Source organism: Streptomyces cinerochromogenes (genome assembly GCF_014648635.1).
Taxonomy (GTDB): domain Bacteria; phylum Actinomycetota; class Actinomycetes; order Streptomycetales; family Streptomycetaceae; genus Streptomyces; species Streptomyces cinerochromogenes.
On the sequence record NZ_BMRM01000002.1, the window covers coordinates 113738 to 337999 of the forward strand.

The following is a 224262-nucleotide window of genomic DNA, read 5'->3' on the forward strand; positions in this document are numbered from 1 at the left end:
CCCCGTCGCCCGCCGCCCGCAGCGCCGACGCCAGGCGGTCGCGCAGCGCCGTCTGGGCCGCGATGCGGGCGTCGAGCACGGCCAGCCGCTCCCGGGCGACCTGGAGTGCCCTGGGGGAGACGGGTCCCGCGGTGGCGTCGGCGCCGTCCAGGCAGGGCAGGAAGGCCCGTACATCGTCCAGGGTGAGGCCCGCCTCCAGCAGCCGGCGGATGTTGCGGACGCGCACCGCCGTACCGGAGTCGTACGCGCGGTATCCGTTGGCCGCGCGCACGGACGTGATCAGGCCCTGCTGCTCGTAGTGGCGCAGGGCGCGCGGTGTCGTCCCGGTCGCCTCGGCCAGCTCACCGATCCGCACCCGCGCCCCGCCCCCGTACAGCGCCCCTCACCCCAGGATCGAGGTGAGGAACTCGCCGACCCAGGCCAGCAGTTCGCGGCCGACCAGCGGCTTGCCGCCGACCTTCGCGGTCTTCGGGCGCGGGACCAGCACCTGGTGGGCGGCGGGCTTGATGACCGTGCCCGGGTAGAGCCGCTTGAGGCGCAGCTCCTGCGATTCGCGCAACTCCACCGGCGCGAAGCGGATGTTGGTGCCCTGCAGGACGATCTCGCCGACACCGCACGCCCGCGCGAGCATCCGCAGCCCGGCCACCAGCAGCAGGTTCTCCACCGGCTCGGGCAGCTTGCCGTAGCGGTCGGTGAGTTCCTCGCGGACGGCCTTGATGTCCTCCTCGGAGTTGGCCGAGGCGATCGAGCGGTACGCCTGGAGGCGCAGCCGCTCGCCAGGGGCGTAGTCGTGCGGGACGTGCGCGTCGACCGGCAGCTCGATCTTGACCTCGAGCGGAGCCTCCTCCTCGACCTCACCGGTCTCCAGCTGCCGCCGGTAGTCCGCGACGGCCTCGCCGACCATGCGGACGTACAGGTCGAAGCCGACGCCGGCGATGTGCCCGGACTGCTCGCCGCCGAGCAGGTTGCCGGCGCCGCGGATCTCCAGGTCCTTCATCGCGACGTACATGCCGGCGCCCATCTCGGTGTGCTGGGCGATGGTCGCCAGGCGTTCGTGCGCGGTCTCCGTCAGCGGCTTCTCCGGCGGGTACAGGAAGTACGCGTACCCGCGCTCGCGGCCCCGGCCGACCCGGCCGCGCAGCTGGTGCAGCTGGGAGAGGCCGAAGGTGTCGCCGCGCTCCACGATCAGCGTGTTGGCGTTGGAGATGTCGATGCCGGACTCCACGATCGTGGTCGACACCAGCACGTCGAACTTCTTCTCCCAGAAGTCGACCACGACCTGTTCCAGCGCCGACTCCGACATCTGGCCGTGGGCCGTCGCGATGCGCGCCTCGGGGACGATGTCGCGGAGCCTGGCCGCGGCGCGGTCGATGGACTCGACGCGGTTGTGGATGTAGAAGACCTGGCCCTCGCGGAGCAGTTCACGGCGGATGGCGGCGCCGATCTGCCTCTCCTCGTAGGGCCCGACGAAGGTGAGCACCGGGTGGCGCTCCTCCGGGGGCGTGGTGATCGTGGACATCTCACGGATGCCGGTGACCGCCATCTCCAGGGTGCGCGGGATGGGGGTGGCCGACATGGTCAGTACGTCCACGTTGGCGCGGAGCTTCTTCAGCTGCTCCTTGTGCTCGACGCCGAAGCGCTGCTCCTCGTCGACGATGACCAGGCCCAGGTCCTTGAACTTGGTCTCGGAGGAGAACAGGCGGTGGGTGCCGATGACGACGTCCACCGAGCCCTCCTTCAGACCCTCCAGGACGGCCTTGGCCTCGGTGTCGGTCTGGAAGCGGGAGAGCGCCCGCACGTTCACCGGGAACTGCCCGTACCGCTCGGAGAACGTGCCGAAGTGCTGCTGCACCAGCAGGGTCGTGGGGACGAGGACGGCCACCTGCTTGCCGTCCTGTACGGCCTTGAAGGCGGCCCGCACGGCGATCTCGGTCTTGCCGTAGCCGACGTCGCCGCAGATCAGGCGGTCCATGGGGACCGACTTCTCCATGTCCTCCTTGACCTCGGCGATGGTGGTGAGCTGGTCGGGGGTCTCCGCGTAGGGGAAGGCGTCCTCCAGCTCGCGCTGCCAGGGCGTGTCGGCGCCGAAGGCGTGGCCGGGGGCGGCCATGCGCGCGCTGTACAGCTTGATCAGGTCGGCGGCGATCTCCTTGACGGCCTTCTTCGCGCGGGCCTTGGTCTTCGTCCAGTCGGCGCCGCCGAGGCGGTGCAGGGTGGGGGCCTCGCCGCCGACGTACTTGGTGATCTGCTCCAGCTGATCGGTCGGGATGTAGAGGCGGTCGCCGGGCTGGCCGCGCTTGGCGGGCGCGTACTCCACGACGAGGTACTCGCGGGTGGCGCCCTGGACGGTGCGCTGCACCATCTCGATGTAGCGGCCGACGCCGTGCTGTTCGTGGACGATGTAGTCGCCCGGCTCCAGGGTGAGCGGATCGATGGTCTTGCGGCGGCGGGCCGGCATCCGGGCGCCGTCGCGGGTGGCGGTGCGCTGCCCGGACAGGTCGGTCTCGGTGAGCACGGCGAGTCTGAGCGCCGGGTCCACGAAGCCGTACTCGATCGAGCCGCAGGAGACGTGCACCACGGAGGGGCTCAGCTCGCCGAGGTCGGCGTCCATGCGGGCGGCGATGCCCTCCCCGCCGAGCACCTCGACCGTGCGGGCGGCCGGGCCGTGGCCCTCGGTGACGAACACCGCGCGCCAGCCGTCGGCGAGCCAGCCCTTGGTGTCGGCGAGGGCCCGCGCGGTGTCGCCCCGGTAGGTCTCGGGGGCGTGCATGCCGAGCTTGAGGGTGTCCGCCTCCAGTTCGAGATCGGCCGCGAACGGGGACACCGACCACCACATCATGTCCAGCTCGCGGGCGCGGTCGCGGACGTCGGCGATGGACCACAGGGAGGCCGCGCCGACGTCGATCGGGGCCTCGCCGCCGCCGGCGGTGGCCGCCCAGGACGCCTGGAGGAACTCCTGGCTGGTGGCGACGAGGTCGGCGGCGCGGGTGCGGACCCGCTCCGGGTCGCAGACGACGGCCATCGCGCCCTTGGGCAGCACGTCGAGCAGCAGCTCCATGTCGTCCACCAGGACCGGGGCGAGGGACTCCATGCCCTCGACCGCGATGCCCTCGGCGATCTTGTTCAGGAGCTCGCCCAGCTCCGGGTGCTCCTCGGCGAGGGCACGCGCGCGGGCCCGGACGTCGTCCGTCAGCAGCAGCTCGCGGCACGGCGGCGCCCACAGGCCGTGCTCGGCGACCTCCAGGGAGCGCTGGTCGGCGACCTTGAAGTAACGGATCTCCTCGACGTCGTCGCCCCAGAACTCGATGCGCAGGGGGTGTTCCTCGGTGGGCGGGAAGACGTCCAGGATGCCGCCGCGCACGGCGAACTCGCCGCGCTTCTCGACCAGCTCCACGCGCGCGTAGGCGGCGGCCGCGAGGGCTTCCACCACGGTGTTCAGATCGGCGGTCTGTCCGGTCCTGAGGGATACCGGTACCAGGTCGCCGAGGCCCTTGACCTGCGGCTGGAGCACGGAGCGCACGGGCGCCACGACCACGGAGACCGGGCCGGTCCCGGGGTCGTCAGCGCTGGGGTGGGCGAGGCGGCGCAGGACGGCGAGGCGGCGGCCGACGGTGTCGCTGCGGGGGCTGAGCCGCTCGTGCGGGAGGGTCTCCCAGGAGGGGTACTCCACCACGCCCTGCTCGGGCAGCAGGGAGCGCAGGGCGGCAGCCAGGTCCTCGGCCTCGCGGCCGGTCGCGGTGACCGCCAGCACCGGGCGGCCGGCCCCGCGGGCGAGGGCGGCGATCACGAAGGGGCGGGCGGCCGGGGGGCCGACGAGGTCGATGTGCGGGCGGTTGCCGTCCGCCGCCGCCTGAATCGCTTCCGCGAGGGCGGGGTCCTTGACTACGGCGTCGAGCAGACCGTGCAGGCTCATGGAGGGGCTTTCCGTCCAGGGGGTCGGCAACACGAAGGACCCGACTCGACTGACGGGCCGGGGCTGTCCAGCGTACGACGGTGCGGGCCGCGGCGCGGAAGGCTGTGGACAACGGCTGTGGACGACCCCGGACCACCCACGCGCGGAAACCCGGTGCCGGGAGGCCCTCCAGGGCTTCCCGGCACCGGGTCCTCCCCCGCAACCCCCGTGTGCGGTGGCCGTCGGACCGGCCCGCGCGGCTGGGCCGCTGGTCCGGTAGTCCGTCGCGCGGCTGGGCCGCTAGGGGCCCCGCCCGGATCAGGTCCGGGCTGATCCAAACGAAACCCCCTAGTCCGTCGCGATCGCGTTCAGGACGTTCATCCGGCCCGCCCGGAACGCCGGGACCAGCGCGGCGAACAGACCCACGAAGGCGGAGCCCACGAAGACGGCGGTGATCGTCGGCCAGGGGATCTCCAGGACGGTCAGGCCCTCCAGGGCGAGGAGCTTCTGGGCGGTGGCGCCCCAGCCCATGCCGAGACCGAGACCGAGCAGCGCGCCGAAGACGGCGATCACCACGGACTCCAGGCGGATCATGCGGCGCAGCTGGCGGCGGGAGAGGCCGATGGCCCGCATGAGGCCGATCTCCCGGGTCCGCTCGACCACCGACAGGGCGAGGGTGTTCACGACACCCAGGACCGCGACGATGATCGCGAGGGCGAGCAGGCCGTAGATCATGTTCAGCAGCTGGCCGATCTGGTCCTTCAGGGCCTGCTTGTAGTCGGTCTGGTCGCGCACGGTGTACTGCGGGTACTCGTGCAGGGCCGACTTCAGCGCCGTGTAGGCGGTCTTCTCCTGGCCGTCCTTCGCCGTGACGAAGAGCAGGTCGTCCAGCGGCATGTCGGCGGCGGGGATGTACTTGGCGGCCGTGGCGATGGACGCGTACATCGCGCCCTTGTCGATGACGGCCTCGTCGCTGGTGATCGCACGGACGGTGAGCTTCGCCGTGCGGCCGTCCCTGAAGTGGACGGCGACCGTGGAGCCGAGCTTGATGCCGTGGTCCTTGGCGAAGCCCTCGAAGACGGACATCGAGTCGGGCCGGTAGGCGTCGGCGAGAGTGCCCGCGACGGTCTCGGTGCGCACGTCCCGCGCGTACGTCGGGTCGGCCGCGTTGATCGTCTCGTTCCGGGTGGTGCGGCCGTCCGGCGTGGTCAGGGAGGCGTCCAGGAGCTTGTACTCGGTGACCCGGGCGAGGCCCGGGGTGTCCTTGACGGTGTCGACCGCCTGCCGGGTGATGATCTGGCCGTTGTCCTCCTGGACGATGAAGTCCGCGCCGACGGTCTTGTCCAGCTGGTCGGTGGCGGAGGCCACCATGGAGGAGCCGACCACCGACAGGCAGGCCACCAGGGCGAGGCCGATCATCAGGGCGGCGCCGGTGGCGCCGGTGCGGCGGGGGTTGCGCAGCGCGTTGCGCTCGGCCATGCGGCCCACGGGTCCGAAGATCCGCAGGAGGAGCGCGCCGAGGATCCGGACCAGTCCGGCGGCGAGCAGCGGGCCGACGACGACGAAGCCGACGAGCGTGGCCACCACGCCCAGGCCCAGCCAGCCCGAGCCGGCCTTGGCCTCGTCTGCGGTGGCGGCGACGTACAGGCTCCAGCCGCCGGCGGCGGTCAGGAGCAGTCCGATCACGGCCCGGACGGCACCGGCCCTGGCGTCTGCGGGGGTGCCCGCGTCGCGCAGGGCGGCCATCGGGGAGACCTTGCCGGCGCGCCGGGCGGGCAGGTAGGCGGCGAGGACGGTGACGACGATCCCGAGGAGCAGGCCGGTCGCGGGAGTGGTCCAGGCGACGGTGAGGTCGTCGGTGGACAGGTTCATGCCGATCAGGCCCATGAGTTTCATCAGGCCGACCGCGATGCCGACGCCCGCGCCGACGCCGAGCACCGAGCCGAGCACACCGAGCAGCAGTGCCTCGACCAGCACGGACCGGTTGACCTGCTTGCGGGAGGAGCCGATGGCACGCAGCAGGCCGATCTCGCGGGTGCGCTGGGCGACCAGCATGGAGAAGGTGTTGATGATCAGGAAGATGCCGACGAGGAGGGCGATCCCGGCGAAGCCGAGCATCGCGTACTTCATGACGTTCAGGGAGTCCTGGACCTCCTTCTGGTTGGCGTCGGCGACCTCCTTGGCGGTCTGCACCCGGTAGTCGTGGCCCAGGACGGCGGTGACGTTCTTCTTCAGCTGGTCGTCGGTCACGCCCTTGGCGGCCATGACGTTGACGTCGGTGTAGACGCCGGTGCGGCCGACGAGGGTCTGCTGGGCGGTCTTCGTGTCCAGGTAGAAGATGGCCGCGCCGGGGTTGGTGACCTTGAAGGCGGCGATGCCGGACACGCGCGCGTGGTGCGTGCCGACGACCGTGATGACACCGATCTCGTCGCCGATCCTCAGGCCGTGCTTGTCGGCGGTGTCGGCGTCGATCATCACCTGGCCCGGACCCTTGGGTGCCGTACCGGAGGTGATCTCCATGGTGCGGGCGTCGTTGCCGTTCCAGTTGCCGACGATGGTGGGCGCGCCGCTGCTGGGCGACAGCTTGTCCTTGTCGGCGTCGACGACGGTCACCGAGGTGGAGAACACCGTGCCCTCGGCCGACCTGACGCCCTGGGCCCTGCGGATCTCACCGACGACGGAGGCGGGCAGCACGGGCGGTCTGCCGGTGCGGGAGGTGGTCTCCCCGGTGTCGGAGGAGCTCTTGGCGCTGACCTGGACGTCCGAGGAGGTGGCCTGGAAGAGCTGGTCGAAGGTGGTGTTCATGGTGTCGGTGAACACGAGCGTGCCGCACACGAACGCCACCGACAGCAGGACCGCGATCGCCGACAGCGCCATGCGGCCCTTGTGCGCGACGAAGTTGCGCATCGAGGTCTTCAGGACGGTCATGCCGTACGCCCCCGGGCGTCGAAGTCCTTCATGCGGTCCAGGACCTGGTCGGCCGTCGGGTTGTACATCTCGTCGACGATCCGGCCGTCGGCGAGGTAGAGCACGCGGTCGGCGTAGGAGGCGGCCACCGGGTCGTGGGTGACCATGACGATGGTCTGGCCGAGTTCGTCCACCGAGCGGCGCAGGAAGCCGAGCACCTCGGCGCCCGCGCGCGAGTCGAGGTTTCCGGTCGGCTCGTCCCCGAAGATGATCTCCGGGCGGGCGGCGAGGGCGCGGGCCACGGCGACGCGCTGCTGCTGGCCGCCGGAGAGCTGGGTGGGGCGGTGCTTGAGGCGCCCGGCGAGCCCGACGGTCTCCACGACCCGGTCCAGCCAGGCCCGGTCGGGCTTGCGGCCGGCGATGTCCATGGGGAGCGTGATGTTCTCGAGCGCGTTCAGGGTGGGCAGCAGGTTGAACGCCTGGAAGATGAAGCCGATCCGGTCCCGGCGCAGCTGGGTGAGCTTCTTGTCCTTCAGGCCGGTGATCTCGGTGTCGTCCAGGTGGATCTGACCGCTGGTCACCGTGTCCAGGCCGGCGAGGCAGTGCATCAGGGTGGACTTGCCGGACCCGGAGGGGCCCATGATCGCGGTGAACTGGCCCCGGGCGATGTCCACGTCGACGTGGTCCAGGGCGACGACCCGGGTCTCGCCGGATCCGTACGCCTTCACGACCTGCCGCGCCCGCGCGGCAACGGCCGTAGGCCCTCCAGTGCCCCCGTGCCTGGGAATGGTCACAGCCGATGTCACGGTATGTCTCCTATGTCGGTTTACAGCTCGGTGAGGGTTGCCCCGGCCCGCCGGGACGTCGTCTCGGGTACGCCGATGAGTCTCGCGGCCGGCGAGGGTGTCGCGCGCTGGTGCGAAGCCCCGTCTTTCCGGGGGGAAAACCCCACCACCGCCGGTGCGGTCCGCCGCCCCCCAGCGGCGTGAAGCCAGGTTAAGGACGGACCCCGGCCGGTCTCGTCCTCCGCCGGGACGAGCCCTCCCCGAGCCGTTGTACGGAGGAACCCCTAAGGGCGCTCCACCGCCGGGTGGAGCCGGATCCGGGGCCGTCTCCACCCTCCGGTGCGGAAAGCCTCCACCCTTCCGTCGCGTCAGGGTCAAGTCCGCCGCCCGGGGGAGGCTGTCGTCCCGGACAGTGGGAAGCTGTCGTCCCGGACATAGGTGCAGGGGGCATCTGGGTAGCTTCCGGCGGGAAGCACGGGAGGGGTTGCGGTGGGGAGCACGACACCGGCGATACGCGGCGGGACCGAACGGCGGCAGGACACCCGGCGGCGGGGTGCGGTGGTCGCCGCGCTCATGCTGGCGATGGCACTGGCGGCCCTCGACTCCACCGTGGTCTCCACGGCCGTACCGCAGATCGTCGGCGACCTCGGCGGGTTCTCCGTCTTCTCGTGGCTGTTCTCCGGCTATCTGCTCGCCGTCACCGTCACCCTCCCCGTCTACGGCAAGCTGTCCGACACCTTCGGCCGCAAGCCGGTGCTGGTGGTGGGCGCGGCCGTGTTCCTGCTCGGCTCGCTGCTGTGCGCCGTCGCCTGGAACATGGGGGCGCTGATCGCCTTCCGGATCGTGCAGGGCCTGGGCGGCGGGGCGTTGCAGGGCACGGTGCAGACGCTGGCCGCCGACCTGTACCCGCTCGCCGAGCGCCCGAAGATCCAGTCCAAGCTGTCCACCGTGTGGGCGGTCTCCGCGGTGGCCGGCCCCGGGCTCGGCGGCGTGCTCGCCGCGTACGCCGACTGGCGCTGGATCTTCCTGATCAACCTGCCGATCGGCGCCGCCGCGCTGTGGCTGATCGTCCGGCACCTGCACGAGCCCGAGCGGGAGAAGGCCCGCCACGCGCGCGTGGACTGGGCCGGCGCGCTCGCGGTGTTCGCGTGCGGCGGGGTGCTGCTGACCGCGCTGGTGCAGGGCGGGGTCGCCTGGCCGTGGCTGTCGGCGCCCTCGCTGGCCCTCTTCGGTACGGGACTGGCCCTGGCCGCCGTGGTGGTGTGGGTGGAGCGCCGGGCCGCGGAGCCGATCATCCCGGGCTGGGTGTGGCGGCGCCGGACGATCGCGGCCGTCAATCTGGCGCTCGGCGCGCTGGGCTTGCTGATGGTGGCGCCGAGCGTGTTCCTGCCGACGTACGCGCAGTCGGTGCTCGGACTGGCGCCGGTGGCCGCCGGGTTCGTGCTGTCGGTGTGGACGCTCAGCTGGCCGGTGTCGGCCGCGTTCAGCCAGCACGTCTACCGGCGGATCGGCTTCCGGGACACCGCGCTGCTCGGCATCGGCCTGGCGGCGCTGGTCCTGTGCGCGTTCCCGTTCCTGCCGTACCCCGGGTCGTGGTGGCAGCCGATGCTGCTGATGCTGCTGCTGGGCGGCGCGCTGGGCCTGTTCCAGCTGCCGCTGATCATCGGCGTGCAGTCGACCGTGGGCTGGTCGGAACGGGGCACCACCACCGCCTCGGTGCTGTTCTGCCGGCAGACCGGCCAGACCCTCGGCGCCTCCCTGTTCGGCGCCGTCGCCAACGGGGTGCTGGCCGCGCGGCTCGGCGGGGCCGGCGACCTGGACTCCGTCACGCGCGCGCTGGACGCCGGTACGGCCCCGGAGGCGACCCGGCGGGCCATCGCGGAGGCGGTGCACGCGGTCTACCTCGGAGCGGCGGCCGCGGCGGCCCTGGCGTTCGTCGTCCTGCTGCTGGTGGCGCCCCGGCGGTTCCCGGTGCTCCAGGACTGAACCCGCCCGGGTCACCCGGAGGACGCCCTGGGGTTAACCCGGGTAACACCCAAGGTGGAACCCGTTTTCGCGGGGAAAGCGCATACCGACCGGCCAGTTTGGTGAAAACGCCGCGCGGGCCGTACCTCGCGAGTAGCGTGCGTGGCTCAGTTCCCCCACCTCCCTGCGGTCCGCCGCCACGGACCCGAGCCACGCAAGGAGCCCCGGGATGTCCTACGACACGCCGCACCCGTCGTACCCGCCGCACGCCGCACCACCGTCGTCCCCCTCGCACCCGCCGCACGACACCCAGGCACCGTCCCCCTCGTACCCGCCGCACCGGTCTCACGCCGCGCAACCGTCATCGGCGTCATCGGCATGGCCGGCGTCGTCGGCATCACCGGCGCCATGGGTGTCATCGGCGTCGTCCCCGTCGTACCCGACCTACCCCTGGCAGCCGCCGGCGCCGCCCGAACCCGGCCCTCCGGCCCGCCGGCCGGCCCGCGAACCCCTCGGCCACCACAGCGACCTGCGGGTGCTGCGCGGCGCCTACCGCTGGCAGCGGCGCACCGCCACGCTCACCGCGCTCGGCTACTTCACGCTGTTCCTGATCCTGTCCGCCTGCGCCCCCGCCGTCATGACGAGCACCGTCGCCGACGGCATCCCCGCCGGCCTGCTCCTCGCCCTCCTCCAACTCCCCGTCACCTGGCTCGCGATCGTCCTGTACGAGCACACCGCGCGCCGGCGCGTCGACCCGCTCGCCGACCGGATCCGCCGCCAGGCCGAACTGGACGCCCGACGGGGAGCGGTGCGATGACCGGCGCCGCCGCCCCGGGGTTCACCGGCTTCAGCGACTCCGCGCAGACCATGTCCCTGGTCGCCTTCTCCACCGCCGCCACCGTCACCCTGCTGCTGTGCGTGATGACCGGCCCCGACCGGGACGACCTGGACGAGTTCTACACCGGCTACGGCTCCCTGTCCCCGCTGCGCAACGGCCTCGCCATCGCCGGCGACTACATCTCCGCCGCCACCGTCCTCGGCACCGGCGGGGTGATCGCGCTGTGCGGCTACGACGGTGTGGTCCTCGCCCTCAGCACGGCGCTGTCGCTGATGCTGCTGATGTTCCTGCTGGCCGAACCGCTGCGCAACGCCGGCCGGTTCACCATGGGCGATGCGCTCGCCCGCCGGCTGCCGGGCCGCTGCGTCCGCGTCACGGTGTGCGCGGTGACCATCGCCGCACTGCTGCCGCTGATGCTGGTCCAGCTCGCCGGAACCGGTCAGCTGATGGCCTTCATCCTCGGCTTCACGGGCGAGTCCCTGAAGACCGGGTGCGTCGTCGGACTGGGCATCCTCATGATCGCCTACGCCGCGATCGGCGGCATGAAGGGCACCGCGCTCATCCAGATCGTGAAGATCGTGATGCTGATCGGCTCGGGCGTCATGGTCGCCCTCCTGGTCCTGCGCCGCTTCGACTGGGACCCGGGCGCCCTGTTCACCGCCGCCGCCCGGCAGAGCGGCGCCGGACCCGCCTTCCTGCACTCCGGGCTCGAGTTCGGCACCACACCCGCCGGCCGCGTCGACATGATCGCCTCGGAGCTGACCGTCGTTCTCGGCGGCGCCTGCCTGCCGCACATCACCATGCGCATGTACACCGCCTCCAGCGCCCGCCAGGTGCGCCGTTCGATGTCCTGGGCGGTGTCGCTGGTCGCCCTGTTCGTCCTCGTCATCACCGTGGTGGGGTTCGGTGCGACGGCCCTGCTCGGGCGCGGGGCGGTCTCGGCGGCCGACCCGCAGGGCAACACGGCCTACCTGCTGGGCTCGCGCGCGGTGTTCGGCACCGGGGTGACGACGGCGGAGACCTTCCTGTTCACCCTGGTCACCACCGCGATCTTCCTGACCCTGCTCGCCTCGGTGGCCGGGATGATCCTCGCCTGCGCCAACTCCCTCGCGCACGACGTGTTCGCGGCCCGGGTGCGGGAGATGCCGGCCCGCCGCGAGATGACCCTGGCCCGCGTCTCGGCGCTCGCCACAGGGGCGCCGACGATCCTGCTGGCCACCCTGGTCCAGCACCACAGCCTGCAGCCCCTGGTCACCCTCTCCTTCTGCCTCGGCGCCTCGGCCCTCGCCCCCGCCCTGGTCTACGGCCTCTTCTGGCGCCGCTACACCCGCAGCGGACTCCTGGCCACACTGATCGGGGGCTCGCTGACCGTGCTGCTGCTCATGCCGGGCACCAAGCTCGTCTCCGGCTCGCCCGTGTCGGCGTTCCCGCACGCCGACTTCAACTGGTTCCCGTTCACCACCACCGGGATCGTCTCCATCCCGGCCGGCTTCCTCTTCGGCTGGCTCGGCACGGTGCTCTCGGGCCGCGCGAAGGCGGAACAGCAACGGCACCAGTACGAGGCGGTGGAGGGGTGGATCCTGGCGGGGGCGGTACGGAAAGGGAGGTGACGGTGGGGCCCGGCGGGGCGGCGGTACGGAAGGAGAAACGACGCCGGGGCCGGCCCGCGCTACTCCAGGGCCGCCCGGCCGGTCAGGGTGATGAGGCTGTCGCGCACGGAATCCATGTGCGCCTGCATGTCGTCCCAGACCTCGCCGTGCTCACGCAGCACCCGCTCCGTCTCCCGGGCGATGCGCTCCTCGTGCAGGCGCGCGTCGGCGACGATCTCGGCGGCACGCGCGCGTGCCTCCTCCTGGGAGCGGCGCGCGGACGCCTCGGCCTCCGCGAGGGCCTGTTCCGCCTCGGCCAGGTCGGCCTCGGCCCGCCTGATCCGTTCGCCGTACCGGGCGTCCAGCGCGGCCGTCCGCTCGGCGTCCGCGCGTTCGGCCTCGGCCCACTGCTCGGCGTGCTCCCGGGCCTGTTCGGCGAGCACGCCGCTGGCGCGTTCCCGCGCCTCCCGCAGCACCGCGAGTGTCTCGGCACGCCCGGCCTTCACCTCGCGCCGGGCGCCGACACGGATGGCGTCGGCCTCGGCCTGCGCCGCCAGGAGCATCCTGCGGGCGTGTTCGTCGGCCTCCGCGCAGAGCGCGTCCGCGGCCGCTTGCGTCTCCCGGCGCAGCCGCCCGGCCCGCACCTCGGCCCGCTCGACCTCCTCCTGACCCTCGCGCCGGGTACGTTCCGGCAGGTCCGCCGCCTCCTCCAGCGCCAGCCGGTACAGGCGCCGCGCGCGGTCCCCGAGCGTCTCGTACGTCTGCGGCGCGAGCTGGGCGACGTCCTCGCGCAACAGCGCCAGCTCCGCCTCCATGTCCTTGGCGAGCACGGTCAGCCGGGCGGCGCGCTCCCAGGCGGCATCCCGGTCGTCGGACAGCGCCTCCAGAAACGCCTCGACCTGGTCGGGGCGGTAGCCGCGCCCTCGGACGGTCACGAAGTCGTGCGTCGGCATCGATGCGCTGCTCACCCTGGGGACCCCTCTCCATCGGGCCAAACGAAGGACATACACGACATAATGATTTCGCGCATATCTTGATGGATCGGACGTGGGCGGTCATAACGCGACACTCCGCAGGAACGTCACGGCCTCCCCGGAAACACGTCGGGCCCTTCACGCACACGCGTGAAGGGCCCGAGCGCGCTCCAGCGAGCGCGCCGCGGCGGACAGGACTACAGCAGCCCGTCCCACATCTGCTCCAGCAGCACCGACCACCAGCTCTCCGGCGAACCGAGCGCCGCCGGGTCGAGGGCGGCCAGCTGCGCCTGGAAGTCGACGGTCCAGCGGCCCGCCTGCTCCTGGTTCAGCCCGTACCGCAGGCGCCACATCCGGCCCAGCAGCGCCAGGCACCGCGCGAACTCCGGCAGGCCGGTGTTCACGAACTGCGGCGGCACCGGCGCACCGCCGGGCCCCGCCTCCACCGGAACGGCCACGATGTTCGCCGTCCCGTACTGCACACAGATCGCCTTGCCGAAGTCCGTGCCCATGACGAGGTACGACCCCGCGTCCGCCGCAGGCTGCACCCCGCGCTCCGCCGCCAGCTCCGCCAGCGTCGGCACCGGGCGGCCCGGCTGCGCCTGCGCCCAGAAGAACGGGCCCATGTCCAGCGGCAGCCCCGCCACGACCAGGGTGTGCGCCACGACCGGCGGCACCCCCTGCCGGGACACCGCCTGCTGGTCGAACCGGAAGATCCCCGGCCCGAACGCCGCGGCCAGCTCGTGCGCGATGCCCTCCGGCGGGACCGGCGGCGCCGCCTGCACCGGCGGCAGCGGCGCCCGCACCGGCGCCGGCCGCGCGGGACCGTCCGCCACCTGGTGCAGCTCACCCTGGTGCGCCAGCAACTGCTGCATGCCCTGCTGCCGGCTCGCGTGGTCCGTGCCGTACGGCGCGATGCTCGTGATCCGCGCCTGCGGCCACTGCTCGCGGATCATCCGCGCGCAGTAGGCACCCGGCAACGCGCACGACTCCAGCTCCGTGTGCAGCTCCAGCACCTGGTCCGGCGGCACGTTCATGGCCCGCAGCTCGTGGAAGATCTGCCACTCCGGGTGCGGCGTGCCCGGCGCCGAACGCCGGATCAGCTGCTGCTCGGAGCCGTCCTGCGCGCGGTAGCGCAACACGGCCTGGTAACCGGGCCCGACCGTCGGCTGCCCCTGCTGCGGATACCCGTACGCCGGTCCCTGCCCGGGCACCGGCCCACCTGCCGGCGGCGGCATCGCACCGGGCGGCATCGGGGCCGGGATGCCGGGGGCACCGGGAGCACCGGGCGCCCCCGGGGGCATACCAGGGGCGCCCGGCATCCCGAGCGCGCCGGGCGCGGGCGGTGGCGGGGGCGGGGGCGCGCCGGGACCGCCGACCGGCGGAGCGGCCAGCACGGTCTCGGCGTGGTGAACGGCACCGCGGCCTCCGCCGGGGGCGGCGGGGGGCTGCGGCGCGCCGGGGGCACCGGGGGCGCCGGGGGCACCGGGCGGGGCCGGGGGCTGCGGTGCGCCCGGGACCGGGGGCATGCCCGGGGCCGCGGGAGCGCCGGGCGGAGTCGGCATACCAGGGGCGCCCGGCGCACCAGGCGCACCCGGAACCTGCGGCGCACCCGGTGCCTGCGGTCCGCCCAGCTGGCTCGGGTCGGCCAGCACCGTGGCCGCGTGGTGGACGTTGCCCGGAGGCGCGGCAGGCGGCTGAGGGGCGCCCGGAGCACCCGGCGCGCCCGGCGCCTGCGCTCCCTCCGCGCTCCCCGGACCGGCCGGCGCACCCGCACCGCCCGGCCCCTCGGACCCCTCAGGCCCGAGCGCCGACATGAGCTGCGTCGGCACGTACCCGCCCGCGGGCGCACCCGGCGCGGGCGGCGGCGTCGCACTCCCCGGACGCGCACCCGGCGCACCCGGCGCCCCCGGCGGAGGAGGCGGCGCACCCACCCCACCGCGCGCCTTCTTCGGCGGCGGCGCCGCCTTGCTCGTCGCGGCGTCCGCGATGTCCCCGGCGTTCGGCGCGAGCCGACGCCCGGGCGCACCCGGACCCGCGGCAGGCGGCGGCACGTCCGGCACACCGCCAGGCCCCTGCGGATAGCCGTACGACGGTGCACCCGGCGGAGGCGGCGGCACGCTGCCCTGCGGAGCACCGTGCGGCGGAGGGTACGGCGACGCACTGCCCTGCGCGGCACCGTGCGGCGGAGGGTACGGCGGCACGCCCTGCGCAGGGGTGCCCGGCGCCACCGGCGCCTGCGGATAGCCGTACGGGGGCGTACCCGGCACCGGCGGGGGCGTGCCGCCCTGGCCGGCACCCTGCTCGCCCGGCAGGTCGAGCGCCGGCACGACCGCCGTCGGGGGCAGTTGGCTGCCGCCCGACATCAACGCCGTCGGCGCGTCCGGCGCCACCGCCGGCGGACGCGGCGCCGCGTCGTCCACGTCGCTCAGCGGCGGCGCGAACACCGTCGCGGGCAGAGGCACGGAACGGTCCTCGTCGCCGCCGTCCGCGTTCGTGTCCGTACCGGCCCAGGGCGTCGCCCCCGCGGGCACGTCCGCCGGAGCGGCCACCGCACCCGACGGACCGGCCTGCGTCTGCGCGATCCCGCCTCCACCGGAAGCGGGGGAAGCCGCACCGGGACCCGGCCCCCCGTCAGAAGCCGAAGCCGCGGCACTCGACGCCGTCCCCGAATCCGAAGCCGCCGCACCCGGACCCGGAGCCGCCGGGGCCACCGCCCCCGAAGCACCCGGAACCGGAGCCGTCGTACCCGAGGCACCCGCCCCCGAAGCCGCAGCCGCAGCGCCCGGAGCCGAGGCCCCCGCACCCGAGTCCGCCCCCGCGCTCCCCGGCCGCCGCTCCCCGACCCCCAGCTTGTCCGCCGCCTCCTGCAACCACTCCGGCGGAGTCAGCAGGAACGACGTCTGGTTCAGGTCCACGCGAGCCGCCGCCGGCGCCGGAACCGCCTCCTGCGGCTCCTCCGCACGGCCGTACTCCTCCTCGTACCGGCGGATCACCTCACCCACCGGCAGCGCGGGCCACAGCGTCGCCTCCCCGCTGTCCCGGGCGATGACCAGCCGCTGACCACCCGCGTCCGAACGCGGCCCCTCAGCCCGGTCCTCCCCCCACACCACGAACCCCAGCTCGAACTCCCGCACCCGCACCTCACGATGCTGGTACACGGGCACATCGCCGTTGATCCACTCCTCGGCGCGCTCCTGCGCCTGCGCGTACGTCACCATCGCCAGCTCACTCCCCCACCGAACCGGAAGACGCCGAACCGGAAGACACCGGGACGACCCGCGCGAAACCACCGTCCACCATCAGACGCGCCACCGTGTCCAACTCCGGCGGACTACCGGCCAGCCGCGACAGGAACACATCGAAGTCGTCACCGCACGGCAGCAGCAGACGCTCCACCCGCTCCGCCGGCGACCACGACGGATCCACGTCCCGCACATCGTCGTACGCGCAGAACCACACCGAACCCAACCGCTCGCCCTTCACCTTCACCGCGAGCAGCCCACCCTGCACGAAGGCAACCCCCAGGTAATCCTTCGTCAGATGGTCACGCAGACACTTGTTCACATACACCAGGTCGTTGACCGCGGCCTCGTCCCGCACCGTGAAGAACGGCTGGTCCACCAGCAGACCCAGCCCGGCGTCCAACGCCGTACCCACCGGCGCACACCCACCCGCCGCCTTCAGGAACGAACGGTACGCACCCGGCAACCGGTACCCCAGGTCCTCCTCGACCCCCTGCACCTGCGCCTCCGACACCGCCACACCCGACTTCGGCAGCCCGAAATGCGCCGGCCGCGACTCCTGCAACGGCCGCGTCCCCCGCTTGCCATGGTCCACCGGAGCCGTCGCCACACCACCGTGATGCCGCAGCAACGCCTTCACCTCGACCGGAACCAACTCCAGCCGCCGCGTACCCACCACGTGATGCCACGTCCAGCCGTGCGGCGTCGCCACATCCGGCACCGTGTCCCACAACTCGTGCCCCGCCGACGCCAACGCCGCGTTCGCCGACACGTAGTCCGTCAGCCGCAACTCGTCGACACCGAAACCCTCCGGCGGCTCCGCGATCTCCACCGCCACACGCGCGTACGGCGAGAAATCCGGATAACCCCGCTCATCGACCCGTACCCCTCTCGGGTGACGTGCCGCCCGGACCGGATCCGGAAAGTGCACGACCTGCCCGGCATAGGCCGCGTTAGGCGGCGCGGCCTCTCCCCCAGCGTGGCCGCTGGGCGGTGCCCCCAGCCCGAGCCGACCTGTCGTCATGGCGGTTGCCCCCTGCGGCGTTGTCCTGGGCCTGAACGGCGGTGTCGATCGCGGATGGCGACAGCCTATGCGGTACACGCACCCCGGTCACCGGCCCACCACCACCCCGCCCGCTCCCCACCACCACCCCCGTGACCAGCCGTCACCCCACCGTCACAGCACGCCCCGAACGGGCGTGTCGCACCGCCCCAGCTTCCGCACCAGCCACGGCATTTGGCACCCTGTGTCCGTCGGGGGGACGCCCGGGGAGGGAAGAACGATCATGAACGCCTTGCAGACCGGAGGTACCGACGTGCGGGCCGGCGACCCTCGCATCAACTGGAGCGGCACCGACACACCCCCCACCCCCGCCCTCCGCCACCGCCGCGACGGCATCCTGCCCACCATCGCCGCCGCCCTCTCCGTCCGCGGCGCCACCCTCACCGGCACCGCCGCCCGCAGCGACCAGCCCCCCGCCCTGCACCCCCTCGTCCAGGACTTCCTCGACACCCTCACCAGCGCCCAACGCGACCGCTTCACCGGCCGCTGCGCCGAGACCATCCTCATCTCCCGGCACATCGCCACCGCCGACGCCGCCCGCAGCAAACGCGCCGCCCGCAGACCCATGACCAACGGCGAAGCCCGCAGAGCCCTCAAACACGCCAAACTCACCGCCCGCCGCATACGCGAGGACGGCGACCCCCTCCACGGCAGCTTCGCCACCCCCTGCCGCGCCTGCACCGCCCTCAGCGCCCACTTCGGCGTCCGCATCGTCGACCCCACCGCACCCGACGCCTGACCCCCCACCCCCGTACCACCCCGCCGGCACGACGATCGAAGGGCAGATGCACCCCGACCGCACCACCACCCGCTTCCCCGTACCCGTCGACGCCGCCCTGCGCGCCGCCGGCTGGCAACCCGGACGCTGGGACATAAAACAGGCGGAGATCTGGGCCGACACCCTCCGCGCCCACACCTCACCCGCCGGACACCGGCACACCGTCTTCCCCGCCGCCGTCGAAGCCTGGGCCGAATTCGGCGGCCTCACCATCACCCCCGGCGGACCCGGCCGGCAGATCGCCCCCGCCACCCTCCACCTCGACCCCCTGCACGGCCTCCACCTCGCCCGCACCCTCGGCGACCTCGGCCGCGCCCTCGGCACCGAACTCTGCCCCCTCGGCGAGGAGACCGACACCGCCGCCCTCCTCGCCCTCGACGCCGAAGGCCGCGCCTACACCATCGACCACACCGGCGACTGGTACCTCGGCCCCGACATCGACCACGCCCTCGCCGCCCTGATCACCGGCATCCCCCCCGTACGCCTCACCGCGGGCTGACCCCCACCAGGACAGCTACGCCGCCGGAATCACCGCCGACACCCGGAAACCCCCCGCCTCCGTCGGCCCCGACACGAACACACCACCCAGCGCCACCACCCGCTCACGCATCCCCACCAGACCGTTCCCACCCGACGGCAACCCCGCCGCCGACGCCGACGCAGGCTCCGGCGGCGGCTCGTTCTCCACCTGCATCGCGATCTCCGACACCCGATGCGCGAGCCGCACATGCGTCTTCGCCCCCGCCGCATGCTTGTGCACGTTCGTCAACGCCTCCTGCACCACCCGGTACGCCGTCTGCTCCACCTCCGCCGCGTACGACCGCACCTCCCCCTCCACCGACAGATCCACCACCATCCCCGCGGCAGCCGACTGCCCGATCAACTCCTCCAGCTCCGACAGACACGGCCCCTCCACCGCACCCGCCTCCTCCGCAGCCCGAGACGCCGCCTCCGCCGCCGCAGCAGCAGCCGCCTCCCCGACCGCCGCCAACGGCACCCCCACAGCACGCCGGCCCGCACCCTCACCCGCCCGCAGCACCCCGAGCATCTCCCGCAACTCGGTCAACGCCTGCCGCCCCATGTCCCCCACCAGAGCCGCGTTCCGCACCGCCTTCTCGGGATCCTTCCGCGCCACCGCCTGCAACGCGGCGGCATGCACCACCATCAGACTCACCCGGTGCGCGACCACGTCATGCATCTCCCGGGCGATCCGCGTCCGCTCCTCGTTACGCGCCCACTCCGCCCGTTCCTCCGCCCGCTCCGCGAGCAACTGAAGCTCCCGCTCCAGACTGTCCGCCCGCTCCCGCAAGCTCTCCATCAACCGCCGCCGCGCCCCCACGTACAGCCCCAGCAACACCGGCGGAGCCGTCAGCCCCAACGCCGTCGTCACCGCCGCGAACGGCACGAACCAGTCACCCAGCGTCAGATCCCCACGCGCCATGTCCTGCCGGACCCGCACGAACGTCACCACCGCCGTCCCCAGCAGCGACATCCCCGCCAGCGCACCGATGATCCGCCGCGGCACCTCCGCCGCCGCCAGCGTGTACAGACCGACCACGCCCATCAGGAAACCCATCTCCGCGGGCGTGACCGCGATCGACACCAGCACCACCGCGACCGGCCACTTCCGGCGCACCAGCAGCACCGAACCGGCCACCAGACCGAACACGATCCCCACCGAGGCCGGGATCCCCGCCTCCCGCGCGAACGGAACCCCCTCCGCCGCACACTCCACGGCCGACACCAGCGCGAGCGCCCCGTCCAACACCGCACTACGCCGCCTAGGCCACCACCAAGGGCCGGTCAGCGCCCTGGCGTGGTCTTCCCCCGTCGTGGTCATGCCTCCAGCCTACGGGCGAGAGGTACGGCTTTTCCGGTGACTTTCGCCTACCCCCACAGACCACGCCCCGTAACCGAACGCCCTCGAAACCACCCGGTATCCCTCGAACTGGTGAACCTCCCCCGTCCACCCCCGGAACCCAACATTCCGTCCGGACGGTATGCGTATGACACATTCACCCGGCAAGTACGCCGACTTCGAGGGCCTCAGGCAGCAGGCGATCGCCCTCCGCAGAGCGGGCCACAGCCTCCGGCAGATCCGCGACGAGCTGAAGATCTTCAACAACGACATCCTCAACCAGCTGGTGAAGGGCGAACCACCACCGGAGTGGACGAAGCGCCCACGAGCGAAGGACGACCTCCGGGAGCGGGCACGGGAGCTGCGACTCCAGGGCTGGACCTACGACCAGATCGAGGCGGAGCTGGGGTGCTCCAGAAGCTCGGTCTCCCTGTGGGTACGCGACTTGCCGAAGCCGGAGCCGCGCTACACCCCGGAGGAGCAACGGGCCCTCATGCGCGAAGGCCTGGCAAGGCGGCGAGCAGCAGAGAACGAAGAGCGCAAGAAGACCAAGCTCGGAGCTCGCCGCGAGGTCGGGGAGCTGTCGGATCGCGAGCTGTTCATGGTGGGGGTCGCGCTGTACTGGGCCGAGGGGTCGAAGAGCAAGCCATACGACCGCCGAGAGCGCGCCGTCTTCGTCAACAGCGACCCGGGCGTGATCCAGACCTACCTCGCCTGGCTCGACCTGCTCGACGTGAGCCGGGAACGCCTGAACTTCCGTGTACTCATCCACGAGACTGCCGATGTCGACGCTGCGCACCGTTTCTGGGCAGAGATCGCCGATATCGACGTCTCGGTCTTCGCCAAGCCGACGCTCAAGAAGCACAACCCGAAGACCGTCCGGAAGAACACCGGCGACGACTACCACGGCTGCCTGGTCATCGGCGTATCCAGAAGTGCCGGCCTGTACAACCGCATCGAAGGCTGGTGGAGCGGGATCGTGACCCAAGCGCAGGTACGTCTCCGGTAAGGTCTGAAGCGCTGTCCCCCGTGGTGTAACTGGCAGCACACTAGATTTTGGATCTAGCAGGACAAGGTTCGAATCCTTGCGGGGGAGCCACAGCACACAAGACCTCAGTTCGGGCCCTGACTGCCAAGTCAGGGCCCGCTCTCATGTCCCCCACAAAACGCCCCCGGTATCCTGCGGCTGTCACCCCCACCCATCCAGAGCCGAAGGGCAACCCCGTGAGCGCCATCCGCCCGGCCGCCGTCGTCGTTCTCGCAGCGGGTGAGGGCACCCGTATGAAGTCGGCCACACCCAAGGTCCTGCACGAGATCTGCGGCCGTTCCCTCGTCGGCCACGTGCTGGCCGCCGCCCGAGAGTTGGACCCGCAGAACCTGGTCGTCGTGGTCGGCCACGCCCGTGAGCAGGTCACCGCGCACCTGAACCAGATCGACCCGGAGACCAGGACGGCCGTCCAGGCGGAGCAGAACGGCACCGGGCACGCCGTACGGATGGGCCTGGAGGAGCTGGGCGGGGCCGTGGACGGGACCGTCGTGGTCGTGTGCGGGGACACCCCGCTGCTGACCGCCGGCACGCTGAAGCAGCTCGCGCGGACGCACGGTGCCGACGGCAACGCGGTGACCGTGCTCACGGCCGAGGTGCCGGACGCGACCGGTTACGGCCGGATCGTGCGGGACGAGGCGACGGGTGCCGTCACCGCGATCGTGGAGCACAAGGACGCGACCGAGGTGCAGCGGGAGATCCGGGAGATCAATTCCGGGGTGTTCGCGTTCGACGGCGCGCTGCTCGCCGACGCGCTGAAGAAGGTGCGGACGGACAACAGTCAGGGTGAGGAGTACCTCACGGACGTGCTGGGGATCCTGCGGGAGGCCGGGCACCGGGTGGGGGCCTCGGTGGCCGCCGATCACCGTGAGATCGCGGGGATCAACAACCGGGTGCAGCTGGCCGAGGCGCGGCGGATCCTGAACGACCGGTTGCTGGAGCGGGCGATGCTCGACGGGGTGACCGTGGTGGATCCGGCGACGACGTGGGTCGATGTGACGGTGACCTTCGAGCGGGATGCCGTGGTGTATCCGGGGACGCAGCTGACGGGGTCGACGCACCTGGGTGAGGGTGCGGAGGTCGGGCCGAACAGCCGGCTGAAGGACACGCAGGTGGGTGCGGGGGCCCGGGTGGACAACACGGTGTCGGACGGGGCCGTGGTGGGTCCGCAGGCGTCCGTGGGGCCGTACGCGTATCTGCGGCCGGGGACGCGGCTGGGGGCCAAGGGCAAGATCGGGACGTACGTCGAGACGAAGAACGCGTCGATCGGTGAGGGTACGAAGGTGCCGCATCTGTCGTACGTGGGGGACGCGACGATCGGTGACTACTCGAACATCGGCGCGGCGAGTGTGTTCGTGAACTATGACGGGGAGCACAAGCACCACACGACCGTCGGGTCGCACTGCAAGACGGGTTCGGACAACATGTTTGTGGCTCCTGTCACGGTCGGGGACGGTGCCTACACCGCTGCCGGGTCCGTGATCACGAAGGATGTGCCGCCCGGTTCGCTGGCCGTGGCCCGTGGCCAGCAGCGGAATATCGAGGGTTGGGTGGCTCGGAAGCGTCCGGGGAGCGCGGCGGCGAAGGCGGCCGAGGCGGCGTCCCGGCGGGGTGAGAGCGAGGACTGACGGGAAACGGGTGCGCCAAACACGGCGTACCGTGATAAGTGCACATCCGCACGTGTGCACCCGCACCCTTACCAGCTGATACGGCCTCTCATGCCCAGTCGGGAGGTCGCCGAGCAGCCGGCTGGCTGAGACAACCTCTGAGGAGACAGTGCTGTGACCGGGATCAAGACGACCGGCGAGAAGAAGATGATGTTCTTCTCCGGCCGCGCCCACCCCGAGCTTGCCGAGGAGGTCGCCCAGCAGCTGGGTGTCGGGGTCGTCCCGACGAAGGCCTTCGACTTCGCGAATGGTGAGATCTACGTCCGTTACCAGGAGTCGGCTCGTGGTGCGGACTGCTTCCTGATCCAGAGCCACACGGCTCCGATCAACAAGTGGATCATGGAGCAGCTGATCATGATCGACGCGCTGAAGCGTGCGTCGGCTCGTTCCATCACGGTGATCGTGCCGTTCTACGGTTACGCGCGGCAGGACAAGAAGCACCGGGGTCGTGAACCGATTTCGGCGCGTCTGATCGCGGATCTGATGAAGACGGCGGGGGCGGACCGGATTCTGACGGTCGACCTGCACACGGATCAGATCCAGGGCTTCTTCGACGGTCCGGTGGATCACCTGTTCGCGTTGCCGCTGCTGGCGGACTACGTGGGGGCGAAGGTGGACCGGGAGAAGCTGACGGTGGTGTCGCCGGACGCGGGCCGGGTGCGGGTGGCGGACCGGTGGTGTGACCGGCTCGGTGCGCCGCTGGCGATCGTGCACAAGCGGCGTGACAAGGACGTGGCGAACCAGGTGACGGTCCACGAGGTCGTGGGCGAGGTCAAGGGTCGTGTGTGTGTCCTGGTCGACGACATGATCGACACGGGTGGCACGATCTGTGCGGCGGCGGACGCGCTGTTCGCGCATGGTGCGGAGGACGTCATCGTGACGGCGACGCACGGTGTGCTGTCGGGTCCGGCCGCCGACCGGCTGAAGAACTCGCGGGTGAGTGAGTTCGTGTTCACGAACACGCTGCCGACGCCGTCGGAGCTGGGCCGGGATCTGGACAAGATCACGGTGCTGTCGATCGCTCCGACGATCGCGAGTGCGGTGCGTGAGGTGTTCGAGGATGGTTCGGTGACCAGCCTGTTCGACGAGCAGTGAGGTTTCTGCACCTCTCTGCCGCACACCTGATGTGATCGTTTTGGGTACGGCCTCCCCCTCCGAGTAGACTGCTGCAGTTGCTCGGCGAGGGAGGCCGTACTCGTGTACGGCGGTCCGTTATCGACGCGCTCTTCGTAGCAGGCCGTTCGTGGCCGGGTGACCACGTCCGTTCCGAGAACCTACGAGGAGTGATTCCCATGTCCGAGGTGAAGCTCAGCGCCGAGACCCGCACCGAGTTCGGCAAGGGTGCGGCCCGCCGCATCCGCCGTGAGAACAAGGTGCCGGTCGTTCTGTACGGCCACGGCTCCGACCCGCTGCACCTGACCCTGCCGGGTCACGACCTGCTGCTGGCGCTGCGTACGCCGAACGTCCTGATCGCCCTGGACATCGACGGCAAGACCAGCGAGCTGGCGATCCCGAAGGCCGTGCAGCGTGACCCGCTGAAGGGCTTCCTGGAGCACGTCGACCTGCTGCTGGTCAAGCGTGGCGAGAAGGTCACGGTCGAGATCCCGGTGCACGTCGAGGGCGAGCTGGCCCCGGGTGGCAACCTGCTGGAGCACGTCCTGGACGCGCTGCCGGTGGAGACCGAGGCCACGCACATCCCCGAGTCGGTCACCGTCTCCGTCGAGGGCCTGGAGGCCGGTGCCTCCGTCCTCGCCAAGGACATCACCCTGCCGTCCGGCACCACGCTGGCCGTCGAGGAGGACGCTGTCGTCCTGCAGGTCCTGGCCGCGCAGGCCGAGGAGACCGAGGGCGAGGCCGCCGAGGAGGCGGCCGCCGAGGCCTGATCCCGGCCGGCGGTTCGGCCGCGGCTGTCGTGAGCGTCTCTTCGGGGCGCGCGGCACCGCGGGCTGTGGTCGCTCGTTCCGTCGTGCGGGACGATGGCCCACAGCGGTAGCCATAGAGCTTCAGCCGCTGCTTCCCTTGGGGGGCAGCGGCTGTTGCCTTGCATGAGGAGAGATGGACGTGACCACCCCCGCCAGTGATCCCTGGCTGATCGTCGGGCTCGGCAATCCCGGGCCGGAGTACGCCATGAACCGGCACAACGTCGGTTTCATGGTGGCGGACCTGCTCGCGGACCGGATCGGGGGGAAGTTCAAGCGGGCGGGCAAGGCGCAGGCGCAGGTGCTGGAGGGGCGGATCGGTCCGGCGGGGCCGGGCAGTCGCCGGGTGGTCCTGGCGAAGCCGATGTCGTTCATGAACCTGTCCGGCGGTCCGGTGAACGCGTTGCGGGACTTCTACAAGGTGCCGGTGGCGAATATCGTGGCGGTCCATGACGAGCTGGACATCGACTACGGGACGCTGCGGCTGAAGCTGGGCGGCGGGGACAACGGGCACAACGGTCTGAAGTCGATGACGAAGGCGATGGGGCCGGACTATCACCGGGTGCGGTGCGGGATCGGGCGGCCGCCGGGGCGGATGCAGGTGGCCGACTTCGTGCTGAAGGACTTCTCGTCGGCGGAGCGCAAGGAGCTGGACTGGTTCGTGGACCGTGCGGCGGATGCGGTGGAGTCCTTGGTGACGGAGGGGCTGGAGCGGGCGCAGAGCGCGTACAACTCCTGACTTGTCCGGGCTTGGCGCCCGCGGAGTTGACCGGTCGTAGGGGTATGGCCAATGATCCCGGCCATGCCTGCCACAGCCAGTACCGCTCGTCAGGCGTCCGTGTCCGCGTTGCGGTTCGGGCGGGTCGCGGTGATGGGCGCGCTCGCCGCGCTGATCGTGTTCGCCGGGGTGTGGGGGTCCTGGGGGACCGCCCAGCACGTGATGCTGACCAAGGGACGTGAACGGGGCACGGTTCGTGTGACGCGGTGCACGGGGGGTGTGTGCAGCGGCCCGTTCACGCCCGGGTCCGCGGGGGCGCGGCCGCGTGCGCGGGTGGAGATGGCGCAGTCCGTGGCGGTGCGGGCGGGGGCGACGTACGACGTGGTGCTGAAGCCGGGTTCCCAGGGCGCGGTGCGGTCGGGTCCGGCGGGGGTCCTGTATGCGTGGGTGCCGTTGGGCGGGGCGCTGCTGCTGGCTGCGGTGGTGGTCGCGGGCGGGATGCGGCTGGTCCGGCCGGCGTGGGTGCTGGGGCTGTCGGGGGCGGGGCTGCTGACGGCGGCGTTCGTGGCGTTGCAGTGAGGTGAAGTGCTGGTCGCCCGGGAGACGGAGGGCGCCCCCGGGGTCGTACGACCCCGGGGGCGCCTTTTCGCTGTCTGTGCGGGTCAGCCGGTGTTGCGCAGGCCGGCTGCCACGCCGTTGACGGTGAGGAGCAGGGCGCGGGAGAGCAGCGGGTCGGGGTTCACGCCGGCCGCGGCGGCCTCGCGCTGCCGCTTGAGCAGGGCGACCTGGAGGTAGGAGATCGGGTCCAGGTAGGCGTCGCGGATGGCGAAGGTCTGCTTGAGGACGGGCTGGGCGTCGAGCAGTTCCTGTTCGCCGGTGATCCGGAGGACCTCGCGGACGGTCAGCTCGTGTTCGGCCTTGATGGTGTCGAAGACGTGCTTGAGCTCGTCGGGGACGAGGGTGTCGACGTAGTGCTGGGCGATCCGCAGGTCCGTCTTGGCGAGGGTCATCTCGACGTTGGAGATGAAGTTGCGGAAGAAGTGCCACTGCTGGTGCATCTCGTCGAGGACGGTGTCCAGGCCGGCCTCGCGCAGGGCCTTGAGGCCGGAGCCGACGCCGAACCAGCCGGGGACGATCTGCCGGGACTGGGTCCAGCCGAACACCCAGGGGATGGCGCGCAGGCCGTCGAGCGAGACGCCGGAGCCGGGGCGGCGGGAGGGCCGGGAGCCCAGGTGCAGGTCGGCGAGCTGGTCCACCGGCGTCGACGCGAGGAAGTACGTCGGCAGGTCCGGGTCCTCGACGAAGCGGCGGTAGGCGGCGTGGGCGGCGTCGGAGACGACGTCCATGGCCGCGTCCCAGCGGGCGAGGGCCTCGTCGGACTGGCGGGGCGCGGTGTGCAGGGCGGAGGCCTGCAGGGTGGCCGCGACCGTGAGTTCCAGGTTCTCCCGGGCGAGGGAGGGGATGAGGTACTTGTCGGAGATGACCTCGCCCTGCTCGGTGACCTTGATCTCGCCTTCGAGGGTGCCCCAGGGCTGGGCGAGGATGGCGTCGTGGGAGGGGCCGCCGCCGCGGCCGACGGTGCCGCCGCGGCCGTGGAAGAGGCGCAGGCGGACGCCGTAGCGGTGGGCGACGTCGCGCAGCCGGCGCTGGGCGCGGTGGATCTCCCACTGGCTGGTGGTGATGCCGCCGAACTTGGAGGAGTCGGAGTAGCCGAGCATGACCTCCTGGACGTCGCCGCGCAGCGCGACCAGGCGCCGGTAGGACGGGTCGGAGAGCATGTCCTCGAGGATCGTGTCGGCGGCCTTCAGCTCGTCCGTGGTCTCCAGCAGGGGGACGATGCCGATCTTGGCCCAGCCGGCGTGCAGGTCGATGAGGCCGGCCTCGCGGGCGAGGACGGTGGCGGCGAAGACGTCGTCGGCGCCCTGGCACATCGAGATGATGTAGGACTCGATGACCTCGGGGCCGAAGACCTCCAGGGCCTTCTTGACCGTCTCGAAGACGCCGAGGGTCTTCTGTCCGGCGGCGTCGACGGGCGCCGGGGTGGGGGCGAGGGGGCGCCGGGAGCGGAGTTCCTTGGCGAGGAGCTTGGCGCGGTAGTCGCGGGGCATGTCGGCGTAGCGCCAGGACTCCTCGCCGAGCCGGTCGAAGAGCTGGCCGAGGGCGTGGTGGTGGGCGTCGGCGTGTTCGCGGACGTCCATGGTGGCGAGCTGGAGGCCGAAGGCGGCGAGGGTGCGGATGGTGCGGGCGAGGCGGCCGTCGGCGAAGAGGCCGCCGCGGTGCTCGCGCAGCGAGGTCTGGATGATCCGCAGGTCCCTGAGGAGTTCGCTGGTGCCGAGGTAGTCGCGGCCGTCCTCGTGGGGGGTGCCCTTGGCCAGGCGCTGCTTGGTGTTCTCCAGCTTCTGCCGGATGCAGGTGGCCTTGAGGCGGTAGGGCTCCTCGGCGTTGAGGCGCTTGTAGCGGGGGCTGATCTCGGGGAGCCGGTCCAGGTCGGCCTGGAGGGAGTCGAGCAGCTCCTGGGTGGCGCCGGCGTAGCGGATGGAGTTGGAGAGCAGTCCGCGCAGCTCGTCGATGGTGCTCAGGGCGTCGTTGATGCCGTGCTCGTGCTGGAGGATGAGGACGTCCCAGGTGACCTGGGGGGTGACGTTGGGGTTGCCGTCGCGGTCGCCGCCGATCCAGGTGCCGAAGGTGAGGGGGCGGGTGTCGTCGGGCAGCCGGACGCCGACGCGCTCCAGTTCCGCGGTGAGGTCCTCCAGGACGTCGCCGACGGCCTCGGCGTGCAGTTCGTCCAGGTAGTAGATCGCGTTGCGGGCCTCGTCGGCGGGTTCGGGACGTACGACGCGCAGCTCGTCGGTCTGCCAGACGAGGTCGATGTTCTCGGCGAGGCGGACGTCGTGGCGGCGGCGGTCGCTTTCGAGGACGGGGGTGTCCAGGAGCGCGGCGATGCGCCGGAGCTTGTTGAGGACGGACCGGCGGGCGGCCTCGGTGGGGTGTGCGGTGAAGACCGGGCGGACGTTGAGGTTCCGGACGGTCTGCCTCAGGTGCTCGGGGTCGGCGTCCTTGAGGCGGTCGGCGGTGCGGGAGAGCAGGCCGCCCTCGGCGGCGCGCCGGGCGCGCAGCTCCCGGCCGCGGTGCACCTGTTCGGTGATGTTGGCAAGGTGGAAGTAGGTGGAGAAAGCGCGGACCAGCTTGGCCGCGGTCTCCAGTTCGGTGCCGCGCAGCAGCTCGGCGGCGGCCTCGCCGTCCTCGCGGGTGAGGCGGCGGACCTTCTCGACCAGTTCGAGGAGTTCCGGGCCTTCCTGCCGGACGAGGGTCTCCCCGAGGAGATCACCCAGCCGGCGGATGTCGGCACGCAGCTCGCTGCTGGTCGTGGTGGTCTGGTCGTCGGCACTGCTCACAGGTGCGGCTCCTTGCAGTGTTGAAGCTCGTCTGGGAGGGAACCCGGCCGGCTGCCAGGCGGCGGGGGCGCCGCATACGGGCCGGTGCGTCCGGGGAAGGAAACTTCAGCGGACCGCGCTGTCCGACCGAGTCCAAGGATAGGTGGCGATGTGGACGCGCAGGGTCTGGGGCTCTTGCCGCCGCACCTGGCGCTGCCATACTTACGTCGCCGTAGGTTACGGAACCGTAGGGAAGGGCCGTCGAGTCCCCCTCGGTTCCAAAGACCCGGAATCCGCCTCGACCATCGACCCCACAGGGGACGCGCATGACCTCAAGTTCCGATGTGATCGAAGAAGCCCGTAAGGCCACCGACACACCCCCTCCCTCCGCCACGCTGGGCGGCGAGCAGAAGCGTTCGATCGAACAGATCACGCTGCTCCTGTTCATCACCGTGCCGTTCCTGGCGCTGGTGGCGGCGGTGCCGCTGGCCTGGGGCTGGGGGGTGAGCTGGCTCGATCTGGGCCTGCTGGTGTTCTTCTACTTCCTGGGGTGCCACGGCATCACGATCGGTTTCCACCGGTACTTCACCCATGGTTCGTTCAAGGCGAAGCGGCCCCTGCGGATCGCACTGGCGATCATGGGGTCGCTGGCGGTCGAGGGGCCCCTGGTGCGCTGGGTGGCCGATCACCGCCGGCATCACAAGTTCTCCGACGCGGAGGGTGACCCGCACTCGCCGTGGCGGTTCGGCGAGACGGTTCCGGCGCTGATGAAGGGCCTGTGGTGGGCGCACATCGGCTGGATGTTCGACGAGGAGCAGACCCCGCAGGAGAAGTACGCGCCGGATCTGATCAAGGACAAGGCGATCCGGGCGATCTCCCGCCAGTTCGTGCTGTGGACCGCCGTGTCCCTGGGCCTGCCCCCGCTGATCGGGGGGCTGGTGACGATGTCCTGGTGGGGCGCGTTCACCGCGTTCTTCTGGGGTTCACTCGTGCGGGTGGCGCTGCTGCACCATGTGACCTGGTCGATCAACTCGATCTGCCACGCGGTCGGCAAGCGGCCGTTCAAGTCGCGGGACCGCTCGGGCAACGTGTGGTGGCTGGCGGTCCTGTCCTGCGGGGAGTCCTGGCACAACCTGCACCACGCCGACCCGACCTGCGCGCGGCACGGTGTGATGCGCGGCCAGATCGACTCCTCGGCACGGTTCATCCGCATCTTCGAGGCGTTCGGCTGGGCGTACGACGTGCGCTGGCCGTCACGCTCGCGTATCGATTCGCGCCGCAGCACCGGCGGGGACGGCTCCCGGCGCCGGGAGGAGACCGCGAAGGCGGCATGATTGACGCCGTGGCGACCGACTCCAGCAGCACTTCAGGCAACGACAAGCAGCGGCGGACCCGCCGGACCCGTATGACCGGTGCCGAGCGCCGCCAGCAGCTGCTGGAGATCGGTCGCACCCTCTTCGCGGCGAAGGGCTTCGAGGGCACGTCGGTGGAGGAGATCGCGGCGAAGGCCGGGGTGTCCAAGCCGGTGGTGTACGAGCACTTCGGCGGCAAGGAGGGGCTGTACGCGGTGGTGGTGGACCGCGAGATGCGGCGCCTGCTGGACATGGTGACCAGCTCCCTGACCGCCGGCCACCCCCGCGAGCTGTGCGAACAGGCGGCGTTCGCGCTGCTGGACTACATCGAGGAGTACACGGACGGTTTCCGCATCCTGGTCCGTGACTCCCCCATCCCGCAGTCCACGGGGTCCTTCGCCTCGCTGATCTCCGACATCGCCACCCAGGTGGAGGACATCCTGGGCCGCGAGTTCAAGTCCCGCGGCTTCGACCCCAAGCTGGCCCCGCTCTACGCCCAGGCGCTGGTCGGCATGGTCGCCCTGACCGGTCAGTGGTGGCTGGACGTGCGCCGCCCGAAGAAGGCGGAGGTGGCGGCCCACCTGGTGAACCTGGCCTGGCACGGCCTGGACGGGCTGGAGCCGAAGCCGCGGCTGATAGGTCACCGCAAGGCGTAGGGGGTCAGCGGGGCTGGAGGAACTCCAGGCGGTTGCCGGCGAGGTCCTCGCACTCGGGCTCCGGGCCGGGCGGTGCGGACGGCCGCACGTGTGCGACGGCGGCCGGCACTTTCCTCAGGCCCCCTTCACCGCGACGGCGAACAGCCGCCGGAAGGGCAGGACGGTCCCGTAGGGCGCGCTCGGGTACGCCTCCCGCAGCAGGTCCCGGTACTCGGTGAGGAACGCGTCGCGGGCCCGGGGGTCGTCGGCGAGGGCGGTCAGGGCGGGGCGCAGGCCGGTGCCCTTGACCCAGTCGAGGACCGGGTCCTCGCCGCCCAGGACGTGGAAGTAGGTCGTCTGCCACACGTCGGCCGTGCAGCCGAGGCGGGTGAGCAGGTCCAGGTAGGCGCCGGGGGTGGCGACGGAGTCGGTGCGGCGCAGCACGCCGGCGAGGCGGTCGCGCCAGCGGGGGGTGGCGGCGAGGTCCCGCATGAGGGCGTGCAGCGGGGCGTCGATGTTGTCGGGGACCTGGAAGGCGAGGGTGCCGCCGGGGGTGAGGGCGGCGATCCAGTCGGGGAAGCGGTCGGCGTGGCCCGGCACCCACTGGAGGGTGGCGTTGGAGACGATCAGGTCGTACGGCTCGGTGGGTGCCCAGGTGCGCAGGTCGGCGTGGGCGAAGTCCAGGCGGCCGCCGGCCGTGGGGCCCTCGTGGTCGACGTGGGCCTTGTCGAGCATCTCGGGCGAGTTGTCGTAGCCGGTGATGCGGGCGGTGGGCCAGCGGCCGGCGAGCAGGGCGGTGACGTTGCCGGGGCCGCAGCCGAGGTCGGCGATGCGGGGGCGGTCGCCCGGGAGTGCCGGGATCCGGGCGAGGAGGTCGGCGAAGGGCCGGGCCCGGTGCCCGGCGTGGCGGAGGTACTGGGCGGGGTCCCAGCGGGGCGTCGTCATGGCACCCACTCTCCCCGCACATTTATCTCGTCGTCAAGAGACTCGACATCAAGAGACTTCATGTCGACACAACCACTACACTGATCTCCATGGAGGACGAGGTCGATCGGCTGGTCGCAGCGTGGCGCCGGGAGCGTCCGGACCTCGACGTGGAGCCGCTGGAAGTGCTGAGCCGGGTGAGCCGACTCGCCCGGCACCTCGATCGCGCCCGCCGGCTCGCCTTCTCCGAGCACCAGCTGGAGCCCTGGGAGTTCGACGTTCTGACCGCGCTCCGGCGCGCGGGAACGCCGTACCAGCTCTCCCCCGGCCAGCTGCTGACCCAGACCCTGGTCACCTCGGGCACCATGACCAACCGCATCGACCGGCTGGCGAAGAAGGGCCTGGTGGAGCGGCTGCCCGACCCGAGCGACCGCAGGGGCGTCCTCGTCCGGCTGACCGACGAGGGCCGGGACCGCGCCGACCAGGCACTGGCGGGCCTGCTGGAGCAGGAGCGGGCGATCCTCGGCGAACTCTCCCGCGCCCAGCGCGCCGAACTGGCCGGCCTGCTACGCCAGCTGACCGCCCCGTTCGACAACATCCCCGGCTAGGGGCCCGCCCAGGTCCGCCGGCCCCACGCCCGCACGTCGGGCCAGGGCGACGGCGGCCAGGGTGGAGTGGACGCCCAGTTTGCCGAGGACGTTCTGCATGTGGGTGCGGACGGTGTGCGGGGAGAGGAACAGCCGCTCGGCGACGGCCTTGCGGCCGAGCCCGGCGACCATGCAGCGCAGCACCTCCCGCTCCCTCGGGGTGAGGGACTCCACCAGCCGCTCGCTCTCGGTGCGGTGCCTGCGGGCCGCCGTCAGCTCCTTCAGCACCCCGGTGAGCAGCGCCGGCGGCAGGTGCGTCTCGTCGCGCAGCACTCCCCGGATCACCGTGAGCAGCCGCGACAGCGAGCAGTCCTTGGCGACCCAGCCGGAGGCCCCCGCCTGCAGCGCGAGGGCCGCGCGGCGCGGGTCGTCCTTCTCGGCGAGGACGACGATCCGTACGGCGGGCTGGGCGGCGCGGACCCCGGTGACCAGCGAGATGCCGTCGACCAGGCCCTCCTCGTCACCCTCCTGCACGGGTACGGCCGGACGGACGCCGGGCAGACGGCCGCCGAGGTCGGCGTCGACCAGCAGCACGTCGTACCGTCTGCCTTCGCCCGCCGCTCGCTCCAGGCAACGCAGCGCGGCCGGGCCGCTGCCGGCCGCGGCGACGTCGACGTCGGGCTCGGCGGCCAGCGCGGCGGCGAGCGACTCGGCGAAGATGCGGTGGTCGTCCACGACCAGGACTCGGGTGCGAACCACGTAACCCCCTTCCCCGGGCTCCGCGTGGAGCAGGGGATACCAAGGTCCGGAAGGCTCCGGAATAGGCCGGCCCGGACGAATCCGGAAAGGATCCGGAGAACGACGACCAACACGGGTACGACACCCACGGACAAGGACGCACGCCGCACGGCCGCCGCCGTTGCGGAGACTGCTACCCCTCCGCGGGTGCCGTACCCGCCTGTCTCGCCCCCTGGTGCGGCACCGGCCCCCACCGGTGCTGTTCCACAGAGTACGGACGGGAGCACGCAGCGGAAGCAGATTTGCAGAACTGGCCGTCCGGCGCGTTTATGGTGTGCCGCATGTTTCGTATTGAGGCGGAAGTCGACAAAGACCGACGTGATCTGCTCCGCTCGCGGCTGCGGGACACCAACACGGCGGCCTCCCCGGTGCTCGCCGCCCTGCGCGGCACGCCCGGCGAACGCGAGGTCCCCCTCCACGTCTGGGCCCTGGACCCCTCCGGCGGCCTGGCGGGCGGGCTGGTCGGCCACACCTGGACGGCCTGGCTGCACATCACCTACCTGTGGGTCGACGCCGCCCACCGCGGCGCCGGTCTGGGCGGCCGCCTGCTCGCCGAGGCCGAGCACATCGCCGCCACCGACCGCGGCTGCACCGCGTCCCGCCTGGAGACCTGGGACTTCCAGGCCCCGGAGTTCTACCGGAAACAGGGCTACGAGGTGGTGTGCGTGATCCCCGACTACCCGCCGGGGATCACGGAGTACACGCTGACGAAGCGCCTGGCCTGACGGGACCTCAGACCAGCCGGCGGGCCCCGGCCGACGGGACCGCCTCGAAGACGCGCGGCGGGGTGAAGGACGCTGCCGCGAAGGCTTCCTCGATCGTCTTGGTGAGGGTGTCGACGTCCGTCGCCTCCGCCAGGACGATCGCCGAGCCGCCGAAGCCGCCGCCCGTCATGCGGGCGCCGAGGGCGCCGTGGGCGAGGGCGGTGTCCACGACCAGGTCCAGCTCCGGGCAGGAGATGCGGAAGTCGTCCCGCAGGGAGGCGTGGCCCTCGGTGAGGACCGGGCCGATGGAGCGGGGGTCGCCGGCGCGGAGCAGGGCCACCGTGCGTTCGACCCGCTGGTCCTCGGTGACCACGTGCCGCACCAGGCGGACCACCTCCTCCTCGTCGCCGAGGCGGGCGAGGGCGGCGTCCAGCTCGTCGTAGGGGATGTCCCGCAGGGCGTCGACGCCGAGCAGGGCCGCGCCCTTCTCGCAGCCGGCCCGGCGCCTGCCGTACTCGCCGCCGCTGTGGGCGTGCTTGACCCGGGTGTCCACGACCAGCAGGCGCAGGCCCTCGGCCGCGAGGTCGAAGGGGATCTGCTGCTGGGACAGGTCGCGGGTGTCCAGGAACAGCGCGTGGCCCTGCTCGCAGCAGGCCGACGCCGTCTGGTCCATGATCCCGGTGGGCGCGCCGACGTAGACGTTCTCGGCGCGCTGGCACAGGCGGGCCAGCTTCCAGCGCGGCAGGCCCAGGTCGTACAGGTCGTTCAGCGCGAGGGCGACCACGATCTCCAGGGCGGCCGAGGAGGAGAGGCCGGCGCCCGTCGGGACCGTCGAGGACAGGTGGACGTCCGCGCCGGTGATCTGGTGGCCCGCCTCGCGAAGAGCCCAGAGCACGCCCGCCGGGTACGCCGTCCACTCCCGGTCGCTCTCCGGCGCGAGGGCGTCGAGCCGCAGCTCCGCGATGCCGCCCTCGACGTCCGCCGAGTGCAGGCGGAGGATGCCGTCGGTGCGGCGGGAGACCGCCGCGAGCGCCTGGTGCGGCAGCGCGAACGGCATGACGAAGCCGTCGTTGTAGTCGGTGTGCTCGCCGATCAGGTTGACCCGGCCCGGCGCCGCCCACACGCCCTCCGGCTCCGCCCCGTACAGCGCGGCGAAGCGGTCCGCGACCTGCTGTGCCCCCACTAGTGCTCCCTCGTGATGCTCTGCGCGAACTCCCACGCGTCCGCGACGATGCCCGCGAGATCCGCGCGGGTCGGGTTCCAGCCCAGTTTCTCGCGGGCGGTGTCCGCGGAGGCGACCAGGACGGCGGGGTCGCCGCCCCGGCGCGGGGCGGTCACCTCCGGGATCGGGTGGCCGGTGACCTCGCGGACGGTCTCGATGACCTCGCGGACGGAGAAGCCGTTGCCGTTGCCGAGGTTGCAGATCAGGTGCTCGCCCGGCCGGGCGGCCGTCAGCGCCAGCAGGTGGGCCTCGGCCAGGTCGGCGACGTGGATGTAGTCGCGGACGCAGGTGCCGTCGGGGGTCGGGTAGTCGTCGCCGTAGACCGAGATGGCGTCGCGGCGGCCCTGGGCGACCTGCAGGACCAGGGGGATGAGGTGCGACTCGGGGTCGTGGCGCTCGCCGTACGCGCCGTACGCGCCGGCGACGTTGAAGTAGCGCAGCGACACCGCGGCCAGGCCGTGGGCGACCGCCTCGCTGGTGATCATGTGGTCGACGGCGAGCTTGGAGGCGCCGTAGGGGCTGGTGGGGCGTGTCGGGGCGGTCTCCGGGATCGGGGTCTGCTCCGGCTCGCCGTAGGTGGCCGCGGTGGAGGAGAACACCAGCGTGCGGACGCGGGCCTCGCGCATCGCGGCGAGCAGCGCCATGCTGCCGCCGACGTTGTTCTCCCAGTACTTCTCCGGCTTCACGACCGACTCGCCGACCTGCGAGGACGCCGCGAAGTGCAGCACGCCGTCGAAGGAGGGGTCGAGCCACTTGGCGGCGTCGCGGATGTCGCCCTCGACGAACGCGGCACCCGCGGGCACGCCCGCGCGGAAGCCGGTGGAGAGGTTGTCGAGGACGGTGACCTCGTGGCCGGCCTCCAGCAGGTGCTGGGCCACGACACTGCCGACGTATCCGGCCCCACCCGTCACCAGGTACTTCATGAACTCGCTACCTCTCGCAGTCGCTCGGCCGCGCGCTCCGGCGGCACGTCGTTGATGAACACGTTCATGCCGGACTCGGAACCCGCGAGAAACTTCAGCTTGCCGGAAGTGCGGCGGATGGTGAAAAGCTCGAGGTGGAGCGCGAAGTCGTCGCGCGTCACCCCGTCGAACTCCTCCAGCGCGCCGAACGGCGCCTGGTGCCAGGCCGCGATGTACGGCGTCGGAGGCTCACCGGTACCGAAGATCCGGTCGAAGCGCCTCAAGAGTTCCAGATACACCTGGGGGAACTCTGTGCGTGCCGCCTCGTCCAGCGCGAGCAGATCGGGCACGCGGCGCTTCGGGTACAGGTGGACCTCGTACGGCCAGTGCGCCGCGTACGGCACGAAGGCCGCCCAGTGTTCACCCTCAAGGACGACCCGCTCACCGGCGAGTTCCCGCGCCAGGACCGTGTCGAACAGGTTCTCACCGCCGGTGGCCTCCTTGTGGGCGGCGAGCGAGCGGAGCATCAGCGCGGTGCGGGGGGTGGTGAAGGGGTAGGCGTAGATCTGTCCGTGCGGGTGGCCGAGCGTCACACCGATCTCGGCACCGCGGTTCTCGAAACAGAACACCTGCTCGACGGAGGGCAGATGCGACAGCTCCGACGTGCGGTCCGTCCACGCGTCCAGCACCAGCCGCGCCTGGTCCCCGGTGAGGTCGGCGAAGGAGGCGTCGTGGTCGGAGGTGAAGCAGACGACCTCGCAGCGGCCGGAGTCGCCGGCGAGGGAGGGGAACCGGTTCTCGAAGACGACGACGTCGTACGAGGAGTCGGGGATCTCGCTGAGCCGGTCGCCCCGCGTGGGGCACAGGGGGCACTCGTCGGCCGGCGGGTGGTAGGTGCGGCCCTGGCGGTGGGAGGCGACGGCGACGCTGTCGCCGAGCAGCGGGTCGCGGCGGATCTCGGACGTGGTGACCGTACGGTCCAGCGGGCGCCGGTCGGCCGCGTCGCGCACGGTGTCGTCCCGCAGGTCGTAGTAGATCAGCTCACGACCGTCGGCCAGCCGGGTCGAGGTCTTCTTCACGCCGGACTCCTTGTTCGGGCCCCACGGGTGCGGCCGCACTGTCCTCACCCAATCACTCAACACAATCAAACATAACAGACCACAGTCCGACATCCCCTCGCTCGATCACAATCAAACAAAGAACACCAGCCAGAGTGTTCAAATAACGAACACGGCGGCGTAGGTTCCGCTCTGGATCAGTTCGCGCAACGAAGCGAGTTCTCATGCAAACCCCCACATACGCCCCCGCCTACCTGGCGGCGGAGCTACGGCTCCCCACCAACTGGCTGGACTACACGATCCTGGCGATCTACTTCGTCGTGGTCCTCGGCATCGGCTTCGCCGCCCGCCGCTCCGTGAAGACCAGCCTCGACTTCTTCCTGTCCGGACGCTCGCTGCCCGCGTGGATCACCGGCCTCGCCTTCATCTCGGCGAACCTCGCGGCCACCGAGATCCTCGGCATGGCCGCCAACAGCGCCCAGTACGGCGCCTACACCGTCCACTGGTACTGGATCGGCGCCATCCCCGCCATGGTCTTCCTGGGCCTGGTGATGATGCCCTTCTACTACGGCAGCAAGGTCCGCTCGGTCCCCGAGTTCCTGCTGCTGCGCTTCGACCGGGCCGCCCACGTGCTCAGTTCGGTCCTGTTCGCGTTCGCCGCGATCCTCATCGCCGGCGTCAACCTCTACGCCCTCGCGATCGTCGTCGAGGCCCTGCTCGGCTGGCCCCAGTGGGTCGCCATCGTCGTCGCCGGCGCCTTCGTCCTCGCGTACATCACCCTGGGCGGCCTGTCCTCGGCGATCTACAACGAGGTGCTCCAGTTCTTCGTGATCCTCGCCGCGCTCATCCCGATCACGATCCTCGGCCTGAAGAAGGTCGGCGGCTGGGGCGGACTGACCGACAAGCTCACCGCGACCCACGGCGCCAACTTCACCACGGCCTGGGGAGGCACCGGCATCGGCCACGCCAACCCCCTCGGCGCCAACTGGCTCACCATCGTCCTCGGCCTCGGCTTCGTGCTGTCCTTCGGCTACTGGACCACCAACTTCGCCGAGGTGCAGCGCGCCCTGTCCGCGAAGAACCTCTCGGCGGCCCAGCGCACACCGCTCATCGCGGCCTACCCCAAGATCTTCATCGTCTTCCTGGTCATGATCCCGGGCCTGGTCGCCGCCGCGGTCGTCCCCCACTTCGGCACCGCGGCCTCCGGCTACCAGTACAACGACGCCATCCCCTACCTGATGCAGGAACTGCTGCCCAACGGTGTGCTCGGCATCGCCGTGACCGGTCTGCTGGCGGCCTTCATGGCGGGCATGGCGGCGAACGTGTCGTCGTTCAACACGGTGTTCACCAACGACATCTGGGCGAAGTACGTCGTCCGGGACCGCGAGGACGGCTACTACGTCCGCTTCGGCCGCCTGATCACCGCGATCGGCGTCTGCGCCTCCATCGGTACGGCGTTCCTGGCGTCCTCGTTCTCGAACATCATGAGCTACCTGCAGACGCTGTTCTCCTTCTTCAACGTGCCGATGTTCGTCGTCTTCATCGTCGGCATGTTCTGGAAGCGGGCGTCCGCGAAGTCCGGGTTCTGGGGCCTGCTCGCCGGCACCGTCACCGCGATGGTCAACTACTTCGTGTTCTACAAGAAGGGGATCATCTCGATCCCCACCGACCAGGGCGCCAACTTCGTCTCCGCGATCGCGGGCTTCGTCGCCGGCGCGGTGGTGATGGTCGCGGTGTCCCTGTTCACCCGGCCGAAGCCGGCCCAGGAACTGCAGGGCCTCGTCTACGGCACCCGCTCCCCCGGCATGTCCGAGCCGCCCGCCGAGGGCGACGACGCGTGGTACCGCAAGCCGGCCCTGCTGGGCTGGGGCGCGGTCGTTCTCGCCGCCGCCTGCTACATCCCGTTCTCGTTCTGACGCGGGAGGATCGAGGAAACCATGACCGAGCACCCTGAGCACCCCGACCGTCACCACTACACCGAGGAGGAGGTGGCGCGGCAGGTCTCCGAGCTGGAGACCAAGTCCGCGACGGCGGCACGGATCTTCGACCTGCGCCGCATCATCGGCGGACTGTTCGTCCTCTACGGCGTCATCGTCACGATCACCGGGATCACCGACTCCCGGGCCGCGATCGACAAGGCCGAGGGCGTCAACATCAACCTGTGGACCGGGATCGGCATGCTGCTCCTGGGCATCTTCTTCCTGGCCTGGCTGAAGCTCCGGCCCACGCCTCCGCCGCTGCCCCCGGAGGGAGTGCCGGAAGAGCGGGCGGAGTAGCGCCGCGACAGCGCCGGGGGCGTACGGCCGCACGCCGGCTGCGGGTGCGCGGGGGCTGGTCGCGCAGTTCCCCGCGCCCCTTCGGGACGCTCCCGGCGCAGGGCGCCTATCCGGGGTCGCCGACGCCCCGCAGGGAACCCGCACGGTCCAGCAGTCCCGTCCTGGCCGCCAGCGCCGCCGCCTCCAGCCTGGACCCCACCCCCAGCTTCATCAGGACCCGCTGGACATGCGTACGGGCCGTGCTCGGGGCGATGCCCATGCCCGCCGCGATCCGCCGCGTGTCCTCCCCGTCGGCCACCCGGACCAGCACCTCCGCCTCCCGCGGCGTGAGCATCTCCAGCAGCCGCTGCGCCTCGTCGTCGGGCTGCGCGGCCGGGTTCAGCAGCTCGCTGAAGGCGCCCTGGAGCAGCAGCGGGGCCACCGCCGCCTCCCCGGCCCGGGCCTTCATGATGGCCCGCTCGACCCCCTCGATCCGCTCGTCGTGCCGCACGTACCCCGACGCCCCCGCGGCGAAGGCCGCCGCGATCCCGCGCGGCGACGGCACCGGGCCCAGCACCAGCACCGCCACCTGCGGACGCTCCCGCTTGATCTTCACCACCGGGTCGAAGACCCCCGGCTCGGCCGGCGCCGCCGTACCCAGCAGGCACACCTCGGGCGCCCGCGCGATCACGAGGTCCGCCGCGCCCGCCGCCGGCGCCGCCGCGGCGACCACCCGGTGCCCGCGCAGCTTGAGCGCCGACGCCAGCGCCTCCGCGAGCAGCCGATGGTCGTCCACGACCATGAGCCGCACTCCCATACACCAACCCCCCAGTCCCCCAGGCACCCCCGCCCTACATGCCCCCGGAAGCTACACGCTTGTTCGACGTCGCGCTGCCCCTCTTCATGAGAAGTGCCCCGGATCGATGAAATCCGGGGCACTCCTCGGCAAGTCACCCATTCGGGCGAGGCCGGCGAACGGCGGGGCGGAGGCGTCAGCCGCCGGTGCCGAACGCCATCACCAGGTACTCCTTGCTGGAGGACGACATGTCCCGCTCCTTGGCCCACACGGCGGCCATGTACAGCCGGCCCTTGCCGAAGAGCAGCTCGGAGTACTCCGGCAGCAGGTTGGCCTCCGAGTCCCGCACGCTCTTCACCGACGGGTTCTCCAGCAGCTTGGTCGCCTTGAACGAACCACCGTCGAGGCTGACGACCTGGCCGCCCTTGTTGTAGGGCGGCGCCTTGTAGGCGAGCAGGTTGCGTCCGTCCAGGCGCAGCGGGGACAGGGTGTAGCCGTCACCGGCCTCGGCGCGCTGGCCGGTGGGCTTGCCGGTCCTCAGGTCGAAGGAGACGATCTCGTTGGTGCGGGTGTAGTCGCCCGAGCCGTCGTGCGGCTCGGTCATCAGGTACAGCCTGCCGTTGCCCGCCACGACCTGCTTGCAGTCCTCGATCCGGGTGATGCCGTCGCAGCGGCCCCCGTAGGTGTCGCCGGGCGCGGGGATGCGGGCGAGCAGCTTGCCGGTCTTGTCGTCGATGGAGAAGTAGTCCGAGACACCGCTGCCGTCGCCCGCGCTCTGGCCGACGTCGGCCGCGACCACCAGCGGGTCGGTGGAGACGATGGAGGGGTAGTCGACGCCGGCCGGCATCCGGTACTCGGAGATCACCTTGCCGCCGGCCGGGTCGATGGTCTGGATGTTCAGCTGCGGGTTGTCGTACTCGCCGCACTTGCGCACCGCGACCAGCCGGGTGCCGCCGCCGTACCCCACGTCACGGCAGGTGTCGTCCGGCTTCGGCTGCCACAGCGCCTTGCCGGAGCCGATGTCGAACGCGGCGCCGCCGTCGGAGCTGCCGACCGCGACCGTGTGCTGGGCGACCGTCACGTTCTGGAAGGTGATCGGGAAGTCGCCGGACTCGACGGTCTTCGTCCACAGCTTCTTGCCCGCGGCGAGGTCGATCGCCGCGATCTGGCTGCAGCCCGCGGTGGAGCCCTTCGCGGGCATCTTCGGCTGGAAGGTGATCGCGGTCAGGCCGTCGGAGGTGACGTGGTGGCTGGCCGCGCAGATCGGTCCGGGCAGCTTGATCGTCCACAGCTCGGTGCCCTTGGCCGGGTCGTACCCGACGATCTCGGCGATGCCGCTCTTGGCGTAGACGGTGTCCGTCAGCCAGGAGCCCACGGTGCTGGTCGTGTCGTCCGCCTTGGGCAGCGGCACCTCGAAGAGCACCTTGGCGGCCGGGTCGGACGGCGCCTTCTCCTTGCCGCCACCGCCGCCGGTGCCCCCGGAGCCGTCCTTGCCGCCCGTGCCGCCGCTGGAGGAGGCGGTGTCGTGCTGCTTGCCGTCGTCCCCGGAGGACTTGGCGTACCAGATGCCGCCGCCGACGATCAGCGCGATGGCGACGACCGCCGCGACGACGATGAACAGCGCGGCGTTGTTCCGCCCGCCGCCGCCCGGCGCCGGCTGCGGCGGCATCGGCACGGACGGCGGCTGACCCTGGCTCTGGCCCGGATAGCCGTACCCCGGCTGCCCGCCCGGCACGGGCTGCATGGGCTGGGTGGGCTGCGCGTAGGGGTTGTGCGGCTGGGCGCCGTGACCCGGGGCCGGCGCCGCGGGCTGGGCCGGGGGCTGCTGGGCGTACGGGTTCGGCTGCGCGCCCGGGTAGCCGTAGCCGGGCTGCGGCTGGGGCGGCGGGGGCGGCGGCGGGGCCTGCGGGTAGCCGTACCCCGGCTGCGGCGGCGGGCCGGCCGGCGGGTTCGGCGGCTGACTCGGGGGCTGGCCCGGGGGCTGGTGGGGCGGCGGGGGCGGCTGGGTCATGCGGGTACCTCGGGGACGCGGAAGGCCGTACGGCGACGGGGGACTCGGGAGGAACGGGCTGGGGCCGGGCGGGCCGGGCTCAGTTGCCGAAGGCCATCATGAGTTTCTCCTTCGAGTCGTCGTCGCCGGACAGCCGGCCGGAGGAGATGAAGAACCGCCCGCCGGTCCAGTCGACGACGCCGTCGTAGAAGGTGTTCTCCACGTCGGCGGCGCCCTGCGGGTTCTGCAGCAGCCGGGTCGTCTTGTGGGAGGAGCCGGTGACCGGGACCGACACCACCTGGCCGCCCGTGTCGTACGACGGCTGCACGTACGCGACGAGCTTGCCGTCCTCGACCTTCACCGGCGCCATCGGCCGGTCCGTCGGGGAGCCGACGCGCCACTTCTCCTTGCCGTCGGCGAGGCTGATCGCGACGATCTCGTTGGCGCTGACGGTGGAGTCGGTGGGCAGGTACAGCATGTTCGCGTCGACCGCGACACCCTGGCAGCCCTGCAGCTCCCGCTCCAGGACGGCCCAGCCGCACCGCGGCGCGAACTTCTCGTTCACCTTGACCTCGGAGCGGAACTTGCCGTTCTTGTCGAAGGTGGAGATGTTCCAGGCCTTCTTGTCCCGGTTGGTCAGGTAGACCACGAGCGGGTCGACCGAGTACGTCCGGGTCACCTCCCAGCCCTTCTTGACGGTCTGGGTCCAGCGCACCTTGCCGGTGGCCGGGTCGAGTTCCTGGATCTCCTCGTGCTCCTTGCCGGTGCCGGCGCCGCAGGAGGCCACCTGGATCAGCCGGCTGGTGCTGCCCGCGAAGGCGGCCGGGAAGCAGGCCGCGCCGTACTTCTTCTTGTCGTACAGCTTCTTGCCGGTGCCGATGTCGTACGCCGTGCCCGACTGCGAACGACCCACCATCAGCGTCTTCCCGCTGACGGTGAGTTCGACGGTCAGCGCGCTGTCGAACAGCCCGCCGTCGGCGACCTCGGCGCTCCAGCCCTTCTCGCCGGTGCGCAGGTCCAGCTGCTGGAGCTGGTTGCACTTGGCGCGGTCGCCGCCGCCGTTCATGTATGCCACGACGACCTTGTCGTCCGCCGACTTCTGCGGGGTGACCGCGCAGATCTTCTGCGGGAAGGCCAGCGGTCCCCAGGCGGTGCCGCCGTCGGCGGTACGGAAGGCGAAGACCTGCTTGTACGCCGCCTTCACCGCCGTGTCGCCGGTGATCCACATGCCGGGCGCGTCGGCGCCGGAGGCCGGGGCGTCCGGTGCCGGCTTGTACCAGAGCACCTTCGCCTCGCCGGCCTGGCGGCCCTTGTTGAGGTTCTCCGGGTCCTCGCCGCCGGACGTCGTCGGCGAGGAGGTGGCGGAGTGCTTGGGATCGTCGCTGTGCCGGGCGACGGGCTTCTTCTCGCCGCCGTCGTCGCCGCCGCCGGACAGCGCGAACACCGTGCCGCCGATGACGAGCAGCGCGGCCACCGCGGACCCGATGATCAGCGCCGTCTTCTTCCGGGAGCCCTGCGGGCCGGGGACGGGGCCGCCGGGCGCGGCGCCGGGCATGCCCGGGTACGGCGGCTGCTGCGGGTGGCCGTAGCCGGGCTGCGGGGCGCCGTACGGGCCCGGCTGCTGCGGGGGTTGCTGCGGATAGCCGTAGGGACCGGGGGCGGCGCCGTACGGTCCCGGCTGCTGGGGCTGGGGCTGGTGCGGGTAGCCGTAGCCCGGCTGGGGCGGCTGCGGGGGCGTGGCGGGCGGCTGGGGCGCGCCGAAACCGCCCTGCGCCGGCGGGGTCTGGGGGGCGGCGCCGAAACCGCCCTGCGCCGGTGGCGTCTGCGGGGCGGCGCCGAAACCGCCCTGCGCCGGTGGCGTCTGCGGGGCCGGGCCGAAACCACCGCCCTGCGGCGGCTGGTCCTGCGGTGCTCCGAACCCGCTCTGCGGCGGCTGGTCGGGCGGCTGAGTCATCAGCGCTCTTCCCCCTCGTTCACTGATTTTTAGCCACGCCCTGAGGTTCGTGACGGACCCAAGGTCGCTTACAGACAGTTCTCAGACGGCTCTTTCTATCACTCGGCACCGACAGCACACGGGGCCGCGTCCTGCCCTGTTCCCAAGGGAGGACCGGCCCGTGATGCCGTCGTTATGCGCCTTCACGCCCCCTTCACCCGGCGCACGCGCCCCCTTCGTGCCGGGCGTGAACGGTCAGGCGTCCTCCGCCAGTTCCAGCCAGCGCAGTTCCAGTTCCTCGCGCTCCCCGGCGAGGTCCCGCAACCGGGCGTCCAGATCGGCCACCTTCGCGAAGTCGGTGGCGTTGTCGGCGATCTGGGCGTGCAGCGCGGACTCCTTCTCGGAGATCTTGTCCAACTGCCGCTCGATCTTCTGGAGTTCCTTCTTCGCGGCCCGCTGGTCGGCGGCGCTCCTCTCCGTGGCGGCCGGCTTCGGTGCCGCGGCGGTGGCCTGCGCGGCGACCGCCTCCTCCATGCGCCGGCGCCGCTCCAGGTACTCGTCGATGCCGCGCGGCAGCATCCGCAGGGCGCCGTCGCCGAGGAGGGCGAAGACCCGGTCCGTGGTGCGCTCCACGAAGAACCGGTCGTGGGAGATGACGATCATCGAGCCGGGCCAGCCGTCGAGGACGTCCTCCAGCTGGGTGAGGGTCTCGATGTCGAGGTCGTTGGTGGGCTCGTCCAGGAAGAGGACGTTGGGCTCGTCCATGAGCAGCCGCAGCAGCTGCAGCCGGCGCCGCTCACCACCGGAGAGGTCGCCGACCGGCGTCCACTGCTTCTCCTTGGTGAAGCCGAACGTCTCGCACAGCTGCCCGGCCGTCATCTCGCGCCCCTTGCCGAGGTCGACGCGCTCCCGGACCCGCTGCACGGCCTCCAGCACCCGCCAGGTCGGGTCGAGTTCGGCGACCTCCTGGGAGAGGTAGGCCAGCTTGACGGTCTTGCCCACGGCGATACGGCCGCCGGCGGGCTGCTCCTCGCCCTCGCTGCGGGCCGCGGCGGCCATGGCACGCAGCAGCGAGGTCTTGCCGGCCCCGTTGACCCCGACGAGACCGATCCGGTCGCCCGGCCCGAGCTGCCAGGTGACGTGCTTCAGCAGCACCTTCGGACCGGCCTGGACGGTCACGTCCTCCAGGTCGAAGACGGTCCTGCCGAGCCGCGAGGAGGCGAACTTCATCAGCTCGCTGCTGTCCCGGGGCGGCGGCACGTCCGCGATCAGCTCGTTGGCGGCCTCGACCCGGAAGCGCGGCTTCGACGTCCGCGCGGGGGCGCCGCGCCGCAGCCAGGCCAGCTCCTTGCGGACCAGGTTCTGCCGCTTGGCCTCCTCGGTCGCGGCGATCCGCTCCCGCTCCGCGCGCGCGAAGACGTAGTCGGAGTAGCCGCCCTCGTACTCGTACACGTCACCGCGCTGCACGTCCCACATGCGGGTGCACACCTGGTCCAGGAACCACCGGTCGTGCGTCACGCACACCAGCGCCGAGCGCCGGTTCTGCAGGTGCTGGGCGAGCCAGGAGATGCCCTCGACGTCGAGGTGGTTGGTGGGCTCGTCCAGGACGATCAGGTCCTGCTCCTCGATGAGCAGCTTGGCCAGCGCGATGCGGCGCCGCTCGCCACCGGAGAGCGGCCCGATGACGGTGTCGAGCCCCTTCGGGAAGCCCGGCAGGTCCAGCCCGCCGAACAGTCCGGTCAGCACGTCCCTGACCTTGGCGTTGCCGGCCCACTCGTGGTCGGCCATGTCACCGATGACCTCGTGACGCACGGTGGCGGCCGGGTCGAGGGAGTCGTGCTGCGTCAGCACGCCGAGGCGCAGCCCGCCGGAGTGCGTGATCCGTCCGGTGTCGGCCTCCTCCAGCTTGGCGAGCATCCGGATGAGGGTGGTCTTGCCGTCGCCGTTGCGTCCGACGACCCCGATCCGGTCCCCTTCCGACACGCCGAGCGAGACGCCGTCCAGCAGGGCACGGGTGCCGTACACCTTGCTGACGTTCTCGACATTGACCAGGTTGACGGCCATTTCACTCCTGTGCGCGGGGTCGGTCAGCCTTCTAGCGTAGGCCCTCGGGGGATGAGGGCGGGGCGCGAGGGCTTGTCACTCTTTGTGATGACGTGATCGGGAACGGGCCGATACCGTGGAGGGCAGGCAGCAGGATCCCGTCCATGGGAGGCACCATGACCGCCGAGTCCGTAGAGCACCGGGTTCCATGGCCGGTGCCGCCGCTGGACGGATACACCGTGGACGACCTGTTCACGCTGCCGGATCTCCCGCCGCACACCGAGCTGATCGACGGGAGCCTGGTTTTCGTGAGTCCGCAGCGCCGATTCCACGGGAACGTGGTCGATCTGCTCGTCTTCGGCCTGCGTGCCAGTGGCCTGCCTGCCGAATTCAAGGTCAGCCGGGAGATGACCGTGATCCTCGACAGGCGCAACGGCCCCGAGCCCGACGTGAGCGTGATCCGGACCGACGCCGTCACCGGGCCGGACCAGACGAGCTACCAGGCCACCGACGTACTTCTGGCGGTCGAAGTGGTCTCGCCCGAGTCCGAGTCCCGCGACCGCACGACGAAGCCGCAGAAATACGCCGCCGCCGGAATTCCGAACTTCTGGCGCGTCGAGGCGAACGGGACCGACGGCAGGCCCGTCATCCACGTCTACGAAATCGACCCGCTCACCCGGGCGTACGTCCACACGGGCATGCACCGCGATCGCATCAAGGTCGACAAGCCGTACCCCATCGACATCGACCTGACGGCGATCGACGAGCTCTGAGGGGATTGCCCTCAGACAACCGTCGCCCCCGCCACCGGCCCCACCGCGGTCCGCACGGCCCTGCACGTCCCCGACGCCCGCAGCACCTCGGCCACCTTCTCCGCCGACTCGGCGTCCCGCGCGAGGAACGCGGTCGTAGGCCCGGACCCGGAGACCAGCGCGGCAAGCGCACCCGCACCCCGACCCGCGTCCAGCGTGTCCGACAGCTCCGGGAACAGCGACAGCGCGGCAGGCTGAAGGCCGTTCGAGACGGCCGCCGCCAGCCCCTCCACGTCCCCCTTCGCCAGCGCCTCCAGCAGCTGCTCCGACGCCACCGGCTCCGGGATCTCCCGTCCCTCCGCCAGCCGGTCGAACTCCCGGAACACCGCCGGGGTCGACAGCCCCCGCCCGGCCATCGCGAACACCCAGTGGAAGGTGCCGCCGACCTCCAGCGCGGTCAGCCGCTCACCGCGCCCGGTGCCGAGGGCGGCCCCGCCGACCAGGCTGAACGGCACGTCGCTGCCCAGCTCGGCGCAGATCGCGAGCAGCTCGGCCCGCGAGGCGCCCGTGCCCCACAGCCGGTCGCAGGCGAGCAGCGCGCCCGCGCCGTCCGCGCTGCCGCCCGCCATGCCGCCGGCGACCGGGATGTCCTTGGCGATGTGGACGTGGACGTTCGGCTCGATGCCCCGGCGCCCGGCGAGGGCGATCGCCGCGCGCGCGGCGAGGTTGGTGCGGTCCAGGGGGACCTGGTCGGCGTCCGGGCCCTCGCAGGTGATCCGGAGTCCGTCGGCCGGGGTCACGGTCACCTCGTCGTACAGGCCGACCGCGAGGAAGACGTTGGCGAGGTCGTGGAAGCCGTCGGGGCGGGCGGCGCCGACGGCGAGCTGGACGTTGACCTTGGCCGGTACGCGTACCGTGACGCTCACTTGCCGCTCTCCTTGTGTTCGGCGATCCGCGCGAACTCCTCCACCGTCAGCGCCTCCCCGCGCGCCTGCGGGGAGACCCCGGCCGCGACCAGCGCCGCCTCGGCCGCCGCCGCGGACCCCGCCCAGCCGGCGAGCGCGGCCCGCAGGGTCTTGCGGCGCTGGGCGAAGGCCGCGTCGACCACGGCGAAGACCTCGGCCTTGGAAGCGGTGGTTTTGATCGGCTCGGCCCGGCGGACCAGGGACACCAGCCCGCTGTCGACGTTCGGAGCGGGCCAGAAGACGTTGCGGCCGATGGCCCCGGCCCGCTTCACGTCGGCGTACCAGTTGGCCTTCACGGACGGGACGCCGTACACCTTGTTCCCGGGGGCGGCGGCGAGCCGGTCGGCGACCTCGGACTGCACCATGACCAGCGTCCGCTCGATGCTCGGGAAGGTGTCGAGCATGTGCAGCAGGACGGGGACGGCGACGTTGTAGGGGAGGTTCGCGACCAGCGCCGTCGGCGCGGGGCCGGGCAGCTCGGTGACGTGCATCGCGTCGGAGTGGACCAGCGCGAAGCGGTCGGCGCGGTCGGGCATGCGCGCGGTGACGGTGCCGGGGAGGGCCGCGGCGAGTACGTCGTCGATCTCGACGGCGGTGACCCGGTCGGCGGCCTCCAGCAGCGCGAGGGTGAGCGAGCCGAGGCCGGGGCCCACCTCCACGACGACGTCGTCCGGGCGGACCTCGGCGGTGCGGACGATACGGCGGACCGTGTTCGCGTCGATCACGAAGTTCTGGCCGCGTTGCTTGGTGGGGCGGACACCGAGCGCTGCCGCGAGTTCACGGATGTCGGCGGGGCCGAGGAGGGCGTCGGGGGTGGGGCTGCTCACGGGGACAAGGGTACGGGGGCGGAGGAGGCCGGATCGCCAGACGCCCGGCACCGGGACCGCGGACGCCCGGCCACGCCGGGCGGATGCCGCAACCGCCCTGCGGTTTCCCTAGCCGCGCAGCCGGGCGCCGCAGTGCGGCCAGGGGCTCGTCCCCCGCTGTACGTACAGCTTCTTCGCGCGGTACGTCTGTTCCTCCGCCGACGCGTCCTGGGGGCGGCCCGTGCCGCCGAGGCTGTGCCAGGTGCGCGTGTCGAACTGGTAGAGCCCGCCGTACGTGCCGGAGGCGTCGACGGCGTCCGGCCGGCCGCCGGACTCGCACGCGGCGAGCGCCTGCCAGTTCAGGTGGTCCGCGCCGGACACGGAGTCGGGCCGCGGCTTGGTACCCACCCGCACCACCTGTGTGCGCGGCAGGCGCACCACCTCGGACCGCTCCAGGCGCGGCCTCTGCCGGACGCCGTTGACGGTGCGCAGCAGGTACGTGGTGCGCCGCAGCCCGGGCTGTCCGGGCCGCGCGACGACCTCGGTGCCCCTGAGGAGCGAGGGATCCTCGGTGCGCTCGACCCGGAACGGGATCTGCTCCTCGCGGACCTCGCGGCCGCCGGTCACCCGGAGCACGGTCACCGTCTGTCCGTCGCGCGGAAAGCTGTCCGGCGGGACGGAGGTGGTGTCCTGGCCGTGCAGGGTGATGCCGGCTTCCTCGACCGCTTCCCGGACGGTGGCCGCGTTGGTGCGGACGGTGCGGGTCCGGCCGTCCGCCATGACGGTGACCGCGCGCTCGGTGCGCACGTCGAGGGCGAGTCCGGCGCGTCCGATGCGCTGGGAGCGCGAGGTCGACAGGTACGCCCCCTCGGCGCGTACACCCAGCTCGTCCAGCGCCCCTTCCACAGTGCGCGCCGTCGTCCACACCTCCTGCCGCCGGCCGTCCAGCGTGAGGCGTACGGGGCGCCCGTACCGCACCGCGACCTCGTCGCCGCTGGCGAGTTCCGTGCCGGGGGCGGGCGCGATCATGTCGTGGGCCCCGACGCGCACGCCCTCCTCGGCGAGCAGTTCGCTCACGTCGTCGGCGAAGGTGTGCAGGCTGCGCTGCCTGCCGTCGACGCTCAGCTCGATCGCCTTGTCCTCGGCGACGAAGGCGGTGGTGCCGCCGGCCAGGAAGGCCACGACCAGCGCCTGCGGCAGCAGCCGGCGCATGGGCGACTCCGGCCGGTCGCAGTCGCGGGCCCGGCGCCGGCGCGAGGGCCGCCCGTCGGTCTCCGCGGGCGGCTGCGCCTCCCGGGCCGCCGTCTCCGCCTCCGGAGCCGCTTCCGCTTCCCGGGCCCCCGTCTCCGCCGCGCCGGCCGTCTGCCGGGGCAGCGGCGGCATCGGCGGCATCGGCTCGGTGACGAAGTACGCCTCGGCCTCGTAGGCGGGCCGGTAGGTGTCCTTGCCGAGCCCGTACGGCAGTGTCTCCGCCGTGTGCGCAAAGACCTCATGGCCGTAGGGGTCGTACGTCCCGTAACTCGACTTGCTCACGCCGACACGCTCCAGGGGGCCACAGGGGTCCGGTTCGGGCCCCCAGAACCTAGCGGAGGGTCGGTCACTCTCCAAAGCGACGCGACTACGTACAGTTGCGCCCCGAACGGGTGATCAGTACCCGAAGGCCCGGGCGGTGTTCGCCGCCAGGGCCGTGGCCAGCGCGTCCTCGTCGATGCCGCGCACGGCGGCCATCGCACGCACCGTGACCGGGATCAGGTACGGCGCGTTGGGGCGCCCGCGGTACGGCGCCGGGGTCAGGAAGGGCGCGTCGGTCTCCACGAGGACCAGCTCCAGCGGGGCGACGGCGAGGGCGTCCCGCAGGTTCTGGGCGTTCTTGAAGGTGACGTTGCCGGCGAAGGACATGAAGTAGCCCTCGCGGGCGCAGATCCCGGCCATCTCGGCGTCGCCGGAGTAGCAGTGGAAGACGGTGCGCTCGGGGGCGCCCTCCTCCTTCAGGATCCTGAGGACGTCGGCGTGGGCGTCGCGGTCGTGGATGACGAGCGCCTTGCCGTGCCGCTTGGCGATCTCGATGTGGGCGCGGAAGGACCGCTCCTGGGCGGCCTTGCCCTCCGGGCCGGTGCGGAAGTGGTCGAGGCCGGTCTCGCCGACGCCCTTGACCTGCGGCAGTGCGGCGAGCCGGTCGATCTCGGCGAGGGCCTCGTCCAGCGCCGCGTCGCCGCCCGCCGGCCGGGCGCCCTGCCGCGACCAGCCGTCGGGGTCCCCGTGGACGATGCGCGGTGCCTCGTTGGGGTGGAGGGCGACGGCGGCGTGGACGCCCGCGTGGGCGGCGGCGACCTCGGCGGCCCACTGCGAGCCCTTGATGTCGCAGCCGACCTGGACGACGGTCGTCACGCCCACCGAGGCGGCCTTCGCCAGGCCCTCCTCCACCGTGCCGGACTGCATGTCGAGGTGGGTGTGGGAGTCGGCGACGGGCACCTGGAGGGGCGCCGGAAGCGGCGGGGCCGCCTTCTTGTCGTCGTCTGCGGAGCTGTGGCCGGCGTTCGAGGGCATGCCCCGATCCTACGAAAGGGGCATGCCCGCGCGATCCCGTGCCCGGCTCAGCTCGCCCGGCGCTGGAAGGGGTGCAGGAGGTCGGAGAGGTGCCAGTGGTGCGGCTCCTCGGCCTGCCCCGGCACCGCGGGCACCTCGACCGGGCCCGCCGCCGGCACCCGGTGGTGCTCCCGGGCGGCCGCGCCGCGCACCGAGGAGACCTGGCCCGCGCGCATGATCCGCACGACGTGGCCGTCACAGTTCTGGCAGGCGGGCCGGCTGAGCGGCGACGGCACCACCCGGCCGTCGGCCACGTACAGCACGAACTCCTCCCCCTCGGCGTTCGTGTGGTGCTCTATCTCGTACGACTGCTCCCAGCCGTGCCCGCAGCGCATGCAGGCGAACGAATACGACTCGTGAACGACGGCCGAGGCTGTACCGCGGAGCCCGGTCTGCCCTGCTATGTCACTCATGCCAGCTCCCTCTTGCACGGGTGCGTCCCTCTTGGACGGGTGCGTCCCTTCGACCAGTGGACGCCTCCGCGGGCCTGAACGCACCAGGTCTGTCGAGTGTTGGAGCCGTTTTGGACATCGCTTGCCGAACTGACTCGAATGAGACGGTTGGGCTTTGCCATCGACGCCAGCCTTTTGCCCTCCCATGGCACGCGCGCTCAGCCGAGACGATCCCTGCTCAGGGGGGTGGCGCGGCTCAGTTCGGGTCCGTCTTCTTGGCCTGGACCACGGCGTCGAACACGACCCGTTTCGGCAGTCCCGCCTCCACCGCGACCGCCGCGATCGCCTCCTTGCGGCGCTCTCCGGCCTCCTCCCGCACGCGTACCCGGCGGACCAGCTCGGCGGCGTCGAGTTCCTCCGGCCCGGTCTCGGGCGCGCCCTCGACCACGACGGTGATCTCCCCGCGCACGCCCTCGGCGGCCCACCGCGCCAGTTCGGCCAGCGGACCGCGCCGTACCTCCTCGTAGGTCTTGGTCAGCTCGCGGCAGACGGCGGCGCGCCGGTCCGCGCCGAAGACCTCGGCCATCGCGGCGAGGGTGTCGTCGAGCCGGTGCGGGGCCTCGAAGTAGACGAGGGTGCGCCGCTCGCCCGCGACCTCGCGCAGCCGGGACAGCCGCTCGCCGGCCTTGCGGGGCAGGAAGCCCTCGAAGCAGAACCGGTCGACGGGCAGTCCGGACAGGGCGAGCGCGGTGAGCACGGCGGACGGCCCCGGCACGGCGGTGACCTTGATGTCCCGCTCCACGGCGGCGGCGACCAGCCGGTAGCCGGGGTCGGAGACGGAGGGCATGCCGGCGTCGGTCACCAGCAGCACGCGCGCGCCGCCGAGCAGCTCCTCGACCAGTTCCGGTGTCCGGGCGGACTCGTTGCCCTCGAAGTACGACACCACGCGGCCCTTGGGCGTGACGCCCAGCGCCTGGGTGAGCCGGCGCAGCCGCCGGGTGTCCTCGGCGGCGACGACGTCGGCGCCGGCCAGCTCCTCGGCGAGCCGGGGCGGCGCGTCCGCGATGTCACCGATGGGGGTACCTGCCAGGACAAGGGTTCCAGTCACACCCCCATCCTCCCAGGGCTCCCGTCGGGGGAGGAAAACGCGTGCGCGGTGACCGGTACCGCACATGCACGGGACTCGCACAGGCCGGTTCCCTACGATGGCGCGGTGACCAGTACCGCGTCCTCCATGGACCTCCGGCAGGACCAGGCACCGCACGACCGGCGGCCGTCGTGGCAGCAGCGGCTGCGCCGATTCGGGTACGCGCCGGCATCGGACGCGCCCGAGGGCGACGTACGCGACCGGCTGGTGCCGCCGTACGCCGAGCCGAGCCCCCGGCTGTGGCGGGTGCTCGGCGTGCCGCCGGTCCTCGCCGAGCGGCTCACCCGCTGGTCCGGCTGGGGCGGGCCGCTGCTGGTGACGCTGCTGGCGGGCGTGCTGCGGTTCTGGAACCTGGGCAGCCCGCGCGCGGTGATATTCGACGAGACGTACTACGCCAAGGACGCGTGGGCGCTGGTCCACCGCGGTTTCGAGGTCAGCTGGGACCAGTACGGCAAGAACGCCAACGACATGGTGCTCCAGCAGGGCGGGCACCTGGCGGTCCCGACGGACCCGGCGTACGTGGTGCACCCGCCGGTCGGCAAGTACGTGATCGGGCTCGGCGAGCTGGTCTTCGGGTTCGACCCGTTCGGCTGGCGGTTCATGACGGCACTGCTCGGCACGCTGAGCGTGCTGCTGGTGTGCCGGATCGGCCGCCGGATGTTCCGCTCGACGTTCCTGGGCTGCCTCGCGGGCGCGCTGATGGCGGTGGACGGCCTGCACTTCGTGATGAGCCGGACCTCGCTCCTCGACGGCGTGCTCATGTTCTTCGTGGTGGCCGCGTTCGGCTGCCTGGTGGTGGACCGGGACCGGGCGCGGGAGCGGCTGGCCGCCGCGCTGCCGGCGGGGCCGGACGGCCGGGTGCGGCCGGACGGGCAGGTCGCGGACGGCTTCCGCTTCGGGTGGCGGCCCTGGCGCTGGACGGCCGGGCTGATGCTGGGCCTGGCCGTGGGCACGAAGTGGAACGGCCTGTACGTCCTGGCCGCGTTCTGCGTGATGACGGTCCTGTGGGACGTCGGCACCCGCAAGGTGGCCGGCGCGTACCGCCCGTACCTGGCGGCCCTGAAGTACGACACGGGCGCCGCGTTCGTGGCGACGATCCCGGTGGCGCTGGTCGTCTACCTGGTCTCCTGGACCGGCTGGATCCTCTCCCCGACCGACGGCACGGGAGGCTACTACCGCAACTGGGCGGCCACCGACGGCAAGGGCGGCACCTGGGCGTTCCTGCCGGACTGGCTGCGCAGCCTGTGGCACTACGAGCACGAGGTGTACAAGTTCCACGTCCACCTCGACCAGCCGCACACGTACCAGTCCAACCCGTGGAGCTGGATCGTGCTGGGCCGCCCCGTGTCGTACTTCTACGAGTCCCCCTCCCCCGGCGCCGACGGCTGCCCGGCGGACGCGGGCCAGAAGTGCGCCCGGGAGGTGCTGGCGATCGGCACGCCGCTGCTGTGGTGGGCGGCCTGCTTCGCGATCGGCTACGTGCTGTGGCGCTGGGCGTTCCGCCGCGACTGGCGGGCCGGCGCCATCGCCTGCGGCATCGCGGCGGGTTACCTCCCCTGGTTCCACTACCAGGAGCGCACGATCTTCCTCTTCTACGCGGTCGTCTTCCTCCCGTTCCTGTGCCTGGCGGTGGCGATGATGGTCGGCGCGATCGTGGGTCCGCCGAGATCCACCGACACCCGCCGCGTGCTCGGCGCGACGGCGGCGGGCGTACTGGTCCTGCTGATCGCCTGGAACTTCATCTACTTCTGGCCCCTGTACACGGGCCAGGCGATCCCGATCGACAGCTGGCGGTCGCGGATGTGGCTGGACACCTGGGTGTAGCGGGCCATACGCGCCCGGACCTCTCGGCAGGACACCGAGCCGTCTTGGTCGTTGGTGGGTGTTCGAGCTCGCCATCGGCCGCCCTCAGGTGGCCCGTTGACGGCCCAGCTGGCGTGGCTGGCAGGTTTACAGTCCTCGCCTCCCGTTCCTCCCGTCAACAGTGGTCGACGAGCGTGGCCAGGAAGACCGCAGCCGGGGCCCTCACCCTTCTGGGCCACGCTCTGGCTCGGCGGCAGCGTCAGCATTTCGCGTCCCAGGTGTACCTCGACGCCTTGGGGAGCGCGAAACGCGATTGAAAAATTCCTGCGCCGTGGCAACCAGCGTCGCTGCGCCTACACCGTAGTACACGCCACTTAGGAACTCTAGGTGACGCTCTTCCGCTGCCTCTCCGATTCCGTGCACTCTAATCCTCACAGAATCGAAATACGTAACCTCATTCACCCGGAAAGAATAATTCCAGCTCCAAGGCGTACGGCCACCCTGTGAGTCCGGGGCCTTACCGGAGTCCATCGCCCAGTCCACGTCACATCCATCGCAGCGTGACAGCGCAGCTACAACTGACACCGTTCCCCCTTGGAGATCCGCAGCAGATCCACCATGCTTCTTTACGCGTAGCCCGGGCATCGATATGGCGGAAGAACTTCCGTGAGTTGCGACAATAAGATGCCTGGCGGATGGCCAACAAAGAGAGATTTGATTGGACGCTGGGGCCAGAGGCGACTCTGGCTCGAACTCTGGCGAGCGCACAGGTGGTGGCCCCTGCATGGGGTAGCGCATGGTAGTGAGATGACGCAGGTCCGGCCCCGTCCCAATCACGTAGTCGCCGGACCATGGCGTGACCCTGACGGCCCAGTCCTGACGCGCCTCAGCGGCATTCCCCTCGAACTTGAACAGTGCACAGTCGTAGGAAACACCCTCATGAGAAAGTGGGGACCACTGAGCTAGCCAGACGACGAGACGAACCTTAAGCCCTTCCACGACATTCTCGTGCGTACCTGCCACGAAAGTAACACTCGGCGGCTCAGGCTCCTTTGGATTCCCCACATCAGGGCTCAGGCCATACCCGATCCCGAACAGGGCGACAGACAGAATAACAAGGATGAACACTGTGGCATACTCGCGCGCAACAGTGCGAGGCTGATATCTTTTTATGGCGCAAGTCGCCAGGAAGGCACCGGCCGCCATCGAAAACACGCCACCCAAAAGGGTGATGGTCACGACAAAAAGGCCGCCAATCAGCAGAAGGACGCCGACAGTCATATGCAAGTGCGCGTAACTGCCATGCCGACGTGCGCCGTTCATGAGAGTGACACCTCGACGAGATTCGCGGCACTACACCGTTATTTTTCCACGCGCCATCCGAAGTTGCGACTGGGCGCAGCTCGAAGTGGCTGACAGTATGTTTGAGCCCGCCAGATGGGGAGCCGGCCTGCGCCGCACGTCCACTGGCGGTCGCGGATGTGGCTGGACACCTGGGTGTAGCGGGCGGAGCGTCCGGTGGAGCGGCCGCCGGAACCCGTGCAAGCGCGCATCTCTGTTCGGACAACAATCGGCAACTCCGGTCACAAGCGCTCCACAACCGCTTACAGTGCTCCCGACACCTGTTTTGAACGTGTTCAACAGGTCGAACGGGAGGGGGAGTCCGCGTCATGCGCAACGGGGTCAAGGCGGCCGTCGTGGGGAGCGTGTGCGTCACGGTGCTCGGCGGGGCCGGGTACGGCGTCTACAACATCGCGTCCGCGCTGAACGGCGACGGCGGCACCGGGGGCGCAGCCTCCGTGAGGACCGGTCCGCCCAGCGGTTCGGAGGTGAGGGAGGCGACCGGCGCGTTCTTCGCCGCCTGGGAGAAGGGCGACACGGTCTCCGCGGCCTCGTGGACGAACTACCCCCAGGCCGCACAGGAGTTGCTGACGGCCTTCGCCGACGACGCGCACCTGGGCAAGGTGCGGATCACCCCCGGCAGGGCGAGCGGCGACACGGTGCCGTTCACGGTGCGGGCGACGGTGTCGTACGACGGCGTGTCGCGGCCGGTGTCGTACCGCAGCACGCTGACCGTCGTCCGCGGCGAGACCTCGCACCGCCCGCTGGTCGACTGGCAGCCCTCCGTCGTGCACCCCCGCCTGCGCAAGGGGGACACGCTCAGCACCGGCGAGTCCAGCGCGCCGGAGATCGAGGCGGTGGACCGCGACGGGAAGGTGCTCACCCGCAGGACGTACCCGTCCCTCGGCCCGGTCCTGGACGAGCTGCGCAGGCGGTACGGCGACAAGACCGGCGGCCGGCCCGGGGTGGGACTCGTGATCCGGCACCAGGCGGCGGCCGACGGCACCCAGGCCGCCGACACCCCGCTGCTCACCCTCGTCAAGGGCAGGCCCGGCAAGCTCCCGACGACGCTCAGCGCGAGCGCCCAGGCGGCGGCCGAGGCGGCCGTGGCGAAGTACCCCGAGTCCTCCGTCGTGGCCGTCAAGCCCAGCACCGGCGAGATCCTGGCCGTCGCCAACAACCGCACGGACGGCTTCGACGCGGCCCTCCTCGGCGAACGCGCCCCCGGCTCCACCATGAAGATCATCAGTGCGGCCACCCTCATCGACAACGGTCTGACCACGGCGAACGGCCCGGCACCCTGCCCGCCCTCGGCCGTCTGGCAGAGCCAGACCTTCCAGAACCTCAAGGGCCTGACGCCGAACGAGCACGCCACCCTCGCCGACAGCTTCGCCCGCTCCTGCAACACGGCGTTCGTGAAGTTCGCGGACGAGGTGAAGGTCGACTCCCTCACCCGGGAGGCCCAGGACCGGTTCGGGCTCGGGCGGAACGACTGGCAGGCCGGCGTGCCGACCTTCGACGGCCGGGTCCCCGCCTCCGGCGGCCCGGACACCGCGGCCAACCTGATCGGCCAGGGCCAGGTCCAGATGAGCCCACTGAACATGGCGTCCGTGACGGCGACCGCGAAGACCGGCGCCTTCCGCCAGCCGGTGATCGTGCCGCTGAAGCTGGACGGCCGGACCCCCGCACGCGCGCGTGGCCTGTCCCCGGGCACGGCCCAGCAGCTGCGCGCCCTGATGAGCCGCACCGCGCGCAGCGGCACCGCGGCGGGCGTGCTGGGCTCGATGAGCGGGGACGTCGGCGCCAAGACCGGATCCGCGGAGGTCGACGGGGAGGCCAGGTCGGACAGCTGGTTCACCGGGTACCGGAACGACGTGGCAGCGGCGGCCATGGTCCAGGACGGCGGGCACGGCGTCGACGCGGCCGGGCCGATTGTCGCAAGCCTGCTACGGATCGCCGGCTGAGATCACCCGCGGAGGCGGGGACTTTAAGGTGAATGCCGTCGTTGGGGAAGTGTGAGGGCTGCGGGGACCCTGGGGAAAGGTGCGGAGGAACTGAGGCTGTGGGCAAGAGAAGGCGCGTCGCCGAGCGACGGAAGACCCGTCCCGCCGTGCTCGGCGGGATGATCGCCGTGGTCGTCGGCGGTGCCGGGTTCGGCGTCTACGCGCTGTACGGCGGGGCCGCGGCCGACGAACGGACCGGTGCCACGGCCGACCACAAGGCCGTCCCGACCGGCCCGCTCACCGCCGCCGAGGTCCGCACCGCCTCCACCCGCTTCCTCACCGCCTGGCAGCGGGGCCGGGTCACCGAGGCGGCCGCCGCCACCGACGACCCGTCCGCCGCCGGCAAGCTCCTCACCGGCTACGCCAGGGACGCCCGCCTGAAGGACGTCACGCTCACCCCGGGCAGGGCCAAGGGCGCCACGGTCCCCTTCTCCGTGAAGGCGACGGTGTCCTACCGGAACCTCAGCAAGCCGCTGGCGTACGGCAGTTCCCTCACCGTCGTCCGCCGGGCGAGCGACGGCAGGCCGCTGGTCGACTGGCACTCCGCGGTGGTCCACCCGGACCTCCGCGACGGCGACACGCTCGTGACCGGCGAGTCCGGCACCCCGCCGGTCAAGGCGCTGGACCGGTCCGGCGGCGAGATCACGGCCGCGAAGTACCCGTCGCTGGGCACGGTGCTGGACGGCCTGCGGGAGAAGTACGGCAAGAAGGCGGGCGGCACGGCGGGCGTCGAACTGCGCGTGGTGCGCGGCAAGGCGGCCAAGGCCGCGAAGCTCTCCGACAAGACGCTGGTGGAGCTGAGCAAGGGCACACCGGGCACGGTGAGGACCACGCTCAGCCCCGCCCTGCAGGCCGCCGCCGAACAGCAGGTGGACAAGCGCGCGCGTGCCTCGGTGGTCGTGCTGCGGCCCTCGACCGGTGAGATCCTCGCGGTCGCCAACAGCGGGCACGGCTTCAACACCGCCTTCCAGGGCTCCCTCGCGCCCGGCTCCACGATGAAGGTGATCACCTCCTCGCTGCTGATCGAGAAGGGCCTGGCCTCGGCGGACAAGGAGCACCCCTGCCCGAAGACCTCCAAGTACGGCGGCTGGACGTTCCACAACGACGACGACTTCGAGATCAAGGGCGGCACGTTCAAGGCGAGCTTCGCCCGGTCCTGCAACACGGCCTTCATCAGCCAGGCGAAGAAGCTGGAGAACGACGACCTGACCAAGCAGGCCCAGCAGGTCTTCGGGCTGTCCATGAACAACTGGGCGATCGGTGTGCCCACCTTCGACGGCTCGGTGCCGGTGCAGTCGGCGGCCCAGATGGCGGCCTCCCTGATCGGGCAGGGCGGGGTGCGGATGAACCCGCTGAACATGGCCTCGGTCGCGGCGACCGTGCAGTCCGGCAGGTTCCACCAGCCGTACCTGGTCTCCCCTTCCGTGGACCACCGCACGCTGGCCACCGCCTCGCGCACCATGTCGGCGAAGACGCTGTCCCAGGTGCGCGAGCTGATGAACTACACCGCCGCGTACGGCACGGCCGCCGAGGCGATGTCGGGGCTCGGCCCGGACTTCGGCGCGAAGACCGGCTCGGCGGAGGTCGACGGGCAGAAGAAGCCGAACGGCTGGTTCACGGCCTACAAGGGCGACCTGGCCGCCGCCGGCGTGGTCCAGGCGGGCGGGCACGGCGGTGACACGGCCGGACCGATCGTGGCGAAGCTGCTGAAGCTCGGGAGCTGACCGGCTCCCGGCGGGGCTCAGCCTCGTACGGGTTCGGCGGTGTAGGTGCGGCGCAGGAACCTGAGCAGCGTCTTCGACTCGAACTGCACCACTTCGACGCCGTGGTCGGTGTGGAACTCGACCACGGCCTGGACGCGTCCGCAGGGCCACACCCGGACGTCACCGCTCGCGGCCGGCACCCGCAGCCCCTGCTCCAGGAGCGCCCGGGAGAAGGTCCACTCGTGCGGTCCGGGCAGGCCCACACGGACCGACCGGGGATCGGAGTCGGGGTCGTAGCGCAGCACGACGGGTACGGCCCCCGGATCCTCCTCGTCCGTGACGATATGAGCGCGCGCGTACTGCTCGACTACAGACATCGGACCGCCCTCTCACGCACCGTGACGTATGCGAAAGCTGTGCATCCGCTTTCCCTCCAGAGTCGCACATTTTCCGGTGCACGCCCCGGCGGGAGACGAGACCTGGTCTCTCTTGCGTCCGGTCTCTCTTGCAAGGAGTTCGCAACAAGGGCCTAAAATCGTCGGGTGCATGTACCTGACGGATTCATCGACGCCCCGACCTCGGCGGTCACCGGGGTGGTCGCCGCCGGCGCCCTCGCGGTGAGCCTGCGCGGCGCCCGCCGTGAACTCGACGAGCGCACGGCCCCGCTGGCGGGCCTGGTGGCGGCGTTCATCTTCGCCGTCCAGATGCTCAACTTCCCGGTCGCGGCCGGCACCAGCGGCCACCTCCTCGGCGGGGCCCTGGCCGCGATACTCGTCGGCCCCTTCACCGCCGTGCTGTGCGTGTCGGTCGTGCTGCTCATGCAGGGGGTGCTGTTCGCCGACGGCGGGCTGACCGCGCTCGGCGTGAACATCACCGACATGGCGATCGTCACCACGGTCGTGTCGTACGCCGTCTTCCGCGGCCTGCTCGCCGTCCTGCCCCGCAAGCGGCGCTCGGTGACCGTCGCCTCCTTCGTCGCCGCGCTGGTGTCCGTGCCGGCCGCCGCGGTCGCCTTCACCCTCATCTACGCGGTCGGCGGCACCACCGACGTCTCCATCGGCAAGGTCGCGACCGCCATGATCGGCGTGCACGTGCTGATCGGCATCGGCGAGGCGGTCATCACCGCGCTCACCGTCGGCGCCGTCGTCGCCGTACGCCCGGACCTGGTGCACGGCGCGCGCGGGCTGCGGCAGCGGCTCCGGCTGCGGGTGAACGGCACACTGGTGGACGCCCCGGCCCCCACGGCGCCCGTGGCGGCGCGCACCTCGCGGCGCACGCTGTGGGTGACCGGCCTGGTCACCTCGCTCGTCCTCGCCGGCTTCGTCAGCTTCTACGCCTCCGCGAACCCCGACGGCCTGGAGAAGGTCGCGCACGACAAGGGGATCGACAAGAAGGAGGGGAAGCACGCCGCCTCCGGCTCGCCGCTGGCCGACTACGGTGTCAAGGACATCTCCGACGCCCGGCTGTCCGGCGGTCTCGCGGGTGTGATCGGCGTCGGCGTCACGGTCGTCGCGGGCAGCGCGGTGTTCTGGGCGCTGCGCCGGCGCCGCGGCGACGACGTCTCCCCCGTGAACACCGGCGTCTGACGTGGGAGCGGGACACACGCACCGGCTGTACCGGCACGGGCACTCGCCCGTGCACGGTCTGCCGCCGCACACCAAGCTCGCCGCCGCGTTCCTGTTCGTGGTGGTCGTGGTGTCGACCCCGCGCGAGGCGATGTGGGCGTTCGCGCTCTACGCCGTGCTGCTGGCCGGTGTGGCGTACCACGCGCGCGTGCCCGCCGGCTTCCTGCTCAGGCGGCTGCTGATCGAGGTGCCGTTCGTCGCGTTCGCGGTCCTCCTGCCGTTCGTCGCGGAGGGCGAGCGGGTGGACGTCCTGGGCCTCTCGCTGAGCATGAACGGGCTGTGGGGTGCCTGGAACGTGCTCGCCAAGGGCACCCTCGGCGTCGCCGCCTCCGTGCTGCTGGCCGCCACCACCGAGCTGCGCGAACTCCTGCTGGGGCTGCAGCGGCTGAAGCTGCCGCCGCTGCTCGTGCAGATCGCCTCCTTCATGATCCGCTACGGCGACGTCATCGCCGACGAGATGCGCCGGATGCGGATCGCCCGCGAGTCCCGCGGCTTCGAGGCGAAGGGCGTACGGCACTGGGGCGTGCTCGCCAAGTCCGCCGGCGCGCTGTTCATCCGCTCCTACGAACGCGGGGAGCGCGTGCACCTGGCCATGGTGAGCCGGGGGTACGCCGGTGCGATGCCCGTCATCGACGAGGTGACCGCCTCCGGCGCGCAGTGGCGGCACGCCCTGACCCTCCCCTGCGCCGCCCTCGTCGTCTGTCTGCTGGGATGGTTCCTGTGACGCCTTCATTGGAAGTGGCCGGTCTGGCCTTCGCCTACCCCGACGGGCACCAGGCCCTGTTCGGCGTGGACTTCTCCATCGGACGCGGCGAGCGGGTCGCCCTCCTCGGCCCCAACGGCGCCGGCAAGACCACCCTGGTGCTGCACCTCAACGGCATCCTCGGCGGCGGCACGGGCACGGTGACGGTGGCCGGGCTGCCGGTCGGCAGGCAGCACATGGCCGCGATCCGGCAGAAGGTCGGCATCGTCTTCCAGGACCCCGACGACCAGCTGTTCATGCCGACCGTGCGGGAGGACGTCGCCTTCGGGCCGGCCGCCGCCGGGATCAAGGGGGCCGCGCTGGAGGAGCGGGTGCGCACGGCGCTGGAGCGGGTCGGGATGCAGGACTTCGCCGACCGGCCGCCGCACCACCTGTCCTTCGGGCAGCGCCGCCGGGTCGCGGTGGCCACCGTGCTCGCCATGGAGCCGGAGATCCTCGTCCTGGACGAGCCGTCCTCCAACCTGGACCCGGCCTCCCGCCGGGAACTCGCCGACATCCTGCGCTCCCTGGACGTGACGGTCCTCATGGTCACGCACGACCTGCCGTACGCCCTGGAGCTGTGCCCGCGCTCGCTGATCCTGAGCGACGGGGTGATCGCGGCGGACGGCCCGACCGGTGAGCTGCTCTCCGACGAGGAGCTGATGCGGGCGCACCGGCTGGAGCTGCCGTTCGGCTTCGACCCGAAGTCCGTGACAATGGGCGCGTGACGAACGAGGATCCCGCCGTCGAGGGCTCGCTGCTGCTGGACGACCAGCTGTGCTTCGCGCTGTACGCGGCCCAGCGCGCCGTGACCGCCGCGTACCGGCCGCTGCTGGACGACCTCGGGCTCACGTATCCGCAGTACCTGGTGCTGCTGGTGCTGTGGGAGCGCGGGGAGACCAGCGTGAAGGAGCTGGCGGGCGCGCTGCGGCTGGACTACGGCACCGTCTCGCCGTTGCTGAAGCGGCTGGAGGGGGCGGGCCTGGTCCGCAGGGAGCGCGCGCCGGGCGACGAGCGCTCGGTGCGGGTGGCGTGCACCGGGCGCGGTGAGGAACTGCGGGAGCGTGCGGCGCGGGTGCCCGGCGCACTGCTCACGACCACGGGGCTCGGCGCCCGGGAGATCGCGCGGCTGCGCGAGGAGTTGTGGCGGCTGACCGAGCGCGCCGACGCGGCGGCCGACCGGCACTGATCCCGGGCTTGCCCGCGCTCGCGCGGCCCTGGGGCCCGCGTTACCCGCGGTTGCCCACCCCTGCGGGTGACCCCTGACCTACCGGCCAGTACCTTGTGCACGATGTACTTGTGCGCCACTTGTTCCGGGGGAGGCCGGCCATGACCGAGGGCACCGCTGTCGACACGCGTCCGACGAAGATCATGTACGTCGCCGAGGCCACCGCCCACGGCGGCCGGGACGGCTATGTGACCAGCCAGGACGGCCGGATCGACCTGAAGGTGGCGATGCCGCCGGAGCTGGGCGGCGACGGCGACGGCACCAACCCGGAGCAGCTGTTCGCGGCCGGCTTCAGCTCCTGCTTCCACAACGCGCTGATCCTGGTCGGCAACCGCGCCGGCTACGACCTGACCGGCTCCACCGTGGCCGCCAAGGTCGGCATCGGCCCGAACAGGCACCGCGGCTACGGCCTCGCGGTCGCCCTCAGCGTCTCCCTGCCGGTCCTGGACCCGGAGGTGGCGGCCGGACTCGTGGACGCGGCGCACGAGGTCTGCCCCTACTCGAACGCGACCCGCGGCAACATCGACGTCTCGATCCTGCTGGGCTAGGCGTACCGAGGAATCCAAGGCCCCGCCCCCGTGTTTCACTCATGGTCGTAAGCGAGTGAAGGGACCCGGCGTGGATGTGAACGTGAACGGCACGGTGGCCGAGGGTTTCGAGCCGGTCGGGGAGGCGTTCGCCGCCAACTTCGCGCAGCTCGGCGAGCGCGGCGCGGCCGTCGCCGTCTACCGGGACGGACACCGGGTCGTGGACCTGTGGGCCGGGACGAAGGACGTGGACGGCACCGCCCCCTGGGAGCCCGGCACCGCGCAGGTCGTGCGTTCGGCCACCAAGGGCGTCGCCGCCGCCGCGCTCCTGCTCCTGCACCAGCGCGGCGAGCTGGACCTGGACGCCCCGGTCGGCACGTACTGGCCGGAGTACAAGGCGGCCGGCAAGGAGCACACGCGCGTCCGGGACCTGCTGGCCCACCGGGCGGGCGTGCCCGTGCTGGACCGCCCGCTGACGCCCGCCGAGGCCGCCGACCCCGACCGGGGCGCCGCGGCCGTCGCCGCGCAGGCGCCGGTGTGGCAGCCGGGCACGGACCACGGCTACCACGCCCAGACCTACAGCTGGCTCACCGGCGAACTGCTCCGCCGGGTCACCGGGCGCCCGGCGGGCGACTGGATAGCGGACGAGATCGCCCGGCCGGCCGGTGCGGACCTGTGGCTCGGGCTGCCGGCGTCGGAGCACGCGCGCGTGGGCCGGGTCGGCCCGGTGGACGCGCCCGAGACCGCGGGCGGCCTGAAGACCCGCCCCAAGCGCGCGGTCGCCGAGGCCTACGCCGACCCCGCGTCGCTGACCCGCCGCGCGTTCGCCGCGATCACCCCGCTCCCCGACGAGAACGACCCCGCCTACCGCGCCGCCGCCCTGCCCGCCTCCAACGGCATCGCCACGGCCGACGGACTGGCCCGCTTCTACGCCTCGCTCATCGGCGAGGTGGACGGCGGGACGCGGCTGTTCACCCCCGAGACCATGGAACTGGCCCGGGGCGAGCGGTCCGCCGGACCGGACCGGGTGCTCGTGGTCGGCACCCGGTTCGGCCTCGGCTACATGCTGCACGGGGCCGCGTCCCCGCTGCTCTCCCCCGCCTCCTTCGGCCACCCCGGCCGGGGCGGCGCGCTCGGCTTCGCCGACCCGGAGGCCGGGATCGCCTTCGGCTATGTCACCAACGGCTTCCGGGGCAGCGTGACGGCGGACCCCAGGGCGCAGGCGCTGGTCCGAGCGGTCCGCACGGCGCTCGCCTGACCCGCGGGCGCCCGCGGGCCGCGGTGGGCGGGCCGGGCACGCCGGGCGCGGGTCACACGTGGATCGGGTGCGAGGTCCGCCCGGACGCCTGGTCGATCTCCTCGTGGGCCTTGGTCAGCAGTTGCATGGCCAGTTCGTTCAGGGCGCGGGCGCCGGCGATCTCCTCGCCGACCCGGGGCTGGTTCGCGTCCACGCGGTGCCGGCTGGCACGGCCGTGGGCCCGTACCTCCGAGCCGTCGGGCAAGCGCACCAGGGCCGCCGCTCGCGTGTGCTGATCGTCCTCCTCGAACTCAAGCTCGACATGCCATCCCACAGTGGTGTGCGTCATGACGACCACCTCCGAGAAATCACTGATTCCAGGGTGCGCCACCGCACCCCGGCCCGTCATGTCGGGCCGGGTGGCGGCAGCGTCTCCGCCCGGGCCGGAGGCGGCGGAAAGCCGGTGAGGGTGCGGCCCCGTCCCCACGGGCACCCTCACCGGCCGCTCCTTCAGGAGGCCGGGCGCGTCAGGCGCGTACCAGCTCCCGTTCGCCCTCCCTGCCGTCCGCCGGGGACTGCGTGCGCAGGCCCTCGCCCTCGACGTCGACGTTGGGCAGGGCGCGGTCGAGCCACTTCGGCAGCCACCAGGCGCGGCTGCCCAGCAGGGCGAGGACCGCCGGGACGATGGCCATGCGGACGATGAACGCGTCGAAGAAGACGGCGATCGCGAGGCCGAAGCCGATCATCTTGACCATCGACTCGCTGGAGCCGATGAAGCCGGAGAAGACGGCCATCATGATGACGGCGGCGGCGGTGACGACACGGGCGCCGTGCCGGAAGCCGGTCACCACGGCCTGGCTGGGCTTCTCGCCGTGGACGTACGCCTCCCGCATGCGCGTCACGAGGAACACCTCGTAGTCCATCGCGAGGCCGAAGACGACGCCCACCATGAAGATCGGCATCATCGACATGACCGGTCCGGTCTCCTCGACGTTCATCAGGCCGGACAGCCAGCCCCACTGGAAGACCGCGACCACGGCGCCGAGGGCCGCCATCACGCTGAGCAGGAAGCCGAGGGCCGCCTTCAGCGGGACCAGGACCGAGCGGAAGACCACGATCAGGAGCAGGAACGCCAGGCCCACCACCAGCGCCAGGTACGGCAGCAGCGCGTCGTTCAGCTTCTGCGAGACGTCGATGTTCATCGCCGTCGAGCCGGTGACCAGGACCGTGGAGCCGGTCTCCTGGGCGATGTCCGTGCCCTTGTCGCGGATGGCGTGCACCAGGTCCTCGGTGGTGGCCGAGGACGGCTTGGAGTTCGGCACCACGGTGATCGTCGCGGTGTCGCCGGCCTTGTTGGGCGCGGCCGGGGTGACCGTGACGACGTCCTTCAGGCCCTTGATCTCCTGGCCGACCTTGGTGAAGGCCGCCTTGGGGTCGTCGCTGCCCTTGGCGTCGACCACGATCATCAGCGGGCCGTTGAAGCCGGGGCCGAAGCCCTCGGACAGCAGGTCGTAGGCGCGGCGCTGGGTGGTGGAGACCGGCTGGGAGCCGTCGTCGGGCAGGCCCAGTTCCAGGGAGGCGGCCGGGACCGCCGCCGCGCCGAGGCCGAGGACGCCGAGCAGGAGGACGGCGACCGGGCGGCGGACGACGAAGCTGGCCCAGCGGGTGCCCATGTTCGGACGGCCGGGGTTCTTCGGCGCACGGCCGCCGCCGAGCAGCCTGCTCTTCTCGCCCGCCGGCTTGATCCTGCGGCCGGCGTAGCCGAGCAGCGCCGGGATCATGGTCAGGGCGATGAGGACGGCGATGGCGACGGTGCCCGCCGCCGCGATGCCCATCTTCGTCAGCATCGGGATGTTGACGACGGACAGGCCGACCAGGGCGATGACGACGGTGAGGCCGGCGAAGACGACCGCCGAGCCCGCCGTGCCGACGGCCCGCCCGGCCGCGTCCTCGCGCTCGCGGCCCTCGGCCAGTTCGGCGCGGTAGCGGGAGACGATGAAGAGGGCGTAGTCGATGCCGACGGCGAGGCCGATCATCGAGGCCAGGGTGGAGGTGGTGGAGCCCAGGTCCAGGGCGCTGGCGAGCGCGGTGATCGCGGAGACGCCGATGCCGACCCCGATGATGGCGGTGAGCAGCGGGAATCCGGCCGCGAGCAGCGAGCCGAAGGTGATGACCAGGACGACGGCGGCGACCGCGAGGCCGATGATCTCGCTGGAGCCGGTCTCGGGGGTCGCGGTGAGCGCGTCACCGCCGATCTCGACGGTGAGGCCCGCGTCCCGCGCGTCCTGCGCGGCCTCCTTCAGGGCGTCCTTGGAGGAGTCCTCCAGCTCCATGCCGGAGACCTTGTACTTCACCGAGGCGTAGGCGATGGTGCCGTTCCTGCTGACGGCGTGCCCGGTGTAGGGGTCGGCGACGGAGGCGACCTCGGAGCCGCCCGCCAGTTCCTTGACGGTCTTGCGCACGGCCGCCTTGTTGGCGGCGTCGGTCATCTTCTCGCCCTGGGGGGCCTTGAAGACGACCCGGGCGGTGGCGCCGTCGGCGCTCATCCCGGGGAAGCGCTGTTCCAGCAGGTCGAAGGCCTTCTGGGCCTCGGTACCGGGGATGGAGAAGGATGTGTTGCCGGCGGCCGGCGCGGAGGCGGCGCCCACCCCGGCGAGGGTGAGCAGCGCGACCCATATGAGGGCGACGAAGTGCCGTCGCCGGAAGGCGAGGCGGCCGAGTTTGTAGAGGAACGTGGCCACGGAGGCGTACTCCCGGTCAGGTCGTTGGGTTCAGCTGGGCAGGGGTGATCAGCCCGACGACGTGAGCGGTGACGTCAGGTGGTGGGCTTGCTGGGGAAGAGCGTGAGGGGGTTCAGCTCGTGGGGACGCCGAGGGCGGGGAGGACCACGGCGTCGATGTACGAAAGGAGGAAGGCCTGTGTCGGCGGCTGCTCGTCGATGAGGGTGCGGGCGGCGAACCCGCCGATCATCATGTGCATCACGTAGTCGATCGCCGGGTTGTCCGCACGGACCTCGCCCCGGTCGATCGCCCGTTGCAGCACACGGCGGAACGCCGCCATCTCCGGATCGATCAGGTGGTCCCGGAACGCCCGAAGGAGGTCCGGGTTGCCGTGCATCGCCATGGCCAGGCCCCGCATCAGCGCGGAGTTCTGCTCCATCTCGCAGTCGTCCGAACGCAGGGTGAGGGCGTGCAGGTCACCTCGGAGGGACCCGGTGTCGACCTCGTCGGCGGATCCGCCCGGCTTGTTGTGCCGCACGGCCTTGGCGACCAGGTCGGCCTTGCCGCCCCACTGGCGGTAGAGCGTGGCCTTGCTGGACCGGGTGCGGGCGGCCACGGCGTCCATCGTGAGGGCGTCGTAGCCGACCTCGCGGAGCAGGTCGAGCACGGCCTCGTACAGCTCGGCCTCGCGCTCGGGCGTGATCCGGCTGCGACGTGTCGCCGCCACGGCTTCCGTCATGCCTGTCACCTTCCCCGCTCCGTCGGTCTTCTTCCTCGTACAGGGATGAAGATACCCCCTCCCCTTGCGAAACGAAACCGTTTCGTACGTGTGTTGGGTCACGAAGGTGAAGGCCCCATAAGTTGCTGGCACCGTGGCAGGGGAAAAGCATGGGGAGGTGAGCTATCTGCGCCTTCCCCACCTCAGCGGCGACCTGCTCTGCTTCGTCGCCGAGGACGACCTCTGGCTGGCCCCCCTCGACGCCCCGGGCCGCGCCTGGCGGCTCACCGCGGACCGCACCAAGGCCGGACACCCGCGCTTCTGCCCCGAGGGCCGCCGGATCGCCTACACGACCTGGCGCAGCCTCGTCCCCGAGATCCACCTCGTCGACGTCGACGGCGGGCCCGCCCGGCAGCTGACGTACTGGGGCAGCGCCGACACCCAGGTGTGCGGCTGGACCCCGGACGGCGAGATCCTCGCGGTGGCCTCCCACGGCCAGCCCTTCTCGCACTTCACCTGGGCCTACAAGGTCCCCGCCGACGGCGACCCGGGCGGCCGGCTGCCCTGGGGCCCGGTCACCGACATCCAGGTCGCCGACGTCGACGGCGTCCACAAGACCCTGCTGCTCACCGGGACCCCGCCGCACGAACCGGCCTCCTGGAAGCGGTACCGCGGCGGCGCCATGGGCCGGCTGTGGCTGCACGGACAGCGGCTGCTGCCGGATCTCGACGGCCATCTGGCCTGCCCCCTGTTCGTCGCCGGCCGGATCGCCTTCCTCTCCGACCACGAGGGCGTCGGCAACCTCTACTCCTGCGCCCAGGACGGCACCGACCTGCGCCGCCACACCGACCACGACGCCTTCTACGCCCGGCACGCCTCCAGCGACGGCGAGCGGGTGGTCTACCAGTGCGCGGGCGACCTGTGGCTGGTGGACGACCTCTCCCCGGACGGCGTACCGCGCAGGCTCGACATCCGGCTCGCCGGACCGCGCACCGGCCGCCGCCGCTACCAGGTGCCGGCCGCGCAGAACATCGACGGCATCTCCGTGGACGAGACCGGACGGGCCAGCGCGGTCGTCGTCCGCGGCAGCCTGTACTGGCTCACCCACCGCGACGGCCCCGCCCGTACGATCACCGACACGCCCGGCGTCCGGGTGCGGCTGCCGGAGATGCTGGGCTCCACCGGGCAGGTCGCCTACGTCACCGACGCCGAGGGCGAGGACGCCGTCGAGATCGTCCACCTCCCCCGCGCCACCGGCGGCCGCGCCCCCCGCCGGCCGGCCTCCGGCTCCCTGGGCCGCGTCCTGGAACTGGTCTCCGACCCCCAGGGCGAACGCCTGGCCGTGGCCTCGCACGACGGCCGGCTGCTGCTGATCGACGTGCCGGAGGGGGAGACGGGGGCCGAGGCGGGGGCAGAGGCGGGGGCCGAGGGCGAGACAGGGACGGAGGGCAAGGCGGGGACAGAGAGCGAGACGGGGGCGGAGAGCGCTACCGGGGCCGAGGCGAGTGCGGAGGCCGAGGCGGGGACGGAAGCCGGGGCGGGGACGGAGGCCGGGGCGGGGACGGAGGCCGGGGCGGGGACGGAGGAGCGGACGCGGAAGCAGCAGGGCGGGACCGAGGAGCCCGGTGCCGCCGCCGGGCCGCGCGGGACCGTCACCGAGCTGGTCCGGTCCGCCAACGGACCGGTCCGCGACCTCGCCTTCTCCCCCGACGGCTCCTGGATCACCTGGTCGCACCCCGGCATCGGCCGCTCCCTGCGCCAGATCAAGCTGGCGCGCATCAAGGACCGGCTGATCGTGGACGTGACGAACGGCCGCTTCGAGGACGAGAACCCGGTCTTCACCCGCGACGGCCGCTACCTCGCCTTCCTCTCCTGGCGCGGCTTCGACCCGGTCTACGACGTGCACACCGGCGACCTGTCCTTCCCGCTCGGCTGCCGCCCGTACCTGGTCCCGCTCTCCTCCGCGACCCCCTCCCCCTTCGCCCTCAACCCCGAGGGCCGCCCGGCCGCCGGCGGGCTCGACCCGCTGGAGGACGAGGAGACCGGCGAGGCCGGGGCGGTGACGGTCGAGGTGGAGGGGCTGGCGAACCGGGTCACACCGTTCCCGGTGATCGCCTCCAAGTACTCCGGGCTGTACCCGGTCGCGGGCGGCGGCCTGGTCTGGCTGCGCTGGCCGATCTCCGGCGCGCTCGGCGAGACCTTCGTCAACCCGGCCGACACCAGCGGCCGCCCGACCCTGGAGTACTTCAACATCACCAAGGCGAAGAAGTCCGAACTGGTCGACCACCTGGACTGGTTCGCGGTGAGCGGTGACGGCACCCGGCTGGTCGTGGTGGACGAGGGCGATCTGCGGGCGGTGCCGTCGACCGAGATCGGCGACGCCGACTCGACCGTCTGGATCGACGTCCGCCGCATCCTGCACGAGGCCGACCCGCCCGCCGAGTGGCGCCAGGCGTACGACGAGGCGGGGCGTCTGATCCGGGCCTACTTCTGGGAGCCGGGCATGTGCGGCATCGACTGGGACGCGGTGCTCGACCAGTACCGCCCGCTGGTCGAACGGGTCGCCTCCCCCGACGAGTTCGCCGACCTGCTGCGCGAGGTCCTCGGCGAACTGGGCACCTCCCACGCCTACGTCACCGCCGCCCGCCGCAACGAGGGCCCGCCCCACTACCAGCGCTGGCAGGGCCTGCTCGGCGCCAACTTCGTGCGCCGCGACGGACGCTGGGCGGTCAAGCGGATCCTGCCCGGCGACTCCTCCGACTCCAAGGCCCGCTCCCCGCTGGCCGGCACGGGCATCCGCGAGGGCGCCGTCCTGACCCATGTCGACGGCCGCCCGGTCGACCCGGTGACGGGCCCGTACCCGCTGCTGGCCGGCTCCGGCGGTACGACGGTGGAGCTGACGTTCCTCACGGCCGAGGGCGACACCGGGCACGCGCGGCGGGTGGCCGTCGTCCCGCTCATCGACGAACGCCCGCTGCGCTACCAGGACTGGGTGGCCAAACGCCGGGCCGTGGTCCGGGAGCTGAGCGACGGCCGCTGCGGCTATCTGCACATCCCCGACATGGGCGGCTCCGGCTGGGCCCAGTTCAACCGCGACCTGCGGATGGAGGTGTCCCGGCCCGCGCTCATCGTGGACGTGCGCGGCAACGCGGGCGGCCACATCAGCGAACTCGTCATCGAGAAGCTGACCCGGACGATCGTGGGCTGGGACCTGACCCGGTACGCGCAACCGGTGTCGTACACCTCCGACGCCCCGCGCGGTCCGGTGGTGGCGCTGGCCGACGAGGCCACCTCGTCCGACGGCGACATGATCACCGCCGCCTTCAAGCTGCTGAAACTCGGCCCGGTCGTCGGCCAGCGCACCTGGGGCGGAGTCGTCGGCATGACCGGCCGGCACCGGCTCGGCGACGGCACCGTCATCACCGTCCCCATGAACGCGGCCTGGTTCGACGCCTACGGCTGGTCCGTGGAGAACCACGGTGTCGCCCCCGACCTGGAGATCGTGCGCACCCCCCTCGACTGGGCCGAGGGCCGCCACGCCCAGCTGGCCGACGCGGTGGAGCTGGCACTGAGCCTGCTGGAGACCAACCCGGCGGCGGTCCCCCCGGACTACAGCGCCGTACCGGACCGCTCCCGCCCGAAGCTGCCGCCGAGGCCCCGGGGATGACGCCGCCGAGGCTCCGCGCACGACGCGCCGTGGGGCACCCTTCCGGGAAGGGCACCCCACGGCGACCGAAGCTCAGCGACTAGGACTCGTAGTCCTGGCCGAGCCGGTCATGGACCTGCTGCTCCGTTTCCTCGATGTCACGGTGGTTCTGGCCACCGCGCTGCGGCTGCTGGCCCTGCCGGCCGCCCTGCTGACCACGCTGGCCGGCCTTCTCCTTGGCCTGGCCCATCTTCTCCTTGGCCTGGTCCTTGGCCTGGCGCGACTTGTCCTGGAACTGGTCCTTCATACCCATGTGGGTTCACTCCCGTGGTGGGTGGGGTTCAGGCCTCCTCTGTGAGGCCTCGACCAGATTCACACGACCGAACACGCCCTGCATGTCGATCAGTTACGGTGCGTAGCGCGGGCGGCCTCGTCCGCCGCCCCACCTGCGCCGACGAGCCCGGAACGCATTCCCTGCAGGCGCGGCGCGAAGCGCTTCATCTCGCGCTGACCGACCGTCCCGATGAGCGCCGGCAGGTACCCGCGCACGCCCTGCATGCCGCGCAGCCACCACTGCCCGTACACGTGCGCCGAGCGCCGCTCGATCCCGGCGACGAGCCGGTCCACCGCGGGCCCCAGCGGGTACGTCTTGTTCGACGGCCACGGCAGCCGCTGCCGCAGCTCCCGCATGACGTCGTCCTGGTCGGCGCCGCGCACCATGTCGGTGTCGGTCCAGGACAGGTAGCCGACACCGACGCGCACCCCCTGGTAGCCGACCTCGGCGCGCAGACTGTGCGCGTACGCCTCCACGCCCGACTTGGACGCGCAGTACGCCGTCATCATCGGGGCCGGGGTGATCGCGGCGAGCGAGGCGATCTGCAGCAGATAGCCGCGGCTCTCCACCAGCACCGGCAGGAACGCGCGCGCGGTCACCGCCGAACCGATCAGGTTCACCTCGATCACCCGCCGCCAGGCCTGCGGATCGGAGTCGGCGAAGGGCCCGCCGGTCGCCACGCCCGCGTTGGCGACGACGATGTCGACCTTCCCGAACCGCGCCTTCACCTCCTGCGCGACCCGGCTCATCGTCTCGTGGTCGGTGACATCGGCGTACCAGTGGGCGCTGTCGCTGTGCAGCCGCCCGGAGACCTCCTTGAGGGCCTCCTCCTCCAGCCCGACCAGCGCGACCTTCGCCCCGCGCGCGGACAGTTTGCGTGCCAGCAGCTCGCCGACACCGCGGGCCGCTCCGGTGACGACCGCGACCTGTCCTTCGAGGCTGACCCTGCTCATGCGCTCTCCTTGGTCTGCGGGGGAGTCTCCGCCTTCTGCGCGGGAATCTCCGCGGGGATCTCCGCGGCGGCGGAACCGTGCTCGGGGGAGGCCCCCGTGACGTACGTGCCGACGAGTTCGCGGATCCGGCCGGTCACCAGCTCGGGTGCCTCGACCGGAGTCATGTGGCCGATGCCGGGCAGCTCGGTGACGCCGACACAGTGCGGCAGCGCGGCCGCCAGCGCACGGGCGTGCACCGGGGGCGTGAGCCGGTCGTCCGCGCCCTGGACCACCGCGGTGGGCGGGTGCAACTGCCGTACCCCGTCGTCGAGATCGAGCCCGGCGAGGACGGCCGACCAGGCGTACCGCACGGCGCGCGGACAGGCGTGCACGATCCGCGCGCACGCCTCCACGCGGTCCGGGGCGGAACCGGCGCCCATGGTGGCGTACTTCAGGACGCGCATCGCCAGCGGGGTGACCGGACCGAGAGGGGCGCGGGAACCGAGGACGCGCCCGGTGATCCAGGTGCGCACCCGCCCGGCGCGCAACGGCACCACGCGCGCCTCGGCGACCAGCCGCGAACTGCCCGTGCTGCACAGCAGAACCGCGGCGGCGTGGTCCCGGAAGCGGGGGCGGCCGGCCGCGGCCATGACCGTCATGCCGCCCATGGAGTGGCCGACGACGAGCGCCTTCTCCCCGGGCGCGAGGGTCGCCGCGAGCACCGCTTCGAGATCGTCCGCCAGCGCCCGGGTGGTGCACGCGGGGTTCGCGGGGCTGCGCCCGTGCCCCCGCTGGTCGTAGGCGATCACCCGGTGGTCGGCGGCCAGTTCCCGTATCTGGGCCGCCCAGAACGCCGTGGAGCAGGTCCAGCCGTGGGAGAGGACGACCGGGGGCGCGCCCTCGGAGCCGTGCACCTCGACGTGCAGCCGCGCGCCGTCGGCGGAGACGGCGGTGAGGGTGCGGACCGGGACGGGCGGGGCGTAGGGGCCGCTCGTGACGGAGGCGGTGCGGCTCATGCGACGGCCTCGCTCGTCCGCTCGGAGACCGCGGCGGGCCTGCGGATCACCTCGTACTCCGCGAGGTCCACCCGCCGGGTCGCGCGCCGGAACTCGGTGGTCGTACCGGGCCAGATGGTGGTGTTGCGGCCGCTCGCGTCCAGGTACCAGCTGGTGCAGCCACCGGTGTTCCACACCGTCCGCTCCATCCGTTCCTGGACCCGCCGGTTCCAGGCATCGACCGCCGAGGGCCGGGCATCGAGGGCCGCACGGCCTCCGAGGACGTCCAGTTGCCGCAGGTAGTCGGCCATGTAGTTCAGCTGGGACTCGATCATGAGGATCATGGAGGAGTTCCCCAGACCGGTGTTGGGGCCGATGATCGTCATCCAGTTCGGGAACCCGGCCGCCGAGGCGCCGCGCAGCGCCTGCATGCCGTTCTTCCAGGACTCGGCGAGCGTGATGCCCTCCGCGCCGACCACCCGCTCGGCGATGGGCATGTCCGTGACGTGGAAGCCCGTACCGAAGACGATCGCGTCGACCTCGGCCTCGGTGCCGTCGGCGGCCACGACCGTGGACCCGCGGACCTCGCTGAGCCCGCTGGCCACGACGTCCACGTTGGGCTGGGCCAGCGCCGGGTAGTACGTGCTGGACAGCAGGATCCGCTTGCAGCCGATGCGGTAGTCCGGGGTGAGCTTGGCGCGCAGGGCCGGGTCCTTCACGGCACGGGCCATGTTCCGCTTGGCGAGCTGCTCGACGAGGCCGAGTTCGTCCGGTCGCTTGGTGAACGCCTGCACCTGCAGCTCCCGGATGCCCCACAGCAGGCCGCGCCGGGCCTGGGCGGTGACGGGCAGCCGCCGGTGCAGCCACCGCTCGGCGCCGCTGATCGCCCGGTCGACGCGGGGCATCACCCACGGCGGGGTGCGCTGGAAGAGCGTGAGCCGGCCGACCCGGGGCTGGATGGCGGGCACGATCTGGATCGCGGAGGCGCCGGTGCCGACCATGGCGACCCGCTTGCCGCGCAGGTCGTAGTCGTGGTCCCAGCGGGCGGAGTGGAAGACCTTGCCGGGGAAGGAGTCCAGGCCCGGGATCGCGGGGATCTTCGGGTCGGACAGCGGCCCGGTGGCGGAGACCACGACGTCGGCGGTCAGCGCGCCGCGGGTGGTCTCGATGTTCCACCGCAGCTTGTCGTTGTCCCAGGTCATGAGCTTGACCTCGGAGTCGAGACGCAGGTGGGGGCGCAGTCCGAAGAGGTCGGTGACGTGCTCCAGGTAGGCCCGGATGTGGCGCTGCCCGGAGAAGGTGCGCGGCCAGTCGGGGTTGGGCGCGAAGGAGAAGGAGTACAGGTGCGAGGGCACGTCGCAGGCGCACCCGGGGTAGCTGTTGTCCCGCCAGGTGCCGCCGACGCTGTCGGCGCGCTCCAGGACGACGAAGTCGGTGACTCCCTCGCGGCGCAGCCGGACGGCGGCCCCCAGACCGCCGAACCCGGACCCGATCACCGCCACCCGTACATGCTCGTGCTCGGCCATCCCGAAGCCTCCACGCATCACCTAGGACTCTGCCAGTGATTACTGGCGCAATGGGACTGTAGAGCAGTCGCGTACCGAGCGGTAGGGGGCGGAAGAGGGAAAGTTACCCCCGGTACGCCATAGGCTGCGGGAGTGGCAGAGGACGCAGAACACCCCGGAACCAGGCGTGAGTACCGCATGGAGGAGCTGGCCCGGCTGGCCGGCATCACCGTGCGCACCCTGCGCTTCTACCGCGAACGCAAGCTGATACCACCGCCGCGCCGCGAGGGCCGTATCGCCTGGTACGACGACCACCACCTGGCCCGGCTGCGCACCATCGCCACCCTGCTGGAGCGCGGCCACACCCTGAACGGCATCGCGGAACTCGCCGACGCCCTCGACCAGGGCCGCGATGTCGCCGACCTGCTCGGCGTCGGCACCCCCACCGAGGAGGAGCCGGTCCGCCTCACCCCGGAGGAACTCGCCGCCCGCTTCGAGGGCGAGGTCACCCCGGAGAACCTCGCCGCCGCCATGGAACTGGGCTACCTCGGCACCGACGGCGACACGATCGTCCACATCAGCCGGCGGCTGCTGGACGTCTCCTCCGCGCTGGTCCGCGAGGGCATCCCGCTCGCCGAGGTCCTGTCGGCCGGCGCCCGCGTCCGCGAACACGCCGACGCCCTGGCCGAACTCTTCGCCGACCTCGTCCTGCGCCACGCCCCCGAGGAGGACCTGCAACGGCTGCGCCCGCTGGCCCGCAGCGTCGTGGAGGCGGAACTCTCACTGGCACTGGACCGCCGGCTGAACAAAGGCTGAGGGCCTGCCCGTTCACTCCATCGGGGTAGCTTTCCGGCAAGCGGGTACGCACGTCGACCCGACCTCCGACAGTGAGATCGAAAAGGCCCCGGCGGCTGTGCCACCAGCCCCGGGGTACGGCCGACCCTGTCCAGGAGTGTCGACATGCCCCACCATAGCCAGCCCTCGGCTTTGCCCACCGGCACCGAGCCGCTCTCCGCCAGGCACCCCCGGGCGGTGGCAGCGGTGCGTCTGAGTTGCCTGACCAGCGTGACGACGTCGCCGGATCGCCAGCGTTCCGCCGTCCAGCGCTGCGTGGACCACCTAGGCCTCCAGCTGGTCGCCGAAGCCTGGGACCTTGGCGTCTCGGCCCGTGCGACGTCTCCGTTCGAGAGGCCGGCGCTCTCTTCCTGGCTTCAGCGGCCCTACGCGTACGAGGCCGTCGTCTGGTCGCACGTGGACCGTGCCGTGCGCTCCGTGGAGCACATGACCGAGTTGATCGACTGGTCCCGCCGACACGGCCGGACCCTCGCCTTCGGCATGCCCGAGGACGACGTCCCTCTCGTGGTGACGCCGCTGGCAGGCGACTCCGTCATCCGGCGCTGCATGGAACTGGCCCGGGACGCCCAACGTGAGGTTGAGACCATCTCCGCACGCCTCACCAGTTGTCACGCCACCCTGCGTGAGGCGGGCCGCTACGCCGGCGGACTGGTGCCGTTCGGCTACCGGAAGGCACCCCATCCCTCGGGCAGCGGATGGGGTCTGGCCCTCGATCCCGAGACCGCCCCCCTCGTACGGTCGCTGGTGAGCGAGGTGCGAGCCGGGCGCTCGCTGACCGCCCTCGCACGCGAACTCAACGATCAGGGCGTGCCGGTCCCACGAGACCGCCATGCCCAGCTCCAGGGGCGCCGAACGGGCGGCCGCCGCCACGGACGCGACTTCGACCGCTTCCGGTGGACGTCCGGCACTCTGTCGAAGGTGCTGCGCAGCCCGTCGCTCAAGGGCCACCGTACGCATGGCGGGCAGACGGTCCGCGACGCATCGGGCGCCCCCGTGCTGATCGGGCAGCCCCTGCTGTCCGAGGCCGAGTTCGACGCTCTGCAAGCCGCCCTTCAGGCCCGGTCGAACGGCACCCGCCGCCCACGGCGCCCGACATCCGCACTGCTCATCGGTGTCGTGCACTGCCGGGGATGCAGCGGGCGCATGTACTTCGCCGCGCGCAAGGACTGTCCGTACGGCGACTACGTCTGCCGAGCGACCGCCCGCGGTGACGTGTGCCCGGCACCGGCCGGTGTGCGCTCCGACTGGCTCGAGCAGTACACGCTCGACTGCTACCGCCGAGCGACAGGCAAGGAGGCCCCTGCGACCCGCGAGGACCTCCTCCGCGACGGCGTCCGCGTCACCGTCGCCAAGGGCCGACGCGGCGGCGGAGCCGAACGGAACAGGGGACCGGAGACATCACGCCTGACCTTCACCATCGAGGGCCCGGCCCCGCAGATGGACTGAGAAGACCGCCGTGGACCGCACGGGGGCCACGCCTGCGGGCGGGCCTCGCGTGCGGTCGGCCTCACATCTCGAAGACCACCGTCACCGGCGCGTGGTCCGACCAGCGCTCCTCGTGGCTGGCCGCCCGCTCCACCACCGCCTTGACCGCACGCCGGGCGAGCCCCGGCGTCGCCACAGCAAGATCGATGCGCCAACCGGAATCGTTGTCGAAAGCCCGCCCCCGGTACGACCACCAGGTGTACGGCCCCTCGGCCTCCGGGTGCAGGGCGCGGACCACGTCGACGTACCCGCCCTCGCCGGCCGCGAAGACCCGGCCGAGCCAGTCCCGCTCCTCCGGCAGGAAGCCGGAGTTCTTGGTGTTGCCGCGCCAGTTCTTCAGGTCGGCCTGCTGGTGGGCGATGTTCCAGTCGCCGCAGACGAGGACCTCGCGCCCGTCGGCGGCGGCCCGCTCGCGCAGCTCCTTCAGATAAGCGAGGAACTCGCCCATGAAGCGGATCTTCTCGTCCTGCCGTTCGGTGCCGACCTCGCCGGAGGGGAGATAGAGGGAGGCCACGGTGACACCGGGCAGCTCGGCCTCGACGTACCGCCCGCTGCCGTCGAACTCGGCGGAGCCGAAGCCGACCCGGACCCGGTCGGGCTCGCGGCGCGTGTAGAGGGAGACGCCCGCGCGGCCCTTGGCGGCGGCCGGGGCGTGCACCACGTGCCAGCCGTCGGGCTGCCGGACCTCCTCGGGCAGCTGGTGCGGCTCGGCGCGCACCTCCTGCAGGCAGACCACGTCCGCCTCGGTCCCGGCGAGCCACTCCACGAAGCCCTTCTTCGCGGCGGCCCGCAGTCCGTTCACGTTCACCGAGGTCACAGTCAGCACCAGGGCACGATACCGGCACACTGGTCGGGGTCCGCAAAATCACGGACCCCCACCGCCTGCATAGAAGTACGATACCCAGCATGAATATTCGCCGTGTTCGCTTCGACCACCCCGACGCCGTGAAGCTCAACGACGAGGTCCAGGCCGAGTACCACCTGCGCTACGGCGACGGGGGCGACGCCACGGCCCTGGACGCCGCGGACTTCGACCCGCCCCGCGGCGCGTACCTGATCGCGTACGACGAGTACGACCGCCCGGTGGCCACCGGCGGCTGGCGCAGCCAGGACCGCAACGAGGAGGGCAACGAGGACGGCGACGCCGAGCTGAAGCGGATGTTCGTCATCGAGGAGATGCGCGGACGGGGCCTGGCCCGCCGGATCCTCGCGGCCCTGGAGGAGGACGCCCGCATGGCCGGCCGGATCCGCATGGTCCTGGAGACCGGCACCAAGCAGCCGGAGGCCATAGCCCTGTACACCTCCAGCGGCTACGAGCCGTGCACCAAGTTCGGCTACTACCGCCACCACGAGGAGAGCCTCTGCTACGCCAAGCGGCTCTGAGCGGACGCGGGTCATCGGCGGAGCCGATGGGGGCATCGGTTTCCCTGCCCAGCGGGCCGTGGACCCGGCCCGGTGCCCGGTCATAGCTTCTTGCGGTGTCGGCCGCGCACGACGGCCGGCGACCTCAGGAGGGTGGCATGAGCGGCAGGGGCGGGACCGGGGACGGCACGAGCGCACCGAGCGCGTCCGCGCGCCGGGAGACACGCGGGGCGGTCGAGCTGACGGCGGCGATGCTGCTGTCCGGCACCATCGGCGTCTTCGTGGTCGAGTCCGGCGCCTCGCCGTTCACCGTGGTCTTCTACCGGTGCGTGTTCGGCGCGCTGTTCCTCGGCCTGTACTGCCTGGCCCGCGGTTTCTTCCGCGACCACGGCTTCACCCCGAAGAAGCTCGCCCTCGCCGCGCTCGGCGGGGTGTTCATCGTCTTCAACTGGGCGTTCCTCTTCGAGGCGTACGGCAGGACGTCCATCTCGGTGGCCACCGTGGTCTACCACACCCAGCCGTTCTTCGTGGTCCTGCTCGGCGCCCTGTTCTTCAGGGAGCGGATCACCCGGCAGAAGGCCGGCTGGCTGCTCGTCGCCTTCCTCGGCCTCGTCCTGGTCGCCGGTGTCTCCGCCTCCGACCTCTCCGGTGACGGCGCCTACCTGGTGGGCCTCGGATACGCGCTGCTGGCCGCCCTGTTCTACGGCCTGTCCACGATCATCACCAAGCGTGTGACCGGCGTCCGGCCCCATCTGGTCGCCCTGGTGCAGGTGCTGCTCGGCATCCCGCTGCTGCTGCCCTTCACCCGGCTCGGCGAGAGCGCCCACCTCGGCACCGGCTGGGCCTGGCTCGCGGGCCTCGGCTTCCTGCACACCGGCGTCATGTACGTCCTGATGTACTCCGCGTACCAGAAGCTTCCCACCGCGAAGATCGCCGTCCTGGCCTTCGTCTACCCGGCCGCCGCCCTGCTGAGCGACTGGGCCGTCTACGGCCACCACGTCACCTGGGTCCAGGCCCTGGGCATCCCGCTGATCGTGGCCGCGTCCCTCGGCACCAACCTGGGCCGGCGCCCCCGGCTCAGGCGGGCGCGCCCTGCGGTGCGTCCTGGCGCATCAGCCGCGTCGCCTGGTCGATGAACAGCTGCGACTCCCGCGACAGCCGCCGCCCGCCGCGCCACGCGAGCTGCGTGTACACGGAGAACGGCGCCTCCCACGGCAGCGCCGCCATCTCGCCCTTCTCCAGTTCGGCGGCGACGGTGACCGCGGGAAGCAGCGAGATCCCCAGCCCGGAGGCGACGCCCTTCTTGATCGCCTCGATCGTTCCGAACTCCAGGAACGGCGCGCTCGTCACGCCCCGCAGCTCCGCCTCGAACAGGTCGCGGTAGGCGCATCCGGCCTCTGTGCCCAGCACGGACACCGACCGCAGGTCGGTTCGGGACAGCTCGCCGCGCCGCGCCAGCGGATGGCCGGGGGCCGCGACGAGGACGAGGGGCTCCTCGGCCAGCACCACCGACTCCAGCCCCGGATGCCGCGTCTCCTGCTCCAGCAGGAACCCGATGTCGAAGGTGCCCTGGCGCAGCGCGTGCCGGGTGTCGGCGCACAGGCTCGGCCGCAGCGAGAGCTGCACCTTCGGGTAGCGGTGGTGGAAGAACTCCAGCAGCGGCGGCATGCGGTAGGAGGTGATGCTCTCCATGGTGCCGATCACCAGGGTCCCCGAGGGGCCGTCCCCGCCCGCCACGTCCGCGCGTGCCGCCTCGACCAGTTCCAGGATCTGCTCGGCGTACTCCAGCAGTTTCTCCCCGGCGGGAGTCAGCCGGATCCGCCCGCCGAGCCGGTCGAACAGCTCCACGCCCAGCGAGGTCTCCAGCGCGCGGACCTGGCTCGTCACACTCGACTGCGCGTAGCTGAGTTCCTCGGCGGCGCGCGTGAAGCTCAGCAGCGCCGCGACCTTCCGGAACGTCACCAGGTGGCGTATCTCCACGGTTGTCCCCCTTCAGTGCCCCGGATCCGTCCCGGAAACGACGAAGATCCCGATCGGTCATGATGACCGACGGGATCTCGTCGTGCAGTGGACCTGAGGGGATTTGAACCCCTGGCCCCCTCGATGCGAACGAGGTGCGCTACCGGACTGCGCCACAGGCCCTTGCAACGAGTGAAACTTTAGCATCCCGATCGGGGTGCTTGGAAATCCGCTCCCTGACTGGTCAGGGCGGGGATCCAGGAAGTGACCCAGGTCACTCGTTGGCGGCCCGCGGGCGGTCGCCGTCCTCGTACTGGTCGAAGAGGGGGGTGTGTCCGCGTTCCCGCGAGCGGCGGGCCGAGGCGGCACGGCGGGCGTCGCCGTGTCCGCCCGCGGGCTTCTCCCCGGCCGCGGGCGCCGCCGCCCCGGCCTCGGCCTGTGGTGCCTCCTCCTGCTCCGGGGCGACCGTGCTGGAGCGCGCCGAACTCCAGGTGTCGGGCGCGCCCAGATCGACGTCGGAGGTGGCGCGCGGGGCGACCGGCGCGGTGACGTACGTCGGCAGGGGCACCGGGACCGGGTCCCAGCTGTCCCCGTGGCCGGGCCGGCGCTGCCGCTCGCGCTGCTGGTCGACCCACTCGGCGTGGTCGGTCTGCTCGACGAGGGCGCGCCGGTCGGCGGCGAGCGCGGACAGGCCGGTGTCGGTGCCGCCGGCCGGGGCCTCTTCCTCCGTCGCCTCGGCGCCGGGGCCCGCGTCGAGCGGCGCGCGGCGGTGCGGCTGGCGCTCGCGCAGCCGCTGGGCCGCGGCCTCGGCCTGCCGGCGGTCCATCTGGTAGGCGAAGCGGCGGCGCTCCTGCGTCCGCAGGTAGGCGATGTACCCGCTCAGCAGGACGGCGGGCACACCGGGCGCCCAGAGGAAGGCGAGTCCGCCGACGGCGGCCACGATCGCGCCGAGGGTGAAGACGAGGAAGAGCATGACGGTGGTGCGCCGGCGCCGGGCGAGCACCTTCGAGCGCCGGGCGCGCGCCGCGGCCGTCTGCGCCGCGGCGGCCTGAGCCGCGGAGGCCTGAGCCGCGGAGGCCTGGGCCGAGGGCGCGTGCTTCTGCGCCGGGAGGGACGCGGGGGTGGACCTGGGCGCCGGCTCGGGGGCCGGGTCGGTGCCGCCGGGTGCCTCGGGCTCGGCCTCCGGCACCGCCTGACGGCGGGTCGGGGGCAGGGCGAAGGCCCGGACGTCCACCGAGTCGGTGACGGCGTCCGGATCGACGGCGTCCGGCTCCCCCTCCTGGGCGGAGCGCGCCTTCAGGTCCCTGGCGTACCGGCGCTCCATACCCGCCCGTCCGGACAGCAGCCGGATGGCGGTGCTGAAGCGTTCCGTCGGACGGGCCTCGTTCAGCTCGTCCTGCCTACGGAGCCACATCGGCACCAAGTAGGCGGCCCAGGCCCCGACAATGACTGCGTAGATGAGGCCGCTGCTGCTCACGCTCACACGGTAGAGGGGTTTGCGCGAGGCCATCCGCCAATTGGGCCGGTGTGTCGCACGATCTGGCTGATATTTCCAGCATTTTTTGCGACCGATGCGGTCACAGGGTCGCCGGAGTAGCGAATTTCAGCGGGCCGAGACGGTCAACAGCCGATCAATTTCGAACACATTTTCAATTTACGGACTCTCGGTGCGCTGGGCGCCCTGAGAGCGGGCCCGCTTCCACCGCGCGAGCAGCCCGTCGGGCACCTCTTCCGCGGTGAGCGCGAAGACCAGATGGTCCCGCCAGGCGCCGTCGATGTGCAGATAACGCGGCCGGAGCCCCTCCTCGCGGAATCCGAGTTTCTCCACCACCCGCCGGCTCGGACGGTTCTCGGGGCGAATGCAGACCTCGATCCGGTGCAGACCGACGGTACGGAAACAGTGGTCCACCGCGAGCGCCACGGCCGTCGGCATCACCCCGCGTCCGGCCACCGCCTCGTCCACCCAGTAGCCCACGTGCCCCGAGCACATCGACCCCCAGGTGATCCCGGCGACCGTCAACTGCCCGACCAGCCGCCCCTCGTACTCGATGACGAACGGCAGCATCCGGCCCGCCCCGGCCTCCGAGCGCAGGTGCCGGACCATCTGGCGGTAGGTCGGCCGGTGCGCGATCGGCCCGCTCGGCGTGGGCGGCGGGATCGTCGCCTCCCAGGGGCGCAGCCACTCGCGGTTGCGCCGGTTCACCTCGCGCCAGGCCCGCTGGTCGCGCAGCTTTATCGGCCGGAGGACGACATCGCCGTCCGCCAGCACGGCGGGCCAAGGGCTGTTCAGCTCGCACCCCCACTGCTTGCGGGTCTGGGGTGGTCACCGCCGCGGATCTGGTCGACGGCGTGGGCCAGCAGGGGCTCCAGTACGGCGATCCCGTCGCGGACGCCGCCGGTCGAACCGGGCAGGTTGACGATCAGCGTCCGCCCGGCGACCCCGGCCAGGCCCCGGGACAGGGCCGCGGTCGGGACCTTGTCCCACCCGTGGGCGCGGATGGCCTCCGCGATGCCCGGCACCTCGTGGTCGATGACCGCGCGGGTCGCCTCGGGGGTGCGGTCGGTGGGCGACAGGCCGGTGCCGCCGGTGGTGACGACGACGTCGTACCCGGAGGCGACGCCCGCGCGCAGGGCCGCTTCGACGGGAGCGCCGTCGGGGACCACCCGGGGGCCGTCCACGTCGAATCCCAGGCCCCTGAGGCCGTCGGCGACCAGCGGGCCGCCCCTGTCCTCGTAGACCCCGGCGGCGGCTCTGTTGGAGGCGGTGATCACCAAGGCGCGGTAGCTCATGCCCGGCTCCAGTCGCCCGACTTGCCGCCCGTCTTCTCCTCCACCCGTACGTCCGTGATGACCGCTCCCTTGTCGACCGCCTTGACCATGTCGATCACGGTGAGCGCGGCGACCGTCACCGCGGTGAGGGCCTCCATCTCGACGCCCGTGCGGTCCGTCGTCTTCACGGTGGCCCGGATCTCCACGGCGTCGTCCGCGACCGACAGATCCAGTGTCACACCGGACACCGACAACGGGTGGCACAGCGGGATCAGGTCCGGGGTGCGCTTGGCCCCCATGATCCCGGCGATGCGCGCGGTGGCGAGGGCGTCCCCCTTGGGCACCCCCTCGCCGCGCAGCAGCTCGACCACACGGGGGGACACGAGGACCCGGCCGCTGGCACGGGCGGTGCGCGCGGTCACGTCCTTTCCGGATACGTCGACCATGCGGGCCGCGCCCGCGTCGTCGATGTGGGTCAGTCGGTCCTGCGAAGTCATGGTGTGCTGCGCTCCCGGTCCGGGCCCGTCGCAGTGCGGTGCACGGGCCTGCTGTCCGCGACACCGTACCGCCAACCAGGAGGGCTCAGCCGAGCAGGACCACCTCGACCTCGGTGCCGGGCTCGGCGGACTCCACGTCCTCGGGCAGGACGATCAGCGCGTCGGCGTGCGCCAGCGCCGCGATCAGGTGGGAGCCGGAGCCGCCCACGGGGGTCACCTCGCCGTCGGCGTACGCCCCGCGCAGGAACTGCCGGCGGCCCTTGGGTGAACGCAGCGCCCGCTCCGCCTTCAGGGTGGCCCGGGCGCGGGGCCGGTGGACGTCCTCCAGGCCCATCAGGGTGCGGATGGCGGGGCGGACGAACAGCTCGAAGGAGACGTACGACGACACCGGGTTGCCGGGCAGCGCCAGCAGCGGTGTGTGGTCGGGGCCGATGGAACCGAACCCCTGCGGCTTGCCGGGCTGCATGGCGAGCCTGCGGAACTCCACGCCGCTGCCCGCCTCCTCCGCGTCCCCGGCGTACGACAGCGCCTCCTTGACGACGTCGTACGCCCCGACGCTCACCCCGCCCGTGGTCACCAGCAGGTCCGCGCGGATGAGCTGGTCCTCGATGGTGGAGCGGAGGGTCTCGGCGTCGTCGGCGACGGCGCCCACCCGGTAGGCGATGGCGCCCGCGTCCCGCGCGGCGGCGGTCAGGGCGAAGCTGTTGGAGTCGTAGATCCGGCCGGTGGCCAGCTGCTCGCCGGGCTGGACGAGTTCGCTGCCGGTGGACAGCACGACCACGCGCGGGCGCGGGCGCACCCGGACCGTGCCGCGGCCGATCGCGGCCAGCAGCGCGATCTGCGGCGGGCCGAGGACCGTGCCGGCCTCCAGGGCGAGGTCTCCCGCCTTCACGTCGCTGCCCTTGGCCCGCACGTGCGCGCGTGCCTCGGCGGGCCGGTACACGTGCACCTGCCCCTCGGCGCCCTCCGGGGCCAGGCTGCGCGCCCGCATGCCGCTCACCGGGCCCTCGCCGAGCCCGCCGTCGGTCCACTCGACGGGGACGACGGCCTCGGCGCCGGGCGGCAGCGGCGCGCCCGTCATGATGCGCGCGGCCTGCCCGGGGCCGACCCGGACCGGGTCGGACGCGCCGGCCGCGACGTCCCCGACGACCTCCAGGACGGCCGGGAACTCCTCCCCGGCGCCCGCCACGTCCGCGACCCGCACCGCGTACCCGTCCATGGAGCTGTTGTCGAACGGGGGCAGGGGCACCGGCACCGTGACGTCCTCGACCAGGACGCAGCCCTGGGCGTCGAGCAGTTGCAGCTCGATGGGTTCGAGGGGGCGGACGGTCGAGAGGATGTCCTCCAGGTGCTCGTCCACCGACCACAGGTCGTCCGGGCCGGCGGGGCGGGTCGCGGCGCTGCTCAAGACTGCTGCATCTCCTCGGCTACGTAACTGCGAAGCCAGGTCCGGAAGTCCGGGCCCAGGTCCTCACGTTCGCACGCGAGTCTGACAATGGCACGCAGGTAGTCGCTGCGGTCCCCGGTGTCGTAGCGGCGGCCCTGGAAGACGACGCCGTGCACGGGGCCGCCGACCTTCTCGTCCTGCGCGAGCTGCTGGAGGGCGTCGGTGAGCTGGATCTCGCCGCCCCGGCCCGGCTCCGTCTTGCGCAGTATGTCGAAGATGTGCGGGTCGAGGACGTAGCGGCCGATGATCGCGTAGTTCGACGGGGCGTCCGCCGGGTCGGGCTTCTCGACCAGTCCGGTCACCTTCACGACGTCGCCGTCGGCGGTGGCCTCCACGGCCGCGCAGCCGTAGAGGTGGATCTGCTCGGGCGCGACCTCCATGAGGGCGATCACGCTGCCGCCGTGCCGCTCCTGGACGTCGATCATGCGGCGCAGCAGCGGATCCCGCGGGTCGATCAGGTCGTCACCGAGGAGGACGGCGAAGGGCTCGTGGCCGACGTGCGGGGCGGCGCACAGCACGGCGTGGCCGAGGCCCCTGGGGTCGCCCTGGCGCACGTAGTGCATGGTGGCCAGGTCGCTGGACTCCTGCACCTTGGCGAGCCGCTCGGCGTCGCCCTTCTTCTCCAGCGCCGATTCCAGCTCGTAGTTGCGGTCGAAGTGGTCCTCGAGGGGGCGCTTGTTGCGCCCGGTCACCATGAGGACGTCGTCGAGCCCCGCCGACACGGCCTCCTCGACCACGTACTGGATCGCCGGCTTGTCTACGACCGGCAGCATCTCCTTGGGAGTGGCTTTGGTGGCCGGCAGGAACCGGGTGCCGAGGCCTGCTGCGGGGATGACAGCCTTGCTGATCCTGGGGTGGGACTGAGTCATGCCCGCCAGCCTATCCGGTGCCTTTGTTGGGAATCTGTGGCTCCGGTTGCTTGACCCTCATATGACCTGCATTAAGAAGGGCGCGAGACGACCAGTGGAACGCGACGGACGTACGGCCGAGCCTGACAAGCGCGGGTTGCGGCGGGAGTTCCTCTCGGTGAGGAACAGGTTGACGGCGGATGACGTGCGGGAGGCGGGCCGTGCGCTGGCGGAGCGCGCCCTGGAGCTGCCCGAGCTGGTGCGCGGTGGCACGGTGGCGGCGTACGTCTCCGTGGGGAGCGAGCCCGGCACGCTCGCGCTGCTCGACGCGCTGCGCGCGCGGGGCGTGCGCGTCCTGCTCCCCGCGCTGCTGCCCGACAACGACCTCGACTGGGGCGAGTACACCGGCCCCGGCTCCCTGGCGCGCGTCCAACATGGCGGAAAAATGGCGCTCTTCGAGCCCTCCGGAACGCGGCTCGGCCCGGACGCCGTGACGGCCGCGGACGTCGTCCTGCTGCCCGGGCTCGCGGTGGACGCGCGCGGGATGCGGCTGGGGCGGGGCGGAGGGTCGTACGACCGCGTGCTCGCCCGGCTGGAGCGGGCGGGCGCACATCCCCGGCTGGTGGTGCTGCTGTACGACACGGAGGTCGTCGCGCGCGTCCCGGCGGAGGCGCACGACAAGCCGGTGCACGCGGTGGTGACGCCGTCGGGGGTGCGCCGCTTCCCGGGCCCCTGACCGGGGCCCGCCCCGCCCCGCGTGCGCGGCACGTCCGCTCGCGCGCAGCGGAACGGCCCTCCACGCGCGCGTGGAGGGCCGTTCGGCGGTGTGCCGTCAGGGGGCGGTCACGGTGTGAGGACGAGGGTGTCGCTCGTGCTCTGGTCCACCGCCTTGCCCGAGAACGACCAGGGCAGCAGCTCGCCCTTGGCCCACTTGCCCGTCTGGTCCGTGTAGTGCGCGCTGAACGCGTGCCCGGAGGCACCGCTCAGGTTGATCCACTTGGACTTGTCGAGGTCGGCGAGGTTGACCACCATCCGCATGGACGGCACCCAGACCACGTTGTAGCCGCCGGCGGCGTTCCAGCCGGTCGCGTTCACCGTGGACTCGCCGCCGCTGAGCTTCCAGGGGCCGCGGTTCAGGAGGTACTGCAGGACCTTGGGGCCGTCGGTGCCGAGCGTCTGGTTCTTCAGGAACAGCCGGTGCAGGCGGCCCCAGCTCCAGGTGTCGATGTCCTTGCCGAGCTTGGCGGTCAGCTCCCAGCGGGCGTCGATCATCGCCCGGCGGAAGAGCTGGTCGCGGTTGTCGGCGCCGGGCCGGGTGCCCGACTTGGCCGTCTTCCACCAGTCGCTGTCCGGCTTGTCCATCAGGGTGCGCACGACCTCGAACCAGCGGTCGCCGCCGTCCGGCTGCGCCTGGTCGGCGTCGCGCTGACCGCACTCGCGCACCTTGGTGTCGTCGTCCACCGGGCCGGTGCTGTCGATCTTGTCGACCCACAGGCACTGCCCCTTGACGCGGACCTCCTTGGGGAGCTTGTTGCCGAAGGCGAGCTTGAGGATGTTGCGCCAGACGGCGTTGAAGTACGCGGCCGCCGCCGAGTCGGCCTCCTGGGTGTAGTCCCAGCCCTCCAGCAGCTTCTGCGCCTGGCGGACGTCCGGGTCGTCCAGGTTGATCTTCAGCAGCTTGGGCACCAGCAGCTTGGCGATCTCGCTGCTGTTGTCCAGCTGCATCTGGCGCATGTCGTCGGTGGAGATCTTGCCGCCGTCCTTGACCTTGGACTCGATCAGGTCGGAGATGCGCTGGCTGCGGGTGCCGTAGCCCCAGTCGGTGGTGAGGGTGTACGGGTACTTCTCCGGGTCGACCACGGCCTGGTTGGCGGTGACGATGTAGCCGCGCTTCGGGTCGTACTCGTAGGGCAGCTCGTCCTGCTTGATGAAGCCGGTCCAGCGGTACTTCGAGTCCCAGCCCGGTGCCGGGACGGCGCCGGTGTCCTTGGCGGAGCGGGTGGGGATCCTGCCGGGCAGCGTGTAGCCGATGTGGTTGTCCGTGCTCGCGAAGACCAGGTTCTGCGAGGGCACGTCGAACAGGGCCGCCGCCGCGCGGAACTCGTTCCAGTCCCCGGCCTTGTCGAGGGCGAACACGGCGTCCATCGTCGTGCCCGGGTCGAGCGCGGTCCACCTGAGGGCGATGCCGTAGCCGTCGCCGCGGTCGGGCGCGGCGGTGTTCACCGAGGCCTTCCTGCCGACCTGGACGAGTTCGTCGTCGCGGTCGGACAGCAGCGGCATCCCGTCCTGGGTCTGGCGGACGACGATCGTCTTGTCCTTGCCGCCGGCGACCTTGATGGTCTCCTCGCGGGTCTTGAACGGGCGGACCTTGCCGTCGTACAGGTAGCCGTTCGCGCTGACCTTCTCCAGGTAGAGGTCGGTGACGTCGACGCCGGAGTTGGTCAGGCCCCAGGCGATCTTCGCGTTGTGGCCGATGATCACACCGGGCATGCCGGCGAACGTGTAACCCGTGACGTCGTACTGGCACTTGCTGGAGACGGTCCGGCAGTGCAGGCCCATCTGGTACCAGACGGACGGCAGGGACGCCGACAGGTGCGGGTCGTTGGCGAGCAGCGGCTTGCCCTTGACGGTGTACTTCCCGGCGACCACCCAGGAGTTGGAGCCGATGCCCTGGCCGTTCACGCCGACGGCCGTCGGCAGGTCGTCCAGGACGCTGTAGAGGCCGCCGAGCTGGCTCGTGAGGCCCGAACCGGTCCCGGTCGAGCCGGCGGTGCCGGCGGTGCCGGTCCCGCCCGCGGAGGAGCCCGTGGCGCCGGTGGTACCGGTGGTGCCGGTGGTGCCGGTCCCGCCCGTGGTCCCCGTGGACCCGGTGGTCCCCGTGGTCCCCGTCGTGCCCTGGGAGCCGGTGGCGCCGCTCTGCCGGAAGGCCTTGGCCAGCTCGTCGTACTGGCCTTCCTGGACGATCGGCTTGTTGCGGCCGTACGGGTACGCCGGGTACAGGTCCTGGATCTGCTGCGGCCCGAGGCGGCTGGTCATCAGGGCGCGGTCGATCTCGTCCTGCATGTTGCCGCGCAGGTCCCAGGCCATCGCCTTCAGCCACGAGACGGAGTCGACCGGGGTCCACTTCTGCGGCTGGTAGTCGTTGGTGAAGCCCAGGGCCGCGTACTCCAGCGAGATGTCCTTGCCGCTCTTGCCCTGGAGGTAGGCGTTGACCCCCTTGGCATAGGCCTGGAGGTACTTCTTCGTGGCGGCCGACAGCTTGGTGTCGTACTCCTGCTGGGCGATCCGGTCCCAGCCGAGGGTGCGCAGGAACGCGTCGTTGTCGACCTGGCTCTTGCCGAACATCTCCGACAGGCGCCCGGAGGTCATGTGCCGGCGCACGTCCATCTCGTAGAACCGGTCCTGCGCCTGGACGAAGCCCTGCGCCATGAACAGGTCCTCGTCCGAGGAGGCGTAGATCTGCGGGATGCCGTAGCCGTCCCGCTTGACGTCGACCGGTCCGGACAGGCCGTCGAGCCTGATCGATCCCGTGGTCTGCGGGAAGGAGGCGCGGACCGTGCTGATCGACCAGTACGCCCCGAAGGCGACGCCGCCGATGACGGCCAGGACCAGCACAAGCACGAACAGTCGGGCTTTGCGCCCCTTTTTCCTGCCGGACTTGCCGGGCGTGGCACTCGCACCCGTGGTGGCGGTGTCACCCGTTGTGGCGGTGGTGTTGGGGGGCATCGCTGTCCTTGCTGTCCTAACGCGAGCGGCAGGTCGGGCTGTGACTTTGAATGAGCGCTGGAGCAACCATAGGCGCAGGGCCCTGTCCCGCTTGACGCGGAGTCCGGAACCAGCGCGCACGAGCGTTCGATCTTGCCTCGCGAACGTCAAGAAAGCGTCAAGACTTAGGTACGCTAACGAAGTAACCGGAGAGCACCTGCCCGATCCGAGGAGGAACGCCCGCTGACTGTCCACCACCTCAACCAGCTCCTGCTCGCCTGCTCCGTCGTCCTGCTCGTCGCCGTCGCGGCCGTCCGGATCTCCTCGCGCAGCGGGCTCCCCAGCCTGCTCGTCTACCTGGGGATCGGTGTCCTCATGGGCCAGGACGGGATCGGCGGCGTCCACTTCAACAACGCCGAAGCGACCCAGGTCATGGGATACGCGGCCCTGGTCGTGATCCTCGCCGAGGGCGGACTGGGCACGAAGTGGAAGGAGATCCGGCCGGTTCTGCCCTCCGCCTCCGTCCTGGCGACGGCGGGCGTCGCGATCAGCGTCGGTGTCACCGCGGCGGGCGCGCACTACCTGGTCGGACTGGAGTGGCGGCAGGCGCTCATCATCGGCGCGGTGGTCTCGTCGACGGACGCGGCGGCGGTCTTCTCGGTCCTGCGGAAAATCCCCCTCCCCGCGCGCGTGACGGGCACACTGGAGGCGGAGTCCGGCTTCAACGACGCCCCCGTGGTCATCCTGGTCGTCGCCTTCTCCACGGCCGGCCCGGTCGAGCACTGGTACGTCCTGCTCGGCGAGATAGCCCTGGAGCTGGCCATCGGCGCGGCCCTGGGCCTCGCGGTGGGCTGGTTCGGCGCCTGGGGACTCCGGCACGTCGCCCTGCCCGCCTCCGGCCTCTACCCGATCGCCGTGATGGCCATCGCCGTCACCGCGTACGCCGCCGGCTCCCTGGCGCACGGCAGCGGCTTCCTCGCCGTCTACCTGGCCTCCATGGTCCTCGGCAACGCCAAGCTGCCCCACTGGCCCGCCACCCGCGGCTTCGCCGAGGGCCTCGGCTGGATCGCGCAGATCGGCATGTTCGTCGTCCTCGGCCTGCTGGTCACCCCGCACGAGCTGGGCGACGACGTCTGGCCCGCCCTGGTCATCGGCCTGGTGCTGACCATGGTGGCCCGCCCGCTGAGCGTGATCGCCAGCCTGGCGCCGTTCCGGGTGCCGTGGCCGGAGCAGACGCTGATGTCCTGGGCGGGACTGCGCGGCGCCGTGCCCATCATCCTGGCGACCATCCCCATGGTGAACGGCGTCGCCGGCAGCCGCCGCATCTTCAACATCGTCTTCGTCCTGGTCGTCGTCTACACCCTCGTCCAGGGACCGACCCTGCCCTGGCTGGCCCGCACCCTGCGGCTGGGCGAGAAGGGCGAGGCCGCCGACCTCGGCATCGAGTCGGCGCCCCTGGAGCGGCTGCAGGGGCACCTGCTGTCCGTCTCCATCCCCGGAGGCTCCCGGATGCACGGCGTGGAGGTCAACGAGCTGCGGCTGCCGCCCGGCGCTGCCGTCACCCTGGTCGTGCGCGAGGAAAAATCGTTTGTTCCCCTGCCCACGACGGTGCTCCGGCACGGCGACGAACTGCTGGTGGTGGCCACCGACCCGGTCCGCGACGCGGCGGAACGACGCCTGCGCGCGGTAGCGCACGGCGGCAAGCTGGCGGGCTGGCTGGGCACGGACGGCAACCGTGGGTGAGCGGCACGGCATCGACGGTGACGGTTCACGGCCACGGCCGGCGAGCCCCGCCGCACCCACGGTGAGCGTCACGGCGCCCGGCGACGGGTCCTGAAGCGATCGGCGACCGGCCGCGAAGCGACCAGCGGTGGCCCTGCGGCAATCACAGGTGGGCCCCGCGACGGTGCTCATTTTCACAGGGGCACAAGCCATGATCCCTGTAGTATGAAGGGACCCTGATCGAACCAACTCTGCCTGATGCAGAGCTGGCGCGACCGTATGGCGGCCGGAACGCCCTAGGCAGTGGCACCGGTATCTACCGCAGTTCCGCGCAAGAGGACAGCTCTCGGCGCCCCCGCACGGGCGCGCTACCAGGCCGGAAGAAAGGCACGGGCCGTGGCATCCACGGTCACCACCGAGCCGGCGGAGAACCCGCCGCCCTCGTCCCGCCCGGGATACGGACAGCTGCTGCGCACCCGCGGCGCCTGGACCTTCCTGCTCCCCGGCTTCGCGGCACGCCAGCCGTTCGCGATGCTCACCCTCTCCATCGTGCTGCTCGTCCAGCACACCACCGGCTCGTACGGTGCGGCGGGCGCCGTGGCGGCTGCCACCGGCGTCTCCATGGCGCTGTTCGCGCCCTACGGCGGCCGCCTCGCCGACCGCTACGGCCAGCGTGCCGTCCTGGTCCCCGGCGTCCTGGTGCACACCCTCGCCGGCCTCACCCTGACGGCGCTCGCGCTGGCGCACGCGCCCCTGTGGGCGCTGTTCCTGGCGGCCGTCCCGACCGGCGCCTCGGTGCCGCAGGTCGGCCCGATGGTGCGGGCCCGCTGGGGCGTGAAGCTCCAGGGCTCGCCCCTGATGACCACCGCGGCGGCGTTCGAGTCGGTCACCGACGAGCTGACCTTCGTCTTCGGCCCCCTGCTGGCGACCGCGCTGTGCACCGCCGTGGCACCGGCGGCGGGCCTGTTCACGGAGGCCGCGCTGACGCTCGTCGGCGGTCTGCTGTTCGCCGCGCAGAAGAGCACGCAGCCGCCGGTGTCCGCCGACAGCGGCCACGCGCGCGTGCGGCACGCCTCGGCGCTGCGCGTCCCGGGCGTGCGCGTGCTGGTCGTCACCTTCCTGGGCATCGGCTCGGTCTTCGGCGGCATGCAGGTCTCGCTCGCGGCCTTCACGGAGTCCATCGGCGAGCCCGGCCTCAACGGCGTCCTGTACGGCGTCTTCGCCGCCGGCAACATGCTGTCCGGCATCGCGTGCGGCGCCATCGCCTGGAAGGCGGCCCCCCAGAAGCGCATCGTGATCGGTTACGCGGCGCTCGCGCTGGCGGCGTCCGCGCTGTGGACGGCCCACTCGGTGCTGCTGCTCGCCGCGCTCGGCCTGCTGGTCGGCATGTGCATCGCGCCGTCGCTGATCACGGGCTACACGCTGGTCGAGAACCTGGTCCCGGCCGGCGCCCGCACCGAGGCCTTCACCTGGCTGACCGGCGCTGTCGCGCTCGGCCAGGCCGCCGCCGTGACGGTCGCCGGACAGCTGGAGGACCGGCTGTGGGACGGCGCCGGGTTCCTGGTGCCGATGGCCGGCACCGTGCTCGCGCTGCTGACCCTGGTCACGCTGCGGTCCCGGCTGGCGCCGCGGCACGCGAACCGCACGGTCGCGCGTGGCGTCGGTCACCGCGTGCCGGTCACGGTGGACTGATCCCCGGGAATACGTCACTATGGAACGTCGTTAGCACTCATTGAGTGAGAGTGCCAGGAGGAAGACAGTGCCGACCTACCAGTACCAGTGCACCGAGTGCGGCGAGGGCCTTGAGGCGGTGCAGAAGTTCACCGACGACGCCCTGACCGAGTGCCCCAGCTGCAAGGGCCGCCTGAAGAAGGTGTTCTCCGCGGTCGGCATCGTCTTCAAGGGCTCCGGGTTCTACCGCAACGACTCCCGCGGCTCCACGTCGAGCAGCACCCCGGCGTCGAAGCCGGCCGGCTCCTCGTCCGACTCGAAGACGTCCTCGTCGTCGACGTCCTCGACGTCCTCGTCGTCGACGTCCTCGTCTTCGTCGTCCTCGTCCGGCTCCGCCAGCAGCTCCGCCGCCTGAGACCTCTCGCCCGAGAACTCTCATCTGAGAACTCTCGCGCCGGGAACTCTCGTCCAGACCCTGCCGTCACCCGACGGCGGGGTCTTCGGCGTTCCCCGGCACCCGCTCCCCGGCGCCTTCCCGGGCCGCTAGTGTGCTGGTCATGGCGAACGCAGAGATCGGCGTAATCGGCGGTTCGGGTTTCTACTCCTTCCTCGACCACGTGACCGAGGTCCAGGTGGACACCCCCTACGGAGCGCCCAGCGACTCCCTCTTCCTCGGCGAGATCGCCGGCCGGAGGGTCGCCTTCCTGCCGCGGCACGGCCGCGGCCACCACCTGCCGCCCCACCGCATCAACTACCGCGCCAACCTGTGGGCGCTGCGCTCGGTCGGCGTCCGGCAGGTCCTCGGCCCCTGCGCGGTGGGCGGGCTGCGCCCCGAGTACGGCCCGGGCACCCTGCTCGTGCCGGACCAGTTCGTGGACCGTACGAAGTCCCGGGCGCAGACCTACTTCGACGGGCTTCCGCTGCCCGACGGCACCGTGCCGAACGTCGTGCACGTCTCCATGGCCGACCCCTACTGCCCCACCGGGCGGGCCGCCGCGCTGAAGGCGGCCCGCGGCCGGGACTGGGAACCGGTGGACGGCGGCACCCTGGTCGTGGTCGAGGGCCCGCGCTTCTCCACACGCGCCGAGTCGCTGTGGCACCGGGCCCAGGGCTGGTCGGTGGTGGGCATGACCGGCCATCCCGAGGCCGCGCTCGCCCGGGAGCTGGAGCTGTGCTACACGTCCCTGACCCTGGTCACCGACCTCGACGCGGGCGCCGAGACCGGTGAGGGCGTCTCGCACGAGGAGGTGCTGGAGGTGTTCGCGGCCAACGTGGACCGGCTGCGCGGTGTCCTGTTCGACGCGGTGACGGCCCTGCCGGCGACCGGGGAGCGGGACTGCCTGTGCGTGAACGCTCTGGGCGGGATGGACCCGGGGTTCGAGCTGCCGTAGGGCAACGGACGGGGAGGGCGCCGGCCTGGGAGCGGGAGCCGGCCTGGGGGCGGGAGCCGGCCTGGGGGCGGGAGCCGGCCTGGGAGCGGGAGCCGCTCGGGAACGGAGCCTGCCGGGGGGCGGGAGCCGCTCGGGAACGGCGGGTGGGCGGAACCTCTCGTTCGGGTGGGCGAGTTGTCCACAACCGACCGGTGATCCACCGACTCCGGCGGGATCCGGCGCGAGGCCCCATCGTGGGAGCGCAAGCCGAACTCCTCGTCGCAGGCGGTGACCCCCATGCCCTCGCCCTCCCCCTCCCCCGCCACGTCCTCACTCCTCCCCACCATGTCCCCGTCCCCGCTCCTCCGCACCACGCCCCCGCCCGCCCCCATCACGCCCTCGTCCCCACCGTCCCCGCTCTCCCCCACCACGCCCTCTCCCTCCGCCCGCTCTCCTTTCCCGCCTCCCCTCCGGCTGCCGCGCCCGCTGGGCACGGACGCCCCGCCGACCCGTGAGGTGCCCCCGTTCGACCCGGTGCGGGTGTGCGGCGGCCGGTACCGGCTGCAGCGGCTGGTACGGCATCGTCGGCGGGCGGTCGTGGTCGGCCTCGCGGTGACCGCGGCGGCGCTCGTGGCGGCGGGCCCCCGCGCCGGAATGCCCGGCGTCACCGGTACGGAACCGCACGGCACGGACGGGCCCCGCGGCCACCCGGCGGTCGCCGAGCCCGCGCGAGGGCACCCGGACGCGGGCCCTGTCCCGGGGAACACGGTCACGGCACCTGTACGACGGCCCCCGGCGGCCGACGTCGTGTCGGCACCGGTGCGGATCGCCGACGCGGCGACGGTGCGGCTGCTCCGGCCCGGTGACCGCGTCGACGTGATCGCCGCCGCGGACCCGTCGGCCGGGCGCGGGGAGGCGCGGGTGCTCGCACGCGGGGTCCGGGTGACGACGGTGCCCGAGATGCCCCAGGGCGCTGCGGGGGCTGCGGGGCATGCGGGGCCCGACGCGCCCGCGCCGTCGGTCGTGGGGCCTGCGGGACCGGACGCGCCGGGGCCGTCGGTCGGTGCGGCGGAGAGCGGTGCGCTGGTCGTGCTGGCCGTACCGCGGGCCACGGCGGCCCGGCTGGTCGGCGCGGGCGCCACCGCCCGCCTGGCGGTGACGCTGTGCTGAACCAGTTCCGACGCGCCCCCGGCGGTCTGCTGTCAGGACCCTCGATCGAGCGATGGGAGTGGACACACCGGCCGCACCGTGCCGTAGGTTGCGGAGCGTTTCATTCCACAGCCTGTGCATACGAGGAGAGTCCCCGAGGTGAGCGCGAAGCAGGAACCGAGCGTCTGGCAGGGCTTCAAGGCCTTCCTGATGCGCGGCAACGTCGTCGATCTGGCAGTCGCGGTGGTCATCGGCGCGGCCTTCACGAACATCGTCAACTCGGTGGTGAAGGGGATCATCAACCCGCTGGTCGGAGCGATCGGCACGCAGAACCTCGACAGCTACAGCACCTGTCTGAAGGACCCGTGCCAGGTGGGCGCGGACGGCACGGTGAAGAGCGGGGTGCCGATCATGTGGGGCTCCGTCCTGGGCTCCACACTCAGCTTCCTGATCACCGCGGCGGTGGTGTACTTCCTGATGGTGCTGCCGATGTCGAAGTACCTGGCGCGGCAGTCGGCCCGGAAGGCGGCGCGGGAGGGCACGAAGGAGGTCATGGAGGTGACCGAACTGGAGGTGCTCAAGGAGATCCGCGACGCGCTGGTCGCGCAGCGCGGGGCCGGGCGCGACGAGCGCTAGCGGCGCTGCGGCGCACGGCTCACAGGTGGTGGGGCGGCTTCTCGTCCAGGAAGCGCCTCAGGTCGGCGGCGCTGTCGCCGGCCGGGCGTTCGCCCCAGCCGCGGTCGGTGTCGTCCGAGGACTGCTGGTCCAGCGGGTCGTCGAAGACCAGCGCGGGCTTCGGGTCGCGCGGCTCGGGCTCGGGGACGGTGCTCATGCCACCAGGGTACGGCGCCCGCCGCTCCGGTCCGACGGCCCGCTCCCTCCCCACGCGGACCGCCCCCGCCGCCTCTCCCCCAGTGCTTGTGAATGCCTTCACAAGATTTCGGGCCGGTTTTCTGCTGTGCTGGGACCATGACGTCGAGTTCCGCCCCGGCGCCCGCCTCCTCGGGCGCACCGCAGCCCTCCGGTCCCCTGCGACGGCTCACCGCGCGCGGGCGCGACGAGGCGCACCGCGTCGCGTCCCCGCTGGAGCTGTTCTTCGACCTGTGCTTCGTCGTGGCGATCGCGCAGGCGGGCGTGCAACTGGTGCACGCCGTCGCGGAAGGGCACGCGGGCAGGGGCATCCTCGACTACGCGATGGTGTTCTTCGCCATCTGGTGGGCGTGGATGAACTTCAGCTGGTTCGCCTCGGCGTACGACAACGACGACGCGCTGTACCGGGTCGTCACCCTGGTACAGATCGCCGGTGTCCTGGTCCTGGCCGCCGGCGTCTCCCGGGCCGCCGTCCAGCACGACTTCCTGCTGGTCTGGCTCGGCTATGTGATCATGCGGCTGGCGATGGCCTGGCAGTGGCTGAGGGCCGCGAGATCGGCCACGGGTGCGGAGCGGACCACCGCGCTGCGGTACGCGTACGGCGTGCTGCTGTGCCAGGCCGGCTGGCTCGGCCTGGTGCTGCTGCCCGAGCCGTCCCGGCCGTGGGTGTTCCTCGTGATGGTGATCGCGGAACTGTGCGTGCCGCTGTACGCCGAGAAGGTGCAGGAGACCTCCTGGCACCCGCATCACATCGCCGAGCGGTACGGCCTGTTCACGATCATCGTGCTCGGCGAGACGATCGCCGCGGCCACGGTCGCCGTGAAGTCGGGCGTGGACGAGCACAACGCGCTGGGCGAGCTGCTGCCCATCGCGGCGGGCGGCCTGCTGATCGTCTTCGCCGCCTGGTGGATCTACTTCGTGGTGCCCATCCACGGGCACCTGCGCTCCAGCCGGCGGGCGTTCGTCTGGGGCTACGGGCACTACCTCGTCTTCGCCTCGGCCGCGGCGATCGGCGCCGGTCTGGAGGTGGCCGTGGAGCAGGCGGTCGGCAAGGCCCACATCTCCACCCTGTCCGCCTCGGCCGCCGTCACCCTGCCGACCGCGCTGTACCTGCTGACCGTGTGGGCGCTGCACTCCCGCCACTTCAAGGTCGGCCTCACCCAGCAGCTCGTCCTGCCGGTCACGGCCCTGCTGGTGATCTGCTGCACCTTCCTGGGCCGGTGGGCGGTGCTCGCGGCGGGGCTCGTCTCCTCGGCCGCGGTGGTGACCGGGGTGGCCCTGACGGCGCGCACGACCGCCCGGGACCGCGCGGCGGACGCCGCCGCCGGGGCCGGCTGAGTGCTTCGGGGCAGGGCGCCCGCTGCGCCAGACTGGCGTCCATGACAGCTGACGCTCTGACGGACGTCGCCGGGCTGCGGGTGGGGCACGCCACCCGACGCGGCGGCGGCTGGCTCACCGGCACGACGGTCGTCCTCGCCCCGGAGGGCGGTGCCGTCGCCGCCGTGGACGTGCGGGGCGGCGGTCCCGGCACCAAGGAGACCGACGCCCTCGACCCGCGCAACGTGGTGCAGAAGGTCGACGCCGTGGTGCTGACCGGGGGCAGCGCGTACGGGCTCGACGCGGCCTCCGGGGTGATGGCCTGGCTGGAGGAGCAGGGGCGCGGGGTGCCGGTGGGGGCGGACCCGGCGCATGTCGTGCCGGTGGTACCGGCCGCGTGCGTCTTCGACCTGGGGCGCGGCGGCGACTTCCGGGCGCGTCCGGACGCGGCGACGGGACGTGCGGCGGTCGAGGCCGCGGCGGCCACGGTGCCGGGTGCGCCGGTGCCGGAGGGGTGCGTCGGCGCCGGCACGGGTGCCGTCGCGGGGCGGCTCAAGGGCGGGGTGGGCACGGCGAGCACGGTGCTCGGCTCGGGCGTCACCGTGGCGGCGCTGGTGGTCGCGAACCCCGCGGGGGCGGTGCTGGATCCCGGGACGGGCGTGTTGTACGGGGAGTTGTTCGAGGGGCGGGTGGAGTACCCGGAGGAGCGCGTGCACGCAGCCGCGCTCCGGCGCCTGGACGAGGCCGCCGCCGGGAACGCGCCGACGCCGCTCAACACGACGCTGGCGGTGGTCGCGACGGACGCGGACCTCTCCAAAGCCCAGGCGCAGAAGCTGGCGGGCACGGCGCACGACGGGATCGCGCGCGCCGTCCGGCCGGTGCACCTCCTGCACGACGGCGACACGGTGTTCGCGCTGGCGACCGGCGCCCGCCCGCTCGACCCGCACCCGCTCGCGCTCAACGGCATCCTGGCCGCAGGCGCGGACCTGGTGACCCGCGCGATCGTACGAGCCGTGCGCGCCGCCGAGTCGGCCGCCGGTCCGGGCGGAGTGTGGCCGTCGCACGGCGAGTTGTACGGCGGTCAGGGGAACTGCACGACCGGTAGGGGAACTGCCCGGCCGTCAGGGAAGCTGCACGGCCGGTAGGAAAGTCGTACGGCCGGCAGGGAAGTCGCACGGCCGGCAGTCAAGTCGGCACGGCTGACACCGGCGTTTTCCCGGCCTCGGGAGCGGGGGTTGAGCCCTGGATTGTCGCGGTTCTGTCACGTGATGGCGTTCAGCGGAGTGGAAGGGAACCTTCCGCAGTGCCGGAGCCTCTTTCTCCACGCACTGGAACGGACCACGCACATCACACGAACCTGGAGCAGCCCGTGACAACGCCGGACATTGCAGCGCGGCGCGCACTCGGGGCCTGTGCCGCCCTGATGGTCGGCGCCCTCACCCTGACCGCGTGCGGCGGCAGCGCCAACGCGAACAACGACGACGGCAAGGGCGGCAAGGACTCCCCGAAGACGTCGACGGCGAAGATCGCGATCTCGGCCAAGGACGGTTCGACCGGGGCGTCCATCAACGCCACCGGGGTGAAGGTCAGCGACGGCAAGCTGGCCGACGTGAAGATGACGGTGGCGGGGTCGGGGCAGGCCGTGCCGGGCGCGATATCGGCGGACGGCCACACCTGGAAGCCGAAGGAGCAGCTGGAGCGCGGCACCAAGTACCAGATAGCCGCGACCGCGAAGGACGCCGAGGGGCGCACGGCGGCGGCCAACTCCATCTTCACCACCGTCAGCTCGTCGAACAGCTTCATCGGCACCTACACGCCGGACGACGGCTCGACAGTCGGCGCGGGCATGCCGGTGTCGTTCACCTTCGACAAGTCCATCACCGACAAGAAGGCCGTGCAGTCCCACATCACGGTCAACTCCACCAGCGGCCAGCAGGTGGTCGGGCACTGGTTCGGCGACCGGCGCCTCGACTTCCGGCCGCAGGAGTACTGGAAGGCCGGGTCCAAGGTCACGCTCTCCATCGACCTGGACGGCGTCGAGGGCGCGAAGGGCGTCTACGGCGTGCAGAAGAAGACCGTCACCTTCACGATCGGGCGCTCGCAGGTCTCCACGGTCGACGTGAACACGCAGACCATGACGGTCGTGCGGGACGGCAAGACGATCAAGACGGTGCCGATCTCGGCGGGCAGCCCGCAGCACACCACGTACAACGGGCAGATGGTGATCTCCGAGAAGTTCGTGCAGACCCGTATGAACGGCTCGACGGTCGGCTTCGGCGGGGAGTACGACATCCCGGACGTGCCGCACGCGATGCGGCTGACGACGTCGGGGACGTTCATCCACGGCAACTACTGGTACAACAAGGGCAACCCGCCCTTCGGCCGGGAGGGCACCAGCCACGGCTGCGTCGGCCTCGCGGACGCGCAGGGCGCCCAGGGCGCCACCGAGGCCAAGTGGTTCTTCGACAACTCCCTCGTCGGCGATGTCGTGATCGTGAAGAACTCGCCCGACACGACGGTCTCCCCCGACAACGGGCTCAACGGCTGGAACATGTCGTGGAGCGCCTGGACCGCGGGAAGCGCCGCCTGAACGGCGGGTTTTGACGGAACGGCGGGCCGCGCGGGAACTTTTCGCGCGGCCCCGGTGTTTTCCTGGCGTACGTTTTCTCGGTTCCCGGACATGATGTCCGACCGAGGGGCTACGGTATGCACCCACAAGGTGACATGCAGCAACGCCGGGAGAAACCTTGAGCGTTCCGTACGAGACGGCAGCGTACGAACCAGCCGAGTCGCCCGAGTCTCCTGAGGAGCATCTCGCGCGACTCCTCGGCCGTGCCCTGAACTCGTTCGAGCTGCCCGACGAGGTGATACGGCGCCTCGACTGCGCGCTGGCGCACGACAGCTCGCTGCACTCCGCGTACCACAGCGCGGGGCTGCGCCGGGAGACGTACCGGCACACCTGGCTGCTCGCCGACGGCACGGCGGTCACGCTGTGGGAGCTGGTGCACAACCCCACGCCGGGCAGCGCCCCGGAACACGAGGTGTACGTCGACGAGGAGGAACTTCAGGCCGCCACATCCCGGCTCGGCCTGCCGCCGGACGCCCAGGACTTCGAACTGCCCGCGCTGATGCGGCTGTGGGCGATCCCCGAACCCCGGCACGTGTTCGCCTCCGACGACTCCGCGGACCATGCCCGCCGGCTGCTGCGCCGCGCGGAGAACCCCGACCGGCCCGGCGCCGAGACGGCGGCGCTGCTGGCGACGGCGACCGCCCACCAGATCACCCAGGCGTTCGGCCGCCCCGGCCGGGCCGCCCGGACGGGGCTGAGCTACGCGCTGTACGAGCACGCCTTCCTGCTGCCCGACGGGACGGAGATCTCCCTGTGGGAGGTCGAGCACACGGCGACGCCCGACGGGCGGCACATGTGCGAGGTGTACATGACGGAGGACGCGGCCCGGGAGGCGATGGAGCGGCGCGCAGCACGGCAGGGATAGCACGGATGGCACGCCCGCCGTACCGGCAGATCAGGGCCCGGGACTGCCGTCCCGGGCCCTGAGTGTTCCGCCGTGGCGCGCCGTTGCCGTCAGGCGGCTATCGGCTGCCTGGCCCCTTCGGGAGTGGCGGTCTCCTGCGCGGCCGGGTCGGCGGCCGGGGACTCGGGGCTCGGCTTGCGCAGGCCTTTGAGGAGGACCACCAGGGCCGTGGTGACGCCGACGCCGGCCGCGATGGCCACCAGGTACAGCAGCGGGTTGCCGATCAGCGGGACCACGAAGACGCCGCCGTGCGGGGCGCGCAGGGTGGCGCCGAAGCCCATCGACAGGGCGCCGGTGAGCGCGCCGCCCGCCATCGAGGCGGGGATGACCCGCAGCGGGTCGGCCGCCGCGAACGGGATGGCGCCCTCGGAGATGAAGGACGCGCCCAGCACCCAGGCGGCCTTGCCGTTCTCGCGCTCGGCCGCGGTGAACAGCCGGGCGCGGACGGTGGTGGCCAGGGCCATCGCCAGCGGCGGGACCATGCCGGCCGCCATCACCGCGGCCATGATCTTCATGGCGGAGTCGCTGGGGGTGGCGACGGCGATGCCGGCGGTGGCGAAGGTGTAGGCGACCTTGTTGACCGGGCCGCCCAGGTCGAAGCACATCATCAGGCCGAGCAGGGCGCCGAGCAGGATGGCGTTGGTGCCGGTGAGGCCGTTCAGCCAGTCGGTCAGGCCCTTCTGGGCGCTGGCGATGGGCTTGCCGATCACGACGAACATCAGGAAGCCGACGATCGCCGAGGAGATCAGCGGGATCACCACCACGGGCATGATGCCCCGCAACGCCGCGGGGATCTGCACCCGCTGGACGGCCAGCACCACGCCACCGGCGATCAGACCGGCCGCCAGGCCGCCGAGGAAGCCCGCGTTGATGGTCACCGAGATCGCGCCGCCGACGAAGCCGGGGACCAGGCCAGGCCGGTCGGCCATGCCGTAGGCGATGTAGCCGGCGAGGACCGGGACCAGGAAGCCGAAGGACACCACGCCGATCTGGAACAGCAGGGCGCCCCAGCTGTCGGCCTGGGTCCACACGAAGTGGTCCATCACCGACGGCGCCTTGTTGATCTTGTAGCCGCCGATCGCGAAGCCCAGCGCGATGAGCAGACCGCCCGCGGCGACGAACGGGACCATGTAGCTGACGCCGGACATCAGCCACTTGCGGAGCTTGGTGCCGTACCCCTCGGTGGAGTCGCCCGCGCGCTCCACCGGCGTGCCGGACGGCGCCTGCGCCGGCGCGCTCGCCTCACCGCGCGCCGCCTTCCCGCGGACCTCCGCGATGAGCTCGGCGGGGCGGTTGATGCCCGCCTTCACGCCCACGTCGACGGTCGGCTTGCCCGCGAAGCGGTCCTTGTCGCGGACGGGGACGTCGTGCGCGAAGATCACGCCGTCCGCCGCGGCGATCACCGCCGGGTCCAGCCGGGTGAAGCCGGCCGAGCCCTGGGTCTCGACGACCACCTCGATGCCCGCCTCACGGCCGGCGTTCTCCAGCGACTCGGCCGCCATGTAGGTGTGGGCGATGCCGGTCGGGCAGGAGGTGACGGCGACGATACGGAAGGGGCGCTCGCCGGGGGCGGGTGTGGCGCCCGGCTCCGGGGCGGACCCGTCCGCGACGGTCGCGCCCGGAGCCGGGGCCGTGCTGCCCGCCGCGGCGCCGGTGGAGGCCGCCACCGACGCCGCAGCGGTGTCTTCGGAGGCGGCCTCGGCGCCCTGAGGGGTGCCCACGGCGTCCTGGGAAGAGTCCGCGGCGCTCTGGGAAGAGCCCGTGTCCGCCGTACCGCCGGCGCCCTCGTCCGCGGCCGTCGGCGCCTCGTCCCCGCGGATCAGCGCCGCCGCCGCAGCCGCGTCCCCGGCCGACCGCAGCGCGTCGGTGAACTCGGCGTTCATCAGCTGGCGGGCGAGGGAGGAGAGGATCGTCAGGTGGGCGTCGTCGGCGCCGGCGGGGGCCGCGATCAGGAAGATGAGGTCGGCCGGGCCGTCCGCGGCACCGAAGTCGATGCCGGCGGCGCTGCGGCCGAAGGCGAGGGTCGGCTCGGTGACATGGGCGCTGCGGCAGTGCGGGATGCCGATGCCGCCGTCGAGGCCGGTCGGCATCTGGGCCTCGCGGGCGGCGACGTCGGCGAGGAAGCCCTCCAGGTCGGTCACCCGGCCCTGGGCCACCATGCGCTGGGCGAGGGCACGCGCCGCCGCTTCCTTGGTGTCGGCGGACAGGTCGAGATCGACCAGGTCCGCCGTGATCATTTCGCTCATCGCGGGCTCCTATGCACGCGTATCGCCCGGGGGGAGGAGTGGGCGGGAGTGGGGACGGGGGTGCGGTGGGGGGAGGGGGTGGTGCGGGAGGGGGTGGCGGGGCCGGGGGAACCCCGCCTCCCGGGGGCGGCGCGGCGGATCAGCCGGCCGTGCGGCCCGGTGGCCGCGGCGAGTAACGGGGAGCCTCGCCGCTCGGAGGCCGGTGGGGTGGGCGGTTTCGGCGTCGTGGACCCGGCGCGTCCGCCGAGCCGGATGAATCCGGGGCGGGTGCCGCAGCACGCGAGCGAGATCATGACACCGGCTCCGTCAGTTCGCGGTCCAGCGGGATGTCGGCCGTGACCGTCACCGCCGCCGGGTCCAGGTCGGCCGGGGTCGGCATCACGCTGCCGGGGAGTTGGACGGCGGCGGCGCCGTGGGCGACGGCCGAGGCCAGGGCCTCGGGGCCGGTGCCGCCGGCGATGAGGAAGCCGGCCAGGGAGGCGTCGCCGGCGCCCACGTTGCTGCGGACGGCGCGGACGCGCGCGCTGCCGAACCACGCGCCGGTGTCCGAGACCAGGAGCTGCCCGTCGGCGCCCAGGCTCGCGAGCACGGCGCGTGCGCCCATCGCGCGCACCTCCTCGGCCGCCTTGAGCGCGTCGCCCACGGTCGTCAGGGGCCGCCCGACGGCCTCCGCCAGTTCCTCGGCGTTCGGCTTCACCACGTCGGGCCGGGCACGCAGCGCCTCCTGGAGCGCGCGCCCCGAGGTGTCCAGCGCGATACGCGCGCCCCCCGCGTGCGCCCGGGTGACGACATCGGCGTACCAGGAGGGCGCGAGCCCCCGGGGCAGGCTGCCGCAGCAGGCGATCCAGTCGGCGTCGGCGGACTGGGCGCGGATGGTGTCCAGGAGCAGTTCCTGTTCCGCCGCGGACAGCTCCGGGCCCGGCGCGTTGATCTTCGTGAGCACCCCGTCGGCTTCCGCGAGCGCGATGTTGGAGCGGGTGGCTCCGGCGACCGGGACCGGCGCGACCTCGATGCCCTGCGCGTCGAGCAGATCGGCGACGAGCGCGCCCGGCGCGCCGCCGAGGGGCAGGACGGCGACCGTGCGCCGGCCGGCGGCGGCGACGGCGCGCGAGACGTTCACACCCTTGCCGCCGGGGTCCATGCGCTCGCCGGTGGCGCGGACGACCTCGCCGCGCTCCAGGGCGGGGACCTCGTAGGTGCGGTCGAGGGAGGGGTTGGGGGTGACGGTGAGGATCATGCGCGCACTACTTCCGTGCCGCCGCGCTCGATGGCGGCGGCGTCTTCCGGGCTCAGCCCGCTGTCGGTGATCAGCAGGTCCACATCGCTCAGGTCGCCGAAGCGGGCGAAGTGCTCCTGGCCGTGCTTGGAGGAGTCGGCCAGCAGCACCACGCGGCGCGCGGCGGCGACGGCGGCCCGCTTGACCGCGGCCTCGGCGAGGTCGGGCGTGGTCAGGCCGTGCTCGGCGGAGAAGCCGTTGGCGGCGACGAACAGCACGTCGGCCCGGATCTCGCCGTACGCGCGGAGCGCCCAGGCGTCCACGGCGGCGCGCGTACGGTGCCGTACGCGCCCCCCGACCAGGTGGAGCTGGATGCCCGGGTGGTCGGCGAGGCGGGCGGCGATCGGCAGGGAGTGCGTGACGACGGTGACCCGGGCCTCCAGCGGGATGGCCGCGGCCAGGCGGGCGACCGTCGTACCGGCGTCGAGGATCAGCGTGCCCTCGGCCGGCAGCTCGGCGAGGGCGGCCTTGGCGACGCGGTCCTTCTCGTCGGCTGCGGTGGACTCGCGCTCGGCGAGGTCCGGCTCGAAGTCGAGGCGGCCCACCGGGATGGCACCGCCGTGCACCCGGCGGACGAGACCGGCGCGGTCGAGGGCCTTCAGATCGCGGCGGATGGTCTCCGCGGTGACCTGGAACTCCTCGGCCAGCGACAGCACGTCCACCCGGCCGCCGTCACGGGCGAGCCGGAGGATCTCCTGCTGCCGTTCCGGTGCGTACATGTCCGTTCGCCTCCGCCTCATGCCCGAACGTGTGGTTTAACCGGGAGAGTACGGCTGGTTTTCCGGAATGTAAACAAGTTCGGGCCACACCCGGGCATGAACGGACTTCCGTTTCCGTCCGCACAGCAGCGGGGCCCGGCACCTGATCGGTGCCGGGCCCCGCGTCGTGCCTGGTCAGGAAGCGGACCGACCCCCTCGGAGAGCCAGGTCCGGGCTTCGTCAGGGAACCGGTACCGGCTCCTTCGCCGCCGTCGGCGCCTCCTGCTCCGCGCCCTCCACAGGCTGGGCCGGACGCTTCGGCAGGGCGGACATCAGCAGGAAGATCGCGCCCATGATCCCGGCGACCCACCACAGCGCGTACTGGAAGGCGTCGACGAACGCGGGGCCGACCTGGACGGGCGTCAGCCGGTCGCCGATCCGCCCGAAGAAGACCACCGACACCAGCCCCAGCCCGAGCGCGTTGCCCATCTGCTGCACCGTGTTGATCAGCCCGGAAGCGGACCCGGCGTGCTCACGGGGCACCTCCGAGAGCACCGCGTCGGTCAGCGGCGCGACGATCAGCCCCATGCCGGCCCCCATCACGACCAGCGGCAGCGCCATCTGCCAGGACGCGATGGACTGGCCGTAGCGATGCGCCTCCCACAGGTAGATCAGCACACCGACCCCCATGACCAGCGCGCCCGCCTGGAGCACCTTGCGGCCGAACCGCGGGACCAGCTGCTGCACCGACAGCCCGGCCGCCGTGGACACCGCGAGCGAGAACGGCACCCCGGTCAACCCGGCCCGCAGCGGGGTCCAGCCCAGGCCGATCTGCATGTACAGCGTCCAGACCAGGAAGAAGATGCCGAGCGCGACCCCGAACACGGTCTGCACGGCGATGCCCGCGGCGAAGCTCTTCACCCGGAAGAGGGACAGTTCGACGAGCGGGGAACCGTCCCTGGCGGCCTTCCGTTTCTCGTACGACACCAGCGCCGCGAAGACGACGAACGCACCGGCCATGCAGACGTACCCCCACAGCGGCCAGCCCAGCTCACGCCCCTGAGTGAGCGGATACAGCAGCATCAGCAGACCCAGCGTCACCAGGGCGACACCGACGAGGTCCAGCTTCAGCGCCCTGGGCGCCTTCGACTCCGTGATGAAGCGACGGCCCAGCAGCCAGGCGACGACACCCACAGGAAGGTTGATGAGGAAGATGGGGCGCCATTCGAGTCCGAACAGGTTCCACTCCGTCAGCAGCGCTCCCAGCAGCGGGCCGGAGACCGCACCGAGGCCGACGATCGCACCGAACAGGCCGAACACCTTGCCGCGTTCATGGGCCGGGAAGGTGGCGTGCACGATCGACAGCACCTGCGGCACCATCAGCGCGGCCATCCCGCCCTGGAGGATGCGGGAGGCGACCAGCATCTCCGGGTTCGCGGCGAAACCGCACAGGGCGGAGGCGAGGGTGAAACCGCCGACCCCCAGGAGGAACAGCCGCTTACGGCCGTGGATGTCGCCGAGCCGGCCACCCGTGATCAGACCGGCGGCGAACGCGAGGGCGTATCCGGCGGTTATCCACTGGATCTGACTGACCGTCGCATGAGCGCTTTGCCGGATGGACGGGATGGCGATGTTGACGATCGTCACGTCGACCAGGTCCATGAAGGCCGCGGTCATGACGATGGCCAGGGCCAGCCAGCGGGTCCGGTCGGGCGTTCCGCGCCCCTGGGCGGTGTTGCTGTCGTTCGGCGTCATGAGAGGAAGGTAGGACCGCACTAGGTCAGATCGTGTCCTATATCTGCGGCATGCTCATCGGTATGACCACCGACACACCAGCCCGGCTGCTCCAGCTCCTCTCCCTCCTCCAGACGCCCCGCGAATGGCCCGGCGGCGAGCTGGCCGACCGGCTGGGGGTCTCGCGGCGCACCGTGCGACGGGACATCGACCGGCTGCGGGAGCTGGGCTATCCGGTGCAGGCGACGAAGGGCGCGGACGGCGGGTACCGGCTGGTCGCCGGCAAGGCCATGCCGCCCCTGGTGCTGGACGACGAGGAGGCCGTCGCCATCGCGGTGGGACTGCGGGCCGGCGCCGGGCACGCCGTGGAGGGAGTGGACGAGGCGTCCGTGCGGGCGCTGGCCAAGCTGGAGCAGGTGCTGCCCTCCCGGCTGCGCCACCGGGTGTCCACGCTCCAGGCCGCGACCACACCACTGACCAGCGGGGACGGGCCGAGCATCGCCCCGGAGACGCTGACCGTGATGGCGTCGACGGTGGCGGGGCACGAGCGGCTCCGGTTCGCCTACCGCGACAAGGACGGCAGCGCCTCCCGCCGGCTGACCGAGCCGCACCGCCTGGTGTCGACGGGCCGGCGCTGGTACCTGGTCGCGTACGACCTCGACCGGGCCGACTGGCGCACCTTTCGCGTCGACCGGGTGAGCGAGCCGTTCGCGACCGGAGTCCGGTTCACGCCCCGGGAGTTGCCGACGGGGAGCGCCGCCGAGTACCTACGGCAGTCCATCCACCGGCGACAGGAGACGTACGCGTTCGAGGTGCGGTTCGCCGCACCGGCGGAAGCCGTCTCCACGCGGGTCGCGCAATGGCTCGGCACCCCCGAGGACGACGGCACGGGCGGCTCCGTCCTGCGGGGCACCACCGGCGACCCCGTGGAGTGGCTGGCGGTGCGGCTGGCCATGGCGGGGTACGAGTTCTCGGTCCGCGGGCCGCAGGAACTGGCGGAGGCGGTAAGGGAGTTGGGGGGACGGCTGAGCAGGGCGGCGGGGGGTGGGGGCGGGGCGTAGGGGGAGGAGGGGAGGGGCTGGGGGGAAAGGGAAGGGGAAGGGGGGAGGGCCCAAGGCGCGGGGCCCGCCTCACAGCTGGCCGCTCCCACCTCCACTCCCGCTCCCGCTTCAGCCCCCGCTCTCACGACTCCCGCTCCCGCCTCGGCCCCCACTCTCACGACTCTCACTCTCACTCCCGCTCCCGCCCCACTCGAAGTCCCGCAGGGCGCGGAGGTTGCGCAGGGCGAGGGCCGCCGGGCTTCCGGGGCCGGTGGGCGGGGTCGTGGTGGCGGCCCAGGACTCCACGGCCACGCGGACGGCGGCGCCGGCCACGGCGGCTGCGAAGCGCAGGTCCGGGCCGGGCTGTACCAGTTGAGCGTCCGCAGACTCCGGGCCCTCTGATCCCCCCACGCCCCCTGAGGGGTCGTGCCCCTCTGAGGCCCCCGGGCTCCCTGAGGGGCTATGACCCCCTGAGACCCCCGGGCCTCCGGAGACACCCGTGTCCCCCTTCGTCTTCCGGCCCCCCGCGGCCTTCCAGCCCCCCACTGCCTCCCGCGCCCCCGTCCCCTCCCGCTCCCGCTCCCGCTCCCGCTCTCGCAGGATCTCCGCGAGCGCCCCCTCCGACGCCTGGCACACCTCCGCCCAGACCTTGCGCAGGGCCGGGCTGGTGTCGGCGAGGCGGACCAGGGTGCGGAGCCACTCCCAGGAGGCGGCCGAGACGCCGATGCCCGGGGTGAGGGTGTGGTGGACGGCGTGTTCCAGGGCCTGGGGCAGGGACAGGTGGGCCGGGGCCGTACGGACCGCCTCGGTCCAGCGTTGGGCGCCGGCGGCGTAGAGCGGGGCGACCGCCTCTTCCTTGGTGGCGAAATAGCGGTAGAACGTGCGCGGTGCGATGCCCGCGGCCTGGGCGATGTCCTCGGCGCGGGTCGCCCGAAGGCCTTGCTTGACGAAAAGGGCCGCCGCCGCCCGGGCGATCTCCATCCGGGTCTCGGCTTTCCGGCGTTCGGTCAGGGACACCGGTGCGGAGGCGGGAAACGGCTGGTGGGCGGGGCTGGGGGTGGTGCTCATCCCGGCAGGCTATGCCCGTGTGGCAGAATCTGCCATCCGGTGGTCCACCCCGGGGTTCAGGTACGGGGTGGGCCGCCATTCCAGCATGTCGGCACACCTGGCCGCGGGCCGTACGAGCCGCGTGAGCCCGTGAGACCGTCAGCCCGTGAGACCGTCAGCCGCGCGAAGAGGCCGGGCTCCGGCGCCCGGGGGGGGATGGGCGCCGAAGCCCGGCTCGGGAAGTCCCGGCGCCGGGGGGGATTGCGTCGGGACGTGGTTCACGTGGGGCCGGCCGAGGGTGGTCGGCCGGGGGTGCGGTGTGAGTGGGGAGTGCGGTACCCGGGGCCCATTCCTGGGCCCGGAAGGGTTGTTCCCTCGGGCCCAGGGGTTGAAGCGACGGGACCGCGCCATGTTTGCGCCGTCTTTCGCCACCGGGCGTACGCCCCATGCAACCCCTGCGTCACGCCGTCGCGTCACGCCGCCGCGTCGAAACCGGTCTGGTGGGCCAGCTTCTTCAGTTCCAGCAGGGCGTGCTTCTCGATCTGCCGGATCCGCTCGCGGGTGAGTCCGTGCTCCTTGCCGACCTCGGTCAGGGTGCGCTCGCGGCCGTCCTCGATGCCGTACCGCATCTTGATGATGGAGGCCGTGCGCTGGTCCAGGCGGCCGATCAGGTCGTCCAGTTCCTCGCTGCGCAGCAGGGTCAGGACGGACTGCTCGGGGCTGACCGCCGAGGTGTCCTCCAGCAGGTCGCCGAACTGCGTCTCGCCCTCGTCGTCCACCGACATGTTCAGCGAGACCGGGTCGCGGGCCCAGTCGAGGACGTCGATGACGCGCTCCGGGGTCGAGCCCAGCTCCGCGGCGATCTCCGCGGGCTCCGGTTCGCGGCCGTGCTCGCGGTTGAACTCGCGCTGGACGCGGCGGATGCGGCCCAGCTCCTCCACCAGGTGGACGGGGAGCCGGATCGTGCGGGACTGGTCGGCGATGGAGCGGGTGATGGCCTGCCGGATCCACCAGGTGGCGTAGGTCGAGAACTTGAAGCCCTTGCGGTAGTCGAACTTCTCGACGGCGCGCACCAGGCCGGCGTTGCCCTCCTGGATGAGGTCGAGCAGGGGCAGACCGCTGCGCGGGTAGCGCCGGGCCACCGCGACGACCAGGCGGAGGTTGGAGCGGATGAAGACGTCCTTGGCCCGCTCACCGGCGGCGACGAGCGCCTCCAGCTCCTCGCGGCTGGCGTCCGACTTGCTCTCCTCGTACCCGTCGAGGACCTGCCGCGCGAACACACCCGCCTCGATGGTCTGGGACAGCTCGACCTCCTTGGCGGCGTCGAGCAGCGGCGTACGCGCGATCTCGTCGAGGTACATGCCGACCAGGTCGCGGTCTGCGATCTCGCCGCCATGAGCGCGAACACTGCTTGCCGAGTCGGCCGTCTCGCCGGTGGCGGACTGACGACGGGCGACGGCACGGGTTGCCATGCGTGCTCCCTTGCGATGGTGGGCTGGCGGGTGGTCCTGGCGAACGCCCGGCACGGAAGGGGACCGTCTCTGGGACTCGCTCACCCTTCCGAGACTTTCTCCGAGTGCCCGGCATCCGTGGGAAACAACGACTGGAATCCGGACAGAATTCCCAACCCGCCCCCCGAATTTTCTGATCATGCAGTACCCTGTTGCGCCACGCGGGGAGGCGAGATGCCGTCGGATCATGCCGAGGTGCAGGTCAGGCCGGGGTTCGAGGGCGATCTCGACGCCCTCACGGCGATCTACAACCACTATGTACGTGAGACGGCCATCACATTCGATACCGCGAGTTTCACTCCGGAAGAGCGCCGCCCTTGGCTGCTCTCCCACCCGGAAGACGGCCCGCACCGGCTGATGGTTGCCACGGAGCCGCAGTCACAGCGGATTCTGGGGTACGCCACGTCCAGCCCTTACCGTCCGAAGCCGGCGTACGTGACGTCGGTGGAGACCTCCGTGTACGTCGCCCCGGACGCCGGACGGCGCGGGATCGGCACCCTGCTGTACGACGCCCTGTTCAGGGCGCTGGCCGGAGAGGACGTGCACCGCGCGTACGCGGGGATCGCCCAGCCGAACGAGGCCTCGACCCGGCTCCACGAGCGCTTCGGCTTCCGGTACGTCGGCACGTACGGCGAGGTGGGCCGCAAGTTCGGCCGCTACTGGGACGTGGCCTGGTACGAGAAGCGCCTGTAGCGCCCAGGCCTCGCAGCCTCAGGCCCCGCAGCCCCCGTCCCTTACCCGAACTGCACGGACCGCTTCGCCATTCCCATCCAGAACCCGTCGATCACCGACTTCTGCGCGTCCAGCTCGCCGCCGGCCTCCGCCGCGCCCATGGTGACGAAGAGCGGGGCGAAGTGTTCGGTGCGGGGGTGGGCGTAGCGGCCGGCCGGGGCCTTGTTCAGGAAGTCCAGCAGGGCGTCCCAGTCGCGGGCCTCCAGGGCCCGCCGGCCCCAGTCGTCGAACTCGGAGGACCAGCTCGGTACGCCGCCGGAGTGGCGCAGGGCGGCGAGGTTGTGGGTGAAGAAGCCGGAGCCGACGATCAGCACGCCCTCGTCGCGCAGGGGGGCGAGCCTGCGGCCGATGTCCATCAGGCGGACGGGGTCGAGGGTGGGCATGGAGATCTGCAGGACGGGGATGTCGGCGGCGGGGAACATCTCGACGAGGGGGACGTAGGCGCCGTGGTCGAGGCCCCTGTCGGGGATGTCCTGGACGGGGGTGCCGGGGGCGCGCAGCAGCTTGCGGACGGCTTCGGCGAGTGCGGGGGCGCCGGGGGCGGCGTACTGGACGCGGTAGTAGTGCTCGGGGAAGCCCCAGAAGTCGTAGACGAGGGGGACGGTGTCGACCGCGCCGAGGGCGAGCGGGGCCTCCTCCCAGTGGGCGGAGACCATCAGGATCGCCTTGGGCCGGGGCAGGCCGGCGGACCAGGCGGCGAGCTGGCCGGGCCAGACGGGGTCGTCGGCGAGCGGCGGGGCGCCGTGGCTGAGGTACAGGGCGGGCATGCGCTCCCGGGTGGTGGCGGACATCGCGGCGGCTCCCAGTGATCCACTTGCTTTAACTCTCAAGCTTTCACTCGAGGACTCTACGCCCGACTTGTTCAAGTTTCAAGGAGCTGCCTCGTACAGTGGGTGTATGAACACGGCACCGGACTCCGCCGCCGCCCAGCACCGCTGGCTCAGCGACGAGGAACAACGCGTGTGGCGCGCCTACCGGCACGCCACGACCCTGCTGGAGGACCACCTCGACCGGCAGCTGCAGCGCGACGCGGGCATGCCGCACATCTACTACGGCCTCCTCGTCGGCCTCGCCGAGGCGCCCCGCCGCCGGCTGCGGATGACGGAGCTGGCGATGCAGGCCAAGATCACCCGCTCGCGGCTCTCCCACGCGATCGCCCGGCTGGAGAAGAACGGCTGGGTGCGCCGCGAGGACTGCCCCTCCGACAAGCGCGGCCAGTTCGCCGTGCTCACCGACGAGGGCCACGAGGTGCTGCGGCGTACCGCGCCCGGCCATGTGACCGCCGTACGGCAGGCGCTGTTCGACCGGCTCACCCCGGAACAGCAGAAGGCCCTCGGCGAGATCATGGAGATCGTCGCCGAGGGCCTCCAGCCCAACGAAGCGGGTGCGGACCTTCCCTGGCTCCGCTAGATCACCGTACGGCCGCTCGCCGTACGGTCACCGTCCGGTCACCGTACGGCCGCTCACTGTCAGGTCGCCGTGCGGCCGGTCACCGTCAGGTCGCCGTACGGCCGCTCACCGTCAGGTCGCCGTGCGGCCGGTCAGTGGGCCACCACCGGCACCGGCAGCTCGTCCTCGACGCCGTCACCGGAGCCGGAGGCCGCCGGGGTGGCGCCGGGCCGGCCGGCGTTGACGAAGGTGAAGGCGATCAGGGCGGCGACGGTGAGGATGCCGACGGCGAACCAGATCGCGGTGCTGTAGCCGTGCACCATGCCCTGGAGCTTCACCAGGTCCTGCTGCGGCTTCGCGGCGGCACCGGCGATGTGGTCCTTGATGTACGAGGTGGTCGCCGAGGAGGCAATGGTGTTCAGCAGGGCGGTGCCGATCGCGCCGCCCACCTGCTGCGAGGTGTTGACCATCGCGGAGGCGACACCGGCGTCCCGGGGCTCGACGCCCTGGGTGGCCAGGGACATCGCCGGCATGAACGCCGTGCCCATGCCGAGGCCGAGCAGCACCATCGCGGGCAGCAGCAGCGCGCCGTACGAGGAGTCGATCTCCAGCTGGGTCAGCAGCAGCATGCCGAGCCCGGCGACCAGGAAGCCCGGGCCCATCAGCAGGCGGGCCGGGACACGGGTCATCAGCCGGGTACCGATCTGCGTCGAGCCGGTGATCATGCCGACCACCATCGGCAGGAAGGCGAAGCCGGTCTTGACCGGCGAGTAGCCCTTCACGACCTGCAGGTAGTAGGTCAGGAAGAGGAACAGGCCGAACATGCCGATGATCGCGAGACCGAGGGAGAGGTAGATACCCCCGCGGTTGCGGTCGGTCACCACGCGCAGCGGCAGCAGCGGGGCCTTGACCCGGGCCTCGACGACCACGAACGCGAGCAGCAGCACCACGGACGCGACGAACATCGACACGGTCACCGCGTCGCCCCAGCCGTCGGACTCGGCGCGCGTGAAGCCGTAGACCAGCGCGACCAGGCCGAGGGTGGACAGCAGGACGCCGGGGATGTCGAGCGGGTTGCGGTTGCGGCCGCCCTCCGGCTCCCGGATCACGAAGTAGGCGCCGGCCGCGGCGACCACGGCGAACGGGACGTTCACGAAGAAGGTCCAGCGCCAGTCCAGGTACTCGGTGAGGAAGCCGCCGAGGATCAGGCCGACGGCACCGCCGCCGCCCGCGATCGCGCCGTAGATGCCGAACGCCTTGGCACGCTCCTTGGCGTCCGTGAACATCACGGCCAGCAGGGACAGCGCGGCCGGGGCGAGCAGCGCGCCGAAGACGCCCTGGAGGGCGCGGGCGCCGAACATCATCGCGCCGGTGGTGGCGGCACCGCCGAGCGCGGAGGCGGCGGCGAAGCCGCCGAGGCCCAGCACGAAGGTGCGCTTGCGGCCCCACAGGTCGGCGATCCGGCCGCCGAACAGCAGCAGTCCGCCGAAGGCGAGGGCGTAGGCCGTGATCACCCACTGCTTGTTGCCGTCGGATATGCCCAGGTCCTGCTGGGCGGCGGGCAGGGCGATGTTCACGATGGTGGCGTCGAGGACGACCATCAGCTGGGCGAGCGCGATGAAGACGAGCGCCTTCCAGCGGTTGGCGTCACCGCTCGCAGCGGTGACGCCGGGAGCCTTGAGGGCTGTTTCGGACATGGAGATACCCACTTCGGGACTACGAGGCTTCGGAAGTCTGTGACGGGAGGCGAGACGAAAATGACGAGAAATGATGAGAAAACGGAGTAAGGCGGAAAGGCGAAGGGACGACACGGCAGCCGGAGGGACTGCCGTGCCCGGATGGTGGACCGGATGCGGGAGCTGAACTAATCGGTCGGCGGATCGGTCGGCGGATCGGTCAGCAGTCGCGCAGCTCCCTGATCGTGACGGCCTGGCCGGGCAGGGCGGAGCGGGCGGGGGCCCGCAGACCGTCGAGGAAGAGTTGCAGATGGCGGTGGACGAAGCGGTCGCCGCGCATGCAGTCCGTGCCGGCCGGGGGCCGGCTCAGCTGGCTCACGACGATCAGCAGGTCGCCGACGCCGACGTCCGGCCGGAGCTGCCCGGCCGCCTTGGCCCGGCCCATGATCTCCTCCACGAGCTGCTCGACGCTCTCGCGGGAGGCCTCCAGGTCGGGGTGGTGCTTGTCGAACGTGCTGGACACCATGGGGCACAGCGCGCTGATCCGCTCGTCGGCGGCGGCGTGCACGAAGCGCTCCAGGGCGGCGAACGCGTCCCCGGTCTCGGCGAGGGCCAGTTCGGCCGCCTCGACCGTGCGGTCCATGACCGAGCAGACGACCTCACGGACGAGGGCGTCGCGGTCGGGGAAGTTGCGGTACACCGTGGCGTTGCCGACGCCGGCCCGGCGGGCGATCTCGTCGAGCGGCACGTCCGGGCCGTGCTCGACGAACATCTCCCGGGCGGCGGTGACGATCCGCTCCCGGTTGCGCAGGGCGTCGGCGCGCGGCCGGGGCGCCTTGCGCGCTGTGGGGGCGGTGATGGCGGGCACGGCGTACTCCTGGGGTCGATGGGGTGATACGGGACGTCCCCGCACCACTCGGCGTGTCACTCGAGGTGGCACTCGACGTGTCACTCGGCGTGTCACTCGATGTCGTGGATCGGTGTCGCGGACGATCCGGGGAGCAGGTCCCCGTTTCGCTCGGACACAGGGCTAAACGGGGAAACGGTCCCCGGTTATTTCCCGCCCACGAAAAGAACCGCTGTGACCTGAGACACAATCAGCCGCCGCCGGGATTCACCCCCGTGCGGTCCCGCTTTCCCACGATCGGTCTCCTCCAGCGCGCGCCCGCAGCGGCGCCGACACAGGGTGAGCGCAAGGGTGCAGCCGGAGACCGGCGGCTGCCGTGGCGCGAAAGGTCCCTGCATGCAGCCGCAGCCGCCGCCTCGCCGCCGCATACGCCAGCGCCGGTTCGCCGCCCTGTCCGTGGTGACCGCACTGACCCTCGCGGTCAGCACCTCGGCCGGGACCGGGAACCTGACGGCGCCCGCCTCCACCGCCGGGCCGGTGAACCTGGCCGGCTCCTCCGCACTCGTACCCTGCATGATCCGTGGCGGCCTGGACGTGCAGATGACCGAGGGCCTGCCCACTCCGCCCGGCTACTCCCGGGCCACGGGCACCGTACGCGCCCTGACCCTGATGGTCGACTTCCCCGACGCCCCCGGCCAGGGCAACGCGATGGACCGCTTCCACGAGTTCTTCCCGCAGACCCAGGAGTGGTTCCGCACGGCGTCGTACGGCCGCCTCGACTACCGCGCCGAGACCCCGGTCACCGGCTGGCTGCGCATGCCGAAATCCTTCCGGTCCTACGGCATAGAGCGCGGCGCCCCCTTCGACCCCGGCTACCGGAACCTGGTCCAGGACATCGTGGCCGCCGCCGATCCGACGGTGGACTTCCGCGACTACGACCTGCTGAACGTGCTCGTCACCTCGAACGCCGGCCCCTCCGCCCTGGACACCGTGCTGTCGGTGACGTTCGCCGGCAACGACGACGCCCCGGTCGCCGACGGCGTCCGCATATCCAACGCCTCCTTCGTCTACTCCCGCCAGGACGACGGCTCCGGCTCCTACTCCCGCACCGGCTACCGCGTACTGCCGCACGAGAACGGCCACACCTTCGGCCTGCCCGACCTGTACACGCAGGAGGGCGGGGGCGCGGTCGGGCACTGGGACATCATGAGCGAGGACTGGGGCGCCAACAACGACCTGCTCGGCTGGCACAAGTGGAAGCTGGGCTGGCTGGACGGCGGTCAGGTCGGCTGCGCGGCGGGGCGGGGCAGCGCCGACTACACGCTGTCCCCGCTGTACAAGCCGGGCGGCGGAAAACTGATCCTCGTCCCGGTCACCGCCCGCACCACCTACGCGCTGGAGGTCCGCGCGCAGGGCGGCAACGACGAGGCGGTGTGCCGCCCCGGCGTCCTCATCTACAAGGTCGACGCCACCGTGGACACCGGACGCGGCCCCGTCACCGTCTACGACAGCCACCGCCACAGCGGCGGCTGCACCCGCAGCCCCAACGTCCACACCGAACTCTCCGACGCCCCGTTCACCCCCGGCGAGAGCTTCAAGGACCCGCGCCACGACATCACCGTCCAGGTGGTGAGCACGGACGAGGACGGGAACTACCGGGTGCGGATCACACGGGGGAAGTGAGCCGGAGTGCCGGGCCCGGACCGGGGTCTACCGTAGGCGTGCCCCGACGCCGTACCGGAGAGACGATGCCCCGATGACCCCAGTGGACGCCGCCGCACCTGCCGGGACCGACGGCGCCGCGGCCGGGAGGCGGGCGGAGGCGGCCGGAGCGCGGGCGGAGGAAGCCGGAACGCCGACGGAGGTGACCGGGACGCAGGCGGAGGTGACCGGGACGCAGGCGGAGGAAGCCGGAACCCCGATGGAGGAAGCCGGAGCCCAACCCGAGCAGCCCATGACCCCGCCGGAGCAGCCCATGACCCCGGCGGAGCAGGCCATGACCCCGGCGGAGCAGGCCGGGACACCGACGGAGGTGGCCGGGACACCGACGGAGGTGGTCGGTCCTCTGGTGCGCGGAGTCGGCGTGCTGCGGCGGCTCACCGAGGCGGACGGCGCGCTGAGCCCCAGCGCACTGGAACGGGCCACCGGCCTGGCCCGCTCCACGGTGGACCGGATCACCGGCACCCTCGCCCGCATGGGCTACGTCCGCCCCGCCGGCCGGGACCTCGTCCTCACCCCGCGGGTGATGGAGCTGGGCAACGCCTACCTGGCCGCCCTGCGCCTGCCCGCCCTGCTCGGCGCGCGCGCCGACGCCCTGGCCGACGAACTCGACGAGTCGGTGTCGCTCGCGGTCGCCGACCTCGACGGCATCCGCTTCATCCACCAGGCCACCCGCCGCCGCGCACTGTCGGTCAGCTTCCGCATCGGCGACCTGCTGCCGGCCGAACGCACCGCGCCCGGCGCGCTGTTCGCCACGGAGTGGACGGAGGCGGAGTGGACCCAGTGGCGCCGGCGCCGAACAGCCGACCCAAAGAACGCCTCCTTCCCCGTGATCCCCCCAGTCCCTCCCATCCCCCCGGCCTCCGGACGGAAGCCCGCGCCCCCCTCTCCCTCCTTCACGGAACGGGTGGAACGGGCCCGCCGGGACGGCTGGGCCCTGGACGACCAGCTGATCGAGCCGGGCCTGGTCGCCGTCTCCGCCCCGGTACGGCACCCGGACACGGGCCGCATCGCCTGCGTGGCGAGCGTGGTCAGCCACACCAGCCGCCACTCCGCGGCGGACCTGCGCACCAGCCTGCTGCCCCGGCTGCGTACGACGGTGAAGGCGATGGAGGCCGACCTGCGCGCGGCGCCCCCAGAGCGGCCAGGCCCGGCACCCGCCGGCCTCGCGACGTGGACGACGGCGTCCAAGCACGAACTGGGCCGGGACTTCGTGGAGTCACTGGCGCGCGGCCTGACCGTACTGACGGCGTTCGACGAGGGCCACCCGGCGCTGACCCTGTCGGAGGCGGCCCGCGCGACCGGCCTGTCCCGGGCCACGGTCCGCCGCGCCCTGCTCACCCACGAGCACCTGGGCCTGGTGACCGCCCGCCCCGACCGCACCTTCGCCCTCACCCCCCGCGTGCTGGACCTGGGCTTCCCACCCCACGCCCGGACCTCGCTCCCCCGCCTCGCCGAACCCCACCTCCGGTCGCTGGCGGCCCGCCTCCAGGAGCCCACGGCCCTGGCGGTCCTGACAGCCGACGGCAAGGAGATCCAGTACACGGCCGGGGCGACCGCGGGCCGGGTCCTGACGGTGCACATCCCGGTGGGCACCCGCCTGCCGGCAACCACCACCTCCCTGGGCCGGGTCCTCCTGGCCACCACCGCCACTCCCCTCCCGCCCGGCCTCGCCGAGGTCCGCACGCGGGGCTACGCCCTGGTGGACGAGGAACTGGAGTCAGGCCTGCGCTCCGTGGCCGTACCCGTCCGCGACCGTACGGGCCGCCCCATCGCCGCCCTGAACGTGGCCACCCACGCGGCCCGCCGCACCCTGGAGGACTGCGTCCACACCCTCCTCCCCGCCCTCCGTGCGACAGCCGACCTCATCCAGACCGACCTCCACACCGCCTCCCGCTTCACCCCCGTCCCCCCGACCTGACCCCCGTTCCCTCCACCCCGCCCCACCCTGATCCGGTACCCTGTCCACCAAGCGCCCACCAGGACGCCCACCCATGCCTTCGTAGCTCAGGGGATAGAGCACCGCTCTCCTAAAGCGGGTGTCGCAGGTTCGAATCCTGCCGGGGGCACAGAGAGAAGGGCCAGCTCAGGAGGGATCCCCTCCCAGGCTGGCCCTTCGGCGTTTCAGGGGTCGTGCCACAGACGTGCCACTACGGGCCCGCAGGGTCCTTCTCGGAGGTCACTCCCCCACCACCCCGGATCATGGCACCGAGCCGGTCTGCCAGGGCGCGGTCCCGGTCGCTGGTCATGTGCTGATAGATCAGAGCGGCACGGGAGCTGCTGTGGCCCATGCGGGTCATCAGCTCGCGGGTGCTGGCCCCTGCGGTCGAGGCCAGCGTGTTGCCCGTGTGTCGAAGATCGTGGAAGTGCAGTTCGGCCGTGACGCCCGCAGCCTTCCGCGCCTTGACCCAGTCGTCCCGGAAGTTACTCCGCCGCAGTTGTCCGCCCTGGGGGCCGACGAAGACGTGCCCGTCACGGCCGGAAGCGGCGAAGTGCTCCAGGTGGTGCGTGACCGCGTCCAGCAGTTCGGCCGGGAAGGAGACGGTACGCACCCCGGCCGCGGATTTCGGCGCCTTGTCGAAGAGCCGGCCGTCCTGCAGCTCGGCCTGAGCGCGGCGCACAGCGACAGTCAGCGCCTCCAAGTCGATGTCCCGGCGCCGCAAGGCCGCCAGCTCCCCGAACCGTAGCGTCGTGAAGGCTGCCAGGAGCACGAGCAGCCGGTAGCGCGGCGCGATGGAGTCGGCCACGGCTAAGACCTCCGCCACCGTGAGTACTGGCCGTTCGGGCACGTCGTAACGGTCCGCGCCTTTGATGCGGCACGGGTTGCGCCGGATCAGCTCGTCATCCACGGCCGTGTTCATCAGGGCACGCAGCAGTTGGTATGCCTTGACGACCGACGGCTCACCGACGCCGGCCGCCAGGAGCTTGCCGCGCCAACTCCGTACGCGAGCGGTCGTCACGTCGGCCACCGTTCCGGCCCCGAAGGTGGGCAGGATGTGCAGCCGCATCACCGACTCGTTCCGCTCGCGAGTGCGGTCGGCCAGCTTGCGGTCCCGCAGCCATGCGGTGGCGTAGTCGGCGAAGTTCACCGCCCCGGCGTCCGGGTCCGACCACTGCCCGCGCGCGATGTCCGACTCGATGTGTGTCAGGGCGACCTGGGCGTCGGTCTTGGTGGCGTACGTCTTCTCAGCGGGACGCAGTTGCCCTGTCGGGTCTCGGTAGCGGACCTGCCAACGGCCGGACGGAAGCTGTCGGACGGAACCGAAGTCCCGGCGCCTGCCTTTCTTGTTGGCCATCAGGCAACCCTCCGCAGGGGGCGGCCCCGATGACCGATCGCCTGCACCGTGTTGGCGTCGATGAAGGCCTTCAGCGCGCTCTCCGGAATGCGGACGTGACGGCCAACCTTGACGAACACGATGCGTCGCTCGGCAATCAGGCGACGCGGGAAGCGTTCTGTAGTCCCAAGGAGTTCGGCCACCTGCGCCACGGTCAGGTAGCGGTCAGCCATGAGTGGGTTCTCCTTCCGTTCCGGGAGCGGGTTCGAGGGATGCGGCAAGCCAGGCCTCGGCGTCGGACAGGCCGGTGCCGGCGAACACCCAGTGGGCGAGGACGTACGTCGTCTCGGTCTCGGGGCCGTTGAGTGCCGCCGCCTGTGCTCGGCGCCATTCGGCTCGGGCGTCGCGTAGGGCGCCGAGGGTCGTGGAGTAGCGGCGGGACTTGGTGGAGAAGTGGCCGCGAAAGCCGAGCATGTGGGCCCAGGCCCGCAGGCGGAGGTGTTCCAGGTCCTTGCGTGCGCCGAGGGTCCAGGCCGTTCGGATGAGGCGGCGGGCGTGGTCGCTGATGTCGAGCTGGGCGAGTTCGGCGGCGAACTTCAGCGGGCGGTCGAGGGCACCCGTCGCGGTCTCGGCTCCCTTGGTGGCGTACTTGGCGATGTACGCCGCTACGGCCCGCTCGGTCAGCTCCTGGCCGCCGTTGAAGTCGGCGGAGCGGATGGTGCGGACGTCGAGCTGGCGGCCGAAGGCGAAGGTGTGGGCGCGGCCGTCGATGACCGGACCGTCGACCCGGACCTTGCCAGCGGCGGCCTCGATGGCGTCGGTAAGGAGTTCGGCCGTTGCCCACGGCGGGGGCGGGGTGTCTCCGCCACCGGGGCCGTCGAGGCGGATGACCGCGTGGAAGTGGACGGCTCCGCGCTTCTGGTACTCGGCGACCTTGGCGAAGGACACGCGCGCGTGCTCACGGAACCGCCGCTGTGACAGGCCCGCGCGCTTGGCCACCTCACGGCGCAGGTAGACGGAGAAGCGCCGCCAGAGCTGCCCGGCATGGGCGTTCCAGAGGACGGCCGCCTCGTAGTCGTAGGTGTCCGGGTCGAGCGGGGTACCAAGGGCGTCGTCGTCCTGGCCGTGGAGGGTGCCGCAGCGGCAGGAGCGGCCGTCGGTGCGGCGGTTGTGGACCGGGCCGAAGCCGGGGGCGGTGAAGGTGGCGAAGACGCGGGGGTGGGCGGCGACGTGTTCCGGGGTGCCCTTGCCGCCGCGCAGTCCGGCGGTGATCAGGTGGAAGGTGTCGCGGCGGTAGACCTCGGCGCAGGCCGGGCAGCGGGTGGTGCGGCGGTTGTTGCAGCGGACGAGGAGTTGGCCGGCCGGGAGGGCGGTCGAGTCGAGGCGGTGGAGGACGCGGCCGATCTCGCCGGTGGTGGTGTCGATGTCGTACTCGGTGCGGTGGCCGTCGAGGCGGATCGGGTTGGTGCAGCCGCCGAGCCCGGAGAGCTGCCGGAGGATACCGGGCAGGGTGCCGCCTTCGGCCAGCCTTGCGAGTTCCGGGAGCGGGGGCGGGGTGGTGCGGGTGAAGATGGCGGTCTCCTTCTGACTGGATCGGTCAGGAGTGATGGCCCGGGGCGGCCGGATGCTTGGCCGTGTCGTGGCCGCCTCGGGTGCGGTTCGGCTTGTCAGCGCCGGTACTGGTCGCGGAGCAGGGAGCGCACGACGACAGCGGCGACGGCCACGGATATGGCCGTGACGGCGACGGCGGCCAGGAGCGCGGTGAGGACCACACCGGCGACAAGCACCGTCGCGACCGTCTTCTGGTCCACGGGCAGCGACGGGAGGCCGCGCCGGACGGGCGCCGGGTCGGTCGGCGCGTGGGTGTGGGCGGGCGGCGGGGTGGGGCTGTCCGGGTACTTGGGCAGGAACACAGCGGGCGTCTCCTTATCTACTCGTCTAGGCATGTGAGCCGTTTATGACGCTCACGCCGGAGCGCGTGCCGGACTCGATGGCGGGAGCCAGGAAGGTGTGCGAGAGCCAGAAGCCGAACAGGGCGATCAGGACAACGATCCAGGTACGGACGCCGAGGAACTTGATCGCTCCCCAGGCGAAGAAGCCGAGGACGACGACGAGCGGCAGGCTGACGGTCACGGTTGTCCGGGTCCTTTCAGCGGACGGGGCAGCGGTGGGTGCGAGCGGCCAGTTCGGCGGCGGCGCGGCTGTCGTAATCGGCGGAGAAGCCGCAGCGCGGGGCGGTGCAGGCCGCGGTGTGCTTCTCACGGCCCCGGCTGTCGTAAGCGGTGCCGACCTGAACGGGGCCGATGCGGGTGACGTTGCGGAAGCTGCGGTTGGCGGACACGGGGTCTCCTCTCAGAGGTGGGCGGCGATGGCTTCGGCCATCGGGGCCGGGACGCCGAGGCGGGCGCGGAGAGTGGGGGTGTCGATCGGGACGCCAGTACGTGCCTGGTGCTCGGCGGCGACCTTGCGGGCGTGGTCGACCAGGGCGGACGGGACGGGTACGGGCGAGGGTTGCGGTGGTGCCTCGATGGCCGGTTGGGCAGGTGGCTCGGGCACGGTTTCGGGCTCGTCCTCCTGGTCCTCGATGACCTCGGGTTCGGTGTCCGTCTTGGGCGCGGTGTGGGCAAGCAGGGTTCCGCCGAGGAAGGCGATTGCGGGCCAGCCTGCGACGAGGATGCGCAGCCAGGCCGGCACGTTGCCGAGGTCGAGGAGGCCGGCGGTGGCGACGTTGGCACCGAGGGAGGCGGTGAGCGCGATGACGAACCAGCACCAGGCCGCCGCTTTGCCGTGCCCGGAGCGCAGTCGACGCCAGGCGGCGACCAGCAGCAGGTCGACGGAGACGGGGTAGGCCCACGCCTTCCATCCGTCCTGTCCGGCGGCCACGGCGACGTCGTGGAGGTGGGCGAAGGACAGCGCGGCGGCGATGAGCGCCTGGACGAGCACCGCGTCGACGCGGGCCAGGTGGGCGCGCATGATGCGGCTCCTTCCGGAGTCGGGCAGGGGAAGGTCAGTCGGTGACCGGGTGCGGCAGGACGACCGGCGGCGTGCTCTCGACCGGATGCTCGGGCACGTCGGGCCGGAAGGGCTTCAGGGCGGGGAGGTCAGGGACCAGGTGGGCCGACTCGCGGCAGGTCTTGGCAGCGTCGCCGAGGGAGAGGTACGGCGTGCGGATGCGGGACCAGCCGCCGGAGGTGTCACTCGCCACCGCCAGTCCGGGCCGTTCCGGGGCGATGGAGCAGGCGGCGGAGACCGCTTCGGGGGCGATGTCGCCCAGGGCCATCTTGGCGGACGCTTCGTCGTTGACGCGGTGGCAGACACGGCCGGTGAGCTGGGCGCGGAGCATGGTGGCGCCCTTGCCGAGTTCGGCGCCGAAGCGCTGCCCGCACACTTCCAGGTAGATGCCGGCGGCGCGGCCGAGCTGGGCGAGGCGGATGAGCTGGGTGACCATCTCGTCGCGCCGTTCCTCGTCCTTCTTTGTGGCGACCATGAAGAGTTCGGCCACCTCGTCCACGAACAGCACTATCGGCACCGGGCGTTCGTGCTCGGGCAGACCCCAGACGTCGGAGGTGATTTCCTCGTCCGGGGTGCCGGGGGCGATGCCCTGTCGGGCCTTGATCAGGTCGTATCGGTCCTCCATTTCCTTGACCAGCACCAGCAGCAGTTCAGCCGCCTGCTCCGCGTCGGTCGCGAGTGCGGAGAGCCGGGGCGCGAAGGGCGCCAGCTCGACACCCCGCTTGCAGTCGATGCCGACGAGGGCGACCGGCTGAGGAGCGAGTCCGGCGATGAGGTGCCGGAGGTACATGGACTTGCCGGAGAGCGTGGCACCGAGGGTGAGTTGGTGGGGGATGGTGCGGTAGTCGCGGACGAACGGCGTAGCGTCTTCTCGCAGTGCGACCGGCACCTTCAGGAAGCCGCCCGCGATCTTGCGCGGCATACGCACCCGCCTTAAGACGTCGTAACCCACGAGCCGCAGCTCGACGACCCCCGGCTTGACAGTGGTGACGTACACGGCGTGAACGCCCCACGCGTGCCGTAGCCGTTCGGCCGAGGCGGCGACGTCGGCGGGTTCCTGACCCGGCGCCAAGCGGAGGCGTATCCGCAGCCCGGTCGTGGTGGGCCGGATGAGGCCCCGACGCGGCGGTACGGGGCGAACCTCGCGCTGCGTCACGGCCTTCACGGCGAGCACCCGCAGCCGGGAGGGCGCCATGGTCAGGCCACACGCCTCCATGACCGAGCCGTACGAGCTGAGCAACCGGACCGTGGACACCGGCAGACCGACCGTGGACCAGTACGCCGCCGGGTGCTTGGCCCGGGCGTAGGCGGCCCCGCCGCCGAGTGCGGCGACAGGACCACCCACTTCCAGAAGCGTCGTCAGGTCGGACATCAGGCGGCGGCCCCGGTCGTGGCCGGGAAGGCGGCCGGAGTGACAGCGGCAGCGCGGTAGGCGATGCCGTGGCGCTGCTGACCGTTGAAGACGGACTCCCACGGCCGGGCGACGAGGCCCGGCAGCGAGACCGGAGCCCCGAGGGTCAGCCCCTCGGAGATGCCGCCCTCCGGAACGGTGACCTTGATCAGCGACGACTCGCCGTCCTCGATGTAGACGACGCCGATGGTCATCAGCGCCTCACCGCTGTTGGCGTCCTTGGCGATCTCGCCGGTCTGCCGGTCGCGGACTTTCGGCTCGGGGGCCTCGGTGAGGAGGATCGTCGCTCCGGAGGTCTCCACGCGGATGGTACGCAAGGCACACTCCTACTCGTCTATACAAGATGGGTTCTGCGAGTCCCTTGATCGGGATCGCATAGCCACCTTGCCACACAACTTGCCCACTCGTCTATACGAGTAAGCGTGTTGGGGTGTACGAGTTCGGAGAAGTGTCCTGCGGCCAATGTCAGACCCACCCGCCAGAATCCACCCATGCTGATAGCGACCAATGGCCGTGGCTACGAGCTGAAGCGCCCCACGAAGCCGGCAGTAGGAACCATGCTCGCCAACCTGAGACGCGGCAACGAGTACTTGATCCTTGAACGGCGGGACGAGGAACGGGAGGGCGACTGGTACATCCAGGTCTGGTTCCGCGACAACAACACCTACCAGCTGGAATACCGCAACGGTGTCCCTGCGGAGCACTACCAGACCCGAACGGTGTCCCAGGAGAAGGTCTTGCAGGCTCTCCTCGGGTGGATGCTCGACAAGCCCGACTGGCGAGAGAGCTTCATGTGGACCAACATCGGCCACATGTTCGCGTCGGCCGCCGACGGCGAGGACGAGCCGACCGCTTAGAGCTGTGCCGCCGCCCACCTGATCACGTAGCCGGGAGCTGGTACGAGAGCACGTACGCGTCCGCCGCCATCACCGTGTCGCAGACCTCGACGGCCCGACCCTCGGTGTCGAAGGCCGTCCGGATGAGGTGGATGACCGGCACGCCAGCGGCCAGCCGGAGCGTCTTCACCTCTGCGGGCGAGGGCATCCGGGCGCGGATCTCTTCCTCGAAGTGGTCGAGGCGGTGGCCCAGCTCTTCCAGGCGGGCGTAGATGCCGCCGGGACCGGGGTTGGGTTCCGCGATCGGGGTCCCGCGGGCGATATCGAGCGGGAGGTAGGAGGTGGCGAACTCCACCGGTCGCCCGTCGAGCAGGTACCGGCGCCGACGAGCCAGCACGCGCCGCACCGAGCCAAGCCGGACCGAGACGTCCTGACTGGCCTTCTCCTCCTTGACCTCCAGGCTGTCCACCTGGGGGTGACTGCCCGCCGCGTCGGCCTCCACGATGAACGCGGACTTGCCCTGCTCCCTGTGCCGCCGGGCGAAGCGGTCCGAGGCGAGCCGCCGCACGGGCGGTCGTGGTCGTACGAAGACTCCCCTGCCGTGCTCGGCGTGCACCAGGCCTTCACCCTGGAGGATGGAGAAGGCGTTGCGGACCGTCATCCGGGACACCCCGAAGTGGTCGACAAGGTCGGCTTCGGAGGGCAGCTTCTCGCCCTCGCGGAATCGCCCACGGTCGATGGCCTCGCGCAGCTGGTCGGCGATCTGCCGGAAGACCGCACGATCGCTCGTGGGGTCGAGATCACCGAGGAGGCCGGAAGGGAGAGGGCTCACGTGAGTACTCCTTTAGGTATCTAGACGAGTGGGCGAGTGTTGTTGCTACGGTGGAGAGCCTAGCCAGCCGAGAGGGCCGAGGAACGTGAGCACTGAACGCCCGCACTCCGTGAGCGTCGCCGGGGTCGTCGTGGACGACCACGGCCGGGCCCTCCTGATCCAGCGCCGGGACAACGGCCACTGGGAGCCACCGGGCGGTGTCCTCGAACGCGAAGAGACCATCCCGGAAGCCCTCCAGCGCGAAGTCCTCGAAGAGACCGGAATCAAGATCGCCCTTCCCGCGACTCTGACCGGCGTCTACAAGAACATGAAGGGCCTGATCGTCTCGCTGGTCTTCCGCTGTGAAGCCGCCGACGGTGTGCCCACCACCGGTGATGAGACCCGCGCACTGCGCTGGGCCACCCGCGAAGAGGTCACCGAGCTTGCCGACGAGGCCTACGCGATCCGCGTCCTGGACGCACTCGACGCAACGACCCCGCCGGCCATCCGCGCTCACGACGGCGTGAAACTCGTCTAGCCCGAACCCGCTGCACATGGCGGCCTACCAGCACGAAGGAACTTGTATGCACGAGTATACGAGTACAGCCCGGGTCTGGGGACTGAGTTGCCCAGGATTCCCCGAAGAAGTGAGCCGGGCCCGCCGCTGGACACGCGACATCCTGCGCGGCTCCCCCTTAGCCGAAGACGCCGAACTGATCGTGAGCGAGCTGAGCGCGAACGCGATCCTCCACACGGCCAGCGGCCGGGAGTACGGCAGCTTCCACCTGGCGGTCGCGGTCTCGGCTCAGGTGGTGGCGGTGTCGGTCACGGACGACGGAGGTACGGGCACGGCCCCGAAGGTCGAGCACCAGGACCAGGACGCCGAGCACGGCCGCGGACTGGGCATGGTCAGCGCCATCGCCCACCGGGTCGTCGTCCATGACAGCGACCAGGGCCACACGGTCACCGCAGAGCTGTACGCGGATGCTCGGTTGGGAGGCCACCCATGCTGAAGCCGCCTCAGTGGGGCTACTGGTGCGAGTGCTGGACCCAGGACCTGACCGGGCAGAGAGGGCCGGCACTGCTGGCATCGTTCGACGCGTACTCGGCACCCCAGGCTGACCGTTGGGTAGCGGTCGCACTCCGCACCATCTCACCGGCCCTGGACGCGGACGCCTCAGACGAAGCGTGGGAGTGGCTGTACGAGGGGCGCATCGAGACCCGACGTGCCTTGCTGCGCGCCGAGCCGTGCACGGTCTCGGTGACGCACGCTAAGACCCGCATCACGTGGACGATCCGACCGGTGCTCTTCCTGCCACTCGCGCACCGTCAGGCGGCCGAACTCCCCGCATGTGCGTACGACTTCAAGCCCCGTCCGACAGACTGAGTTACAACTTTCTCTACTGGTTCAAGTCGCCGCGCAAGCGCGGCGTGCGCGGCCCGGCCCCCGGCCGGGCCTGCGCTCCTGTCTTCGCCCCGCTCCAGCCCGGCCGGTGTCCGTGCCGCGCTCGTGGCAATCAGTCGCCTGATGCCAGAGAAGGGGTACGTCGTGGCTGGGGCGGTCGGCTCCACGGCTTTAGCCACCTCCCCGGTCCGGGTCCCACGTCGAGCAAGACCAGGGGGCCACTCGTGCATATTGCGGGCAGGTGCAAAGCCTGCCCGAGTTGCCAACCAGCGTACGGCCCCCTGATCATGCTCGACCCCAGACCGGGCAGGACACCGGCCAAACCCGCTCCGCCGACCTTACGCTCCCGCAGCGGCACCGCTTGCGGAAGCGGCCTAACCTCGCCCAACAGATCGTCAGCTACCCGCTGGACACGTAAGATTCAGGCATGGGGGTCGAGGACGTCAGCATTGATCCGGGCACGATCTATCGCTTCGATGGCAAGACACTAGGGCAGGGCGGCTACGCGGACGTACGGCGCGCTTGGCATCGCCAAACAGGAAATGAAGTCGCACTCAAACGCCCACGTACCGCACCGCAAGCCCTCGAACGAATCCGTGTGGAAATCGAGGCACAGAAGCAACTGCACCATCCAAACATAATGCCGATCATCGAGCACGATCCCGGATACACCTGGTACACAATGCCGGTTGCAGAGGGAACTCTTTCGAAGCTCCGCAAAGAACTTGACGAAGAAGACCTAATCTCAATTCTTCTCAACATCGCTGATGCCCTAGAAATCGCACATCAGGAAGGTTTGGTGCATCGCGACATCTCTCCCAATAATATTCTCGCCTTGCCCGGCACCAGCATCCGCACGAAACGCTGGGTAGTTGCAGACTGGGGCATGGTGCGACGCCCCGCTGGCTCGACTGAAAACCCCTTGACTCGAACTGGCCAAGCCATCGGTACGGATGGTTACGCGGCACCCGAATTGAGCGATAATCCCCGCACCGCTACGGCTGCGGCCGACGTCTACAGCCTGGGACGCGTAACGGCCTGGTTCCTGACGAAAAAGTCCCCGAAGGCAGGGAGACGTCTCCTGCCGGACGACGAAAGCCTGATGCACTGGCGTCCGTTTATTGTGGAGTGCACTCAAGAGGAGGTGAGTCAGCGCACCAAGTCCATGGGAGAATTGCGAGTGAAACTCCAGGACGTGCTTGATTCCCGCAATGAACCTATTGAAGAAAAAGCGGAGCGCCTAATCGAGCAAGTGCTACTGGGTGATGACTCAGGCCTGGAGCCTCTCTTCACGCTCGCCGAGGCTTACCCAAATAACGCAATCGTTTACATAGATTGCCTTGCCCTACTTACATCTCCCATACTCATCGCTACAGCGAAAAAGACGCCCGACCGGATAGCCGAGATTGCGGCAACCATGGCGCGACTTCTCGTCCAGACTCCCTGGGGAGACCGCGACCGAGAGTACAAAGGGACGCCATTGGCATTTATTCATACAACCCTGCGCGCACTGGTCCTAAACAGACAACTCGGACTCGCCCAAGATCTCGCAACCGAGTTCTTTAGGGCCGATGCTCACTGTGGATACCACGACCAGACACGCCGAACGACCGAGTGGCTGGACGAGCTCAGCGGAACCGCAGAGCGAACCCTGTCGCGCGCGCTTACAGGCGGGGGCGCGACTGTGGTCGCCTACTACCGAGCCTTCCCCTGGACGCCTCGCAGCACTGGCTTGGCAACTCTTCTCGCTCACTAGGCAGGATCCCGTGCAGACACCGTGGCGACAGCAGCCATCACCGTGCTGGAATAGCGACATGCTGATCTCAGATGTGCCCAAGCAGGCTGGCGCCGCCGCTCGGCTGGTCGACCCGATCGCCGTGCCTGGTGGAGCACTTCCCGTACCGGGGTCGGGACGCGGCCGGAAGCACGGGACTAGCCAGACCGAGCCTTTCGACCGGTGGTTCCGTTACCCCGCCGGCTTTGCCTCGGACTACGTAGCTTCCCTGTTGGCGCATCTAGAACTGCCAAAGGGCAGCACCGTAATCGATCCGTTCGCCGGTTCCGCTGTTACCGGGACGGCCGCGCGACGAGCGGGCCACTCCTTTTTCGGTATCGAGGCCCACCCAGCGATTGCGGAGCTTGGGCAACTAAAACTGCAACCTGCCCCGCAGCATTGCCTCTCGTTTAGCGAGACGGCGAAGCAACTAGTGACCGCGGCGGAGTCCCTCGCCGCTGCTTCCGAGGCTCGCCTCAACGAGGAGTCCGATCTAGTTAGACGATGCTTTACTGAACCTGTATTGACTCGTCTTACATCGCTTCGCGACCTGATCCGAGCGGGTGCAGCCGAGGAATGGCATTTGCATGCCAAATGGGCACTCCTGGGGACTCTTCGCGATGTCGCATCGGCGCGTGTCGGCTGGCCCTACCAGAGGCCCGGATCGGAGCGTAAGCCGACGTACGCAGACCCCTTGGGTCGTTTTCTACAACGGGTTTCGTGGATTGAAGAGGACCTCAAGCAGCAGTCCGATTTTCCAAAGGGGCTAGACTTCAAGGTAGTAAACGGCGACTCGCGATCTCAAGCTTCCTGGGCGGAAATCGACGCGGGAAGCGCTCAGGGATGCGTGTCTTCACCCCCCTATCTCAACAATTTCGACTACGCCGACGCCACCCGACTCGAATTGTATTTTTGGGGAGATGTATCAAGCTGGGCAGAAATGTGCTCCTCCGTCCGGGCCGAAATGCTCACGGCTACGACACAGCAAAGCAGCGTCGGGGCAGCGATGAACGCACGATCGGAACTGCGCAGCTACGGCGACGTCGCCAAGGCGATAGAAGACATCGTAGAGAAACTCACTACTGAGCGTACTGTTCGCCGCAGGGGAAAGGAATACGATCGAGTAGTCCCCGACTACTTCCTAGCGATCGCGCAGGTGCTAGAGCAGCTAGCAACCGCGATGCAACCGGGAGCGTCGGCGATCTGGCTGGTAGGCGACAGTGCCCCATACGGGGTTTACATCGACACACCGCGGCTCATTAGTGAGCTTGCTCAGGAGTTGGGATTCTCGTCTGAGAAGGACGTCGTGCTCCGCCGCAGGGGACAACGCTGGGCAAGTAACACGACCCGACACGACGTCGAGCTCTCAGAAAGGATGATCGTGCTTAGGAGAACGTCGTAGCCGCGGGTCACCTAGGGCTGGCCTGCTTGCGTTGAATCAAGTGCGCCAGCTCGCGCCTCATGAAAAGCATCCATGAGGTCGGATTTCAATCGTCGTGTGTCGGCAGCTCTCTCGAAAACCATGGATCGATGGGCCAGCTTCCCCGCTTCAGCCCGGAAGGCCAGGACTAGCTCGTCAAAGGCCGTTGCCAGCACCTCCGAGGTAAGTCCTGCTCGGCGGGCTAGGTCAAACCCAAGAAACCTAACTACCTCCGATCTACTACTTTGATCAATGTGGATGAGGTCTTCTCCTCCAGGCCGCTTGATAGTGACCAGTCGGTGAGCCAAACGGCGACTTGCTTCGCTAAGGCCGTACCCGCCCTTGAGGCGCTTCTCTTCCGCTGACCTCTCCCCGCGTTTTGGTACCACAATTGCGGCAAAACGTTCTGCGCCGGCGTAGATGGCCTCGTTCACTTGCTTTCCCGCAAGAGTTTCCTTTGACAGCTTCGGGATAGCTCTGTCAGGTGTATCCGAGCGGTTGATCAACAGAGCGATCACCAAGCCAACTGGTACAGCCTGCATGACCTCGGCTGCTCTACCGGACCTGAGCGCCACTACCTGATTCAACCGAGCCGTCGACCATGCGCGATACTTATTGAGAGCCATCCTTTCCATTGCGGCAACCTCTGCCGGCGAGAGGAAGATATGGCCATCATCGGGATCCTTAGTGTCAAGCAACCACAGAAGAGCTCGGGCCTCCACTCCGACGAGGAGAGCTTCGCCACCAGCCTCTGTCACCAGAGGCTCGCGATATCCCGCCTGGAACACTTCCTTCGGAGCCGCCGGCAACTGTGCTAGGCGATCCCGCAGAGTGCGTCCTCTTGCTAGTGGGTCGAAGAACCTGCGACACAGGTCCAAGTCTGCTTCCAGGTCGTCAGACGGCTTCCCATAACACAGTGTCCAGAGACGATCGAGATCCCGCCTAATGGTGCTGGCTTCTGCCTTGGTGAGCACCAACGGAACGCCAAAGATTGAACGGCCGAAATGAGCTGAGGTCACGTAGTCAATTCCTCTGCGAAGTATCCGCGGTTCTCGAGGCTGCGGAACTGTCCATCAACGGGCACATCACCATGCCCGCTTGGCCTGTCTTCTTCGAGAGGAAGGATGACGACGACCTGATCCCTTGAAACCCCAGGTTCGCGAACTTTGAGGAGGTTAACCAGGGACGACATATTCTTCCAGTCCAAAAAAGCGCCAAATTCGTCGAGCGCGATCAGCCTGTTGGCAGCCGGCAGTTCTTCAGCGTCGATCTTCGCAATTTGGGCTTGGGTGTAAGCGAGCACCTGCTGTCCGCTAGAGAATCCCGTGAGCGGACGCCGTTCCTCTTCACCATTTTGGTTAACCCAAACGATCGACATGTCGTGCGCGTCGAGTCGAACTCGATCGCCACCTTCGAAAAGAGCCTTCCGCACGAATTCGTCTTCAAACCAGCGTTGCACTTCCCGCCCCAGCCAATGGCGGGCCGCTCTGTCGTATGGGGTCTCCGCGTCCTCCTGACCCGTTCCAGTTTGCAGCCCGGCCTGCAGCCTACTCAGTGCAGTGCCCGTCCCGCGGACGGCTTCGTCGATCAAATGCAATCTATTGCGTGCTCGATCTAGCTGAGCGGACACGCTACATAGAAACGCTGCCTTCTGTTCCAGGTTCATGCTGCTGACTTGAGCAATGTCCACTGCATTGCGAACCCACCCAAGCTCCTCGGCCGTCTGAAGTTGTAGCAGCACTTGCTCGGTCTCTCTTTCGCGCCGTTCGAGAGATTGCTGAGCCCTTTCCGCTTGTTGAACAGCCTGAGTTTCAGCCCGGACGATCTCCTCAAACTTCTCGGCTTCGCTCGCGACCTGACTGTGGATCCGCGAGATCTTCACTCCGAGCTGCTTACATAGCTGCGCCAGCTCGGCAGACAGAGATTCCTCATCAAGACCGCCGCCGAGCAACTCTCTCGTATGCGTCAGCCGAGCATGCCTGGTCTGAACCTTGGCTGCTTCTTGATCGAGTTCGTTACGCGCTCCCATAAGGTCATCCAAAGTGCGCGCCGCCTGTTCAGGAAGCCCTTCCGCAGCGTTTCGTAGACGCACCTGGGCTTTACTGAGGGCGCTTTCTGCGGCCTCGAACTCGGCCAGTGTGTCCTTGGCCTGAGCAAGACTGTAAAGGCGATCTCGCGTTTTCTCGATCTCGTCACTCAGGCGTGCAGCATCCGCAGAAGGGGTCCGTTGTCCAAGGATCTCACGCTGCCTCGAAAGGGCTTCTCTGAGGCTTGACACAGTCCAGTCAGTCGATCCTCCGTCGCCTTCCAGCAACGCCGCATGACCGAGGTTTTCACGCTCCGCCTCACTGAGACGGCGGACGAGGTCGTCAAGTACCTCCAGGACAAGGGGCGCCGCATGGACTTGAGGCAATAGTTCGGTCAGCTCAGTGAGCTTTGCACTGGCCTCCCCTATAGCGGCATCAATCACATCGCGTTCCGGATCCACCTCCGCACTCGCAGCGAGCATATCGAGGGCGATTCTGGCATTCCTTGCCGCGCGATCATGGCGATCGAGATACTTCTGAGCGTTGGCAAATTCCCGCTCCGCTTCAGCATCTTGATGCTGCCTGGCACTGGCTTCTGCGATTCTGTTGTTCAGCTCCTCTTTTTTTCGCTCGATTGCTTCAAGCTGATTCTTGAGCTCCTCCAGCTTCGCATCCATTTCGGGACCCTGACCGCGTACTTCTACCAGCTGATCGGATACCTGCTTGGCCCTCTGCAGCAAACCCATGCGTTCGGTAGCCGTTTCCCGCCTCTCGGTGAGGCTGGTAGCACGGATTCGCGCTTCTTTCGCCGCGAGAACTTCGGAAGCGATCTTTTCAGGAGAAACATGAGTTATCAAAGCGTGGACGCTCGCGAGATGTTCATCCATGGAGTCGACCCGGAACTGTCGTTGAGAGTCCCACCCTTGGATGTCCTTTTGCGCTTCAAGAACTCTGCCAGCGAGGACGTTCTGAGGCGTCTCAGCGGCCACGATATGATGCACGCGGAGAATCTCAGAAACGTCGCGCAAATTGGCTTTGCGGCCATTAATTAGCAACGCCCCTATGGTGTCATCTAGAGGCTCGCCGGGATCATCGGGCCAAAGACTTGGCTCAAGATCCCACTCCAAGGTTTCTCCGTCTCGGAGGCCGGAGATTTTAACTCGGGCGGCAAGCAATTGGCTTTTAAATGAGGCCCAAGCCGCCGCATCACCGCGGAAGGGATTCGCGCCTGTGCAGAGCGACAGGAGCTTTATCGCGTTTGTCTTACCGATACCGTTATGCCCCTGGATCTTACACAGCGGCATGTCGGGAATCTCATCAATGATACGCAGGCCCCGCCGGCGCTCTGACTCAATCTTGATGTGCATCGGTCATCAGCCTTTCGAGAGCCAGCCCCACATCGAAAGGCTCAGCCGCTAGGTAAGACAACACAGTCAGGTCATCGGAAGTGAGGACCTCTTGAGATGAGTCAGGGGTATGGGAACTCGAAGCCGCCATAACCTCACCCAAAGTACTCAACATGCGCTGGCCTGGATTTGCCACGGCACCGCCCCCACCGGTTCAACCTTGCATACGCGTTGGCGGTTCAGTCTACTGGGACCCCGCCCAGTTCCACCGCCCTAGTGTCATGGTGGATCACCTACCCACCCTCGGTCGAGCGCAAGGCACATACAGGCCATTGGCCGGAATCAGTTCTTCCGTTCGCTACAGCTTGGGTACATCGCCCGCTGACTTGGCAGGACCGCGCCGCGGAGCCGAGCTCGACCGTGCACACTGCCAGGCATGCCCCACTGGCTGATCACCGTGCTCATCGCCATCGCCACAGCGCTTGCCACAACCGTGGTTTCAAGTCTCACGATCGCTCCAAGGCTGGAGGCGCGTAACAGGAAAATCCAGGCAGGTCACCAAGATCGCGAGCAGTTCGGTCGAGCTGTCCTTGCGGTACTCACCTGCGGCGCCCGTCTGGCTGCCATGCGCATCCCTGACGATGCGTCACCGACTGTCCGGCAGGCTCTAACCCAGGAGCTGGATCGCTGGCGTCAAAGGGTCGACGATGCGACCCGAGATCTGTCTGACAGCACCGCGCCCCTGTCCTTCGTGCTGCCGCTACGTGAGGTGGCGCTCCGGTTCGCGTTGACTACTCGATTGGTATGGATCTCCGAGCGGGCCGAGGACTCCAAGGTTGAGGCTCTAATTGAGTTGGCCGGCCTAGCACAGGGCTTGTATTTCGCGGCTTGGTGGAGGCGACCGAGGCGGCTGCGGTGTCTGCGGCGACTGATCGCCGTGATGGATGACCAGGAATCTCATCGTCGTTGAGGCCACCCAAACCTGTGTGGACGATCTGCGGACGGGCAAGGCTTCACTCGGCTTCTCGGGGTCTCTGACCTGCTCTTTGTCTGTGAGGGGACGCCCCCGCGGGAGCCGTGCTCTGGTGCCCATCGGGGACAAGCGCGGTCACGTCGCACAGCAGCGCCACGCACCAATGGGCACCCGTGGTCATACCTGCCGCTGGTCAGCCAAGCCATCGTCGAGTATGTCGAGGCCGTTCTTGAAAGCGCCCTTAAATGAGCTTTCCAGAACGCCTGCCATCATAGAGAGTATGCCGCCGACGACGGCCGGCTGCTGACTGCGTGGGGTGTCAAAGGATGTCAGCCGGATGGTCACGCCGATGGCCGACTTCCTCTGATACAGCAAGACTTCGGCTGTCTCCACGGAGGGCAGTGGGCAGGCCTTCCGGTCATGGCCGTCATGTGCTCCGGGGCACAGGTAGCCGATGTCTTGCGACTTCAGCCACTCCTCCAGTTCGCGGCATCGTGACTCGCTCAGACGCTCCCACGTCGAGTCGAACTCGTTCTTGATCCATTTCATGTCAAAGGCCCTGATGCCGTTGTGCTCGGTGAGCGCGTCGTTGATCGCGTGGCGGGGCATGGCGGCTCCAAGTAGCGGGTACGGAAAGAGACCAGGATGCCCGACAGCGGCCACACGCGGAGGGGTGATTGCCTGCGGCGCGCCCACCGTCGGAGGCTCGTGCCACAACCGTGCCAGAAGCAGGGGTCAGCAACGGTCAACACCGGTGTCCCGCAGTCGGGTAGCCGCTCACTTCCTCGGCCAACGAAGCCGCAGGTCAGCCAACAGATCACCCACCCTCTCTCCTAAAGCGGGTGTCGCAGGTTCGAATCCTGCCGGGGGCACCAATTCAGAGGGGCCCCACCTACAAACGTTCGTAGGTGGGGCCCCTCTGACAGCTATGTCTGACATCAAGGCGGGCGGTCGCCGGAGATCGCTGACGACCGGGCGGCGAGCGTCATCGTGCGCAGGCGCTCGGGAGTCAGGTGTTGATGAGGCGGCTGTCGAAGCCGGCCCGCAGCAGGCGCTCGTAGGCCTCGTGGACGTCCCCCGGTACGTCCTGCTCGACGGCGAAGCCGAGCTTCGGGTACTCGATCACCCGCTGAAGGTCGCCGACAAGCATGTCGACCACGAGCTTCTCGTCGCCGATGGACTTGAGGTAGTCCTCCAGCTCCAGCGGCTCGGAGGCGCACACGACGTCGACCCCGGGCCACAGCTTGCGACAGGTCGCGTACGAACGGCGCTCCATGTACGGCTTGGAGATCAACAGCAGCGACTCGACCGCGATGTCTGCTTCCGCCAGCAGCTCACGGGAGAAGGCGATGTTCTGCCCGGTGTTCGCCGCCTCCGTCTCGACCATGATCGCCTCGTCCGGCACTCCCAGACCCAGGGCGTGCTCGCGGTAGTGGACGGCCTCGCCGCGTGGAAAGCGGGCGCGAGTGGTGGGGCTGTTGGCGCCGCTGAACACCAGCACCGGAAACAGACCGGCGTGATACAGCTCGGCAGCCGTGGTGGCCACGCCGAGGTCATGGCTGCCGAGCCCGATCGCCACCGAGCAGGGCCGTGGAGCATGGCCCATCTGGTGGTAGTTCCAGATCAGCGTCGCGTCACGGAACTGCTCATCGCTGATTTGACGCTGCTCGTGCTCCGGCACCGGCGCTCCTTGCCTCATCCCTGCTGGCCCTTACGGATGTTCTCGATACTGCGCAACTGGTGGCTCAGCCCGTACTGCCTGGCCACCTGTGCCGCCTGATCGAGAACGGACAGCCCATCATCCCGGGTCGCCGCATCTGACAGAAGGATGTGCCCGTAGGCGGTGTCCAGCCGCACCCGCTGCATAGGGGAGTCGACCGCACCGGTCGTACGCGCGATGTCGATGTAGTGCAGGGCCTGCGCCAGTTCACCGGCACCCCGGTGGGCCAGGGCCAGTTTCTGGTGGGCGACCGACCAGTCCTCCGGCTCACCGAGATCCTCGAAGGCGCGGGTGGCGGTCGTCATGACCTGGGCGGCGTACTCGTTGTCGCCCTGCTTGCTCAACGCCGTGCCCACCCAGAGCCGTGCCCTGGCCCGGTCGCGCGGACTCAGGCGCTCGTCGGTGGCCAGGGCTTCATACCGGCGCGCGGAGGCGTCCAGCTGGCCCGACATCTCCTGGAGGACGGCGAGCGAGAGTTCGATCTGGGCCACCCGGCGCGGAACGTCGAGTTCGGTGAACATGTCGCGGGCGGTCATGTAGGAATGCCGGGCCGAGAGCGGGCCGAGGACAGCACCTTGGTCCCGCTGAAGGTCACCGACAAGCACAAGGGAACGGCCGTAGAGGTAGCGGCCCTTGTCGTCCAGTTGCCGCGGGTCGAGGCGTCCCACCCAGCGGTTCAGCAGGGTGTTGGCGAAGGGAAAGTTCTGGCGGCTGATGCTGACCACCGCTCGCTCGATGTCCTCGGTCCAGGTTTCGTGGTCCGTCGGCTGCGTGCACTTCCGCTCGGGAAAGAGCAATGCTTCGAAGCGGGTCCGAGCGGAGGAATCCGCACGAGCCAGCGCGGTGTCGAGGATGGCCTGCGTGTCCGGTCGAGGCTGGGTTTCCGTCCCCAGGCTCTCCCACTTGGCAACCGTACGCAGCGCGACACCGAGATGCTCGGCGAACGCGCGCATGCTCATGCGTAAGGCGGCGCGCAGAGCACTCGCTTCCCGGCCGGTCCATTGCTGCACGCTGACCACGGACGACCTCCCTCCGTCACGTATAGAACCACTTTCAGTGACGGCCGGGACGGAAAGTGCAACGGAAGTACAACAGAGGGACATTTCCAGGCGCTCCGCGGCGGCTGAGGCTGTGGGCATGGACGACGAACTCATCACGGAACGGCGCCCCGTTGCCTTCCCACGGGTCTTCGGATACCTGCGCCGGCTCACCGGCGGCCCGGCCCGCCATTCCGCGCTCGTCGACTCCCTCACCGAGTTCTGCCGGCAGCACGAGCTCATGCTGTGCGAGGTGTTCACGGATCGCGAGACGACAGTGGCCGTCCGGTCCCCTGCGTTCGTCGGCCTCCTGGACGCCCTGCAGTTGCCCGGGACCTACGGCGCCGTGGTGCCTGCCCTCAGCCATCTGTGCCCGAAGCGCCTCGCCGACGAACGGATGCGGCAGATGGAGGCGACAGGCACCCGTCTGATGACAATCCGCCCCACCAGGCAGCCGGCAGCACCCTCGACGCGCACCCTCAGCCCGAACCCCCACCCTCGGACCCGACGGAATACCTGATGTCACTCCGTGAAGCGCTGCGAAACGCACCCGTGATCACCGACGTACCCGGACTGCGCCTGCTCCGAGTGGGCGACGACTGGGACCTCGTACGAACCCCCGCGGCAATCGGCATCCTGGCCCTCGCTCACCTGCGGGCCACCGAGGCGGCGATCGGTCCGGTGCTGTACGACGGCCCCAACGAACGCCTCTACTACGTCATCGGGACCGGCTCTGCCGGAATCTGGTCCGGACTCCCCGTACGGCATCTCTCCAACCACTCGTGGCTCGTCGCGCCCGGCCCCGAGCAGCTCGACAACTGGTTCGGCGGCTGGTACGAGCTGCCCGACGACGACACACTCACCGACGCCGACACCCTGCGCGCCGCACTCCAGCACCCGTATGCCACTGCCTCTGCGAAAGCGACGAGCCGATGAGTGGCTGGAAGCAACCCGAGCGGGGCTACTGGTGCGAATGCTGGACCGAGGACCTGACGAAGCGGTGGCGATCGGCGCTGCTGGCATCGTTCGACGCGTACTCGGCACACCAGGCGGACCGCTGGGTAGCTGTCGCACTCCGCACGATCTCACCGGCCCTGGACGCGGACGCCTCCGACGAGGCGTGGGAGTGGCTGTACGAGGGCCGCATCGAGACCCGACGAGCCTTGTTGCGCGCAGAGCCGTGCACGGTGTCAGTGACCCATGCCAAGACCCGCATCACCTGGACGATCCGACCGGTGCTCTTCCTGCCACTCGCGCACCGCCAGGCGACCGAACTTCCGGCGTGTGCGTACGACTTCAAGCCCCGCCAGACAGACTGAGTTACAACTTTCTCTACTGGTTCAAGGCGGCTCGCTCCGCTCCCCGCGCGCGGCCCGGCCCCCGGCCGGGCCTGCGCTCCTGCCTCCGTCCCGCTCCAGCCCGTCCGACGCCCGTGCCGCGCCCACAGCCGCCTGACCTCAGAGAAGGGGTACGTCGTGGCTGGGGCGGTCGGCTCCACGGCTTTACGGAGCCACTTTGGCGCGAGCCTCGAAGATCATGGCCCCAACGTCGTGCTTTACCGGGCAGGTCCACAGACTGCCCGACGCGCCGGAAGCTTACGGGGCCATGATCACTCGCGCCAAAGCAGCGCCACCCCAAAGCCGCTCCACCGACCTTCCGGAACAACCCTCGCCACCCGGACGGCCCGCTCTATGATCTCCCCAGCGCCGCAGGCATCTGCCACCGAGGAGGAAGTTCGATGACGAACCCTGACGCTCCCCAGGGATCCCCGGATAATGAGCCTACCTTTCTTTGCCGGATCGGGACGATCTTTCTCCTCACTTCGAAGAAGCAGAAATTCGGAGAGTACATGGAGGAGCTATGCAAGGCGCTACAGGGAGACCCAAGAGTACAGTGGGTTAAACGACCGAAGCTCAACCCTGACTTCTGTTCACACATGGTGGTCTATCCGAATGCAGACGACTCGGATTCGGACGAAGTCATGCATGGATCCGACGCCATGCGTGCCGTTCATTTTGACAGACCTCTACTCTTTAAGATCGTCGTTCCGATCAAGAACCAACCACAACATCACCACGCCGATGACATCCCAACTGACACATATTGGGTTTCTTGGGATGGTGTCGTCGTTATGGTTCTTTGGCGCCACGAACGCAAGGGAATTCCCAGTTCCGGAGGCCAGATCATCCTGCAGTTGCTAGAAGAGATCTGCGCGTCTGCAAATCTCGGCGTATTCAATCAGGCATGTTCGCCAGCATGCACGAACGTCTTCATGCACTCCGACCTGATCATTAAACAGCTAGACGACCTCGAAGACTGTCGGATACTCGGTTCCGATCGAACGACGGTATACGTAGCTGCTCCGACCAGCGAGGAGCCCGAAGACGCTCTCATCGAGCTCTATTATAGTTTTGGGCGCACCTCCCTCTATTTCGCCCGCCAGAAAAACATGGGACGTCGAATCATCGACCTCGAGGCCGAAGCGTGGCAAAGGGCAGCACACCTCCTTTCTCATTACTCGGCACACGCCGAGGCTTCAGCCAAACCATTCCGAAAGCGCATCGTAATGAGATGGCGCAACCGAGGGTGGCGCTCAAAGGTCCGCTCACTTTCCGCTCAAACATGGGTTTGCATGACCGGCATTGAGGTAATGCTCCGAAAATGGAAGGAAGTAAAAACCGATTTCTCCGATGGAGCCAAAGAAAACTCATGTATGCCCATTTTCGAGACGGACTACTTCGACGAAGTGGCAATCATCGAGTCGATTGACCTTTCTCGCTTGGAGAGCATGAGTACCCAGGTAGAATCCCGATTGGATAATCGCCTGATTTCCATTGCTACGGCCGGAGGGGCGGTGTCGGGAGCTGTCGCGGGCGCGCTGGTGACGTTGCTGGGAGGCTAACTGGCCTCCCCATTCGCCGCCGGAGTCGAGCCCTCGCCAAAGTCGCTCCGGACGAAGCGGTCGTTCCGTTAGGGTGCGCCGTATGACGGACGACGCCCCGGCCTGTCCCGAGTGCAGCCGGCCCATGAAGTTCGGCGGCTTCGTCCTCGTCCAGCGTGAGGACGATGGTCGGCGGAACTGCCGGGCGCTGTGGAGGTGTACTGGTCGGCATGTCTGGTGGCGCTGGGCCGACCGGCCGGAGCAGCCCATGGAGGCCTGCCTGGTGCCAGAGCTGTTCCGCTGACATCCAACACTGACATCAACGACCCCGGACGGCGGCGACACACAGCAGCCACGTATGTCACCGATTCACGGTGCGAAGCCCGACTAAGCCGAGGAGTGATCGAACTCCTAAAGCGGGGGTCGCAGGTTCGAATCCTGCCGGGGGCACAGAGAGAAGGGCCAGCTCAGGAGGGATTCCCTCCCAGGCTGGCCCTTCTGCGTTCCAGGCGCCGTGCCACGCGCGGCACCCTTCAACGCCTTACGGACGCGCAGCGCACGCAGGTTTTCGCCGCCGGGCGGACTTCGAGGCGCTCCGTCGGGATCGACTCGCCGCATTGCTCGCAGCGCCCGTAGTCGCCTCTCTCCAACCGTTCCAGGGCGCGATCGAGATCGTTCAGATGCTCGCGCGCCTGGGAGAGCAGGGCGGCGACGTGCGCCCGCTCGAAGGCCGTGCTCGCGCCGTCCGGGTCGTGCTCGTCGTCAATGGCCACCAGTGCGTTCGCCTCGACGATCCCTTCGAACTCACGACTGAGGGCGGATATCTGGTGCAGCGTGCCGACACGGTCGGCCGCGAGCAGCGCCCGCATCGACTCCCCCCGGGGCGCGGCGAAAGCGGCATTGGTGCATTGATCGCTCATACCGGAGGAAACCATATTGTCTTGTGCCGAATTCCCGGGTGCTCGGGCGTCGACGGCTTCAGCGATGACGCGGGCGGCCACGCTGGTACTGCTTCGGCCACGGGACGTCGTCACCGAGCACGTGGGCCGCGTGGAGCGGCCAGGCCGGATTGCGCAGCAGTTCGCGCGCGAGCATGATCGCGTCGGCCGAGCGGTCCACGAGGATCTGGTCGGCCTGCTCCGGTGCGGTGATCAGGCCGACCGCGGAGACGGGCAGGGCCGCGCCCTCGCGGACGGTTCGGGCGAAGGGCGCCTGGTAGCCGGGCTCCACTTCGATACGGGCGTTGTGGACGAGCCCGCCACTGGTGATGTCCACCAGATCGAAGCCGTGGGCCACCAGGTGCCGCGACAGCTCGACCGTCTCCTCCGGGGTCCAGCCGCCGTCGGCCCAGTCCGTGGCCGAGAAGCGTACGAAGAGCGGGCGGTCTTCCGGCCACTGCGCCCGTACGGCGTCGGTGACCGGGACCAGGAAACGGTTGCGCCCGTCGAGATCGCCTCCGTACTCGTCGCTGCGGTGGTTGGACAGCGGTGACAGGAACTGGTGCAGCAGATAGCCGTGCGTGGCGTGGATCTCCAGGACCTCGAAGCCGCCGGACAGCGCCCGCGCGGCGGCCTCGCCGAAGGCCCGGACCGGAGCGCGGATGTCGTCCGCGCCGAGCTCCCGCGGGGCCGGCCAGTGGCCGAACGGCAGCGGTGACGGTGCGACCGTCTGCCATCCTCCGGCCTACGGTTCGACGTATGGTCACCGGCGATCACTGACCTGACCAGCAAGAGCCCAGCTCACCAAGATCTCCGGCAAGACCCAGGGCAAGAAGGAGTGCCCGGTCGCGAGGAAGCCCTTCCGCGCGACGGCCCTCACCTGGCGAATGGGATCATCCGTGGATGGCAGACGTACGGCTCCCCCACGGCTGGACTCTTCAGCAGATCTGCGATGTCTCGGGAGACCAAGAGGCCACCGCCCTGGATCCCGATCGGCCGGTGAAGTGGGTCAGCGTCGGCGAGGCCCACGGGATGCCGCGCCCGGAGATCGTTCTCGGGTTCCACAGCCTGTGTCTCGTGAAGCCTGTCGATGACGACGACTGGTACATGGGCAGCCTGTACGACGACGGCGGCATCGAGTGCTGGACCGCCTACGGCGACCTGTACGAGGCTCTACGCGGCCTCTAGGAGCCTGGTGCTGTGACCGGGATGGTTCACCGTGATCGGAAGGCGGCTCGCGGGACGAGCGCACGGGCGACGGCTGGTATTACTGGGGCATGCAGGAAGAGATTGCACGCTCCGCGATCGACACATTCATCTCCGCGTTCAACGCCTCGGACGACAGCTATGTGACTGCCCTGCTCTCCCAGGCTCTGACCTCGGACGTTGTCTTCTGGGGACCGTTGGGTCGCAGCGAAGGAATCGCGGCGGTCGAGCGGTTCGTGCTGGACATCCGGCGCCACCCGGCGGGGACCGGCACGATGGTGCGCTGCTCGGCGGTGGACATGCCTGACGAGTGGGCCCGGTACCAGTGGGTCTTCACCACGCCTGGTGGAGGTCCCCGCCTGGCGGGAACGGACGTCGTCCATCTGCGGCGGAGCCTCATCGACCAGGTCATCGTCTTTGCCGGGGAGATCGAACCGTCCGCCTCCTGAGTCATCCTTCTGTCGCTTCTCCTTGAACTTGCCCCCTTCGGCGCTCGGGGGCTGCGGTTCGCGGTTGGTCGGGCTGCGGTGTCGAGGCCGGGGCAGTCAGGCTTCGGCTCGCGGGACGATGAAAGCTCTCTGCGGCCTCGGCTCCGGGTCACGCGAGTCAGGCTGCTGGGCGCGTCGCCACGCCGTCACCAGTTCCGGGTACCGGGGGTCGATCCACTCGGACATGCGGCCTCCCTTCATCGGGAGGCTGGACCACGCCGCCGGGCTTCGGACGCGGCATGATGATGATCGTGCGGTCGGGGGTCGCGAGCCTCGAAGATCATGGCCCCACATCGGGCACCAACGGGCGGGTCCACAAGCCTGCCCGATCCGCGGGCCGACGTGAAGGGCCCTGATCACTCGCGCCGAGGCGGCTCCAGCCCGAAGCCGCTCCACCGACCTACTCCGTCTCTGCGCCCAGCCAAGGGGGCAGGTGCTCTTGTCCTCAGTTCACATCCTTTCCTGGATCTATGATCCAGTGGTTGGTATTGAGGACCCGTCCCGCGAAAGTCACGGCGACCTCTGAAAGGAACCGGAAGCCGAGAGAACGGCACATACCGTTCGAGGCAGCGTTACTCGTTGACGGAAAGGCATGCACGAGTCCCCAGCGCTCTTGATGCCGGGCCTGTTCCAAGAGGGCGCGGACGGCTCGTTTACCCAGCCCCTGCCCTTGGAATTCAGGCAGAACCATCCAGCCGATCTCGGAGATCGGTCCGTCATCGGTGTCGTGGGACCACAGGGTCACCGTCCCTGCCACCACGTCGGGGCTGGCCGGGTCGGGAACGATCATCTTGAACCACGCGAGGTCAGCCGCCGCTTGCTGGGCATCCCGGAGGACCTTGTCCGCCATCCCCTCAAGCGGCAGGGGACCGCCCAGGTCGGCCATCATGACAGGATCGCACCGCATGCGAACGTAGGCATCGAGATCGTCCGGTGAAACGTTGCGCAGCTGCACTGGCTCCTCCTCGGTTCCACGGGGATGCTCCCACGGTCCGGGGATCACCCGCGGCCCGGGCGTCGTGCCCTGCGGCGGCCCCTCCGCCCAGGCCGTCTCTGGGCCGTGCGGGGGTGCTCAACGACGACCAATGCTGCGTCAGTGAACCGTCAGTGTCCCCTTCATGTTGGGGTGATAAGCGCAGACGAAGGAATAGCTGCCCTTCTTCGACGGAGCCGTGAAGCTGCCGGACTTGCCGCCGGCGATCCGTCCGGTGTCGAAGGCCTTGCCCTGTGTCGCGGTGACGGTGTGCGCTTCGGCGTCTTTGTTGACGACCGTGACCTTCTGTCCTGCCTTCACGGTCAGCTTCGCCGGACTGTACGAGAAGTTCTTTATGGTGATGTGCGCCGCGCCGACACCCGGAGACAGTAGGGGTGTGGCCAGGCTGGAGGACGCTGCCGAGACGGAGTTCTCACTCGCGCCCGAGTATGCGGTTGCCAACGACAGTGCTGCGGCCGTCGCGACCATGAGGGCGGCGGCGCGTCGGCATTGATGTGCGGACGACATGGCCTCGCTCCTTCTTGCTTGATGGGTCGGCTTTCGTTCCGCAAGGGCCGGGGTGCTCATCGGGGACGGTGGCTGTGCGCCACCCACGCACCACTGTCCGGAGAAGCGATGAAATGTCCTGGTCGAGAGCTTCAGCTTATCGCCGGATCATGGCGTTCGCAGGGCGCAGCGGCGCGCGCGGGATGTCACACATCTGCTGCTTCGGGCGAAGCCTTCCCCATGAGGGACCCCACCTACGAACGTTCGTAGGTGGGGTCCCTCTGAGAGCTATGTCTGGCATCAGGGCGGGCGGTCGCCGGCGATCAGTGATCGTCAGCCAGCCGCCTTGTCGATGATGCGCTCCATCTCCTCTCGGCCGAAGGCCCGCAGCGTCGTCGAACGGACGTTGCCCACACCACCGAGCTGCAGGAGTGCCGCGGTGGCGGTTTCGTCGTCAGGCGCCTCGACGATGGCCACGAGGTCGTACGGACCGACGGTCCAGTAGATGTTCAGGAGCTTCGCCCCGAGCTTCTGTGCCGCTGAACCGAAGGCCTCGGCGCGCTTCGCGGTGTCCTTGTAGTTTCGGATCCCTTGATCGGTCCAGCTCAGCAAGGTGACGTACGTCGGCATGTTCTTTCACCTTCACGAGAAGACGCATCCTGAGGCCAAGCCTGGGCACCCGGGCTGGAACGTGCACGAGGTACGCACCCGAACGAGCAATGCGAGCAATACAAGCAATGCGAGCAACCGCAGGCATCGGGTGGCAGGCCGGCGTCCACGTCTGACATCAACGGCAGCGGACAGCAGCCGATCGCCGCGGTCCTGGGCGAAGTAGGTGCCCGATGGTCCGGGGCCTTATCGCACCGGCTTCCGGCATCACCGCGAACTCCCCGGCTGTCGCAGGCAACTGACCGACCACCGCAAGCCCGCCGCCCCACCTCCCAGCCCTCGCCCGCTCCCGCTCCCGCCCCCGCAGGTCATCCGCGCCCAATTGATGATCATGGTCCGCTAGGATCACGGCCGGTCATGTCATGAACACGGGGGAGTGAGATACGTGAACCACAGGAGCGGGACAGGTCCGGCGGCCCGGGCATGCGGTGTGGTCGTCGGGGTGGCGCTGTCCCTGGGGTTGCTGGCCGGATGCGGCGGCGGTGGAGACGGGGCAGCCGGCGACGGTGGTGAGGGGAAGGGGGCCGTTTCGGCCGCCGGGGGTGCCGTGAAGGGGCCCGTCTACCGGGGGCCCGCGTTGCCCGGGTTCGCCGCCAAGGCCGCCTGGAGTCTGCCGTCCGGGGGGACCTCGGCACCCGGCGTGCTCGACCTCCGTTCCACCCTGCTGCTGGCGAAGGACGCGCAGGGGCACTACGCGAGCACGCTGTCGGAGGGCATGCTGTTCGACTCGGACGCGGCCGCGCCGCTCACGCTGGAGTTCCGCGACGTGAAGACCGGCGCCCTGCGCAAGGCGCTGAAGGTGCGGGCCAAGACGGTCGAGGCGGTCAGCTGGCGTGACGGCGCCCCCGCCGTGGCCGTGACCTCCTCCACGACCAGCGAGTCCGACGGCCTCACCGAGGCGAAGACCACCATCACGGCCACCCTGTACGGCGCCGACGGCAGCGAACTCGCCAAGGTCCCCTCGTACGAGCATGGCACCCTGCTGGACGGCTACCGCGTCGAGAAGGCGGGTGAAAGCCTCCGCCTCACGCCCGTCGGGGGTGGCCCGTCCCGTACGGTCACCTGCACCGGCACCGCCGCCAGTTGCGACTACGACGCCGAGACCGGCGCGGCGGACGCCTCGGTGGCCCATGCCCCGCTCATCAGCGGCGGCTACTACGCGGGCTTCCTGAACGCCAGCAACTACCAGACCGAGCCCGAGCAGATCACGCTCAGCGAACTCGCCACCGGCAAGCAGGTGTGGAGCACCGCCGACGCGAAGATTCCCGAGGGTGTGGAACTGGACGACAAGGGCCACCCCGAGAGCGAGGAGAAGCGCATCCTGCGGATCGCCGACGGGAAGGTCCTCGTCGGCTGGAAGGCCGGCGTCTCCCTCTCCTCCGGCAGCTGGGTCCACGCCTGGTACGACCTGAAGAGCGGCGCGCTCATCAGCTCGTACAAGGGACCGGCGGAGGTGCTGTTCTCGCCCGCCGGCGACCTCGCAGCCCGGGACGTGGTCAAGTTCGAGGACTTCCCCGGCACCGCCGTGTGGCAGACCGCCGACGGCAAGCAGCTGTGGGAGCAGCAGGACGGCGAACACGTCCTCGACCCAGTCCGCTTCACGGCCGACGGGTCGGTGCTGTACGGGGTGACGGACGACGAGAGCGCCACCGACACCGGTCTCGCGGTGGACACCCGCACCAAGAAGGTGCTGGCGAAGAACCTGCCGGAGGAGAGCATCCCGTCCGTCGACACGGCCACCGGTTACGGCTACGTCGGCACGGAGGCGGGCCTGTTCGTCTTCGCGCCGGCGTGAGCCGGTCCGCCCTTCAGAGCTTCCGATCCGTGCCGGCGCCGCGCACCGAGGACCGTGCAGGGTCACGCTCGGATCGAGGCCCTGAAGCGGTGGTCAGGTGGCGGGTGTGCCTGGCTCGGGGCGGGGAGCCTCGAGGCGGAGTACCAGTGCGCGCAGTGCCCGGAGTTCGGCGTCCAGGGCCTGCGCGCCTTCGCGGGTGAGGGTCACCCAGGTGCGGGGGCGTCGACCGGCGTAGCCCTTCTCCACGGCGATCAGCCCGGATTCTTCCAGCACCTTCAGGTGGCGGGAGAGATTGCCGTCGGTGACGGCCAGTTGCTTCTTCAGGAAACCGAACTCGACCCGGTCGGCCTCGCGGGCGACGGTGAGGACGCCGAGCCGCACGCGCTGGTGGACGGTGTCGTCCAGCGCCTGGGTGGGATGCGGTCCCTCCGGGTCGTCCTGCGCGGCGGTCGCGTCTTCGACGCTCATGAGACGACCGTACCCGCCTCGGCGGCGGGGGCGCCCCGGCGGCGGACCGCCGTCCACTCGCACAGACCGGCCACGAGCAGGATCGCGGCGAGCAGCGAGGCCTTGGCCTGGGGTCCGTCGGTCCAGCCGGGGTGGGCGGGGTGCTGCCAGGGAAGCCATCCGCTGCCCCAGGAGGCTCCCAGGTACCCGGTGAGCAGCAGGGTGTGAGCGGTGCCGGCCGCCGCGGCGACCCAACTGCGTTCGGCGATGCCGAGGGCGAGCAGGCCGACGCCGACCACGTACCACGGCGAGGCGTAGCTGTTCTCCAGCAGCGCGGCCTCCCACGGCTGGTCCTTGCCGAGCAGCAGCGCCGCCAGGGCTGCCCCGATCACCGCGGTGGCCGCGAAGGTCACGCGGACCCACATGCCGCGCCGGGGGACGACGCCCCGGGCCTCACCGCGCAGGCGGTACCAGCGGGCGACGACGAACCACGCGAGGGGCAGGAGCGCGAACCACACGCCCCACGCCGTGAAGCGCAGGACGGCTCCGTCGAACTCGCCCTTCAGGCACGGGGTTCCCGGTTCGTGGACGACGCACAGACCGCTCAGCTCGGCGTAGGCGAAGGCCGGGTAGGACACGATGTAGCGCCCGTGGGCTCCGAAGTTGAAGGCGTACCGGGCGATCGGGACGGCCGCCAGGGCGAGGAGCCCGAAACCGAGGAGCGGAGCCCACGCCCCGTTGGTCTGCGTGCGGGTCCTCGCCCGGAGGCCTTCCGTCGCGGCCAGCAAGGTGGCCGCCGCCCTCGGATCCGGTCCCGTGCCGCTCGATGCGGATGTTCCCATCTGTCCCCCTGTGGCCGGCGCTGCGGGCAGCGCTCGTGGAGCGGACGGCCTGAGTGCCGTCCGCCGCTCCCCATCAACTTTGCAGCACAAAGTACCTGCTGATCAAGAGTTGACTGGGCCGGCGGTCAACGCCGGGTGCCCCGGGGGAGGTCGCCCCGCCAGGGCGGGGGCCAGGGGACCGGCTCCGCCACGCGCGTCCCCCGCACGCCTATGCCGGCGCGGGCCAGTTGCAGGAAGCGCTGCCGTGCCTGCCGGAACTCCTCGTACGCCTGGTCCCAGCCGCCCTGTTCCCTGGTCGGGAGTTCACGGGCCAGCCACTCCAGATGCCACAGGCAGTGGTTCAGCCTGACCGCGGCCGTGTTCGTCCTGACGTCCCCCAGCAGCCAGACCGTCTCCGCGAGGGCCGAGCGTTGCACCTCCGCCTCCGCCACCTCGGCGAGAACCTCCTCGGTGGGCTCCAGCGGCGCGGCCCCGCTCGCGGCGATGCCCTTGGCGACCGCGATCCGCCGGTAGCGGTGCGCGAGCACCTTCACGGCGTGGGCGTACTCGGCGTACGCGCTCAGGCGACGCTCGTCCCATCGGACGGACTGCTCGCGGCGCCATCGCGCCCTCTCCACGATCATGGTCGTCGTCATCGACAGGACGGCGCCCACCGCCACGCCCAGCAGCGTCGCCAGTTGACCGGTCAGACCCATGAGTGGTTCATAACCCGGCGGTCCGAGCGACAACCGCGGGCGAATCCGGCCTTTCCCTACGGGAGTTGGTATCGCCCGGGGTGGAGAACCGAGGGTGGAGAGCCGAGGGTGGAGAGCCGAGGGTGGAGAGCCGAGGTGGAGAGCCGGGGGCGGCGGAGGGGCGTACGGCCCTGGCCCACGGTTCAGCGCGCTGTCACCGGTGTCGCCCGGCTGGGGGACGCCGGGATGCAGTGTGGGCGGGCGCCCGTACGGTCGGTTGCAGGGCCGGGTCGGTGCCCGGCCCCGCACCTCAGGAGGTTCGTCATGCGGCGCATACGCTCCACGCTCGCCACCCTCGGCACCCTGGGTGCCGCCGGGATGCTCGCGCTGGCCGTTCCCTGTTCGGCCTTTGCCGCGAACGGGTTTCTCGTGATCGACGGGATCCGTCACGACAGCCCGAAGGGGTGCTTCGAGATTCCGCACCTGTCGGTCGTCTTCAACGTCTCGGACGTACCCGTCCTGGTGCACAACGTTCCGGGGTGCGTCGGCGGGGTCGTCCGGATCATCCCTCCCGGGCTGGCCGAACAGGTGCCCGGGACCCACAGCCTCTTCGTCGGGTGAGCCGCAGCCTCTTCGTCGGGTGACCCGCCGCTTCAGCGGATCCGGTGCGCGGCCACGTAGCGCTCGGGGAAGTCCGACGGGTCCCGGTGCCACAGGGCGAGGACCCGCTCCGCGAAGGTTTCGCCGGTTTCGGCCACTTCCCTCAGCGGGTCCAGGTAGGTGAGGGTCTCCGGGTGTTCCAGGCCGGAGGCGATCCGGGCGCGGAGGCCGGCTTCGCTCAGGTGGAGGAGGTCCGTGGCCAGGTCGCGGACCGGGCGGCCGGCGAGGGTGGCGTCCAGGCCGCGGAGGGCGATGTCATCGAGGGCCGCGAGGTGTTGGGCGGGGGTGATACCGCGCAGGAGATCCCATACGGCCGCCCGGGTGGAGGCGTCGTAGGTGAGGCCGCTCCAGAAGGCGGGGACCGCGGCGAGTGCCGGGTAGGGCAGGCCGTCCACGGCCCGGAGTTCCAGCGTGTCCCGGAGGCGGACGTCCGGGAAGATCTGGGAGAGGTGGTCGCGCCAGTCCTGGAGGGTGGGCTTGGTGCCGTCCTCGAAACCGTCGGCGAGCAGGGTGCCGAAGGGGACCGGGGGGACCCGCCTGCGGCTGCCGTCCGGAGTGCCCCGGTGGATCATCGGCAGGCTCAGGGCCCAGTCGATGAAGCGGTCGATGGTGAAGTCCTCCCGCAGGGTCACCGGTACGACCCGGGTCCGGGCCGGGTCGGCCAGGCTCCAGAACTGCATGCGCCGGGAGAGTGCGCCGCAGGGCTTCCCGCCCTCCAGCGGGGCGTTGACGAAGAGCGCGGCGGCCGGGGTGGAGGCGGCGGCCTGGACCCGGAGCTTCTCGGCGAGGTCGGCCGGTGAGGTGTAGTCGAAGGAGACCTGGGTGGAGAGGATCATGGACATGATCCGCGGGCCCCACATGCCGTCCCGCCCCAGGCTCTCGAAGTGGCCGCGCATGATCGCCGTGCGGGAGTGCGGCATCCACTGCACCTCCTCGAAGGAGGTGCACGGGTACTGGGCGCCGGGGACGAGCGCGAAGCCGAAGCGGTCGGCCGCGGCGGCGAGCCGGCGCAGTGCGGCGTGGACGATGTCCATCAGGTCGGCCACGCAGGGCGCGGGCGGTGACGAGTACTCCACCGCGCCGCCGTGCTCCAGCGAGACCTGTCCGCCGTCCGGGAGCCGGACGCCGACCAGGGTGCCGTAGTCGTGGACGGCCTCGACGCCGGGTTCCGAGGCCAGGAAGTCGAGGTAGGCGCCGATGCCGGACTCTCCCCCGTAGGGGACCGACCTGCCGGTCCGGGGGTCCAGGGCGGCCGATTCGATCTCGATGCCGACCAGTTCGTCCTGGTTGTCCCGCTCGAAGACGCTGCGGAGTTCGGCCGGCGACAGCGAGGGGGCTGCGGAAGCGATGGACATGTCACACCTTGAGGTCGCGGGGGCAGGGGAGCTGAGGCGAGGACAAGGGAGCTGAGGTGATGCGGGCAGCCTTCCACGGATGGGGGCCGGGCACCGTCACCCAGGCACGGGTCCGGCGAAGTCGACGCGTATCCATCGGCCCCGGCCGTGGGTGCGGCGTCCGGCGCGTCGTCTCCTCCCCGGGCGGGGGAAGTCCACCCGCACGGGGGACGGGTGTACGGCGTCAGGGAGGTGCCACGGGGGTGCCGGCGTGGTCTTCCAGGCGTACCGGCATACGGAGCGCGGCGAGGAGTTCGTACAGGGTCAGGCCCAGTTCCGCGGCGACGTCCCCGGCGCTCCGCTCCGGGCCGGTGCCGTCCCGCTCCCGGCCGATGAGCGTCATCCAGTCACCCGGACGGGCCTGCTGTACCTCCGTCACGTCGAACTGGGCGCAGTCCATTCCGGGGCGGCCCACCATCGGGCAGTTCCGGCCGCGCAGCAGCCCGGTGAAGGCCGGTGCGTGTCCCGTCACCCCGCGGGAGAAGCCGATCGCCACGGTGGCCAGGCGCCGGCCGGGGGCGAGCGCGACGGACCGGTCGTAGCCCAGCCCCTCCGGGCGGGTGACGGTGACGAGGTCGAGGACCCGGGCGCGTACGGTGACCGCGGGCCGCAGCCGGGCCAGCGCGGAGCCCGCCCAGCCGGGCAGGCCGCGGCTGTCCGGCAGCGTCAGCCCGTAGAGGCCGATACCCGGCCGCACCCAGTCCGTGCCGGCCAGTGCGGCGGGATGCAGCAGGCCGTGCGTCGCGGCGAGGGAGGCCGCGAGGTGCCGGCCGAGCACCGCGCGGGCCCGGCTCACCCGGGTCCGGAAGGCCGCGGCCTGTTCGGCCGTCTCCTCCGCGTCCCGGGCCGAACTGGACAGGTGGGCGAAGACCCCGGCCACCCGGACGGCGGCGCGCTGCCGGTGCAGCGCGTCGAGCACGGTGACGGCGTCCCGTTCCTCGCGCGGCCCGAACCGGTTGAAGCCGACGTTGGTGCGCAGCCACACGGTGACGGGCTCGCCCCGCCGTCGCGCCACGGCGCCGTGGCGGGCCACCTGCTCCAGGCCGGCCACGGCGGGCATCAGCCGGTACCGGGCGCAGGCCTCGGCGGTGTCGGCCACGTCGACGTCCATGACCAGGATCGGTACGCCGACACCGTGCTCGCGCAGCGCGGCGCCCTCCGCCACCGTGTCCACGGCCAGCGCCTGCACGCCCGCCTCCACCAGCAGACCGGCGACCGCCGGCGCGCCGAGGCCGTACGCGTCGCCCTTGAGGACCGGCATGATCCCCCGGCCGCCGGCCGCCGCGCGCAGCACCGCCAGGTTGTGGCGCACCGCGTCGGCGGAGACGGTCTTCTCCAGGCGGGCGGCGGCCAGGGACGACGGCTGACGGACCGGCGCGACCTGCCGGTCGGGCGGAACCACCTGGGCTGTCATCCAGCGCTCCTCCGGGGAGACGTTCGGCAAGGGCAGCGCGTGTTCAGGAAGGCGGCACATTCGGCAAGGGCAGCGCGTGTTCAGGAAGGCGGCACATTCGGCAGGGGCAGCGCGTGTTCAGGGAGGCGGCACGTTCGGCAGGGGCCGCCGTGTTCGGAGAGGCGGCACGTTCGGCAGGACGTCCCGCCATTCAAGACGCGCCCCGCCGCACCCCACCAGAGCGCAATCCAGCCCCGCACCCGCCCCTCGTCGGCCCCCGTGCACGGCGCTCCCGGCACGCACGCCCCACAGGCCCGCCCGGCCCCACCCCGGACCGCCCCACAGGCACTCCCGGCCCCGCCTCGACGCAGCCCGCCCACGGCCCGCCCAGGCCCGCCTCGGCCGCCACACCGCCGCCACACCGCCGTCCACCGCCGTCCCGCGCCCCTCCCCCGGCCACAGCAGCCCGCCGTTTCTTTACGCTTCCCTGACGCCCGGGCCGGATCCACGCTCCCTCCTGGCCGTGTCCTCCCCGTTGTCCGGATCGTGTCGGAGACGGACGAAGGGGGTCCGCGAGGATCCGAGAAGGGGGCTGCCGTGGAAGGCACCGTCGTCGCAGTGGTCGTGGTCGTCGTCCTGCTGCTGCTCGTGCTGAAGAGCGGGATGCGGGTCGTGAACCAGGTGGAGCGGGGGGTGGTGTTCCGCTGGGGCAAGGCGCTGCCCGGCCACCGGCAGCCCGGCGTCACCTTCCTCATCCCCTTCGCCGACCGCATGCGCAAGATGAACGTGCAGGTCGTGACGTTGCCGGTGCCCACCCAGGAGGGCATCACCCGGGACAACGTGTCGGTGAAGGTCGACGCCGTCGTCTACTTCCGGGTCACCGACCCGGTGCGCGCGGCGATCGAGGTGCAGGACTACGTCTTCGCCGTCGGCCAGGTCGCCCAGTCCTCCCTGCGCTCCGTCATCGGCAAGAGCGACCTGGACGACCTGCTGAGCGACCGGGAGCGGCTGCACGAGGGGCTGGCGCTGATGATCGACAGCCCGGCCGCCGGGTGGGGCGTGCACATCGACCGGGTCGAGATCAAGGACGTCCAGCTCCCGGAGTCCCTGAAGCGGTCCATGTCCCGGCAGGCCGAGGCCGAGCGGGAGCGGCGGGCCCGGGTCATCACCGCGGACGGTGAGTTCCAGGCCGCGCAGCAGCTCGCCAACGCGTCCCGGATCATGTCGGACACGCCCGAGGCCATGCAGCTGCGTCTGCTGCAGACCGTCGTCGAGGTGGCCGCCGAGAAGAACTCCACCCTGGTCATGCCGTTCCCGGTGGAGCTGCTGCGCTACTTCGACCGGGCGGTGAAGAAGATCGACGCCGAGGTCACGACGGAGTCCGCTGTGGCGCCGGCTCGGCCGACGGCCGGACCGGAGCCCGTCGAGCGGCCGTAGCCAGCGCCAGCGTCACGCCCACCGATCCCGCCGCCGTCGCCGTCATCGCGGCGGCGGGCGAGGTGAGCTGGGCCAGGACCCCCGCCGCCGTCGCGCTGACGCCCTGGAGGGTCAGCATGCCGGCCGAGTGCAGCCCCAGGGCCTGTCCGGCCAGGGCGTCGGGGGTCAGGCTCATCAGCCGCTCCTGCTGGACCAGGCTCGCCCCGAAGCCCACGGAGGCCACGGTCACGCAGACCGCCGCCACCGGCACCGGCGGGTGAGTGCCGAACAGCAGGTACGGCGCCGCCAGCAGGAGCAGCAGCGGTGTGGCCAGGCGGGCGCGTACGGCGGCGGGGAGCAGCCGTCCGACCGTCACGTCCCCGGCGAGCATGCCGAGCGCCGCGCAGGCGAACAGCGTGCCCGCCGCGTGCGGGGCGTACGACACGTACAGCGACTCGCAGCCGACGACCATGCCGTTGGGCAGCCACAGGCCCAGGTAGGTCAGGCGGCGCGGCCGGGACGAGAACAGCTCGGCGTTGGCCCGCCAGGTCGCCGACGGCGAGGGCCGCCCGGCGGCCCGGGGCGGGCGGGCGGTCAGGCCGAGCCGCCAGAGCAGCGCGGCCGTCAGGTACAGGGCCGCCGCCAGCAGCAGGCAGGCGCGCGGGGAGAGCACGCTGAGCAGGGCGCCGCCGGTGGCGAAGCCCGCGACCTGCGCCAGCCCGCTCATCACGTTGAACAGTGAACGGCCCGGCAGGTAGCCGTCCTTGGTGAGGATCTCGTTCAGCAGCCCCCAGCGGACCCCGCCGCCGAGCGAGGCCACGAGGCCCAGCAGGAGTACGACGGCGAGGAGCACGCCGGGCGACAGGCCGGGCAGCGCCTGCGCCGCCGTACCGGCCGCGAAGGCCAGCGCGATCGCGGACAGGGCCGTACGCGGGGGCAGCCGGTCGGCGCCGGACAGCAGGACGGTGGCGCCCAGCACCTGGGCGAGCGACGAGCCGAACATGCTCACCGCCGACAGCAGCGGGGAGCCGGTCGCCCGGTACACGAGGGTGGCCAGGGCGAGGCCGCCGACGGTCTGGGCGGCGGTCTGCGCGGCCGAGCCGAGGAAGAGGGGGGTGAACTCCGGGGTGCGGAACAGGGATCGGTAACCGGGCATGGTCCGCAGTCTCGGCCGGGCCGGAGGGGGCTCGTTATTGTTTCGCCGGCGCGCGAAAGGTCGTACGACGGGACCTCGTGGGATCCGGGGAAGGCACGGGGAGGACCTCATGGGGTGGTGGCAGCTCAACGCCGACACGCTCGCCCGCAGCCGGTTCGTCGTCTCGCCGCTCGCCGAGGTCTTCGCCTCGCTGAAACTGCTGCACGCCGGGCAGGGGGCGCATCCCGGGGAGCACGCGTGGCTGGGCGCCCACCGGCCCGCCTACGAGGCTCTGCTCGCGGCCGACCCCGTGACCGCCCGGCTGGTGCGGGCCGGGCTGGGCCGGGAGTGGATCGCCGACTTCCTCACCCCCACGCCCCGCGGCGAGGAGAGTCTCGCCACGGAGGTCGCCCGCGTGCGCGCGGCCCATCCCGGTGCCGCCCGGGCCCATCTGCGGATGTCCCTGGGCGGGCCGCTCCCGGACGTGCTGGACCGGGACGACCTGCCCGAGCGGGCGGCCGGGCTGCTGGAGTGGGTGTGGGAGGAGACCGTACGGCCGTACTGGGAGCGGCGTCGGCGGGTGCTGGAGGCGGATGTGGTCGCGCGGACGGCGCGGGTGAGCCGGGGCGGCTGGGCGAGTGTGCTGGACGGGCTGCGGCCGGGCGGGACGCGGTGGCTCGGGGAGAGCCGGTTCCAGGTCAATCGGCACGAGTATCCGCCGCGGGAGATCTCCGGCGCCGAGCTGGTGTTCGTGCCGGTGACCGCGCAGCGCTCGGGGTGGGTGTCCTGGGAGGAGGGGGAGCGGTACGCCGTGGTCTATCCCTGCGCCGGCGTCCTGGCCGGGGACGGCGGCCGTGCGGTGCCCGCGGGACTGGGGGCGCTGCTCGGGACGGCCCGGGCCGGGGTGCTCGTGCTGCTCGGCTCCCCCATGAGCACCAGCCAGCTGACCGCCGTGACCGGGCAGGGCCTCGGCTCGGTGGGGCGGCACCTGAAGGTGCTGCGGGAGGCGGGGCTGGTGGAGCGGCGGCGGGCCGGGCGGTCGGTGCTGTACGTGCGGACGGGCGTCGGTGACGCGCTGGTCGAGGCCGGGCGGCGGGGGCGCGGAGCGGCGGGGCTAGCATCCGGGCATGACGACTACTGACCACAACGTGCTGGATGTCGAGATCGGGGCCCTCACCGGTGGCTCCGCGAACCTGCCGCAGTACGCCGGCAAGGCCGTGCTCATCGTGAACGTGGCCTCCAAGTGCGGCCTGACCCCGCAGTACTCCGGGCTGGAGAAGCTCCAGGAGCGGTACGCCGAGCAGGGCTTCACCGTGCTGGGCGTGCCCTGCAACCAGTTCCTCGGGCAGGAGCCCGGCACCGCCGAGGAGATCGCGGAGTTCTGCTCGGCGACGTACGGCGTGACGTTCCCGCTGACCGAGAAGGTGGAGGTGAACGGGGAGGGCCGGCACCCGCTGTACGAGCGGCTCGTCGGCTTCGCCGACGACGAGGGGCACACCGGGGACATCCGCTGGAACTTCGAGAAGTTCCTGATCGGCCGGGACGGCCGGGTCGTCGCGCGGTTCTCGCCGCGGACCGAGCCGGAGGCGGCCGAGGTCGTCGCCGCGATCGAGGCCCAGCTGGGCTGAGCCCCGGCGGCAAAGGATCGAGCCCTCTCGGCAAGGACGGCGACTGGTCGAGAGGGCTCTCCTGGTGGTGCTTGTGCAGTTGTTGTGCCAGGCAGGGTCAGGGGGAACCCCTCACGCCTTGACCGAGGCCACGAAGGCGTTCCACGCGTCGGCGGGGAAGGCCAGGATCGGCCCCTCGGGGGTCTTGGAGTCGCGGACGGCGAGTTCGACGGCGGTGGGCGACTTGACCTCGACGCAGGCGCCGTTGCCCGCGGAATAGGAGGACTTCATCCACGTCTCCGAAGCGCCCTGAATCAGTGCCATGTCCACTCCTGTTACGAGTTGCGGTGGTGCGGTTCGCGCCAACCATGTCGTCTGATTGGCGTGATCGACGCTACCGGGCAACTGCGCCTCGCGGCGTAGTCGTTCACTCGACCGGATGGCATATTCCAGGTGGGCCTTCCACTGGAGCCGACCGACGGTGTACGATCCCGCGCCCGCTGTGGCCTCGCCTCAGTCGGCGTACGTTTTCGCCACATCCGCGATGAATTGCCGGGGCGCCTCCACATTGAGGGACTGTGCCCGCAGATGCTCATACATCACGGCGTACTTCTGCACGTCCTGCGCCTTCTCCAGGTAGAGGTCGCTGGTGACGCCCTCCAGGTACACCACGCTGGAGTCGGCCGCGTCGGCGAACTCCAGGATCGCGTACTGGCCGTTGAGCCCCGGGTGCGCGCCCACGTCGAAGGGCAGCACCTGCACGGTGACGTGCGGCAGCTGCGACATCTCGATCAGGTGCTCCAGCTGCTCCCGCATCACCAGCCGGCTGCCCACGACCCGCTTGAGCGCGGCCTCGTCCAGCACCACCCACAGCCGGAGCGGGTTGTTCTGGGCGGTGATACGTTCCTGTCGGCGCATCCGCACCTGGACGCGCTTCTCGATCTCGGCGGTCGACGTCTCGGGCAACGCGCCCTGCACCAGGGCCTCGGCGTAGGCCCGGGTCTGCAACAGGCCGGTCACCAGCTGGGGTTCGTACACCCGCAGCGACTCGGCGTCGGTCTCCAGACCGATGTACACGCTGTACGGGATGTCGCCGAAGGTGTGCCACCAGCCCTGCTGCCGGGAGTCCCGGGCCATCTCCATCAGCGAGTCGACGATCCGCTGGTCCTCGACCTCGTACACCCCGCACAGGTCGCGCACATCGCGCTGGCTGATGCTTCTCCGGCCGTTCTCCAGCCTGCTGATCTTCGACTGCGACACGAGCAGCCGCTCCGCCACCTCTTCGGCCGTCATGCCCTTCAGCTCGCGAAGTCTGCGCAGCTCCTGGCCCAGCCGGCGCCGCCTGACGGTGGGATTGACATTGGACGCCACGGGACGTGCACCTCCGGCTGACTGCCTGTTGCTTAACACTTTCCGTATCTGCTGTTGAGCAGACTGCCACCAAGGTGCTTTCTACCGCTGGGAAACGGAGGATATGCGACGGCCCCCTCGAACTCCTGTCCTCGCGGACGCAGTCGAGCGGGGCGGCGAGACCACAGGGGTCTCACCGCCCCGCTCGGACCAGCGGCTCCCGAACCGGGTCTTGTGGGGACCGGGGCGACGGCTCAGTGGGCCACGGCGCGTGCCATGGACCCACGGCGCGGCTGCATCGGAACCCCGCGTGCGGGTTCCGCCGCCGACCGGACACCGGGCGCTGCCTGCCGGCCGGCCGTGGCCGGCCCGCGGCGTGGCTGTGCGGCCGCGCCGTTCTGCACGTCCATGACAGCGTGCGCGACCAGCCCGCCCATGGGGTCGTGCCGGATCAGGTCCCGCAACCGGGACCTGGACGAACGCCCCTCGTTGCCGGGGTACAGGTGCTTGCCGAGCCCGACGGCGTGCGCCAGGGCGGCGAGCGCCGCGGTCCGCGGGTCCGGCGGTACGCCGGTGCGGATCGCGGAATCCAGCCGGGACCTGATCTCCCGGCTGATGGCGGTGTCCGTCGCCTGGTAACGCGTCGTCGGCAGCACCCCGCACATCTGGCCGGGCACGGCGGCGACCATGCCGCACCGCTCCAGATGCGAGAGGTACGTCTGCCTGAGCCCCAGCCGGGGCCCGCCGATCCAGTGGACGGCACGCACGGGAGCGCCACGCCTTCGCAGCAACTCCAACGCGCAGTCCAGAGTCGGATCTCCTGTCGGCCGTGGTACCACCACGGCGATACGATCCCCGTCTGGGGCTATCCGTCCGGCCAGCGCCAGCTCCACTAGCTGTGCACCGGCCAGACCGAGGTCGAGCGACTGCGGCTGTGCAGTGGTACCCGTGGCCGGGTCCAGTGCCAGCAACAGAAGCTCCTCCGGAAGTGTTCTGCGGCTCCTGCCCATCCATGCCTCCCCGCGTGGATGAATGACAGGGTGACCCCTCTCACATTGGTCTGTCGAGGGTGCGTGACCGGTTCGTGAGGGAACCGGCAGGTATGTCGTTCTCGTCTACCGCAGGGGCCAAGCCCTCACACAGGACACTGGTACATGGTTCGGACAGGGCGCACACGTGGACGTGCGACGCATGGAGGAGGCATCGGTGGCGGGCGAGTCCCCCGACAGGTCGAAGCAGCGCGAGTCGTCGGCGGAACCGACGTCGGGGAGCGCGGGTTCGGTTCCCGAGGCGCGCGATCCGCGTCTCGCCGTGTCCCGCGAAAAGGATTCCTCGGGCGGCGGCGGCACGGACATGGCGACGAAGGTCCTGACGGTACGACCGGAACCCCCCACCGAACCCGAGCCGACCGCCGCCGACGACGAATCCGCCCTCAAGGCAGCGGTCTCCGCCTGGGTCCGCGCCCCCAAGCCCGGCACACCTGCAAACCCGGCCGCCTCCAAGTCGGGGGCCGAGGACGAGGCTGAGGGTCCGTCGGACGAAGAGCTGAAGACCGAGAAGGCGTCTGACGCGGACGCCGACGAGGCCCAGGAGGCCGAGGACAAGGGGCAGTCCGGCACGCGGGGCCGGGCTGAGGGCCGGTCAAACGCGAAGGACGAGGCCGCGGGGGCCTCCGACGCGAGCGCCGAGGCCGAGACGGAGGCGGAGCCGAAGGCGGAGCCGAAGGCGGAGCCGAAGGCGAAGTCGAAGGGCGAGGAGCCGTCCGCCGCGGAGGCCGAGGGCGAGGCGGACGCGGAGGAGCGTGCGGACGCCGACGCCGATACGGACGCGAAGGCTGACGCCGAGTCGGACGCCAAGGGCGAGGCGAAGGCTGACCCCAAGGCCGACGCCGACGCGGATGCGAAGCCGGACGCCAAGACGGACGCCAAGGGCGAGGCGAAGGCTGACGCGAAGGCTGACCCCAAGGCCGACGCCGACGCGGATGCGAAGCCGGACGCGAAGGCTGACGCCAAGGCCGACGCGAAGGAGGCCGCAGGTGACGCGGAGGCCCCCGCCGACGGCGCAGCCGAGACGGAGAAGGCCGAGGACGGGCCGGAGGCCGCCGACGGCGGGGACGCCCCACAGGGGCCACCCGCAGACGACGACGAAAGCCGCACGGGTGGTGCGGGTGGGAAGACGGACGCCGACGGCGAAGCCGAGGCCGAGGCGCCCGCCGACGCGCCGCAGGCAACCCGTGCGGGCGGGAAGACGGACGCCGACGGCGAAGCCGAGGCCGAGGCGCCCGCCGACGCGCCGCAGGCAACCCGTGCGGGTGGGAAGACGGACGCCGACGGCGAAGCCGAGGCGTACGTCGATCAGCCGACCACCGTCTTCAAGGCCGTACAGCCCAAGAAGCCCGCCGTCGACCAGCCCACGACCATGCTCAAGCTCGGCGGCAAGCCCAAGCCGCCGGAGTCGGACTCCGAGCGCACGAGCAAGTTCGTCGCGCTGAAGGACGACCTGACCAAGCCGGCCGCCCCCAAGCCCGCCACCCCCAAGCCGGCCACCCCCTCGGCGGCCCCGGACGCCACCACCCCCGTCCCCCAGGTCGGCCCCGAGCGGACCACCCAGCAGCCGCTCCCGCCCAAGCCCCCGCTGGACCTGCTGGCCGAGCTGACGAACACGCCGCCGCCCCCGGAGACCCCGGTCCGCACGCTCGTGCGCCGGATCAAGATCTGGACCCCGCTGGTCCTGCTCCTGGTGATCGTCTTCGCGGTCGTACAGGCGTTCCGCCCGCTGCCGTCCCCCGCCCTCGCGCTGACCGCCGAGGAGACGTACACCTTCGACGGCGGCACCACGAACCTGCCGTGGCCCGGCGAGGGCCAGGGCTGGATCGACGCGGACGGCGTCGGCACGATGGGCCACTTCGGCAAGCAGACCCCCGTGGCCATCGGCTCGGTCGCCAAGACGATGACCGCGTACATCATCCTCAGGGAGCACCCGCTGAAGGCGGGCGAGGAGGGCCCCAAGATCAAGATCGACGCGAAGGCGGAGAAGGAGGGCGGCTACAACAAGGCCGGCGAGTCCACCCTCGACACCGTCCACGCCGGCCAGTACCTCACCGAGAAGCAGGCCCTGTCGGCCGTCATGATCCCCTCCGCCAACAACATCGCCCGGCTCCTCGCCCGCTGGGACGTGGGCTCGGAGGCGGCGTTCGTGAAGAAGATGAACGCCACCGCCCGGGAGCTGGGGATGACCCGCACGACGTACACCGACCCTTCGGGCCTGAAGGAGACCACCGTCTCCACGGCCGAGGACCAGGTGAAGCTGGGCCGCGCGTTCGTGAAGGTCCCGGCCCTGGTCGCCATCAGCAGCGCGGCCAGCTGGACGGATCCCTCGGGCAAGTTCTGGCCCAACTACAACGAGCTGCCGTTCAAGATCGGCGCGATCGGCATCAAGACCGGCAGCACCACCGCGGCCGGCGGCAACCTGCTCTTCGCCTCCCGCAAGAAGGTCGACGGGCAGACGGTCACCCTCGTCGGCGCGATCCTCGGCCAGCACAAGAGGGAGATCCTCAAGACGGTCAACACGGTCAGCAAGACCGCGCTGCTCGCCGCCCAGGACGCGCTGACCTCGTCGAAGATCCTGAAGAAGGGCGACGTGGTCGGCTACGTGGACGACCGGCTCGGCGGCCACACCCCGATCGTGGTCACGAAGGACGTCACGGCGCCCGGCTGGGCCGGGATGAAGGTGAAGCTGTCGTTCGCCTCCGGGACGGTGCCGCACACCGCGAAGGCCGGGACCCGCGTCGGGACGCTCACCGTGGGTGACGGGACGGCCGGTGCGGTGAAGGTTCCGGTGGCCCTGCAGAAGGATCTGGCCGAGCCCGGTCTCGGCGCCAAGCTGACCCGCCTGGGCTGACCGCCCGCCCCGCCCGCAGCGCACCCCGCCCTACGTCGGGCCCCCACCCGGGGGCCCCGTGGCGGGGTGCGTGCTAGCGTCACGAATCGGGGCAGGTCGCCGGTCCCGGGGACCGGGCCGCGAATGGGACGGAAAACGGCCGGGAACACCGAGGGAAGCGGCCGAGACCAGAAAACGGGACACGGGGAGTGCCTTCAGGTGGCCACAGCGGAGCCGACACGCGCCGACGAAGCAGATCCGGGCCCGGGATCCGGCCCGCGAATACGTCCGTCCATGACGGACAGGCCTGACGCGGACAGCCGCACCGCGGAGAGGCGCGCCTTCGGCGTACGCCCCGACGTACGACCCGGCGAACGACCCGACGCGCACCCCGACCCGCGCTCCGACCGGCGCGCGCGTCCGCTCGCCGCCCTGGAGCCCCTCCGCCGGCGCATGCTCCGGCACCCCGTGCTGTCGGTCACGGCGCTCGCCGGTGTCCTGCACATCATCTGGTTCTTCACGTTCGCGAACAGCGGCGGCGATCTGGCGGCGCAGGACGCGTGGGCGGAGTTCGTCGGCCGGCACCCGGACTCGGCGTACAACCTCGCCTGGTACGGGGGCATGCACCCGGTGTCGTACAGCGTGGTGTCGCCGTACCTGATGTCGGTCCTCGGCGTCCGTACGACGATGATGATCGCCGGAACGCTGTCGGCGGGCCTGCTGACGATGGTCCTCATCCGCAGCCGGGCGGTGCGGAACCCGCTGTGGGCCTCGCTCGCCGGGGTCTTCGCGCTGCTGTGCAACGCGATCTCCGGCCGGGTCACCTTCGGCCTCGGCACGATGTTCGCGCTCGGCGCGGTCGCGGCCGTGTTCTGCTGGCCGTACCGGTGGCGGTACAAACGCTGGGCGAAGGCCCTGGTCGCCGCCCCGCTGGCCGCGCTCGCCACGATGGCCTCGCCGGTCGCCGGGCTGTTCGTGGGCCTGGTCGCGGTCGCGCTCTTCCTGCAGAAGCGGCGGCCGGGCGCCTGGGCGCTGGGGCTCGCGCCGTCGGCGGTGGTCGCGGTGTCGGCCTGGCTGTTCCCGTTCTCCGGCACCCAGCCGATGATCTTCGGCTCGGTGGTGCTGCCCCTGCTGTACGGCCTGTTCTGCCTGTTCCTGGTGCCGAAGGAGTGGGTGACGGTACGGCTGACGGCCGCCGTCTACAGCGTCTCCGTGGTCCTGGTCTGGCTGATCAACTCGCAGATCGGGTCGAACATCTCGCGGCTGCCGATGCTGTTCGCGGGCGCGACACTGGTCGCGGCCCTGCCGTACACCGTGCCGCGGTCCCGCAAGTGGTACGTGACCGTGCTGGCCTTCCTCGGCTTCGTCGGCTGGCTCGGCTTCAAGTCGGTGGACGACATCATCCACACCACGCCGGCCGCGTCCTGGGCGCGGGAGCTCGCCCCGCTCGTCAACCAGCTGCAGAAGGCCGGCGCCGAGAAGGGCCGTGTCGAGGTGGTCCCGGCCCGCTCGCATCGCGAGGCGTCCGCGCTCGCGCCGTACGTCAACCTGGCCCGCGGCTGGAACCGGCAGGCCGACATGGAGCGCAACCCGCTCTTCTACGACGACACGCTCAACTCGGCGACCTACCACGAGTGGCTCCAGCGGTGGGCGGTGCACTACGTGGTGCTGCCCAAGGACAACGTGGACGGGGACGGCGGCGAGCGTGAGCTGCTCCAGCGCGGGATGCCGTACCTGAGGCAGATCTGGGGCGACGCCAACTGGCAGCTGTTCAAGGTGACCGATCCGACGTCGCTCGCCGAGCCGAACGCGGTGGTGGACCGGGCCGAGCAGGGCGAGATGACGCTGCGGGTGCGCAAGGCCGGGCGGATCCTGATCCGGATCCCGTACTCGCCGTGGCTGAGCGTCGTCGACGAGCACGGCAAGAGCCAGCCGTACGAGAAGACCAAGGCGTGTCTGATGGCGACACCGGAGGATGTCGACGGCGACAAATGGACCGTGCTGCACGCGCCGAAGGCCGGGACGTACCGGCTGGCGGCGCCCTACCAGCTGCCGCGCGGCACGCCCTGCCCGGACGAGCTGAAGAAGCCGTGACGGTCAGCGGAGCCGGTCGACGTACGTGTCCGTGCCCGGCACCGTCGGGATGAACGGCGCGACCAGCTCCACCCGGCCCAGGCCCGACTGAGCCACCTGCTCCTCCAGGCCGGTGAAGTGCCCGGCCCAGCACGCGTGCGGGTCCCGCTCCAGGAACCACAGCAGTGTCAGCCGGGTGCCGACGCCCTCGACCTGCCGGACGTAGGTCATGCGGTCGCCCGGCAGCGGGGTCGGCCGGAACACGGTGACCAGCGCGGCCGGGGAGCCGGCGAGGCGGCGCGGCAGGTGCCGGGTGCGCAGCCACTCCAGCAGCGCGGCCCGCTGCTCCGGCGAGTCGCTGTCGATCACCTCGAGCACCAGGCCCGCGTACGGGTGGTCGAGGGCGTGGACGTCGCGGGGTCCGGCGGCGCCGTCCCGGTACACGGTGGTCTCGTGGTCCTGGAAGGCCGTGAAGACGTGGGTGCGGTCGTGGCAGACGCGGGCGTCCCGGTTGAGGCGCCGGTTGATGGCGACCGTCCACTTCATGTGGTCGTCGTAGCGGCCGGCGGTGATCCAGTAGGTGGAGAGGTAGCAGCCGGCGGTGACCGGCCGGGCGACCGCCGACGTCTCCGGGTAGCGCAGGAGCTGCAGCTCACGGGTGGCCACCCAGCGGCGGCCCGCGTACATCCAGGGCATGGCCATCGCGCCGGCGTAGTAGTGGTCGTCCTCGTACCAGCGGTTGTACGCGTACTCGTGGCCGGGGTGCGGCTCCACCATGGTGATCAGGGCGTGGCCGGGCCGGACCCCGTACGGGCCGACGGCGGCCAGCTCGGCGTACGTCTCGCTGCGGGTGTCCTCGCTCAACGCGGTTCCCCTTTCCTGCGGTCGCCCATACTCTGACGCTCCGTCAGGTAAAGCGCCAGGGTCCGGGAGGCCTCCATGTCGCTGCTCGCGGGCAAGACCGTCGTCGTCTCCGGGGTCGGCGCCGGACTCGGCCACCAGGTCGCCGCCGCCGTCGTCCGGGACGGGGGGAACGCCGTCCTCGGCGCCCGCACCGAGGCGAACCTCGCCAGGAGCGCCGCCGCGATCGATCCGGAGGGCGCGCGTACGGCGTTCCGGGCGGCGGACATCACCGACGAGGGACAGTGCGAGGCGCTGGCGGAGCTGGCGCGGGAGCGGTTCGGCGGGATCGACGCGGTGGTGCAGGTGGCCGCCTGGGACTCGTACTTCGGCGGGCTGGCGGACGCCGACTTCGCGACCTGGCGGTCCGTCCTCGACGTGAACCTGCTGGGGACGCTGCGGATGACGCGGGCCTGCCTGCCGGCGCTGCGGGCGGCGGGCGGCGGGTCGGTGGTGTTCATCGGGACGCAGTCGGCCGTGGCCGCGCCCTCGCAGGTGCGGCAGGCCGCCTACGCCGCCTCGAAGGGGGCGCTGACCAGCGCGATGTACTCGCTGGCGCGGGAGCTGGGGCCGGACCGGATCCGGGTGAACTCGGTGCTGCCGGGCTGGATGTGGGGGCCGCCGGTGCAGGCGTACGTGCGGTTCGCCGCGCAGAGCGAGGGGGTGCCGGAGGAGGAGGTGCTGGGGCGGCTGACCGAGCGGATGGCGTTGCCGGAGCTGGCCACCGACGGGGATGTGGCGGACGCGGCGGTGTTCCTCGCCTCGGACCGGGCCAGGAGTATCACGGGGCAGTCCTTGCTGGTCAACGCGGGGGAGCTGATGCGCTAGGCCGGGAGCGGAACGCATCGCATACGTTCATGATGATGAACACAGGTCATCACAACGAACAATTTTACCGCGACTTGACCTTCCGCTTGCTTGTCGCGTTCATGTGGACAGACCCACGATCGGGCACATGAACAGTCTCGACTGGGCCGTGCTCATCGGCTACTTCGGTGTGATGGTCGCGATCGGCGTCTGGTCGCACAAGCGCGTGGACAACGTCTCCGACTTCTTCACGGCCGGCGGCAAGATGCCCTGGTGGCTCTCCGGCATCTCGCACCACATGTCGGGCTACAGCGCCGTGATGTTCACCGGGTACGCGGGCATCGCCTACACCTACGGCGTCACCTCCTTCATCACCTGGTCCTTCCCCATCGCGCTCGGCATCGCCATCGGCTCGAAGCTGTTCGCGCCGCGCATCAACCGGCTGCGCTCCCGGCTCCACGTGGCCTCCCCGCTGGAGTACCTGAAGAACCGCTACAACCTGCCCACCCAGCAGGCGCTCGCCTGGTCCGGCATGCTGCTGAAGATCGTGGACGTGGGCGCCAAGTGGGCGGCGATCGCCACCCTGTTGTCGGTGTTCACGGGGATCTCGCTGAACCAGGGCATCCTCGTCACCGGCGCGATCACCGCCGTCTACTGCACGATCGGCGGGCTGTGGGCGGACGCGCTGACCGAACTCGGCCAGTTCGTCATCCAGTTGCTGGCCGGCATCGCGATGTTCGTCGCGGTCGTCGTGAAGCTGAACGACAAGGACATCGGCTTCCTCGGTGCCTGGGACGAGCCCGCGCTGCACGGCCACGGAAAACCGCTGGTCGGGCCGTACAGCACGGTGTTCCTGCTGGCATTCCTGTTCATCAAGCTCTTCGAGTACAACGGCGGCATGCTCAACCAGGCCCAGCGGTACATGGCCACCGGCAGCGCCCGCCAGGCCGAGCGCTCGGCCCGGCTGTCGGCGGTCCTCTGGCTGGTCTGGCCGGTGGTCCTGTTCTTCCCGATGTGGATGTCCCCGCTGCTGGTCACGGCGCACAAGCCGGACGGCTCCGACTCCTACGCCCTGATGACCGAACAGCTGCTGCCGCACGGACTGCTGGGCCTGGTCATCGTCGGGTTCTTCTCCCACACCATGGCGATGTGCTCCTCCGACGCCAACGCCATCGCGGCCGTCTTCACGCGGGACGTCGCGCCCGTGCTGTCGGCCAGGGCGCGCTCCTGGAGCGAGCGCTCGGGCCTGATCGCGGCCCGGGTCACCACGGTCGTCTTCCTCGGCCTGTCCATGGCGATCGCGACCCAGGTCAACTCCCCCGCCTTCAAGGACATCATCACGGTCGTCATCAAGTGGGTGGCCGGCCTCATGGGCCCGATCGCGATCCCGATGATGCTCGGCCTGCTCCGCCCGTTCCGCCGCTCCGGCCCGACGGCCGCGCTCACCAGCTGGGCCACGGGCCTGCTCGCCTTCTGGCTGGTCAACTACCCGATCAACTGGAACGTCGACGGCGGAGTCCCGCTCCAGTACCAGGTCTCCGTGCCGCTGGCGGTCTCCCTGGTCCTCTACGTCCTGATCGGCTACCTGAAGCCGGAGGACACACCGGAGCGGCTGGCGATCATCGAGAGGGTCAACACGGACGGGGACGGCGCGGTGGCGACGCCCGTCCCCGCCGCGGCCGGAGACGACGTCGTGGGTGTCCCCAACCAGCCCCTGTAGCCTGCCGGTTGATCTTCAACCGACGGGAAAACGGGGAAACGAATGAGTCTGGACGGAGTACGGGCGGCCTCCCGGCTGGTGGGCCGCCGCACCACCCTGCGGTATCTCGCCATCGGCGTCGGGGCGTCGCTGCTCGCCGCGTGCACGGGCAACGGAAACGACGACCAGGGCCACGGGAAGGCGAAGGGCGGCGGCAGCGGGAACGGCGGCAGCCCGTCGGGGGCCACGGGAGTGACGGGCAGGGCGTTCGCGGCCTTCGTGCGCGGTTCCTGGAAGGTCACCTCGCAGCCGCCGGGCGCGAGCGCGGAGCCGTTCACGTTCACGATCACCATCGGTGACGGCACATGGGCCATGGACGCCGAAGGCCGGTCGCCGAAGGGCACGTGGGCGCTCCAGGACGGCCGGCTCGCCCTTCGGCTGCCCGAACGGCTGGACCCCGACAGCAGCGACACGGAGGAGGCCGCCGCCGCGAACGTGCCGGCCACCGTGGGGGACTCCGTCTCCCTCATGCTGCCCTGGCAGCCGCCCGGCGGGTCGGGCACCGCGTCCGGGGAGCGGCTGGACGTGGAGTACACCAAGCAGGCCGGTCTGCGCATCCGCCACTTCGACGCGCACGGCAGCATGACCGTCCACCACTGCGTCCGCGTCTGAGTCAGGCCCGCGGGTACCGCGCCAGCCAGCCCGGGGACGACCCCGCGGGGCCGTGCAGGGCCGGGCCCTGGGTCATCTCCATCGCGAAGTCGTCGGCCAGTTCCAGGATCGTGGGGCGGCCCTCCAGCTCGGCCAGCCAGGCCGGCGGGAGGGCCGTCTCGCCGTGCAGGGCGCCGAGGAGGCCGCCGGTCAGGGCGCCCGCGGCGGCGGAGGGGCCGCTCTGGTTCACCGCCAGGCAGAGGCCGTGCCGGACGTCCTCGCCCACCAGGGCGCAGTACACCGACGCGGCCAGCAGCCCGTCCGCCGTGCCGTCGCCGGCCAGTTCCTCCACCCGGGAGGGCGTCGGTATCCCCTGCCGTACCGCGCCGAGGGCGTGCTGGAGGGCGTCCGAGACCGGCTGGTGGCCGGGGCGGACGGCGAGCAGCGCGAGGGCGCTCTGCACGGCGCCGTCCAGGCTGTCGCCCCGGGCCAGCGCGTGCACGATCACGGCGTACGCGCCCGCCGACAGGTAGGCGATGGGGTGGCCGTGGGTCTGGGCCGCGCACTCCACGGCGAGCTGGACGACCAGTTGGGGTTCCCAGCCCACGAGGAGGCCGAAGGGCGCCGAGCGGGCGGCCGCCTCCGGGCCCAGCTCGCCCGGGTTCTTCGGGACCTCCAGCGTGCCCATGGTCTCGTCGCCGAACCCGATGAGCAGCGCGCGGGTCGGGTCCCGGCGGGCGTACAGCCACTCCTCGCGGGCCAGCCAGCCGTCGTCCTTGCGGCGCTCGTCGGGCCCCCAGTCCCGCTGGGTGGCCGCCCAGCGCAGATAGGCCCGGTGGAGATCGGTCGGCGGGTGCCAGGCGCCGGTGTCACGGCGTACCTGGGCGCGTATCAGCCCGTCGACCGTGAACAGGGTCAGCTGGGTGTGGTGGGTGACGGTGCCGCGCCGCCCGTGGCCGAAGGCCAGGTCCAGCAGCCCCTCACCGCCGTACGCGGCCCGGATCTCCTCCAGGGACAGCGGGTCGGCCGGCCCGCCCAGCGCGTCGCCGACCGCGGCCCCGAGCAGCGTGCCGCGCACCCGGCTGCGGAAGTCCTGCTGTTCGGCACGGCCCCAGACGGCACCGGTCATCGCCCCCACCAGACCTCCCCACGGCACCGTCCGCCTGTACGACGCCCAGCACTGTAATCGACCGGGAACGGTCCGTTCAGTGGTGCCCGGCCGGATTCTGGCGCAATGCGTACGGCGGAGGGGGACGGCCACCGGGCAGAATCCAGCCATGACCACCACCCCCACCCGCCACACCGGCCTCCGTCTCGCCGCCGGTGTGCTCACCGGCATACTCGCCCTCTACATCGCCCTCGTCGCCCTCGGGAACATCACCGACTTCGGGACCAACCAGCAGTTCGTACGGCACGTGCTGGCGATGGACACGACGTTCAAGGACGAGGACCTGATGTGGCGGGCCGTCACCAGCACCGCCCTCCAGGACACCGCGTACGTCCTGATCATCGTGTGGGAGACGGTGGCCGCCCTGGTCCTGCTCTGGGGCACGTGGCTGTGGGCGCGGCGGGATCACGACCGTGCCCGGCGGCTTTCCACCTACGGCCTGCTGATGCTGTTGCTGCTCTTCGGCGCCGGGTTCATCGCGATCGGCGGTGAGTGGTTCGCGATGTGGCAGTCGAAGACGTGGAACGGGCTGGACGCGGCGACCCGGATCTTCCTGCTGGCCGGGGTGGCGCTGGTCGTCAACCAGCTGCCCGACGGCCGCCGGGACACCGCGTGACGGCCGCGGGCGCGTGCCCTATTTGACGACCGCGACCCGCGTGCCCTGGTCGCCGAAGGCCCACAGCGCGGCACCGTCCTCCTTGTGGAGGCGGATGCCGCCCAGCTTCTGGCCGTTCGCCGGGGGCGGGGAGGCGCCGTCCAGGGCGTTGGAGAAGGCGATGTTCACGCCGTCCGCCTTGGTGAAGTACATGACGTGCTCGATCTCCACGCCGTCCGAGCCCTTGAGGGACTGGGTGCGCAGGGTCACCGAGTAGCGGCCGGGCTGCGGGCTCACCGTGCCCGGCCACACCGTGAACGTGCGGGTCGCCCTGCCGGTCGCGTCGACCAGCCAGACCCGCTTCTCACCGAGCGAGTACACGATCCGGCGGCCCTCGCCCGAGCCGTCGGGCAGGGCGTCCTCGGCCGGCGCCTTCGGGGTGAGGGTGGCGTGCGGGCTCGCCGACGCCGATGCGCTGGGCCTGGCCACGGCGGCCGTGGGATGCGGCCCGGCGGCGGCCTGCACCGCGAGGGCGACGACGACCGCGGTCGCCCCCGTCGTCAGACCGGTGACCCAGGCCCACGAGGGCAGTCGGGCAGCCACGGGACGCATCTCCTCCGCTACGGGTCCCCCCTTCTCAGCACAGGGGTCGGATCATCGTACTCAGTCCAGGACGGGCAGCAGATCCGGCAGGTGCCCGTCGGACGCCTCGGCCGCCCGCTGCCGCTCCTCGGACACCTCGCCGTACAGCGTGGTGCGCGGCTTCGCGGGGCGGCCGGCCGCCTCCGCCACCGCGACCAGGTCCCGGACCGACTTGTACGAGCCGTAGGAGGAGCCCGCCATGCGGGAGATCGTCTCCTCCATCAGCGTCCCGCCCAGGTCGTTCGCCCCGGAGCGGAGCATCTCCGCCGCCCCCTCGGTGCCCAGTTTCACCCAGCTCGTCTGGATGTTGGGGATCCAGGGGTGGAGCAGGAGCCGGGCCATCGCCGTCACCGCCCGGTTGTCCCGCATCGACGGGCCGGGCCGGGCGATCCCCGCCAGGTACACCGGGGCGTTCGTGTGGATGAACGGCAGCGTCACGAACTCGGTGAAGCCGCCCGTCTCCTGCTGGATCCGGGCCAGCGTGCGCAGGTGGCCGAGCCAGTGCCGGGGCTGGTCCACGTGCCCGTACATCATCGTGGACGAGGAGTGGATGCCCAGCTGGTGCGCGGTGGTGATCACCTCGGTCCAGGTGGCCGTGGGCAGCTTGCCCTTGGTCAGCACCCAGCGCACCTCGTCGTCCAGGATCTCCGCCGCCGTACCGGGGATGGAGTCCAGGCCCGCCTCCTTGGCGGTGGCGAGCCACTCCCGGATCGACATCCCGGTCCGGGTCGCGCCGTTCACCACCTCCATCGGGGAGAAGGCGTGCACGTGCATGCCCGGGACGCGTTCCTTCACCGCCCTCGCGATCTCGAAGTACGCGCTGCCCGGCAGGTCCGGGTGGATTCCGCCCTGCATGCACACCTCGACCGCGCCCACGTCCCACGCCTGCTGGGCGCGGTCGGCCACCTGCTCCAGCGAGAGCGTGTACGCGTCGGCGTCCGTGCGGCGCTGCGCGAAGGCGCAGAACCGGCAGCCGGTGTAGCAGACGTTGGTGAAGTTGATGTTGCGCGTGACGATGTACGTCACGTCGTCGCCGACCACCGACCTGCGCACGTCGTCCGCGATCCGGCACAGCGCGTCCAGCGCCGGGCCGTCCGCGTGCAGCAGGGCGAGGGCCTCGGCGTCGGTCAGCCGGGTCGGGTCGTCGGCCGCCGTGCGCAGCGCCTCGCGCACATCGGCGTCGATGCGCTCCGGGGCCATCCCGGGGGCCGCCGCCTCACGCAGGGCGTCCCAGTCGCCGTACACCTCGTCGAAGTCGCTGCGCCGGTCGCCGGTACGGCCCTCGGTGTCGACGGCCGTGTGCAGGTCCGTGCGGCCGGAGGCGGTGAACACCTCCTCCGGCTCCTGCCAGGGCCGGCCCTCCACGACCGCGTCCTCGCGGGCGAGGCCCGTCTCCGGGTCGGCGAGGGCCGACACGTGCGGGCGCAGCCGCGGGTCCAGCCAGGGCTCGCCGCGGCGGACGAACTCCGGGTACACGCACAGCCGTTCCCGCAGCGTGAAGCCGGCCGCCCGGGACCGCTCGGTGAGTTCCTCGATCTGCGGCCAGGGGCGCTCGGGGTTGACGTGGTCGATGGTCAGCGGGGAGACGCCGCCCCAGTCGTCGATGCCGGCGCCGATCAGCCGCTCGTACTCGCTGTCGACCAGGTTCGGCGGGGCCTGGAGGCAGGCCGAGGGGCCCATGATGTGCCGGGCGACCGCCACCGTGGCGACCAGGTCGTCCAGTTCGGCGTCCGGCATGCCGCGCATCGCCGTGTCCGGCTTGGCGCGGAAGTTCTGGATGATCAGCTCCTGGATGCCGTGGTGGGCCCGGGAGATCTTCCGGAGCGCGAACAGCGACTCGGCGCGCTCCTCGTACGTCTCGCCGATGCCGATGAGCAGGCCGGAGGTGAAGGGCACGGAGGAACGGCCGGCGTCCTCCAGCACCCGCAGCCGTACGGCCGGTTCCTTGTCCGGGGAGCCGTGGTGCGGGCCGCCCGGCTCGGACCAGAGCCGCTCGGCGGTCGTCTCCAGCATCATGCCCATGCTCGGCGCGACGGGCTTCAGGCGCTGGAAGTCCGTCCACGTCATCACGCCCGGGTTGAGGTGGGGCAGGAGGCCCGTCTCCTCCAGGATGCGGATGGAGATGGCGCGGACGTAGGCGATGGTGTCGTCGTAGCCGTGCGCGTCCAGCCACTCGCGCGCCTCCGGCCAGCGGTCCTCCGGCTTGTCGCCGAGGGTGATCAGGGCTTCCTTGCAGCCGAGGGCGGCACCCTTGCGGGCGATGTCCAGCACCTCGTCCGGGGACATGAACATCCCGTGCCCGGCGCGGCGCAGCCTGCCGGGCACGGTGGCGAAGGTGCAGTAGTGGCACTTGTCCCGGCACAGCCGGGTGAGGGGGATGAAGACGCTCTTCGAGTACGTGATGACGCCGGGCCTGCCCGCCGCCTCCAGGCCCGCGTCCCGCACCCGGGCGGCGGAGGCGGCGAGGGCGGTCAGATCCTCACCGCGTGCCTGGAGGAGCACCGCCGCCTCGGCGACGTCGAGGGCGACGCCGTCCCGGGCACGTTTGAGGGCGCGACGCATGGAGTTCTCGGTCGGGCCGGTTCCGGAGGTCGCGGAAGTCGTCATCCCTTGAGCATACGGTCGCGGTGATCACTGCCGAGGAGCACCGCCCGTGAGGAGGGGGCCGTAGGCGTCGAGCGCGCGCAGCACCTCCTCCGCACCGCCGGGCGGCAGCTGCACCACGACCTCCTCGATCCCCAGGTCCGCGTAGTGGGCGAGCTTGCCGGCGGTGGGCTGGACGGCGTACGGGACGACCTGGAGGGCGGCCGGGTCACGGCCCGCGTCCGCCCACACCGAGCGCAGCACGGGCAGCGACTCGGTCAGTCCGCGCCCGCCGATCGGCAGCCAGCCGTCGGCGAACTCGGCGATGTGCGCGAACAGCCGGGGCCCCGCGGCGCCGCCGACGAGGGTGCGGGGGCCGACGACGGGGCCGCGCGGCTTCTGCACGGGCTTGGGGTGCGCGAGGCTGGCCCGGACACCGCCGAACTCCCCCTCGTACGCGGTCGGCTCCTCGCTCCACAGCGCCCGCATCAGCGCCATCCGGTCCCGGACCAGCTCCCGCCGGGTCCGCCAGGTCACACCGTGGTCGGCGGCCTCCTCCACGTTCCAGCCGTAGCCGAGGCCCAGGGTGAACCGGCCGCCGGACAGGTGGTCCAGGGTGGCGATCTGCTTGGCGAGGTCGATGGGGTCGTGCTGGGCGACGAGGGTGATGCCGGTGCCGACCGCCAGCTGCCGGGTCACGGCCGCCGCCTGGCCGAGGGCGACGAAGGGGTCGAGGGTGCGGCCGTACTCGCGGGGGAGGTCGCCGCCGGCCGGGTACGGGGACGTGCGCTCGGTGGGGATGTGGGTGTGTTCCGGCAGGTAGAGGCCGGAGAAGCCGCGTTCTTCGAGTTCGCGGGCGAGGTGGACGGGGGTGATGGTCTCGTCGGTCAGGAAGATCGTGACGGAGATGCGCATGGGGCATCGTACCGACTGGTCGGTCACTCGTCAGGGGTGCGCGCGGGTCTCATGTGGCCGGTCACGTCGTTCCGCGCGCCCCTCAGGAGGCCTACGTTGAGGGTGTGACGACGTTGCGCGGCACCATCCCACCCGGCTCGCCCGACTTCGTGTACCTCCCCTTCGACGTCCCGCCCGGAACCGCCGGGTTGAAGGTCTCCTACACCTACGGCAAACCCCCCGTCCCGCCCGGCACCCCCGGCAACGCCCTGGACATCGGGCTGTTCGACCGGCGCGGCACCGAGCTGGGCGGGCGGGGGTTCCGGGGATGGTCGGGCGGGGCCCGGACCGAGTTCTTCGTGCGGGCGGACGACGCCACGCCCGGGTACCTGCCCGGGCCGCTGCACCCCGGCACCTGGTACATCGCGCTCGGGCCGTACACCGTGGCGCCGCAGGGCCTGCCGTACGAGGTGACCGTCACCCTGGAGGAAGGGACGGCCGGACAGACCCCGGAGCCGGTGTACCCGCCGGACCGGGCCCGGGGGCGGGGCCGGGACTGGTACCGGGGCGACTGCCACCTGCACTCCTGGCACTCCGACGGGCGCCGCGCCCCGGCCGAGATCGCGGCCCTGGCCCGGGCGGCCGGGCTGGACTTCCTCAACAGCTCCGACCACAACACCCACGCCGCGCACGCCCACTGGGCCGACGCGGCCGGTGACGACCTGCTGGTGCTGCTCGGGGAGGAGGTCACCACCCGCAACGGGCACGTCCTGGCGCTCGGCACCGAGCCGGGCACCTTCGTCGACTGGCGCTACCGGGCCCGGGACGGCCGCTGGGCGCGCTTCGCGCGGGACATCCGCCGGGCCGGCGGTCTGGTCGTACCGGCCCATCCGCACGCCGACTGCGTGGGCTGCGGCTGGAGGTTCGGGTTCGCGGAGGCCGACGTCGTGGAGGTGTGGAACGGGGCCTGGACCCCGGACGACGAGATGGCGCTGGCGGCCTGGGACGCGCGGCTGGCGGCGTCGGCGCGGGACGGGCGGGCGTGGCTGCCGGCGATGGGCGACAGCGACGCCCACCGCGATCCGGACGTGGTCGGCCTGCCCCAGACGGTCGTCCTCGCCGACGGACTGACCCGGGAGGCGATCCTGGAGGGGCTGCGGGCGGGACGGTCGTACGTCGCCGAGTCACGGCACGTCTCGCTGGCGTTCTCCGTGACGGCCGACGGGGGTGACCGGCCGGGTGAGCAGGCGGGGATCGGGGGGCGGCTGGCGGTCGGGTACGACACCGCGGTGACCGCCCGGCTGGAGGTGTCCGGGGCGCCGCGCTGCTCGGTCCGGCTCGTCACCGACCAGGGGGTGGTGTTCACCGGGGAACCGCTGCCGGTGTCCGGCACGGGAACCGTGGAGTGGCGGACGACTCCGGCCCGTGCGGCTTACGTACGGGCCGAGGTGCGGCACGAGGCGGCACCGGGGCCCGTGCCGGGGGCGATGGCCGCGTTCACCAACCCGGTGTTCCTGGGGAGGGCCGGCGGCGAAGGGCCCGCGGAGGGGGCATGATGGCCCCGGTACCGAGAGGGGCGCGATGACCGACCGCACCGACCGCAAGCACCGCCTGGTGACCCGCTTCCAGCGGTACGTCGCCAACCCGATCAACCGGCGGCTGCCGTTCCAGACCCTGCTGGAGACCACCGGCCGCACCTCCGGCCTGCCCCGGCGGACCCCGGTCGGCGGGCGCCGGACCGGGAACTCCTTCTGGCTGGTCTCCGAGTTCGGCCTCAGGTCGCAGTACGTGCGCAACATCCAGGCCGACCCCGCGGTCCGGGTCCGCATCGCCGGCCGCTGGCACCACGGCACCGCCCATCTCCTCCCCGACGACGACGCCCGGGCCCGGCTGCGCGCCCTGCCCCGCTTCAACAGCGCGGCGGTACGGGCGTTCGGCACGGATCTGCTGACGGTGCGGGTGGATCTGACGGACTGACGGAGGCGACACTGCGCGGGTGAAGCTCACCACCGCCCCCTCCGTCGTCGAACCCGCGCGTGACTTCCCGGACCTGCTGCCGCACGCCCGCCCCGCCGTCCGGCTGCATCCGCGCCGCGGCACACCCGGCCCGTACGACAGTCACATCGGCGGCCCGGTGCTGTGGCCGGCGGCCGAACCGTGGCCGGAGTGCGCCGACCACAAGGACGTGAACGGCAGGCCGTACACGCTCCCGCTGGTCGCGGTGGCCCAGTTCACCGCGGCCGACTTCCCGGAGATCCGCTTCCCCGACGGCACGGACCTCCTCCAGCTCCTGTGGTGCCCCGACTGGCACGACCAGCCGCACCCCGAGGGCTGGGGCCAGGCCTGCCGGCTCTTCTGGCGCCGGGCCGCCGCAGTCACCGGCCCGCTGACCGAGCAGCCGGATCCGGAGGACCACCCGGCGTACGACGAGGGCATGATCCCGCGCGCCTGCGTCCTGCACCCCGAGCGGGTCACGGACTATCCCGGCGAGGAGGAACTCCCGGACGGACTCGCCGACCGCTTCGAGGCCTGGCTGGCCGGACGCGGCCTGACCGACGACCTCACCACCGTCCCCGGCTACAAGCTCGGCGGCTGCATGGACTGGGGCACGACCGGCCTGCCGGCCGCCCTGGAGTGCGGCGAGTGCCGGGCGCCGCTGGAGCTGTTCCTGCAGTGCGACACCTACGAGTACTACCTCGGCAGCTGGGCCCCCGACGACGCACCGGACCGCTTCCGGCCGCTGGAGGAACGCCATCTGCGGACCGGTGACCAGGCCGGCGACGCGTCCCGCGAGCCGGTCGGCATGACCGTCGGCCGCGGCGGCCACGCGGGCCTGTTCGTGTGCTCCGCGGACCCCCGCCACCCGGCGTCGTTCTTCACCCAGTGAGCGGACCCGGGACGCCGCGGACCGTCCCCGACGGCGCGGGTTCCCCCGTCACCCCGGCCACACGATCGCCTGCACCTCGCTGTAGGCGTGCAGGGCGTACACGCCGACGTCCCGGCCGACCCCGCTGCTCCTGAACCCTCCGAACGGGGCCTCCATGTTGCGGCCGACCGTGTTGACGCCCACGCCCCCGGCCCGCAGCAGCCGGGCCAGGCGGAAGGCGCGGGCCACGTCACCGGACCAGACGTAGTCGACGAGCCCGTAGTCGGAGTCGTTGGCGAGGGCCACCCCCTCCTCCTCGTCGTCGAAGGGGATCACCACCACCACGGGCCCGAAGATCTCCTCGCGCGCCACCCGCATGCCGTTCGTGCAGTCGGCGAGCAGGGTGGGCGCGACGAAGAACCCGCGTTCCAGAGGCGGCCGTTCGCCGCCGGCCACGACCACCGCGCCCTCCTTGCGCCCCAGTTCGACGTACGACTCGACGCGCGCCCGGTGCTCGGCGGAGATCACCGGCCCCACCACCGTGCCGGGCTCCCGCGGGTCCCCCACCCTCAAGCCGCGGGCGTACCGGGCGAGTCGGTCGACCAGCCGCTCGTACACCCCCCGCTGGGCCAGCACCCGGGTCGGTGCGGTGCAGATCTGGCCGCTGTAGAAGGAGAAGGTGGTGCCGATGCCGGCGACGGCCGAGGCGAGGTCGGCGTCGTCCAGGACGAGCGCGGCGCCTTTCCCGCCCAGCTCCATCAGCTGCCGTTTCATGTGCCGGCCGCACACCTCGGCGATGCGCCGTCCGACGGCCGTGGACCCGGTGAAGCTCACCATGTCGACGTCCGCGGAGGCGACCGCGGCCTCGCCCACCGAGACGTCCCGCCCGGAGACGACGTTCACCACGCCCGGCGGCACCCCGGCCGCCTCCAGCGCCTCGGCCATCCGGTAGACGGAGAGGGGGTCCTGCGGGGCGGGTTTCACCACGACCGTGTTGCCCATCGCCAGTGCTGGGGCGATCTTCCCGGCCGGGTTGGCCCACGGGTTGTTGTACGAGGTGACGCAGGTGACGACCCCGACGGGCTGCCGTACCGCCAGCGCCCCCAGCACGCCGGCCCTCCCCATCGGCCCGGCCTCGGTGATCTGCGGGGCGATCGCCCACTCGGCGCTCTCCACGCGCGCGTACCGGCGGAAGCGGGCGGCGGCCACCCCCACCTGCATCGCCCGCGCGGTCGCGGTGGTCGCGCCGGTCTCGGCCCGGGCCAGGTCGGCGTACGGCACCAGCCGGTCCCGGATGATGTCCGCGGCGCGCGCGAGCACCGCGGCCCGTTTCTCCGGCCGGGTCCGCGACCACGCCCCGAACGCCTCCCGGGCCGCCGCGCAGGCCGCCCGCGCCTGCCGCGGCGAGGCCTCCGGCGCCCAGCCGACGGTCTCCTCGGTGGCCGGGTCGGTCACCGGGTAGTACCCGGCGTCCGGCGCCACCCATTCCCCGCCGACGAACAGCGGCTGCCCCGCGCCCCCCGCGTCGCTCACCGCGTGCCCACCGTCCGCGTGTCCCGCCCGGACCGCAGGACCCGGCCCGGTACGGCCCCGGTCACCACGTCGTCGCGGATCGCCTCCACCCCGTTCACCCACACGGCCCGCACCCCGAGCGCCCGGGAGTCCAGCCGGGGGCTGCCCCCCGGCAGGTCGTGCACCAGCCGGGCCCGGCCGGCGTCGATCCGCTCCGGGTCGAAGAGGACGAGGTCCGCGTGCCAGCCCTCCCTGATCCGGCCCCGCTCGCGCAGCCCGAAGAGCCGCGCCGGGTCGTCCGTCAGCATCCGCACCGCCCGCTCCAGACCGACCAGCCTCCGCCCGCGCAGGCAGTCCCCCAGGAACCGGGTGGTGTACGGCGCCCCGCACATCCGGTCCAGGTGGGCGCCCGCGTCCGAGCCGCCGAGCAGGACGTCCTCGTGCTGCCAGGTCTCGGCGCGCAGCGCCCAGGACGCCGGGTCGTTGTCGGTCGGCATGGGCCACAGGACCGTGCGCAGGTCGTCGTGGGCGCAGATCTCCACCAGGCAGCCGAAGGGGTCCTGGCCCCGCTCGGCGGCGATGTCCCGCACCACGCGGCCGGTGAGCCCGCGGTTGGCCTCGCTGTAGGTGTCCCCGACGACGTACCGCCCGAAGTCCGTGAGCCGCCGGAACACCCCGGCCTCCTTGGAGCGGGCCCGCCGCAGCATCTCCTCCCGGACGGCGGGGTCCCGCAGCCGGGCGATCCGCTCGGGCACGGGCAGCCCCAGGATCTCCCCCCAGCCGGGGATGAGGTTGAGGGCGCAGAAGGTCCCCAGGGACATGTTCATCGGGGTGAGGATCGGCATGGTGAGCGCCACGACCCGTCCCCCGGCCTTCCGGGCCCGCTCGCTCGCGCTGAGCTGCCGCGGCACCCGTTCCGGTACGGCGGCGTCGATGGTGAGCACGTTCCAGTTCAGCGGCCGGCCGGCGACGGCGCTCATCTCCACGAGGAGATCGATCTCGTCGTCGCTGAACTGGTCGAGGCAGCCGGCGACGATGGCCTCGATCTGCGTGCCCTCGTGCTCGCCGACGGCCTTCGACAGCGCCAGCAGCTCCGCCGGTGCCGCGTGCCGGGAGGCGACCGGCTGCCCGTCGCCGTCGGAGTGCGTACCGGACTGCGTGGTGGACAGCCCCCAGGCCCCCGCGTCCATGGCCTCGTGCAGCAGCCGCAGCATGGCGTCCAGCTGGTCGCCGCGCGGCCGGCCCCCGACGGCGTCCGGGCCCATGACGTACCGCCGCAGCGCGCAGTGCCCCACCATGAACCCGGCGTTGACGGCGATCCGCCCCTCCAGGGCGTCGAGGTACTCACCGAAGGAGTGCCAGCTCCAGGGCGCCCCCTCCTCCAGGGCGACCAGGGACATCCCCTCCACCTTGGACATCATCCGCCGGGTGTAGTCGGCGTCCCCGGGGCGGGCGGGGTTGAGCGGGGCGAGGGTGAACCCGCAGTTGCCGGCGGCGACGGTGGTCACGCCGTGGTTGAGGGAGGGGGTGGCGTACGGGTCCCAGAAGAGCTGGGCGTCGTAGTGGGTGTGGGGGTCGACGAAGCCGGGGGTGAGGACGAGGCCGTGCGCGTCCTCGCTGCGGCGGGCCGCCTCGGTGACGGTGCCGACGGCGGCGATCCGGCCGTCCCGGATGCCGACGTCGGCGGTGACGGCGGGCCGACCGGTGCCGTCCACGACGGTGGCGCCCCTGATCAGGTGGTCCAGCATGCCCGGGCCCCCCTCACACAGCCTGGCGGAACCGCGTGGTCCGGTGCACCGGATCCGTGTCGATCTTCGGGATCACGTGCTCCCCGATGAGCCGGATCGTCTGCAGCGTCTCCTCCTTCGGCACCCCCACCGGCAGCCCGAAGCTCAGCTGGTCCGCCCCCGCCTGCTCCCAGCGCTTGCACTGGCGCAGCACCTCGTCCGGGTCGCCGCAGATCAGCAGCTCCTCCTCGATCAGCAGCTCCACGAACTCCGGGGTGTACGGGGGCAGCGTCTCCGGCCACACCGGGAACCCCTCCGGCCGCGGGAAGGTGTCGTGGTAGCGGAAGACCAGCGAGGGCAGGTAGTGCAGCCCGCCGTTCACCGCGATCTCGACGGCCTCGGCGTGGGTGGGCGCGCAGATCGCGGTGGTCGTGACCATCACGTTGTCGTTGACGAAGTCCCCGACCGGCTCGGCGTCGACGACCGCCGTCTTGTACTGCTCCAGCACCCACTCCATGTCGGAGACCTTCTGGATGCTGAAGCCGAGCACCCCGAGCCCCTTCCTCGCGGCCATGGCGTACGACGGCGGGGACCCGGCCGCGTACCACATCGCCGGGTGGGACTTCCCGTACGGCTTCGGCAGGACCTTCCGGGGCGGCAGCTGCCAGTGCTTGCCCTGGAAGCCGGCGTACTCGTCCTGGAGCCACATCTTCGGGAACTCGGCGATGGTCTCCTCCCAGATCTCCTTGGTGTGGTTCATGTCGGTCACACCCGGTATGAACCCGAGGATCTCGTGGCTGCCCGCCCCCCGGCCGCTGCCGAACTCGAAGCGGCCCTCGCTGAGGTGGTCGAGCATGGCGACCTTCTCGGCCACCTTCACCGGGTGGTTGACCTGGGCCAGCGGGTTGAAGATCCCGGAGCCCAGGTGGATCCGCTCGGTCGCGTGGGCGAGGTAGCCGAGGAAGACGTCGTTGGCGGACAGGTGCGAGTACTCCTCCAGGAAGTGGTGCTCGGAGGCCCAGGCGTACTTGAAGCCGGACCTGTCCGCCTGGATGACGTACTCGGTCTCCTCCATCAGCGCCTTGTGCTCGGCCAGCGGGTCGGTCTCGGCACGCTTGCCGACGTATCCCTGTACGAAGAGCCCGAATTCCACGGCGGTTCACCGTCCCCGGTCCCGAAGTTTCTGACGACCCGTCAGTTTTCGACGACTCTCGCACCAGCCGCACGGAGGGTCAAGAGCTGACACCCCATCAGATGACGCTGATCCCGGCCAGCCACCCGCCGTCGATGACGAACGGCTGCCCGGTGATGTACGACGAGTCGTCGCACGTCAGGAACAGCGCCAGCCGCGCCACCTCCTCCGGCCTCCCGATCCGCCCCAGCGGCACCAGCCCCCGGTACAGCTCGTCCAGAGCGCGGCTCGTCTCCTCCGGGTCGGCGTCCGGGTCCAGCCGGGCCGGGTTCGACATCGCGGTGTCGACGGCGCCCGGGCAGACGGCGTTGACCCGGATCCGCCGGCCCGCGAGCTCCAGTGCGGCCACCCGGGTCAGCCCCAGCACCGCGTGCTTGGTGGCCGCGTACGTACCCACGGCCGCCATGCCGGTCAGCGCGGTGTAGGAGGCGGTGTTGACGATCGTGCCCCCGTCGGCCATCTCCGGGGCCACCGCCTTCATCCCCAGGAAGCAGCCGACCTGGTTCACCTGCACCACCTGCATGAACTCGTCCAGCGGGGTGTCCACGAGCGCGTTGAACCGCAGGATGCCCGCGTTGTTGACCAGCCCGTCGATGCGCCCGTACGCCCGCTTGACGGCGGCCACGGCCTCGCCCCAGCCGTCCTCGGACCCCACGTCGAGGTGGACGTACAGCGCCCCGATCTCCTCGGCGAGCGCCTTGCCCTGGTCGTCCAGCACGTCCGCCACGGCCACCCGCGCGCCCTCCGCCCGGAACAGCCGCGCCTCCTGCTCGCCCTGTCCGCGCGCCGCGCCGGTGACGATCACGACGCGTCCGTCCAGCTTGCCCATGCCGTACTCCTCAGAGGTCAGGGGCCACTTCGGCTCCGAAGGCCGCCATCTGGTCGGTGAGTTCGGTACGGCCGCGGCTGCGGAACCGCACCTGGATCTGGTCCACACCCATCGCGCGGTACGCGCGCAGGGACTCGGCGAGCACCCGCGGGGGCCCGCTGACCGTGCGCCGCCCGACGTCCCAGCCGGGCCGGCCGACGTACAGGGGCTCGGTGATCGCGCCGATGGTGCAGGGCGCCTCGACGCCCGCCTCCTCCCGCAGCGCCCTCAGCCGGGCGACGACGGCCGGCAGCCGCTCCCGCGGGTCCCCCTGCGGCAGCCAGCCGTCGCCCTTCAGCGCGGCCCGGCGGACGGCGGCGGGCGAGGAGCCGCCGACCCAGAGGGGGACGTACGGCTGGGCGGGGCGCGGTCGTTGCCCCAGTCCCGCGAAGTCGTAGCGCTTCCCGTGGTGTTCGGGGAACTCGTCGGGCCCGAGGGCGGCCCGCAGGGCGTCGATGCACTCGTCCAGCACGGCCCCGCGCCGCTCGAAGTCGGCGCCGAGCGCCTCGAACTCCTCCCGCACGTGCCCGGCCCCCACCCCCAGGACGAGCCGCCCGCCGGAGAGGTGGTCGAGGGTGGCGTACTGCTTGGCGGTGAGCAGCGGATGCCGCAGCCCCACCACCGCCACATGACTGAGCAGCCGTACCCGCGCGGTGACGGCGGCGAGGTGGGCGAGAGTGGCCACGGGGTCGTACCAGACGGTGCTCATGGCCGGGGCGAGGCGGCGCGGTATGCCCACGTGGTCGCAGCAGGCGACGTACGCGAACCCCGCCGCGTCGGCCGCGCGCGCCACGGCGACCAGGTCCTTTGGCCCGGCCTCGGTCTCCCAGGGCTCGGTGTAGAGGGTGCTCTGCGACTGGACGGGCAGCTGGATGCCGTACGCGAGGGCGCTCACGCCCGCCACAGCCCCTCCGGGGTGAGCCCGAGCAGCTCGATGGCGTTGCCCCTGACGATCCGGGTCACGGTCTCCGGGTCCAGGTGCCCCATCTGGGCCTCGCCGACCTCGCGGGACGTGGGCCAGGTGGAGTCGGAGTGCGGGTAGTCGGTCTCGTACAGGACGTTGCCGACGCCGATGGCGTCGAGGTTCCTGAGCCCGAAGGCGTCGTCGAAGAAGCAGCCGTAGACGTGCTCGGCGAACAGCTCGGACGGCGGCCGGGTGACCTTGCCGGCGACCCCGCCCCACCCCCGGTTCTCCTCCCACACCACGTCGGCGCGTTCGAGGATGTACGGAATCCAGCCGATCTGCCCCTCGGCGTACATGACCTTCAGGTTCGGGAAACGCTCGAACTTGCCGCTCATCAGCCAGTCGACCATCGAGAAGCAGCAGTTGGCGAAGGTGATCGTGGAGCCGACGGCGGGCGGGGCGTCGGCGGAGGTGGAGGGCATCCGGCTGGACGACCCGATGTGCATGGCGATGACGGTGCCGGTCTCGTCGCAGGCGGCGAGGAACGGATCCCAGTCGTCGGTGTGGACGGACGGCAGACCGAGATGCGGCGGGATCTCGGAGAAGGCGACGGCCCGGACGCCGCGTTCGGCGTTACGCCGCACCTCCCGGGCGGCCAGGCGGGCGTCCCAGAGGGGTATGAGGGTCAGCGGTACGAGCCTCCCCCGCGCCTGGTCCCCGCACCACTCCTCCACCATCCAGTCGTTGTAGGCGCGGACGCAGAGCAGGGCGAGTTCCTTGTCGGCGGCCTCGGTGAACGTCTGCCCGCAGAAGCGGGGGAAGGTCGGGAAGCACAGCGCCGACTGCACGTGGTTGACGTCCATGTCGGCGAGGCGGGCGGGCACGTCGTAGGACCCGGCCCGCATCTGCTCGTACGTGATGACTTCCAGCCGGACCTCGTCCCGGGCACAGCCCACGGCGGTGTCGAGACGCGTGAGCGGCCGGCGCAGGTCCTCGTACACCCACCAGTCGCCGACGGGCCCCTCGTCGGAGCCCGGGGTGCCCATGACGGGCTTGAAGCGGCCGCCCAGGAAGGTCATCTCCTTGAGCGGCGCCCGCACGATCCGGGGCCCGGCGTCCCGGTACTTCCCCGGCAGCCGGTCCTGCCAGACCCCGGCGGGCTCAACGGTGTGGTCGTCGACGGAGATGATCAGCGGGAACTGTGTGGTCTCCATACGCCTCACGGTAGCGCCGATCTGACGACCCGTCAGCTCCACTGTTCCGGCGACCGGCATGCGAAGAGGATGTGAGGACCTTGTGGATCGGCGTGCGAACCCCGCCGATCGGCCATGATCAGCTGTGATCGGCGTCTCCCCCGGCTGACGCAACCGCCTCGAACAAGGCAAACTGACGGGGTTGTTCGTGATGCCGAGGGGGCGAACGCATGGACGGTGGGCCGCGAGTACCCGAGCAGCGGCGTGCCGGATCCGCGCCCGTCGCGGACGCCGGCCCGCTGCGCTTCGGCGTGCTCGGTCCGGTGCGGGCCTGGCGCGGCGAGGAGGCCCTCCAGACGGGCTCCCCCCAGCAGCGCGCCCTGCTGGCCGCACTGCTGCTGCGCGAGGGCCGTACGGCCACGGCGTCGGAACTGATCGACGCGCTGTGGGGGTCCGAGCCGCCCTCCCAGGCCCTGGCCGCGGTCCGCACCTACGCCTCCCGGCTGCGGAAGGCGCTGAACCCCGGGATCCTGGTCAGCGAGTCCGGCGGCTACGCCGTCCGCGGCCTGGGCGAGGGCGCCCTGGACCTGACGGTCGCGCAGGACCTGGCGGCGGAGGCGGAGAAGGCGCGGGGTGCGGGCGACCTGGGCCGGGCCCGCACGCTCCTGAACCAGGCCCTCGACCTGTGGGACGGCGAACCCCTGGCCGGAGTCCCCGGCCCGTACGCCGAGGCCCAGCGGGCCCGCCTGGAGGAGTGGCGCCTGGTCCTCCTCGAATCCCGCCTCGACCTCGACCTCGAACAGGGCTGCCACGCCGAGGCGGTCTCGGAACTGACGGCCCTGACGGCGGCCCACCCGCTCCGGGAGCGCCTGCGCGAACTCCTCATGCTGGCGCTGTACCGCAGCGGCCGCCAGGCGGAGGCCCTCGCGGTGTACGCCGACACCCGCCGCCTCCTGTCGGAGGAACTGGGCGTCGACCCCCGGCCCGGCCTCAGCGAACTCCAGCAGCGCATCCTCCAGGCGGACCCGACCCTGGCGGAACCGTCGGCCCCCATGACGGAGCCGGCGGCGACCCCGGTCCGCCCGGCCCAGCTCCCGGCGACGGTCCCCGACTTCACCGGCCGCTCCTCCTTCGTCTCGGACCTGACGGCGGTCCTGTCCTCGGCGTCCGAGGCGGAGGGCCGGGTCATGGCGGTCTCGGCCCTGGCCGGCATAGGCGGCGTGGGCAAGACCACCCTCGCCGTCCACGTGGCCCACCGGGCCCGCTCGGCGTTCCCGGACGGCCAGCTGTACGTCGACCTCCAGGGTGCGGGGCCGAGACCGGCGGAGCCGGAGACGGTCCTCGGCTCCTTCCTGCGGGCCCTCGGCACGGCGGACGCGTCCATCCCCGACGGCCTGGAGGAACGGGCGGCGCTGTACCGCTCGGTCCTGGACGGCCGCAGGGTCCTGGTCCTGCTGGACAACGCGAAGGACGCGGCACAGGTGCGGCCGCTGCTGCCGGGCACGGAGGGCTGCGCGGCGCTGGTCACCTCCCGCGTCCGCATGCTCGACCTCGCCGGCGCCCACCTGGTCGACCTGGACGTCATGTCCCCCGACGAGGCGCTGGCCCTCTTCACGAAGATCGTGGGCGAGGAGCGGGTGGCCTCGGAACGGGAGGCCGCGCTCGACGTGGTCGCCGCGTGCGGCTTCCTCCCCCTGGCGATCCGCATCGCGGCGTCCCGCCTGGCGGCCCGCCGTACCTGGACGGTCTCGGTCCTGGCGGCGAAGCTGGCGGACGAACGCCGCCGCCTGGACGAGCTGCAGGCCGGCGACCTGGCGGTCAAGGCGACCTTCGAGCTGGGCTACGGCCAGCTGGAACCGGCCCAGGCCCGCGCCTTCCGCCTCCTCGGCCTCGCCGACGGCCCGGACATCTCCCTCGCCGCCGCGGCCGCGGTCCTGGACCTCCCCGCGGAGGAGACCGAGGACCTGCTGGAGTCCCTGGTGGACACGTCCCTGCTGGAGTCCGCGGCACCTGGGCGGTACCGGTTCCACGACCTGGTGCGGCTGTACGCCCGCGCCTGCGCGGAACGGGACGAGTGGCCGCCGAGCGAGCGGGAGGCGGCCATGTCTCGGTTGCTGGACTTCTATTTGGCCACGACCGCGGGTGTGTACGCGATCGAGCGGCCGGGCGACCGGTTGGTGGACGACCTGGAATCGACGGAGTACGCGGGACTGCGGTTCACGGAAGCCACGGCGGCACTCGATTGGCTCTACACGGAGGCCGCGCCGCTACTGGCGTGCGTGCGGCAATCGGCTGGAACCGAACGGCTGCGGCGGGGCGTCGACCTGCTGTGGGCGGCCAAGGACCTGACCGAGTCAGGGGCGAACTCCCACCAATACGAGGCGACGACCCGGGCGATGTGCGAGGCGACCCGGGCGGTAGGGGATTCCCGGGCCGAGGGCAGGGCGCGGACCATTTTGACAGACGTCCTGCTGGTATCCGGGCGCATTCAGCAAGCGGAAGCGGAAGCCCGGACAGCAATGCGTCTGGCAGAGGGAGTGAGCGACTCGACCGCAGCCAGCTGGGTGGCCAACAACCGAGGACTGATCTGCCTTCACCAGCGGCGGTACGCAGACGGTCGGGCCTACTTCGATCAGGCCATCGACGGTTTCAGGGCTGCGGGGAACCGCCCGGGCGAAGCCTCCGCCCTGTCCAATCTCTCGCGGGCGCAACTAGGTGACGGCAACACCGCCGAGGCGGTCGACATCGCCATGCGCGGGCTGGCTGTCTACCTCAGTCTGGGTCGGACCATGCGTCTGGCGAACGGGCATTTCGCGGTGGGCGTCGCGCTGTCTCAGGCCGGTCGGCACAGTGAGGCGCTTTCGCAGTTCTCCGAAGCGCGAGCCATCTTCAGTGGGCACCGTCAGCGCTTGTGGGAGGGGACGACGAACTTCCGCATCGCTGAGGTCCTCATGGCCACGGATCGTGTCACGCAGGCAGCCCAGCATGCCGAACAGGCGCTGGCACTGGGGTGCATCGGCGGGGACCGCATGCGGGGGAACGTCCTGACGCTCCTGGGTCAAGCCCTGTCTGCGCTGGGCCAGGTCGACCGCGCGAAGGCCTGCTGGCGGGAAGCACTCAGCCTGTACGAGCAGAACAGCGCAGCGGAGGCCGAGGACGTCCGCGCCTTGCTGGCCGCGGGCACTGCGGTGTGAAGCTGTCTCCTGCGGCACGAGCCTGAGGCACGTTCAGCATTCGTTTATCCGTGCGCGGCACTCTCGTACCAGTCAGACCATCGCGTCGGGGGGCAGATGGTCCGCTGGAGCCCTCACCGGTTAGTGTGCGGCTCCGAACGCCCGTCCGGCGGCCCTCGGGGGAGCTACCGGACGGGCGTTCCTGGCCCTCACCACAGTGAAGGAAGCATGATGAGCGACACGAAGAAGACCGCGGACGCCAAGCCTCTGGACAACCACATGCCCAGCGAGCCGGCCACCGACGAGACCGTCACCACGCTTGACAACCACATGCCGATCGGGCCGGCGAAGGATGTCATCACGACGATGGACAACCACATGCCTGCCCCGCCCGCCCTGGACCTGGACGGCAAGTAAGTCCCGAGGACCTTCATCCCGACGGGGATCGGCCGCGGCGGCGCGGAGGGGGAGCCGCCGCGGCCGAGGCATGTCCGGCCCGTGGCGTTTACGCAGGTCACCTGCATCCGGACGGGAACCGATCTGCCCATCCCCCGCGGCGGCTCGGGGGTGGGGAGTTATCCACAGGGGTGGAGGCGGAGGGGGGAGGTCGGGAGAGTGGGGGTGTGGATCGAGGTGGATTGCGGGGGCTTGCCGAGGGGGGCGGCCGGCCTGGCCGTCGAGATCGAGGGGTACGCCTACCACGGCACCCGCGACGCCCACCGCCGGGACGTCGACCGCTTCAACCAGCTCCTCCGCTGCCCCGAGATCCGCAGCCTCCTCCGCTTCAGCGCCGAGGACGTCTTCCACCGGCCTGGTCACATGCTCGCGGAGATCAAGGCGGCCCTGGCTCCTCTACCCACCACCAGGTGACCGCGCCCCCCGCTTCTCCTCCCTCCCGGCCCCTCCGGGAGTTATTGGCATGTCTGTTCCAGGGGGCGCGGTATAAAGGGGCTGGTCAGGGGGTCGGGGCGGGCGGCGGCGGTGGAACGCATCTGCCAGTCACCGTCATCGTGTGAGGTGAGGGGCACCTGGCCGCGGACGCGTCAGCCCCTCGCCCTCAGCTCTCCCTTCAGTACCTTTCCGCTCGCGTTCCTCGGCAGACCGGGTACGAACTCCACCGACCTCGGCACCTTGTAGTTCGCCATCTCGCGGCGGGACCAGGCGATCAGGTCGTGGGAGGTCAGTGAGGAGCCGGGGCGGCGGACGACGTAGGCCTTCGCGACCTCGCCCAGGCGGGGGTCGGGGACGCCGACGACCGCCGCGTCCGTCACGTCGGGGTGGGTGACCAGCAGCCGTTCTATCTCCGCCGGGTACGCGTTGAAGCCGCCGACGATGAACATGTCCTTCAGGCGGTCCGTGATGCGCAGATTGCCGGCCGCGTCCAGGACGCCCACGTCGCCCGTGCGCAGCCAGCCGTCCTCCGTCATCGTCTCCGACGTGGCCGCCGGGTCGCCGTAGTAGCCCTGCATGACGTTGAAGCCCCGGACCAGTACCTCCCCGGGGGTGCCGGGCGGGGCGGTCACCCTCACCTCCGTGCCGGGGATCGGGCGGCCGGAGGTGGAGGCGATCACCGTGGCCGGATCGTCGCGGCGGCACATCGTGACGATGCCGCTCGCCTCCGAGAGGCCGTAGGCCGTGAGGACCGTGTCCACCGAGAGTTCGTCACGCAGGCGTTCCACCAGGGTGAGGGGGACCACGGCCGCGCCCGTCACCACCAGGCGGAGCGTCGAGAGGTCGTAGGAACCGCGGGACGGGTGGTCCAGCAGCGACTGGTGCAGGGTCGGGGGGCCCGGGAGGACCGAGATCCGTTCCGCCGCGATGTTCGCCAGGGCCGTGTCCACGGTGAACACCGGCTGCGGGATCATCGTCGCCCCCCGCATGAGGCAGGCGAGCACCCCGGCCTTGTAGCCGAAGGTGTGGAAGAACGGGTTGATGATCAGGTAGCGGTCGGACCGGCGGAGGCCGGCCAGGTCCGCCCAGGTCTCGTACGCCCTGAGGGTCTGACCGTGTGTGATCACCGCTCCCTTGGGGCGGCCCGTCGTACCGGAGGTGAAGGTGATGTCCGAGGGGGTCGTGGCGGTCAGTTCCGCGGAGCGGAGGGCCACTTCGCGGGCCGGCAGGCCGTCGCCCCTGGCCAGGAACTCCTTCCACGTCTCGAACTCCGCCGGTGCGTCGTCCGACAGGACCACCACCCGTTCCAGGGCCGGCAGCGCCGGCAGCGGGCGTCCCGCGGCGGGCCCCGCTCCCGCGGCCCGCCGCAGCGACGCCACGTACGACGTCCCCAGGAACGTCCCCGTCACGAACAGCAGCCTCGCCCCGCTGCGGCGCAGTACGTCCGCCGCCTCCGCCCCCTTGAACCGGGTGTTCAGCGGGACCAGGACCGCGCCCGCCGAGACCGCGCCCAGGGCCGCGACGATCCAGTCCAGGGAGTTGGGCGCCCAGACGGCCACCCGGTCGCCCGTCTCCAGGCCGCCCGCCAGGCAGGCCGCCGCCGCTCGCTCGACCCGGGCGCCCAGGCCGGCGTACGTGATTCTCGTGCGGCCGTCCACCACGGCCTCCCCGTCCGCGTACCGCTCGGCCGCCCACCGCACCAGTTCCGGAACTGTTTCCCAAGGCGGCGAAGGCTTCATGGTCCGGCTCCCCTGCGAGCGAGCGGTAGCTGACTCCCCGTCAGATTAGCTGTAATCTGACGAGCTGTCAGGAGAGGGGGAGTCCCATGAGCCTCACGGCAGGGTCAGCAGGGATCAAGGACGCCGTCGCCATCGTCGGGATCGGGCAGACCGCGTTCGCCAGGAACCTCGCCGAGGACGAGAGGACGCTCGCCTGCCGGGCCGTGCTCGCCGCGCTCGACGACGCGGGGATCGCGCCCGGTGAGGTGGACGCGCTCGCCTCCTACACGATGGAGGAGACCGATGAGGTGGAGCTGGCGAAGGCCGTCGGGTTCGGGGATCTGACCTTCTTCAGCAAGGTGGGGTACGGCGGGGGCGGGTCCTGCGCGACCGTCGCGCACCTCGCCGGTGCCATCGCGTCCGGGCAGGCCACGGTGGGGGTCGCGTGGCGGTCGCGGAAGAGGGGGAGCGGGCCCCGGCCGTGGACGAACACCGCCGTGCAGCTGCCGACCCCGGCCCAGTGGACCCGGCCCTTCGGTCTCCTCCGCCCCGTCGACGAGATCGCCATGCTGGCCCGGCGGTACATGCACGAGTACGGCGTCAGCCGTGATCACCTGTTCAACGTCGCGCTGGCCTGCCGGAACCGGGCCAACCAGAACCCCGCCGCCGTCATGTACGAACGGCCGCTCACCCGGGAGATGTACATGACCTCCCGGTGGATCAGCGAGCCGCTCTGCCTCTACGACAACTGCCTGGAGACGGACGGCGCCCTGGCCTGTGTGGTCGTCGGCAAGGAGCGTGCCCGGGACTGCGCCCGCACCCCCGTGTACGTGCACGCCGCCGCGCAGGGACTGCCCGCCCAGCACCACGGCATGGTCAACTACTGGAACGACGACCCGCTCACCGGCCCCGCCTGGACCGCCGCCCGGCACCTGTGGAAGCACGCCGACTTCACGCCGCAGGACGTCGACGTCGCGCAGATCTACGACGCCTTCAGCGCCCTCGTACCGCTCTCGCTGGAGGGGTACGGCTTCTGTGCGCGCGGCGAGGGGGGTGCGTTCACCGAGCAGGGAGCCCTGGAGATCGGCGGGCGGCTGCCCCTCAACACCGGCGGCGGCGGGCTCAGCGAGGCCTACGTGCACGGCTTCAACCTCATCAACGAGGGCGTCAAGCAGCTGCGCGGGACCAGTACCGCGCAGGTTCCGGGTGCCGCGACCTGCCTGGTCACGGCCGGTGAAGGCGTCCCCACCTCCGCTCTCCTCCTCAGGAGCTGACCGCCATGCTGACTCCCGTCACCGACACCGACGGCGCCCCCTTCTGGCAGTACGCGGCCCGTGGCGAGCTGCGCGTCCAGGCGTGCGGCGACTGCGGTGAACTCCGCTTCCCGCCCCGGCCCTGCTGCCCGCACTGCCGGTCCTTCGCCGCCGAGTGGCGGGCGGTGTCGGGGCGGGGGCGGGTGTGGTCGTACGTCGTGCCGCACCCGCCGCTGCTGCCCGGCTACGCGGAACAGGCGCCGTACAACGTGGTCGTCGTGGAGCTGGAGGAGGCGCCGCGGATACGGCTCGTCGGGAATGTGGTCGCCTCCGCCGGGGCGCCGCTGGACTCCGTCGATCCGGCGCGGTTGCGGATCGGGGCCCGGGTGCGGGTGGTCTTCTCCGGTGGGCTGCCGCAGTGGGTGCCGGCGTGAACACCGTCCGGGTCGACGTCGACCGGGGTGCGGGGGTCGCCGTCGTCACACTGGACCGGCCCGCGCGGCTCAACGCCATCGACCTCGCCATGGCCGGTGAACTGGGCGAGGTGTGGCGGGGGTTGCGGTTCGACGACTCCGTGCGGGCCGTCGTGCTCGCCGGGAGCGGGGAGCGGGCGTTCTGCACGGGGATCGATCGGGACGCCGTCGTTCCGCAGCCCGGCTCGCCGTACATGCAGGACGATCCGCTGCTGGGGGTCGGGCCCAAGGCGAACGGGCTGTGGAAGCCGGTCGTCGCCGCCGTGGAGGGGATGGCCTGCGGGGGTGCCTTCTATCTGCTGGGGGAGTGCGAGTTCGTCGTCGCCGGGGCCGGTGCCACCTTCTTCGACCCGCACACCACCTACGGCATGGTCAGCGCCTACGAGTCGATGCTGATGGCGCAGCGCATGCCGTACGGGGAGGTCGCGCGGACGGCGCTCATGGGGAGCGCCGAGCGGCTGTCGGCCCGGCGGGCGTACGACGTCGGCCTCGTCTCCGAACTCACCAGGGAGGGAGAGGCGTTGGCCGCCGCCGCCGATCGTGCCGCCGTCATCGCCGGGTATCCGGCCGAGGCCGTGCAGGGGACCGTGCGGGCGTTGTGGGCGGCCCGGGAGGCCTCTCTCGCGCCGGCGTTCGCGCAGGCCCCGCACCTGATCGCGCTGGGGAACCTGCCGGGCGCACGGCAGGCGGAGCTGTTCGCCGCCCGCCGCGCGGAGTTCCGGACGCGATGAGGCGCTCCGGGGTCACCAGTGGTAGGAGGCGACCTCGTCCAGATCGCAGTGGTCGACCTTCGGGGCGCTCTCCTTGGCGTTGTCCACCGGCACCCGGATCGTCCTCGTGCCGTTCGCGGGCACGCTGACCTCCTTGATGGTGCCGTTGACCGTCATGTCGTCCGCGTCCTCGAAGACGATGTGGACGTCGAAGCTGCTCTCGGCGGCGTTCGGGTTGGTGACCTCGATGGTGGCGTAGGGCTTCTCGACCGTCGCGCAGCTCACCAGCCGGGCCGTGCCGTCCTCGTGGCCGGAGGGGGTCGAGGCGGAGGAGCCGGACGATCCGCCGGAGGTGTCGTCGCCGTAGTCGTCGTCATCGTCGTAGTCGTGGTGCGTGCCGGAGCCGTAGCCGTAGCCGCCGCCCGACGACGTGGACGAGGAGCTGTCGTGGTCCTGGCTGGAGCTGCTGCACCCGCCGCCGCTGCCGTGGCTGCCGCTGTGTCCGTGGCCGCGGCTCCTGAACCCGGTCAGCGCCAGGACGACCAGGACCGATACCGCCGTGAGTCTGAGCATGTGTCCCCGTCGATGCATGCCTGGCACTCTAGGGGATGGCTGTCACGGTCATGTCACTGTGTGGCGACCGCCGCGTGCCCGGCGTAGCGTCTGCCCTGAGAGCGGGGGCCGAACCCCGCTCCCCCGCGACGACGGCCGTCGTCCCAGGCCCTTCCGTGCAACCGGTACGACGGCCGTCACCCACCCGGGCGGCCCGTGGCCGGACCCGCTCAGGCCGTCCGCGCGGTCCCCGTCCCCTTCTCCGCGTCCAGCGCGTACACGCACCGGTCCTTGCTGCACGCGTACACCACGCCGTCCTTGACCACCGGGGAGCCGGTGATCTCGCCGCCGGTCGCCAGCTTCCAGCGCAGCCGGCCGTCGTCGGCCTTCAGGGTGTAGAGGAGGTGGTCGGTGGAGCCGAAGTGGATACGGCCCTCGGCGACGGCGGGCGCGCCCACGACCTCGCCGCCCGCCTGGAAGCGCCACTTGGGGGTGCCGGTGACCGCGTCCAGGGTGTAGAGGCCCGTGCCGCTGCCGACGTGCACGTGTCCGGCGGCCACCAGGACCGGCTCGATGGACGCGCGGGCCTCGGTGGCGATGCGCCAGCGGTCGCGGCCGTCGGTGGCGTCGAGGGCGTAGACCGTGCCGAGGTAGTCGGCGAGGTACACGCCGCCGCCGGTGACGGCCGGGCCGGGGGCGAAGGCGGGCGGGCTCAGGAAGACCGCCGGGGCCTCGAAGTGCCAGCGGACCCTCCCGCTCGCCGCCTCGACGGCGAGCACGCGGGTGCCGGCGGAGACGTAGACGTACCCGTCGGGGGCGGGGGTCAGGCGGACCGGGACGCCGCCGCAGGAGGCCGCGTCGCCGATGGGGTACGACCAGCGTTCCTCGCCGGTGCGGGCCTCCAGGGCGCGCAGCCGGGCGTCCTGCCAGACGTACACCGTGCCGTCGTGGACGACCGGGCCCGCCTCGGGGGACTCGAAGTCGGTCTGGCAGCCGGTGATCTCCCACAGCTTCTGCCCGGCGGCGGCCTCCCAGGCCTGGACGCCGCCGCCGCGGGTGCCGGTGACGACGGTGCCGCGGTCGGCCTTGAGGGAGTACACCCAGGCGTCCGTGGACAGCCGCCACAGGTCGGTGCCCTCGCGGGCGTCCAGGGCGAACAGGGTGGGGCCGTCGGAGGCGTGGATGCGGCCGTCCGCCACCGCCATGGACCAGGCGACGTCCCGGGTCTTGAAGCGGCGGCGGCCCGTGCCGACGTCCAGGGCGTGCACCTCGAAGGAGGTGACGTAGACCAGGTCGTCGGCCACGGCGGGGGTGCCCCACACGTCGTTGGACATGCGGAAGCGCCAGGGACGCCAGCCGCTCGCCGTCTCCGGGGGCGTCGGCGGTACGGGCGGTACGGCGGGGTCGGCGCCGGCCACGCCGGGGCGGGGCCGGGACCAGCTGGCGACCAGGCCGGCCTCGGGCGGGGGCGCCTTGACGGCGGCGGCGCGGGCGTCGGCGACGCGGGGGCCGGGGCCGATGGGCACCGGGGCGCCGGCCAGCCGGACCGGACCGGTGTCGGGGGCGACACCGGCGGGCACGGACACCGGGGCGCTCACCGGGGCGGGGACCGGGGGGTCGTAGGGCGGGGGCGGGGGCACGGCCTGCCGGTCGCCGCTGCGCGGACCGCCGGTCGGGGCCGCGGCGGGCTTGGCGGCGGGGCGTCCGCCGCGGCGGGACTCGATGAGGGCGACCGCCTTCTCGGGCAGCCAGGCGGAGGCGGTGCCGCTGTCGTCGGAGCCGGAGCCGAACAGATGCGGGGCGAGCTGGGCCTGGAGGTCGGCCGGGGTGGGGCGGCCGGTGGCCTCCATCTGCATGCAGGCCTCGATCAGCGGGCGCAGCTCGTCCGGGAGCCCGGTGAGGTCCGGGCCCTCGCGGAGCAGCATGAAGACGGTCTCGACGGGGTTGGCGCCGTGGAAGGGCGGGTGGCCGGTGGCGGCGAAGACGAGGGTGGAGCCGAGGGAGAAGACGTCGCTGGCGCCGGTGACGCTGCGGGAGTCCTTGGCCTGCTCGGGGGACATGTAGGCGGGGGTGCCGACGGCGACGTTGGTCATGGTCAGGCGCGTGTTGGAGACGCCGGAGGCGATACCGAAGTCGATCACCCGGGGGCCGTCCTCGACCACGAGCACGTTGGAGGGCTTGAGGTCGCGGTGGACCAGCCCGGCGCCGTGGATGGACTGGAGGGCCTCGGCGACGCCCGCCGCGAGCCAGCGCACGGCCTGGGCCGGGAGCGGCCCGCACTCGTTCACTATCTCTTCCAGCGAGGGCGCGGGGACGTAGGCGGTGGCCAGCCAGGGCACGGCGGCGCGCGGGTCGGCGTCGACCACGGCCGCGGTGTAGAAGCCGGAGACCGCGCGGGCCGCCTCCACCTCACGGGTGAAGCGGACGCGGAAGAGCTGGTCCTCGGCCAGCTCGGTGCGCACCGTCTTGATCGCCACGCGCCGGCCGGACGCCGAGCGCGCGAGATAGACCAGCCCCATGCCGCCGGCGCCCAGCCGGCCCAGCACCTCGAACGGCCCGATCCGCCGCGGATCGTGCTGCGTCAGCTGATCCACCACTTGCCTGCCACCTCCCCGTACGAGCCGCGCCACTCTCCATATGTACGCGACCGGAGTGCAGCGTCTCACCACCGCACCGCCATGGCGGCACGCACCCCGATTCTTCCTGGCCGGGCGGCCGGTTGCGAACCCGGTGACAATCAGGGTGTCTCATGACCAATCCGGCCAAAGCGGACGGATCAGCGGTGCAGCAGCGCGAACGACGCCCCCTGATTGTCGGTGACGACGGCCACTCGTCCGTACGACGTCTCGAAGGGTGGCGCCTGGACGCGCCCGCCGAGCCGCTGTACGGCGCCCAGGGCGTCGTCCAGATCCGTGACCCGGAAGTGGACGAGGAAGTGCGGAGGCATCTCGGCCGGGAACACCTCGGTGACGTGCGCACGGCCGAAGTCGGGCTCGGCGTCGGCGCCGAACAGGGCGTCGTGGAAGAGGCCGCCGTAGAAGGTGTTGGCCGCGGCGGTGTCCCGGGTGTACAGCTCGGCCCAGACGAAGGTGCCCGGCGCGTACCGCCGCCCGAAGCCGGGGTGGGTTCCGGGCTGCCACAGACCGAAGACCGCGCCCTCGGGGTCGGCGGCGAGGGCGGCGGTGCCGAGGTCGCCGACCGGGAACGGGGCCATGACCACCTGTCCGCCGGCCGCCGTGATCCTCCGGCCGAGGCCGCCCGCGTCGGTGGTCGCGAAGGACACCGTCCAGACGGTGGGCATACGGCCGTCCGTCTTGGGCGCGAGCGAGGCGACGCGCTCTCCGTCCAGCAGGGCCCACACGGAGGAGCCGTACGCCTTCTCGAAGGTCCATCCGAAAAGCTCACCGTAGAACCGCTTGCCCGCCTCGACGTCGGGCAGCTGGGCGTCCACCCAGCAGGGGACGCCCTCCCTGTATGCCTCTTCGTTCGCGGATGCCCTGTTTTCGGCCATGCCGTCAAAGTAACCGGGCCGCGCGCACCCCGCAGACCAGGCACACCATCCCCGATACCCCCGTGCACCCCATTTGCAGTCGGCCGAATCGCGCTCCGATCACCCCTCGGTAAGCTGACGGCATGACAGGACAAGTGCGTACCGTCGACGGCCGCGTGGCCGGCCGGCGTGGGCAGGCGACCCGGCAGAAGCTGCTCGACTGCCTCAGCGAGATGCTCAGCTCCTCCCCGTACCGGGACGTCAAGGTCATCGATGTCGCCCGGAGGGCGGGCACTTCGCCCGCGACCTTCTACCAGTACTTCCCCGACGTCGAGGGCGCCGTCCTGGAGATCGCCGAGCAGATGGCGGCCGAGGGTGCCGGACTGACCGAACTGCTCGAAGGGCGCAGCTGGGCCGGCAAGTCCGGCTGGGCCACCGCACAGGAACTCGTGGACGGGTTCCTGGAGTTCTGGCGGAAGAACGACGCCATCCTGCGGGTGGTCGACCTCGGCGCGGCCGAGGGGGACAAACGGTTCTACAAGATCCGCATGAAGATCCTGAACTCGGTCAACAACTCCCTCGCGGACTCCATCGCGGAGCTCCAGGCCAAGGGCCGGGTCGACAAGGACGTGAACCCGGCGGCGGTGGCCGGTTCGCTGGTCGCGATGCTCGCGGCGGTGGCGGCCCACCAGAAGGGTTTCTCCTCCTGGGGTGTGAAGCAGGCCGAACTGAAGCCGAACCTGGCGCTGTTGGTGCACCTGGGAGTGACCGGGAAGAAGCCCTCCAAGTAAGCACACACCCGTTGTCAGGGTCCAAGTCCTGTCTGGCAGGCGGTGGTTCACACGGTGAGCCACCGCCTGCCGTCTACGCCGGCAACGGCCGGTCCCGCACCACGTGCTTCATCACCAGCGTCGACGTCAGCCGCTGCACGCCGGGCAGGGTCGCCAGCCGCTCGTCGTACAGCCGCTGGAAGGCGGCCAGGTCGGCGGTGGCCACCCGGAGCAGGTAGTCCGGCTCGCCGAACAGCCGCTGGGCGTCCAGCACGTGCTCCAGCCCGCCGACCGCCCGCTCGAACTCCGCGACCGTGTCCCGGTCCTCCTGGCGCATGGACACGAAGACCAGCGCCTCGAAGTTCAGGCCGAGCGAGGCCGGGTCCACCACCGCGCGGTACCCCTGGATGGCGCCGGACCGCTCCAGCTCGCGCAGCCGCCGGTGGCAGGGCGAGACGCTGAGCCGCACCCGGGCGGCCAGCTCGGTCACGGTCAGCCGCCCGTCCTGCTGCAGCTCGGCAAGGATTTTCCGGTCCACGTCGTCCATGAGAAAGATATTTGCCCAGAGGCCGCGATCATGAGCAAATTCCGGGAACACTTTCGGGCCATTCACGCCTAATGTCCCCGATATGGACTCGGCACTGCTCTTCTCCTTCCTCCTCGTGGACCTGCTGCTGGTGTGCGTACCGGGCGCCGACTGGGCCTACGTCATCACGACCGCGCTGCGCGGCGGCTCGGTACTGCGCGCGGTGGCGGGCCTGGTCTGCGGCTACGCCCTGCACACCGCCCTGGCGACGGCGGGCCTCGCCGTGCTGGTGGCCGGCTCGCCCCGGCTGCTGACCGTCCTGACGGTGGCGGGCGCGGGCTATCTGCTCCGGCTCGGCTGGGGTGTCCTGCGCCGACCGGCCGTCCCGGACGCGGACACGACGGCGGCCGCCGAGGGCCGGCTCTTCCTGCGCGGCGCCACCATCAGCGGCCTGAACCCCAAGGGCCTGCTGCTCTACCTCTCCGTCCTCCCCCAGTTCCTCACCCTGCGGGGCGGCCACCTCCCCGTCCCCGTCCAGACGGCGGCCCTCGGCCTCCTCCACATGGCCTGCTGCGCGGCCGTCTACCTCACCGTGGGCGCCCTCGCCCGCGCCCTCCTCGCGGCGCGGCCCGCGGCGGCCCGGGCGGTGACGCGGACGTCGGGGGCGGCGATGCTGGGGATCGGCGCGTTCCTGCTGGTGGAGCGGCTGGCGACGCTCTAGATGCGTGGATCACGAGCGCTGTCGACAGCCGCAGGGCCTGATCATCCGCGCCCCTTCGGGGCGTTACCCGCGCGTCAGCCGGAACAGCCGGATCTCCCGCTCCACCCGCGCCTGGTACACGGCGTACGGCGGCCAGAACGCCAGCAGCGCCTGCCAGGCGGCGGCCCGCTCCTCCCCCGTGAGCAGCCGGGCCGTGACCGGGACGTCCCGGCCCTTCCAGCTCACCGAGGCCTGCGGGTGGGCGAGGAGGTTGTGGGTCCAGGCGGGATGGCCGGGGCGGCCGAAGTTGGAACCGGCCAGGATCCAGCTCCCGCCGTCCCCCTCCGGCATGCAGGCCAGCGGGGTCCGGCGGGGCCGTCCCGTCCTCGCTCCCGTCGAGGTGAGGATCACCCCGGGCAGCATCCGGGCACTGAGCAGCACCCGGCCCCGGGTGACCCGGTGCACGCCCCGGTCGAGGGCCGGGACGACGTGCGGGGCGATCCTGGCGAACAGCCGGGTGGAGGACACCTTCCGGACGAGCCGGACGCCGAGGGCCGTGGCCATCAGACGGCCACCTCCCCGCCCGCGAACAGCCCGGCCGTCTCGGCGGCCCGGTCGCGCAGCCGGTGCACCGGGCCGAACAGCAGCTCGTCGCCGGCCGCCCGCTTGAAGTACAGGTGGGCGTCGTGCTCCCAGGTGAAGCCGATTCCGCCGTGCAGCTGGATCCCGTCACCGGCGGCCCGGCGCAGCGCCTGCAGCCCCTGCGCGAGGGCGAGCGCGCCGGCCCGCTGCCCCCGGCCGGCCGCCCAGGCCGCGTAGTAGGCGGCGGAACGGGCCGCCTGGACCTCGACGTACACGTCCGCCAGCCGGTGCTTGACGGCCTGGAAGGAACCGATGGGACGTCCGAACTGCTCGCGCTGTCCGGCGTACTCGACGGTCCGCTCCAGTATCCGGTCGGCCGCCCCGACGGCCTCGGCGGCGAGCACGGCGGCGACGGTGTCGCCGAGCGCGCTGAGGGCGGGGCGCACGTCCGTGTCCGCCGAGCCGAGCAACTCGGCGCCCACCTCCCGCAGTTGTACGCGCCCCTGCGGGCGGGTGGCGTCCAGCGCGGTCTGCCGGGTCCGGGCCAGGCCGGCCGCGTCCCCCGGGACGAGGAACAGCAGGGTCCGCGAGCGGGCGAAGCCCCCGGTGTGCGCGGGGACGAGCAGCAGCCCGGCGCTGTGCCCGTCCAGCACCTGCGCGGCCTCCCCGTACAGCCGCCAGCCGTCCTCCGCCCGCCGCGCCTGCACCCCGCCGGCCCGTCCGCCCCCGGCGCTGTAGGTGTCGTTCCCGCGGGTCAGGGCGAGGGCGGTGGTGAGGGCGGGCCCGGGGACGGCGAGCGCGGCGGTGAGGGTGCCGGCGGCGATGCGGGGCAGCAGGCCGGCGCGCTGCTCCTCGGTGCCGAGGGCGAGGACCAGCGGGGCGGTGAGGACGGAGGTGGCGAGCAGCGGCGAGGGGGCGAGCGCGCGCCCCACCTCCTCGCAGGCGAGGGCCAGTTCGGTGACCGAGCAGCCGGTACCGCCGTACCGCTCGGGCAGGGCGAGCCCGGGCAGGCCGAGCCGGCCGGCGAGGGCCGACCACAGGAGGGGGTCGTGTCCGGCGGGGGTGTCGACGGCGGCCCGCACCTCGGCCGGGCCGCAGCGCTTGCGCAGCAGCTCGCGCAGGGTCCGGCGGATCTCGTCCTGCTCGGCGGTGAGGCGCGTGTCCATGGCCTTCCCTCCACATCTGACGGGGCGTCATATTAGGAGGGCCGAGGCGAGATGCCCAGAGGGAGGAGCCCGCTCATGGGCCGAGGGAGCAGGAAGGCCGCCGTGGTCGGCGTGGCCCTGGCCGACTGCGGACGGGTGGACGACGCGACGCCGTACGCGCTGCACGCGCAGGCGGCCCGCCGGGCCCTCGCCGACGCGGGCCTGGACCGGACCGTGGTCGACGGTTTCGCCTCCGCCGGACTCGGCACGCTGGCGCCGGTGGAGGTCGCCGAGTACCTGGGCCTGCGGCCCACCTGGGTGGACTCCACCTCGGTCGGCGGCGCGACCTGGGAGGTGATGGCGGCGCACGCGGCGGACGCGATCGCGGCGGGCCACGCGAACGCCGTCCTGCTGGTCTACGGCTCCACGGCCCGCGCGGACATCAGGGCGGGCCGCCGCACCGGCACCCTGTCCTTCGGCGCGCGCGGCCCCCTCCAGTTCGAGGCGCCGTACGGCCACACGCTGATCGCGAAGTACGCGATGGCGGCCCGCCGGCACATGATCGAGTACGGCACCACGATCGAGCAGCTGGCCCAGGTGGCGGTCCAGGCGAGGGCGAACGCCGCGCTGAACCCGGAGGCGATGTTCCGCGATCCGATCACCGTCGACGACGTCCTGTCCGGCCCGATGGTCGCGGACCCCTTCACCAGGCTGCACTGCTGCCTGCGCTCGGACGGCGGCGCGGCGGTCCTGCTGGCGGCCGAGGAGTACGTACGGGACTGCCGTACGGTCCCCGTCCGGATTCTCGGCACCGGCGAGCACGTCTCCCACGCGGCCATGTCGGAGTGGCCGGACTTCACGGTCTCCCCGGCGGCGGTGAGCGGCCGGCTGGCCTTCGAGCGGGCGGGGGTCACCCCGGCGGACATCGACTTCGCCGAGATCTACGACGCCTTCACCTACATGACCCTGGTGACCCTGGAGGACCTGGGCTTCTGCGCGAAGGGCGAGGGCGGGGCGTTCGTGGGGAAGGGCCGGCTGCTGGTCCGGGGCGGGGAGCTGCCGGTGAACACGGACGGGGGCGGGCTGTCGGCCCAGCATCCCGGGATGCGGGGCCTGTTCCTGCTGGTGGAGGCGGTGCGGCAGCTGCGCGGTGAGGCCGGGGAACGGCAGGTGCGGACCCGGGACGGACAGCTGCCGAGGCTGGCGGTGGCGTCCGGGGCGGGCGGGTGGTTCTGCTCGTCGGGGACGGTGGTTCTGGGCCGGTGAGGGGGCCGAGGCCGGTGAGGACGGTGGTCCCGGGCCGGTGAGGAGGCCGGGACCGGCCGGTGGGGGTCCCTTCAGTTCTCGTCCAGCAGGCGGCGCCAGATGCGGGTGCGGTGCAGCACGTAGACGGAGCCCGCCAGAACGGCCGCCTGGAGCCCCACCGCGAGCAGCCAGAAGTCGTCCCTGGTCTCCAGCTTGTCCGACAGGAAGGTGAAGTTCATGCCGAAGAACCCGGTCAGGAAGGACAGCGGCAGGAAGATCACCGACACGACGGCCAGCCGGTTGATCACGGCGTTCTGCTCGCCGGCGACGAGCGAGGAGTAACTGGCGAACGCCCGCCGGGTGGCGTCCTGGAGGGACTCGATGTCGGCGAGCACCAGCCGCCCGGCGTTCTGGAACCCCTGAGCGCTCCGCTGCCGCTCCTCCGGGAAGGCGGGGCTCATCATCCGCCGGGTGAGGATCTCGTCGATCACCTGGAGGTAGGGCAGCAGCGCATGGTGCAGCAGGGCGGAACGACGGCGCAGCTGCGCCAGCCGGTAGACCTGCTCGGGCCGCCGGTTCTCGAACATGCCGTCCTCCAGTTCCTCGGTCTCCAGCAGAGCCCCCACGGCGGCCCTGCGGAAGGTGTTCAGGGCCTCCTGGAGTACGAGGAAGAGCGCGGCCACGGAGTCGGCCGGAGGCTCGTGCCGGAACGCCGTGGTGATGTTCCGGGTCAGACCGAGCCGCCCCCGGTGCACGGTGACCAGGAACCGCTCGGCCGCCACCGCGTGGACGTGGGCGATCTCGTCGCCGTGCACCACGGGCACGACGAAACCGGCCCGGTCCCCCAGGAACTCGGCCCGTGCCGGCTCCCCCTCCCTGCCGAACCATTCCAGTTCCTCGGCGTCCAGGCCCAGCTGGTCGGCGACCGGCGTCCCCGGCGCCGGCTCCCCCTCCGGCAGCTCGATGTCGACGACGACGAACGGGGCCTCGGCCAGCCGTTCCCGTGCCCCCGCGAGATCCGTACGGGTGACGGCCGCCCCCGGCATCGACACCACCGTTACGATCATCGCCCCTCACCGTCGTTCCCGAAGCCCGTGCCTTCGAGCGTCCCCGGCTTTCGGCGTTCCCGCACGCCGGGGCACTCGCGCGCGTCGCGGGAGGGCTGCCGAACGGATGACGGCGCCGGTGGCGATACTCGGCACATGGAAACGGATCTCCACGCCATTCTGAGGTCGCTGCGGGTCTGGGACCCGGACGTCACGGACCTGCGCCCCTTCGACCCCGACACCGCCCCGCCGACCCCGCTGCCCCTGTTCGCGACCTGGTTCGCGGAGGCGGTGGCGGCCGGGCAGCCGGAGCCGCACACCATGTCGCTGGCGACCGTGGACGAGGAGGGCAGGCCGGACGTGCGGATCGTGATGCTGCACGGCGCCGACCCGGACGGCTGGTCCTTCGCCACGCACGCGACCAGCCGCAAGGGCCGCGCGCTGGCCGCCCGGCCGTACGCCGCCCTCACCTTCTACTGGCCGGTGCTGGGCCGCCAGGTGCGGGTGCGGGGGCCGGTCGTCTCCGCGCCGTCCGAGGAGAGCCAGGCCGACCTGCACGCGCGGTCCACGGGCGCGCTGGCCGCCGCGCTGACCGGCCGGCAGAGCGAGGAGCTGGCCTCGCCGGCGGAGCTGCGGCGGGCGTCGGAGGCGGCCTGGGAACGGGCCCGGGCGAACCCCGGGGAGCCGTCGCCGACCTGGACCCTGTACCGGCTGCGCCCGGAGACCGTGGAGTTCTTCCAGGGGGACCCGGACCGGCGGCACGTGCGTCTGGAGTACCGCAGCACGGAGTTCGGCTGGAGCCGGACGCTGCTGTGGCCCTGAGGAGTCTCCCGCCGCGGCCCTGAGAAATCCTCTTCCCCGCCGGTCACACTTCCGCGCCGCCGTCCGTCAGGGCGGTGACAGCAGTTCACGAGCAGGAGGAGACGGCGATGGAGAAGCGTTCGATCACGGCCGAGGTCCCGATGGTCCCCCGTATGCCCGAGGACCCGGCGCAGCTGGTGCCCGAGCTGGCGGAGGTGTCGGCGGCGCTGTTCCGGGTGACCGGCAACGGTTCGGTGCCGCGCTCCACGATCAGCCTGGTCCAGCTGCGGGCCGGCCAGATCGTCGGCAGCACCTACCTGACGGTGCTGCACACGGGCTTCCTGCGCAAGGCCGGGCAGTCGGAGGAGCGGATCACCTCGGTGGCGTCCTGGCAGGACTCGCCGTACTTCACCGCCGCCGAGCGGGCCGCGCTGGCCCTGGTGGAGGCCGTGCTCCAGCCGTCCGCGTCCGGCGAGCGGGTCTCCGACGAGCTGTACGCGCAGGCGGCCGAGCACTACGAGGGCAAGGCGCTGGCCACGCTGATGTTCGCGATCGGCCAGGTGAACTTCTTCGTGCCGATCGCGCTCATCGCCAAGCCGGTGCCGGGCAGGTCCTTCACCGACCCGTGGAACTGAGCCGGGCGGGGGCGGGCCCGTCGCCGCGCGGCCCGGGCCGGAACACCGGGATGCCGTCCCGGAACACCACTTCCAGCGGCATTCCGGCCCGCACGGTGTCCTCCGGGCACTCCACCAGCTCCGTCATCATCCGGGGGCCCTCGGCCAGGTCGACCACCGCGGCCAGGTAGGGGACGCGGGCCGCGAACGGGGGCAGGTCGTTGCGGTGGACCGTGGACCACGTGTACAGCACGGCCCGGCCGCTCGCCTCCTCCCAGCCGACCTGCTCGCTCCAGCAGTGCGGGCAGAACTCGCGGGGATAGTGGTGGGCCCGGCCACAGGCCCCGCAGCGGCGGATCAGCAGGCGGCCCTCGGCGGCCGCCTCCCAGTAGGGGCGGGTGAGGGCGTCGGTCTCCGGGAGGTCGTGGCGCGGGCCGTCCGCCTCGTCGTGACCGCCCATCAGAACCATCCCAGTGCCGCGTCCAGTGACCAGGTCTGCCAGGACATGCCGAAGAACCCGACGAGGGAGATCAGGGCCATCATCGAGTTCTGGCCCTGTTCCGCCCAGTCGTGGACCATGAGGACGAAGTAGAGCGCGTTGAGGAGCAGGCCGCCGATCAGGGCGACCGGGGTCAGGAAGCCGGCGACGAGGCCGAGGCCCAGGGAGAGTTCGGCGTAGGCGACCACGTACGCCATCAGCTTCGGGTGGGGCCTCACCACCGTGTCGAAGCCCGCCCGGACCGGGGTCCACCGGTGCTTCGCCGCGACGTCCGCCGCCCAGGCGATCCCGCTGCCCCGCTCGAACCAGGCCTTCTTGTCCTTGTGCCGCCAGCTCTCCAGCCACCACAGGCCGAGTCCGATCCGCAGCACCGCCAGCCATTCCGCGCCGTCGAGCCCTATCGCATCCATAAAACTGACGGTACGTCAGATACCATGGGAAGCCCACCCCGCGAGTCCGCCGGAACGGACCGGCCCCGGCGGCTTCACCGCCTGGATCGCCGAGGTCGCGGGCCACCGCGCCGAGAAGCGGCAGCGAGCCGCGTTCTTCACGGCCGGGGCACCCTTCCCGTACACCCGTGATCAATCCGCAACCAATTCCGGTCTTGACCGAGACCCATCAACCGGGTGTGTGATTACGCTCCCGCTCATGGCCGTCTCCCGCCCCTCGCCCGCCCGCCCCACGCCGACCCCCGCCGACCGTCCGGTCTACGTGATAGGCGCAGGCCCGGGCGGTCTCGCCGCCGCGTACGCGCTGCGGGCGCGGGGCGTACGGGCCGTGGTCCTGGAGAAGTCCGACCGGGTGGGCGCCTCCTGGCGGCGGCACTACGACCGGCTGCACCTGCACACCACCCGGCGGCTGTCCGCGCTGCCGGGGCTGGCCATACCCCGCAGGTTCGGCCGCTGGGTGTCCCGCGACGACGTGGTGCGCTACCTGGAGAAGTACGCCGAGCACCACGAACTGGAGATCGTCACCGGGGTGGAGGTGCACCGCGTCGAGCGGACCGCGGACGGCACCGGGTGGCTGCTGCGCGCCTCCGGCGGCCGGGAGCTGACCGGCAGCGCGGTCGTCGTCGCCACCGGCTTCAACCACACCCCCCGGCTGCCCGACTGGCCGGGCCGGGAGGGGTACGGCGGTGAGCTGCTGCACGCCGGCGGCTACCGCAACGCCGAGCCGTACCGCGGCCGGGACGTGCTCGTCGTCGGGGCCGGCAACACGGGCGCGGAGATCGCCGTCGACCTGGCGGAGGGCGGGGCCGCGCGGGTGCGACTGGCGGTGCGCACACCGCCGCACATCCTGCGCCGCTCCACCCTCGGCTGGGCCGCCCAGTACACGGGCGTGCTGGTCCGGAGGCTGCCGGTGTGGCTCGTGGACCGGCTCGCCGGGCCGGTGGGGCGGCTCAGCACCCCGGACCTGTCCGCGTACGGGCTGCGACGCCCGGACACCGGCCTGTACAGCAGGGTGCGGCAGGGCGCGATCCCGGTGCAGGACGTCGGCCTGATCGACGCCGTGCGCAAGGGCGAGGTGGAGGTCGTGGCCGCCGTGGAGGCGTTCGAGGAGGGCAAGGTGGTCCTCGTCGACGGCAGCCGGATCTCGCCCGACGCGGTGATCGCGGCAACGGGGTACGAGCGTGCGCTGGAACGGCTCGTCGGGCACCTCGGGGTGCTGGACGAGCGCGGCCGGCCGGTGGTGCACGGCGGTCGCACGCCCGCCGAGGCGCCCGGCCTGTACTTCACCGGGTTCACCAATCCGATCAGCGGCATGCTCCGCGAGCTGGCGATCGACGCGGGGAGGATCGCGAGGTCGGTCGCGCGCCGACGGACGTAGACGCCCGGTAACTTTGCCGTTCCGGCCCATTCCTGACACACCGTCAGTTCTGTAACCTGACAGAGCGTCAGTTGCTGGTGGCTGTCTCACAGGAGGCGGGCGGAACGATGCTCGGATCGACCCACGGCACCCTCACCACCGACTCCCGCCGGGCCCGGGTCATCGCCTGCGGCGAGGACCGGCCCGGCCCCGCCGTCCACGACCAGGTGGCGGACCTCGATGTCAGCGGGCGCCCGCTGTACGCGGACGTACCGGACCTGACCCGGTTCTTCCGGCCGGAGTCGGTCGCCGTGATCGGCGCCTCGGACACCGAGGGGCGGCCGAACACCGGGATCACCCGGCAGCTGCTGGACTGGGCCGGGCGCGTGGGCGCGCGGGTGCATCCGGTGCACCCGGCCCGGTCCTCCGTCTTCGGCCTGCCCTGCGTGCCCTCCGTCGCCGAGCTGCCCGGACCGGTCGACCTGGCCGTGCTGCTGGTGGCCGACCCGCTCCCGCTGATCGCCGAACTCGCCGCGGCCAAGGTCCGGTTCGCGGTGGCGTTCGCCTCCGGTTTCGCGGAGACCGGGGAGGCGGGCGCCGAGGCGCAGGAGCGGCTGGCGCAGGCGGTACGGCGCTCGGGGCTCAGGCTGCTCGGCCCGAACACCAACCTCAACGCCTTCGCACGCTTCCGGGAGGACCTCACCGGGCCGGCCATCGCGCTGATCACCCAGTCCGGCCACCAGGGCCGGCCCGTCTTCGCCCTCCAGGAGCTCGGCATCCGGGTCTCGCACTGGGCGCCCACCGGCAACGAGGCCGACCTGGAGACCGCCGACTTCCTGTCCTGGTTCGCCGAGCAGCCGGGGGTCGGGGCCATCGCCGCCTACGTCGAAGGGCTCAAGGACGGCCGCGCCTTCCTGCTGGCCGCCGACCGGGCCGCCCGCCGCGGGGTGCCGGTGGTCGCCGTGAAGGTGGGCCGGACCGAGACCGGGGCCCGGACGGCCGCCTCGCACACCGGCAAGCTCACCGGCGCCGACGACGTGGTGGACGCGGCCATGCGGCAGTACGGCGTGATCCGCGTCGACGCCCTGGACCAGCTCCAGGACACGGCGGCGCTGCTGGCGCGCGCGAAGCCCCCGCGGGCCGAGGGGGTGGTCGTCTACTCCATCTCGGGCGGCACGGGCGCGCACGTCGCCGACCTGGCCGCCGGGGCGGGGCTGCGGCTGCCGGAGCTGTCGCCGGAGAAGCGGGCCGAGCTGCACCAGTGGATACCGGAGTACCTGAGCGTGGCCAACCCGGTGGACAACGGCGGCCACCCGGTCGGCGACGAACGCGGCCGGAAGATCATCGACGCGCTCCTCGCCGACCCCGCGGTCGGGGTGCTGATCTGCCCGGTGACCGGCCCCTTCCCGCCGCTCAGCGACAAGCTCGTCCGCGATCTGGTGGACGCCGCCGAGGAGACGGACAAGCTGGTGTGCGTGGTGTGGGGCTCGCCGGCCGGCACGGAGCCGGCGTACCGGGAGGTGCTGCTCGGCTCCTCCCGGGTGGCCACCTTCCGGACCGTCGGCAACTGCCTGGCGGCCGTCCGCGCCTGGCTGGACCACCACCGCTTCGTGGCCGGCTACCGCTCCCCCTTCGACGCCGCCCCGCGCACCCTCTCCCCGTCCTTCCGCAAGGCGGAGGCGCTGGTGCGGCCGGGCCGGCAGCTCAGCGAGCACGCGGCCAAGCAGCTGCTGCGGGCGTACGGCATCCGGGTGCCGCGCGAGCAGCTGGTGACCAGCGCGGCCGCGGCCGTACGGGCGGCCGGGCAGGTGGGCTACCCGGTGGTGATGAAGGCGTCCGGCGCCCGGATCGCCCACAAGACGGAACTGGGGCTGGTGAGGATCGGCCTGACCTCGGCGAGCCAGGTCCGCGACGCGTACCGGGAACTGAACGACATCGCCCGCTACGAGGATGTCGGGCTGGACGGCGTCCTGGTGTGCCAGATGGTCGAGCAGGGCGTGGAGATGATGGTCGGCGTCACCCACGACGAGCTGTTCGGGCCGACGGTGACGGTCGGGCTCGGCGGGATCCTGGTGGAGGTGCTGCACGACGCGGCGGTCCGCGTCCCGCCCTTCGGGGAGGACCAGGCCCGCGCCATGCTCGGCGAACTCCGCGGCCGGGCCCTGCTGTCCGGCGTCCGGGGCCGCCCGCCGGCCGACGAGGACGCGCTGGTCGAGGTCGTCCTGCGGGTCCAGCGGATGGCCCTGGAACTGGGCGGGCGGATCGCCGAGCTGGACATCAACCCGCTGGTGGTGCTGCCCCGCGGGCAGGGAGCGGTGGCGCTGGACGCGCTGGTGGTGTGCCGATGAGGGAGATCCGTCATGACGTCCGCGACCGGATCCTGCGCGTGACCCTGGACCGCCCCGAGTCCCTGAACGCGCTGACCCCGGCCATGCGGGACCACCTCGTCGACCTGCTGACGCGGGCTTCCGCCGACCCGGACGTCCGGGCGGTGCTGCTCACGGGCACCGGCCGGGGCTTCTGCGCCGGCGCGGACCTGCGGGGCGGGGACGGCACCGGCGACCGGGCCCCCGGCGACGTGGCCCGCGTGCTCCGCCTCGGCGCACAACGCCTGGTGGCAGCCGTACTGGACTGCGAGAAACCGGTCCTGGCCGCGGTGAACGGCACGGCGGCCGGCCTCGGTGCCCACCTGGCCCTCGCCTGCGACCTGGTCCTGGCCGCCGAATCCGCCCGCTTCATCGAGGTGTTCGTCCGCCGGGGCCTGGTCCCGGACGCCGCCGGCGCCTACCTCCTCCCCCGGCTGACCGGCCTCCAACGCGTGAAGGAACTCCTGTTCTTCGGCGACCCGCTCCCGGCACCGGAGGCGGAACGCCTGGGCCTGGTCAACCGGGTCGTCCCGGACGCCGACCTGGACGGGACGGCCCGCACCTGGGCCCTCCGCCTGGCCGCCGCCCCGACCAGGACCCTCGCCCTGACCAAGCACCTGCTGAACACCTCCCTCGACACCGACCGCACCACCGCCTTCGCCGCGGAGGCCTGGGCCCAGGAACTCAACATGACGACCGAGGACGCCCGAGAGGGCCTACGGGCGTTCACGGAACGCAGGCAACCGGCGTTCCGGGGCCGGTGACGGGGAGGATGACCGCATGATGGGACACGCAGGAGCGGCCGCTGTCGCCGTCCGGTATCTCGGGGCGGGCGCCGTGGAGCCGTCGCCGCGGCCGGAGTTGCGGTGTGTGCGGGAGGGTGAGCGGGCGCCGGTGGGGCAGGGGGAGTTCCGGCGGGTGCTCGGGAGCTTCGCCAGCGGGGTCACCGTGATCACCGCGCCGGCCGTCGACGGGGAGACCGGGCCCGCCGGGTTCGCCTGTCAGTCGTTCTCCTCCCTCTCCCTCGAACCGCCCCTCGTGTGCTTCATGGTGGGCCGTACGTCCACGACGTGGCCGCGTATCGCGCGGGCCGGTGTCTTCTGCGTCAACGTGCTCGGTGCCGGCCAGGAGGAGCTGTGCCGGGGCTTCGCGGTGAGCGGCGGGGACAAGTTCGCGGGGGTGGCGTACGACGCCGCGCCCGTGTCCGGGGCGCCGCGGCTGGACGGTGCCGCCGCCTGGATCGACTGCACCGTCCACGCCGTGCACACCGGGGGCGACCACCTCATCGTCGTGGGACGGGTGGACGCCCTCGGGGCGGACGGGCCGGAGGAGCCGCTGCTGTTCCACCGGGGGCGGTTCGTGCGGCTCGCCGGCGGGTGAGCCGGCCGGTCAGCGCGGGGTCAGCCGCCACAGGGACGTGACCTCGGCGGCGCGGGCCGTGTGCAGCGGGTCGGCCGGGTCGGCCGCCCGGGGGTGGCGGGGGCGGGTGTCCGTGCGGCCGGTGACCCGCAGGCCCGCCGTGTCGATCGCCGTCAGCAGGTCGGCGCGGGTCCGCAGCCCCAGGTGCTCGGCCAGGTCGGAGAGGATCAGCCAGCCCTCGCCGGCCGGCTCCAGATGCTCGGCCAGCCCCGCCAGGAAGGCGTGCAGCATCCTGCCGCCGGGGTCGTACACGCCCTGTTCCAGCGTGGAGGCGGGGCGGCCCGGCAGCCACGGCGGGTTGCAGACGACCAGGGCCGCGCGGCCGGGCGGGAAGAGGCCGGGGCCGGTGACCGTGATGCGGGAGGCGAGGCCGAGGCGGTGCACGGTGTCGCGGGCGCAGGCGCGGGCGCGGGGGCTGATGTCCGTGGCCACCACGCGGTCGATCCCCCGCCGCGCCAGGACGGCGGCGAGGACACCGGTGCCGGTTCCGAGGTCGAACGCGGTGTGTCCGGCGGGCAGCGGTTCCTGTGCGACCAGGTCGACGTACTCGGCGCGTACGGGGGCGAAGACGCCGTAGTGGGGGTGGACACGGGCGTCGAGGGCGGGGACCGGTACGCCCCGCTCGCGCCACTGGTGGGCGCCCAGGACGCCGAGCAGTTCGCGGAGCGGGACGAGGCGGGGGCCGGCCGGCGGGCCGTAGGCGGCCGTGCAGGCGGCGCGGGTGTCGGGGGCGCGGCGCAGGCGCAGGGTGTGGTCCGGCTCCAGCAGGACGGCGAGCCGGCCCAGGACGCGGGCGCGGTGCGCGCGGAAGCGGCGGTGCAGGCGGAAGGTCTCGGCGGGGGTGGCGGCCGGCGCCGGGGCCTTGCGGTCGATGCGGCGCTCCAGGGCGCGCAGCAGCTGGCGCGCGCCCTGGTAGTCGCCCCGCCACAGCAGCCCGGTGCCCTCGCCGGCGAGCCGGTGCGCGGTGGCGGCGCGGAGGCGGTCGTCGGCGGGGACGAGGCGGCGGGGTGCGGGCAGTCCGCTCTCAGAGTGCCAGGGGGCGGGCAGGGGTTCGTTCGTGTTCCGGTCGGTCGTCGACACGGTGGGCTCCTCGGGGTGATCCGTCGTGGGCGGGCACGAGGAGCACGTCGAAGAGGACCATGCCGAGTGTCACGGAACTTCCCTTTCCCTGGTGGTGCGTTCGGTGTGTTCAGGATACGGCGGGCACGGGGGCGGCCGGTCCGGTGCGCCGGATGACCAGGGCCATCAGGGCCGCTGCCGCGCACAGCGTGCCGGCGGCGTACCAGACGACGTCGTAGGAGCCGAAGACGTCCCGGGCGACTCCGCCGAGGTAGGCGACGAGGGCCGCGCCGACCTGGTGGGAGGCGAGCACCCAGCCGAAGACGATGGCGCTGTCCTCGCCGAACTGCTCACGGCACAGGGCCAGCGTGGGCGGGACGGTGGCCACCCAGTCGAGGCCGTAGAAGACGATGAAGAAGAGCATCGGCGGGTGGACGGCGGGGCCCAGCAGCATCGGCAGGAAGAGCAGGGACAGGCCGCGCAGGGCGTAGTAGACGGCGAGCAGGCGGCGCGGTTCGAACCGGTCGGTGAACCACCCGGAGGCGATCGTGCCGACGACGTCGAACACGCCGATCACCGCGAGCAGCGAGGCCGCCGTCGTCACGGGCATGCCGTGGTCGTGCTCGGCGGGCACGAAGTGGGTCTGGACCAGGCCGTTGGTGGAGGCACCGCAGATCGCGAAGGTGCCCGCGAGCAGCCAGAAGGTGCCGGTGCGCACGGAGGTGGACAGCACGGAGAGCGTGCGGCGGGCGGCGCCGGTGACCGGGGGCGGCTTGGGCACGAACTCCTTCGCCCCGTACGGCGCCACGCCCACGTCGGCCGGGTGGTCGCGCAGCAGCAGCCAGACGAAGGGGACCACGGCGAACGCGGACAGGGCGACCGTGACCGCGGCGGGCCGCCAGTGGTGGTGCTCGACGATCCAGGACAGCAGCGGCAGGAAGACCAGCTGGCCGGAGGCGGAGGCCGCGGTGAGGATGCCGCTGACCAGGCCGCGCCGCTCGGTGAACCAGCGGTTGGTGACCGTCGCGGCGAAGGCCAGCGCCATCGAACCGGTGCCGAGTCCCACCAGCAGGCCCCAGCACAGCAGCAACTGCCAGGCCGCCGTCATCCACACGGTCAGGCCCGAGCCGAGCGCGATCACGGTGAGCGCGGCGGCGACCACGCGGCGGATGCCGAAGCGGTCCATCAGCGCGGCGGCGAACGGGGCGGTGAGGCCGTAGAGCGCGAGGTTGACGGAGACGGCCGCGCCGATCGTGCCGCGGGACCAGCCGAACTCCTGGTTCAGCGGGTCGATGAGCAGGCCGGGCAGGGAGCGGAACGCCGCCGCGCCGGTGATCGTGACGAAGGTGACGGCGGCGACGAACCAGGCGCGGTGCACGCGGTGGCGCCGGGCGGGCGGGACCTGGACGGGGGCGGCGGCTGGGCTTGTCTGAGTCACGTCACCCAGCCTCCGGTACGCATGACCGCGCATCGAGTGGCCCGGGGGACAGCCTTCGCTATGATCGGGCCATGACGACCGCTGGGGAGTTCCGGCCGCACCGGGTCGCCGTCCTCGCCCTGGACGGCCTGCTGCCCTTCGAACTGGGCATTCCGCACCGCATCTTCGGCCGTCCGCGGGACGCGCGGGGCCGGCACCTGTACGAGGTCCTGACCTGCTCGGCACGGCCGCCCGGGCTGGTCGAGACGGACGCCGACTTCGCCGTGCGCATCCCCCACGGGCCCGAGCTGCTGGCCACGGCCGACACGGTGATCGTCCCGGCGTCGTACGAGCGCGGTCCGCTCTACGACGAGGGCCGGCTCACCGACGAGCTGGCCGACGCCCTGGCCCGGATCCGCCCCGGCACCCGGCTCGCCTCCATCTGCACCGGCGTCTACGTCCTCGCCGCCGCCGGCCGCCTGGACGGCCGCCCGGCGACCACGCACTGGGCCGACGCCGAGCGCTTCCAGCGGATGTTCCCGAAGGTCAGGGTGGACCCGGACGTGCTGTTCATCGACGACGGGGACGTACTGACGTCGGCCGGGGTGGCCGCCGGGATCGACCTGTGCCTGCACATGGTCCGCCGCGACTTCGGCACGGCCGTCGCCAACGACGTGGCCCGCCGCACGGTCGTACCGCCCCACCGCGACGGAGGCCAGGCCCAGTACATCCACCGCCCGGTCCCCGACCCCCAGCTGGCCACGACGACCGCGGCCCGCGCCTGGGCACTGGGCCGGCTGCACGAGCCGATCCAGCTGCGGGACCTGGCCGAGCAGGAGGCGATGTCGGTACGCACCTTCACCCGCCGTTTCCGCGAGGAGGTCGGCATCAGCCCCGGCCAGTGGCTCACCCAGCAGCGCGTGGAGCGCGCCCGGCACCTGCTGGAGTCCACCGACCTGTCGATGGACCAGGTGGCCCGGGACTCCGGCTTCGGCACGGCCCAGTCGATGCGCCAGCACCTACAGGCGGCGCTCGGCGTCACGCCCACCGCCTACCGGCGCACCTTCCGCACCGGCGGCGGCGCCGAGCGCGACAGCGGTGTCGGCACCCTGCGCTGACCGGCCGGCACCGTATGCCGGTGGCCATGGCCCCACCCGCCCCGCCGAGCGATCAGGAACGCATGTTCAGAAGGTGAGCACCGCCCGCGCCACCCGACCCGCCTCCGCCTCCGCCCGGGCCTTGTCGAAGTCCTCCACCGGGAACACGGCGGTCACCAGCTCGTCCAGCAGCAGGCGCCCCTGGCGGTACAGCTCGGCGTACAGGGCGATGTCCCGCTGGGGGCGCGAGGAGCCGTAGCGGCAGCCGAGGATCGACTTGTCCAGGTAGAGGGAGGAGACCAGGAAGGAGGCCTCGGCCGTGGCCGGGGGCACGCCGAGCAGGATCGCCTGGCCGCGCCGGTCGAGCAGGTCGACGGCCTGGCGGATCAGCTCCACCCGGCCCACGCACTCGAAGACGTGGTCCGCGCCCGTCGGCAGCAGCTCCCGCACCCCTTCCGCCGACGTCAGGAAGTCGGTCGCGCCGAACCGCCGGGCCACCGCCTCCTTGGCCGGATGGGCGTCCACGGCCACGACGGTGAGGGCGCCCGCGAGCCGCGCGCCCTGCAGGACGTTCAGCCCGATCCCGCCCGTGCCGATGACGACCACACTGTCCCCGCGGTCCACCCGCGCCCGGTTCAGCACCGCGCCGACGCCGGTGAGGACCCCGCACCCGATCAGCGCGGCCGAGGTCAGCGGGATGTCCCCGGGGATCCGCACCGCCTGCACGGCCTTGACGACCGTACGTTCCGCGAACGCCGAGTTGGCGGCGAACTGGTACACCGGGTCCGCGCCCGCGCCCCGCGTGAACGGCTTCCCCGGGCGCCCGATCGCCTGCCGGCACATCGTCGGCCGCCCCCGGTCGCACTCCGCGCAGGTACCGCAGTGGGCGAGCGTCGACAGGGCCACATGGTCACCGGGCGCGACATGGGTGACGCCCACCCCCACGGCCTCCACGACACCGGCGCCCTCATGGCCGAGCACCACCGGTGCCGGGAACGGGATGGTGCCGTCCACCACCGACAGGTCGCTGTGGCACAGCCCGGCCGCCGCGATGGCGACCAGCACCTCGCCCGGCCCGGGCTCCCGCACCGCCAGGTCGTCCACGACCCGGACCCGCTCGCCGTCGAACACCACACCGCGCATCACACGGCCCCCTTCGGCTCACCCGGCAGACCGAGCACGCGCTCGGCGATGATCGTGCGCTGGATCTGGTCCGAGCCGCCGTAGACGGTGTCGGCCCGGGAGAACAGGAACAGGTGCTGGGCCGCGTCGAGCGGGTACGGCGACGCCGGTGACCAGTCCGCGGGGCCGGCGGTCGCCGTGGCACCCCGGACCTCGACGGCCAGCTCGCCCAGCCGCTGGTGCCAGTTCGCCCACAGCAGCTTGGCGACGCTGGGCGCGCCGGGGACGGCGGGGCCGGTGGCGTGGCCGAGGGTGCGCAGCGCGTTCCAGCGCATGACGCGCAGTTCGGCCCACTGCCCGACGAGCCGGGCGCGCAGCACCGGGTCGTGTACGGCTCCGGTTTCCTCGGCGGCTCGGACGACCTCCGCGAACTCCCGCGCGAAGCCGATCTGCTGGGCCAGGGTGGAGACCCCCCGCTCGAACCCGAGCAGGCTCATCGCCACCCGCCAGCCCTGCCCCTCTCCCCCGACGACGTGCTCCACGCGCGCGCGTGCCCCGTCGAAGAAGACCTCGTTGAAGTCGCTCGTGCCGGTCAGCTGCCGGATGGGCCGGACCTCGATCCGGCCGGGCTGGTCCATCGGCACCAGCAGGAAGCTCAGCCCGTGGTGCCGGCGCGCGTCCGGGTCGGTCCGGGCCAGGACGAAGCACCAGTCGGCCTCGTGGGCGAGTGAGGTCCAGATCTTCTGCCCGGTGATCCGGTAGTACGGTCCCTCACGCACCGCCGCGGTCCGCACCCCGGCGAGGTCGGAGCCGGCGCCGGGTTCGCTGTACCCCTGGCACCACAGCTCCTCCCCGGCCGCGACGGGCGGCAGGAACCGCCGCTTCTGCACGTCGTCGCCGTGGGCGAGGAGAGTCGGGGCCAGCAGGTTCTCCCCGATGTGCCCGGAGCGGGCGGGCAGACCGGACCGGGCGTACTCCTCGGCCCAGACGACCTGTTGGGGGAGGCTCACGGTCCGGTTGCCGTACCCGGCCTCGCCCCATCCGAGCCCGATCCAGCCGGCGGCGCCGAGGGTGCGTTCCCACGTCCGTCGGTCACCCGGCACGTCGGCGTGCCCGGACAGCCAGGTCCGGACCTCGGCCCGGAACGCGTCGTCCTCTTCGCTGAACCCGAACTCCATGTCCACCGCCTCTGATTGACGAGCGCGTCGATACCGGTCGGAGCCGGTCGGGGCCGGTCGGGGCCGGTCGGGGCCGGTCGGGGGGCAGCGCCTTGAAGGGGCGCGGGGCACCGCGCGGCCGCCCGCACACGACCTACAGCCGCACACGGCCCGCGGTCGCCGGGCCGGAACGCGCGACCGGCCGCTAGGCGTTCGGCCGGGCCGAACCCCGCGCCGCCTCCTCCATCGCCGCCACCTCGGAGAGCATCGGCATCGGATCCACCCCCACCGATCCCGGCAGGAACTCGGCGATGGTCTGCGGGGTCCACCCGCCGGAGGCGTACGCGGCGCGCAGCTCCCTCGGCTGCGCCCAGACCGCGATCTTCGGCCCGGCGACCGTGTACACCTGCCCGGTGACGCCCTGCGCGGCGGCGCGGTCGGAGAGCAGGTACACCACCAGCGCGGCCACGTCCTCCGGTTCGCCGATCTCCGCCAGCCGGACGGGGACGTTGGCCGACATCCGGGTACGGGCCACCGGCGCCACGGCGTTCGCGGTCACGCCGTACTTGTGCAGGCCCAGCGCGGCGCTGCGGACGAGGGAGATGATCCCGCCCTTGGCGGCGCTGTAGTTGGCCTGGGAGACGGAGCCCTGGTGGTTGCCGCTGGTGAAGCCGATCAGGGTGCCCGAGCGCTGCCCGCGCATCACCGCGGAGGCCGCCCGGAACACGGTGAAGGTGCCCTTGAGGTGGGTGGCGACGACCGGGTCCCACTCCTCCTCGGTCATGTTGAACAGCATGCGCTCGCGCAGGATGCCCGCCACGCACACGGCCCCGTCGATCCGGCCGTAGGTCTCCACCGCCGTGTCCACGACCCGCTGCCCGCCCGCCATGGTGGAGATGTCGTCGGCGACCGCGACGGCCTCGCCGCCCGCCGCCTGGATCTCCTTGACGACGGACTCGGCGACCTCGCTGGTGGGTGAGGCGCCGTCCACGGCCACGCCGTGGTCGTTGACGACGACCTTCGCGCCGTCGGCCGCCGCCGCCAGGGCCACCGCGCGTCCGATGCCGCGCCCGGCACCCGTCACGGCGACGACCCTGCCTGCCAAGAAGTTCCCCATTCCCGGCCCCTTCCCGCAGTTTCTGACGGTCCGTTAGATTTACGGCAACGCCAGATTGGCCCGCCGAAGGCGCGGACACAAGCCCCGGGGAGGCACCGGATGGCACTGCCGGAGGAGTTCCACGACATCGCCGCGCGGGTGAACAACTGGGGCCGCTGGGGCGCCGACGACGAGATCGGCACCCTGAACCTGATCACGGACGAGGTCGTACGGGCGGCCGCCGGCGAGGTGCGCACCGGGCGCCGTGTGCCGCTCGCCCTCCCCCTCCGGCAGGACGGCGTGCAGACGGGGATGATCCCGGGCCGGATCGACCCGCTGCACGCGATGGTGCAGATCAACCAGGAACTGTTCGGGCCGGGCACGGTCGCGTGCAGCGACGACGCGGTGACCATGGGCCTCCAGGCCGGCACCCACTGGGACGCGCTGACCCACGTCTCGCACTCGGGGAAGCTCTACAACGGCCGTCCGGCGCACACCGTGACCGCGCACGGCGGCGCCGAGTTCAGCGGCATCGACAAGGTCCGGCACCTCGTCTCCCGCGGGGTGCTGCTGGACGTGGCCCGCGCGCGGGGCGTGGACCGGCTGGCGGGCGGGCACGCGGTGACGCCGGAGGACCTTCGGTCCGCCGAGGAGTTCGCGGGTACGCGCGTGCGTGCCGGTGACATCGTGCTCGTGCGCACCGGGCAGGTGCAGGTCCTGCTGGCCGGGGACCGGCACGGGTACGGCTATCCGTCGCCGGGGCTCTCGGTGCGCTGCCCGGAGTGGTTCCACGCGCGCGGCGTGGCGGCGGTCGCGAACGACACGCTCACCTTCGAGGTCTTCCCGCCCGAGATCGAGAACCTGTGGCTTCCGGTGCACGCGCTGCACCTGGTGGAGATGGGGATGCTGCAGGGCCAGAACTGGAATCTCGAAGAGTTGTCCACAGCCTGTGGAGAAACCGGGCGGTACACGTTCCTGCTGTCGGCGATGCCCGAGCCGTTCGTGGGCGCGACGGGGACACCGGTGGCACCGGTGGCGATCCTGTGAGAGAGCGGGTGGGCGGCGCGCCCCCCACCGTCACACGCACGCGCCGCCACCCCGGGGCGACCCGCCTTCGACGAGGACGACCGGGGACCCCGGGCCCTCGCCGTCCCCTCGCGGCGAATCGTCGCCCCCCAGCCTGATCAGCCGTTCAGGGGACGTCAACGCCGGTGCGACCCTGGGTTGCGGCACCCCGATCGCGGCACCCGCGCACGGGGGCACACCCCCGGCGCATCACCGCTCCGGGCGGCTACACCGCTTCGAAGGCGAGGTCCTCGTACACGGGCAGTCCGCCTCCGTACGCCGTCGCCGCGCTCTCCCGGGGCTGCGAACATCGGTCCAGCTCGCACCAGATGCTCTTGCCGGCCCCCTCGGGGCTCCAGCCCCAGCGGTCGGCGAGGCAGTCCACGAGGGCGAGGCCCCGGCCGCCGGTGGCGTCACTGCCGGCGCAGCGGGGGACGGGGGCACGGGAGCTGCCGTCCGCCACCTCCACCCGCACCGTCGCCGACGCGCGGTTCCCGTCCGCCGGAGCCGGCAGGCACAGCCGCAGCACGGCCGGCCGCCCGGTGTGCACCACGGCGTTGGTCACCAGCTCGGAGACGAGCAGGATCAGGGTCTCGGCCAGCGGCTCGTCGGCCGTTATCCCCGACCCGGCGAGCCGCGAGCGGGCCCACCGTCTGGCCCGGCCCACCTCCGCGGGGTCGGGCCGGATCTCCAGCTGCACTTGAAGCACCTGCACCGCTCACACCATCCGAACCGGCGGACACATGACCCCGTACCGGCCGCGCGCCACGGTGTCAGCCGCGGCGGCGATCACGGCGAGGGCCACGATCGTAGCCATTTTCTGCATGGCCAGAACAACGGCCAGAGCAAGGGTCACGGACTGTGACTCCCTTGCGAGACAGCATGGTTGACGTTCCGTCACCCCAACAAGCGCTTCGGGCATATTCCCGCGCGAAGGAGTACGCGTAGGGCATACTGTGCGACGCTCGTGCCGGGGAGTCGAACAGGCGGCGCTGACCACACAATCCGCCCAGCGAGCGGCGGTGCGCACCGCGCGGCCCGGCACCGCCCCAGGGGCACCGCCGGCACGGCTCGTACGCGCAGCCACTCGCATCCCACACAAGGTACCCGAGCACCCACCCGACTCCGGGCCGTGACGAGTCTCGAGCAGGACACAACCCGGTATCAACGCTCCGTGATTCCGGTTCGCCACGATCGGCGACATCTTTGGCCATGGCTTTACGGTTACGGCGGCCCCGGACGCCCCCGCCGGCTCAGCCCGCGAGCGCGGCGGCGAGCAGTTCCGCACCGTGTGCGCTCCCCCCGCCGCGCCGGGCCCGCACCCAGGCCCGTTTCAGGTGCAGATGCACGTCCGCCTCCCAGGTGAACCCCATTCCGCCGTGCACCTGGAGGCAGTCACGGGCCCCCTGCACGGCGGCCTCGTCGGCGAGCAGCCGGGCGGCGGCGATGTCGGCGGGGTCGGCCGTGACGGCGGCGGCGTAGACGGCGGCACGCGCGGTCTCGGCCCGCACCAGCAGGTCGGCGCAGAGGTGCTGGACGGCCTGGAACGCCCCGATCGGCCGCCCGAACTGCTGGCGAGCCCGGGCGTGTTCCACGGCCAGCTCGCACACCCGTCCAGCCGTGCCCAGCTGTTCGGCGGCGGTGAGCAGCACGGCGACGGGGTCCGGGGGTGCGGCGACGGGGTCGGGAGGCACGGCGACGGGACCCGAGGGCACGGAGACGGCATCGGGGGGCGCGGCGACGGGACCCGTGGGCACCGCCTCCGGGCCCGGAGGCACCGCGATCGGGCCCCGGGGCACCGCCGCGGCCCCCGGAGGCGCGGTCACCCGGTGCAGCGGTGTCAGCGGGTCCACCGACCGCAGCGCCACCGCGCCGGACGCGTCCCCGCGGACGGCGTCCGCCGCGTCCAGCCATTCCACCAGCTCCCCGTCGACGGCGGCCACGACCGTCTCCCCGCTCGCGGCGCCGGGCACGGTGCCGGCCGCGAGGTGGGTGGCGAGCAGCGGCCCGGGCAGCAGGGCCCGTCCCGCCTCCTCGAAGACCAGGACCGCCTCGGGCAGCCCCAGCCCGACCCCGCCGTCCCGCTCGGGCAGCCGCAGGGCGAAGAACCCCGCCTCCCCGAGCGCCCGCCACAGCACGCGGTCGAGCCGGCCCGGTGCGTCGACGGCCGCGCGCAGCGCCTGACGCCCGAAGCGGCGCTCCAGCAGCTCCCGTACCCCGGCCCGCAAGGCGGCCTGGTCGTCGGTGAGTCGGAAGCGCACGGTCACCTCCCCCTGGGCAGGCCGAGGATCCGCTCGGCCACGATGGTCCGCTGGATCTGCGAGGTCCCGGCCGCGATCGTGTACGACAGCGAGGACAGCCGGTCCAGCACCCAGGGCCGGTCCAGGTCGAGGCAGTCCGGCCCGAGAACCTCGGCGGCGGCCTCGTACAGCTCCTGACGGGCGTGCGAGTAGCGGAGCTTGAACACGGAGCCGCCGGCGCCCGGTACCCCGCCGCTCGCCTCCGCCTCGCTCACGTTCCACTGGGTCAGCCGCCACAGCGCACGGAACTCCGCGTCGAGCCGGCCCAGCCGCCGGCGCAGCTCCGGCTCGCCCCAGCGCCCGTCCTCCCGCGCGGTACGCGCCAGTTCGCGCAGCACCCGGCGGCAGGCGACGACCTCGCCGACGAAGGCGGTGCCGCGCTCGAAGGAGAGGGTGACCTGGGTGACGCGCCAGCCGTCGTTCTCCTCCCCCACCCGGTTGGCGACCGGCACCCGCACCTCGTCCAGGAACACCTCGGCGAACTCCGGCGACCCGGCGAGCGTGCGCAGCGGCCGTACGGTGACGCCCTCGGCGTCCATGGGCATCGCCAGCCAGGTGATGCCCCGGTGCCGGGGCGCCGCGGGGTCGGTGCGCACCAGCAGCTCGCACCAGTCGGCGACTTCGGCGTGCGAGGTCCAGATCTTGGACCCGGTCACCACGTAGTCGTCGCCGTCCCTTCGCGCGCGCGTGCGCAACGACGCGAGGTCGGATCCGGCGTCCGGTTCGCTGAACCCCTGGCACCACACCTGTTCGCCGCGCAGGATCGGCGGCAGCCAGCGCGCCCGCTGCCCGGGTGTCCCCTCGGCGGCGATGGTCGGCCCGGCGTGCAGCAGCCCGACGAAGTTCGCGCCCACGTAGGGCGCGCCGGCCTTCTCGGTCTCCTCCAGGAAGATCAGCCGGAGCGTCGGGGAGGCGTCCCAGTGCACGCCGGCGTACCCGGCGTCGTACAGCATCCGCTGCCAGCCGAGGTCGTAGGCGCGGCGGCCGGGCCAGTCGTCCGGGGACGGCTTGCCCGGCAGGGTGGGCAGCACCTCGGCGAGCCACTCCCGCAGCCGTGCCCGGAACTCCTCCTCCTCCGGCGCGTACGACAGGTCCACTACCGGTCCAGGTCCAGGCCGAGCATGCGGATGGCGTTGCCGCGCATCAGCTTGTACACGGTCTCGTCGTCGAGCCCCTTCACATGGTCGAGGGCGACCTCCCTGGTGTGCGGGAAGGTCGAGTCGACGTGCGGGTAGTCGGTCTCGAAGGTGGCGTTGTCCCGTCCGACCACGTCCAGCGAGGCGACGCCGTGCCTGTCGCGGAAGAAGCAGCAGTAGATCTGCCGGTAGTAGTACGTCGACGGAGGCTCGGGGACCAGGTCCCGGACCCCGCCCCAGGCGCGGTGCTCCTCCCACACGTCGTCGGCGCGTTCCAGGGCGTACGGGACCCAGCCCATCTGCCCCTCGGAGTAGGCGAGTGTGAGCTGCGGGAACTTCACCAGGACCCCGCTGAAGAGGTAGTCCATCATCGAGGCCATCGCGTTGTTGAAGCTCAGCGAGGCCTGTACGGCGGGCGGTGCGTCCGGGGAGGCGGCGGGCATCTGGGAGCTGCTGCCGATGTGCATGTTGACGACCGTGCCGGTCTCCTGGCAGACGGCGAAGAACGGGTCCCAGTAGCCGGAGTGGATGGAGGGCAGCCCGAGGTGGGTGGGGATCTCCGAGAAGGTGACGGCCCGCACCCCGCGCTCCGCGTTCCGGCGGATCTCGGCGACGGCCAGTTCCACGTCCCACAGCGGGATCAGGCACAGCGGGATCAGCCGGCCGCCGCTGTCACCGCACCACTCCTCCACCATCCAGTCGTTGTAGGCGCGCACGCAGGCGAGGGCGACCTCCTTGTCGTGGGCCTCGGCGAAGGTCTGCCCGCAGAAGCGGGGGAAGGTCGGGAAGCAGAGGGAGCCCTCCACGTGGTTGAGGTCCATGTCCGCGAGCCGGGCCTTCGGGTCCCAGCACCCGCGCCGCATCTGCTCCCGCGTGATCCCCTCCAGGGTCATCTCGTCCCGGTCGAAGCCGACGGCGGCGATGTTCCGCTTGTACGGGAACTTCAGGTCCTCGTAGATCCACCAGTCCGTGGGCGGCCCCTGCGGGTCCATGGTGATCTGGTACTTCCCGCCGACGTAGGCCAGCTCCCCGATCCCGGCGGTCAGCGGCTGGGGCCCGCGCTCCCGGTACCTGGCCGGGAGCCAGGTCTCGAAGAGGTGGGCGGGCTCGATCACGTGGTCGTCGACGCTGATGATGCGGGGCAGTTCGGTCGCCATGGGTTCCTCCGCCGTACGGTGCGTCGCCTGCTCGGCTGCTCGACTGGACTCTGCTGATCTGATGGTCCGTCAGATAGCATGGCAGCTGACGAGTCGTCAGCCAAGCAGGGGGCAGCCGTGAACGAGACCCCGCACGCCCTGAGTTCCGCCCGCACGCTGTGGGAGCTGGTCACCCGCCGGGCCGCCCTCACCCCCGACCGCCCGGTCCTGCTCCAGGAGGACCGCGTCCTCACCTTCGACGCCCTGCGCACCCGCTCCGAACGCGTCGCGGCCGGCCTGTACCGCATGGGCGTGCGCCCCGGCAC

General features: G+C 71.5%; 204 protein-coding genes and 4 tRNA genes (2 of these 208 only partly in view). 96 read left to right on the plus strand and 112 right to left on the minus strand.

Annotation, left to right across the window (positions count from 1 at the left end; translation table 11 throughout):
- The 4 genes from IEZ20_RS04275 to IEZ20_RS04290 all read right to left on the minus strand — a co-directional run.
- Nucleotides 1-355: the 5' portion of a MerR family transcriptional regulator gene (locus tag IEZ20_RS04275; RefSeq protein WP_189294745.1), read on the minus strand. Its footprint begins 8 nt before the window's first position; 355 of the gene's 363 nt are visible here — the first part of the coding sequence; it begins with the start codon at nucleotides 353-355; its stop codon lies beyond the left edge, outside the window.
- A gap of 27 nt (nucleotides 356-382) precedes the next feature.
- On the minus strand, nucleotides 383-3913 hold the full coding sequence (gene mfd, locus IEZ20_RS04280) for a transcription-repair coupling factor (protein ID WP_189294746.1): 3531 nt from the start codon (nucleotides 3911-3913) through the stop codon (nucleotides 383-385).
- A gap of 327 nt (nucleotides 3914-4240) precedes the next feature.
- Nucleotides 4241-6820 carry an ABC transporter permease gene (locus tag IEZ20_RS04285; RefSeq protein ID WP_189294747.1) on the minus strand — a complete coding sequence of 860 codons (2580 nt, stop codon included), beginning with the start codon at nucleotides 6818-6820 and terminating at the stop codon, nucleotides 4241-4243.
- Nucleotides 6817-7605, minus strand: a complete 789-nt coding sequence (locus IEZ20_RS04290) for an ABC transporter ATP-binding protein (RefSeq protein ID WP_189294748.1) — start codon at nucleotides 7603-7605, stop codon at nucleotides 6817-6819. Before IEZ20_RS04290 ends, IEZ20_RS04285 begins: the two co-directional genes overlap by 4 nt.
- Nucleotides 7606-8073: 468 nt before the next feature.
- On the opposite strand from IEZ20_RS04290, the gene IEZ20_RS04295 reads away from it, so the two are divergent.
- From IEZ20_RS04295 to IEZ20_RS04305, 3 genes are all read left to right on the plus strand, one after another.
- Entirely contained in the window at nucleotides 8074-9570 is a 1497-nt protein-coding gene (locus tag IEZ20_RS04295; protein WP_189294749.1) for an MFS transporter, read from the plus strand.
- A 391-nt stretch (nucleotides 9571-9961) separates the two neighbouring features.
- Complete coding sequence (locus IEZ20_RS04300) at nucleotides 9962-10366, plus strand: DUF485 domain-containing protein (protein WP_189294750.1); 405 nt, start codon at nucleotides 9962-9964, stop codon at nucleotides 10364-10366.
- A complete protein-coding gene (locus tag IEZ20_RS04305) occupies nucleotides 10363-11997 on the plus strand; it encodes a sodium/solute symporter (RefSeq protein WP_189294751.1) in 1635 nt (544 codons plus the stop codon). The genes IEZ20_RS04300 and IEZ20_RS04305 overlap by 4 nt, the downstream gene beginning before the upstream one ends.
- Nucleotides 11998-12056: 59 nt before the next feature.
- Here the strand turns inward: IEZ20_RS04305 and IEZ20_RS04310 are convergent, their stop codons facing one another.
- From IEZ20_RS04310 to IEZ20_RS04320, 3 genes are all read right to left on the minus strand, one after another.
- On the minus strand, nucleotides 12057-12944 hold the full coding sequence (locus IEZ20_RS04310; protein WP_229895868.1) for a coiled-coil domain-containing protein: 888 nt from the start codon (nucleotides 12942-12944) through the stop codon (nucleotides 12057-12059).
- Between the two features lie 203 nt (nucleotides 12945-13147).
- Nucleotides 13148-16171: an SUKH-4 family immunity protein gene (locus IEZ20_RS04315; protein ID WP_189294752.1), complete on the minus strand. Its 3024-nt coding sequence runs from the start codon at nucleotides 16169-16171 to the stop codon at nucleotides 13148-13150.
- 7 nt (nucleotides 16172-16178) lie between these two features.
- The gene (locus IEZ20_RS04320) at nucleotides 16179-17219 is read right to left on the minus strand and encodes an SMI1/KNR4 family protein (protein ID WP_189294753.1); all 1041 of its coding nucleotides are present in this window, start codon (nucleotides 17217-17219) and stop codon (nucleotides 16179-16181) included.
- A 262-nt stretch (nucleotides 17220-17481) separates the two neighbouring features.
- Between IEZ20_RS04320 and IEZ20_RS04325 the strand changes: the two genes are divergently transcribed.
- Nucleotides 17482-17997: a YwqJ-related putative deaminase gene (locus IEZ20_RS04325; RefSeq protein WP_189294754.1), complete on the plus strand. Its 516-nt coding sequence runs from the start codon at nucleotides 17482-17484 to the stop codon at nucleotides 17995-17997.
- Between the two features lie 46 nt (nucleotides 17998-18043).
- On the plus strand, nucleotides 18044-18535 hold the full coding sequence (locus IEZ20_RS04330; protein ID WP_189294755.1) for an SUKH-3 domain-containing protein: 492 nt from the start codon (nucleotides 18044-18046) through the stop codon (nucleotides 18533-18535).
- A gap of 15 nt (nucleotides 18536-18550) precedes the next feature.
- Here IEZ20_RS04330 and IEZ20_RS04335 read toward each other — a convergent pair whose 3' ends face one another.
- Nucleotides 18551-19876 (minus strand): sensor histidine kinase, encoded by a 1326-nt coding sequence (locus IEZ20_RS04335; RefSeq protein WP_189294756.1) that lies wholly within the window; start codon nucleotides 19874-19876, stop codon nucleotides 18551-18553.
- A 166-nt stretch (nucleotides 19877-20042) separates the two neighbouring features.
- Between IEZ20_RS04335 and IEZ20_RS04340 the strand changes: the two genes are divergently transcribed.
- From IEZ20_RS04340 to IEZ20_RS04370, 7 genes are all read left to right on the plus strand, one after another.
- The gene (locus IEZ20_RS04340) at nucleotides 20043-20903 is read left to right on the plus strand and encodes a terminase gpP N-terminus-related DNA-binding protein (RefSeq protein ID WP_189294757.1); all 861 of its coding nucleotides are present in this window, start codon (nucleotides 20043-20045) and stop codon (nucleotides 20901-20903) included.
- A 14-nt stretch (nucleotides 20904-20917) separates the two neighbouring features.
- Nucleotides 20918-20993, plus strand: a tRNA-Gln gene (locus IEZ20_RS04345).
- A gap of 125 nt (nucleotides 20994-21118) precedes the next feature.
- Nucleotides 21119-22567: a bifunctional UDP-N-acetylglucosamine diphosphorylase/glucosamine-1-phosphate N-acetyltransferase GlmU gene (gene glmU, locus IEZ20_RS04350; RefSeq protein WP_189294758.1), complete on the plus strand. Its 1449-nt coding sequence runs from the start codon at nucleotides 21119-21121 to the stop codon at nucleotides 22565-22567.
- A gap of 153 nt (nucleotides 22568-22720) precedes the next feature.
- Nucleotides 22721-23701, plus strand: a complete 981-nt coding sequence (locus tag IEZ20_RS04355) for a ribose-phosphate diphosphokinase (protein WP_189294759.1) — start codon at nucleotides 22721-22723, stop codon at nucleotides 23699-23701.
- Between the two features lie 197 nt (nucleotides 23702-23898).
- Entirely contained in the window at nucleotides 23899-24489 is a 591-nt protein-coding gene (locus tag IEZ20_RS04360) for a 50S ribosomal protein L25/general stress protein Ctc (RefSeq protein WP_189294760.1), read from the plus strand.
- 172 nt (nucleotides 24490-24661) lie between these two features.
- Entirely contained in the window at nucleotides 24662-25264 is a 603-nt protein-coding gene (pth, locus tag IEZ20_RS04365; RefSeq protein ID WP_189294761.1) for an aminoacyl-tRNA hydrolase, read from the plus strand.
- A gap of 51 nt (nucleotides 25265-25315) precedes the next feature.
- Complete coding sequence (locus tag IEZ20_RS04370; protein ID WP_189294762.1) at nucleotides 25316-25822, plus strand: hypothetical protein; 507 nt, start codon at nucleotides 25316-25318, stop codon at nucleotides 25820-25822.
- Nucleotides 25823-25905: 83 nt separating this feature from the next.
- On the opposite strand, the gene ppc is transcribed toward IEZ20_RS04370, so the two are convergent.
- A complete protein-coding gene (ppc, locus tag IEZ20_RS04375; RefSeq protein WP_189294763.1) occupies nucleotides 25906-28638 on the minus strand; it encodes a phosphoenolpyruvate carboxylase in 2733 nt (910 codons plus the stop codon).
- A gap of 305 nt (nucleotides 28639-28943) precedes the next feature.
- Between ppc and IEZ20_RS04380 the strand changes: the two genes are divergently transcribed.
- Both IEZ20_RS04380 and IEZ20_RS04385 read left to right on the plus strand, forming a co-directional pair.
- Complete coding sequence (locus IEZ20_RS04380) at nucleotides 28944-29951, plus strand: acyl-CoA desaturase (RefSeq protein WP_189294764.1); 1008 nt, start codon at nucleotides 28944-28946, stop codon at nucleotides 29949-29951.
- On the plus strand, nucleotides 29948-30625 hold the full coding sequence (locus IEZ20_RS04385) for a TetR/AcrR family transcriptional regulator (protein ID WP_030778996.1): 678 nt from the start codon (nucleotides 29948-29950) through the stop codon (nucleotides 30623-30625). Before IEZ20_RS04380 ends, IEZ20_RS04385 begins: the two co-directional genes overlap by 4 nt.
- 114 nt (nucleotides 30626-30739) lie before the next feature.
- On the opposite strand, the gene IEZ20_RS04390 is transcribed toward IEZ20_RS04385, so the two are convergent.
- Nucleotides 30740-31549 (minus strand): trans-aconitate 2-methyltransferase, encoded by an 810-nt coding sequence (locus IEZ20_RS04390; protein ID WP_189294765.1) that lies wholly within the window; start codon nucleotides 31547-31549, stop codon nucleotides 30740-30742.
- 89 nt (nucleotides 31550-31638) lie between these two features.
- On the opposite strand from IEZ20_RS04390, the gene tamR reads away from it, so the two are divergent.
- Nucleotides 31639-32136 (plus strand): MarR family transcriptional regulator TamR, encoded by a 498-nt coding sequence (gene tamR / locus IEZ20_RS04395; protein ID WP_189294766.1) that lies wholly within the window; start codon nucleotides 31639-31641, stop codon nucleotides 32134-32136.
- On the opposite strand, the gene IEZ20_RS04400 is transcribed toward tamR, so the two are convergent.
- Complete coding sequence (locus tag IEZ20_RS04400; RefSeq protein WP_189294767.1) at nucleotides 32095-32874, minus strand: LuxR C-terminal-related transcriptional regulator; 780 nt, start codon at nucleotides 32872-32874, stop codon at nucleotides 32095-32097. The two genes, tamR and IEZ20_RS04400, sit on opposite strands and share 42 nt — an antisense overlap.
- 308 nt (nucleotides 32875-33182) lie before the next feature.
- On the opposite strand from IEZ20_RS04400, the gene IEZ20_RS04405 reads away from it, so the two are divergent.
- On the plus strand, nucleotides 33183-33638 hold the full coding sequence (locus IEZ20_RS04405; RefSeq protein WP_189295335.1) for a GNAT family N-acetyltransferase: 456 nt from the start codon (nucleotides 33183-33185) through the stop codon (nucleotides 33636-33638).
- A gap of 7 nt (nucleotides 33639-33645) precedes the next feature.
- On the opposite strand, the gene galK is transcribed toward IEZ20_RS04405, so the two are convergent.
- From galK to galT, 3 genes are read right to left on the minus strand one after another with little or no spacing between them, the layout of a single operon-like run.
- Nucleotides 33646-34800, minus strand: a complete 1155-nt coding sequence (galK, locus tag IEZ20_RS04410) for a galactokinase (RefSeq protein ID WP_189294768.1) — start codon at nucleotides 34798-34800, stop codon at nucleotides 33646-33648.
- Nucleotides 34800-35762: a UDP-glucose 4-epimerase GalE gene (gene galE / locus IEZ20_RS04415; RefSeq protein WP_189294769.1), complete on the minus strand. Its 963-nt coding sequence runs from the start codon at nucleotides 35760-35762 to the stop codon at nucleotides 34800-34802. The genes galK and galE overlap by 1 nt, the downstream gene beginning before the upstream one ends.
- Nucleotides 35759-36820, minus strand: coding sequence for a galactose-1-phosphate uridylyltransferase (gene galT / locus IEZ20_RS04420; protein WP_189294770.1), 1062 nt, complete (start codon nucleotides 36818-36820; stop codon nucleotides 35759-35761). The genes galE and galT overlap by 4 nt, the downstream gene beginning before the upstream one ends.
- Nucleotides 36821-37023: 203 nt before the next feature.
- Between galT and IEZ20_RS04425 the strand changes: the two genes are divergently transcribed.
- Nucleotides 37024-38715 carry a sodium:solute symporter family protein gene (locus IEZ20_RS04425; RefSeq protein ID WP_189294771.1) on the plus strand — a complete coding sequence of 564 codons (1692 nt, stop codon included), beginning with the start codon at nucleotides 37024-37026 and terminating at the stop codon, nucleotides 38713-38715.
- A 21-nt stretch (nucleotides 38716-38736) separates the two neighbouring features.
- Nucleotides 38737-39075, plus strand: a complete 339-nt coding sequence (locus tag IEZ20_RS04430; RefSeq protein WP_189294772.1) for a hypothetical protein — start codon at nucleotides 38737-38739, stop codon at nucleotides 39073-39075.
- 106 nt (nucleotides 39076-39181) lie between these two features.
- Here the strand turns inward: IEZ20_RS04430 and IEZ20_RS04435 are convergent, their stop codons facing one another.
- From IEZ20_RS04435 to IEZ20_RS04450, 4 genes are all read right to left on the minus strand, one after another.
- Nucleotides 39182-39871, minus strand: a complete 690-nt coding sequence (locus IEZ20_RS04435; protein WP_189294773.1) for a helix-turn-helix transcriptional regulator — start codon at nucleotides 39869-39871, stop codon at nucleotides 39182-39184.
- 175 nt (nucleotides 39872-40046) lie between these two features.
- A complete protein-coding gene (locus IEZ20_RS04440) occupies nucleotides 40047-41861 on the minus strand; it encodes an outer membrane protein assembly factor BamB family protein (RefSeq protein ID WP_189294774.1) in 1815 nt (604 codons plus the stop codon).
- Between the two features lie 79 nt (nucleotides 41862-41940).
- A complete protein-coding gene (locus IEZ20_RS04445; RefSeq protein ID WP_189294775.1) occupies nucleotides 41941-43794 on the minus strand; it encodes an outer membrane protein assembly factor BamB family protein in 1854 nt (617 codons plus the stop codon).
- Between the two features lie 234 nt (nucleotides 43795-44028).
- Nucleotides 44029-45837 carry an ABC-F family ATP-binding cassette domain-containing protein gene (locus IEZ20_RS04450; RefSeq protein ID WP_189294776.1) on the minus strand — a complete coding sequence of 603 codons (1809 nt, stop codon included), beginning with the start codon at nucleotides 45835-45837 and terminating at the stop codon, nucleotides 44029-44031.
- A gap of 155 nt (nucleotides 45838-45992) precedes the next feature.
- On the opposite strand from IEZ20_RS04450, the gene IEZ20_RS04455 reads away from it, so the two are divergent.
- Nucleotides 45993-46589, plus strand: a complete 597-nt coding sequence (locus IEZ20_RS04455; protein ID WP_189294777.1) for a Uma2 family endonuclease — start codon at nucleotides 45993-45995, stop codon at nucleotides 46587-46589.
- 11 nt (nucleotides 46590-46600) lie between these two features.
- Here IEZ20_RS04455 and IEZ20_RS04460 read toward each other — a convergent pair whose 3' ends face one another.
- The 6 genes from IEZ20_RS04460 to rsmI form a co-directional block, all read right to left on the minus strand.
- Nucleotides 46601-47494, minus strand: a complete 894-nt coding sequence (locus IEZ20_RS04460; RefSeq protein WP_189294778.1) for a 4-(cytidine 5'-diphospho)-2-C-methyl-D-erythritol kinase — start codon at nucleotides 47492-47494, stop codon at nucleotides 46601-46603.
- Nucleotides 47491-48360, minus strand: coding sequence for a 16S rRNA (adenine(1518)-N(6)/adenine(1519)-N(6))-dimethyltransferase RsmA (gene rsmA / locus IEZ20_RS04465; protein WP_189294779.1), 870 nt, complete (start codon nucleotides 48358-48360; stop codon nucleotides 47491-47493). The genes IEZ20_RS04460 and rsmA overlap by 4 nt, the downstream gene beginning before the upstream one ends.
- Before the next feature lie 108 nt (nucleotides 48361-48468).
- Nucleotides 48469-49872 (minus strand): resuscitation-promoting factor, encoded by a 1404-nt coding sequence (locus tag IEZ20_RS04470; RefSeq protein ID WP_189294780.1) that lies wholly within the window; start codon nucleotides 49870-49872, stop codon nucleotides 48469-48471.
- A gap of 114 nt (nucleotides 49873-49986) precedes the next feature.
- Nucleotides 49987-50886, minus strand: a complete 900-nt coding sequence (locus IEZ20_RS04475; protein WP_189294781.1) for a TatD family hydrolase — start codon at nucleotides 50884-50886, stop codon at nucleotides 49987-49989.
- 47 nt (nucleotides 50887-50933) lie between these two features.
- Entirely contained in the window at nucleotides 50934-51338 is a 405-nt protein-coding gene (locus tag IEZ20_RS04480; protein WP_189294782.1) for a hypothetical protein, read from the minus strand.
- 235 nt (nucleotides 51339-51573) lie between these two features.
- Nucleotides 51574-52425 carry a 16S rRNA (cytidine(1402)-2'-O)-methyltransferase gene (gene rsmI / locus IEZ20_RS04485; RefSeq protein ID WP_189294783.1) on the minus strand — a complete coding sequence of 284 codons (852 nt, stop codon included), beginning with the start codon at nucleotides 52423-52425 and terminating at the stop codon, nucleotides 51574-51576.
- 105 nt (nucleotides 52426-52530) lie between these two features.
- Here rsmI and IEZ20_RS04490 point away from each other — a divergent pair, with 105 nt between their 5' ends.
- From IEZ20_RS04490 to IEZ20_RS04500, 3 genes are all read left to right on the plus strand, one after another.
- Nucleotides 52531-54288 (plus strand): dolichyl-phosphate-mannose--protein mannosyltransferase, encoded by a 1758-nt coding sequence (locus tag IEZ20_RS04490; RefSeq protein WP_189294784.1) that lies wholly within the window; start codon nucleotides 52531-52533, stop codon nucleotides 54286-54288.
- Nucleotides 54289-55937: 1649 nt separating this feature from the next.
- Nucleotides 55938-57572: a penicillin-binding transpeptidase domain-containing protein gene (locus tag IEZ20_RS04495; RefSeq protein WP_189294785.1), complete on the plus strand. Its 1635-nt coding sequence runs from the start codon at nucleotides 55938-55940 to the stop codon at nucleotides 57570-57572.
- A gap of 98 nt (nucleotides 57573-57670) precedes the next feature.
- Nucleotides 57671-59335 carry a penicillin-binding transpeptidase domain-containing protein gene (locus IEZ20_RS04500; protein ID WP_189294786.1) on the plus strand — a complete coding sequence of 555 codons (1665 nt, stop codon included), beginning with the start codon at nucleotides 57671-57673 and terminating at the stop codon, nucleotides 59333-59335.
- Between the two features lie 17 nt (nucleotides 59336-59352).
- On the opposite strand, the gene IEZ20_RS04505 is transcribed toward IEZ20_RS04500, so the two are convergent.
- A complete protein-coding gene (locus tag IEZ20_RS04505) occupies nucleotides 59353-59691 on the minus strand; it encodes an SsgA family sporulation/cell division regulator (protein ID WP_189294787.1) in 339 nt (112 codons plus the stop codon).
- 165 nt (nucleotides 59692-59856) lie between these two features.
- On the opposite strand from IEZ20_RS04505, the gene IEZ20_RS04510 reads away from it, so the two are divergent.
- The 6 genes from IEZ20_RS04510 to IEZ20_RS04535 all read left to right on the plus strand — a co-directional run bounded on the left by IEZ20_RS04510 (nucleotide 59857) and on the right by IEZ20_RS04535 (nucleotide 64694).
- Nucleotides 59857-60900, plus strand: coding sequence for an energy-coupling factor ABC transporter permease (locus IEZ20_RS04510; RefSeq protein WP_189294788.1), 1044 nt, complete (start codon nucleotides 59857-59859; stop codon nucleotides 60898-60900).
- Between the two features lies 1 nt (nucleotide 60901).
- A complete protein-coding gene (gene cbiQ, locus IEZ20_RS04515; protein WP_189294789.1) occupies nucleotides 60902-61663 on the plus strand; it encodes a cobalt ECF transporter T component CbiQ in 762 nt (253 codons plus the stop codon).
- Nucleotides 61651-62409 carry an energy-coupling factor ABC transporter ATP-binding protein gene (locus IEZ20_RS04520; protein WP_189294790.1) on the plus strand — a complete coding sequence of 253 codons (759 nt, stop codon included), beginning with the start codon at nucleotides 61651-61653 and terminating at the stop codon, nucleotides 62407-62409. Before cbiQ ends, IEZ20_RS04520 begins: the two co-directional genes overlap by 13 nt.
- The gene (locus tag IEZ20_RS04525; protein WP_189294791.1) at nucleotides 62406-62870 is read left to right on the plus strand and encodes a MarR family winged helix-turn-helix transcriptional regulator; all 465 of its coding nucleotides are present in this window, start codon (nucleotides 62406-62408) and stop codon (nucleotides 62868-62870) included. The genes IEZ20_RS04520 and IEZ20_RS04525 overlap by 4 nt, the downstream gene beginning before the upstream one ends.
- A 140-nt stretch (nucleotides 62871-63010) precedes the next feature.
- Complete coding sequence (locus IEZ20_RS04530; RefSeq protein ID WP_189294792.1) at nucleotides 63011-63457, plus strand: organic hydroperoxide resistance protein; 447 nt, start codon at nucleotides 63011-63013, stop codon at nucleotides 63455-63457.
- A 76-nt stretch (nucleotides 63458-63533) separates the two neighbouring features.
- The gene (locus IEZ20_RS04535; protein WP_189295337.1) at nucleotides 63534-64694 is read left to right on the plus strand and encodes a serine hydrolase domain-containing protein; all 1161 of its coding nucleotides are present in this window, start codon (nucleotides 63534-63536) and stop codon (nucleotides 64692-64694) included.
- A gap of 52 nt (nucleotides 64695-64746) precedes the next feature.
- Here IEZ20_RS04535 and IEZ20_RS04540 read toward each other — a convergent pair whose 3' ends face one another.
- The 3 genes from IEZ20_RS04540 to IEZ20_RS04550 all read right to left on the minus strand — a co-directional run bounded on the left by IEZ20_RS04540 (nucleotide 64747) and on the right by IEZ20_RS04550 (nucleotide 68132).
- Nucleotides 64747-65022 (minus strand): DUF1876 domain-containing protein, encoded by a 276-nt coding sequence (locus IEZ20_RS04540; RefSeq protein ID WP_189294793.1) that lies wholly within the window; start codon nucleotides 65020-65022, stop codon nucleotides 64747-64749.
- Nucleotides 65023-65200: 178 nt separating this feature from the next.
- Nucleotides 65201-67414 carry an MMPL family transporter gene (locus IEZ20_RS04545; RefSeq protein WP_189294794.1) on the minus strand — a complete coding sequence of 738 codons (2214 nt, stop codon included), beginning with the start codon at nucleotides 67412-67414 and terminating at the stop codon, nucleotides 65201-65203.
- Between the two features lie 112 nt (nucleotides 67415-67526).
- On the minus strand, nucleotides 67527-68132 hold the full coding sequence (locus IEZ20_RS04550) for a TetR/AcrR family transcriptional regulator (RefSeq protein WP_189294795.1): 606 nt from the start codon (nucleotides 68130-68132) through the stop codon (nucleotides 67527-67529).
- A 157-nt stretch (nucleotides 68133-68289) separates the two neighbouring features.
- Here IEZ20_RS04550 and IEZ20_RS04555 point away from each other — a divergent pair, with 157 nt between their 5' ends.
- Nucleotides 68290-71778: a S41 family peptidase gene (locus IEZ20_RS04555; RefSeq protein ID WP_189294796.1), complete on the plus strand. Its 3489-nt coding sequence runs from the start codon at nucleotides 68290-68292 to the stop codon at nucleotides 71776-71778.
- Nucleotides 71779-71857: 79 nt separating this feature from the next.
- On the opposite strand, the gene IEZ20_RS04560 is transcribed toward IEZ20_RS04555, so the two are convergent.
- From IEZ20_RS04560 to IEZ20_RS04575, 4 genes are all read right to left on the minus strand, one after another.
- Nucleotides 71858-72070: a hypothetical protein gene (locus tag IEZ20_RS04560; RefSeq protein ID WP_189294797.1), complete on the minus strand. Its 213-nt coding sequence runs from the start codon at nucleotides 72068-72070 to the stop codon at nucleotides 71858-71860.
- A gap of 89 nt (nucleotides 72071-72159) precedes the next feature.
- Nucleotides 72160-73044 (minus strand): SDR family oxidoreductase, encoded by an 885-nt coding sequence (locus IEZ20_RS04565; RefSeq protein ID WP_189294798.1) that lies wholly within the window; start codon nucleotides 73042-73044, stop codon nucleotides 72160-72162.
- Nucleotides 73041-74039, minus strand: a complete 999-nt coding sequence (locus IEZ20_RS04570) for an alpha/beta fold hydrolase (RefSeq protein ID WP_189294799.1) — start codon at nucleotides 74037-74039, stop codon at nucleotides 73041-73043. The genes IEZ20_RS04565 and IEZ20_RS04570 overlap by 4 nt, the downstream gene beginning before the upstream one ends.
- Complete coding sequence (locus IEZ20_RS04575) at nucleotides 74036-75544, minus strand: flavin-containing monooxygenase (protein WP_189294800.1); 1509 nt, start codon at nucleotides 75542-75544, stop codon at nucleotides 74036-74038. The genes IEZ20_RS04570 and IEZ20_RS04575 overlap by 4 nt, the downstream gene beginning before the upstream one ends.
- 177 nt (nucleotides 75545-75721) lie before the next feature.
- On the opposite strand from IEZ20_RS04575, the gene IEZ20_RS04580 reads away from it, so the two are divergent.
- On the plus strand, nucleotides 75722-76339 hold the full coding sequence (locus IEZ20_RS04580) for a MerR family transcriptional regulator (protein WP_189295339.1): 618 nt from the start codon (nucleotides 75722-75724) through the stop codon (nucleotides 76337-76339).
- Nucleotides 76340-76588: 249 nt separating this feature from the next.
- Complete coding sequence (locus tag IEZ20_RS04585) at nucleotides 76589-77824, plus strand: recombinase family protein (RefSeq protein ID WP_189294801.1); 1236 nt, start codon at nucleotides 76589-76591, stop codon at nucleotides 77822-77824.
- Nucleotides 77825-77885: 61 nt separating this feature from the next.
- Here the strand turns inward: IEZ20_RS04585 and IEZ20_RS04590 are convergent, their stop codons facing one another.
- Nucleotides 77886-78680 carry an exodeoxyribonuclease III gene (locus IEZ20_RS04590; protein WP_189295341.1) on the minus strand — a complete coding sequence of 265 codons (795 nt, stop codon included), beginning with the start codon at nucleotides 78678-78680 and terminating at the stop codon, nucleotides 77886-77888.
- A gap of 89 nt (nucleotides 78681-78769) precedes the next feature.
- Between IEZ20_RS04590 and IEZ20_RS04595 the strand changes: the two genes are divergently transcribed.
- Together IEZ20_RS04595 and IEZ20_RS04600 are read left to right on the plus strand one after the other, a co-directional pair.
- Entirely contained in the window at nucleotides 78770-79246 is a 477-nt protein-coding gene (locus tag IEZ20_RS04595) for a GNAT family N-acetyltransferase (protein ID WP_189294802.1), read from the plus strand.
- Nucleotides 79247-79383: 137 nt separating this feature from the next.
- Nucleotides 79384-80361: a DMT family transporter gene (locus IEZ20_RS04600; RefSeq protein ID WP_373303893.1), complete on the plus strand. Its 978-nt coding sequence runs from the start codon at nucleotides 79384-79386 to the stop codon at nucleotides 80359-80361.
- On the opposite strand, the gene IEZ20_RS04605 is transcribed toward IEZ20_RS04600, so the two are convergent.
- The 8 genes from IEZ20_RS04605 to galU form a co-directional block, all read right to left on the minus strand.
- The gene (locus IEZ20_RS04605; protein WP_189294803.1) at nucleotides 80303-81205 is read right to left on the minus strand and encodes a LysR family transcriptional regulator; all 903 of its coding nucleotides are present in this window, start codon (nucleotides 81203-81205) and stop codon (nucleotides 80303-80305) included. The genes IEZ20_RS04600 and IEZ20_RS04605 overlap by 59 nt on opposite strands.
- Before the next feature lie 88 nt (nucleotides 81206-81293).
- Nucleotides 81294-81367, minus strand: a tRNA-Ala gene (locus IEZ20_RS04610).
- Between the two features lie 91 nt (nucleotides 81368-81458).
- The gene (sepX, locus tag IEZ20_RS04615; protein ID WP_189294804.1) at nucleotides 81459-82661 is read right to left on the minus strand and encodes a divisome protein SepX/GlpR; all 1203 of its coding nucleotides are present in this window, start codon (nucleotides 82659-82661) and stop codon (nucleotides 81459-81461) included.
- A 177-nt stretch (nucleotides 82662-82838) separates the two neighbouring features.
- Nucleotides 82839-83453, minus strand: a complete 615-nt coding sequence (locus tag IEZ20_RS04620) for a GNAT family N-acetyltransferase (protein ID WP_189294805.1) — start codon at nucleotides 83451-83453, stop codon at nucleotides 82839-82841.
- Nucleotides 83454-83470: 17 nt separating this feature from the next.
- On the minus strand, nucleotides 83471-83974 hold the full coding sequence (locus tag IEZ20_RS04625; protein ID WP_189294806.1) for a MogA/MoaB family molybdenum cofactor biosynthesis protein: 504 nt from the start codon (nucleotides 83972-83974) through the stop codon (nucleotides 83471-83473).
- Entirely contained in the window at nucleotides 83971-84450 is a 480-nt protein-coding gene (gene moaC / locus IEZ20_RS04630) for a cyclic pyranopterin monophosphate synthase MoaC (RefSeq protein ID WP_189294807.1), read from the minus strand. Before moaC ends, IEZ20_RS04625 begins: the two co-directional genes overlap by 4 nt.
- A gap of 85 nt (nucleotides 84451-84535) precedes the next feature.
- Nucleotides 84536-85858 carry a molybdotransferase-like divisome protein Glp gene (glp, locus tag IEZ20_RS04635; RefSeq protein ID WP_189294808.1) on the minus strand — a complete coding sequence of 441 codons (1323 nt, stop codon included), beginning with the start codon at nucleotides 85856-85858 and terminating at the stop codon, nucleotides 84536-84538.
- A complete protein-coding gene (gene galU, locus IEZ20_RS04640; RefSeq protein WP_189294809.1) occupies nucleotides 85855-86766 on the minus strand; it encodes a UTP--glucose-1-phosphate uridylyltransferase GalU in 912 nt (303 codons plus the stop codon). Before galU ends, glp begins: the two co-directional genes overlap by 4 nt.
- A 61-nt stretch (nucleotides 86767-86827) precedes the next feature.
- Here galU and IEZ20_RS04645 point away from each other — a divergent pair, with 61 nt between their 5' ends.
- Nucleotides 86828-87481: a 5-formyltetrahydrofolate cyclo-ligase gene (locus IEZ20_RS04645; RefSeq protein ID WP_229895870.1), complete on the plus strand. Its 654-nt coding sequence runs from the start codon at nucleotides 86828-86830 to the stop codon at nucleotides 87479-87481.
- 107 nt (nucleotides 87482-87588) lie between these two features.
- Here the strand turns inward: IEZ20_RS04645 and IEZ20_RS04650 are convergent, their stop codons facing one another.
- Nucleotides 87589-90471, minus strand: coding sequence for a penicillin acylase family protein (locus IEZ20_RS04650; protein WP_189294811.1), 2883 nt, complete (start codon nucleotides 90469-90471; stop codon nucleotides 87589-87591).
- Nucleotides 90472-90693: 222 nt separating this feature from the next.
- Between IEZ20_RS04650 and IEZ20_RS04655 the strand changes: the two genes are divergently transcribed.
- The 6 genes from IEZ20_RS04655 (at nucleotide 90694) to mscL (ending at nucleotide 96998) form a co-directional block, all read left to right on the plus strand.
- The gene (locus IEZ20_RS04655; protein WP_189295345.1) at nucleotides 90694-92193 is read left to right on the plus strand and encodes a potassium/proton antiporter; all 1500 of its coding nucleotides are present in this window, start codon (nucleotides 90694-90696) and stop codon (nucleotides 92191-92193) included.
- Nucleotides 92194-92568: 375 nt separating this feature from the next.
- Complete coding sequence (locus IEZ20_RS04660) at nucleotides 92569-93864, plus strand: MFS transporter (protein ID WP_189294812.1); 1296 nt, start codon at nucleotides 92569-92571, stop codon at nucleotides 93862-93864.
- A gap of 67 nt (nucleotides 93865-93931) precedes the next feature.
- The gene (locus IEZ20_RS04665; RefSeq protein WP_189294813.1) at nucleotides 93932-94258 is read left to right on the plus strand and encodes an FmdB family zinc ribbon protein; all 327 of its coding nucleotides are present in this window, start codon (nucleotides 93932-93934) and stop codon (nucleotides 94256-94258) included.
- A 142-nt stretch (nucleotides 94259-94400) separates the two neighbouring features.
- Nucleotides 94401-95234, plus strand: coding sequence for an S-methyl-5'-thioadenosine phosphorylase (locus IEZ20_RS04670; protein WP_189294814.1), 834 nt, complete (start codon nucleotides 94401-94403; stop codon nucleotides 95232-95234).
- A 324-nt stretch (nucleotides 95235-95558) separates the two neighbouring features.
- A complete protein-coding gene (locus IEZ20_RS04675) occupies nucleotides 95559-96383 on the plus strand; it encodes an RcpC/CpaB family pilus assembly protein (protein WP_229895908.1) in 825 nt (274 codons plus the stop codon).
- 138 nt (nucleotides 96384-96521) lie between these two features.
- Nucleotides 96522-96998 (plus strand): large conductance mechanosensitive channel protein MscL, encoded by a 477-nt coding sequence (gene mscL, locus IEZ20_RS04680; RefSeq protein WP_189294816.1) that lies wholly within the window; start codon nucleotides 96522-96524, stop codon nucleotides 96996-96998.
- Nucleotides 96999-97017: 19 nt separating this feature from the next.
- Here mscL and IEZ20_RS04685 read toward each other — a convergent pair whose 3' ends face one another.
- Entirely contained in the window at nucleotides 97018-97194 is a 177-nt protein-coding gene (locus IEZ20_RS04685; RefSeq protein ID WP_189294817.1) for a hypothetical protein, read from the minus strand.
- 137 nt (nucleotides 97195-97331) lie between these two features.
- On the opposite strand from IEZ20_RS04685, the gene IEZ20_RS04690 reads away from it, so the two are divergent.
- The 4 genes from IEZ20_RS04690 (at nucleotide 97332) to IEZ20_RS04705 (ending at nucleotide 102043) form a co-directional block, all read left to right on the plus strand.
- Nucleotides 97332-98570, plus strand: a complete 1239-nt coding sequence (locus tag IEZ20_RS04690) for a low temperature requirement protein A (protein ID WP_189294818.1) — start codon at nucleotides 97332-97334, stop codon at nucleotides 98568-98570.
- 41 nt (nucleotides 98571-98611) lie between these two features.
- Entirely contained in the window at nucleotides 98612-99694 is a 1083-nt protein-coding gene (locus tag IEZ20_RS04695; protein WP_189294819.1) for a P1 family peptidase, read from the plus strand.
- A 224-nt stretch (nucleotides 99695-99918) separates the two neighbouring features.
- Nucleotides 99919-101139, plus strand: coding sequence for a L,D-transpeptidase (locus IEZ20_RS04700; RefSeq protein ID WP_189294820.1), 1221 nt, complete (start codon nucleotides 99919-99921; stop codon nucleotides 101137-101139).
- Nucleotides 101140-101296: 157 nt separating this feature from the next.
- Nucleotides 101297-102043: a DUF6227 family protein gene (locus tag IEZ20_RS04705; RefSeq protein ID WP_189294821.1), complete on the plus strand. Its 747-nt coding sequence runs from the start codon at nucleotides 101297-101299 to the stop codon at nucleotides 102041-102043.
- 89 nt (nucleotides 102044-102132) lie between these two features.
- Here IEZ20_RS04705 and IEZ20_RS04710 read toward each other — a convergent pair whose 3' ends face one another.
- The 4 genes from IEZ20_RS04710 to IEZ20_RS04725 form a co-directional block, all read right to left on the minus strand.
- A complete protein-coding gene (locus tag IEZ20_RS04710) occupies nucleotides 102133-104328 on the minus strand; it encodes a PTS fructose transporter subunit IIABC (RefSeq protein ID WP_189294822.1) in 2196 nt (731 codons plus the stop codon).
- Nucleotides 104329-104617: 289 nt separating this feature from the next.
- Complete coding sequence (gene pfkB / locus IEZ20_RS04715) at nucleotides 104618-105565, minus strand: 1-phosphofructokinase (protein ID WP_189294823.1); 948 nt, start codon at nucleotides 105563-105565, stop codon at nucleotides 104618-104620.
- Nucleotides 105562-106323 (minus strand): DeoR/GlpR family DNA-binding transcription regulator, encoded by a 762-nt coding sequence (locus tag IEZ20_RS04720; RefSeq protein WP_189294824.1) that lies wholly within the window; start codon nucleotides 106321-106323, stop codon nucleotides 105562-105564. Before IEZ20_RS04720 ends, pfkB begins: the two co-directional genes overlap by 4 nt.
- A 219-nt stretch (nucleotides 106324-106542) precedes the next feature.
- On the minus strand, nucleotides 106543-108057 hold the full coding sequence (locus IEZ20_RS04725; RefSeq protein WP_189294825.1) for an MFS transporter: 1515 nt from the start codon (nucleotides 108055-108057) through the stop codon (nucleotides 106543-106545).
- Between the two features lie 62 nt (nucleotides 108058-108119).
- Here IEZ20_RS04725 and IEZ20_RS04730 point away from each other — a divergent pair, with 62 nt between their 5' ends.
- Entirely contained in the window at nucleotides 108120-109097 is a 978-nt protein-coding gene (locus IEZ20_RS04730) for a helix-turn-helix transcriptional regulator (protein WP_189295346.1), read from the plus strand.
- Between the two features lie 108 nt (nucleotides 109098-109205).
- Here IEZ20_RS04730 and IEZ20_RS04735 read toward each other — a convergent pair whose 3' ends face one another.
- Both IEZ20_RS04735 and IEZ20_RS04740 read right to left on the minus strand, forming a co-directional pair.
- On the minus strand, nucleotides 109206-110144 hold the full coding sequence (locus IEZ20_RS04735) for a TetR/AcrR family transcriptional regulator (RefSeq protein ID WP_308434640.1): 939 nt from the start codon (nucleotides 110142-110144) through the stop codon (nucleotides 109206-109208).
- A 452-nt stretch (nucleotides 110145-110596) separates the two neighbouring features.
- Complete coding sequence (locus tag IEZ20_RS04740) at nucleotides 110597-111595, minus strand: sigma-70 family RNA polymerase sigma factor (protein WP_189294826.1); 999 nt, start codon at nucleotides 111593-111595, stop codon at nucleotides 110597-110599.
- A gap of 213 nt (nucleotides 111596-111808) precedes the next feature.
- On the opposite strand from IEZ20_RS04740, the gene IEZ20_RS04745 reads away from it, so the two are divergent.
- Nucleotides 111809-112327 (plus strand): GNAT family N-acetyltransferase, encoded by a 519-nt coding sequence (locus IEZ20_RS04745; RefSeq protein ID WP_189294827.1) that lies wholly within the window; start codon nucleotides 111809-111811, stop codon nucleotides 112325-112327.
- 41 nt (nucleotides 112328-112368) lie between these two features.
- Here IEZ20_RS04745 and IEZ20_RS04750 read toward each other — a convergent pair whose 3' ends face one another.
- The gene (locus IEZ20_RS04750; protein ID WP_189294828.1) at nucleotides 112369-113157 is read right to left on the minus strand and encodes a dioxygenase family protein; all 789 of its coding nucleotides are present in this window, start codon (nucleotides 113155-113157) and stop codon (nucleotides 112369-112371) included.
- A gap of 106 nt (nucleotides 113158-113263) precedes the next feature.
- Between IEZ20_RS04750 and IEZ20_RS04755 the strand changes: the two genes are divergently transcribed.
- Nucleotides 113264-113776, plus strand: coding sequence for a MarR family winged helix-turn-helix transcriptional regulator (locus IEZ20_RS04755; protein WP_189294829.1), 513 nt, complete (start codon nucleotides 113264-113266; stop codon nucleotides 113774-113776).
- A 131-nt stretch (nucleotides 113777-113907) separates the two neighbouring features.
- Here IEZ20_RS04755 and IEZ20_RS04760 read toward each other — a convergent pair whose 3' ends face one another.
- Entirely contained in the window at nucleotides 113908-115452 is a 1545-nt protein-coding gene (locus tag IEZ20_RS04760; RefSeq protein WP_189294830.1) for an MFS transporter, read from the minus strand.
- A gap of 199 nt (nucleotides 115453-115651) precedes the next feature.
- On the minus strand, nucleotides 115652-116299 hold the full coding sequence (locus IEZ20_RS04765) for a TetR/AcrR family transcriptional regulator (protein ID WP_189294831.1): 648 nt from the start codon (nucleotides 116297-116299) through the stop codon (nucleotides 115652-115654).
- Nucleotides 116300-116674: 375 nt separating this feature from the next.
- Between IEZ20_RS04765 and IEZ20_RS04770 the strand changes: the two genes are divergently transcribed.
- The 3 genes from IEZ20_RS04770 to IEZ20_RS04780 all read left to right on the plus strand — a co-directional run bounded on the left by IEZ20_RS04770 (nucleotide 116675) and on the right by IEZ20_RS04780 (nucleotide 120066).
- On the plus strand, nucleotides 116675-117961 hold the full coding sequence (locus tag IEZ20_RS04770; RefSeq protein WP_189294832.1) for a M6 family metalloprotease domain-containing protein: 1287 nt from the start codon (nucleotides 116675-116677) through the stop codon (nucleotides 117959-117961).
- Nucleotides 117962-118274: 313 nt separating this feature from the next.
- Complete coding sequence (locus IEZ20_RS04775; protein ID WP_189295349.1) at nucleotides 118275-119918, plus strand: IclR family transcriptional regulator domain-containing protein; 1644 nt, start codon at nucleotides 118275-118277, stop codon at nucleotides 119916-119918.
- 75 nt (nucleotides 119919-119993) lie between these two features.
- Nucleotides 119994-120066, plus strand: a tRNA-Arg gene (locus IEZ20_RS04780).
- An 81-nt stretch (nucleotides 120067-120147) separates the two neighbouring features.
- On the opposite strand, the gene IEZ20_RS04785 is transcribed toward IEZ20_RS04780, so the two are convergent.
- The 9 genes from IEZ20_RS04785 to IEZ20_RS04825 all read right to left on the minus strand — a co-directional run bounded on the left by IEZ20_RS04785 (nucleotide 120148) and on the right by IEZ20_RS04825 (nucleotide 126012).
- Nucleotides 120148-121293 (minus strand): tyrosine-type recombinase/integrase, encoded by a 1146-nt coding sequence (locus IEZ20_RS04785; RefSeq protein WP_189294833.1) that lies wholly within the window; start codon nucleotides 121291-121293, stop codon nucleotides 120148-120150.
- The gene (locus IEZ20_RS04790) at nucleotides 121293-121505 is read right to left on the minus strand and encodes an excisionase family DNA-binding protein (RefSeq protein ID WP_189294834.1); all 213 of its coding nucleotides are present in this window, start codon (nucleotides 121503-121505) and stop codon (nucleotides 121293-121295) included. Before IEZ20_RS04790 ends, IEZ20_RS04785 begins: the two co-directional genes overlap by 1 nt.
- The gene (locus IEZ20_RS04795) at nucleotides 121498-122799 is read right to left on the minus strand and encodes a replication initiator (protein ID WP_189295351.1); all 1302 of its coding nucleotides are present in this window, start codon (nucleotides 122797-122799) and stop codon (nucleotides 121498-121500) included. The genes IEZ20_RS04790 and IEZ20_RS04795 overlap by 8 nt, the downstream gene beginning before the upstream one ends.
- A gap of 140 nt (nucleotides 122800-122939) precedes the next feature.
- Nucleotides 122940-123185, minus strand: a complete 246-nt coding sequence (locus tag IEZ20_RS04800) for a SpdD protein (RefSeq protein ID WP_189294835.1) — start codon at nucleotides 123183-123185, stop codon at nucleotides 122940-122942.
- A 25-nt stretch (nucleotides 123186-123210) separates the two neighbouring features.
- A complete protein-coding gene (locus IEZ20_RS04805) occupies nucleotides 123211-123405 on the minus strand; it encodes a hypothetical protein (protein WP_014673671.1) in 195 nt (64 codons plus the stop codon).
- 16 nt (nucleotides 123406-123421) lie between these two features.
- A complete protein-coding gene (locus tag IEZ20_RS04810) occupies nucleotides 123422-123613 on the minus strand; it encodes a mobile element transfer protein (protein WP_103809705.1) in 192 nt (63 codons plus the stop codon).
- Nucleotides 123614-123624: 11 nt separating this feature from the next.
- The gene (locus IEZ20_RS04815) at nucleotides 123625-124245 is read right to left on the minus strand and encodes a DUF2637 domain-containing protein (RefSeq protein ID WP_189294836.1); all 621 of its coding nucleotides are present in this window, start codon (nucleotides 124243-124245) and stop codon (nucleotides 123625-123627) included.
- 34 nt (nucleotides 124246-124279) lie between these two features.
- Nucleotides 124280-125656 carry an FtsK/SpoIIIE domain-containing protein gene (locus IEZ20_RS04820; RefSeq protein ID WP_189294837.1) on the minus strand — a complete coding sequence of 459 codons (1377 nt, stop codon included), beginning with the start codon at nucleotides 125654-125656 and terminating at the stop codon, nucleotides 124280-124282.
- Complete coding sequence (locus IEZ20_RS04825) at nucleotides 125656-126012, minus strand: SCO3933 family regulatory protein (protein WP_086698313.1); 357 nt, start codon at nucleotides 126010-126012, stop codon at nucleotides 125656-125658. The genes IEZ20_RS04820 and IEZ20_RS04825 overlap by 1 nt, the downstream gene beginning before the upstream one ends.
- Before the next feature lie 174 nt (nucleotides 126013-126186).
- Here IEZ20_RS04825 and IEZ20_RS04830 point away from each other — a divergent pair, with 174 nt between their 5' ends.
- Entirely contained in the window at nucleotides 126187-126552 is a 366-nt protein-coding gene (locus IEZ20_RS04830; RefSeq protein WP_229895871.1) for a hypothetical protein, read from the plus strand.
- A gap of 22 nt (nucleotides 126553-126574) precedes the next feature.
- Here the strand turns inward: IEZ20_RS04830 and IEZ20_RS04835 are convergent, their stop codons facing one another.
- Complete coding sequence (locus tag IEZ20_RS04835) at nucleotides 126575-127363, minus strand: GntR family transcriptional regulator (protein ID WP_189294838.1); 789 nt, start codon at nucleotides 127361-127363, stop codon at nucleotides 126575-126577.
- 109 nt (nucleotides 127364-127472) lie between these two features.
- On the opposite strand from IEZ20_RS04835, the gene IEZ20_RS04840 reads away from it, so the two are divergent.
- The 5 genes from IEZ20_RS04840 (at nucleotide 127473) to IEZ20_RS04860 (ending at nucleotide 131923) form a co-directional block, all read left to right on the plus strand.
- Complete coding sequence (locus IEZ20_RS04840) at nucleotides 127473-127880, plus strand: NUDIX hydrolase (RefSeq protein WP_189295355.1); 408 nt, start codon at nucleotides 127473-127475, stop codon at nucleotides 127878-127880.
- Nucleotides 127881-127926: 46 nt separating this feature from the next.
- Nucleotides 127927-128355 (plus strand): ATP-binding protein, encoded by a 429-nt coding sequence (locus tag IEZ20_RS04845; protein ID WP_189294839.1) that lies wholly within the window; start codon nucleotides 127927-127929, stop codon nucleotides 128353-128355.
- Nucleotides 128349-128729, plus strand: coding sequence for a hypothetical protein (locus tag IEZ20_RS04850; protein WP_189294840.1), 381 nt, complete (start codon nucleotides 128349-128351; stop codon nucleotides 128727-128729). The genes IEZ20_RS04845 and IEZ20_RS04850 overlap by 7 nt, the downstream gene beginning before the upstream one ends.
- A 445-nt stretch (nucleotides 128730-129174) precedes the next feature.
- On the plus strand, nucleotides 129175-130503 hold the full coding sequence (locus IEZ20_RS04855; protein WP_189294841.1) for a protein kinase domain-containing protein: 1329 nt from the start codon (nucleotides 129175-129177) through the stop codon (nucleotides 130501-130503).
- 58 nt (nucleotides 130504-130561) lie between these two features.
- Nucleotides 130562-131923 (plus strand): DNA methyltransferase, encoded by a 1362-nt coding sequence (locus IEZ20_RS04860; protein ID WP_189294842.1) that lies wholly within the window; start codon nucleotides 130562-130564, stop codon nucleotides 131921-131923.
- Between the two features lie 11 nt (nucleotides 131924-131934).
- Here the strand turns inward: IEZ20_RS04860 and IEZ20_RS04865 are convergent, their stop codons facing one another.
- Entirely contained in the window at nucleotides 131935-132729 is a 795-nt protein-coding gene (locus IEZ20_RS04865) for a hypothetical protein (RefSeq protein ID WP_189294843.1), read from the minus strand.
- Between the two features lie 227 nt (nucleotides 132730-132956).
- Nucleotides 132957-135335 (minus strand): coiled-coil domain-containing protein, encoded by a 2379-nt coding sequence (locus IEZ20_RS04870; RefSeq protein ID WP_189294844.1) that lies wholly within the window; start codon nucleotides 135333-135335, stop codon nucleotides 132957-132959.
- Between the two features lie 415 nt (nucleotides 135336-135750).
- Between IEZ20_RS04870 and IEZ20_RS04875 the strand changes: the two genes are divergently transcribed.
- Nucleotides 135751-136284: a hypothetical protein gene (locus tag IEZ20_RS04875; RefSeq protein ID WP_189294845.1), complete on the plus strand. Its 534-nt coding sequence runs from the start codon at nucleotides 135751-135753 to the stop codon at nucleotides 136282-136284.
- Nucleotides 136285-136464: 180 nt separating this feature from the next.
- Here IEZ20_RS04875 and IEZ20_RS04880 read toward each other — a convergent pair whose 3' ends face one another.
- Nucleotides 136465-136896, minus strand: coding sequence for a hypothetical protein (locus IEZ20_RS04880; protein WP_189294846.1), 432 nt, complete (start codon nucleotides 136894-136896; stop codon nucleotides 136465-136467).
- A 188-nt stretch (nucleotides 136897-137084) separates the two neighbouring features.
- Between IEZ20_RS04880 and IEZ20_RS04885 the strand changes: the two genes are divergently transcribed.
- A tRNA-Arg gene (locus IEZ20_RS04885) sits at nucleotides 137085-137162 on the plus strand.
- Nucleotides 137163-137296: 134 nt separating this feature from the next.
- Here IEZ20_RS04885 and IEZ20_RS04890 read toward each other — a convergent pair.
- Together IEZ20_RS04890 and IEZ20_RS04895 are read right to left on the minus strand one after the other, a co-directional pair.
- The gene (locus IEZ20_RS04890) at nucleotides 137297-137986 is read right to left on the minus strand and encodes a YdcF family protein (RefSeq protein WP_189294847.1); all 690 of its coding nucleotides are present in this window, start codon (nucleotides 137984-137986) and stop codon (nucleotides 137297-137299) included.
- Nucleotides 137983-139026 (minus strand): helix-turn-helix domain-containing protein, encoded by a 1044-nt coding sequence (locus IEZ20_RS04895; protein ID WP_189294848.1) that lies wholly within the window; start codon nucleotides 139024-139026, stop codon nucleotides 137983-137985. The genes IEZ20_RS04890 and IEZ20_RS04895 overlap by 4 nt, the downstream gene beginning before the upstream one ends.
- Nucleotides 139027-139144: 118 nt before the next feature.
- On the opposite strand from IEZ20_RS04895, the gene IEZ20_RS04900 reads away from it, so the two are divergent.
- The 5 genes from IEZ20_RS04900 (at nucleotide 139145) to IEZ20_RS04920 (ending at nucleotide 142229) form a co-directional block, all read left to right on the plus strand.
- Nucleotides 139145-139564, plus strand: a complete 420-nt coding sequence (locus IEZ20_RS04900; RefSeq protein WP_229895872.1) for a hypothetical protein — start codon at nucleotides 139145-139147, stop codon at nucleotides 139562-139564.
- Nucleotides 139564-139980, plus strand: coding sequence for a hypothetical protein (locus IEZ20_RS04905; protein ID WP_189294849.1), 417 nt, complete (start codon nucleotides 139564-139566; stop codon nucleotides 139978-139980). The genes IEZ20_RS04900 and IEZ20_RS04905 overlap by 1 nt, the downstream gene beginning before the upstream one ends.
- Nucleotides 139977-140363 carry a hypothetical protein gene (locus IEZ20_RS04910; protein WP_189294850.1) on the plus strand — a complete coding sequence of 129 codons (387 nt, stop codon included), beginning with the start codon at nucleotides 139977-139979 and terminating at the stop codon, nucleotides 140361-140363. Before IEZ20_RS04905 ends, IEZ20_RS04910 begins: the two co-directional genes overlap by 4 nt.
- 419 nt (nucleotides 140364-140782) lie before the next feature.
- Nucleotides 140783-141946: a hypothetical protein gene (locus tag IEZ20_RS04915; protein ID WP_189294851.1), complete on the plus strand. Its 1164-nt coding sequence runs from the start codon at nucleotides 140783-140785 to the stop codon at nucleotides 141944-141946.
- Between the two features lie 82 nt (nucleotides 141947-142028).
- Nucleotides 142029-142229: a dehydrogenase gene (locus IEZ20_RS04920; protein WP_189294852.1), complete on the plus strand. Its 201-nt coding sequence runs from the start codon at nucleotides 142029-142031 to the stop codon at nucleotides 142227-142229.
- Nucleotides 142230-142458: 229 nt separating this feature from the next.
- Here IEZ20_RS04920 and IEZ20_RS04925 read toward each other — a convergent pair whose 3' ends face one another.
- Nucleotides 142459-142794, minus strand: coding sequence for a TraR/DksA family transcriptional regulator (locus tag IEZ20_RS04925; protein ID WP_229895909.1), 336 nt, complete (start codon nucleotides 142792-142794; stop codon nucleotides 142459-142461).
- 109 nt (nucleotides 142795-142903) lie between these two features.
- The gene (locus IEZ20_RS04930) at nucleotides 142904-143575 is read right to left on the minus strand and encodes an oxidoreductase (protein ID WP_189295361.1); all 672 of its coding nucleotides are present in this window, start codon (nucleotides 143573-143575) and stop codon (nucleotides 142904-142906) included.
- A 565-nt stretch (nucleotides 143576-144140) separates the two neighbouring features.
- On the opposite strand from IEZ20_RS04930, the gene IEZ20_RS04940 reads away from it, so the two are divergent.
- Complete coding sequence (locus IEZ20_RS04940; RefSeq protein ID WP_189294853.1) at nucleotides 144141-144518, plus strand: nuclear transport factor 2 family protein; 378 nt, start codon at nucleotides 144141-144143, stop codon at nucleotides 144516-144518.
- A gap of 484 nt (nucleotides 144519-145002) precedes the next feature.
- Here IEZ20_RS04940 and IEZ20_RS04945 read toward each other — a convergent pair whose 3' ends face one another.
- The 3 genes from IEZ20_RS04945 to IEZ20_RS04955 form a co-directional block, all read right to left on the minus strand.
- Entirely contained in the window at nucleotides 145003-145512 is a 510-nt protein-coding gene (locus tag IEZ20_RS04945) for a GNAT family N-acetyltransferase (protein WP_189294854.1), read from the minus strand.
- A 138-nt stretch (nucleotides 145513-145650) separates the two neighbouring features.
- Nucleotides 145651-146058 carry a cupredoxin domain-containing protein gene (locus IEZ20_RS04950; protein ID WP_229895873.1) on the minus strand — a complete coding sequence of 136 codons (408 nt, stop codon included), beginning with the start codon at nucleotides 146056-146058 and terminating at the stop codon, nucleotides 145651-145653.
- A 312-nt stretch (nucleotides 146059-146370) separates the two neighbouring features.
- Nucleotides 146371-146667, minus strand: a complete 297-nt coding sequence (locus IEZ20_RS04955; protein WP_189294855.1) for a GYD domain-containing protein — start codon at nucleotides 146665-146667, stop codon at nucleotides 146371-146373.
- A gap of 586 nt (nucleotides 146668-147253) precedes the next feature.
- Here IEZ20_RS04955 and IEZ20_RS04960 point away from each other — a divergent pair.
- A complete protein-coding gene (locus IEZ20_RS04960) occupies nucleotides 147254-148501 on the plus strand; it encodes a hypothetical protein (RefSeq protein ID WP_229895874.1) in 1248 nt (415 codons plus the stop codon).
- 93 nt (nucleotides 148502-148594) lie between these two features.
- On the opposite strand, the gene IEZ20_RS04965 is transcribed toward IEZ20_RS04960, so the two are convergent.
- From IEZ20_RS04965 to IEZ20_RS04975, 3 genes are all read right to left on the minus strand, one after another.
- Nucleotides 148595-148969, minus strand: coding sequence for a winged helix-turn-helix domain-containing protein (locus IEZ20_RS04965; protein WP_189294857.1), 375 nt, complete (start codon nucleotides 148967-148969; stop codon nucleotides 148595-148597).
- Complete coding sequence (locus IEZ20_RS04970; RefSeq protein WP_189294858.1) at nucleotides 148966-149790, minus strand: hypothetical protein; 825 nt, start codon at nucleotides 149788-149790, stop codon at nucleotides 148966-148968. The genes IEZ20_RS04965 and IEZ20_RS04970 overlap by 4 nt, the downstream gene beginning before the upstream one ends.
- A 125-nt stretch (nucleotides 149791-149915) precedes the next feature.
- A complete protein-coding gene (locus tag IEZ20_RS04975; RefSeq protein WP_189294859.1) occupies nucleotides 149916-150485 on the minus strand; it encodes a hypothetical protein in 570 nt (189 codons plus the stop codon).
- A 303-nt stretch (nucleotides 150486-150788) separates the two neighbouring features.
- On the opposite strand from IEZ20_RS04975, the gene IEZ20_RS04980 reads away from it, so the two are divergent.
- Nucleotides 150789-151085, plus strand: a complete 297-nt coding sequence (locus IEZ20_RS04980; RefSeq protein ID WP_189294860.1) for a hypothetical protein — start codon at nucleotides 150789-150791, stop codon at nucleotides 151083-151085.
- 32 nt (nucleotides 151086-151117) lie between these two features.
- On the opposite strand, the gene IEZ20_RS04985 is transcribed toward IEZ20_RS04980, so the two are convergent.
- Together IEZ20_RS04985 and alr are read right to left on the minus strand one after the other, a co-directional pair.
- On the minus strand, nucleotides 151118-152479 hold the full coding sequence (locus IEZ20_RS04985) for a glutamate-cysteine ligase family protein (RefSeq protein WP_189294861.1): 1362 nt from the start codon (nucleotides 152477-152479) through the stop codon (nucleotides 151118-151120).
- 223 nt (nucleotides 152480-152702) lie between these two features.
- Entirely contained in the window at nucleotides 152703-153932 is a 1230-nt protein-coding gene (gene alr, locus IEZ20_RS04990) for an alanine racemase (RefSeq protein ID WP_189294862.1), read from the minus strand.
- 576 nt (nucleotides 153933-154508) lie between these two features.
- Between alr and IEZ20_RS04995 the strand changes: the two genes are divergently transcribed.
- A complete protein-coding gene (locus IEZ20_RS04995) occupies nucleotides 154509-155348 on the plus strand; it encodes a slipin family protein (RefSeq protein WP_229895875.1) in 840 nt (279 codons plus the stop codon).
- Here the strand turns inward: IEZ20_RS04995 and IEZ20_RS05000 are convergent.
- Nucleotides 155281-156483: an MFS transporter gene (locus IEZ20_RS05000; protein ID WP_189294863.1), complete on the minus strand. Its 1203-nt coding sequence runs from the start codon at nucleotides 156481-156483 to the stop codon at nucleotides 155281-155283. The two genes, IEZ20_RS04995 and IEZ20_RS05000, sit on opposite strands and share 68 nt — an antisense overlap.
- 109 nt (nucleotides 156484-156592) lie before the next feature.
- Here IEZ20_RS05000 and IEZ20_RS05005 point away from each other — a divergent pair, with 109 nt between their 5' ends.
- A complete protein-coding gene (locus tag IEZ20_RS05005; protein WP_189294864.1) occupies nucleotides 156593-157603 on the plus strand; it encodes an ArsR/SmtB family transcription factor in 1011 nt (336 codons plus the stop codon).
- On the plus strand, nucleotides 157590-158090 hold the full coding sequence (locus tag IEZ20_RS05010) for a glutathione peroxidase (protein ID WP_189294865.1): 501 nt from the start codon (nucleotides 157590-157592) through the stop codon (nucleotides 158088-158090). The genes IEZ20_RS05005 and IEZ20_RS05010 overlap by 14 nt, the downstream gene beginning before the upstream one ends.
- Before the next feature lie 111 nt (nucleotides 158091-158201).
- On the opposite strand, the gene IEZ20_RS05015 is transcribed toward IEZ20_RS05010, so the two are convergent.
- From IEZ20_RS05015 to IEZ20_RS05025, 3 genes are all read right to left on the minus strand, one after another.
- Nucleotides 158202-158393: a DUF397 domain-containing protein gene (locus tag IEZ20_RS05015; protein ID WP_189294866.1), complete on the minus strand. Its 192-nt coding sequence runs from the start codon at nucleotides 158391-158393 to the stop codon at nucleotides 158202-158204.
- 189 nt (nucleotides 158394-158582) lie between these two features.
- On the minus strand, nucleotides 158583-159440 hold the full coding sequence (locus IEZ20_RS05020; protein WP_189294867.1) for a helix-turn-helix domain-containing protein: 858 nt from the start codon (nucleotides 159438-159440) through the stop codon (nucleotides 158583-158585).
- A gap of 233 nt (nucleotides 159441-159673) precedes the next feature.
- A complete protein-coding gene (locus IEZ20_RS05025) occupies nucleotides 159674-160429 on the minus strand; it encodes a GOLPH3/VPS74 family protein (protein WP_189294868.1) in 756 nt (251 codons plus the stop codon).
- Nucleotides 160430-160610: 181 nt separating this feature from the next.
- On the opposite strand from IEZ20_RS05025, the gene IEZ20_RS05030 reads away from it, so the two are divergent.
- Together IEZ20_RS05030 and IEZ20_RS05035 are read left to right on the plus strand one after the other, a co-directional pair.
- Complete coding sequence (locus IEZ20_RS05030; RefSeq protein ID WP_189294869.1) at nucleotides 160611-163319, plus strand: D-alanyl-D-alanine carboxypeptidase; 2709 nt, start codon at nucleotides 160611-160613, stop codon at nucleotides 163317-163319.
- Between the two features lie 198 nt (nucleotides 163320-163517).
- The gene (locus tag IEZ20_RS05035) at nucleotides 163518-165392 is read left to right on the plus strand and encodes a DUF8823 domain-containing protein (RefSeq protein WP_189294870.1); all 1875 of its coding nucleotides are present in this window, start codon (nucleotides 163518-163520) and stop codon (nucleotides 165390-165392) included.
- A gap of 3 nt (nucleotides 165393-165395) precedes the next feature.
- Here IEZ20_RS05035 and IEZ20_RS05040 read toward each other — a convergent pair whose 3' ends face one another.
- Nucleotides 165396-166235: a hypothetical protein gene (locus IEZ20_RS05040; protein WP_189294871.1), complete on the minus strand. Its 840-nt coding sequence runs from the start codon at nucleotides 166233-166235 to the stop codon at nucleotides 165396-165398.
- A gap of 75 nt (nucleotides 166236-166310) precedes the next feature.
- On the opposite strand from IEZ20_RS05040, the gene IEZ20_RS05045 reads away from it, so the two are divergent.
- From IEZ20_RS05045 to IEZ20_RS05055, 3 genes are all read left to right on the plus strand, one after another.
- The gene (locus IEZ20_RS05045; RefSeq protein ID WP_189294872.1) at nucleotides 166311-167099 is read left to right on the plus strand and encodes an SDR family oxidoreductase; all 789 of its coding nucleotides are present in this window, start codon (nucleotides 166311-166313) and stop codon (nucleotides 167097-167099) included.
- 127 nt (nucleotides 167100-167226) lie between these two features.
- Nucleotides 167227-168798 (plus strand): sodium:solute symporter family protein, encoded by a 1572-nt coding sequence (locus tag IEZ20_RS05050; protein ID WP_189294873.1) that lies wholly within the window; start codon nucleotides 167227-167229, stop codon nucleotides 168796-168798.
- Between the two features lie 42 nt (nucleotides 168799-168840).
- Complete coding sequence (locus IEZ20_RS05055) at nucleotides 168841-169449, plus strand: hypothetical protein (RefSeq protein WP_189294874.1); 609 nt, start codon at nucleotides 168841-168843, stop codon at nucleotides 169447-169449.
- 1 nt (nucleotide 169450) lies between these two features.
- Here IEZ20_RS05055 and IEZ20_RS05060 read toward each other — a convergent pair whose 3' ends face one another.
- Nucleotides 169451-170566 (minus strand): ADP-ribosylglycohydrolase family protein, encoded by a 1116-nt coding sequence (locus IEZ20_RS05060; protein ID WP_189294875.1) that lies wholly within the window; start codon nucleotides 170564-170566, stop codon nucleotides 169451-169453.
- Between the two features lie 139 nt (nucleotides 170567-170705).
- On the opposite strand from IEZ20_RS05060, the gene IEZ20_RS05065 reads away from it, so the two are divergent.
- Nucleotides 170706-171212 (plus strand): DUF2165 domain-containing protein, encoded by a 507-nt coding sequence (locus tag IEZ20_RS05065; protein WP_189294876.1) that lies wholly within the window; start codon nucleotides 170706-170708, stop codon nucleotides 171210-171212.
- 18 nt (nucleotides 171213-171230) lie between these two features.
- Here the strand turns inward: IEZ20_RS05065 and IEZ20_RS05070 are convergent, their stop codons facing one another.
- From IEZ20_RS05070 to IEZ20_RS05080, 3 genes are read right to left on the minus strand one after another with little or no spacing between them, the layout of a single operon-like run.
- A complete protein-coding gene (locus IEZ20_RS05070; protein ID WP_189294877.1) occupies nucleotides 171231-171794 on the minus strand; it encodes a hypothetical protein in 564 nt (187 codons plus the stop codon).
- A gap of 60 nt (nucleotides 171795-171854) precedes the next feature.
- On the minus strand, nucleotides 171855-174440 hold the full coding sequence (locus IEZ20_RS05075) for a bifunctional FO biosynthesis protein CofGH (RefSeq protein ID WP_189294878.1): 2586 nt from the start codon (nucleotides 174438-174440) through the stop codon (nucleotides 171855-171857).
- 24 nt (nucleotides 174441-174464) lie between these two features.
- Complete coding sequence (locus tag IEZ20_RS05080; RefSeq protein WP_189294879.1) at nucleotides 174465-175331, minus strand: LLM class F420-dependent oxidoreductase; 867 nt, start codon at nucleotides 175329-175331, stop codon at nucleotides 174465-174467.
- Between the two features lie 5 nt (nucleotides 175332-175336).
- Between IEZ20_RS05080 and IEZ20_RS05085 the strand changes: the two genes are divergently transcribed.
- The 3 genes from IEZ20_RS05085 to IEZ20_RS05095 are packed head-to-tail and all read left to right on the plus strand — an operon-like array spanning nucleotide 175337 to nucleotide 178197.
- Nucleotides 175337-176866 (plus strand): CehA/McbA family metallohydrolase, encoded by a 1530-nt coding sequence (locus IEZ20_RS05085; RefSeq protein WP_373303908.1) that lies wholly within the window; start codon nucleotides 175337-175339, stop codon nucleotides 176864-176866.
- Nucleotides 176867-176891: 25 nt separating this feature from the next.
- A complete protein-coding gene (locus IEZ20_RS05090) occupies nucleotides 176892-177287 on the plus strand; it encodes a nitroreductase/quinone reductase family protein (protein ID WP_189294881.1) in 396 nt (131 codons plus the stop codon).
- A 19-nt stretch (nucleotides 177288-177306) separates the two neighbouring features.
- Nucleotides 177307-178197 carry a YwqG family protein gene (locus IEZ20_RS05095; RefSeq protein WP_189294882.1) on the plus strand — a complete coding sequence of 297 codons (891 nt, stop codon included), beginning with the start codon at nucleotides 177307-177309 and terminating at the stop codon, nucleotides 178195-178197.
- 48 nt (nucleotides 178198-178245) lie between these two features.
- On the opposite strand, the gene IEZ20_RS05100 is transcribed toward IEZ20_RS05095, so the two are convergent.
- The 6 genes from IEZ20_RS05100 to IEZ20_RS05125 all read right to left on the minus strand — a co-directional run bounded on the left by IEZ20_RS05100 (nucleotide 178246) and on the right by IEZ20_RS05125 (nucleotide 185593).
- On the minus strand, nucleotides 178246-179709 hold the full coding sequence (locus tag IEZ20_RS05100) for an aldehyde dehydrogenase family protein (protein ID WP_229895876.1): 1464 nt from the start codon (nucleotides 179707-179709) through the stop codon (nucleotides 178246-178248).
- Nucleotides 179706-181436 (minus strand): N-acyl-D-amino-acid deacylase family protein, encoded by a 1731-nt coding sequence (locus IEZ20_RS05105; RefSeq protein ID WP_189294883.1) that lies wholly within the window; start codon nucleotides 181434-181436, stop codon nucleotides 179706-179708. The genes IEZ20_RS05100 and IEZ20_RS05105 overlap by 4 nt, the downstream gene beginning before the upstream one ends.
- 13 nt (nucleotides 181437-181449) lie before the next feature.
- Nucleotides 181450-182568, minus strand: coding sequence for an LLM class flavin-dependent oxidoreductase (locus tag IEZ20_RS05110; RefSeq protein ID WP_189294884.1), 1119 nt, complete (start codon nucleotides 182566-182568; stop codon nucleotides 181450-181452).
- 97 nt (nucleotides 182569-182665) lie between these two features.
- Nucleotides 182666-183436, minus strand: coding sequence for an SDR family NAD(P)-dependent oxidoreductase (locus IEZ20_RS05115; RefSeq protein WP_189294885.1), 771 nt, complete (start codon nucleotides 183434-183436; stop codon nucleotides 182666-182668).
- A 10-nt stretch (nucleotides 183437-183446) separates the two neighbouring features.
- Nucleotides 183447-184370, minus strand: a complete 924-nt coding sequence (locus tag IEZ20_RS05120) for a TIGR03619 family F420-dependent LLM class oxidoreductase (RefSeq protein WP_229895877.1) — start codon at nucleotides 184368-184370, stop codon at nucleotides 183447-183449.
- On the minus strand, nucleotides 184367-185593 hold the full coding sequence (locus IEZ20_RS05125) for an amidohydrolase family protein (RefSeq protein WP_189294886.1): 1227 nt from the start codon (nucleotides 185591-185593) through the stop codon (nucleotides 184367-184369). The genes IEZ20_RS05120 and IEZ20_RS05125 overlap by 4 nt, the downstream gene beginning before the upstream one ends.
- Before the next feature lie 209 nt (nucleotides 185594-185802).
- Here IEZ20_RS05125 and afsR point away from each other — a divergent pair, with 209 nt between their 5' ends.
- The 3 genes from afsR (at nucleotide 185803) to IEZ20_RS05140 (ending at nucleotide 189615) form a co-directional block, all read left to right on the plus strand.
- Entirely contained in the window at nucleotides 185803-188766 is a 2964-nt protein-coding gene (gene afsR, locus IEZ20_RS05130; RefSeq protein WP_189294887.1) for an SARP-family global regulator AfsR, read from the plus strand.
- Between the two features lie 210 nt (nucleotides 188767-188976).
- Nucleotides 188977-189162 carry a regulatory protein AfsS gene (afsS, locus tag IEZ20_RS05135; RefSeq protein WP_189294888.1) on the plus strand — a complete coding sequence of 62 codons (186 nt, stop codon included), beginning with the start codon at nucleotides 188977-188979 and terminating at the stop codon, nucleotides 189160-189162.
- 231 nt (nucleotides 189163-189393) lie between these two features.
- Complete coding sequence (locus IEZ20_RS05140) at nucleotides 189394-189615, plus strand: putative endonuclease domain-containing protein (RefSeq protein ID WP_308434641.1); 222 nt, start codon at nucleotides 189394-189396, stop codon at nucleotides 189613-189615.
- Nucleotides 189616-189788: 173 nt separating this feature from the next.
- Here IEZ20_RS05140 and IEZ20_RS05145 read toward each other — a convergent pair whose 3' ends face one another.
- Nucleotides 189789-191375 (minus strand): FadD3 family acyl-CoA ligase, encoded by a 1587-nt coding sequence (locus IEZ20_RS05145; RefSeq protein ID WP_189294889.1) that lies wholly within the window; start codon nucleotides 191373-191375, stop codon nucleotides 189789-189791.
- A gap of 86 nt (nucleotides 191376-191461) precedes the next feature.
- On the opposite strand from IEZ20_RS05145, the gene IEZ20_RS05150 reads away from it, so the two are divergent.
- Genes IEZ20_RS05150 through IEZ20_RS05160 form a run of 3 tightly spaced genes read left to right on the plus strand, consistent with a single transcriptional unit; the run spans nucleotide 191462 to nucleotide 193811 of the window.
- On the plus strand, nucleotides 191462-192628 hold the full coding sequence (locus IEZ20_RS05150) for a lipid-transfer protein (protein ID WP_189294890.1): 1167 nt from the start codon (nucleotides 191462-191464) through the stop codon (nucleotides 192626-192628).
- Between the two features lie 5 nt (nucleotides 192629-192633).
- Nucleotides 192634-193041, plus strand: coding sequence for a Zn-ribbon domain-containing OB-fold protein (locus IEZ20_RS05155; RefSeq protein ID WP_189294891.1), 408 nt, complete (start codon nucleotides 192634-192636; stop codon nucleotides 193039-193041).
- Nucleotides 193026-193811 (plus strand): enoyl-CoA hydratase/isomerase family protein, encoded by a 786-nt coding sequence (locus IEZ20_RS05160; RefSeq protein WP_189294892.1) that lies wholly within the window; start codon nucleotides 193026-193028, stop codon nucleotides 193809-193811. Before IEZ20_RS05155 ends, IEZ20_RS05160 begins: the two co-directional genes overlap by 16 nt.
- Nucleotides 193812-193823: 12 nt before the next feature.
- Here the strand turns inward: IEZ20_RS05160 and IEZ20_RS05165 are convergent, their stop codons facing one another.
- From IEZ20_RS05165 to kbpA, 3 genes are all read right to left on the minus strand, one after another.
- On the minus strand, nucleotides 193824-194381 hold the full coding sequence (locus tag IEZ20_RS05165; RefSeq protein WP_229895879.1) for a hypothetical protein: 558 nt from the start codon (nucleotides 194379-194381) through the stop codon (nucleotides 193824-193826).
- Nucleotides 194382-194572: 191 nt separating this feature from the next.
- Nucleotides 194573-196939: a protein serine/threonine kinase AfsK gene (gene afsK, locus IEZ20_RS05170; protein WP_189294893.1), complete on the minus strand. Its 2367-nt coding sequence runs from the start codon at nucleotides 196937-196939 to the stop codon at nucleotides 194573-194575.
- A 179-nt stretch (nucleotides 196940-197118) separates the two neighbouring features.
- Nucleotides 197119-197853: an AfsK-binding protein KbpA gene (gene kbpA, locus IEZ20_RS05175; RefSeq protein WP_189294894.1), complete on the minus strand. Its 735-nt coding sequence runs from the start codon at nucleotides 197851-197853 to the stop codon at nucleotides 197119-197121.
- Nucleotides 197854-197975: 122 nt separating this feature from the next.
- Here kbpA and IEZ20_RS05180 point away from each other — a divergent pair, with 122 nt between their 5' ends.
- Complete coding sequence (locus tag IEZ20_RS05180; protein WP_189294895.1) at nucleotides 197976-198623, plus strand: TetR/AcrR family transcriptional regulator; 648 nt, start codon at nucleotides 197976-197978, stop codon at nucleotides 198621-198623.
- 73 nt (nucleotides 198624-198696) lie between these two features.
- On the opposite strand, the gene IEZ20_RS05185 is transcribed toward IEZ20_RS05180, so the two are convergent.
- The gene (locus IEZ20_RS05185; RefSeq protein ID WP_189294896.1) at nucleotides 198697-199149 is read right to left on the minus strand and encodes an Lrp/AsnC family transcriptional regulator; all 453 of its coding nucleotides are present in this window, start codon (nucleotides 199147-199149) and stop codon (nucleotides 198697-198699) included.
- 82 nt (nucleotides 199150-199231) lie between these two features.
- Here IEZ20_RS05185 and IEZ20_RS05190 point away from each other — a divergent pair, with 82 nt between their 5' ends.
- The gene (locus IEZ20_RS05190) at nucleotides 199232-199849 is read left to right on the plus strand and encodes a LysE family translocator (protein WP_189294897.1); all 618 of its coding nucleotides are present in this window, start codon (nucleotides 199232-199234) and stop codon (nucleotides 199847-199849) included.
- 63 nt (nucleotides 199850-199912) lie between these two features.
- Here the strand turns inward: IEZ20_RS05190 and IEZ20_RS05195 are convergent, their stop codons facing one another.
- The gene (locus IEZ20_RS05195) at nucleotides 199913-200392 is read right to left on the minus strand and encodes a nitroreductase/quinone reductase family protein (RefSeq protein WP_189294898.1); all 480 of its coding nucleotides are present in this window, start codon (nucleotides 200390-200392) and stop codon (nucleotides 199913-199915) included.
- Nucleotides 200392-201576, minus strand: coding sequence for an acyl-CoA dehydrogenase family protein (locus IEZ20_RS05200; RefSeq protein ID WP_189294899.1), 1185 nt, complete (start codon nucleotides 201574-201576; stop codon nucleotides 200392-200394). Before IEZ20_RS05200 ends, IEZ20_RS05195 begins: the two co-directional genes overlap by 1 nt.
- A gap of 75 nt (nucleotides 201577-201651) precedes the next feature.
- Between IEZ20_RS05200 and IEZ20_RS05205 the strand changes: the two genes are divergently transcribed.
- Nucleotides 201652-202821, plus strand: a complete 1170-nt coding sequence (locus IEZ20_RS05205; protein ID WP_189294900.1) for a thiolase C-terminal domain-containing protein — start codon at nucleotides 201652-201654, stop codon at nucleotides 202819-202821.
- A 71-nt stretch (nucleotides 202822-202892) separates the two neighbouring features.
- On the opposite strand, the gene IEZ20_RS05210 is transcribed toward IEZ20_RS05205, so the two are convergent.
- On the minus strand, nucleotides 202893-203867 hold the full coding sequence (locus tag IEZ20_RS05210) for a magnesium transporter CorA family protein (RefSeq protein ID WP_229895880.1): 975 nt from the start codon (nucleotides 203865-203867) through the stop codon (nucleotides 202893-202895).
- A gap of 135 nt (nucleotides 203868-204002) precedes the next feature.
- Here IEZ20_RS05210 and IEZ20_RS05215 point away from each other — a divergent pair, with 135 nt between their 5' ends.
- Together IEZ20_RS05215 and IEZ20_RS05220 are read left to right on the plus strand one after the other, a co-directional pair.
- Nucleotides 204003-204668, plus strand: a complete 666-nt coding sequence (locus IEZ20_RS05215; RefSeq protein ID WP_189294901.1) for a pyridoxine/pyridoxamine 5'-phosphate oxidase — start codon at nucleotides 204003-204005, stop codon at nucleotides 204666-204668.
- 107 nt (nucleotides 204669-204775) lie between these two features.
- Complete coding sequence (locus IEZ20_RS05220) at nucleotides 204776-205282, plus strand: carboxymuconolactone decarboxylase family protein (RefSeq protein ID WP_189294902.1); 507 nt, start codon at nucleotides 204776-204778, stop codon at nucleotides 205280-205282.
- On the opposite strand, the gene IEZ20_RS05225 is transcribed toward IEZ20_RS05220, so the two are convergent.
- Nucleotides 205263-205721, minus strand: coding sequence for a Zn-ribbon domain-containing OB-fold protein (locus IEZ20_RS05225; RefSeq protein WP_189294903.1), 459 nt, complete (start codon nucleotides 205719-205721; stop codon nucleotides 205263-205265). The two genes, IEZ20_RS05220 and IEZ20_RS05225, sit on opposite strands and share 20 nt — an antisense overlap.
- Nucleotides 205721-206170 carry a DoxX family membrane protein gene (locus IEZ20_RS05230; RefSeq protein ID WP_189294904.1) on the minus strand — a complete coding sequence of 150 codons (450 nt, stop codon included), beginning with the start codon at nucleotides 206168-206170 and terminating at the stop codon, nucleotides 205721-205723. The genes IEZ20_RS05225 and IEZ20_RS05230 overlap by 1 nt, the downstream gene beginning before the upstream one ends.
- Nucleotides 206171-206408: 238 nt before the next feature.
- Between IEZ20_RS05230 and IEZ20_RS05235 the strand changes: the two genes are divergently transcribed.
- The 4 genes from IEZ20_RS05235 (at nucleotide 206409) to IEZ20_RS05250 (ending at nucleotide 211312) form a co-directional block, all read left to right on the plus strand.
- Complete coding sequence (locus IEZ20_RS05235) at nucleotides 206409-207587, plus strand: flavin-containing monooxygenase (RefSeq protein WP_189294905.1); 1179 nt, start codon at nucleotides 206409-206411, stop codon at nucleotides 207585-207587.
- Between the two features lie 107 nt (nucleotides 207588-207694).
- Nucleotides 207695-209914: an acetate--CoA ligase family protein gene (locus IEZ20_RS05240; RefSeq protein WP_189294906.1), complete on the plus strand. Its 2220-nt coding sequence runs from the start codon at nucleotides 207695-207697 to the stop codon at nucleotides 209912-209914.
- On the plus strand, nucleotides 209911-210696 hold the full coding sequence (locus IEZ20_RS05245; protein WP_189294907.1) for an enoyl-CoA hydratase/isomerase family protein: 786 nt from the start codon (nucleotides 209911-209913) through the stop codon (nucleotides 210694-210696). Before IEZ20_RS05240 ends, IEZ20_RS05245 begins: the two co-directional genes overlap by 4 nt.
- A gap of 19 nt (nucleotides 210697-210715) precedes the next feature.
- A complete protein-coding gene (locus IEZ20_RS05250; RefSeq protein WP_189295374.1) occupies nucleotides 210716-211312 on the plus strand; it encodes a flavin reductase family protein in 597 nt (198 codons plus the stop codon).
- A 9-nt stretch (nucleotides 211313-211321) separates the two neighbouring features.
- On the opposite strand, the gene IEZ20_RS05255 is transcribed toward IEZ20_RS05250, so the two are convergent.
- On the minus strand, nucleotides 211322-212431 hold the full coding sequence (locus IEZ20_RS05255) for a methyltransferase (protein WP_189294908.1): 1110 nt from the start codon (nucleotides 212429-212431) through the stop codon (nucleotides 211322-211324).
- A gap of 109 nt (nucleotides 212432-212540) precedes the next feature.
- The gene (locus IEZ20_RS05260; protein ID WP_373303899.1) at nucleotides 212541-213881 is read right to left on the minus strand and encodes an MFS transporter; all 1341 of its coding nucleotides are present in this window, start codon (nucleotides 213879-213881) and stop codon (nucleotides 212541-212543) included.
- A gap of 38 nt (nucleotides 213882-213919) precedes the next feature.
- Here IEZ20_RS05260 and IEZ20_RS05265 point away from each other — a divergent pair, with 38 nt between their 5' ends.
- Nucleotides 213920-214945, plus strand: a complete 1026-nt coding sequence (locus tag IEZ20_RS05265) for a GlxA family transcriptional regulator (RefSeq protein ID WP_189294910.1) — start codon at nucleotides 213920-213922, stop codon at nucleotides 214943-214945.
- A 66-nt stretch (nucleotides 214946-215011) separates the two neighbouring features.
- Here IEZ20_RS05265 and IEZ20_RS05270 read toward each other — a convergent pair whose 3' ends face one another.
- From IEZ20_RS05270 to IEZ20_RS05280, 3 genes are all read right to left on the minus strand, one after another.
- Nucleotides 215012-216067: an alcohol dehydrogenase catalytic domain-containing protein gene (locus tag IEZ20_RS05270; RefSeq protein WP_189294911.1), complete on the minus strand. Its 1056-nt coding sequence runs from the start codon at nucleotides 216065-216067 to the stop codon at nucleotides 215012-215014.
- Entirely contained in the window at nucleotides 216067-217224 is a 1158-nt protein-coding gene (locus tag IEZ20_RS05275) for an acyl-CoA dehydrogenase family protein (RefSeq protein ID WP_189294912.1), read from the minus strand. The genes IEZ20_RS05270 and IEZ20_RS05275 overlap by 1 nt, the downstream gene beginning before the upstream one ends.
- Nucleotides 217225-217408: 184 nt before the next feature.
- A complete protein-coding gene (locus IEZ20_RS05280) occupies nucleotides 217409-218320 on the minus strand; it encodes an SDR family NAD(P)-dependent oxidoreductase (protein ID WP_189294913.1) in 912 nt (303 codons plus the stop codon).
- Between the two features lie 99 nt (nucleotides 218321-218419).
- Between IEZ20_RS05280 and IEZ20_RS05285 the strand changes: the two genes are divergently transcribed.
- The gene (locus IEZ20_RS05285; protein WP_189294914.1) at nucleotides 218420-219346 is read left to right on the plus strand and encodes a cyclase family protein; all 927 of its coding nucleotides are present in this window, start codon (nucleotides 218420-218422) and stop codon (nucleotides 219344-219346) included.
- A gap of 244 nt (nucleotides 219347-219590) precedes the next feature.
- Here IEZ20_RS05285 and IEZ20_RS05290 read toward each other — a convergent pair whose 3' ends face one another.
- The 5 genes from IEZ20_RS05290 to IEZ20_RS05310 all read right to left on the minus strand — a co-directional run bounded on the left by IEZ20_RS05290 (nucleotide 219591) and on the right by IEZ20_RS05310 (nucleotide 223957).
- Nucleotides 219591-220064, minus strand: a complete 474-nt coding sequence (locus IEZ20_RS05290; RefSeq protein WP_189295376.1) for an ATP-binding protein — start codon at nucleotides 220062-220064, stop codon at nucleotides 219591-219593.
- Nucleotides 220065-220082: 18 nt separating this feature from the next.
- A complete protein-coding gene (locus IEZ20_RS05295) occupies nucleotides 220083-220220 on the minus strand; it encodes a hypothetical protein (protein WP_189294915.1) in 138 nt (45 codons plus the stop codon).
- A gap of 397 nt (nucleotides 220221-220617) precedes the next feature.
- Nucleotides 220618-221625, minus strand: coding sequence for an acyl-CoA dehydrogenase family protein (locus IEZ20_RS05300; protein ID WP_189294916.1), 1008 nt, complete (start codon nucleotides 221623-221625; stop codon nucleotides 220618-220620).
- A gap of 2 nt (nucleotides 221626-221627) precedes the next feature.
- Entirely contained in the window at nucleotides 221628-222761 is a 1134-nt protein-coding gene (locus IEZ20_RS05305; protein ID WP_189294917.1) for an acyl-CoA dehydrogenase, read from the minus strand.
- Nucleotides 222761-223957 carry an amidohydrolase family protein gene (locus tag IEZ20_RS05310; protein WP_189294918.1) on the minus strand — a complete coding sequence of 399 codons (1197 nt, stop codon included), beginning with the start codon at nucleotides 223955-223957 and terminating at the stop codon, nucleotides 222761-222763. The genes IEZ20_RS05305 and IEZ20_RS05310 overlap by 1 nt, the downstream gene beginning before the upstream one ends.
- Nucleotides 223958-224074: 117 nt before the next feature.
- Here IEZ20_RS05310 and IEZ20_RS05315 point away from each other — a divergent pair, with 117 nt between their 5' ends.
- Nucleotides 224075-224262 carry the 5' portion of a class I adenylate-forming enzyme family protein gene (locus IEZ20_RS05315; RefSeq protein ID WP_189294919.1) on the plus strand. It continues 1309 nt past the right edge of the window, so only the first 188 of its 1497 coding nucleotides appear in the window; it begins with the start codon at nucleotides 224075-224077; the stop codon falls past the right edge of the window.

What these genes read in the sequence shown, in the direction of transcription:
- mfd (WP_189294746.1), bottom strand. Translation starts at nt 3,913, where the DNA reads ATGAGCCTGCACGGTCTGCTCGACGCCGTAGTCAAGGACCCCGCCCTC.
- IEZ20_RS04285 (WP_189294747.1), bottom strand. Translation starts at nt 6,820, where the DNA reads ATGACCGTCCTGAAGACCTCGATGCGCAACTTCGTCGCGCACAAGGGC.
- IEZ20_RS04305 (WP_189294751.1), top strand. Translation starts at nt 10,363, where the DNA reads ATGACCGGCGCCGCCGCCCCGGGGTTCACCGGCTTCAGCGACTCCGCG.
- IEZ20_RS04315 (WP_189294752.1), bottom strand. Translation starts at nt 16,171, where the DNA reads ATGGTGACGTACGCGCAGGCGCAGGAGCGCGCCGAGGAGTGGATCAAC.
- IEZ20_RS04320 (WP_189294753.1), bottom strand. Translation starts at nt 17,219, where the DNA reads ATGACGACAGGTCGGCTCGGGCTGGGGGCACCGCCCAGCGGCCACGCT.
- IEZ20_RS04325 (WP_189294754.1), top strand. Translation starts at nt 17,482, where the DNA reads ATGAACGCCTTGCAGACCGGAGGTACCGACGTGCGGGCCGGCGACCCT.
- IEZ20_RS04330 (WP_189294755.1), top strand. Translation starts at nt 18,044, where the DNA reads ATGCACCCCGACCGCACCACCACCCGCTTCCCCGTACCCGTCGACGCC.
- IEZ20_RS04335 (WP_189294756.1), bottom strand. Translation starts at nt 19,876, where the DNA reads ATGACCACGACGGGGGAAGACCACGCCAGGGCGCTGACCGGCCCTTGG.
- IEZ20_RS04340 (WP_189294757.1), top strand. Translation starts at nt 20,043, where the DNA reads ATGACACATTCACCCGGCAAGTACGCCGACTTCGAGGGCCTCAGGCAG.
- IEZ20_RS04360 (WP_189294760.1), top strand. Translation starts at nt 23,899, where the DNA reads ATGTCCGAGGTGAAGCTCAGCGCCGAGACCCGCACCGAGTTCGGCAAG.
- pth (WP_189294761.1), top strand. Translation starts at nt 24,662, where the DNA reads ATGGACGTGACCACCCCCGCCAGTGATCCCTGGCTGATCGTCGGGCTC.
- IEZ20_RS04370 (WP_189294762.1), top strand. Translation starts at nt 25,316, where the DNA reads ATGATCCCGGCCATGCCTGCCACAGCCAGTACCGCTCGTCAGGCGTCC.
- IEZ20_RS04380 (WP_189294764.1), top strand. Translation starts at nt 28,944, where the DNA reads ATGACCTCAAGTTCCGATGTGATCGAAGAAGCCCGTAAGGCCACCGAC.
- IEZ20_RS04385 (WP_030778996.1), top strand. Translation starts at nt 29,948, where the DNA reads ATGATTGACGCCGTGGCGACCGACTCCAGCAGCACTTCAGGCAACGAC.
- IEZ20_RS04390 (WP_189294765.1), bottom strand. Translation starts at nt 31,549, where the DNA reads ATGACGACGCCCCGCTGGGACCCCGCCCAGTACCTCCGCCACGCCGGG.
- tamR (WP_189294766.1), top strand. Translation starts at nt 31,639, where the DNA reads ATGGAGGACGAGGTCGATCGGCTGGTCGCAGCGTGGCGCCGGGAGCGT.
- IEZ20_RS04405 (WP_189295335.1), top strand. Translation starts at nt 33,183, where the DNA reads ATGGTGTGCCGCATGTTTCGTATTGAGGCGGAAGTCGACAAAGACCGA.
- galE (WP_189294769.1), bottom strand. Translation starts at nt 35,762, where the DNA reads ATGAAGTACCTGGTGACGGGTGGGGCCGGATACGTCGGCAGTGTCGTG.
- IEZ20_RS04425 (WP_189294771.1), top strand. Translation starts at nt 37,024, where the DNA reads ATGCAAACCCCCACATACGCCCCCGCCTACCTGGCGGCGGAGCTACGG.
- IEZ20_RS04430 (WP_189294772.1), top strand. Translation starts at nt 38,737, where the DNA reads ATGACCGAGCACCCTGAGCACCCCGACCGTCACCACTACACCGAGGAG.
- IEZ20_RS04435 (WP_189294773.1), bottom strand. Translation starts at nt 39,871, where the DNA reads ATGGGAGTGCGGCTCATGGTCGTGGACGACCATCGGCTGCTCGCGGAG.
- IEZ20_RS04440 (WP_189294774.1), bottom strand. Translation starts at nt 41,861, where the DNA reads ATGACCCAGCCGCCCCCGCCGCCCCACCAGCCCCCGGGCCAGCCCCCG.
- IEZ20_RS04445 (WP_189294775.1), bottom strand. Translation starts at nt 43,794, where the DNA reads ATGACTCAGCCGCCCGACCAGCCGCCGCAGAGCGGGTTCGGAGCACCG.
- IEZ20_RS04450 (WP_189294776.1), bottom strand. Translation starts at nt 45,837, where the DNA reads ATGGCCGTCAACCTGGTCAATGTCGAGAACGTCAGCAAGGTGTACGGC.
- IEZ20_RS04455 (WP_189294777.1), top strand. Translation starts at nt 45,993, where the DNA reads ATGACCGCCGAGTCCGTAGAGCACCGGGTTCCATGGCCGGTGCCGCCG.
- IEZ20_RS04475 (WP_189294781.1), bottom strand. Translation starts at nt 50,886, where the DNA reads ATGCCCTCGAACGCCGGCCACAGCTCCGCAGACGACGACAAGAAGGCG.
- IEZ20_RS04480 (WP_189294782.1), bottom strand. Translation starts at nt 51,338, where the DNA reads ATGAGTGACATAGCAGGGCAGACCGGGCTCCGCGGTACAGCCTCGGCC.
- IEZ20_RS04495 (WP_189294785.1), top strand. Translation starts at nt 55,938, where the DNA reads ATGCGCAACGGGGTCAAGGCGGCCGTCGTGGGGAGCGTGTGCGTCACG.
- IEZ20_RS04505 (WP_189294787.1), bottom strand. Translation starts at nt 59,691, where the DNA reads ATGTCTGTAGTCGAGCAGTACGCGCGCGCTCATATCGTCACGGACGAG.
- IEZ20_RS04520 (WP_189294790.1), top strand. Translation starts at nt 61,651, where the DNA reads ATGGTTCCTGTGACGCCTTCATTGGAAGTGGCCGGTCTGGCCTTCGCC.
- IEZ20_RS04530 (WP_189294792.1), top strand. Translation starts at nt 63,011, where the DNA reads ATGACCGAGGGCACCGCTGTCGACACGCGTCCGACGAAGATCATGTAC.
- IEZ20_RS04540 (WP_189294793.1), bottom strand. Translation starts at nt 65,022, where the DNA reads ATGACGCACACCACTGTGGGATGGCATGTCGAGCTTGAGTTCGAGGAG.
- IEZ20_RS04550 (WP_189294795.1), bottom strand. Translation starts at nt 68,132, where the DNA reads ATGACGGAAGCCGTGGCGGCGACACGTCGCAGCCGGATCACGCCCGAG.
- IEZ20_RS04560 (WP_189294797.1), bottom strand. Translation starts at nt 72,070, where the DNA reads ATGGGTATGAAGGACCAGTTCCAGGACAAGTCGCGCCAGGCCAAGGAC.
- IEZ20_RS04565 (WP_189294798.1), bottom strand. Translation starts at nt 73,044, where the DNA reads ATGAGCAGGGTCAGCCTCGAAGGACAGGTCGCGGTCGTCACCGGAGCG.
- IEZ20_RS04570 (WP_189294799.1), bottom strand. Translation starts at nt 74,039, where the DNA reads ATGAGCCGCACCGCCTCCGTCACGAGCGGCCCCTACGCCCCGCCCGTC.
- IEZ20_RS04575 (WP_189294800.1), bottom strand. Translation starts at nt 75,544, where the DNA reads ATGGCCGAGCACGAGCATGTACGGGTGGCGGTGATCGGGTCCGGGTTC.
- IEZ20_RS04580 (WP_189295339.1), top strand. Translation starts at nt 75,722, where the DNA reads ATGGAGGAGCTGGCCCGGCTGGCCGGCATCACCGTGCGCACCCTGCGC.
- IEZ20_RS04595 (WP_189294802.1), top strand. Translation starts at nt 78,770, where the DNA reads ATGAATATTCGCCGTGTTCGCTTCGACCACCCCGACGCCGTGAAGCTC.
- IEZ20_RS04600 (WP_373303893.1), top strand. Translation starts at nt 79,384, where the DNA reads ATGAGCGGCAGGGGCGGGACCGGGGACGGCACGAGCGCACCGAGCGCG.
- IEZ20_RS04625 (WP_189294806.1), bottom strand. Translation starts at nt 83,974, where the DNA reads ATGAGCTACCGCGCCTTGGTGATCACCGCCTCCAACAGAGCCGCCGCC.
- moaC (WP_189294807.1), bottom strand. Translation starts at nt 84,450, where the DNA reads ATGACTTCGCAGGACCGACTGACCCACATCGACGACGCGGGCGCGGCC.
- galU (WP_189294809.1), bottom strand. Translation starts at nt 86,766, where the DNA reads ATGACTCAGTCCCACCCCAGGATCAGCAAGGCTGTCATCCCCGCAGCA.
- IEZ20_RS04645 (WP_229895870.1), top strand. Translation starts at nt 86,828, where the DNA reads ATGACCTGCATTAAGAAGGGCGCGAGACGACCAGTGGAACGCGACGGA.
- IEZ20_RS04650 (WP_189294811.1), bottom strand. Translation starts at nt 90,471, where the DNA reads ATGCCCCCCAACACCACCGCCACAACGGGTGACACCGCCACCACGGGT.
- IEZ20_RS04670 (WP_189294814.1), top strand. Translation starts at nt 94,401, where the DNA reads ATGGCGAACGCAGAGATCGGCGTAATCGGCGGTTCGGGTTTCTACTCC.
- IEZ20_RS04675 (WP_229895908.1), top strand. Translation starts at nt 95,559, where the DNA reads ATGTCCCCGTCCCCGCTCCTCCGCACCACGCCCCCGCCCGCCCCCATC.
- IEZ20_RS04685 (WP_189294817.1), bottom strand. Translation starts at nt 97,194, where the DNA reads ATGAGCACCGTCCCCGAGCCCGAGCCGCGCGACCCGAAGCCCGCGCTG.
- IEZ20_RS04690 (WP_189294818.1), top strand. Translation starts at nt 97,332, where the DNA reads ATGACGTCGAGTTCCGCCCCGGCGCCCGCCTCCTCGGGCGCACCGCAG.
- IEZ20_RS04695 (WP_189294819.1), top strand. Translation starts at nt 98,612, where the DNA reads ATGACAGCTGACGCTCTGACGGACGTCGCCGGGCTGCGGGTGGGGCAC.
- IEZ20_RS04710 (WP_189294822.1), bottom strand. Translation starts at nt 104,328, where the DNA reads ATGAGCGAAATGATCACGGCGGACCTGGTCGATCTCGACCTGTCCGCC.
- pfkB (WP_189294823.1), bottom strand. Translation starts at nt 105,565, where the DNA reads ATGATCCTCACCGTCACCCCCAACCCCTCCCTCGACCGCACCTACGAG.
- IEZ20_RS04720 (WP_189294824.1), bottom strand. Translation starts at nt 106,323, where the DNA reads ATGTACGCACCGGAACGGCAGCAGGAGATCCTCCGGCTCGCCCGTGAC.
- IEZ20_RS04725 (WP_189294825.1), bottom strand. Translation starts at nt 108,057, where the DNA reads ATGACGCCGAACGACAGCAACACCGCCCAGGGGCGCGGAACGCCCGAC.
- IEZ20_RS04730 (WP_189295346.1), top strand. Translation starts at nt 108,120, where the DNA reads ATGACCACCGACACACCAGCCCGGCTGCTCCAGCTCCTCTCCCTCCTC.
- IEZ20_RS04735 (WP_308434640.1), bottom strand. Translation starts at nt 110,144, where the DNA reads ATGAGCACCACCCCCAGCCCCGCCCACCAGCCGTTTCCCGCCTCCGCA.
- IEZ20_RS04740 (WP_189294826.1), bottom strand. Translation starts at nt 111,595, where the DNA reads ATGGCAACCCGTGCCGTCGCCCGTCGTCAGTCCGCCACCGGCGAGACG.
- IEZ20_RS04745 (WP_189294827.1), top strand. Translation starts at nt 111,809, where the DNA reads ATGCCGTCGGATCATGCCGAGGTGCAGGTCAGGCCGGGGTTCGAGGGC.
- IEZ20_RS04750 (WP_189294828.1), bottom strand. Translation starts at nt 113,157, where the DNA reads ATGTCCGCCACCACCCGGGAGCGCATGCCCGCCCTGTACCTCAGCCAC.
- IEZ20_RS04755 (WP_189294829.1), top strand. Translation starts at nt 113,264, where the DNA reads ATGAACACGGCACCGGACTCCGCCGCCGCCCAGCACCGCTGGCTCAGC.
- IEZ20_RS04760 (WP_189294830.1), bottom strand. Translation starts at nt 115,452, where the DNA reads ATGTCCGAAACAGCCCTCAAGGCTCCCGGCGTCACCGCTGCGAGCGGT.
- IEZ20_RS04770 (WP_189294832.1), top strand. Translation starts at nt 116,675, where the DNA reads ATGCAGCCGCAGCCGCCGCCTCGCCGCCGCATACGCCAGCGCCGGTTC.
- IEZ20_RS04775 (WP_189295349.1), top strand. Translation starts at nt 118,275, where the DNA reads ATGACCCCGGCGGAGCAGGCCGGGACACCGACGGAGGTGGCCGGGACA.
- IEZ20_RS04785 (WP_189294833.1), bottom strand. Translation starts at nt 121,293, where the DNA reads ATGGCCAACAAGAAAGGCAGGCGCCGGGACTTCGGTTCCGTCCGACAG.
- IEZ20_RS04790 (WP_189294834.1), bottom strand. Translation starts at nt 121,505, where the DNA reads ATGGCTGACCGCTACCTGACCGTGGCGCAGGTGGCCGAACTCCTTGGG.
- IEZ20_RS04815 (WP_189294836.1), bottom strand. Translation starts at nt 124,245, where the DNA reads ATGCGCGCCCACCTGGCCCGCGTCGACGCGGTGCTCGTCCAGGCGCTC.
- IEZ20_RS04820 (WP_189294837.1), bottom strand. Translation starts at nt 125,656, where the DNA reads ATGTCCGACCTGACGACGCTTCTGGAAGTGGGTGGTCCTGTCGCCGCA.
- IEZ20_RS04830 (WP_229895871.1), top strand. Translation starts at nt 126,187, where the DNA reads ATGCTGATAGCGACCAATGGCCGTGGCTACGAGCTGAAGCGCCCCACG.
- IEZ20_RS04845 (WP_189294839.1), top strand. Translation starts at nt 127,927, where the DNA reads ATGCACGAGTATACGAGTACAGCCCGGGTCTGGGGACTGAGTTGCCCA.
- IEZ20_RS04850 (WP_189294840.1), top strand. Translation starts at nt 128,349, where the DNA reads ATGCTGAAGCCGCCTCAGTGGGGCTACTGGTGCGAGTGCTGGACCCAG.
- IEZ20_RS04855 (WP_189294841.1), top strand. Translation starts at nt 129,175, where the DNA reads ATGGGGGTCGAGGACGTCAGCATTGATCCGGGCACGATCTATCGCTTC.
- IEZ20_RS04860 (WP_189294842.1), top strand. Translation starts at nt 130,562, where the DNA reads ATGCTGATCTCAGATGTGCCCAAGCAGGCTGGCGCCGCCGCTCGGCTG.
- IEZ20_RS04870 (WP_189294844.1), bottom strand. Translation starts at nt 135,335, where the DNA reads ATGCACATCAAGATTGAGTCAGAGCGCCGGCGGGGCCTGCGTATCATT.
- IEZ20_RS04875 (WP_189294845.1), top strand. Translation starts at nt 135,751, where the DNA reads ATGCCCCACTGGCTGATCACCGTGCTCATCGCCATCGCCACAGCGCTT.
- IEZ20_RS04880 (WP_189294846.1), bottom strand. Translation starts at nt 136,896, where the DNA reads ATGCCCCGCCACGCGATCAACGACGCGCTCACCGAGCACAACGGCATC.
- IEZ20_RS04890 (WP_189294847.1), bottom strand. Translation starts at nt 137,986, where the DNA reads ATGAGGCAAGGAGCGCCGGTGCCGGAGCACGAGCAGCGTCAAATCAGC.
- IEZ20_RS04900 (WP_229895872.1), top strand. Translation starts at nt 139,145, where the DNA reads ATGGACGACGAACTCATCACGGAACGGCGCCCCGTTGCCTTCCCACGG.
- IEZ20_RS04905 (WP_189294849.1), top strand. Translation starts at nt 139,564, where the DNA reads ATGTCACTCCGTGAAGCGCTGCGAAACGCACCCGTGATCACCGACGTA.
- IEZ20_RS04910 (WP_189294850.1), top strand. Translation starts at nt 139,977, where the DNA reads ATGAGTGGCTGGAAGCAACCCGAGCGGGGCTACTGGTGCGAATGCTGG.
- IEZ20_RS04915 (WP_189294851.1), top strand. Translation starts at nt 140,783, where the DNA reads ATGACGAACCCTGACGCTCCCCAGGGATCCCCGGATAATGAGCCTACC.
- IEZ20_RS04920 (WP_189294852.1), top strand. Translation starts at nt 142,029, where the DNA reads ATGACGGACGACGCCCCGGCCTGTCCCGAGTGCAGCCGGCCCATGAAG.
- IEZ20_RS04925 (WP_229895909.1), bottom strand. Translation starts at nt 142,794, where the DNA reads ATGCGGGCGCTGCTCGCGGCCGACCGTGTCGGCACGCTGCACCAGATA.
- IEZ20_RS04940 (WP_189294853.1), top strand. Translation starts at nt 144,141, where the DNA reads ATGCAGGAAGAGATTGCACGCTCCGCGATCGACACATTCATCTCCGCG.
- IEZ20_RS04950 (WP_229895873.1), bottom strand. Translation starts at nt 146,058, where the DNA reads ATGTCGTCCGCACATCAATGCCGACGCGCCGCCGCCCTCATGGTCGCG.
- IEZ20_RS04955 (WP_189294855.1), bottom strand. Translation starts at nt 146,667, where the DNA reads ATGCCGACGTACGTCACCTTGCTGAGCTGGACCGATCAAGGGATCCGA.
- IEZ20_RS04965 (WP_189294857.1), bottom strand. Translation starts at nt 148,969, where the DNA reads ATGAGCGTCGAAGACGCGACCGCCGCGCAGGACGACCCGGAGGGACCG.
- IEZ20_RS04970 (WP_189294858.1), bottom strand. Translation starts at nt 149,790, where the DNA reads ATGGGAACATCCGCATCGAGCGGCACGGGACCGGATCCGAGGGCGGCG.
- IEZ20_RS04975 (WP_189294859.1), bottom strand. Translation starts at nt 150,485, where the DNA reads ATGGGTCTGACCGGTCAACTGGCGACGCTGCTGGGCGTGGCGGTGGGC.
- IEZ20_RS04980 (WP_189294860.1), top strand. Translation starts at nt 150,789, where the DNA reads ATGCGGCGCATACGCTCCACGCTCGCCACCCTCGGCACCCTGGGTGCC.
- IEZ20_RS04985 (WP_189294861.1), bottom strand. Translation starts at nt 152,479, where the DNA reads ATGTCCATCGCTTCCGCAGCCCCCTCGCTGTCGCCGGCCGAACTCCGC.
- alr (WP_189294862.1), bottom strand. Translation starts at nt 153,932, where the DNA reads ATGACAGCCCAGGTGGTTCCGCCCGACCGGCAGGTCGCGCCGGTCCGT.
- IEZ20_RS05000 (WP_189294863.1), bottom strand. Translation starts at nt 156,483, where the DNA reads ATGCCCGGTTACCGATCCCTGTTCCGCACCCCGGAGTTCACCCCCCTC.
- IEZ20_RS05005 (WP_189294864.1), top strand. Translation starts at nt 156,593, where the DNA reads ATGGGGTGGTGGCAGCTCAACGCCGACACGCTCGCCCGCAGCCGGTTC.
- IEZ20_RS05010 (WP_189294865.1), top strand. Translation starts at nt 157,590, where the DNA reads ATGACGACTACTGACCACAACGTGCTGGATGTCGAGATCGGGGCCCTC.
- IEZ20_RS05015 (WP_189294866.1), bottom strand. Translation starts at nt 158,393, where the DNA reads ATGGCACTGATTCAGGGCGCTTCGGAGACGTGGATGAAGTCCTCCTAT.
- IEZ20_RS05025 (WP_189294868.1), bottom strand. Translation starts at nt 160,429, where the DNA reads ATGGGCAGGAGCCGCAGAACACTTCCGGAGGAGCTTCTGTTGCTGGCA.
- IEZ20_RS05030 (WP_189294869.1), top strand. Translation starts at nt 160,611, where the DNA reads ATGGAGGAGGCATCGGTGGCGGGCGAGTCCCCCGACAGGTCGAAGCAG.
- IEZ20_RS05045 (WP_189294872.1), top strand. Translation starts at nt 166,311, where the DNA reads ATGTCGCTGCTCGCGGGCAAGACCGTCGTCGTCTCCGGGGTCGGCGCC.
- IEZ20_RS05050 (WP_189294873.1), top strand. Translation starts at nt 167,227, where the DNA reads ATGAACAGTCTCGACTGGGCCGTGCTCATCGGCTACTTCGGTGTGATG.
- IEZ20_RS05055 (WP_189294874.1), top strand. Translation starts at nt 168,841, where the DNA reads ATGAGTCTGGACGGAGTACGGGCGGCCTCCCGGCTGGTGGGCCGCCGC.
- IEZ20_RS05065 (WP_189294876.1), top strand. Translation starts at nt 170,706, where the DNA reads ATGACCACCACCCCCACCCGCCACACCGGCCTCCGTCTCGCCGCCGGT.
- IEZ20_RS05075 (WP_189294878.1), bottom strand. Translation starts at nt 174,440, where the DNA reads ATGACGACTTCCGCGACCTCCGGAACCGGCCCGACCGAGAACTCCATG.
- IEZ20_RS05080 (WP_189294879.1), bottom strand. Translation starts at nt 175,331, where the DNA reads ATGCGCATCTCCGTCACGATCTTCCTGACCGACGAGACCATCACCCCC.
- IEZ20_RS05090 (WP_189294881.1), top strand. Translation starts at nt 176,892, where the DNA reads ATGACCGACCGCACCGACCGCAAGCACCGCCTGGTGACCCGCTTCCAG.
- IEZ20_RS05105 (WP_189294883.1), bottom strand. Translation starts at nt 181,436, where the DNA reads ATGCTGGACCACCTGATCAGGGGCGCCACCGTCGTGGACGGCACCGGT.
- IEZ20_RS05115 (WP_189294885.1), bottom strand. Translation starts at nt 183,436, where the DNA reads ATGGGCAAGCTGGACGGACGCGTCGTGATCGTCACCGGCGCGGCGCGC.
- IEZ20_RS05125 (WP_189294886.1), bottom strand. Translation starts at nt 185,593, where the DNA reads ATGGAGACCACACAGTTCCCGCTGATCATCTCCGTCGACGACCACACC.
- afsR (WP_189294887.1), top strand. Translation starts at nt 185,803, where the DNA reads ATGGACGGTGGGCCGCGAGTACCCGAGCAGCGGCGTGCCGGATCCGCG.
- afsS (WP_189294888.1), top strand. Translation starts at nt 188,977, where the DNA reads ATGAGCGACACGAAGAAGACCGCGGACGCCAAGCCTCTGGACAACCAC.
- IEZ20_RS05145 (WP_189294889.1), bottom strand. Translation starts at nt 191,375, where the DNA reads ATGAAGCCTTCGCCGCCTTGGGAAACAGTTCCGGAACTGGTGCGGTGG.
- IEZ20_RS05150 (WP_189294890.1), top strand. Translation starts at nt 191,462, where the DNA reads ATGAGCCTCACGGCAGGGTCAGCAGGGATCAAGGACGCCGTCGCCATC.
- IEZ20_RS05155 (WP_189294891.1), top strand. Translation starts at nt 192,634, where the DNA reads ATGCTGACTCCCGTCACCGACACCGACGGCGCCCCCTTCTGGCAGTAC.
- IEZ20_RS05165 (WP_229895879.1), bottom strand. Translation starts at nt 194,381, where the DNA reads ATGCATCGACGGGGACACATGCTCAGACTCACGGCGGTATCGGTCCTG.
- kbpA (WP_189294894.1), bottom strand. Translation starts at nt 197,853, where the DNA reads ATGGCCGAAAACAGGGCATCCGCGAACGAAGAGGCATACAGGGAGGGC.
- IEZ20_RS05180 (WP_189294895.1), top strand. Translation starts at nt 197,976, where the DNA reads ATGACAGGACAAGTGCGTACCGTCGACGGCCGCGTGGCCGGCCGGCGT.
- IEZ20_RS05185 (WP_189294896.1), bottom strand. Translation starts at nt 199,149, where the DNA reads ATGGACGACGTGGACCGGAAAATCCTTGCCGAGCTGCAGCAGGACGGG.
- IEZ20_RS05190 (WP_189294897.1), top strand. Translation starts at nt 199,232, where the DNA reads ATGGACTCGGCACTGCTCTTCTCCTTCCTCCTCGTGGACCTGCTGCTG.
- IEZ20_RS05195 (WP_189294898.1), bottom strand. Translation starts at nt 200,392, where the DNA reads ATGGCCACGGCCCTCGGCGTCCGGCTCGTCCGGAAGGTGTCCTCCACC.
- IEZ20_RS05200 (WP_189294899.1), bottom strand. Translation starts at nt 201,576, where the DNA reads ATGGACACGCGCCTCACCGCCGAGCAGGACGAGATCCGCCGGACCCTG.
- IEZ20_RS05205 (WP_189294900.1), top strand. Translation starts at nt 201,652, where the DNA reads ATGGGCCGAGGGAGCAGGAAGGCCGCCGTGGTCGGCGTGGCCCTGGCC.
- IEZ20_RS05210 (WP_229895880.1), bottom strand. Translation starts at nt 203,867, where the DNA reads ATGATCGTAACGGTGGTGTCGATGCCGGGGGCGGCCGTCACCCGTACG.
- IEZ20_RS05215 (WP_189294901.1), top strand. Translation starts at nt 204,003, where the DNA reads ATGGAAACGGATCTCCACGCCATTCTGAGGTCGCTGCGGGTCTGGGAC.
- IEZ20_RS05220 (WP_189294902.1), top strand. Translation starts at nt 204,776, where the DNA reads ATGGAGAAGCGTTCGATCACGGCCGAGGTCCCGATGGTCCCCCGTATG.
- IEZ20_RS05225 (WP_189294903.1), bottom strand. Translation starts at nt 205,721, where the DNA reads ATGGGCGGTCACGACGAGGCGGACGGCCCGCGCCACGACCTCCCGGAG.
- IEZ20_RS05230 (WP_189294904.1), bottom strand. Translation starts at nt 206,170, where the DNA reads ATGGATGCGATAGGGCTCGACGGCGCGGAATGGCTGGCGGTGCTGCGG.
- IEZ20_RS05235 (WP_189294905.1), top strand. Translation starts at nt 206,409, where the DNA reads ATGGCCGTCTCCCGCCCCTCGCCCGCCCGCCCCACGCCGACCCCCGCC.
- IEZ20_RS05240 (WP_189294906.1), top strand. Translation starts at nt 207,695, where the DNA reads ATGCTCGGATCGACCCACGGCACCCTCACCACCGACTCCCGCCGGGCC.
- IEZ20_RS05245 (WP_189294907.1), top strand. Translation starts at nt 209,911, where the DNA reads ATGAGGGAGATCCGTCATGACGTCCGCGACCGGATCCTGCGCGTGACC.
- IEZ20_RS05250 (WP_189295374.1), top strand. Translation starts at nt 210,716, where the DNA reads ATGGGACACGCAGGAGCGGCCGCTGTCGCCGTCCGGTATCTCGGGGCG.
- IEZ20_RS05260 (WP_373303899.1), bottom strand. Translation starts at nt 213,881, where the DNA reads ATGCGCGGTCATGCGTACCGGAGGCTGGGTGACGTGACTCAGACAAGC.
- IEZ20_RS05265 (WP_189294910.1), top strand. Translation starts at nt 213,920, where the DNA reads ATGACGACCGCTGGGGAGTTCCGGCCGCACCGGGTCGCCGTCCTCGCC.
- IEZ20_RS05270 (WP_189294911.1), bottom strand. Translation starts at nt 216,067, where the DNA reads ATGCGCGGTGTGGTGTTCGACGGCGAGCGGGTCCGGGTCGTGGACGAC.
- IEZ20_RS05275 (WP_189294912.1), bottom strand. Translation starts at nt 217,224, where the DNA reads ATGGAGTTCGGGTTCAGCGAAGAGGACGACGCGTTCCGGGCCGAGGTC.
- IEZ20_RS05280 (WP_189294913.1), bottom strand. Translation starts at nt 218,320, where the DNA reads ATGGGGAACTTCTTGGCAGGCAGGGTCGTCGCCGTGACGGGTGCCGGG.
- IEZ20_RS05285 (WP_189294914.1), top strand. Translation starts at nt 218,420, where the DNA reads ATGGCACTGCCGGAGGAGTTCCACGACATCGCCGCGCGGGTGAACAAC.
- IEZ20_RS05310 (WP_189294918.1), bottom strand. Translation starts at nt 223,957, where the DNA reads ATGGCGACCGAACTGCCCCGCATCATCAGCGTCGACGACCACGTGATC.